The organism is Streptomyces sp. P9-A2, assembly GCF_036634175.1.
In the GTDB taxonomy this organism is placed as follows: Bacteria; Actinomycetota; Actinomycetes; order Streptomycetales; family Streptomycetaceae; genus Streptomyces; species Streptomyces pratens.
On sequence record NZ_JAZIFX010000001.1, the window covers coordinates 1320809 to 1551494 of the forward strand.

207 protein-coding genes, 1 tRNA gene and 3 pseudogenes (1 of these 211 only partly in view) are annotated in these 230686 nt (G+C 71.6%); 74 read left to right on the plus strand and 137 right to left on the minus strand.

Annotation, left to right across the window (positions count from 1 at the left end; all coding sequences use genetic code 11):
• Positions 1–89: 89 nt before the first annotated feature.
• Positions 90–2102, plus strand: coding sequence for a hypothetical protein (locus V4Y04_RS05940; protein ID WP_332426240.1), 2013 nt, complete (start codon positions 90–92; stop codon positions 2100–2102).
• A gap of 70 nt (positions 2103–2172) precedes the next feature.
• Here the strand turns inward: V4Y04_RS05940 and V4Y04_RS37680 are convergent.
• From V4Y04_RS37680 to V4Y04_RS05955, 4 genes and pseudogenes are all read right to left on the minus strand, one after another.
• Positions 2173–2310: pseudogene (locus V4Y04_RS37680) on the minus strand (barstar family protein); the annotation flags it as partial.
• Between the two features lie 92 nt (positions 2311–2402).
• A complete protein-coding gene (locus tag V4Y04_RS05945) occupies positions 2403–3917 on the minus strand; it encodes a hypothetical protein (protein WP_332426241.1) in 1515 nt (504 codons plus the stop codon).
• Positions 3918–3986: 69 nt separating this feature from the next.
• Complete coding sequence (locus tag V4Y04_RS05950; RefSeq protein ID WP_332426242.1) at positions 3987–4187, minus strand: DUF397 domain-containing protein; 201 nt, start codon at positions 4185–4187, stop codon at positions 3987–3989.
• The gene (locus V4Y04_RS05955) at positions 4184–5047 is read right to left on the minus strand and encodes a helix-turn-helix domain-containing protein (protein WP_332426243.1); all 864 of its coding nucleotides are present in this window, start codon (positions 5045–5047) and stop codon (positions 4184–4186) included. The genes V4Y04_RS05950 and V4Y04_RS05955 overlap by 4 nt, the downstream gene beginning before the upstream one ends.
• 181 nt (positions 5048–5228) lie before the next feature.
• Here V4Y04_RS05955 and V4Y04_RS05960 point away from each other — a divergent pair, with 181 nt between their 5' ends.
• A complete protein-coding gene (locus V4Y04_RS05960) occupies positions 5229–5522 on the plus strand; it encodes an ArsR/SmtB family transcription factor (protein ID WP_332426244.1) in 294 nt (97 codons plus the stop codon).
• Entirely contained in the window at positions 5519–5905 is a 387-nt protein-coding gene (locus V4Y04_RS05965) for a VOC family protein (protein ID WP_332426245.1), read from the plus strand. Before V4Y04_RS05960 ends, V4Y04_RS05965 begins: the two co-directional genes overlap by 4 nt.
• A gap of 54 nt (positions 5906–5959) precedes the next feature.
• Here V4Y04_RS05965 and V4Y04_RS05970 read toward each other — a convergent pair whose 3' ends face one another.
• Entirely contained in the window at positions 5960–6604 is a 645-nt protein-coding gene (locus V4Y04_RS05970; protein ID WP_332426246.1) for an alpha/beta hydrolase, read from the minus strand.
• A gap of 243 nt (positions 6605–6847) precedes the next feature.
• Here V4Y04_RS05970 and V4Y04_RS05975 point away from each other — a divergent pair, with 243 nt between their 5' ends.
• A complete protein-coding gene (locus V4Y04_RS05975; RefSeq protein ID WP_332426247.1) occupies positions 6848–7399 on the plus strand; it encodes a DoxX family protein in 552 nt (183 codons plus the stop codon).
• 88 nt (positions 7400–7487) lie between these two features.
• Here the strand turns inward: V4Y04_RS05975 and V4Y04_RS05980 are convergent, their stop codons facing one another.
• Entirely contained in the window at positions 7488–9989 is a 2502-nt protein-coding gene (locus V4Y04_RS05980) for an alpha-L-arabinofuranosidase C-terminal domain-containing protein (RefSeq protein ID WP_332426248.1), read from the minus strand.
• A 166-nt stretch (positions 9990–10155) separates the two neighbouring features.
• On the opposite strand from V4Y04_RS05980, the gene V4Y04_RS05985 reads away from it, so the two are divergent.
• Positions 10156–10596, plus strand: a complete 441-nt coding sequence (locus V4Y04_RS05985; protein WP_332426249.1) for a DUF6314 family protein — start codon at positions 10156–10158, stop codon at positions 10594–10596.
• Between the two features lie 28 nt (positions 10597–10624).
• On the opposite strand, the gene V4Y04_RS05990 is transcribed toward V4Y04_RS05985, so the two are convergent.
• Positions 10625–11218, minus strand: a complete 594-nt coding sequence (locus V4Y04_RS05990) for a histidine phosphatase family protein (RefSeq protein ID WP_332426250.1) — start codon at positions 11216–11218, stop codon at positions 10625–10627.
• Positions 11219–11343: 125 nt separating this feature from the next.
• A complete protein-coding gene (locus V4Y04_RS05995; RefSeq protein ID WP_332426251.1) occupies positions 11344–12822 on the minus strand; it encodes an aminotransferase-like domain-containing protein in 1479 nt (492 codons plus the stop codon).
• Here V4Y04_RS05995 and V4Y04_RS06000 point away from each other — a divergent pair.
• Complete coding sequence (locus V4Y04_RS06000; protein WP_332426252.1) at positions 12821–13858, plus strand: DMT family transporter; 1038 nt, start codon at positions 12821–12823, stop codon at positions 13856–13858. The two genes, V4Y04_RS05995 and V4Y04_RS06000, sit on opposite strands and share 2 nt — an antisense overlap.
• A 126-nt stretch (positions 13859–13984) precedes the next feature.
• Positions 13985–14173, plus strand: a complete 189-nt coding sequence (locus tag V4Y04_RS06005) for a DUF1918 domain-containing protein (RefSeq protein WP_332426253.1) — start codon at positions 13985–13987, stop codon at positions 14171–14173.
• A 60-nt stretch (positions 14174–14233) separates the two neighbouring features.
• Here the strand turns inward: V4Y04_RS06005 and V4Y04_RS06010 are convergent, their stop codons facing one another.
• Entirely contained in the window at positions 14234–15277 is a 1044-nt protein-coding gene (locus tag V4Y04_RS06010; protein ID WP_332426254.1) for an SDR family oxidoreductase, read from the minus strand.
• A 186-nt stretch (positions 15278–15463) separates the two neighbouring features.
• On the opposite strand from V4Y04_RS06010, the gene V4Y04_RS06015 reads away from it, so the two are divergent.
• Positions 15464–16342, plus strand: coding sequence for a helix-turn-helix transcriptional regulator (locus V4Y04_RS06015; protein WP_332426255.1), 879 nt, complete (start codon positions 15464–15466; stop codon positions 16340–16342).
• Between the two features lie 352 nt (positions 16343–16694).
• Positions 16695–16832: a hypothetical protein gene (locus tag V4Y04_RS06025; RefSeq protein WP_332433151.1), complete on the plus strand. Its 138-nt coding sequence runs from the start codon at positions 16695–16697 to the stop codon at positions 16830–16832.
• Positions 16833–16904: 72 nt separating this feature from the next.
• On the opposite strand, the gene V4Y04_RS06030 is transcribed toward V4Y04_RS06025, so the two are convergent.
• A complete protein-coding gene (locus V4Y04_RS06030) occupies positions 16905–18161 on the minus strand; it encodes a glycoside hydrolase family 10 protein (RefSeq protein ID WP_332426256.1) in 1257 nt (418 codons plus the stop codon).
• Positions 18162–18366: 205 nt separating this feature from the next.
• Here V4Y04_RS06030 and V4Y04_RS06035 point away from each other — a divergent pair, with 205 nt between their 5' ends.
• Positions 18367–19227 (plus strand): 3-hydroxybutyryl-CoA dehydrogenase, encoded by an 861-nt coding sequence (locus V4Y04_RS06035; protein WP_055604692.1) that lies wholly within the window; start codon positions 18367–18369, stop codon positions 19225–19227.
• A gap of 240 nt (positions 19228–19467) precedes the next feature.
• Positions 19468–19725: a hypothetical protein gene (locus tag V4Y04_RS06040; protein ID WP_332426257.1), complete on the plus strand. Its 258-nt coding sequence runs from the start codon at positions 19468–19470 to the stop codon at positions 19723–19725.
• Positions 19726–19768: 43 nt separating this feature from the next.
• Here V4Y04_RS06040 and V4Y04_RS06045 read toward each other — a convergent pair whose 3' ends face one another.
• From V4Y04_RS06045 to infC, 10 genes are all read right to left on the minus strand, one after another.
• Positions 19769–20332: an NUDIX hydrolase gene (locus V4Y04_RS06045; RefSeq protein WP_443079955.1), complete on the minus strand. Its 564-nt coding sequence runs from the start codon at positions 20330–20332 to the stop codon at positions 19769–19771.
• Between the two features lie 172 nt (positions 20333–20504).
• Complete coding sequence (locus V4Y04_RS06050; protein WP_332426259.1) at positions 20505–21845, minus strand: transcriptional regulator; 1341 nt, start codon at positions 21843–21845, stop codon at positions 20505–20507.
• A 272-nt stretch (positions 21846–22117) separates the two neighbouring features.
• Positions 22118–23179: a PP2C family protein-serine/threonine phosphatase gene (locus V4Y04_RS06055; RefSeq protein ID WP_332426260.1), complete on the minus strand. Its 1062-nt coding sequence runs from the start codon at positions 23177–23179 to the stop codon at positions 22118–22120.
• Between the two features lie 420 nt (positions 23180–23599).
• Positions 23600–26146 carry a phenylalanine--tRNA ligase subunit beta gene (pheT, locus tag V4Y04_RS06060; RefSeq protein ID WP_332426261.1) on the minus strand — a complete coding sequence of 849 codons (2547 nt, stop codon included), beginning with the start codon at positions 26144–26146 and terminating at the stop codon, positions 23600–23602.
• The gene (gene pheS / locus V4Y04_RS06065) at positions 26146–27267 is read right to left on the minus strand and encodes a phenylalanine--tRNA ligase subunit alpha (RefSeq protein WP_332426262.1); all 1122 of its coding nucleotides are present in this window, start codon (positions 27265–27267) and stop codon (positions 26146–26148) included. Before pheS ends, pheT begins: the two co-directional genes overlap by 1 nt.
• A 148-nt stretch (positions 27268–27415) precedes the next feature.
• Positions 27416–28561 (minus strand): sensor histidine kinase, encoded by a 1146-nt coding sequence (locus V4Y04_RS06070; protein WP_332426263.1) that lies wholly within the window; start codon positions 28559–28561, stop codon positions 27416–27418.
• A 126-nt stretch (positions 28562–28687) separates the two neighbouring features.
• Entirely contained in the window at positions 28688–29569 is an 882-nt protein-coding gene (locus tag V4Y04_RS06075) for a TrmH family RNA methyltransferase (RefSeq protein ID WP_332426264.1), read from the minus strand.
• Positions 29570–29700: 131 nt separating this feature from the next.
• The gene (rplT, locus tag V4Y04_RS06080; protein ID WP_004933571.1) at positions 29701–30084 is read right to left on the minus strand and encodes a 50S ribosomal protein L20; all 384 of its coding nucleotides are present in this window, start codon (positions 30082–30084) and stop codon (positions 29701–29703) included.
• A gap of 101 nt (positions 30085–30185) precedes the next feature.
• The gene (gene rpmI, locus V4Y04_RS06085; RefSeq protein WP_055574739.1) at positions 30186–30380 is read right to left on the minus strand and encodes a 50S ribosomal protein L35; all 195 of its coding nucleotides are present in this window, start codon (positions 30378–30380) and stop codon (positions 30186–30188) included.
• 119 nt (positions 30381–30499) lie between these two features.
• Positions 30500–31192 carry a translation initiation factor IF-3 gene (gene infC, locus V4Y04_RS06090; RefSeq protein ID WP_332432721.1) on the minus strand — a complete coding sequence of 231 codons (693 nt, stop codon included), beginning with the start codon at positions 31190–31192 and terminating at the stop codon, positions 30500–30502.
• Between the two features lie 405 nt (positions 31193–31597).
• Here infC and V4Y04_RS06095 point away from each other — a divergent pair, with 405 nt between their 5' ends.
• A complete protein-coding gene (locus V4Y04_RS06095; RefSeq protein WP_332426265.1) occupies positions 31598–31984 on the plus strand; it encodes a DUF1844 domain-containing protein in 387 nt (128 codons plus the stop codon).
• A 48-nt stretch (positions 31985–32032) separates the two neighbouring features.
• Here V4Y04_RS06095 and V4Y04_RS06100 read toward each other — a convergent pair whose 3' ends face one another.
• Positions 32033–32764 carry an SseB family protein gene (locus tag V4Y04_RS06100; RefSeq protein ID WP_332426266.1) on the minus strand — a complete coding sequence of 244 codons (732 nt, stop codon included), beginning with the start codon at positions 32762–32764 and terminating at the stop codon, positions 32033–32035.
• A gap of 94 nt (positions 32765–32858) precedes the next feature.
• Here V4Y04_RS06100 and V4Y04_RS06105 point away from each other — a divergent pair, with 94 nt between their 5' ends.
• Complete coding sequence (locus tag V4Y04_RS06105) at positions 32859–33623, plus strand: serine hydrolase (protein WP_443079956.1); 765 nt, start codon at positions 32859–32861, stop codon at positions 33621–33623.
• Between the two features lie 78 nt (positions 33624–33701).
• Here V4Y04_RS06105 and V4Y04_RS06110 read toward each other — a convergent pair.
• The 3 genes and pseudogenes from V4Y04_RS06110 to V4Y04_RS06120 all read right to left on the minus strand — a co-directional run bounded on the left by V4Y04_RS06110 (position 33702) and on the right by V4Y04_RS06120 (position 37074).
• A pseudogene (locus tag V4Y04_RS06110) lies at positions 33702–33931 on the minus strand (e9imm peptide).
• Positions 33932–33988: 57 nt separating this feature from the next.
• Entirely contained in the window at positions 33989–35164 is a 1176-nt protein-coding gene (mycP, locus tag V4Y04_RS06115) for a type VII secretion-associated serine protease mycosin (protein ID WP_332426267.1), read from the minus strand.
• Entirely contained in the window at positions 35161–37074 is a 1914-nt protein-coding gene (locus V4Y04_RS06120) for a hypothetical protein (protein WP_332426268.1), read from the minus strand. Before V4Y04_RS06120 ends, mycP begins: the two co-directional genes overlap by 4 nt.
• Positions 37075–37340: 266 nt before the next feature.
• Between V4Y04_RS06120 and V4Y04_RS06125 the strand changes: the two genes are divergently transcribed.
• Positions 37341–38543: an amino acid deaminase/aldolase gene (locus tag V4Y04_RS06125; RefSeq protein WP_332426269.1), complete on the plus strand. Its 1203-nt coding sequence runs from the start codon at positions 37341–37343 to the stop codon at positions 38541–38543.
• 17 nt (positions 38544–38560) lie between these two features.
• On the opposite strand, the gene V4Y04_RS06130 is transcribed toward V4Y04_RS06125, so the two are convergent.
• The 4 genes from V4Y04_RS06130 to V4Y04_RS06145 form a co-directional block, all read right to left on the minus strand.
• Positions 38561–39475 carry a DUF2510 domain-containing protein gene (locus V4Y04_RS06130; RefSeq protein ID WP_332432723.1) on the minus strand — a complete coding sequence of 305 codons (915 nt, stop codon included), beginning with the start codon at positions 39473–39475 and terminating at the stop codon, positions 38561–38563.
• Between the two features lie 202 nt (positions 39476–39677).
• Entirely contained in the window at positions 39678–40469 is a 792-nt protein-coding gene (locus V4Y04_RS06135; protein WP_332426270.1) for a 3-oxoacyl-ACP reductase, read from the minus strand.
• Positions 40466–41893 carry an aldehyde dehydrogenase family protein gene (locus V4Y04_RS06140; protein WP_332426271.1) on the minus strand — a complete coding sequence of 476 codons (1428 nt, stop codon included), beginning with the start codon at positions 41891–41893 and terminating at the stop codon, positions 40466–40468. The genes V4Y04_RS06135 and V4Y04_RS06140 overlap by 4 nt, the downstream gene beginning before the upstream one ends.
• A gap of 25 nt (positions 41894–41918) precedes the next feature.
• Positions 41919–43289 carry a glutamine synthetase family protein gene (locus V4Y04_RS06145; RefSeq protein WP_332426272.1) on the minus strand — a complete coding sequence of 457 codons (1371 nt, stop codon included), beginning with the start codon at positions 43287–43289 and terminating at the stop codon, positions 41919–41921.
• A gap of 164 nt (positions 43290–43453) precedes the next feature.
• Between V4Y04_RS06145 and V4Y04_RS06150 the strand changes: the two genes are divergently transcribed.
• Entirely contained in the window at positions 43454–44233 is a 780-nt protein-coding gene (locus tag V4Y04_RS06150) for a FadR/GntR family transcriptional regulator (protein ID WP_332426273.1), read from the plus strand.
• A 302-nt stretch (positions 44234–44535) separates the two neighbouring features.
• Positions 44536–45225, plus strand: coding sequence for a gamma-glutamyl-gamma-aminobutyrate hydrolase family protein (locus V4Y04_RS06155; protein WP_332426274.1), 690 nt, complete (start codon positions 44536–44538; stop codon positions 45223–45225).
• A 68-nt stretch (positions 45226–45293) separates the two neighbouring features.
• On the opposite strand, the gene V4Y04_RS06160 is transcribed toward V4Y04_RS06155, so the two are convergent.
• From V4Y04_RS06160 to V4Y04_RS06180, 5 genes are all read right to left on the minus strand, one after another.
• Entirely contained in the window at positions 45294–46229 is a 936-nt protein-coding gene (locus tag V4Y04_RS06160; RefSeq protein ID WP_332426275.1) for a LysR family transcriptional regulator, read from the minus strand.
• A gap of 9 nt (positions 46230–46238) precedes the next feature.
• On the minus strand, positions 46239–46976 hold the full coding sequence (locus V4Y04_RS06165) for a helical backbone metal receptor (protein ID WP_332432724.1): 738 nt from the start codon (positions 46974–46976) through the stop codon (positions 46239–46241).
• Positions 46977–46981: 5 nt separating this feature from the next.
• Entirely contained in the window at positions 46982–47551 is a 570-nt protein-coding gene (locus tag V4Y04_RS06170) for a helix-turn-helix domain-containing protein (RefSeq protein ID WP_332426276.1), read from the minus strand.
• A 538-nt stretch (positions 47552–48089) separates the two neighbouring features.
• Positions 48090–50714 carry an ABC transporter permease/substrate binding protein gene (locus tag V4Y04_RS06175; protein WP_332426277.1) on the minus strand — a complete coding sequence of 875 codons (2625 nt, stop codon included), beginning with the start codon at positions 50712–50714 and terminating at the stop codon, positions 48090–48092.
• The gene (locus V4Y04_RS06180; protein WP_332426278.1) at positions 50707–51795 is read right to left on the minus strand and encodes a quaternary amine ABC transporter ATP-binding protein; all 1089 of its coding nucleotides are present in this window, start codon (positions 51793–51795) and stop codon (positions 50707–50709) included. The genes V4Y04_RS06175 and V4Y04_RS06180 overlap by 8 nt, the downstream gene beginning before the upstream one ends.
• Before the next feature lie 234 nt (positions 51796–52029).
• On the opposite strand from V4Y04_RS06180, the gene V4Y04_RS06185 reads away from it, so the two are divergent.
• The 4 genes from V4Y04_RS06185 to V4Y04_RS06200 all read left to right on the plus strand — a co-directional run bounded on the left by V4Y04_RS06185 (position 52030) and on the right by V4Y04_RS06200 (position 55463).
• Complete coding sequence (locus V4Y04_RS06185; protein ID WP_332432725.1) at positions 52030–52959, plus strand: 5'-3' exonuclease; 930 nt, start codon at positions 52030–52032, stop codon at positions 52957–52959.
• A gap of 82 nt (positions 52960–53041) precedes the next feature.
• Positions 53042–53896 (plus strand): siderophore-interacting protein, encoded by an 855-nt coding sequence (locus V4Y04_RS06190; protein ID WP_332426279.1) that lies wholly within the window; start codon positions 53042–53044, stop codon positions 53894–53896.
• A 209-nt stretch (positions 53897–54105) separates the two neighbouring features.
• Positions 54106–54393 carry a hypothetical protein gene (locus V4Y04_RS06195; RefSeq protein WP_332426280.1) on the plus strand — a complete coding sequence of 96 codons (288 nt, stop codon included), beginning with the start codon at positions 54106–54108 and terminating at the stop codon, positions 54391–54393.
• Positions 54394–54404: 11 nt separating this feature from the next.
• Positions 54405–55463, plus strand: a complete 1059-nt coding sequence (locus V4Y04_RS06200; RefSeq protein ID WP_332426281.1) for an RluA family pseudouridine synthase — start codon at positions 54405–54407, stop codon at positions 55461–55463.
• Here the strand turns inward: V4Y04_RS06200 and V4Y04_RS06205 are convergent.
• The 17 genes from V4Y04_RS06205 to V4Y04_RS06285 form a co-directional block, all read right to left on the minus strand.
• The gene (locus V4Y04_RS06205) at positions 55457–57007 is read right to left on the minus strand and encodes a cytochrome P450 (protein WP_332426282.1); all 1551 of its coding nucleotides are present in this window, start codon (positions 57005–57007) and stop codon (positions 55457–55459) included. The genes V4Y04_RS06200 and V4Y04_RS06205 overlap by 7 nt on opposite strands.
• 55 nt (positions 57008–57062) lie before the next feature.
• Positions 57063–57683 carry a GTP-binding protein gene (locus V4Y04_RS06210; protein WP_332426283.1) on the minus strand — a complete coding sequence of 207 codons (621 nt, stop codon included), beginning with the start codon at positions 57681–57683 and terminating at the stop codon, positions 57063–57065.
• Positions 57664–58071: a DUF742 domain-containing protein gene (locus V4Y04_RS06215; RefSeq protein WP_332426284.1), complete on the minus strand. Its 408-nt coding sequence runs from the start codon at positions 58069–58071 to the stop codon at positions 57664–57666. The genes V4Y04_RS06210 and V4Y04_RS06215 overlap by 20 nt, the downstream gene beginning before the upstream one ends.
• The gene (locus V4Y04_RS06220; protein WP_042168469.1) at positions 58068–58475 is read right to left on the minus strand and encodes a roadblock/LC7 domain-containing protein; all 408 of its coding nucleotides are present in this window, start codon (positions 58473–58475) and stop codon (positions 58068–58070) included. The genes V4Y04_RS06215 and V4Y04_RS06220 overlap by 4 nt, the downstream gene beginning before the upstream one ends.
• Positions 58472–60106: a sensor histidine kinase gene (locus V4Y04_RS06225; RefSeq protein ID WP_332426285.1), complete on the minus strand. Its 1635-nt coding sequence runs from the start codon at positions 60104–60106 to the stop codon at positions 58472–58474. The genes V4Y04_RS06220 and V4Y04_RS06225 overlap by 4 nt, the downstream gene beginning before the upstream one ends.
• A gap of 449 nt (positions 60107–60555) precedes the next feature.
• Complete coding sequence (locus V4Y04_RS06230) at positions 60556–63411, minus strand: DEAD/DEAH box helicase (RefSeq protein WP_332426286.1); 2856 nt, start codon at positions 63409–63411, stop codon at positions 60556–60558.
• An 82-nt stretch (positions 63412–63493) separates the two neighbouring features.
• Complete coding sequence (locus V4Y04_RS06235; RefSeq protein WP_332426287.1) at positions 63494–64384, minus strand: diacylglycerol kinase; 891 nt, start codon at positions 64382–64384, stop codon at positions 63494–63496.
• A gap of 30 nt (positions 64385–64414) precedes the next feature.
• Entirely contained in the window at positions 64415–65365 is a 951-nt protein-coding gene (tatC, locus tag V4Y04_RS06240; RefSeq protein WP_332426288.1) for a twin-arginine translocase subunit TatC, read from the minus strand.
• A 50-nt stretch (positions 65366–65415) separates the two neighbouring features.
• Entirely contained in the window at positions 65416–65703 is a 288-nt protein-coding gene (gene tatA, locus V4Y04_RS06245; RefSeq protein ID WP_332426289.1) for a Sec-independent protein translocase subunit TatA, read from the minus strand.
• A gap of 250 nt (positions 65704–65953) precedes the next feature.
• Positions 65954–66148 (minus strand): hypothetical protein, encoded by a 195-nt coding sequence (locus tag V4Y04_RS06250; protein ID WP_055695726.1) that lies wholly within the window; start codon positions 66146–66148, stop codon positions 65954–65956.
• Between the two features lie 172 nt (positions 66149–66320).
• A complete protein-coding gene (locus tag V4Y04_RS06255) occupies positions 66321–66614 on the minus strand; it encodes a hypothetical protein (protein WP_332426290.1) in 294 nt (97 codons plus the stop codon).
• A gap of 61 nt (positions 66615–66675) precedes the next feature.
• Entirely contained in the window at positions 66676–67647 is a 972-nt protein-coding gene (locus V4Y04_RS06260; RefSeq protein ID WP_443079957.1) for a helix-turn-helix transcriptional regulator, read from the minus strand.
• 41 nt (positions 67648–67688) lie between these two features.
• Entirely contained in the window at positions 67689–68642 is a 954-nt protein-coding gene (locus V4Y04_RS06265; RefSeq protein WP_332426292.1) for a helix-turn-helix transcriptional regulator, read from the minus strand.
• Between the two features lie 170 nt (positions 68643–68812).
• Complete coding sequence (locus tag V4Y04_RS06270) at positions 68813–69184, minus strand: FKBP-type peptidyl-prolyl cis-trans isomerase (RefSeq protein ID WP_332426293.1); 372 nt, start codon at positions 69182–69184, stop codon at positions 68813–68815.
• 60 nt (positions 69185–69244) lie between these two features.
• Positions 69245–70246, minus strand: a complete 1002-nt coding sequence (locus V4Y04_RS06275) for an FKBP-type peptidyl-prolyl cis-trans isomerase (protein WP_332426294.1) — start codon at positions 70244–70246, stop codon at positions 69245–69247.
• A gap of 135 nt (positions 70247–70381) precedes the next feature.
• On the minus strand, positions 70382–71743 hold the full coding sequence (gene pafA, locus V4Y04_RS06280; RefSeq protein ID WP_332426295.1) for a Pup--protein ligase: 1362 nt from the start codon (positions 71741–71743) through the stop codon (positions 70382–70384).
• Positions 71744–71752: 9 nt separating this feature from the next.
• On the minus strand, positions 71753–73012 hold the full coding sequence (locus tag V4Y04_RS06285) for an MFS transporter (RefSeq protein ID WP_332426296.1): 1260 nt from the start codon (positions 73010–73012) through the stop codon (positions 71753–71755).
• A 130-nt stretch (positions 73013–73142) separates the two neighbouring features.
• On the opposite strand from V4Y04_RS06285, the gene V4Y04_RS06290 reads away from it, so the two are divergent.
• Positions 73143–74159 carry a LacI family DNA-binding transcriptional regulator gene (locus tag V4Y04_RS06290; protein ID WP_332426297.1) on the plus strand — a complete coding sequence of 339 codons (1017 nt, stop codon included), beginning with the start codon at positions 73143–73145 and terminating at the stop codon, positions 74157–74159.
• A gap of 91 nt (positions 74160–74250) precedes the next feature.
• On the opposite strand, the gene prcA is transcribed toward V4Y04_RS06290, so the two are convergent.
• The 6 genes from prcA to arc all read right to left on the minus strand — a co-directional run bounded on the left by prcA (position 74251) and on the right by arc (position 80442).
• Positions 74251–75054 carry a proteasome subunit alpha gene (gene prcA, locus V4Y04_RS06295; RefSeq protein WP_332426298.1) on the minus strand — a complete coding sequence of 268 codons (804 nt, stop codon included), beginning with the start codon at positions 75052–75054 and terminating at the stop codon, positions 74251–74253.
• A gap of 75 nt (positions 75055–75129) precedes the next feature.
• On the minus strand, positions 75130–75975 hold the full coding sequence (prcB, locus tag V4Y04_RS06300; RefSeq protein WP_332426299.1) for a proteasome subunit beta: 846 nt from the start codon (positions 75973–75975) through the stop codon (positions 75130–75132).
• Complete coding sequence (locus tag V4Y04_RS06305) at positions 75927–76502, minus strand: endonuclease VII domain-containing protein (RefSeq protein ID WP_332432726.1); 576 nt, start codon at positions 76500–76502, stop codon at positions 75927–75929. Before V4Y04_RS06305 ends, prcB begins: the two co-directional genes overlap by 49 nt.
• A gap of 55 nt (positions 76503–76557) precedes the next feature.
• A complete protein-coding gene (locus tag V4Y04_RS06310; protein WP_055571807.1) occupies positions 76558–76773 on the minus strand; it encodes a ubiquitin-like protein Pup in 216 nt (71 codons plus the stop codon).
• Between the two features lie 155 nt (positions 76774–76928).
• Entirely contained in the window at positions 76929–78440 is a 1512-nt protein-coding gene (gene dop, locus V4Y04_RS06315; RefSeq protein WP_443079958.1) for a depupylase/deamidase Dop, read from the minus strand.
• A gap of 235 nt (positions 78441–78675) precedes the next feature.
• Entirely contained in the window at positions 78676–80442 is a 1767-nt protein-coding gene (gene arc, locus V4Y04_RS06320; RefSeq protein WP_332426300.1) for a proteasome ATPase, read from the minus strand.
• A 261-nt stretch (positions 80443–80703) separates the two neighbouring features.
• Between arc and V4Y04_RS06325 the strand changes: the two genes are divergently transcribed.
• Positions 80704–81009: a ferredoxin gene (locus V4Y04_RS06325; RefSeq protein WP_332426301.1), complete on the plus strand. Its 306-nt coding sequence runs from the start codon at positions 80704–80706 to the stop codon at positions 81007–81009.
• Positions 81010–81132: 123 nt separating this feature from the next.
• Here the strand turns inward: V4Y04_RS06325 and V4Y04_RS06330 are convergent, their stop codons facing one another.
• The 4 genes from V4Y04_RS06330 to V4Y04_RS06345 form a co-directional block, all read right to left on the minus strand.
• Positions 81133–81711, minus strand: coding sequence for a hypothetical protein (locus tag V4Y04_RS06330; RefSeq protein ID WP_332426302.1), 579 nt, complete (start codon positions 81709–81711; stop codon positions 81133–81135).
• A gap of 215 nt (positions 81712–81926) precedes the next feature.
• The gene (locus V4Y04_RS06335; protein WP_055597854.1) at positions 81927–82829 is read right to left on the minus strand and encodes a tRNA (adenine-N1)-methyltransferase; all 903 of its coding nucleotides are present in this window, start codon (positions 82827–82829) and stop codon (positions 81927–81929) included.
• A gap of 103 nt (positions 82830–82932) precedes the next feature.
• Positions 82933–84669, minus strand: coding sequence for a site-2 protease family protein (locus tag V4Y04_RS06340; protein ID WP_332426303.1), 1737 nt, complete (start codon positions 84667–84669; stop codon positions 82933–82935).
• 100 nt (positions 84670–84769) lie between these two features.
• Positions 84770–86398 carry a transposase gene (locus tag V4Y04_RS06345; protein WP_332426304.1) on the minus strand — a complete coding sequence of 543 codons (1629 nt, stop codon included), beginning with the start codon at positions 86396–86398 and terminating at the stop codon, positions 84770–84772.
• 303 nt (positions 86399–86701) lie between these two features.
• Here V4Y04_RS06345 and V4Y04_RS06350 point away from each other — a divergent pair, with 303 nt between their 5' ends.
• Both V4Y04_RS06350 and V4Y04_RS06355 read left to right on the plus strand, forming a co-directional pair.
• Positions 86702–87655: a RecB family exonuclease gene (locus V4Y04_RS06350; RefSeq protein WP_332426305.1), complete on the plus strand. Its 954-nt coding sequence runs from the start codon at positions 86702–86704 to the stop codon at positions 87653–87655.
• A 69-nt stretch (positions 87656–87724) separates the two neighbouring features.
• Entirely contained in the window at positions 87725–88396 is a 672-nt protein-coding gene (locus V4Y04_RS06355) for a response regulator transcription factor (protein WP_332426306.1), read from the plus strand.
• A gap of 114 nt (positions 88397–88510) precedes the next feature.
• On the opposite strand, the gene V4Y04_RS06360 is transcribed toward V4Y04_RS06355, so the two are convergent.
• From V4Y04_RS06360 to metH, 3 genes are all read right to left on the minus strand, one after another.
• Positions 88511–90115 (minus strand): ABC transporter substrate-binding protein, encoded by a 1605-nt coding sequence (locus V4Y04_RS06360; RefSeq protein ID WP_332426307.1) that lies wholly within the window; start codon positions 90113–90115, stop codon positions 88511–88513.
• Between the two features lie 442 nt (positions 90116–90557).
• Positions 90558–91298 (minus strand): HAD family hydrolase, encoded by a 741-nt coding sequence (locus V4Y04_RS06365; RefSeq protein WP_332426308.1) that lies wholly within the window; start codon positions 91296–91298, stop codon positions 90558–90560.
• Between the two features lie 126 nt (positions 91299–91424).
• A complete protein-coding gene (gene metH, locus V4Y04_RS06370; protein ID WP_332426309.1) occupies positions 91425–94946 on the minus strand; it encodes a methionine synthase in 3522 nt (1173 codons plus the stop codon).
• A gap of 316 nt (positions 94947–95262) precedes the next feature.
• Between metH and V4Y04_RS06375 the strand changes: the two genes are divergently transcribed.
• The 6 genes and pseudogenes from V4Y04_RS06375 (at position 95263) to V4Y04_RS06400 (ending at position 102405) form a co-directional block, all read left to right on the plus strand.
• Positions 95263–96027 (plus strand): IclR family transcriptional regulator, encoded by a 765-nt coding sequence (locus V4Y04_RS06375; RefSeq protein ID WP_332426310.1) that lies wholly within the window; start codon positions 95263–95265, stop codon positions 96025–96027.
• A 782-nt stretch (positions 96028–96809) separates the two neighbouring features.
• Entirely contained in the window at positions 96810–97604 is a 795-nt protein-coding gene (locus V4Y04_RS06380; protein WP_332426311.1) for an MIP/aquaporin family protein, read from the plus strand.
• Between the two features lie 110 nt (positions 97605–97714).
• The gene (gene glpK / locus V4Y04_RS06385) at positions 97715–99250 is read left to right on the plus strand and encodes a glycerol kinase GlpK (protein WP_332432728.1); all 1536 of its coding nucleotides are present in this window, start codon (positions 97715–97717) and stop codon (positions 99248–99250) included.
• Between the two features lie 18 nt (positions 99251–99268).
• Positions 99269–100885, plus strand: coding sequence for a glycerol-3-phosphate dehydrogenase/oxidase (locus tag V4Y04_RS06390; protein ID WP_332426312.1), 1617 nt, complete (start codon positions 99269–99271; stop codon positions 100883–100885).
• 156 nt (positions 100886–101041) lie between these two features.
• Positions 101042–101194, plus strand: a pseudogene (locus V4Y04_RS06395) (GntR family transcriptional regulator); the annotation flags it as partial.
• A 215-nt stretch (positions 101195–101409) separates the two neighbouring features.
• Complete coding sequence (locus V4Y04_RS06400; protein ID WP_332426313.1) at positions 101410–102405, plus strand: PAC2 family protein; 996 nt, start codon at positions 101410–101412, stop codon at positions 102403–102405.
• 287 nt (positions 102406–102692) lie between these two features.
• On the opposite strand, the gene mshC is transcribed toward V4Y04_RS06400, so the two are convergent.
• The 4 genes from mshC to V4Y04_RS06420 all read right to left on the minus strand — a co-directional run bounded on the left by mshC (position 102693) and on the right by V4Y04_RS06420 (position 106300).
• Positions 102693–103922 carry a cysteine--1-D-myo-inosityl 2-amino-2-deoxy-alpha-D-glucopyranoside ligase gene (gene mshC, locus V4Y04_RS06405; protein ID WP_332426314.1) on the minus strand — a complete coding sequence of 410 codons (1230 nt, stop codon included), beginning with the start codon at positions 103920–103922 and terminating at the stop codon, positions 102693–102695.
• A gap of 225 nt (positions 103923–104147) precedes the next feature.
• On the minus strand, positions 104148–104948 hold the full coding sequence (locus V4Y04_RS06410) for an SCO1664 family protein (RefSeq protein ID WP_332426315.1): 801 nt from the start codon (positions 104946–104948) through the stop codon (positions 104148–104150).
• Positions 104945–105535: a DUF3090 domain-containing protein gene (locus V4Y04_RS06415; RefSeq protein ID WP_332426316.1), complete on the minus strand. Its 591-nt coding sequence runs from the start codon at positions 105533–105535 to the stop codon at positions 104945–104947. The genes V4Y04_RS06410 and V4Y04_RS06415 overlap by 4 nt, the downstream gene beginning before the upstream one ends.
• 78 nt (positions 105536–105613) lie before the next feature.
• Positions 105614–106300, minus strand: coding sequence for a histidine phosphatase family protein (locus V4Y04_RS06420; RefSeq protein WP_332426317.1), 687 nt, complete (start codon positions 106298–106300; stop codon positions 105614–105616).
• A 110-nt stretch (positions 106301–106410) separates the two neighbouring features.
• Here V4Y04_RS06420 and corA point away from each other — a divergent pair, with 110 nt between their 5' ends.
• On the plus strand, positions 106411–107406 hold the full coding sequence (corA, locus tag V4Y04_RS06425; protein ID WP_332426318.1) for a magnesium/cobalt transporter CorA: 996 nt from the start codon (positions 106411–106413) through the stop codon (positions 107404–107406).
• A gap of 91 nt (positions 107407–107497) precedes the next feature.
• Here corA and V4Y04_RS06430 read toward each other — a convergent pair whose 3' ends face one another.
• Both V4Y04_RS06430 and V4Y04_RS06435 read right to left on the minus strand, forming a co-directional pair.
• Positions 107498–108286: a ferritin-like domain-containing protein gene (locus V4Y04_RS06430; RefSeq protein ID WP_332426319.1), complete on the minus strand. Its 789-nt coding sequence runs from the start codon at positions 108284–108286 to the stop codon at positions 107498–107500.
• A gap of 254 nt (positions 108287–108540) precedes the next feature.
• Positions 108541–109596: an LLM class F420-dependent oxidoreductase gene (locus V4Y04_RS06435; RefSeq protein ID WP_332426320.1), complete on the minus strand. Its 1056-nt coding sequence runs from the start codon at positions 109594–109596 to the stop codon at positions 108541–108543.
• 220 nt (positions 109597–109816) lie between these two features.
• Here V4Y04_RS06435 and V4Y04_RS06440 point away from each other — a divergent pair, with 220 nt between their 5' ends.
• Positions 109817–110803, plus strand: coding sequence for an aldo/keto reductase (locus tag V4Y04_RS06440; RefSeq protein ID WP_332426321.1), 987 nt, complete (start codon positions 109817–109819; stop codon positions 110801–110803).
• The gene (locus tag V4Y04_RS06445) at positions 110800–113103 is read left to right on the plus strand and encodes an ATP-binding domain-containing protein (protein ID WP_332426322.1); all 2304 of its coding nucleotides are present in this window, start codon (positions 110800–110802) and stop codon (positions 113101–113103) included. Before V4Y04_RS06440 ends, V4Y04_RS06445 begins: the two co-directional genes overlap by 4 nt.
• Before the next feature lie 115 nt (positions 113104–113218).
• Here V4Y04_RS06445 and V4Y04_RS06450 read toward each other — a convergent pair whose 3' ends face one another.
• Positions 113219–113926: a hypothetical protein gene (locus tag V4Y04_RS06450; RefSeq protein ID WP_332426323.1), complete on the minus strand. Its 708-nt coding sequence runs from the start codon at positions 113924–113926 to the stop codon at positions 113219–113221.
• 47 nt (positions 113927–113973) lie between these two features.
• Between V4Y04_RS06450 and V4Y04_RS06455 the strand changes: the two genes are divergently transcribed.
• Complete coding sequence (locus V4Y04_RS06455) at positions 113974–114162, plus strand: DUF5703 family protein (RefSeq protein ID WP_332426324.1); 189 nt, start codon at positions 113974–113976, stop codon at positions 114160–114162.
• Between the two features lie 102 nt (positions 114163–114264).
• Here the strand turns inward: V4Y04_RS06455 and V4Y04_RS06460 are convergent, their stop codons facing one another.
• From V4Y04_RS06460 to V4Y04_RS06470, 3 genes are all read right to left on the minus strand, one after another.
• Complete coding sequence (locus V4Y04_RS06460; RefSeq protein ID WP_332426325.1) at positions 114265–114969, minus strand: chaplin; 705 nt, start codon at positions 114967–114969, stop codon at positions 114265–114267.
• A 205-nt stretch (positions 114970–115174) separates the two neighbouring features.
• Positions 115175–115408, minus strand: coding sequence for a chaplin ChpH (chpH, locus tag V4Y04_RS06465; protein ID WP_332426326.1), 234 nt, complete (start codon positions 115406–115408; stop codon positions 115175–115177).
• A gap of 144 nt (positions 115409–115552) precedes the next feature.
• Positions 115553–116881, minus strand: a complete 1329-nt coding sequence (locus tag V4Y04_RS06470) for a M20/M25/M40 family metallo-hydrolase (RefSeq protein WP_332426327.1) — start codon at positions 116879–116881, stop codon at positions 115553–115555.
• Between the two features lie 284 nt (positions 116882–117165).
• On the opposite strand from V4Y04_RS06470, the gene V4Y04_RS06475 reads away from it, so the two are divergent.
• Positions 117166–117253: transfer RNA gene (locus tag V4Y04_RS06475), tRNA-Leu, on the plus strand.
• 79 nt (positions 117254–117332) lie between these two features.
• Here the strand turns inward: V4Y04_RS06475 and V4Y04_RS06480 are convergent.
• The 5 genes from V4Y04_RS06480 to V4Y04_RS06500 all read right to left on the minus strand — a co-directional run bounded on the left by V4Y04_RS06480 (position 117333) and on the right by V4Y04_RS06500 (position 121102).
• The gene (locus tag V4Y04_RS06480) at positions 117333–117953 is read right to left on the minus strand and encodes an HNH endonuclease (RefSeq protein WP_332426328.1); all 621 of its coding nucleotides are present in this window, start codon (positions 117951–117953) and stop codon (positions 117333–117335) included.
• A 122-nt stretch (positions 117954–118075) separates the two neighbouring features.
• On the minus strand, positions 118076–119452 hold the full coding sequence (locus V4Y04_RS06485) for an AAA family ATPase (RefSeq protein WP_332426329.1): 1377 nt from the start codon (positions 119450–119452) through the stop codon (positions 118076–118078).
• A 94-nt stretch (positions 119453–119546) separates the two neighbouring features.
• Positions 119547–119867 carry a 3'-5' exonuclease gene (locus V4Y04_RS06490; protein WP_332426330.1) on the minus strand — a complete coding sequence of 107 codons (321 nt, stop codon included), beginning with the start codon at positions 119865–119867 and terminating at the stop codon, positions 119547–119549.
• 207 nt (positions 119868–120074) lie between these two features.
• Entirely contained in the window at positions 120075–120293 is a 219-nt protein-coding gene (locus V4Y04_RS06495; protein ID WP_332426331.1) for a DUF397 domain-containing protein, read from the minus strand.
• Positions 120290–121102 (minus strand): helix-turn-helix domain-containing protein, encoded by an 813-nt coding sequence (locus V4Y04_RS06500; protein WP_332426332.1) that lies wholly within the window; start codon positions 121100–121102, stop codon positions 120290–120292. Before V4Y04_RS06500 ends, V4Y04_RS06495 begins: the two co-directional genes overlap by 4 nt.
• Before the next feature lie 248 nt (positions 121103–121350).
• On the opposite strand from V4Y04_RS06500, the gene V4Y04_RS06505 reads away from it, so the two are divergent.
• The gene (locus V4Y04_RS06505) at positions 121351–121866 is read left to right on the plus strand and encodes an ATP-binding protein (protein ID WP_443079961.1); all 516 of its coding nucleotides are present in this window, start codon (positions 121351–121353) and stop codon (positions 121864–121866) included.
• Here V4Y04_RS06505 and V4Y04_RS06510 read toward each other — a convergent pair.
• The 6 genes from V4Y04_RS06510 to V4Y04_RS06535 form a co-directional block, all read right to left on the minus strand.
• The gene (locus tag V4Y04_RS06510; protein ID WP_332426333.1) at positions 121826–124324 is read right to left on the minus strand and encodes an Hsp70 family protein; all 2499 of its coding nucleotides are present in this window, start codon (positions 124322–124324) and stop codon (positions 121826–121828) included. The two genes, V4Y04_RS06505 and V4Y04_RS06510, sit on opposite strands and share 41 nt — an antisense overlap.
• Before the next feature lie 55 nt (positions 124325–124379).
• Positions 124380–124985 carry a nucleotide exchange factor GrpE gene (gene grpE / locus V4Y04_RS06515; RefSeq protein WP_332426334.1) on the minus strand — a complete coding sequence of 202 codons (606 nt, stop codon included), beginning with the start codon at positions 124983–124985 and terminating at the stop codon, positions 124380–124382.
• A gap of 48 nt (positions 124986–125033) precedes the next feature.
• Positions 125034–125342 carry a hypothetical protein gene (locus V4Y04_RS06520; protein ID WP_332426335.1) on the minus strand — a complete coding sequence of 103 codons (309 nt, stop codon included), beginning with the start codon at positions 125340–125342 and terminating at the stop codon, positions 125034–125036.
• A 24-nt stretch (positions 125343–125366) separates the two neighbouring features.
• Positions 125367–127898: a tetratricopeptide repeat protein gene (locus V4Y04_RS06525; protein ID WP_332426336.1), complete on the minus strand. Its 2532-nt coding sequence runs from the start codon at positions 127896–127898 to the stop codon at positions 125367–125369.
• A 96-nt stretch (positions 127899–127994) separates the two neighbouring features.
• Positions 127995–130658: a hypothetical protein gene (locus V4Y04_RS06530; protein ID WP_332426337.1), complete on the minus strand. Its 2664-nt coding sequence runs from the start codon at positions 130656–130658 to the stop codon at positions 127995–127997.
• The gene (locus V4Y04_RS06535; RefSeq protein WP_332426338.1) at positions 130655–132067 is read right to left on the minus strand and encodes a hypothetical protein; all 1413 of its coding nucleotides are present in this window, start codon (positions 132065–132067) and stop codon (positions 130655–130657) included. The genes V4Y04_RS06530 and V4Y04_RS06535 overlap by 4 nt, the downstream gene beginning before the upstream one ends.
• Positions 132068–132430: 363 nt before the next feature.
• Here V4Y04_RS06535 and V4Y04_RS06540 point away from each other — a divergent pair, with 363 nt between their 5' ends.
• Positions 132431–132805, plus strand: a complete 375-nt coding sequence (locus V4Y04_RS06540) for a YchJ family protein (protein WP_332426339.1) — start codon at positions 132431–132433, stop codon at positions 132803–132805.
• A gap of 235 nt (positions 132806–133040) precedes the next feature.
• Here V4Y04_RS06540 and V4Y04_RS06545 read toward each other — a convergent pair whose 3' ends face one another.
• Positions 133041–133742 (minus strand): FadR/GntR family transcriptional regulator, encoded by a 702-nt coding sequence (locus V4Y04_RS06545; RefSeq protein ID WP_332426340.1) that lies wholly within the window; start codon positions 133740–133742, stop codon positions 133041–133043.
• Between the two features lie 137 nt (positions 133743–133879).
• On the opposite strand from V4Y04_RS06545, the gene V4Y04_RS06550 reads away from it, so the two are divergent.
• Complete coding sequence (locus tag V4Y04_RS06550; RefSeq protein ID WP_332426341.1) at positions 133880–134398, plus strand: gluconokinase; 519 nt, start codon at positions 133880–133882, stop codon at positions 134396–134398.
• A gap of 149 nt (positions 134399–134547) precedes the next feature.
• Positions 134548–135945, plus strand: a complete 1398-nt coding sequence (locus tag V4Y04_RS06555) for a GntT/GntP/DsdX family permease (RefSeq protein ID WP_332426342.1) — start codon at positions 134548–134550, stop codon at positions 135943–135945.
• A 171-nt stretch (positions 135946–136116) separates the two neighbouring features.
• On the opposite strand, the gene V4Y04_RS06560 is transcribed toward V4Y04_RS06555, so the two are convergent.
• Positions 136117–137667, minus strand: coding sequence for an APC family permease (locus V4Y04_RS06560; protein ID WP_332426343.1), 1551 nt, complete (start codon positions 137665–137667; stop codon positions 136117–136119).
• An 85-nt stretch (positions 137668–137752) separates the two neighbouring features.
• Positions 137753–138703, minus strand: coding sequence for a hypothetical protein (locus V4Y04_RS06565; RefSeq protein ID WP_332426344.1), 951 nt, complete (start codon positions 138701–138703; stop codon positions 137753–137755).
• A gap of 304 nt (positions 138704–139007) precedes the next feature.
• Here V4Y04_RS06565 and V4Y04_RS06570 point away from each other — a divergent pair, with 304 nt between their 5' ends.
• The 3 genes from V4Y04_RS06570 (at position 139008) to V4Y04_RS06580 (ending at position 140355) form a co-directional block, all read left to right on the plus strand.
• Positions 139008–139538, plus strand: a complete 531-nt coding sequence (locus V4Y04_RS06570; RefSeq protein ID WP_332426345.1) for an NUDIX hydrolase — start codon at positions 139008–139010, stop codon at positions 139536–139538.
• A 92-nt stretch (positions 139539–139630) separates the two neighbouring features.
• Positions 139631–140023: a YidH family protein gene (locus V4Y04_RS06575; protein ID WP_332426346.1), complete on the plus strand. Its 393-nt coding sequence runs from the start codon at positions 139631–139633 to the stop codon at positions 140021–140023.
• Positions 140020–140355, plus strand: coding sequence for a DUF202 domain-containing protein (locus tag V4Y04_RS06580; RefSeq protein WP_332432730.1), 336 nt, complete (start codon positions 140020–140022; stop codon positions 140353–140355). Before V4Y04_RS06575 ends, V4Y04_RS06580 begins: the two co-directional genes overlap by 4 nt.
• A gap of 80 nt (positions 140356–140435) precedes the next feature.
• On the opposite strand, the gene V4Y04_RS06585 is transcribed toward V4Y04_RS06580, so the two are convergent.
• Positions 140436–141380 carry an NADP-dependent oxidoreductase gene (locus V4Y04_RS06585; RefSeq protein ID WP_332426347.1) on the minus strand — a complete coding sequence of 315 codons (945 nt, stop codon included), beginning with the start codon at positions 141378–141380 and terminating at the stop codon, positions 140436–140438.
• A 223-nt stretch (positions 141381–141603) separates the two neighbouring features.
• On the opposite strand from V4Y04_RS06585, the gene V4Y04_RS06590 reads away from it, so the two are divergent.
• Positions 141604–142662, plus strand: a complete 1059-nt coding sequence (locus tag V4Y04_RS06590; protein ID WP_332426348.1) for a phosphotransferase family protein — start codon at positions 141604–141606, stop codon at positions 142660–142662.
• A gap of 3 nt (positions 142663–142665) precedes the next feature.
• Positions 142666–143880 carry an acyl-CoA dehydrogenase family protein gene (locus V4Y04_RS06595; RefSeq protein WP_332426349.1) on the plus strand — a complete coding sequence of 405 codons (1215 nt, stop codon included), beginning with the start codon at positions 142666–142668 and terminating at the stop codon, positions 143878–143880.
• Between the two features lie 49 nt (positions 143881–143929).
• Here the strand turns inward: V4Y04_RS06595 and V4Y04_RS06600 are convergent, their stop codons facing one another.
• A complete protein-coding gene (locus tag V4Y04_RS06600) occupies positions 143930–144523 on the minus strand; it encodes a TetR/AcrR family transcriptional regulator (RefSeq protein WP_332426350.1) in 594 nt (197 codons plus the stop codon).
• Positions 144524–144699: 176 nt separating this feature from the next.
• Positions 144700–145473, minus strand: a complete 774-nt coding sequence (locus V4Y04_RS06605; RefSeq protein WP_332426351.1) for an SDR family oxidoreductase — start codon at positions 145471–145473, stop codon at positions 144700–144702.
• A gap of 233 nt (positions 145474–145706) precedes the next feature.
• Between V4Y04_RS06605 and V4Y04_RS06610 the strand changes: the two genes are divergently transcribed.
• Both V4Y04_RS06610 and V4Y04_RS06615 read left to right on the plus strand, forming a co-directional pair.
• A complete protein-coding gene (locus tag V4Y04_RS06610; RefSeq protein ID WP_332426352.1) occupies positions 145707–147005 on the plus strand; it encodes an exo-beta-N-acetylmuramidase NamZ family protein in 1299 nt (432 codons plus the stop codon).
• Positions 147006–147614: 609 nt separating this feature from the next.
• Positions 147615–148217 (plus strand): hypothetical protein, encoded by a 603-nt coding sequence (locus V4Y04_RS06615; protein ID WP_332426353.1) that lies wholly within the window; start codon positions 147615–147617, stop codon positions 148215–148217.
• A 39-nt stretch (positions 148218–148256) separates the two neighbouring features.
• Here V4Y04_RS06615 and soxR read toward each other — a convergent pair whose 3' ends face one another.
• On the minus strand, positions 148257–148757 hold the full coding sequence (soxR, locus tag V4Y04_RS06620) for a redox-sensitive transcriptional activator SoxR (protein WP_332426354.1): 501 nt from the start codon (positions 148755–148757) through the stop codon (positions 148257–148259).
• Positions 148758–148888: 131 nt separating this feature from the next.
• Between soxR and V4Y04_RS06625 the strand changes: the two genes are divergently transcribed.
• On the plus strand, positions 148889–149350 hold the full coding sequence (locus V4Y04_RS06625) for a MaoC family dehydratase (RefSeq protein WP_332426355.1): 462 nt from the start codon (positions 148889–148891) through the stop codon (positions 149348–149350).
• An 18-nt stretch (positions 149351–149368) separates the two neighbouring features.
• Here V4Y04_RS06625 and V4Y04_RS06630 read toward each other — a convergent pair whose 3' ends face one another.
• The 3 genes from V4Y04_RS06630 to V4Y04_RS06640 all read right to left on the minus strand — a co-directional run bounded on the left by V4Y04_RS06630 (position 149369) and on the right by V4Y04_RS06640 (position 152087).
• Positions 149369–150019 carry a TetR/AcrR family transcriptional regulator gene (locus V4Y04_RS06630; RefSeq protein ID WP_332426356.1) on the minus strand — a complete coding sequence of 217 codons (651 nt, stop codon included), beginning with the start codon at positions 150017–150019 and terminating at the stop codon, positions 149369–149371.
• A gap of 470 nt (positions 150020–150489) precedes the next feature.
• A complete protein-coding gene (locus tag V4Y04_RS06635; RefSeq protein ID WP_332426357.1) occupies positions 150490–150777 on the minus strand; it encodes a YiaA/YiaB family inner membrane protein in 288 nt (95 codons plus the stop codon).
• A gap of 155 nt (positions 150778–150932) precedes the next feature.
• Positions 150933–152087: an acyl-CoA dehydrogenase family protein gene (locus V4Y04_RS06640; RefSeq protein WP_332426358.1), complete on the minus strand. Its 1155-nt coding sequence runs from the start codon at positions 152085–152087 to the stop codon at positions 150933–150935.
• Between the two features lie 69 nt (positions 152088–152156).
• Between V4Y04_RS06640 and V4Y04_RS06645 the strand changes: the two genes are divergently transcribed.
• Both V4Y04_RS06645 and V4Y04_RS06650 read left to right on the plus strand, forming a co-directional pair.
• The gene (locus V4Y04_RS06645) at positions 152157–152798 is read left to right on the plus strand and encodes a TetR/AcrR family transcriptional regulator (RefSeq protein ID WP_332426359.1); all 642 of its coding nucleotides are present in this window, start codon (positions 152157–152159) and stop codon (positions 152796–152798) included.
• A gap of 147 nt (positions 152799–152945) precedes the next feature.
• Positions 152946–153653, plus strand: coding sequence for an ArsR/SmtB family transcription factor (locus V4Y04_RS06650; protein ID WP_332426360.1), 708 nt, complete (start codon positions 152946–152948; stop codon positions 153651–153653).
• A 163-nt stretch (positions 153654–153816) separates the two neighbouring features.
• Here V4Y04_RS06650 and V4Y04_RS06655 read toward each other — a convergent pair whose 3' ends face one another.
• The 5 genes from V4Y04_RS06655 to V4Y04_RS06675 all read right to left on the minus strand — a co-directional run bounded on the left by V4Y04_RS06655 (position 153817) and on the right by V4Y04_RS06675 (position 160408).
• Positions 153817–154902: a Zn-dependent alcohol dehydrogenase gene (locus V4Y04_RS06655; RefSeq protein ID WP_332426361.1), complete on the minus strand. Its 1086-nt coding sequence runs from the start codon at positions 154900–154902 to the stop codon at positions 153817–153819.
• A gap of 121 nt (positions 154903–155023) precedes the next feature.
• Positions 155024–156412 (minus strand): aldehyde dehydrogenase family protein, encoded by a 1389-nt coding sequence (locus tag V4Y04_RS06660; RefSeq protein ID WP_332426362.1) that lies wholly within the window; start codon positions 156410–156412, stop codon positions 155024–155026.
• 145 nt (positions 156413–156557) lie between these two features.
• The gene (locus tag V4Y04_RS06665; RefSeq protein ID WP_332426363.1) at positions 156558–158852 is read right to left on the minus strand and encodes a molybdopterin oxidoreductase family protein; all 2295 of its coding nucleotides are present in this window, start codon (positions 158850–158852) and stop codon (positions 156558–156560) included.
• 333 nt (positions 158853–159185) lie between these two features.
• Entirely contained in the window at positions 159186–159812 is a 627-nt protein-coding gene (locus tag V4Y04_RS06670; protein ID WP_332426364.1) for a TetR/AcrR family transcriptional regulator, read from the minus strand.
• Positions 159809–160408 carry a hypothetical protein gene (locus V4Y04_RS06675; protein ID WP_332426365.1) on the minus strand — a complete coding sequence of 200 codons (600 nt, stop codon included), beginning with the start codon at positions 160406–160408 and terminating at the stop codon, positions 159809–159811. The genes V4Y04_RS06670 and V4Y04_RS06675 overlap by 4 nt, the downstream gene beginning before the upstream one ends.
• Positions 160409–160699: 291 nt before the next feature.
• Between V4Y04_RS06675 and hmgA the strand changes: the two genes are divergently transcribed.
• From hmgA to V4Y04_RS06690, 3 genes are all read left to right on the plus strand, one after another.
• Positions 160700–162058, plus strand: coding sequence for a homogentisate 1,2-dioxygenase (gene hmgA, locus V4Y04_RS06680; protein ID WP_332426366.1), 1359 nt, complete (start codon positions 160700–160702; stop codon positions 162056–162058).
• A 118-nt stretch (positions 162059–162176) separates the two neighbouring features.
• Positions 162177–162926 carry a GntR family transcriptional regulator gene (locus V4Y04_RS06685; protein WP_332426367.1) on the plus strand — a complete coding sequence of 250 codons (750 nt, stop codon included), beginning with the start codon at positions 162177–162179 and terminating at the stop codon, positions 162924–162926.
• 25 nt (positions 162927–162951) lie between these two features.
• Complete coding sequence (locus V4Y04_RS06690) at positions 162952–164202, plus strand: type ISP restriction/modification enzyme (RefSeq protein WP_332426368.1); 1251 nt, start codon at positions 162952–162954, stop codon at positions 164200–164202.
• 927 nt (positions 164203–165129) lie between these two features.
• Here V4Y04_RS06690 and V4Y04_RS06695 read toward each other — a convergent pair.
• The 3 genes from V4Y04_RS06695 to V4Y04_RS06705 form a co-directional block, all read right to left on the minus strand.
• On the minus strand, positions 165130–165402 hold the full coding sequence (locus V4Y04_RS06695; protein ID WP_332426369.1) for a hypothetical protein: 273 nt from the start codon (positions 165400–165402) through the stop codon (positions 165130–165132).
• A gap of 126 nt (positions 165403–165528) precedes the next feature.
• On the minus strand, positions 165529–166380 hold the full coding sequence (locus tag V4Y04_RS06700) for an anti-sigma factor (RefSeq protein WP_332426370.1): 852 nt from the start codon (positions 166378–166380) through the stop codon (positions 165529–165531).
• Positions 166377–166922 carry a sigma-70 family RNA polymerase sigma factor gene (locus V4Y04_RS06705; RefSeq protein ID WP_332426371.1) on the minus strand — a complete coding sequence of 182 codons (546 nt, stop codon included), beginning with the start codon at positions 166920–166922 and terminating at the stop codon, positions 166377–166379. The genes V4Y04_RS06700 and V4Y04_RS06705 overlap by 4 nt, the downstream gene beginning before the upstream one ends.
• A gap of 240 nt (positions 166923–167162) precedes the next feature.
• On the opposite strand from V4Y04_RS06705, the gene V4Y04_RS06710 reads away from it, so the two are divergent.
• From V4Y04_RS06710 to V4Y04_RS06725, 4 genes are all read left to right on the plus strand, one after another.
• Positions 167163–168695 (plus strand): DUF4331 domain-containing protein, encoded by a 1533-nt coding sequence (locus V4Y04_RS06710; RefSeq protein ID WP_332426372.1) that lies wholly within the window; start codon positions 167163–167165, stop codon positions 168693–168695.
• Positions 168696–168892: 197 nt separating this feature from the next.
• Positions 168893–170710: a tetratricopeptide repeat protein gene (locus tag V4Y04_RS06715; protein ID WP_332426373.1), complete on the plus strand. Its 1818-nt coding sequence runs from the start codon at positions 168893–168895 to the stop codon at positions 170708–170710.
• Positions 170707–172338 carry an urease accessory protein UreH domain-containing protein gene (locus tag V4Y04_RS06720; RefSeq protein WP_332426374.1) on the plus strand — a complete coding sequence of 544 codons (1632 nt, stop codon included), beginning with the start codon at positions 170707–170709 and terminating at the stop codon, positions 172336–172338. Before V4Y04_RS06715 ends, V4Y04_RS06720 begins: the two co-directional genes overlap by 4 nt.
• A gap of 51 nt (positions 172339–172389) precedes the next feature.
• A complete protein-coding gene (locus tag V4Y04_RS06725) occupies positions 172390–174090 on the plus strand; it encodes a serine/threonine-protein kinase (protein WP_332426375.1) in 1701 nt (566 codons plus the stop codon).
• A gap of 47 nt (positions 174091–174137) precedes the next feature.
• Here the strand turns inward: V4Y04_RS06725 and V4Y04_RS06730 are convergent, their stop codons facing one another.
• Positions 174138–174944, minus strand: coding sequence for an SGNH/GDSL hydrolase family protein (locus V4Y04_RS06730; RefSeq protein ID WP_332426376.1), 807 nt, complete (start codon positions 174942–174944; stop codon positions 174138–174140).
• An 835-nt stretch (positions 174945–175779) separates the two neighbouring features.
• Here V4Y04_RS06730 and V4Y04_RS06735 point away from each other — a divergent pair.
• The 4 genes from V4Y04_RS06735 (at position 175780) to V4Y04_RS06750 (ending at position 179820) form a co-directional block, all read left to right on the plus strand.
• Positions 175780–176601 carry a glycosyltransferase family 2 protein gene (locus tag V4Y04_RS06735; RefSeq protein ID WP_332426377.1) on the plus strand — a complete coding sequence of 274 codons (822 nt, stop codon included), beginning with the start codon at positions 175780–175782 and terminating at the stop codon, positions 176599–176601.
• Positions 176602–176810: 209 nt separating this feature from the next.
• Positions 176811–177827 carry a glycosyltransferase family 2 protein gene (locus V4Y04_RS06740; RefSeq protein ID WP_332432731.1) on the plus strand — a complete coding sequence of 339 codons (1017 nt, stop codon included), beginning with the start codon at positions 176811–176813 and terminating at the stop codon, positions 177825–177827.
• Entirely contained in the window at positions 177820–178620 is an 801-nt protein-coding gene (locus V4Y04_RS06745) for a polysaccharide deacetylase family protein (RefSeq protein WP_332426378.1), read from the plus strand. Before V4Y04_RS06740 ends, V4Y04_RS06745 begins: the two co-directional genes overlap by 8 nt.
• A gap of 102 nt (positions 178621–178722) precedes the next feature.
• Positions 178723–179820: a DUF5925 domain-containing protein gene (locus V4Y04_RS06750; RefSeq protein ID WP_332426379.1), complete on the plus strand. Its 1098-nt coding sequence runs from the start codon at positions 178723–178725 to the stop codon at positions 179818–179820.
• Between the two features lie 80 nt (positions 179821–179900).
• Here the strand turns inward: V4Y04_RS06750 and V4Y04_RS06755 are convergent, their stop codons facing one another.
• Positions 179901–180269 (minus strand): GntR family transcriptional regulator, encoded by a 369-nt coding sequence (locus tag V4Y04_RS06755; RefSeq protein ID WP_332426380.1) that lies wholly within the window; start codon positions 180267–180269, stop codon positions 179901–179903.
• Positions 180270–180340: 71 nt separating this feature from the next.
• Here V4Y04_RS06755 and V4Y04_RS06760 point away from each other — a divergent pair, with 71 nt between their 5' ends.
• Positions 180341–181270 (plus strand): GNAT family N-acetyltransferase, encoded by a 930-nt coding sequence (locus V4Y04_RS06760; RefSeq protein ID WP_332426381.1) that lies wholly within the window; start codon positions 180341–180343, stop codon positions 181268–181270.
• Positions 181251–181751 carry a DUF402 domain-containing protein gene (locus V4Y04_RS06765; protein WP_332426382.1) on the plus strand — a complete coding sequence of 167 codons (501 nt, stop codon included), beginning with the start codon at positions 181251–181253 and terminating at the stop codon, positions 181749–181751. Before V4Y04_RS06760 ends, V4Y04_RS06765 begins: the two co-directional genes overlap by 20 nt.
• Before the next feature lie 9 nt (positions 181752–181760).
• Here V4Y04_RS06765 and V4Y04_RS06770 read toward each other — a convergent pair whose 3' ends face one another.
• Complete coding sequence (locus V4Y04_RS06770) at positions 181761–182378, minus strand: class I SAM-dependent methyltransferase (RefSeq protein WP_332426383.1); 618 nt, start codon at positions 182376–182378, stop codon at positions 181761–181763.
• 100 nt (positions 182379–182478) lie between these two features.
• On the minus strand, positions 182479–184110 hold the full coding sequence (locus V4Y04_RS06775; RefSeq protein ID WP_332426384.1) for a transposase: 1632 nt from the start codon (positions 184108–184110) through the stop codon (positions 182479–182481).
• A 264-nt stretch (positions 184111–184374) separates the two neighbouring features.
• Between V4Y04_RS06775 and V4Y04_RS06780 the strand changes: the two genes are divergently transcribed.
• Both V4Y04_RS06780 and V4Y04_RS06785 read left to right on the plus strand, forming a co-directional pair.
• On the plus strand, positions 184375–184509 hold the full coding sequence (locus tag V4Y04_RS06780) for a hypothetical protein (protein ID WP_332426385.1): 135 nt from the start codon (positions 184375–184377) through the stop codon (positions 184507–184509).
• A 221-nt stretch (positions 184510–184730) separates the two neighbouring features.
• Positions 184731–185810, plus strand: coding sequence for a lytic polysaccharide monooxygenase auxiliary activity family 9 protein (locus V4Y04_RS06785; protein ID WP_332426386.1), 1080 nt, complete (start codon positions 184731–184733; stop codon positions 185808–185810).
• A 125-nt stretch (positions 185811–185935) separates the two neighbouring features.
• Here V4Y04_RS06785 and V4Y04_RS06790 read toward each other — a convergent pair whose 3' ends face one another.
• Together V4Y04_RS06790 and V4Y04_RS06795 are read right to left on the minus strand one after the other, a co-directional pair.
• Entirely contained in the window at positions 185936–186796 is an 861-nt protein-coding gene (locus V4Y04_RS06790; protein ID WP_332426387.1) for an esterase/lipase family protein, read from the minus strand.
• A gap of 174 nt (positions 186797–186970) precedes the next feature.
• Positions 186971–187417: a MarR family winged helix-turn-helix transcriptional regulator gene (locus V4Y04_RS06795; RefSeq protein ID WP_332426388.1), complete on the minus strand. Its 447-nt coding sequence runs from the start codon at positions 187415–187417 to the stop codon at positions 186971–186973.
• A gap of 110 nt (positions 187418–187527) precedes the next feature.
• On the opposite strand from V4Y04_RS06795, the gene V4Y04_RS06800 reads away from it, so the two are divergent.
• Positions 187528–187902, plus strand: a complete 375-nt coding sequence (locus tag V4Y04_RS06800; RefSeq protein ID WP_332426389.1) for a cupin domain-containing protein — start codon at positions 187528–187530, stop codon at positions 187900–187902.
• 139 nt (positions 187903–188041) lie between these two features.
• Here V4Y04_RS06800 and V4Y04_RS06805 read toward each other — a convergent pair whose 3' ends face one another.
• The 3 genes from V4Y04_RS06805 to V4Y04_RS06815 form a co-directional block, all read right to left on the minus strand.
• The gene (locus V4Y04_RS06805) at positions 188042–189124 is read right to left on the minus strand and encodes a S1 family peptidase (protein ID WP_443079962.1); all 1083 of its coding nucleotides are present in this window, start codon (positions 189122–189124) and stop codon (positions 188042–188044) included.
• Between the two features lie 597 nt (positions 189125–189721).
• Entirely contained in the window at positions 189722–190627 is a 906-nt protein-coding gene (locus V4Y04_RS06810; RefSeq protein WP_332426390.1) for a S1 family peptidase, read from the minus strand.
• Between the two features lie 434 nt (positions 190628–191061).
• Positions 191062–192249 (minus strand): DUF5685 family protein, encoded by a 1188-nt coding sequence (locus V4Y04_RS06815; protein ID WP_332426391.1) that lies wholly within the window; start codon positions 192247–192249, stop codon positions 191062–191064.
• A gap of 290 nt (positions 192250–192539) precedes the next feature.
• Here V4Y04_RS06815 and V4Y04_RS06820 point away from each other — a divergent pair, with 290 nt between their 5' ends.
• Complete coding sequence (locus V4Y04_RS06820) at positions 192540–192977, plus strand: cell division protein SepF (RefSeq protein WP_332426392.1); 438 nt, start codon at positions 192540–192542, stop codon at positions 192975–192977.
• 109 nt (positions 192978–193086) lie between these two features.
• Here V4Y04_RS06820 and V4Y04_RS06825 read toward each other — a convergent pair whose 3' ends face one another.
• The gene (locus tag V4Y04_RS06825) at positions 193087–194277 is read right to left on the minus strand and encodes an acyl-CoA dehydrogenase family protein (protein WP_332426393.1); all 1191 of its coding nucleotides are present in this window, start codon (positions 194275–194277) and stop codon (positions 193087–193089) included.
• A 457-nt stretch (positions 194278–194734) separates the two neighbouring features.
• A complete protein-coding gene (locus tag V4Y04_RS06830) occupies positions 194735–196390 on the minus strand; it encodes an MFS transporter (protein ID WP_332426394.1) in 1656 nt (551 codons plus the stop codon).
• Between the two features lie 269 nt (positions 196391–196659).
• Here V4Y04_RS06830 and V4Y04_RS06835 point away from each other — a divergent pair, with 269 nt between their 5' ends.
• Together V4Y04_RS06835 and V4Y04_RS06840 are read left to right on the plus strand one after the other, a co-directional pair.
• Positions 196660–197955: a glycosyltransferase family 39 protein gene (locus V4Y04_RS06835; RefSeq protein ID WP_332426395.1), complete on the plus strand. Its 1296-nt coding sequence runs from the start codon at positions 196660–196662 to the stop codon at positions 197953–197955.
• 265 nt (positions 197956–198220) lie between these two features.
• Entirely contained in the window at positions 198221–199237 is a 1017-nt protein-coding gene (locus tag V4Y04_RS06840; protein WP_332426396.1) for a phosphatase PAP2 family protein, read from the plus strand.
• 84 nt (positions 199238–199321) lie between these two features.
• On the opposite strand, the gene V4Y04_RS06845 is transcribed toward V4Y04_RS06840, so the two are convergent.
• From V4Y04_RS06845 to V4Y04_RS37685, 3 genes are all read right to left on the minus strand, one after another.
• Positions 199322–199537, minus strand: a complete 216-nt coding sequence (locus tag V4Y04_RS06845; RefSeq protein ID WP_332426397.1) for an I78 family peptidase inhibitor — start codon at positions 199535–199537, stop codon at positions 199322–199324.
• Between the two features lie 396 nt (positions 199538–199933).
• The gene (locus V4Y04_RS06850; protein ID WP_443079963.1) at positions 199934–200920 is read right to left on the minus strand and encodes a helix-turn-helix transcriptional regulator; all 987 of its coding nucleotides are present in this window, start codon (positions 200918–200920) and stop codon (positions 199934–199936) included.
• A 12-nt stretch (positions 200921–200932) separates the two neighbouring features.
• Positions 200933–201268 carry a LysM peptidoglycan-binding domain-containing protein gene (locus V4Y04_RS37685; RefSeq protein ID WP_443079964.1) on the minus strand — a complete coding sequence of 112 codons (336 nt, stop codon included), beginning with the start codon at positions 201266–201268 and terminating at the stop codon, positions 200933–200935.
• Positions 201269–201654: 386 nt separating this feature from the next.
• On the opposite strand from V4Y04_RS37685, the gene V4Y04_RS06860 reads away from it, so the two are divergent.
• Together V4Y04_RS06860 and V4Y04_RS06865 are read left to right on the plus strand one after the other, a co-directional pair.
• Positions 201655–202494, plus strand: a complete 840-nt coding sequence (locus V4Y04_RS06860; protein WP_332426398.1) for a hypothetical protein — start codon at positions 201655–201657, stop codon at positions 202492–202494.
• A 147-nt stretch (positions 202495–202641) separates the two neighbouring features.
• Positions 202642–203061 carry a hypothetical protein gene (locus tag V4Y04_RS06865; RefSeq protein WP_332426399.1) on the plus strand — a complete coding sequence of 140 codons (420 nt, stop codon included), beginning with the start codon at positions 202642–202644 and terminating at the stop codon, positions 203059–203061.
• A gap of 88 nt (positions 203062–203149) precedes the next feature.
• Here the strand turns inward: V4Y04_RS06865 and der are convergent, their stop codons facing one another.
• The 5 genes from der to aroH form a co-directional block, all read right to left on the minus strand.
• Positions 203150–204628 (minus strand): ribosome biogenesis GTPase Der, encoded by a 1479-nt coding sequence (gene der / locus V4Y04_RS06870; RefSeq protein WP_332426400.1) that lies wholly within the window; start codon positions 204626–204628, stop codon positions 203150–203152.
• 75 nt (positions 204629–204703) lie between these two features.
• Positions 204704–205351 (minus strand): lysophospholipid acyltransferase family protein, encoded by a 648-nt coding sequence (locus tag V4Y04_RS06875; RefSeq protein WP_332426401.1) that lies wholly within the window; start codon positions 205349–205351, stop codon positions 204704–204706.
• Positions 205348–206028 (minus strand): (d)CMP kinase, encoded by a 681-nt coding sequence (cmk, locus tag V4Y04_RS06880; RefSeq protein ID WP_332426402.1) that lies wholly within the window; start codon positions 206026–206028, stop codon positions 205348–205350. The genes V4Y04_RS06875 and cmk overlap by 4 nt, the downstream gene beginning before the upstream one ends.
• A 226-nt stretch (positions 206029–206254) precedes the next feature.
• A complete protein-coding gene (locus V4Y04_RS06885) occupies positions 206255–207340 on the minus strand; it encodes a prephenate dehydrogenase (RefSeq protein ID WP_332426403.1) in 1086 nt (361 codons plus the stop codon).
• A complete protein-coding gene (aroH, locus tag V4Y04_RS06890) occupies positions 207337–207699 on the minus strand; it encodes a chorismate mutase (RefSeq protein WP_332426404.1) in 363 nt (120 codons plus the stop codon). The genes V4Y04_RS06885 and aroH overlap by 4 nt, the downstream gene beginning before the upstream one ends.
• Positions 207700–207913: 214 nt before the next feature.
• Between aroH and V4Y04_RS06895 the strand changes: the two genes are divergently transcribed.
• Both V4Y04_RS06895 and V4Y04_RS06900 read left to right on the plus strand, forming a co-directional pair.
• Entirely contained in the window at positions 207914–208405 is a 492-nt protein-coding gene (locus tag V4Y04_RS06895; RefSeq protein ID WP_332426405.1) for a Rieske (2Fe-2S) protein, read from the plus strand.
• Between the two features lie 22 nt (positions 208406–208427).
• Positions 208428–209120 carry a nucleotidyltransferase domain-containing protein gene (locus tag V4Y04_RS06900; RefSeq protein ID WP_332426406.1) on the plus strand — a complete coding sequence of 231 codons (693 nt, stop codon included), beginning with the start codon at positions 208428–208430 and terminating at the stop codon, positions 209118–209120.
• A gap of 32 nt (positions 209121–209152) precedes the next feature.
• On the opposite strand, the gene V4Y04_RS06905 is transcribed toward V4Y04_RS06900, so the two are convergent.
• The 11 genes from V4Y04_RS06905 to V4Y04_RS06955 form a co-directional block, all read right to left on the minus strand.
• Positions 209153–210172 carry an ADP-ribosylglycohydrolase family protein gene (locus V4Y04_RS06905; protein ID WP_332426407.1) on the minus strand — a complete coding sequence of 340 codons (1020 nt, stop codon included), beginning with the start codon at positions 210170–210172 and terminating at the stop codon, positions 209153–209155.
• Positions 210169–210888, minus strand: coding sequence for an NUDIX hydrolase (locus V4Y04_RS06910; protein ID WP_332426408.1), 720 nt, complete (start codon positions 210886–210888; stop codon positions 210169–210171). Before V4Y04_RS06910 ends, V4Y04_RS06905 begins: the two co-directional genes overlap by 4 nt.
• A gap of 63 nt (positions 210889–210951) precedes the next feature.
• The gene (locus tag V4Y04_RS06915) at positions 210952–212034 is read right to left on the minus strand and encodes a pseudouridine synthase (RefSeq protein WP_332426409.1); all 1083 of its coding nucleotides are present in this window, start codon (positions 212032–212034) and stop codon (positions 210952–210954) included.
• 21 nt (positions 212035–212055) lie between these two features.
• On the minus strand, positions 212056–212709 hold the full coding sequence (gene scpB, locus V4Y04_RS06920) for an SMC-Scp complex subunit ScpB (protein ID WP_332426410.1): 654 nt from the start codon (positions 212707–212709) through the stop codon (positions 212056–212058).
• Positions 212706–213947: a segregation and condensation protein A gene (locus V4Y04_RS06925; RefSeq protein ID WP_332426411.1), complete on the minus strand. Its 1242-nt coding sequence runs from the start codon at positions 213945–213947 to the stop codon at positions 212706–212708. The genes scpB and V4Y04_RS06925 overlap by 4 nt, the downstream gene beginning before the upstream one ends.
• An 18-nt stretch (positions 213948–213965) precedes the next feature.
• Positions 213966–214532 (minus strand): hypothetical protein, encoded by a 567-nt coding sequence (locus tag V4Y04_RS06930; protein WP_332426412.1) that lies wholly within the window; start codon positions 214530–214532, stop codon positions 213966–213968.
• The gene (locus V4Y04_RS06935) at positions 214517–215644 is read right to left on the minus strand and encodes a ParA family protein (RefSeq protein ID WP_332426413.1); all 1128 of its coding nucleotides are present in this window, start codon (positions 215642–215644) and stop codon (positions 214517–214519) included. The genes V4Y04_RS06930 and V4Y04_RS06935 overlap by 16 nt, the downstream gene beginning before the upstream one ends.
• A 535-nt stretch (positions 215645–216179) precedes the next feature.
• Entirely contained in the window at positions 216180–217304 is a 1125-nt protein-coding gene (gene ald, locus V4Y04_RS06940; protein WP_332426414.1) for an alanine dehydrogenase, read from the minus strand.
• Between the two features lie 158 nt (positions 217305–217462).
• Complete coding sequence (locus V4Y04_RS06945) at positions 217463–219520, minus strand: tetratricopeptide repeat protein (protein WP_332426415.1); 2058 nt, start codon at positions 219518–219520, stop codon at positions 217463–217465.
• A gap of 422 nt (positions 219521–219942) precedes the next feature.
• Positions 219943–220578, minus strand: coding sequence for an NUDIX hydrolase (locus V4Y04_RS06950; protein ID WP_332426416.1), 636 nt, complete (start codon positions 220576–220578; stop codon positions 219943–219945).
• Between the two features lie 109 nt (positions 220579–220687).
• Positions 220688–222334, minus strand: a complete 1647-nt coding sequence (locus tag V4Y04_RS06955; protein ID WP_332432733.1) for a CTP synthase — start codon at positions 222332–222334, stop codon at positions 220688–220690.
• Between the two features lie 528 nt (positions 222335–222862).
• Between V4Y04_RS06955 and V4Y04_RS06960 the strand changes: the two genes are divergently transcribed.
• The gene (locus tag V4Y04_RS06960; RefSeq protein ID WP_332432734.1) at positions 222863–224665 is read left to right on the plus strand and encodes a glycoside hydrolase family 15 protein; all 1803 of its coding nucleotides are present in this window, start codon (positions 222863–222865) and stop codon (positions 224663–224665) included.
• Between the two features lie 120 nt (positions 224666–224785).
• Here V4Y04_RS06960 and V4Y04_RS06965 read toward each other — a convergent pair whose 3' ends face one another.
• The 5 genes from V4Y04_RS06965 to V4Y04_RS37690 all read right to left on the minus strand — a co-directional run bounded on the left by V4Y04_RS06965 (position 224786) and on the right by V4Y04_RS37690 (position 230621).
• The gene (locus V4Y04_RS06965) at positions 224786–225922 is read right to left on the minus strand and encodes a glycosyltransferase family 4 protein (protein WP_332426417.1); all 1137 of its coding nucleotides are present in this window, start codon (positions 225920–225922) and stop codon (positions 224786–224788) included.
• Between the two features lie 274 nt (positions 225923–226196).
• A complete protein-coding gene (recN, locus tag V4Y04_RS06970; protein WP_332432735.1) occupies positions 226197–227915 on the minus strand; it encodes a DNA repair protein RecN in 1719 nt (572 codons plus the stop codon).
• Positions 227916–228449: 534 nt separating this feature from the next.
• On the minus strand, positions 228450–229355 hold the full coding sequence (locus tag V4Y04_RS06975) for an NAD kinase (protein WP_332426418.1): 906 nt from the start codon (positions 229353–229355) through the stop codon (positions 228450–228452).
• A complete protein-coding gene (locus V4Y04_RS06980; protein ID WP_332426419.1) occupies positions 229352–230167 on the minus strand; it encodes a TlyA family RNA methyltransferase in 816 nt (271 codons plus the stop codon). Before V4Y04_RS06980 ends, V4Y04_RS06975 begins: the two co-directional genes overlap by 4 nt.
• 7 nt (positions 230168–230174) lie before the next feature.
• Positions 230175–230621 (minus strand): hypothetical protein, encoded by a 447-nt coding sequence (locus tag V4Y04_RS37690; RefSeq protein ID WP_443079967.1) that lies wholly within the window; start codon positions 230619–230621, stop codon positions 230175–230177.
• 42 nt (positions 230622–230663) lie between these two features.
• On the opposite strand from V4Y04_RS37690, the gene V4Y04_RS06990 reads away from it, so the two are divergent.
• Positions 230664–230686 carry the beginning of a sterol-binding protein gene (locus tag V4Y04_RS06990; protein ID WP_332426420.1) on the plus strand. It continues 325 nt past the right edge of the window, so the window shows 23 of its 348 coding nt (coding positions 1–23); the start codon lies at positions 230664–230666; its stop codon lies off the right edge, out of view.

The following is a 230686-nucleotide window of genomic DNA, read 5'->3' on the forward strand; positions in this document are numbered from 1 at the left end:
GACCGCGACGCTCAGCCGGGCCGACTCGGGCGTTGAACGACCGACTGAGCCACTCGGTCACAGCTGTGTCCGACGCTAGGGTCCCGCACATGTGGGAACAGCTGGAAGCGGTCGACTGGGCGGAGCTGAAGCACAACTACGGGTCCGCCGAGGACGTGCCCGGCCTACTGCACCGGTGCGCGGGACCGGATCCGACGAACGCCGAGGAAGCAGCGGGAGAGCTGCTCAACCTGCTCTTCCATCAGGGCGGCTGGATCTGCTCCGCCGCCTCGGCCGCGCTGCCCTTCCTGCTTCACCTGGCTGCCGACCCGCATGTGCCGAGCCGTCGCACGGTGCTGGAACTGGTGGCCATGCTGGCGGCGGAGGGCGGACAGGTCACCGAAAGGTTCATGGATCCCGACTGGACACCGGCGTGGGAGCAGGTGCTGCCCGAAGTGCTTGCCCTGCTGGCCGACCCCGAGCCGGAGATCCGGCGCGCCGCGGCCGACGCGGCCGGTGCCTGTACCAGCCCCGGTGCGCTTCTGCTGCCCGAACTCCTGCGGTGCTGGCGGGCGGAGAGGGACCCGGTGACCCGGCTCGACCTGGTCCTCGCACTCGGTCAGGCACTCCGGCGGGAGCCGGCCGGTGACCGGTCCGACGAGGTCGTCTCCCTCCTCCGCTCGCTGCTCGGCTCTCCGGAGTCTCAGCTTCGTCTGGCAGCGGTGCACGCGCTCGCGGCGGGCGACCCGGGCCTCGCGGCGAGGCGGCTGGACCTCGTGCTGGACGCTGTTCGCGATCCGAGCGTGGAGTTGTGGCAACGCACCAGCTCGATGGAGAGCGGGGCGCAGGGTGTCCAGGGCTGGACGGCGGCGCTGTTCACAGGCACCTCCACCGCCTCTGTCGCCTTCACGCAAGGCCTGCTGGCCGACCATCCCGACAAAGGGCAGCGGATCGGTGGTCTGGCTCAGGCGGGCGGGCTGCTGTCGCAATGGCACTCGCCGGCCGATGCGCTGATGCCGGCCCTCGTGGCCCGGCTGGACGATCCGGTCACCGAGGTGCGCTACCGGGCGGCCGAACTGCTGGCCTGCCTCGGCCCGTCGGCCGCTGCCCATGCCGACGCGGTCGCCGGGCTCCTCGGCGACACCGCGGCCCGGACGACACGCGGGGCGGAGACGGTCGCCGAGGCGGCGCTGTGGGCGCTGGCCCGGATGAATGATCCGCGCTGCCTACCGGGCTTGGCCGACATCACGGCCGGCTCCCGATCCGGTTTCGCATCGACCTCCGCCTTCTTCGGCAGCGCCCGCGACGCCTTCCACATCCCCGTCCTCCCCGCCCTCGACGAGGTACTCGTTCGCCTGCCGGACCACGCCGGTCTGCTGCTGCCGTCGATCTGCGACCGACTCGGCACCGCCACCGACATCCACGTGCTCCAGCGTCTCTGCGACGTACTCGCCGCCTGGGGGCCTGTCGCGCAGCCGGCAGTGCCGCATCTGCTCGACCTGCTGGGCGACGACAAGAACTGGACCGCGGCGGCGACGGCCCTTGCCGGGATCGGGTCGGCGGGCGGCGCGGGACGTCAACTGCTGCTGGCCCGATCGACCGCCGCAGGCTCAGGTTCTGACGCGGAGCTTGCCGCCTGGGCGTACTGGCAGGTCGGAGGGGAGCCAGGACCGGCCCTGAAGGTGCTGGGGACCGCCACCGCCGAAGGCGGCTTCCCCCACCCGGCCCTGCGCAAGCTGGCCGCCCTCGGCCCCCACGCCGCCGGCGTGGCGGACCTGCTACGCACCCTGACCGGGGCTGCCGACACCTGGACCAGGATCGAGGCCGCGCACGCCCTGTGGGCCGCGACCGGCGACACGGGAAGCACCGTCCCGGTGCTTCTGGAGGCCGTGCAGGATCTGGCCGAGGACACCTACCTGCCGGTCATGCTCCCCGCGGTGCGCCATCTGGCCCGGATCGGCAAGGCGGCCCGGCCCGCGGCTCATCTCCTGCGCGACCTGCCGAACCGTGACCGCCGCCTTCACTACTTCGGCGGCTGGCGCGCCTTCACCGAGGACGAGTCCGTACGCACCGCCGTCGACGAGCTGCTCATCACGGCCGGCGCCGGCTCCACCCATCGGTGATGTGATCAGGCGCGTGGCCGGCCGCGCCACCCGAAGCACTCAGCCGCACGGGGAAGCCGGCCATGCGCCACGCCAGGGTGACGTGCATGCCGCCCTCGGCCAGGACCTCCAGGACCTCGGCGAACAGGTCGAAGGGCCGGCCGCACGGTGCCAGGTTCCGGGACAGGCGCTCGCGTGCGGTCGCGGCGTCCCGCCAGAGCAGGGTTGCGATGGGCCTCGAGGTGACTCAAGGCCGTGCGTTCCAGTGGGCGTGGAGGCTCGAGCCGACGGGGACGAGCGAGGGGCTTGCAGGCCGGACGGTTACAGGCGGAGGACGAGACCCGACAACACGGCAAGCGGCAGCGACGGGTTGGCCGCCGCCGCTTCCACCACCTGCCGGTCGGCGTCGGTGAGCAGGTCCACGACGACCGGCGGCGGGAGGGCCGGATGGCCGGCGGCTATGGGTCTCGCCTGCCTGTCCGCCAGGCAGGCGAGCAACGCTCGGGCTGGTGCGTTCCGGTGCCGGGCAATCTCGCGGAATGCCTTCTGCGCCGGTGGTTCGTGCCGGGTCAGGTACTCCAGCAGCGCCGGACTCGCGTCCGGGTTGGCCGCCACCTTGGCCAGGACCCGAACCCCGTGGCGGTCGACCATGGCCCACAACTGAGCTTCGGTGAGGCCCGGGTGCGGAGCGACGGATTTGGTTACTTTCGCGTCGGGGTCGTCGGCCAGCGCGTCGCGGATCTCCGGTGGCAGGTCACGTCGTTGACCCACGAGCATGCGCACGGCCGGGTTCGGTGACTGGGCCAGCTGCCGAACCTCACCAGGCGACGCGACAGCGATCCTTGGCAGCAGAGTGGCGCCGATCCTGGTGTCGTCGGCCAGGTGGACGAGTACGTCGAGCGGCACCTTCGGGTTGCCCGCGAGCCTGCGCCGCACGTCGTGGCCGCGGTCGTCGGCCAGGGTGCGCATCAGGGCGGCGTCGATCGCGGGGTTCCCGGCGAGGTCGGCCCGGACACCGGGAACAGGGTCTGCGGCCAGCCGTCGGTACACCTCCGCGGGCAGACCGGGGCGCGCGGCAAGCGTCCAGCGCAGCAGCGTCGAAGGATGGTCCACGAAGCCGACCACCGCTTCGGTGGGTGTCCCCGGATTTCGCAACGCGGCCTCCTGGATCTCATGCATCGTGGACTCGTGGGACCCGTCACAGGAAGCGCCCGGCGGCAGCACGCAGTCGGGCTGCGGGCACTGCGGCTCGTGCACGAAGGGCGGCGCTGCACGGTCACAGACCAGACATCGACGCGCCGGAGGTAGCCCCTCACCGATGAGTGCTGCGAGTACGTCCGGGGGCGTCGCCTCGTTGGCAGCCACCGCACGGCGGACCTCGGCGTGCGGATGGCCGGCGAGCCTGGTGGCCATGTCGGGCGTGATCCACAACGCCAACTCTGCGACCACGCGTACATCCGGGTCCGCGGCGAGCGTCTCCGTCACATCCGCCGGGAGGCCGGGGCAGGCGGCCAGTTTCTCCCGGTGCTCCAGGACCGGATCGACTGCGAAGCTGCGCGCCCATTCCGGGGTACCGGCTCGCTCGTCGAGCAGGGCGAGGGCGACGTGCGGCTGTGTCACCGGATCGACGTCGGCGGCGGCCAACAGGCCCGCATACGCAAGCTGCACACCGCTCGCCGGAACCCGTGCGGCCAACGCGACCGCCTGCGCATGGCTCAAGTCCTCCCGAGCGACGAGACCCACGGCGATGTCGTCGTCCGCGATCGCGATCAGTCGGTCGACCAGCTCGGCCGGCAGGACCGGATTGGCGGCGAGCCCGCACAGAACATGATCCACGAAGATCATCCTGCATCTGTTCCTGACACCGTGCCAGGGGCAGAGATCAACAGACCGCAGAAGCAAGCCCTATCGGGCCGCGAAACCGACGAACGCCGACCAGGCCGCGCGGTGGACCGAGACACCGGGGCGGCGTATGTCCTTGGAGTCGCGTACATGCATTCCGTGCGGGCAGGACGCCACCTCGACGCACTCACCGCCTTCCTCACTGCTGTAGCTGCTCTTGACCCACAGAAGCCCGGACGTGTGCTCCCGTACCCTGGCTTTCATAGCTCCCCCAGCAGTTCCTCGATGTGGCTGAGCGACGCCCAGGGCGTGAGCGCCTGTGCCCGCAGAATGCCGTACTTGACCTCAAGACCCTTCACGAGCCGCCGCTCAGTGTGCACATGGCTGACATTCTGAACCTCGACGTAAGCGATCCTGCGCCCTTCGGCCGTCTCGATCAAGATGAAGGGACCGGCCATTCCAGCATTCTCCTCGCTACCCAGAGGCATGACCTGGATCTCGACCGTCGGCTTCCGCCCTGCCAGCAGAATCCGTTCCAACTGGCCACGCAACACGCCCCGGCCGCCGATCGGCCTTCGCAGCACGGACTCGTCGATGACGAAGCTCATCATCGGCTGAGGGCTCCGGCCATAGACCTCTTGACGCGCCAGGCGTGCCACGACTCGTCGGGCAAGGGCATCCTCGTCGAGCGGCGGACGCATCATGCCGAACACCGCCTGCGCGTACTCCTCCGTCTGCAGCAGCCCCGGAACCGCCTGATTCGCGTACACGTGTAGTTCGACCGCTTCCGCCTCCAGCCGTGCCGCGTCCCGGAAGAACGCCGGATACTGCGCTCGCGCGACCTCTTCCTTCATCTCCTGGAGGACGCCGCCCGCGTCCAGGAGTTCGTCCGCCCGGTCGATGAACTTCGGCGGCGGGATCCTGCGGCCCTGTTCGTACGCGGCGATCGTCGAGGGCGAGTAACCCGTCGTCGAAGCGAAATCGGGCCGTTCCAGGCCCGCCCGGATCCGGAACCGCTTCAGCTGCCGCCCGAAGACACGCAGGATGCCGGAGTCCGCCCCCGCATCCTGCTCGCCTTCTTCCGCACCGGGCTCTTCGGCAGCCCCTCCCATCAGTTCGCTCATGTGCATCACCGCCTCTCCCGTCAACGCGGCTCCGCGCCGAAGCGACACGCTCCGCCCCGCCCACACGCACCGACAGGCGACGTACAGCGGCCAGGTGTGTGCACGCCGTTCGCCCCGCCGCACGAGCGCTCTTCCTCACCTCACTTGATGGGCAAGTCGATACTTGCCTATCGTGTCGGTCATGGCGGAGGACGTCTTCAAGGCGTTGGCCGACCCGACCCGTCGGCGCATCCTCGATGAGCTGGCGGAACGTGACGGCCAGACGCTGTTCGAGATATGCACGCGACTGGTGACCAAGCACGGCCTGGGGCTGTCCCGCCAGGCCATCAGCCAGCACCTGGCCGTACTGGAATCCGCAGGACTGGTCCATGCGCGGCGCCAGGGCCGGTACAAGTTCCACGATCTGAACACCGAGCCCCTCGAGCACATCGCGGCCCGGTGGCTCAAGCCCGACAGACCGGAGAGCACACCATGAGGATCCATCTGACCAGCGCCTTCGTCGACAACCAGGAAAAGGCCCTGCGCTTCTACACCGAGGTGCTGGGCTTCGTGAAGAAGCACGACCTCCCGCTGGGCGAGGACCGGTGGCTGACCGTCGTCTCGGCGGAGAATCCCGACGGGACCGAGCTGCTGCTCGAGCCCTCCCGTCACCCCGTCGTGGCGGCGTACAAGTCGGGGCTGGCCGAGGACGGCATCCCGGCCCTCTCCTTCGCCGTGGACGACGTACGAGCGGAGTTCGACCGGCTGCGCGGGCTCGGGGTGCGGTTCACCCAGGAGCCGCTGGAGATGGGCCCGGTCACCACTGCGGTCCTGGACGACACCTGCGGCAACCTGATCCAGATCGTGCACAGCGGGTAAGGACCCGGCGGGGGCCGGCGGTGCGCCCTCCCCTCACCGCCCCGGATCCACCCCTCAGGCCGCGCCCTCCCACGCGCTCCGCAGGAAGGCCGAGGCGTCCGCCAGTTCCGGGAGGCTGATGCCGTGGCCCTGGCCGGGGTAGCAGCGTTCCTCGAGGCGGGCGCCGGAGTTCTCGTGGAGCCAGGTGCCCGTCCTGGTGACCAGGTCGGCGGGGATGACCCGGTCGGCGACGTCCCGGCCCCAGAAGACCGGCACCCCGGCCAGACGGCCCTGCGCCTCGGGAAGACCCGCGTCCCACGGCAGGGTGCCGGACAGGAGGACGGCGGCGGCGAACCGCTCCGGGCGGGCGAGCAGCAGGCCGCCCGCCATGGCCATGCCGCCGGAGAAGCCCAGGAGCGAGACCGACGTGTGTCCGGCGGCCTCGGTGTCGAGCCAGCCGAAGAGCCAGTCGGCCGTGGCCCCGATGGAGCCGGGCAGCGGGCGCCCGACGCCCCGGTTGGCGAACCACGCGTATCCGCCGCCCTCGGCCAGCGGGGCGCGCACGAAGGCCACCGTGGCGTCCTGCGGCAGATGCGGCGCGAGCTGCGCGAACGACGCCTCGTCCGCTCCCCGTCCATGCAGGGCGACGACCAGCGGCGTGCCGGGCCTGCGGTCGGGTTCGACGGACCAGGTGACCGTGGGGGCGGCGGTGTACGGCATGGCTACGGCACTCCTCGGGCGGTGCGGGACAGACAGAAGCAGGTGAAGGGGCGGACAAAGGTGCGGGCGGACGCGCACTTCGGCTCGGGGCCGGGCACGGCCGAGCGTACTCCTACTGCTTGAAAGTTGAAGCAAAGGCGATTGTGGTTTAGCTTGAAGGTTCAAGTTTGCCGGATCGGGCCGTCGCTCAGTGACGCGCGGCACCCCCACCGTCTTCGCCGTCCCCTTTCGAGGAGTCCCCCCATGGCCAGTACCACCACCCTGTCCCGCCCCGCGACCGCCTCCGGGCAGGACGCCCCCGCCGTCCCCGCCCGCGCCTATGACATCGGGCTGCTGGTGCTGCGTCTCGTGCTCGGTCTGACGATGGCCGCGCACGGCGCGCAGAAGCTGTTCGGCTGGTTCGGCGGGGGCGGGGTCGAGGGCACCGGGATGTTCTTCGCGTCCCTCGGTTACCCCTCGCCCGAGGCGTTCGCCGTCGTGGCCGGGCTCACCGAGACCCTCGGCGGACTCGGCCTCGCGTTCGGTCTGCTCACCCCGCTCGCCGCCGCGGCCGTCGCCGGCACGATGGTCAACGCGATCGCCGTGAAGTGGGGCGGCGGTTTCTTCGCCCCGGAGGGCGTGGAGTACGAGCTCGTCCTCACCCTGGCCGCGGTCGCCCTCGCCCTGACCGGCCCCGGCCGGATCGCCGTGGACCGGCTGCTGCCCCGACTGCGCTCGCACCGCCTCGAGTACGGCATCGCCGCGGTCGTGCTCGGCGCCGTGGTGGCCGGCGTCACCCTGCTGCTGCGTCACTGAGGCACTGAGGTGCGGCAGGCGGTTTCCCGGCCGGTGCCGGGTGCGGGCCGTCGTCCTGGGACGGCCCGCACCCGGCACTGCCGGTTCGCTACCGCCGCTTGATCCTCAGGAACGTCACCGAGTTCTCCGGGAACGTGTACGTGAATCCGCCGGACACCCCCCGGAGCGTGGACGTCACCGGGGTCACCGGTGTGTCCGTCTCGGTGTTCACCGCGTCCGCGTCGGCGGCCAGGGTGGTGACCCGGGCGGTGGAGGCGGTCCTCACGCCGCCGAGGTCGATCGCCGTACGGGCCTCGGCCGGCTGGGCGTTGACGACCTTGACGATCAGGTCACCGGTGCGGTCGTCCTCGGTGACGACCTGGCGGAACGGCTCGGCCGGCTTGTCGTCGGTGAAGCTGCCCCACTCCTGTCCGTCGAGGGAGAGGGTGACCTGGCGGCCTCGCACCTTGACGCCGATGTCGTAGGCGCGGCCCGTCTCGATCGATCCGGCCTTGGAGAGCAGCGTCGACTTGCCGCCGTCCACGGCCTGTTCGACCGCGGATCGGGTGTTGTTCCAGCCGCCCAGGTTCCACCAGTAGTAGTTTCCGGTGTCCTTGACCCCGAAGGCGACGAGGAAGCCTTCCTTGCCGGACTTCTTGGTCGCCCTCACCTGCAGATCGTAGTCCTGCCAGGCCGGGTCGCCCGCCGTGACCAGGGTGTTCTCGGCGGCCTCGTCGGTCTGGACGTACTGTCCGTCCTGGACGCTCCAGCTGCCGCCGCCGCTGTGCGTCCACTGCGAGGCGTCGCCGGAGAAGTCGTCGCCGAGCAGGGGCGCGCCGTCGGCGGCGGTCACCCGTACGTCGTCGTACGCGGCGCTGGTGGCCCAGGTCGACAGGCCGACCGCGCCACTGATGGGGCCGCTGACGTCCGGTGTGCCGCTCGCCTCCGACGGCACCACCCGGTCACCGGTGTTGGTCATGAACAGCTTCTGGACCTCGTAGTTGGCCGAGCCCCAGGAGGCGTGGTTGTTGAACCAGATCATGTCGGGCGACCACTGGACGTAGTCCTCGTTGGCCAGCAGCGGTGCGTACGAGGCGAGTTCGACGATGTCCGCGTTGCGTTCCAGGCCGGTCATGAACGCGGCTTCGGCCAGGCCGTTCTTCCAGGCGTTGCCCTGCGAGGCGTACTCGCCGAGGAAGACCTTGGGGCCGCCGCGGTCGTAGGAGTCGTAGCGGTCGTTGTTCTGCAGGAACCACTGCGGGCTGTTGTAGTAGTGCTCGTCGACCATGTCGACGTCGCCGTCGCGGTTGAGCTGCCAGAGGGTGTCGAAGGTCGTACCGGTGTCGTCCGGGCCGGAGTTGGAGACGACGGTGATGTCCGGGTGCTCGGCCTCGATCGCCGCGCGGAACCGCTCGAAGCGGGTGAAGAACTCCCTGGGCAGGTTCTCCTCGTTGCCGACCCCGAGGTGGGTCAGGCCGAAGGGCTTGCGGTGGCCCATCTCCGCGCGCACCTTGCCCCAGGTCGAGTTCGCCGGGCCGTTGGCGAACTCGATCAGGTCGAGGGTGTCCTGGATGTGCCGCTTCAGCAGTTTCTCGTCGTCGGTGGCCTTGTTCTGGCCGCATCCGGTGACCAGGGCGGGCACGACGGGCAGCGGCATCGCGCCGACGTCCTCGGCGAAGCGGAAGTACTCGTAGTAGCCGAGTCCGTAACTCTGGTTGTAGCCCCAGAAGTTGGCGTTGGTGGCGCGCTCCTCGACCGGCCCGACGGTGTCCTTCCACTGGTAGGCGCGTTTGCGCTGCCAGCCGGAGTCCTCGCTGTAGTCCTCCATGGAGCCGGTGTTGACCAGGCAGCCGCCGGGGAAGCGGACGAAGCCGGGCTTCAGGGCGGCGATCTTCTCGGCGAGGTCCTTGCGCAGGCCGTTCGGCTGCCCCTTGTAGGTGTCGCGCGGAAACAGGGACACCATGTCGAGGGCCGCGGCACCGGAGGAGGCGACGGCGAGGCGGCCGCGGTTGCTGGTGCGGGTGGCGGTGAAGGTGGCCTCGTACCGGGCCCAGTCGCCCCTGACCGCCACCCGGCGGGTGTTCGCGAGGGTGCCGGCGGCGTCCTTGAGCGTGGCGGTGAGGGTGCTGCCGCTCTCCGCGCGGGCCCAGACCGAGAAGTCGTACCGCTTGCCCTGCTCCACCCGGATGCCGGTGTTGTAGCCCGCGTTGGTGATGGAGGAACCCGCTGCCAGGGCGAGGTAGTTGCGGTTGCGTTCGCCGAGCCGGCCGGAGTCGTCGCGCACCTCGGCCGTGCCGCCGGTGGTCCAGGAGGTCAGGGGCGTGTAGGAGCCGTTGTCGGCGGTGGAGTACTCGAAGGACCGGTTCTGCACGAGTTCGGCGTACAGCCCGCCGTCGGCGGCCCGGTTGATGTCCTCGAAGAAGACGCCGTACGTCGTGTCGCCGATCGCGGCTCCCTCGGCGCGCGGGTCGACGGTGATCGTGTAGTCGGTGACGTCCTCGGCGTGGGCGGGGGCCGGCAGCAGGGCGGCGGCGGTCAGTAACGCGGTGGCGGTGAGGCCCGTTCTGAGGCGGGTACGGCTGCGTGGACGGGTGCGGGCGGTGCGTGACATGGATACTCCGCGGCTCTCGTGGGAGTGGGGGAGCTTCGCCTGACGTGACGCTCTCGATTGCGTTCGATATATCGATCATCGGTCAACACTTCGAACGGCAAGATAGGGAGGAGACGGGAGCACGTCAATGGTGCGTGCGCGCCGGAGACGACGGGAGCGGGGCGGGATGGACGAGTTCTGGCCGGTACCGGACGCACTGGCCTACCTGAGGGGGAGCTGGCGGGTGACCCGGTCCGTGCGGGACCTCGCCAGTGGCGACCTGGGGCGGTTCGAGGGCACCACGCTTTTCGGCCCGCTGGAGAGCGGCGGGCTGCTGCACCGGGAATCCGGCACCTTCACCTGGCGGGACGTCCCCCGGCCCGCCGAACGCACTCTGCGCTTCCTGCCCGGCCCCGGCGGCGCGGTGGACGTGCGGTTCGCGGACGGCCGGCCGTTCCACGGCCTGGATCTCTCGGCGGGCCGGTACGTCGCCGACCACCCCTGCTCCGCGGACCTCTACCGGGGCGAGTTCACCGTCCGCGACGAGGACCGCTGGCGGACTGTCTGGCGGGTGCGCGGCCCCGCCAAGGACCTGGAGCTCGACACCGGCTACGTCCGCGTGAAGTGACGGCCCTCTCCACCAGGGCGGCGAACGGCTATATCCGCGTCGTCCGGGTGGAGACCCCTTCGATGCGCAGGCTCCAGCGGCCGGCCCGTCCGGTGACGCTCACTCGTGACAGCGAGCGGACGTCGATGTTCCAGTAGGTCGCGGGCGGCGCCTTCAGCGCGTACACCAGTGCGGCCCGGATCACGGACGGTTCGGCGACCGCGACGATCCGGCAGTCGTCCTCCGTCGGCCGGGTGTCGAGCCAGTTGCCGACACGGGTGATGAAGTCGAGGAGCGACTCCCCGCCGTGCGGGGTCGCTCGCGGGTCGGCGAGCCAGACGTCCACGGCCTCCGGCTCCCTGGCCATCGCCTCCCCCAGGGTCAGCCCGCGCCAGCGGCCCATGCCGCAGTCGCGCAGCGCGAGCTGGACCAGCGGGGTGTAGCCGAGTCCGTCACCGGTGGCGCGGCTGCGCGGATTCGGTGAGCAGTAGCGCAGATCGGCGGCGGCGAGCGGCAGCAGCTCACGGGCCACCCGCTGCACATCGCTCCACCCGGCGTGATCCAGTGGCCGGTCGTCCTCGAAACGCTCGGTCAGCCGCGAGAGGCTCCCCGCCGCGGCAACGAACGTGACCCGAAGTGCCATGCCGCGATGGTCAGTCCCTGAAGTGTGCAAATCAAGGGGTACGGCCATGGTGTTACCCGGAGTCCATCAGGTCGTCGGACAGGAGCCGGGACCTGCCGGACAAACCTGCCGGAAGCGCCGCCCCTTCATCCCGTCCGCCCCAGCGCCTCACCCCAGGCGGTACGCAGTCGCCGTACCCCCTCCGTGATCTCGCCGGTGCCCGCGACGGCCGCGAAGCTCAGCCGCAGGTGGGCGGCCGGGGGCTCGGCGCTGAAGTACGGACGGCCCGGGGTGACGGCGACGCCGGCGCGCAGGGCCGCCGCGGTCAGGGCGGACTCTCCCCCGGGGCCGAAGGCCCGGGAGGTGCCCCCGGTGCCGTCGGGCAGGCGCAGCCACAGGTGGTAACCGCCGGCCGGGATGTGCGGCAGGGCGATCTCGGGCAGCCGGAGCCGGAGCGCGGCGGTCATCGTGTCGCGGCGGGCTCTCAGTTCGGCGGAGACCGCCCGCAGGTGGCGCGGCCAGGCGGGCGAGCCGACGAGTTCCAGGGCGGCTTCCTGGAGGGGCCGGGGGACGAAGAAGGTGTCGACGATCTGGATGGCGCGCAGCCGCTCCAGCACCGGGCCGTGTGCGACGAGGGCGCTCACCCTGAAGCTCGGCGAGGTCGCCTTGGTGAGCGAGCAGACGTGGACGACGACGCCGTCGGGGTCGTCGGCGGCCAGCGGGCGGGGCAGAGGGCCCGCGTCCTCGTGGACCAGGCGCCGGACGAAGTCGTCCTCGACGACGAACGCGCCCGCCTCGCGCGCGATGCGCAGCACCTCGCCGCGCCGTTCGGGGGCGAGGACGGCGCCGGTGGGGTTCTGGAACAGGGGCTGGCAGACGAGGACCCGGGCGCCGGTGGCCCGGAAGGCGTCGGCGAGCAGCTCCGGCCGTACTCCGTCCGCGTCCACCGGCACGGGCACCGGGCGCAGCCCGGCGGCGCGGGCGACGGCCAGCATGCCGGGGTAGGTGGGCGACTCCACGAGGACGGGGGCGCCGGGCGGGGCGAGCGCGCGCAGGGCGGTGGTCAGCGCGGACTGGCCGCCCGCGGTGATCAGCACCCCCGCCGCGGTGACCGCGCCCCCGACGCTGCGTGCGAACCACTCGCGCAGCTCCACCAGTCCTTCCACGGGCGGCCTCCCCCAGGCTCCCGGCCGGCGCCCGGCCCGGGACAGGGCGGCCGCCATCGCGCGCTCCGGCTGCAGCGAGGGGTGCAGATAGCCGCCGTTGAACTCGATTACGCCGGGTGCCGGGGCGGCGAGCGAGGCCAGGACGCCGGAGGCGTCGACCGAACGCGGGACGAGGCCGGCGGTGCTGCCGGCGCTGAGCGCGACCTCCTGCCAGGAGGTGTCACCGGCCGCGGGGGTCGGGGGCGCGGACCGGGCGGCACGGAACGCGCCGGCACCGGGCCGGGTCACCACCAGCCCCTCGGCGGCCAGCTGGGCCAGCGCCCGCGAGACGGTCACAGGGCTCACCCGGAACCGCTCCACGAGCGCCCGGCTCGACGGGAGCTTTCCACCCGGCGAGTAGCGGTCCAGCTCTCGCCGCAGTCGATCCGCCAGTTCGGTGACGCTGCTACGCTCGTACATGAGAGCAGAGAGTAGCGCTACTGTGGCGGACCCGATAGCGGTTCCCGCTCACCGGGACCGCGTCGGCTTCGGCACCCCGCAGGCCGCCCTCGGCGTCATCGCCTTCTCGCTCACCTTCCCGGCCACCGCCTGGGGGCTGGAGGGATTCGGTCCCTGGTCCCTGGTGGCCGTGCGCTGCGTGCTGGCGGGGCTGATCGCGGGCGGCTGCCTGCTCGCGGCGGGGGCGCGGGCGAGGGACCTGGAGGCGGGGGCAGGGGCGCTGAAGGCGGGAGCGGAAGCCTCGGAGGCGGGAGCGGCAGGTGTCCCGGTGCGCTCCCGGAAGGGCCCGGCGCGGTGGCGCGGTGTGCCGCTGCCCGCCCGCCGGCACTGGCCGGGGCTCGCTGTGGTTGCCGCCGGGGTCGTCCTCGGGTTCCCGCTGCTGACCACGCTGGCCCTGCAGACGTCGACCACCGCGCACGCGGCCGTCGTGGTCGGCCTGCTCCCGCTCACCACCGCACTGTTCTCCGCCCTGCGCGTCGGCTCCCGCCCTTCGCGCACCTTCTGGGCGGCGGCCCTCGCGGGCGCCGCCGCGGTGGCGGTCTTCACGGTGCGGCAGAGCGGCGGCTCACTGACCACGGCCGATCTCTACCTCTTCGCGGCGCTGGTGGTGTGCGCGGCCGGGTACACGGAGGGCGGCAGGTTGGCCCGGGTGATGCCGGGTTGGCAGGTGATCGGCTGGGCGCTGGTGCTGTGCCTGCCGCTCGCCGTGCCGGCCGCCGCCCTCGCGCTGGCCGTCGAGCCGGTACGGCTGACCGCGCACAGCGTGGCCGGAGTGCTGTGGGTGGCGGCGGGCTCCCAGTTCCTGGGGCTGGTCGTCTGGTACCGGGGCATGGCGGCGATCGGCATCCCCCGGGCCAGTCAGCTCCAGCTCGCCCAGCCGCTGCTCACCCTGGCGTGGTCGGTGCTTCTCCTGGGCGAGCATCCGAGCGCGGCGGCACCGCTGACGGCGGCGGCGGTCCTGGTGTGCATCGCCGTCACCCAGCGAGCACGCGGCTGAGGCACTCCGCCGCGGGCACCGGGCCCGAAGTGCCGGGCCACCCGGCGGACGCCCTGCCGGGCGGCCCGCCCCGCCGTAGACTCGGAACCACGGACCGCTGCTCCCGCACATGGTGAGGAGATCCCTATGCGCGCAACCGAGGGCGACCAGCTTGTCCAGCACGGCAGGGTGGTCGGTCAGCACGACAAGGTCGCCGAGATCGTCGAGGTGCTGGGCCAGAAGGGCGATCCGCCCTACCGTGTCCGCTTCGAGGACGGGCACGAGGCCGTGTGCTCGCCAGGCCCCGATTCCGAGATCCGGCACAGGAACCGCTAGACCGGAGAACGGCCCTTCGACTCCTGGGCTCCCCCCGGCTCGTCAGGCTCCCCCGGCTCGTCAGGCCGGGGGGGCCTCTATGCTCTTCGTCAAGTCCGTGCTGTCGGTTTTGAGGGTTTTCATCCTGGTCATGCGGCGAGAGTGACGGAACGCCCGGGCGAGGTGATGTGCGCGCTGCTGGACGAGGTCCGCCGAACCGGGGGCGGCCCTCCCTCGTAGGAGGCGGGGCCGCCCCCCGGTCAGGCCGCGGCGGGGGTAGTCCGTGGCCGGGGCGCTGTGCGCCGTGGCCCGGAGGTTGTCCTGGAGTGCCGCCACCTTGGCGGTGGCGTAGGCGTGGGCGTCCGAGCCGAGCAGCAGCCGCAGCGGGCCCTTGCCCTCCCGTACCCGGCCGATGATCGCGGCGGCGCCCCGCACGGGGTCGCCGGACTGGCTGCCCTGGAGCTTCAGGTGGTCGGCGGTCATCTCGCGGATGGCCGGGTAGGCGTCCGTCGTCTCGGCCGGCAGTGCCAGCGAGTCCCGGGTGAGGAAGTCCGTACGGAAGTAGCCGGGCTCGACGAGGGTGACCTCGACCCCGAACTCGGCCATCTCGGCCTTCAGGGCCTCGCTCAGTCCTTCCAGCGCGAACTTCCCCGCGCAGTACAGCGCCCAGCCCGGCATCGCCGTCAGGCCGAGGATCGACGACACGTTCACCACGTGGCCGCCGCGCTGCTCCCGCAGGATGGGCAGGGTGGCGCGCAGGACGTTCCACACGCCTGTGACCTGGACGTCCAGCATGGCGCGGACCTCCCGGTCGCCGGTTTCCTCGACCGCGGCGAGGAAGCCGTATCCCGCGTTGTTCACCACGGCGTCCAGGCCGCCGAACCGCTCGGTCGTCCCGCGCACGGCCCGCCGCACCTGTGCCTCGTCCCGCAGGTCCACGGCGAGGGGGAGGAGACGCGAGGTGTCGGTGTCGTCACCGAGTGCCGCGAGGAGCCGCTCCGGCGACCGGGTCGTCGCGGTGACCTGATCGCCGCTCGCCAGCAGTTGCCGGACCAGTTCGAGTCCCAGACCGCGGGAGGTGCCGGTCACGAACCAGGTCGCGGGTCGTCCGGTGGGAGAAGTCATGATGATCCTCGGGGTGTGATCGTGTCGGTCGGATCGGCCTCAGGTGGCCCCTGATCGGCCTGACTCCAGCGTGCGCCGCGGTACGGCCCCGTGGGGCGCCATGTCGCGCCCTGCGGGGACGGGGAACGGGGAACCCAGGACGCGCAGGGCCAGTCAGGAACGCCGGACATGGGCGAAACTGTGCGTGTGGCTGAGACCAACCGTGAACTGGCGGACTTCCTGAGACGAGCCCGCAGCCAGGTCGACCCCTCGCGGGCCGGCCTCCCCCCGGACGGGCGTGTCCGCCGGGTGCCGGGGCTGCGCCGCGAGGAGGTGGCGCTCCTGGCCGGGGTGTCGAGCGACTACTACACCCGCCTGGAGCAGGGCCGGCGCATCACACCGTCGTCCGCGGTGATCGAGGCGGTCGGCCGCGCCCTGGAACTCGACGACGCCGGAAGGGCCCACCTCCGGGACCTGATCGGAGCGGCCGGAACACCGGCCCGCCGGTCTCCCCGCGGCGTGCAGCGGGTCCGTCCCGGCCTCTACCAGCTCCTCGACGCCCTGGACGGCGAGCCCGTGCTCGTCCTGGGCCGCCGTACCGACATCCTGGCCGCCAACCGTATGGCGCGCGCCCTGTTCGCCGACTTCGACCGGCTGCCGCCGCGCGAACGGAACTACGCCCGCTGGATGTTCCTCGACGACACCGCCCGCTCCCTGTTCGTGGACTGGGAGGAACAGGCGCGCACGGTGGTGGAGAGTCTGCGCCTCGAAGTGGGCCGCGACCCCGACGACCGGGCCACCGTCTCCCTCGTCGCCGGACTGCGGGAGCACAGCCGCGAGTTCGACCGGTGGTGGGAGCAGCACCGCGTCCACCGGCGCACCCACGGCTCCAAACGCCTCCGGCATCCGGTGGCCGGCGAACTGACGGTCCGGTACGAGACCCTCACCCTCCCCGGCGATCCCGACACGACCCTGTACATCTACTCCGCGGAGCCCGGTTCGGACGCGAAACGCGGACTGGACCTCCTGGCGAGCTGGTCTCTGACCGACTCCGCCGGCACCCCGGCCCGGGGGGCGACGGACTGACGCGTCGCCCCGGCCCGAAAGGGGCGGTGGGGGCGCGGGCCTGCGCCCCCGGTGGGTCATCGCTCCCTGCTCCGGGCCCGCGAGCCGGTCACTTCGCCTGGGCGAGCCGGACCGCGTCGGGACCGGCCGGGAACCGGAGTTGCCCGGTCGTGTCGTGGACGGCCCGCCACACCGTCTCGGCCACGTCCCGCTCCTGTGTGAACTCGTCCTGCCCGGTGAAGCCCTCCCGCCCGGAGGCCCGTCGTGACCCGCCCCAGCACCCGGCCCCGGGTCCGTGCGAACGCCTCCGCCGCCACGCTCCGCACGGACGGCCGGGGGAACGGGCGGCAGCCTGACCCCCGTCGCTCCGGACGTGACCGACAGCGCCCGGTTCGTGGTGTCGTTCGTCCGGACCGGACTGGACCGCTTCGGCCGGGTCGACGTCCTCGTCAGCACCTCGGGTCCGAACACCGCCCCACATCTGTGGGCTCGCTCCCGCTCACTGTGCTGATCAAGGAGCTCGGCAAGCAGGGCACAGGAGCCATCGATCCCTCTACCGCTGCCGTACCGCTGCCGTCCGCCATCAGGGCGCCTTCGCCGGCCGCTGGTAGTGATCGGCGACCACGCGAGCCATCGCGCCGATCCGGTCCACGGCCACCTCCTTCGCGGCGAAGAAGACGTGCCCGCGCGCCTGCGGGTAGGACGTCGCGAGCGTGAGGTGTCGGGACAGCTCGGCCGGGTCCTGCCAGGCGGCGGGCTGCGCCGGGTCGCCCGCCTTGTAGAGCGCCTCCCCCACGTACAGCTGCGTCCCGGAGCCCTCCACGACCGCGGACCACCAGGGCAGCAGCTTCGCGTAGTCGGCGGCGGCGAAGCCGATACTCCAGTAGAGCTGCGGACAGATGTAGTCGATCCAGTTCTCCCTCACCCATCGGCGGGTGTCCGCGTGCAGGTCGTCGTACGTCTGCACGCCCGCCCGGGTGTCCGAGCCGAGGGGATCGGTCGCCGCGTTGCGCCAGACCCCGAAGGGGCTGATGCCGAAGCGGGTGCCGGGACGGATCTCCTGGATCCGGGCCGCCGTCTCGCGCACCAGGCGGTCGATGTTGTCCCGTCGCCAGGCCGCCCGGTCGGGGAAGGCACCGCCGTGGGTGTCGTAGGCGGTGTCGTCGTCGAAGGTCTGTTCCGCCACGGGGTACGGGTAGAAGTAGTCGTCGAAGTGGACCGCGTCCACGGGATAGCGGCGCACCGCGTCGAGCATCGCGTCCTGGACGAAGGCGCGGACCTCGGGCAGGCCGGGGTTGTAGTAGAGCTTCCCGCCGTACGGGACCACCCAGCCGGGGTTCTCCCGGACCGGGTGCGTGGCGGCGAGCCGGGTGGGGTCGGTGTGCGCGGCGACCCGGTACGGGTTGAACCAGGCGTGCAGTTCCAGGCCGCGGGCGTGGGCCTCGGTGACGGCGGTGCCGAGCGGGTCCCAGCCGGGGTCCACGCCCTGGGTGCCGGTGAGGCAGGCGGACCAGGGTTCGTACGGGGACGGCCACAGGGCGTCGGCCGTGGGCCGCACCTGGAAGATCACGGTGTTGAGCCGGTTGCGGACGGCCGCGTCGAGGTGGGCGATCAGCTCGGCCCGCTGCGCGGCGGCACTCAGCCCCGGGCGGGACGGCCAGTCCCGGTTGGCCACGGTCGCCAGCCACACGCCCCGCATCTCGCCGGTGGCCGCGCCCCGGCCTCCCGCCCCGCCCGACGGCCCGGGCGTCGGCCGTCCCGGGACGGCCGACGCGGTCGTCATCATCGTCACCGCCGACAGCGCCGCCGCCGCGAACGCCCTGCGCGACACTCGTCCCATTTCACACCTGTCACAAAAGCCGCGATCCGCCCGGCCGCGGACCGCTCCGGGACCCAGGATGCCCGACCCCCGCGATCGATCATCGATACTTCCGGGTAACGTGCACGGACGGAACAGGCGGCCGGAACCCGGTGGTCCTGCCAGGAGTCGTAGACAGCGCAGGCCAGAAGGACCCGAGCCGCGCCCAGGAAGCGAAAGGGACGATGTGACCGACATCGAACGCGTCGGAGTGGTGGGCTGCGGCCAGATGGGCGCGGGGATCGCCGAGGTGTGCGCCCGAGCAGGACTGGACGTGCGGGTCGCCGAGACCACCGGCGAGGCCCTGGAGATCGGCCGCACCCGGCTGTTCAACTCCCTGACCAAGGCGGCCGAGCGCGGCAAGATCACGGCGGAGGAGCTGGAGGCCACCCAGGCCCGGCTGAGCTTCACCACGGACCTGGGCGAGTTCGCCGACCGCGACCTGGTGATCGAGGCCGTCGTCGAGAACGAGCAGGTCAAGACGGAGATCTTCCAGGTGCTCGACCAGGTGGTGACGCGGCCGGACGCGATCCTGGCCTCCAACACCTCCTCGATCCCGCTGGTGAAGCTGGCGGTCGCCACCTCGCGGCCGGACCACGTCATCGGCATCCACTTCTTCAACCCGGCCCCCGTGCAGAAGCTGGTCGAGCTGATCCCGGCGCTGACCACCTCCGAGGGCACGATCAGCCGGGCGCAGCTCTTCGCCGAGAAGGTGCTGGGCAAGCACGCGATCCACGCCCAGGACCGTTCCGGGTTCGTGGTGAACGCGCTGCTGATCCCGTACCTGCTCTCCGCGATCCGGATGTTCGAGTCGGGCATCGCCAGCCGTGAGGACATCGACAACGGCATGGAGATGGGCTGCGCCCACCCGATGGGCCCGCTGAAGCTGTCCGACCTGATCGGCCTGGACACGGTGGCCTCGGTCGCGTACTCGATGTACGAGGAGTACAAGGAGCCGTTGTACGCCGCTCCCCCGCTGCTGCAGCGGATGGTCGACGCGGGGCGTCTGGGCCGCAAGAGCGGCTCGGGCTTCTACAGCTACGGCTGAGGCGGTCACCCGCGACGGGGGACCGACGGACCGTCGCGTTCACCGACCGTCGCGTTCCGGCCGCGCGCATGGGCCCGGCACCCCTGAACCGCGAAGGGTGCCGGGCCCGCGGCGTTCACACGCCGTGTGCGCTCCGGGCCCGCATATGCCTTCCGCACACTCTTACTCCGCGCCCACCAGGGGAGTTGACTCGAACTCCGCAGACACGGAGCAAGAAAAACAGCGGAGAGGAGCGGACTTGTGACCGCCGATCCCGAACAGCCCGCCGTCCAGGGTGAGGTCGCGGAGTTACGGCGCCGCCTCGATGTGGCATACGCCCGCGTCGAGGGCGGCCTGGCACTGCTCAGCCATCGCACCGAGGAGGCGGCCAGGGAACTGGACGAGCTGAACACCCGGATCGTCACCCTGGAACACGCACGCTGGCCGCTCCAGGCGGTCGCGGCCGTCACGGCCGTGGGCGCGCTCGCCGTGGCAGCCTGGCAGGCGTTCGGCCACTGACGCACACACCCGGGCCGGACGGCCGACGGCTGCGGCGGAGGGGTCAGGGCATGGCGTCCTGTCCCAGCCTGAGGTGGTGCAGCAGGAGTAACGCGGCCGCCATGTTCGCGGCCGGGACCTCGCCTCGGGCGACCAGGTCGGGCACCACCTTGAGCGGGACCCACTCCCGGCGGTCCGACTCGAAGTCGTCCACCGGGTGCCCGAGGTACTCGCCCTCGTCGGCCCAGTAGATGTGGTGCCGGGCGTCGGTGAGCCCGTTGGACGGCTCCACGCTCATGAGATGGCGCAGGGGTCCCGGCCGCCAGCCGGTCTCCTCCTCCAGCTCCCTGGCCGCCGCCCGGACGATGTCCTCACCGTCCTCGACGACTCCGGCGGCGAGTTCCCACCCCCAGCTGTCGGTGATGAAACGGTGGCGCCACAGGAGGAGTACCTCGTTGGCCTCGTTCACCACCGTGGCCACGGCGACGGGCCGTAGCCGGATGAGGAAGTGGTCGAGATGCCGGCCGTCCGGCAGCTCGACATCCGCGAGATTGACACTGAACCAGCGATTCGCATACACGGTGCGCTCGTTCTCGTTCACCCATTGCACGGTTATGCCACCTTTCATTCGACAGGTGGCAATATCGCAGCAGCAAGGGGTCCGGCAGCAGGCGCACAGAAGGCCGTCGGCGGCGCAACGGACGGCGTGGCACGGCGCACGGCACACAGCGTACGGCGCACGGCGCGGGCATCCGGAGGGGGGAACGCCCTTCCTCTCCACCTCCGCCGCGTCGCAGCGCCTACAACGGTACGCGCAGTGCCCCGTCGATGAGTTCGGCCGCCTCGGCGGAACCCTCACAGCCGTTGCGCACCAGATGCCCGCGCACGGCCCGGAGTCTGTCGCGCAGCCGCTGCGACTCCATTCCCCGGGCCTGCTCGGCCATCTGCACGGCGATGGCGACCGCGTTGTCGGCGTTGCCCTGCCGCAGTTCGACGGTGCTCAGCATGGCGAGGCGGTGCACCCGGCCCCGGTCGTGCGCGGGGTTGTCGACGGCGGCGGCCGCGTGCTCACCCGCCGCCGCCAGCTCACCGAGGCTGAGCAGGGCCTCCGCCACCTGTACGTTGACCAGGCCGGGCTGGACATAGCCGGTCTCCTCGGGTTCGTGGCCGCGCCGGATGCGCTCGGCGGCCTGTTCGGCACGCCGGATGCAGGACAGCGCGCCGGAGCCGTCGCCGAGGTGCGCGTACGCCTTGGCCTGCATCGCGTACAGGTCGGAGGCGAGCGCCGGGGTGATGTGCTTGCCGACGGTACGGAGCGCGGCCTCCGCGAAGGCGACGGCCTGCCGGTACTCCCGCGTGAACAGCGACTGGTTGACGAGGAGCGCGATCACATACGCGCCGAGTCCCCGGTCCCCACTGGCCTTTGCCAGCCGGAGCGCCTGGTGGAAGTAGCGCTGGGCGAGGCCGTGGGCGTCGGAGTCGTACGCGCAGATCCCCGCGACGGCCACCAGCCCTCCGGTGGCCCGGTGCAGTTGGCGGCCCACGGCGTCGGTGTAGCCGCCCCGGAGCAGGGGCGCGGCCTCGGCGTTGAGGAAGCCGACGATGCGGTCACGGGTCGCGACGCCGCCGGCCTTGCGGTACATCTGCTCGTAGTGGCTGCGGGCGACGCGCAGCATGTCCAGGTCCCCCGAGGTGACCCGGTGGCGGCCGCCGCGCGAGACGTCGACGTCCTCGGGCGGGTTCTCCCACTCCCAGACGGGCATCACGGCGGGGGTGCCGGTGACCGCGGGCGCGCCCAGTATGTGCGGGCGTCGCTGCTGGTCGGAGCGCCACAGCGCGGTGGCCCGCTCGACGAAGCCGGAGAGCGTGCCGGTGTGCGGGGCGGAGGGTTCGCCGGGGACGCCGAGGCCGATGTCGTCGAGGGTGACCGGGCGGTGCAGCCGGCCCGCCAGCACCTCGCAGATCAGGTCGGGCACCTGGCCCCGGGGCCGCTGCCCCTTCAACCAGCGTGCCACGGCGGTGTGTTCGTATCTGAGGGACAGACCGCGCGCCCGGCCGGCCTGGTTGACGTGCGCGGCCAGGCCCGCGTGCGAGATACCGGCCTCGTCCAGGACCGCGTCGAGGAGAGTGTTGGGCTGCATGAGGCCCCCCGGGGGATCGGTGCCGACAGAGTAGTGGCTGGGCGTTCACACGGGGTGCGAACGGAGTGCTCGCATCCGCAGGGTGTGCGCGCTGTTGCGGAGAGTTGCCGACGGGTTGACTGAGGTGCCTCGAAAGAGGCCGGCCGGGCCGCCGGCTCCCCCTCCTACAGTGCGGCGGCCCGCTTCCATGCCGTCCGCCCGGCTGCCTGCCCGACACTCCGTGGCGGGGCGGACGGCGCCGCCGGCCCCGGCGATCCCTCCGGGCGCCCGGGTCACGCCGGGTGCTGCAGCGGGTTCGCCGGGGAAAGGTCCGTCGTGCCGGACCGCGCGGTGCCCCCCGGCCCCGAAGGGGCTCGGGGGGACGGGCGCTCGTTCCTGAGGATCAGCAGGGCGACGTCGTCCTTGGGCGGGCCACCGGTGTGGTGGACCAGCGCCGTGAGGACCGTCCGCAGGACGGCCTGCGGTGTGGGCGGGGCCTCGCGGGCGGCCGAGGCCAGCACCTCGGGCAGCGGAAAGAAGCGGCCGGCGGCGTCCCGTGCGTCCTCGGCGCCGTCCGTGTGCAGGACGAGCGTGTCGCCGGGCAACAGCGGGGCGCAGGCGATGACGGGGAGTTCGGCGGGCAGCGGGAACGGGCCGAGCGGCGGGAGCGGGTCCGTGCGGGCGAGCGGTTCGGCCCGTGGACCGCTCAGCAGATGGGGCCAGGGATGCCCGCAGTTCAGGGCTCGCGTCTCCCCGCCGGGGAGGATCTCGAGCAGCAGGACGGTGACGAACTCCTCGGCGGTCCGGAAGGCGTGGCCGGTCCCCGCCGAGAGGCGCTCGGCACGTGCCCGCTCCCGCAGGTGCCGGTCCATCGCCCGCTCCAGCCGGCGCAGGACTCCTGCCAGGTCGGGCTCCTCGTGCACGGCCTCACGGAAGCCGGCGAGAACGGCACTGACGGTGGGTGCGGCTCCGAGCCCGTGTCCGCGGACGTCGCCGATGACCGCCCGTACGCCGTACTCGGTGGCGACCACCTCGTACAGATCGCCGCCGATCCGGGCGCCCCGGTCGGCGGACAGTTGGACGGCCGCGACGGCCAGCCCGTCGACGCGGGGAGGCGGCCGCATGCGCTGCGCGGTACGGGTGATCGTGCGACTGCGCCGCACCTCCCGCAGCAGGCTCCGCCCGACGTGCAGGGCCAGTCCGGTACCGAGAGCGCCGAGGACCGTGGGCGGCAGTCCGCAGGCGAGGGCTCGGCGCAGCAGCGGGCAGTGGTCGGGTCGCCAGGGGGCGCTCGGCCCCCGTGAGCTGGTCCTGGACCGCCCTGCGCGGGGCGCCCCACCCGTGAAGCGGATCATGCCGATGGCCCCCCATTTTGGCCCTGCCAGTACAGACCGGCCTCGAGAGACCGGTCCGATTCTGTCGACCGGATCACCCGATCCGGACGTATCGCCCGGAAATGTCACCCGAACGAGTGAGGTAACCGAAGGGAACGGATGTGCGTGGGGCGCATACGTCCCTGTGGGACGACCGAACCTTGTCCGGCTTCGCGAAGGCCTCCACCACCCACAGCCACAGACCGCGGGCCCTGCTCGCGGTACCCCTGGGGCCCCGCGGCCGCCCGGCGGATCTCCGGCGTGATCCGCCGGGCGGCCGTGGTCCCCGCAAGCGCGCGGGGACCGGGTGTCCGGCCACGGCACGAACGAGCCGTGCGCGGCGGACACCCGGTCCCCGAAGAACGCCGTGGGCCCCGAGGAGTCCTCCGGGCCCGGAGGGCGTCAGCCCCTCAGGGTCGCCCCGGTGCGCTCGCCCGCGAGGGCGACCGCCGATTCGCGGGCCGCGGACGCCTCGTCGACCGTCAGCGTGCGGTCGGGCGCGCGGAACCGCAGCGCGTACGCCAGGGACTTGCGGCCCTCGCCCAGCTGCTCGGCGTTCTCGTACACGTCGAACAGGCGGAGGGACTCCAGCAGTTCACCGGCGCCCTCGCGCAGGGCCGCCTCGACGTCCGCGGCCGGCACGGAGCCGTCGACGACCAGGGCGACGTCCTGCGTGGCGACCGGGAAGGTGGAGATGCCCGGCGCCTGCGGGGTGCCTTCGCCTGCCTGCTCCAGCGCGTCCAGGTCGAGCTCCATCGCGCAGGTGCGCGCGGGCAGACCCAGGTTCTTCACCACGCGCGGGTGCAGCTCACCCGCGTGGCCGACGACGCGCTCGGTGCCGTCGACGGTGACCGCCAGTTCGGCACAGCGGCCCGGGTGCCACGGGCCGTACTGGCCTTGGCGGACGACGAGTTCGGCGCCCGCCTCGGCGGCGACGCCGCGGGCGGCCTCGATCGCGTCGGCCCAGTCGGCCGGACGGCCCGCGCCCCACCAGCCGGCCTGTTCGCGGGCGCCGGCCAGAACGACGGCGACGTGCCGCGGCTGGTCCGGGAGCGCCGCGTCGAGCCCGGCGAGCTCCTCGTCGGTGGGCCGCCGGTCCACGGGCAGGCGGACGGCGGCCCGCTGCTCCTCGCGCGGCTTGAAGACCAGGCCGGTCTCGAACAGCGCGAGGTCGTGACTGCCTCGTCCGTCGTTGCGCCGCAGCGCGCCGAGCAGGCCCGGCAGCAGCGAGGTGCGCAGCGCGGGCTCCTCGTCGTTGAGCGGGTTGGTCAGCTTCACCACCCGGCGGGCCGGGTCGTCCGCGTCCAGGCCGAGCTGGTCGAAGATCTGCTCGCCGACGAACGGGTAGTTCGGCGCCTCGACGTATCCGGCGCCGGCCAGGGCCCGGCCGGTCCGGCGGTGCAGCCGCTGCCGGGAGGTCAGCCCGCGTCCGGCGGGCGGCCGGGGCAGGGTGACGGGCAGGTTCTCGTAGCCCTCGAGCCTGATGACCTCTTCGGCCAGGTCGTTCGGATCGGTGAGGTCGGGCCGCCAGGACGGCACGGTGACGATCAGCTCGTCCTGGCCGTAGACGTCGCAGCCGACCTGCTGGAGGCGGCGTACGACGGTCTCCCGGCCGTAGGCGACACCGGCGACCTTGTCCGGGTGGTCGGCCGGGATGGTGAGGGTGTGCGGCGCGGACGGGGCGGTGAACTCGGTGACCCCGGCCTCGGCCGTACCGCCGGCGAGCAGCACCAGCAGGTCGACGGTGCGCTGCGCGGCAGCGGCGGCTGCCTGCGGGTCGACGCCGCGCTCGAAGCGCCGGGACGCCTCGGAGGACAGCTTGTGCCGGCGGGCCGTACGGGCGATCGGCACCGGGTCGAAGTGCGCGGCCTCGATGACGACCTCGGAGGTCGCCCGGCCGAGGGTGGGGGTCCCCCCGGTCGAGTCTGTTCGAGACTGGGGGAGGTCGGCGATCTCGGTGTCGGCGCCGCCCATGACACCGGCGAGCCCGATCGGGCCGCGCTCGTCGGTGATCACCAGGTCCTCGGCGTCGAGGGTGCGCTGCACCCCGTCGAGGGTGGTGAGCTTCTCGCCCTGCTCGGCCCGGCGCACGCCGATGGTGCCCTGGACCAGGGAGCGGTCGTAGGCGTGCAGCGGCTGGCCGAGCTCCAGCATCACGTAGTTGGTGACGTCGACGGCCAGGGAGACCGGGCGCATGCCGGCCTTCTGCAGCCGGCGGGTGAGCCAGATCGGGGAGCGTGCGTCGGGGCTGAGTCCGGTCACCGTGCGGGCGGTGAAGCGGTCGCAGCCCAGAGGGTCGGAGACCTTGACCGGGTAGCCGAAGGCGTTCGGGCCGGGGACGTCGAGCAGGGCCGGGTCGCGCAGCGGCAGCCCGTAGGCGGTGGCGGTCTCGCGGGCCACGCCGCGCATCGACAGGCAGTAGCCGCGGTCCGGGGTGACGGCGATGTCGAGGACCTCGTCGACCAGTTCCAGCAGCTCGACGGCGTCCTTGCCGACCTCTGTCTCCGGCGGCAGCACGATGATTCCCCTGGTGCCGTCGTCGCCCATGCCCAGCTCGTCGCTGGAGCAGATCATGCCGTGCGAGACCTTGCCGTAGGTCTTGCGGGCGGCGATCGCGAAGCCACCGGGCAGGACCGCGCCGGGGAGCACCACGACGACCTTGTCGCCGGCCGCGAAGTTGCGGGCGCCGCAGACGATCTCCTGTGGCTCACCGGTGCCGTTGGCCTGCCCGACGTCGACGGTGCAGAAGCGGATCGGCTTCTTGAAGCCCTCCAGCTCCTCGATGGTCAGCACCCGGCCGACGACCAGGGGGCCCTTGAGGTCGGCACCGAGGTGCTCGACGCTCTCGACCTCGAGGCCGGCCGAAATCAGCTTGGCCTGCACGTCGCGGCCGGTCTCGGTGGCCGGCAGGTCGACGTACTCCCGCAGCCAGGAAAGCGGGACCCGCATCAGATCTCCATCCCGAACGGCCGGGTGAACCGGACGTCACCCTCGACCATGTCTCGCATGTCCTCGACGTTGTGGCGGAACATCAGCATCCGCTCGATGCCGAACCCGAAGGCGAAGCCGCTGTACTTCTCCGGGTCGACGCCGCAGGCGGTCAGCACCCGCGGGTTGACCATGCCGCAGCCGCCGAGCTCGATCCAGCCCTCGGACGAGCAGGTGCGGCAGGGGCGGTCGGGGTTGCCGACGGACTCGCCCTTGCAGACGTAGCAGAGCATGTCCATCTCGGCGCTCGGCTCGGTGAAGGGGAAGAAGTTCGGCCGCAGCCTGGTCTTCATGCCCTCGCCGAACAGCGACTGCACCATGTGGTCCAGGGTGCCCTTGAGGTCCGCCATGGTGAGGCCCTCGTCCACGGCGAGGAGTTCCACCTGGTGGAAGACGGGGGTGTGGGTCGCGTCCAGCTCGTCGGTGCGGTAGACACGGCCGGGGCAGATCACGTAGACCGGCAGCTCGCGGCCGAGCAGGGAGCGGATCTGCACGGGCGAGGTATGGGTGCGCAGCACGACGCCGGACTCGGTGCCGCCCTGGGGGCCCTGCACGAAGAAGGTGTCGGCCTCGCCGCGGGCCGGGTGGTCCGGGCCGATGTTGAGGGCGTCGAAGTTGAACCACTCGGCTTCGACCTGGGGGCCCTCGGCGACCTCGTAGCCCATGGCCACGAAGATGTCCTCGATGCGCTCGGACAGCGTGGTCAGCGGGTGCCGGGCGCCGGACGGTACGCGGTCGTGGGGCAGGGTGACGTCGACCGCCTCCTCCACCAGGACCCGGGTGTCCCGCTCGGCCTCCAGTTCGCTCTGGCGGCCGACGAGGGCCTTGTTCACCGCGCCGCGCGCCTGGCCCACGCGCTTGCCCGCGTCGGCCTTGGCGTGCGGGGGCAGGGCGCCGATCTCGCGGTTGGCAAGGGCCAGCGGCGAGGCGGGGCCGGTGTGGGCGATCTTGGCCTCGTGGAGGGCGTCGAGGGAGTCCGCGGCGGCGAAGGCGGCGAACGCCTCGTCCCGCATGCGCTCGATCTCTTCCGGTTTCAACGCCTCGACCTCGACAGGGTCGTACGACTTATTGGGTGCCGACATCTCTTCCCGTACTTCCGATTGGCTGGCTGATGGTCCCCGTCACCGGCTCGTGGCCGAAGCGTCTCCGTCTGTGGGACACAAAGGTGCCAGAGGCCGAGTCTAACGGGGTGAGGGACCGTGAATGCGCCCGTGGGGCCCCGGGCGCGCGCTAGCTGAGATACGCGGGGGCCGCCACGGGCAACGTAAATCGGAGTTGCGCACCACCGCCGGGGGCGCGGCCGACCGTGATGGTGCCGCCGTGGACCTCGACGATGCCCTTGACGATGTACAGCCCGAGGCCGGTGCCGCCGCGCTTGCTGCCCCGCCAGAAGCGGGTGAAGACGCGGTTCATGGACTCCTCCGGGATGCCGGGACCCTCGTCGCTCACGGTGACCGACGTGGCCGCGTGCTCGCCGTTCTCCCGGTCTCGGGGGGACGCCGAGGGCGTGATGTCGATGGTGACGGTTCCCTCGCCGTGGCGCACCGCATTTTCCAGCAGGTTGCTCAGCACCTGGTCGACCTTGTCGGGGTCGGCCCACAGATCGGGCAGGGGATGCTGGATCCGCAGCAGGAACCGGTCGGCGGGCTGTCCGGCGGCGACGTACGCCTGGATGTGCCGTCCGACGGCGGCTCCGATGTCGACGGGCTGGCGGCGCAGTTCGAGGCGCCCGGAGTCGATGCGGGAGATGTCGAGGAGTTCGGCGATGAGCCGGGTGACCCGGTCGGCGTCGGCGTCGACGGTCTCCAGCATCAGCCGCTTCTGCTCGTCGGTGAACCGCTCCCACTTGGCGAGCAGGGTGGCGGTGAAGCCCTTGACAGAGGTGAGCGGGGAGCGCAGTTCGTGGGCGACGATGGCGATCAGTTCGGCGTGGTTGCGTTCGGTGCGGCGCCGGGCCTCGGTGTCGCGCAGCGACACGACGACGCGGTGGACCGGTCCGGTGGGCCGGGTGCGGACGTAGCGCGCGGAGACGAGGACCTCCCGGCCGCCGGGCAGCAGCAGGTTGCGCTCGGGCTGGCCCACCCGGATGGCGAGGCCGCCGTAGGGGTCTGTGAGCTGCCACCAGCGCCGGCCTTCCAGGTCCTCCAACGGCAGCGCCTCGTCGAGCCGTCGGCCGAGGGCACGCTCGGCGGGGACCGCGGCGATGCGGGCCGCGGCGGCGTTGAAGCAGATCACCCTGCCGTGCTCGTCGGCGACGACGAGGCCGTCGGGCAGCTGGTCGGGGTCGATGCCGAGTTCGGCGGGGCCGGCGGACCGGGGCGCGGGCGGGCGCGCCGCCCGAGGTGCTCCCGGTGCGCTGCTCGTGCCGACGGTCATCCCCGTGTCCCACCTCTCCGTACTTCCTCGGGGTGCCCCGCGCTCGGGCGGGATGCCCCGGTCCGGCCGGAGCCGGGGAGCCTGGGGCACGGCCGAGAGCTGGGGAGGGTCCCCGGGCAGGTCACCTTACTGGCTCTCGGTGACGGAGCGGCACCCTCCGACGGCGCGCTGTGCCCGCGCCGACGCGTAGAGACATACGGCGGCGGCGGTGGCGAGGTTCAGACTTTCGGCCTTTCCGTGAATCGGAACACGCACGACGGCGTCGGTGAGCGCCCGGGTCTCCTCGGGAAGTCCCCATGCCTCGTTGCCGAAGATCCAGGCGGTGGGCCCGCCCATGGTGCCGTGGTCGAGTTCGTCGTCGAGGTCTCGGTCGCCGGCGCCGTCCGCGGCGAGGACCCGTACGCCGGTGTCCCGCAGCGCGGCCACGGCGTGCTCGACGGGGACACCCACGGCGACGGGCAGGTGGAACAGCGATCCGACGGAGGCGCGTACGGCCTTGGGGTTGTACAGGTCGACGGAGGCGTCGGTCAGGACGACGGCCTCGGCGCCGGCGGCGTCGGCGCACCGCAGGACGGTGCCGGCGTTGCCGGGGTCGCGTACGTGGGCGAGGACGGCGACGAGCCGGGGGCGGGCGGCGAGGATCTCCTCGAAGGGGGTGTCGAGGAAGCGGCACACGCCGACGAGGCCCTGCGGGGTGACGGTGGTGGAGATGTCGGCGACGACCTGCTCGTCGGCGAGGTGGACGCGGGCGCCGGCGTCCCGGGCGGCGCCGATGATGTCCGCGTACCGCTCGGCGGCCTCCGGGGTGGCGAACAGTTCGACGAGGGTGGCGGCGCCGGTGCCCCGGTGAGCGGCGGTGCCCCGGTGAACGGCGGCCTCCCGTACGGCCTGCGGTCCTTCGGCGAGGAACAGTCGCTCCTTGCCCCGGAAGTTCCGTTTGGCCAGCCGCCGCGCGGCGGACACGCGGGGCGAGCGGGAGGAGATCGACTCGGGGGTGGCGGGGGGCATTCGGTTCACTTTCGCTCTCGGCTTCCGCGGCGGCTCCCGCGCGGTGCCACGGAAGCTTCCGCACAGACTACGGACCCGCAGGCAGCGCCTGCGGGTCCGTTGGATCACGCCGGTTCGAGGCCGGCGCGGCGTCACGCGGCCTTGGGCGCGTTCACGTCCGCCGGCAGCGCCTTCTGGGCGACCTCGACGAGCGCGGCGAAGGCGGTGGCGTCGTTGACGGCCAGCTCGGCCAGGATCTTGCGGTCGACCTCGACGTTCGCGGCCTTCAGACCCTGGATGAAGCGGTTGTACGTGATGCCGTTCGCGCGGGCAGCGGCGTTGATGCGCTGGATCCACAGCTGACGGAAGTCACCCTTGCGCTTCTTGCGGTCGTTGTAGTTGTAGACCAGCGAGTGGGTGACCTGCTCCTTGGCCTTGCGGTACAGGCGCGAACGCTGACCGCGGTAGCCGGAGGCCTGCTCGAGGATCGCCCGGCGCTTCTTGTGGGCGTTGACTGCCCGCTTGACGCGTGCCACTTTTTTAACTCCTTGCAGCGGGGCCGCGGTTGATGGTCACGCGGCCCGAAATCGATTGGGTCCCGGTCCTGACGTACCTGTGGCGCCGGAGCGCCGGAACGTCACTTGCCGAGAAGCTTCTTGATCTTCTTGGCGTCGCCCGGGGCCATCTCGGCGTTGCCGGTGAGGCGACGCGTCACACGGGACGACTTGTGCTCGAGCAGGTGGCGCTTGCCGGCACGCTCACGGAGCACCTTGCCGGAGCCGGTGACCTTGAAGCGCTTGCTGGCACCGCTGTGCGTCTTGTTCTTCGGCATGGCGCCGTTATCTCCTCGTCGGTGGCGCTCCGGTGCCCGGTCACGAAAACCGGGCACGGTGGAGCGTCGTACTTGTTTCGGTTATGTCCTGAGGGCCGGCGGGCCCCGAGGTCATGCGGTCACACGTCGGCGGGAGCCTCGGCCTGGGCTTCGGCCGGTGCTTCGGCCGGTGCTTCGGCCGGTGCTTCGGCGTCCGCCGACTCCTCGGACTCCGCGGCGTTCTGCGAGCGGCCGGGGTGGGCCTTCGCGTCCGCCTTGCGGGCTTCCTGCGCCTGGCGGGCCTCGGCCATCGCCTCGGTCTTCTTCTTGTGCGGACCGAGAACCATGATCATGTTCCGGCCGTCCTGCTTCGGGTTCGACTCGATGAACCCGAGGTCCTGGACGTCCTCCGCGAGCCGCTGCAGCAGCCGGTAGCCCAGCTCGGGCCGGGACTGCTCGCGACCACGGAACATGATCGTGATCTTGACCTTGTCGCCCTGCTTGAGGAACCGGACGACGTGACCCTTTTTGGTGTCGTAGTCGTGCGGGTCGATCTTCGGCCGGAGCTTCATTTCCTTGATGACCGTGTGCGCCTGGTTCTTGCGCGCCTCACGGGCCTTCATGGCCGACTCGTACTTGAACTTCCCGTAGTCCATGAGCTTGCACACGGGCGGGCGGGCAGTCTCCGCGACCTCGACCAGGTCCAGGTCGTACTCCTGCGCAAGCTCCAGTGCCTTGGCCAGCGGGACAATGCCCACCTGCTCGCCACTGGGACCGACAAGTCGCACCTCGGGAACGCGAATCCGGTCGTTGATACGGGGTTCGGCGCTGATGGATCCTCCTCGATAGCACCACGCGACGGTCTGGCGGACAGCCGCATAACGTCTGTGTTCGTTAGACCTGACCGCGCCGAGGCAACAAAAATGCCCCGGACGATCACAGGCGGGGCTCCTCGAACTACCGGAACACCGCCGCGGTCACCGCGGGGCGCACTTTCGGGCGGGCCACCGCTGAGCGGCGCCGCCTGACCGGTGACCTGTCATCCGGGGGACGATCAGGTGGGAGTTCGAAAGCCTCCACTTGTGGGCCGGGCACGCATGCTGTGGGCAGGCGGGTCCGACCGGTCGTTGTACAAGGTTAGCAGCTCCGGCGGGGGTGCGCTAACCGCCTGCACCGCACGCCTGCCGGCTCCCCTCCTGCTGTCAGGGGGACACGCGCCGGGCCCTATCGTGTGGGGCATGAGTGAGACCTCCCCCTCGGAGACCCCCGAACCCGCCGACAGTCCCGACAGCCCCGACTTCGACGCCATGACCCGTGACATCGCCGAGGTCCCGGCCGTCGAGGTGATCGTGACGGTCGCCGTCAATCTGATGAGCGCCGCGGCCGTGAAGCTCGGTCTGACCGAGGAGGGCGACGCGCACAAGGACCTGGACGAGGCCCGCAAGCTGGTGCACGCGCTGGCCGGCCTGCTGGACGCGTCCGCGACCGAGATCAGCTCCTTCCACGCGGCGCCGCTGCGCGACGGGCTGAAGTCGCTCCAGCTGGCGTTCCGTGAGGCCTCGCTCGTCAAGGACGAGCCGGGGCAGGGCCCGGGCGAGAAGTACACGGGCGCGATCTACGGCTGAGCGTGCCGGAGCCCGGTGGCCCGGGCTCCGCATGCGAGTACGTACGGATCACCCGCGTACGTAGAAGGGCTCGCCCGGCGGCGTCGCCCCGGCCGGCAGTACTGCCAGGTCGAGGCCTCTTACCAGGCGGGCCCTCAGTGTTTCGTCGGCGGCCAGGCGCTGCGCCACGGCGCGGGCGGCCTCGGCGACGGGGGCCGCGGGGTCGAGGACCAGGGCGAGGGTGCCGTCGGCCTGCCCCGGTCCGAGGTGGGCGCGCAGGACGGCGGGCTCCGCGGTGACGACGGCTCGCAGGGCCTCGACGACCAGGGGGTCGGCCAGCGGGTCGGTGGTCGTACGCCCCTCGGCGAGCGCGAGCAGCAGCGGGCCGGTCAGTTCGAAGGGCACGGGCCCGGCCATGTCGAGGACGACCGTGTCCGCCTTCTCGTGCGCGGCGGCCTGCAGGGCCTGGTGCAGCGGTACGGCGACCGGGCGGGCCGCCGGGTCCCAGCGGGCGAGCGAGTCGGTGGAGGTGAAGGCGGGCAGCGCGGTGCGGTCACCGGCCTTCAAGGTGGGGACGGCCATGTCGCTGGTCTTCTCCCGGCGCAGCCCGTTTTCGTCCTCCTCGACTTCTCCGAGGACGGCCACGACGGGGACCAGCAGCCGGGTGCCTTTGAGCGCGTCGAGGACCGGCGCGACGGCGTTGCCGTCCTCGGCCCAGGCGGCGAGCGCCGCACTCAGCCGGGGGTCTGCGGAGCCGTCGTCGTCACGGTAACCGGGGTCGGGAATGTTCTTGTTCGCCACGGTCGTCGACCCTATCGGCCTTGGGGTGGCAGGCTCGCACGCGGGCGGGCGTGCGGGCGGGCGGCCGCGGAGCGGCAGGGAGGGGAAGGTGCCGGTGAGGTCCGACGGGTGGGACGCGCGGTGGGCGGCGGCGATGGCGGGGGTGGCCGTGCCGGACGGTGCCGAAGTGTCGGTGGGAGTTCTGGACCCGGTGTCGGGGGTGGGCGTCCGCCACGGCGACCGGGCGTTCGTCACGGCGAGCGTCGTGAAGGTCGGCATACTGGCGGCGTTGCTGCTGGAGGCGCAGGACGTGGGACGGGCGCTCACCGGTGAGGAGCGGTCGTACGCCGCGGCGATGATCGAGCGCAGCGACAACGACGCGGCGTCCGCGCTGTGGCGCTCGATCGGGCGGGCGGCCGGCCTCGACGCGGCACACGTCCGCTTGGGCCTGACCGGCACCGAGGGCGGCGACGGCCCCCGGTGGGGGCTGACCCGGACCACGGTCGCCGACCAGCTTCTGCTGCTCCGCCAGGTGTTCGGGGCCCCGGCGGACTCGAAGCTGACCGCGGCCTCGCGGGCGTACGTACGGGGGCTGATGGAGCGGGTGGTCCCGGAGCAGGCGTGGGGGGTTCCGGTGGTGGCGGACGTGTTGCCGCCGGGCGGCGCGGCGTGGGCGGTGAAGAACGGCTGGGTGCCGCGCGACGCGACCGGACTCTGGGTCGTGAACAGCATCGGCCGCGTCACGGCCGAGGGCCGGAACCTCCTGGTGGCCGCGCTGTCCGACGGCAACCCGACGATGACCCGGGGCGTGGCGCTGGTGGAGGCGGCGGCACGGGCGGCGGTGTCGGCGTTCACGGGAGACGGGCGTCGGAGTGTTTAGGTGCCCGCGCGCACGTCGGGGGCCCTCAACGGTGGCGCGCTCGGGCGGGCCTTTGTCCGGAGAGCACGCGAAAGGACGTCACAGGACGATCGGCCGGTACGCCAGAGCCTGATCGACTGCCTCATCGGCCGAAAGGTCGCGCTCCCGCGGCCGGAAAACCAGGTCGCAGACATGTCCGGACGGGATCCGAGCGCTCGGTCGAGCCTGCTCAGCCGGTCGGCCACCTCGTCCTCCGAGGCGTGGTCCGCCCGCATGATGCGCTGCACGAGCGCGACCGCCTCCGCCCGGGTCATCTCCACGGCACTCATCGGGTCCCTCCTGCCGAGTCATCCCCACACAGTGCGCGTGAGCGCCCGGACAGGTCCTCAGGCGTCCTCGTGGCCCGGGCGGCGGCCGCGCCACAGGACGGCCGTGGCGACCAGGAGGACGCCGCCCGCGCCGCCCGCGAGGGGGGCGGCCCAGTCGGCGGTTCCGGTGTCGGACTCGGGGCTGTCCGGGCCGGGGCCGAAGTACCGCTCGCCGTAGGCCGCCGACTTCAGGCCCTCGGGCTTCAGCCTGGCGGCGGCCTCTATGGCGGCGGCCGGGTCGACGAAGCCGAAGCCGCGGGAGTCGTCACGGCCGTCGGCGGGGGCGTTGCGGGCGGTGTCCTCCAGGAGACTCTTGAGCTGGGCCGGGGTCAGCCCGGGGTGGGCCGCCTTGATCAGGGCGACGGCGCCGGAGACGAACGCGGCGGCGGCGCTGGTGCCCCAGCCCTCGTAGTACTTGCGGTCGGGGTCGGCGATGATCACGTCGACACCCGGGGCACTGACCGTGGCGTACCAGCGGCGGGTGGAGAACGGGGCGCGGGTGCCGTAGCGGTCGACGGCGGTGACGGCGATGACACCCGGGTAGGCGGCCGGGTAGGAGACGCGGTCGCCCTTCTCGCCGCCGTTGCCCGCGGAGGCGACGACGGCCACACCCTTGCGGAGGGCGTACTGGATGGCCTCGTCCTCGCCGGACTCGGGGTGCGCGGAGGCGGAGTCGTCGCCGAGGGAGAGGTTGATGACGTCGGCGCCGTGGTCGGCGGCCCAGCGGATGCCCTCGGCGAGGGCGTTGCCGCGGGTGCTGCGGGCCTTGGCGCGGGAGGGATCGCCGTCCTCCAGGATCACGCGGACGGGGAGGATCTTCGCCTCGGGCGCGATGCCCAGGACGCCTTCGCCGTTCCCCACGCCGTGTCCGTGGCCCGCGATGATGCCGGCCATCGCGGTGCCGTGCCGAGCCCAGGCCCGGTCACCCTCCTCGGCACCAAAACGGACCAGGTCCTTGCCAGCGAGAACGTTCCCGGCGAGGTCGGGATGCTCGGCGTCGACCCCGGTGTCCAGGACGGCGACGGTGACGCCCGCGCCCTGGGTGGTGCGCCAGGCCTCCTGGGTGTGCAGGGCCTCCGGTCCCCACTGCCGGTCGCGGATGCCGTCCGCATGGGCGGTGGTGGCGGGGAGCAGGGCGAGGCCGGCGGCCAGCAGGACGCTCAGGGTCGCGGCTCGGGAGGTCGCGGGCCTCATGACGGCTGCTCCGTGGTCGTACCGACGTTCTTGCGCAGACCGCGTTCGACCCGGTCGGCGAGGCCGCGCGCCTCGTGGCCGAGGCCCGCCTGGGCGGGGGCGGTGGTGGCGCCGGACTCCATGCCGTCCTCGGCGGGCAGCGGGGTGCCGGCGTCGCGGCCGTCGGCCCAGCCGGACACGGCGTAGACGACGACGGGGGCGTCGGTGAGGACGGAGATCGCCCAGGTGGCACGCTGCCCGGCGCCGAAGCCGGCGGCCGCGGTGCCCTTCGCCGCGTACGGGCGGGGTATCAGGTCGGTACGGCGGTCCAGGCGCTCCTTGTCGAAGCGGCCGGCGAGGGAGACCATGCCGGCGGCGTCCGCCTTGGTGAACAGCAGGCCGACGGTGGTGACATGGCTCTGGGTGGCGTCGGTGTAGGTGGCGCGCAGCAGGCGTTCGCAGCCGAGGGGGGCGAACAGCTTGCGCAGCAGCGGGTCGAAGGCGTCCTCGCAGCCGCTGTCGGGGGCCACGGCTATCCGGGTCCAGACCCGGTCGGCGTCGCCGGGGCCGGCGCCTTCGCCCCGCACGGTGGGCGGGAACAGCTCGTCGACGGGGACGCTGTGCCACATGTTCGCGGCGGCGGCGAAGCCGGTGTCGGCCCCTTTCTCGCCGGAGTCCCCGGCGAGCCAACTCCCGGCGACGGCACCACCGATCAGCCCCACGCCGAGGACGAGACAGACCGCGGCGGCCACGACCTGGGAGCGGCCCCGCCGGCCGAGCGGGCGCGGCCGGGCGTTCTCGTCGTACCCCTCGGGCCGCGCGAACGTCACGACCGGCCGGCCGGAGCCGGAGGCACCGCCGGGTGCCGGGGGAGAGCTCCAGGAGAACGCGGGGTCGGGGGTGCCCGGACCGGAGGGCGCGGCGGTGGCCCACCCGGTGCCGTACGGCTCGTCGGCGCCCGGACGCGAGGCCGGAGCCCACGCCTCGTCCCGCGCGGGATCCGGCGCCGGTCCGGTCGGCCTGGGTGGCCCGGCCGGGGTCGGCGGCGTGGCGGCCGGGGCACCGGCGGCCGGGTGCCCGGGTCCGGACCACGGCCCCGGGGGCGCCGCGTGGCCCCGCTCCGGTCCGGCCGGCGTGGCGGGATACGGCGGCACGTCCGGCCGATCGGTCGGCCGGGGCGGCGCGGACGCCCGTAGGGAGACCGGACTCAGACGGGTCGTCATCTCCGACGGGGGCTCGGGGCGCGCGTCGGTGCTGCGGGCGTCGGTGCTACGGGCGTCGGTGCTACGGGCGTCCGCGCGGCCCGCGGTGGGGCGCTGCTCGGCGGACCGTCGCCGTCCGGTGCGGGTGGGGCCGTGCGTGGGCTGCGGTGGCACGGTGGCCGAGCCGGTCGGCGAGGTGCCCGGGGAAGGCGCCCCGTGGCCCACGGCCGGCGGGATGTCCGGGAAGCGGGCGGACGCCCTCGGCGGGGGCGGCGGCGTGCCGCCCGTGCCCACCGGCCGGCCCTGCCCGCCGGTACCGAAACTCGGAAAGCGGGGCCGGGGCGGCGAAGCCACCGAGGACGAGGTCGAGGAGGCGGAGGGAGACACCGGGGCGGAGGGAGCGGGCACGGGTGTGTCTGCTGCGCCGCCCTCCGCACGGCCCGTGTCGGCGGACGGCGCCGCGGCCGGCCGGCGCACGTCGAACGCGCCGGTTCCGCCGGAGGTACGTCCCCTGGGCTGCACCGGTGCGGTGCCGTTCGCCGCTCCCCCGGCGGGCGTCGCGGCGTGCGTCTCACGCGGTCCGGTGCCGGCGTCGGGCTGCCGTCGGTCCGGCTCACGCGTGTCCTCGTCCGCGTCGGCCGGCGGGTGGGACGGGCGCGGGGGCGTGGACGGTGACGGAGGAGTCGTGGGGCCCGGGGAGTGGGAGGCGCGCCGCGCTTCCGTGCTCATGCACCCCCCGTTTCCTCGTGCCCGGACCGTTTCCCCGCCGCGGGCCGATGTCTGCCGCCGGACCCGGTACGAAGTCGTCCCGGGCACAGATACCCGCACGGGAGGAGCGTCATCCCGGCACGGGCCTTTGTCCGGCGTGGGCCGCCGGGCGTGCGCGTCACTCTACGGCGTGACCCCGGCCGAACGGGAACCAGTACGCAGGCCCGCGGCATCTGCCCGGAACGTCCCCCTACCCGTTCGGAAGACCTGTCTGGCAGGCTGCGTTCATGACTGCGCGCGCCTCCGACCGGGCCCGTTACGAACAGGCCACCGCCCATCTCGACGCCCCGCTCGCGATCGTGGATCTGGACGCCTTCGACGCCAACGCGGACGATCTGCTCCGCCGGGCGGGGGGAAAGCCCGTCCGGGTGGCGAGCAAGTCCGTGCGCTGCCGCGCCCTGCTCGAACGGGTGCTCGCCAGGGACGGCTTCGCGGGCATCATGTCGTTCACCCTCGCCGAGTCCCTGTGGCTGGCCCGCTCCGGTTTCGACGACATCCTGCTCGCCTATCCCTCCGCCGACCGCTCCGGTTACGCCGAACTGGCCGCCGATCCCAAGCTCGCCGCCGCCGTCACCGTCATGGTCGACGACCCGGCGCAGCTGGACCTGATCGACGCCGCGCGCGCCGGCGGCGGTGAGGTGGTGCGCGTCTGTCTGGAGCTGGACACCTCGCTGAAGCTGCTCGGCGGCCGGGTGCGGGTCGGTGCCCGGCGGTCCCCGCTCCACTCCCCCGCGCAGGTCGCCGAGGTGGCCCGCGCGGTGGCCCGGCGCCCCGGGTTCGAAGTGGTGGGGATCATGGCGTACGAGGGGCATGTCGCGGGGGTCGGCGACGCGGTGGCGGGGCAGCCGCTGCGGTCCCGGGCCGTGCGGCTGATGCAGGCCGCCGCCCGGCGGGAGCTCGCCGTGCGGCGGGCGGCGGTGGTGCGGGCGGTGCGGGAGGTCGTGCCGGATCTGGAGTTCGTCAACGGCGGCGGTACGGGCAGCGTGCAGTACACCGCCGAGGAGGACGCGGTCACCGAGATCGCGGCGGGTTCGGGGCTGTACGTACCACGGTTGTTCGACAACTACACGTCGTTCACCGGGCGTCCGGCGGCGCTCTTCGCCCTGCCCGTCGTACGGCGGCCGGGCGTGGGCGCGGTCACGGTGCTCGGCGGCGGTTATCCGGCCTCCGGCGCGGCCGGCACCGACCGGCTGCCGGTGCCCTGTCTGCCCGAGGGACTGCGCTACGACCCCCAGGAGGGGGCCGGCGAGGTGCAGACGCCGCTGCTGGGTCCGCCGGCCGACGACCTGCTGATCGGCGACAAGGTGTGGTTCCGGCACGCCAAGGCGGGCGAGCTGTGCGAGCGGTTCGACGCACTGCGGCTGATCGAGGGCGCCACGGTGACGGCCACCGTACCGACGTACCGCGGCGAGGGCATGACGTTCCTTTAGGTCAGGTCAGGCGCGGGTCAGGGGGTGGGGCCGACGCCGGCGCCCACGCCGCCGCCCGGGTCCGCGTCGCCGGCCGCGCGGATGCCCCGGGTGATGCGGTCCATGTCGGCGAGGGGCGGTGCGCCGTCGCCCGCCTCGAAGACGTAGCGGACGACGATCGGCGCCCCGGTGCCGATGGTGGAGGGGAAGACCAGCGACTGCACGTACCCGCCGGGGCCCTTGCCGGTCGTCACCTGCCGGCGGACGAAGTACCCGGCGCGGCCCGCCACCGCGACCGGGCCTGACTTCACGACCTTGTGGGACTCGACGCCGCCGTGGGGCTTCCGGTCGAGGGCGTCCTCCTCGAAGGCGTCCTCGACCGCGTCGGAGACGTCCTCCTCGGCGAGCAGCTCGGGCGAGGTCTCATCGGTCGCGGTCACCGTGCGGGACATGACGAGGCCGTGGCGGCAGACGCTGCCCTCGCCCGGGCAGTCGTGGGTGCCGGGGGTGGTCATGACGACGTCGTCCTGGCTGATGTTCTCCGGCCGTACCCAGCCGTCGAGGAGCGGGAAGGTGATGCCGTTGAGCTGGTCCTCGACGAGGTCCGGATCATCGGCGGGAGGTCCGGACGCGGACTCCGAGGGGGGCCCGGACGGGGTGGGGCCGACGCCGTCCGGTACCTGTGCGGACGGTGCGGTGGTCGGGCCGGTCCTGATCTCCGGGTCGTCGTCGCCCAGCAGCACCGCGCCGGTGACGATCGCGGCGACGAGCACGGCCGCCGCCGTGACGAGGGCGATCACCCGGGTACGGCTGCCGGAGCCACCGGGGGACGGCGGCACCGGCCCTCCGGGGACCCCGGGGGTACGCCGGTGCTCGGTCCAGGCCGTACCGTCCCACCAGCGTTCCAGGTGCGGGGCGTGCGGGTCGGGGTACCAGCCGGGTGCGGGCGTCATGCTCATCCGGGCACTCTAGGGGTGTCTGACACATGCCCGCGGCGTCGCGACGCCCGGCACGCACGCTCGCCGTGTTGCCGAACCGCCCACGTGGCTCCGCCACGAGGACGCTCCGGCGCCTTGCGATCGCACGCACCAGACGCCGCTCCTGCTCCCACGCTCATGTGTCAGACACCCCCTAGGGCGACCACCCGTAGGGACTCTAGAGCGGTGTGACGTACGCCCCCGAGATGCCCCCGTCCACGAGGAAGTCGGTGGCGTTGACGAAGGAGGAGTCGTCGCTGGCCAGGAAGGCGACGGCGGCGGCGATCTCCTCGGCCTCGGCGAACCGGCCGAGCGGGATGTGCACGAGCCGGCGGGCGGCGCGCTCCGGGTCCTCGGCGAACAGTTCCCGCAGCAGCGGGGTGTTCACCGGACCGGGGCAGAGCGCGTTGACGCGGATGCCCTCGCGGGCGAACTGCACCCCGAGTTCGCGGGACATGGCGAGGACGCCGCCCTTGGAGGCGGTGTAGGAGATCTGGCTGGTGGCCGCGCCCATCCGGGCCACGAAGGACGCGGTGTTGATGATGGAGCCCTTGCCCTGACGGCGCATGTAGGGGATCGCGGCCTTGCAGCACAGGTAGACGGAGGTGAGGTTGACCTCCTGGACGCGCTTCCAGGCGTCGAGTCCGGTCTCCAGGATGGAGTCGTCCTCGGGCGGGGAGATGCCGGCGTTGTTGAAGGCGATGTCGACGCTGCCGTAGGTGTCGTACGCCGTCCCGAACAGCGCCTCGACCTGCTCGGGGTCGGTGACGTCGACGTGCACGAAGATGCCGCCGGTCTCCTCGGCGGCCGCCTTGCCGCGCGTCGCGTCCACGTCGCCGCAGACGACACGGGCGCCCTCGGAGGCGAGCCGGCGGGCGGTGGCCAGGCCGATGCCGCTGCCCGCTCCGGTGACGACGGCGCTGCGGCCGGCCAGGCGGCGGCAGATGGTGTCCTCGGTCGCTTCGCTCACTGTGCGGAGCCCTCCGTACCTTCGGTGCTTGCCGTGCTCGAGGGGATGTTGCTGATGAAGACGTTCTTGGTCTCGGTGAAGGCGGCCAGGGCGTCCGGGCCGAGTTCGCGGCCGAGGCCGGACTGCTTGAACCCTCCGAACGGGGTCCAGTAACGGACGCTGGAGTGGGAGTTGACGGACAGGTTCCCGGCGCGGACGGCGCCCGGGACCCGCAGGGCGCGGCCGACGTCCCGGGTCCAGACCGAGCCGGACAGGCCGTGGTCGGTGGCGTTGGCCAGGCGGATCGCGTCGGCCTCGTCCTCGAAGGGCAGGACGACGGCGACGGGCCCGAAGACCTCTTCGACGGCCACGCGCGCGTACGGGTCGACGCCGGTGAGGACGGTGGGCGGGAACCAGAAGCCGGGGCCGCCCTCGGGGGCCTTGCCCCGGATGCCGTCGGCGTCGTCGGGGACGTAGGAGCGGACGCGGTCCAGCTGGGTCCGGGAGATCAGCGGGCCCATGTCGGTCCGCTCGTCGGCCGGGTCACCGACCAGGACGGACTCGATCGCGGGGGCGAGGAGTCCGAGGAAGCGGTCGTACGCCGAGCGCTGGACGAGGATGCGGGTGCGGGCGCAGCAGTCCTGGCCGGCGTTGTCCAGGAAGGACATCGGGGTGGCGGCCGCGGCGGCCTCCAGGTCGGCGTCGGCGAAGACGATGTTGGGGCTCTTGCCGCCGAGTTCGAGGGTGACCGGCTTGAGGAGCGCCGCGCCCTTGGCCGCCACCCGCCGGCCCACGGCGGTGGATCCGGTGAACACGATCTTGGAGACGCCCGGGTGTTCGACTAGCGCGTCGCCCGCGACCGGGCCGTGTCCGGGGAGCACCTGGAACAGGTCCTCGGGAAGGCCCGCCTCCAGGGCGAGCCGGGCCAGGCGCAGCGCGGTGAGCGGGGTCGTCTCCGCGGGCTTGAGGAGGACCGCGTTGCCCGCCGCGAGGGCCGGTACCGCGCCCCAGGCCGCGATCGGCATCGGGAAGTTCCAGGGCGCGATGACACCGACGACGCCGAGCGGTTCGAGGAACGTCACGTCCAGGCCGCCGGCGACCGGGATCTGCCGGCCGGTGAGCCGCTCCACTCCTCCGGCGGCGTAGTCGAGCAGGTCCCGGACGTTTCCGGCCTCCCAGCGGGCGTTGCCGAGGGTGTGCCCGGCCTCCTGGACCTCGAGGCGGGCCAGCTCCTCCAGGTGCCCGTCGACGACGGTGGCGAAGCGGCGCAGCAGCCGGGCGCGGTCGCCGGGGGCGAGGGCGGCCCAGGTCGTCTGCGCCCGCGCGGCCGCCGAGACGGCGGCGTCGACGTCGGTCGCGGAGGCGGCGGGAACGGTGGCGACGACCTCTTCGGTGGCGGGGTTCAGTACGCGCAGTTCGTCGGGCAGGGACACTTCACCGGGCATTGCGTCGGGCAGCGGCAACGGGGCCTCACATGCGTTCGAAGGAGCGGCGCAGCTCCCAGTCGGTGACCGCGGCGTCGTAGGCGTCCACCTCGACACGCGCCATGTTGCGGTAGTGCGCGACGACCTCGTCGCCGAAGGCGGCCTTCGCCATGGTGCTGTTCTCCCACAGCTCGGCGGCTTCCCGCAGGGTGGTCGGGACGTGCTCGTAGCCGGCGGCGTAGGCGTTGCCGTGGCAGGGCTCGGGCAGTTCCAGCCCGTGCTCGACGCCGTACAGCCCGGCCGCGACCATGCCCGCCACGGCGAGATGCGGGTTGACGTCACCGCCGGGCAGCCGGTTCTCGAAGCGCAGGGAGCGGCCGTGGCCGACGACACGCAGGGCGCAGGTGCGGTTGTCGTACCCCCAGGCGACGGCGGTCGGCGCGAAGGAGCCCGGCTGGAACCGCTTGTAGGAGTTGATGTGCGGGGCGTAGAGCAGGGAGAACTCGCGGAGCGCGACGAGCTGTCCGGCGAGGAAGTGCCGCATGACGTCCGACATGGCGTCCCGGTCCTGGGGGGAACCCGGCATGGCGCTGGTGCCGTCGGGGGCGGCGAGGGAGAGGTGGATGTGGCAGGAGTTGCCCTCGCGTTCGTTGTATTTGGCCATGAAGGTGATCGACACGCCCTCCTGGGCGGCGATCTCCTTGGCACCGGTCTTGTAGACGGTGTGCTGGTCGCAGGTGATCAGGGCCTCGTCGTAGCGGAAGGCGATCTCGTGCTGGCCGGGGTTGCACTCGCCCTTGGCGGACTCGACGGTGAGGCCGGCGGCGGCCATCTCGTTGCGGATGCGGCGCAGCAGGGGTTCGATCCGGCCGGTGCCGAGCACCGAGTAGTCGACGTTGTACTGGTTGGCCGGGGTGAGCCCGCGGTAGCCGGCGTCCCAGGCCTGTTCGTAGGTGTCCCGGAAGACGATGAACTCCAGCTCGGTACCGACCTGGGCGGTGTACCCGAGTCCGGCCAGGCGCTCGAGCTGGCGGCGCAGTATCTGGCGGGGGGCGGCGACGACCGGGGAGCCGTCGGCCCAGGCCAGGTCCGCGACGGCCAGGGCGGTGCCCTCGTTCCACGGCACGCGGCGGAGTGTGTCGAGGTCGGGGAACATGGCGAAGTCGCCGTAGCCGTTCTCCCAGGAGGACATGGCGTAGCCGTCGACGGTGTTCATGTCGGCGTCGACGGCGAGCAGGTAGTTGCAGCCCTCGGTGCCGTGCCGGAGCACCTCGTCGAGGAAGAAGCGCGCGGCGAACCGCTTGCCCTGGAGCCGCCCCTGCATGTCGGGGAAAGCCAGGACGACCGTGTCGATCTCACCGCCCGCGACGAGGGCGTGCAGCTCCTCGACACCGAGCGGGGCTGTGGGGTCTGCCACGGAAGGGCCTCCTCGGGCTGCTTCTGGCACTTCTGGCACTTCTGGCACTTCTGGCCGCATGCGGCCGCCGGTGACCGCGTGCGGCTTCTGCGGGCTTCGGTCCGGCCGGCCGGGAGCCATAAGGTATTGCGGACGACCATTGCTTGGGAAGGGGACGCGGCCGTATGCCGGAGAAGTCGGGGAGGGCGGGGAGGACAGGTAGGGCGGGGAGGGCGGAGGGCTCGGTCGGCGCGGTCGGGGACGGTCTCGCACCGGTGCTGCGGCCGGTGCGCGCGGGCAACGGCTTCGAGGAGGCACTCGAGCAGATCCTTCAGGTGGTGCGGCTGGGCCTGGTCCCGGGCGGGGAACGGCTGCCGGCCGAGCGGGTGCTGGCGGAGCGGCTGGGGATCAGCCGGGTGACGCTGCGCGAGGTGCTGAAGGTGCTCCAGGACCAGGGCCTCGTGCAGTCCCGGCGCGGCCGGTACGGCGGCACCTTCGTACTGACCCGGCCGACGGACGCGGGCGGGTCCGAGCTGCGGCGGCGGATCGCCGAGGTCGACATCGAGGACGTGCTGCGGTTCCGGGAGGTACTGGAGGTGGGCGCGGCGGGCCTGTGCGCCGCGCACGGCCTGCCGGACACGCGGGCGGCCCGGCTCCGGGAGGCGCTGGCGGGCACGCGTGACGCCCCGCCGGCCGAGTACCGCCGCCTGGACACCCTGTTCCATCTCACGCTGGCGGAGCTGTCCGGTTCACCGACGCTGACCGCGCAGTACGCGGCCGTCCGGGCGGCGGTGAACGACCTGCTGGACTGCATTCCGCTGCTGGTGCGCAACCTGGAGCACTCGCAGCGGCAGCACACCGACCTGGTCGAGGCGGTACTGGAGGGGGACGCCGACGGAGCGCGGGAGATCGCACGCGAGCACTGCGCGGGGACGGCGGCACTGCTGCGCGGCTTCCTGGCGTGACATGCGGATGGCGGGGCAGCGATACCCGCGGTCCGGTGCCGGTCCGGCCCGGTTCATGGCGCTGCACCGGGCGGGTACGCGGCTCGGCGCGGGGATCTTGTACTCCCGCCGTCCGGGCCATGAAAGTGTGAGACGGCAAAGGCCTGGATCTGCTCCATTGCCCACGATCGCGAAGGCGCCGGAGGAGGAGTTCGCGGCGCCGGCGGCGGCCGAGGCGGAGTTGTCCCGGGACTGAACCGGAGAACGCGGCAGGAAACCGGACGGGCGGGGCTCGACCGCTGCCGGAGACGGAGGAGCACGGCATGACGGCCAGGCCGCTGATCGGCATCAGCACGTACGAGGAGTCCGGGGTGCGGTGGGGCGCGTGGCAGATGGACGCCGCGCTGCTGCCCCTCGGGTATCCGCGGCTGGTGCAGCGGGCCGGCGGGCTGGCGGCGATGCTCCCACCGGACGCACCCGAGCACGCCGCGGCGACGGTGGCCAGGCTCGACGGGCTGGTCGTCGCGGGCGGCCCGGACGTGGATCCGGTCCGCTACGGCGCCGGGCCCGACCCGCGCACCGGGCCGCCCGACCGCGCTCGGGACGCCTGGGAGCTCGCCCTGATCCGGGCGGCGCTGGACCGCCGGATTCCGCTGCTCGGGATCTGCCGGGGCATGCAACTGCTGAACGTCGCCCTGGGCGGCACCCTCGTCCAGCACCTCGACGGCCATCGGGGGGAGCCGGGGGTCGTCGGACTGCACCCGGTGATGCCTGTGCCGGGCACCCGGTACTCCGACGCCGTTCCGGAGGAGACCTCCGTACCGACCTTCCACCACCAGGCGGTGGACGACCTCGGCGAGGGCCTGGTCCCGTCGGCGTACGCGGCGGACGGGACCGTGGAAGCGGTCGAACTCCCGTCCCCCGCATGGGTGCTGGGCGTGCAGTGGCATCCGGAGCTGGGCGAGGACCTGCGGGTCGTACGCCACCTGATCCAGGCAGCCACCCCACCGTGACCCACGTGGGCGGCGACGGCACCCGGCCGCCCGCCGCCGGCCACCCGCGTGCCCGGCGCGCGAGGTGCTCAGCCGCGGGTCAGGGTCAGCAGGTCACGGGCCGGGCCCGTGGGCCGGTGGCCGGTCGGCCAGACCGCGCGCAGTTCGCGGGCCAGGGCGATGCCGTCCACGGGAACGCGGATGAGGCGGCGCATCGCCAGCTCCTCCCTGACGGCCAGTTCACTGAGGACGGCCGGGCCCGCGCCGCTGACCGCCGCGGCCTTCACCGCGGTCGTGGAGGACAGTTCGATCAGCGGGCGGGCCAGGCCGCCCAGCGCGGTGTCCAGGACCTGCCGGGTGCCGGAGCCCTTCTCGCGCAGGATCAGCGAAGTGGCCGCCAGTTCCTCGGCGGCGAGCGGCCGACGGCGGCGGGCCCAGGCGTGGGACGGCGCCGTCACCACGACCAGCCGGTCGTGGGCGATCACCACGGAGTCCAGGCCCGTGGGCACGGTCAGCCCTTCGACGAAACCCATGTCCGCCTCGTCCGCCAGCAGCCGCTGCGCGACCGTCGCGGAGTTCCCGGCCAGCAGGGACACCGCCGTGTCCGGCCGCTGCGCGCGCAGCGCGAGCAGCCAGCCCGGCAGCAGATACTCGGCGATCGTCATGCTCGCCGCCACCCGCAGCCGTGAGTCCCGGCGGTCCCGCAGTGCCTGCGCGCCGACGTCGAAGGCCTCCGCGGCCTCCACGATCCGCCGCGCCCAGTCGGTGACCAGGGCTCCGGCATCTGTCAGGCGCGATCCGCGCGGTGAGCGGTCCACCAGCGCCACGCCGAGCTGCCGCTCCATGGACCGGACCCGGCTGCTGGCCGCGGGCTGGGTGATGCCCAGCTCGCGCGCCGCGCCGCCCAGACTCCCGACACGCGCCACCGCCAGCAGCAGTTCCAGCCCTCCGAGGTCCGGCACCCGGTGGGCGAGGGTCCCCGCGGTCACCGGCCGATGTTCCGCGTGGTCGTCCCTCGTGCTCATCACGCCAGCTTATGTCGCCCGGTGCTGCCGGCGGCCCGCCGCTCGCAGTTCCCGGGGCAGCACCGCCGCCGCCTCGGACAGTGACGGCCCGTACCAGGTGAGGTGCCGGCCACCGACCAGGGCGCAGGGCAGTCCGGGGAAGGCGTCCGGACCGTCGTCGGCGGTGAAGCGGTACGGCTCGTCGGGCAGCACGACGAGGTCCGGGGCCGCCGCGCGCAACTCGTCCAGGAGGACGCGCGGATAGCGTTCCGGGTCGTGCGCGTAGAGGTGGTCGACGCCGAGGCGGGACAGCAGGTCGCCGGCGAAGGTGTCGCGGCCCAGCACCATCCAGGGCCGCCGCCAGACCGGCACGACCGCGGTCCGGCGGGCCGCGGGGGCCGGCACGGCGTCCCAGGCGGCCTCGGCCTCGTCCAGCCACCGGGGCCGGGCGGCCACACCGCACGCCGTGAGCACCCTGGCCAGCTCGTCGAAGGCCTGGCGCAGCGTCCGTACCTCCGTCACCAGTACCTCGAGGCCCGCCGCGCGCAGGGCGTCCAGGTCGGGGGCGCGGTTCTCCTCCTCGTTGGCGATCACCAGATCGGGGGCGAGGGCGGTGATCAGGGGGACCTTGGGGTTCTTCGTGCCGCCGATCCGCTCCACGTCCAGGCCGGCGGGATGCGTGCACCAGTGCGTGGCGCCGGCCAGGGCTCCGGGAGCGGACAGTGCCACGGCCTCGGTGAGCGACGGGACGAGGGAGACGATCCGCACGGAACTCACCGGCGCGGCTTGTCCCGGACGGCCTCGATGTGCTCGGCGACGGCGACGACCACCAGCCGGGTCTCCGCGACCGTGGCCCGCCACCGGTGCCGGACGCCTCCGGTGAGGTACAGGGTGTCGCCGCGGCCCAGGCGGTAGGCACGGCCCTCCGCCTCGATCTCCACGGCGCCGTCCGCCACGTACATCAGCTGATCGTTGCGGAACTGGAATTCTCGCCCGGCGTCGTGGTCGCCGGTGAACTCGGAGGCGTGCATCTGGTGATGGCCCCGCACCAGGGACCGGACGCGGGGGGCCGGCACCTGCTCGGCGCCCTCCGCGCGGACGACGTCGACACTGCACGCCGGGTCGGCGGCGGCGAGGAGTTCCACGGCGGTGGTGCGCAGGGCGTCGGCGACCTTCTCCAGGGAACTCCGGCTGGGGCGCGCGCGCTCGTTCTCGATCTGGCTCAGGAACGGGACCGACAGGCCGCTGCGCTGGGCCACGACGGCAAGCGTGAGATCCAGCGCACGACGCCGCCGCCGCACGGCCGCGCCCACGCGCAGCGGCTGTTCTTTGTGATCGCCCATCGCCCCGGCTCCCTCCTTCGCCCGTCGCTCCGTGCCTGTGCCCCGTTGTCCCGGCACGCTTCTCCTGTTGAGCTGTCTGCACCCTACGCATGTTCGGCAAACCGTTTCAGGCGCCTGTCACGTCGTCGTCCTGTGCGATCGTGCACGACCCCACAGTTCACGCCAGCCGATGCGTGAGCCGTCCGGTTCGATGTGCGCAGGGCACGGGGTGTTTCCGCCATTGTCACCCGAAGTGGGACGGGAGGTCACGACGAGGGCCCGGAGGTCCGGGGAGGGCGTAGCGCTGTGTGATTGGCTGGATTCTTATCGTGTTCCCGTCGGGCCGTGTTCCGGTCCCGGCCGTATGCCCGTCCCGGTCGTTTTCCCGTTGCCGCTGCGGGCCCGTTGCGGCCGTGGCCCCGTTCGGCTTCGGCTTGCCCCGCACATGCTCCGAGGGGCGGGCCCGGTCCCGCTGTCAGGTGCGGGGCCGGGCCCGCCCCTCGGGGCGAGCGGTGCGAGGTCACCACGGCGACCGGTGATCACCGTGGTGACCTCACCGTCACTGCGGGGTCATACGCCCCACCACGTCGGGGTGCTCTTCGAGCCAGGTGGCGACGGCCGCCTCCTCCTTGCCCTGGCCCCGGTCCTTGATCTCCTTCTCGAGCGTGCCGAGTTCGTCCTCGCTCATCGTGAATCCCTTGATCCACTTCGTGAGTTCGGGGTACTGCTCGGGGAACGCCTTGTTCGCGATGGTACGGATGGTGTTGCCCTCGCCGAAGAGCTTCTTGTCGTCCTTCAGCTTGGTCAGCTCGTACTCGCTGTACGACCAGTGCGGCGACCAGAGGGTGACCGCGACGGGCTCCTTCTTGGAGTAGGCGCGCTTGAGCTCGGCGAGCATCGCCGGCGTGGAGCCGTCGACGACCTTGTACTCCTTGTCCAGGCCGTAGCCCGGCAGAACCTTGTTCTTGAGCAGGTCCATCTGGCCGGTGCCCGCTTCGATGCCGATGATCCGCCCGTCGAACAGGTCGGCCTTGCCCTTGAGGTCCTCGAAGGACTCGACGCCCTCGACGTACGACGGGACGGCGACGTCCAGGGAGGTCGGCTCGTACCAGGTGCCGAGGTCGACCAGCTCGTCCTTGCTCTGGTCCCAGAAGTTCTTCTGGGCATGGGGCAGCCAGGCGTCGAAGTTGAGGTCGATGTCCCCGGTGGAGAGGCCGGTGTAGACCGGGCCGACCTCCATCTGCTTCAGGTCCATCCTGTAGCCGCGCCGCTCGAGGACGTTCTTCCACAGGTAGGTGATCGCGATGTCCTCCTCCCAGGGGAACCACGCGACGGTCAGCGGGCGCTTCGCCTCGGCCGGTGCGGCGGCGGCACCGGACTTCACCGGCGCCATCTTGTCGACGACGTCCGGGTTGTCCTCGAGCCAGGCACGGACGGCTTCCTGCTGCTTGCCCTTGCCGGCCTTGTTGATCTCGGCCTCCAGGCCGGTGAGTTGCTTCTCGGTCATCGAGAAGTCCTTCATCCACCGGCCGATGGTGGGGTTCTCGGCGGTGAAGCCCTTGCGTGCCAGGGTGTGCACGCCGTCGCCCTCGCCCCAGGTGCCCTTGGGGTCCTTCAGCTTCTTCAGGTCGTAGTCGCTGTACGCCCAGTGCGGCGACCAGAGCGTGACGACGACCGGTTCCTGCTTGCTGTAGGCGCGCTTGAGCTCGGCCAGCATCGCCGGCGTGGAGCTGTCGACGACCTTGTACTCCTCGTCCAGGCCGTACTCCTTGAGGACCTTGTCCTTGAGCAGGCCCATCATTCCGGCGCTGGACTCGATGCCGGTGATCTCCCCGCCGAAGGTGCCGGCCTCGCCCTTGAGGTCCTCGAGGGAGTCGAAGTCCTCCATGTAGGCGGGCACGGCGAGTTCGAGCGTCGTCTCCTCGTACCAGGTGCCGAGGTCCTCGAGCTTGTCGCCGTACTTCTTCCAGTACGCCTCGTGGGTGGTGGGCAGCCACGCGTCCGTCTGGAAGTCGATGTTGCCCTGCGCGAGCGCGGTGTAGAGCGGGCCCGCGTCGAACTGGGTGGCCTCGACCTCGAAGCCCCGCTGCTCGAGGACCTCCTTCCACAGGAAGGTGGAGGCGACGCCCTCGTCCCAGGGGATGTAACCGATGGAGATCTTCTTGCCGTTGCCGATGTTCTCGGCGTCGGCGGCGGTGTCCGTACCGCCGCTCTTGCCGTCGCCGCCGAAGATGCCCATGCCGCCGGCCACCAGGGCCAGGACGACGACACCGATCACGGCGACCTGCGGGCGCGGCCGGTAGGACCAGATCTTCAGGCCCTGCGCGGCGCGGGCCTTGGCGGCGGCGCGGCGGCCGAGCGGGGACACCTGGGTGCCCAGGGCGCTGGTCATGCGGTCGAGGTAGATCGCCAGGATGACGATGGCGAGGCCGGACTCGGCGCCGAGACCGACGTTGAGCTGGCCGATGGCCTCGATGACGGCGCCGCCGAGGCCGCCGGTGCCGACCATGCCGGCGATCGCGGCCATGGACAGGCCGAGCATGATCACCTGGTTGACGCCCGCCATCACGGTGGGCAGCGCCAGGGGCAGCTGGACGCGCAGCAGGGTGTTGCGGGGCGTGGTGCCGAACGCCTCGGCCGCCTCCACGAGGTCCTTGTCGACCTGGCGGATGCCCAGCTCGGTCATGCGCACACCGGGGGCGAGCGCGAAGATCAGGGTGGCGACGATGCCGGGGGCGGGGCCCGTCCCGAAGAAGAGGATCGCCGGGATGAGGTAGATCATCGCGGGCAGCGTCTGCATGAAGTCGAGGATCGGGCGCACGAAGGCGCTGACCCGGTCCGAACGTGCCGCCCAGATGCCCACGGGCACGGCTATGACGAGCGCGATGACGGTGGCGACGATGACCAGGGCCAGCGTCACCATCGAGTCGCCCCACAACTCGAGCGAGTCGAGGAAGGCGAAGCCCACGAAGGTGAGGACACCGGCGACGGTGCCGCGCAGCCAGAAGGCGATCACCGCGAAGATACCGGCGAGCAGCAGCGGCTCGGGCGCCTGGAGGACGGCGTTGACGCCGTCGTAGGCGCCGGTGAAGACGGTTCTGAAGAAGTCGAACAGCCAGGTCACGTTGGCGAGCAGCCAGTCGACGGCGCTGTTGACCCATTCGCCGAGCGGAATCCTAGGCACGGGCCAGCACCTTCCCGTCCTTGCCGCGCGGGGAGTCGCAGGTGCCGGGGGCACCGTCCTCGTCGCCGAGGAAGCCGACGAGCCGCTGCCGGGGTACCACGCCGATGACCGTGCCCTCGCCGTCGAGGACCGCCACGGGGTGTGCCGCGCGGGCACTCATCGCGCACAGGTCGGTGAACGGCGTCTGTGCCGTCGCGGTCTCGCAGGCGCAGTCGGCCTCGTCGCCGCGCACCTCCTGCTCCATCACGGCTCCGGCGGTCAGCACCCGGGAGCGGTCGACGTCCTGGGTGAAGGAGGCGACGTAGTCGTTGGCGGGGCGGATGAGGATGTCCTGCGCAGTGCCGATCTGCACGATGCGGCCGTCGCGCATCATCGCGATGCGGTCGCCCAGGCGCATGGCCTCGTTGAGGTCGTGCGTGATGAAGACGATCGTCTTCTTCAGCTTCTTCTGCAGTTCCACCAGCTGGTCCTGCATGTCGCGGCGGATCAGCGGGTCGAGCGCGCTGAAGGACTCGTCCATCAGCAGCAGGTCGGCGTCGGTCGCGAGCGCGCGGGCCAGGCCGACCCGCTGCTGCATGCCACCGGACAGTTCGTCGGGCCAGGACTTCTCCCAGCCGGCCAGGCCACACAGGGCGAGCGCCTCGTCGGCGCGGCGTTCGCGCTCGGCGCGGGGCACGCCCTGCACTTCCAGGCCGTATGCGGCGTTCTCACGGACGCTGCGGTGCGGGAAGAGCGCGAAGTGCTGGAAGACCATGCTGATCTTCCTGGAACGGACCTCGCGCAGCTCGCGGTCGGACAGCGCGGTGAGGTCCTGGCCGTCGAATCGCACCTGTCCGGCGGACGGCTCCGACAGGCCGTTCAGCATGCGCAGCAGGGTGGACTTGCCCGAGCCGGACAGGCCCATGACGACGAAGATCTCGCCGGGCTCCACGGTGAACGAGGCGTCGATGACGGCTGCCGTGGTGCCCTGGGCGCGCAACTCCTCCCGGTCGGCCTTGTTCTGGCGCAGTCTCTCGACCGCCTGGCCCGGTCGTCTGCCGAACACCTTGTACAGATGCTCGGCTTCAAGCCTCGTTGACACGCGTACCTCTTGACTCGGCGGCAATGGAAGGGAGCGGCACCCGTCGGGACGGTTCAGGCGTTCCTGACAGTTGAACCTGCAACCGGCGCCACTCCGGGGCCGCGCCTCCCCCGTTTCGCCGGTCGCAAACGCATACGTGTCCTGCCTCACAGCCGGCCCGTCCTCTGCGACGAATGCCGCTTCCCGCCCTCGCGGTCATGCGGCTGCGGAGCCCTGTCGGTGGCGTGCGGCATGATGCGGAGCGTGACCGGACGACTGATGCTTCTAGACACCGCCTCCCTCTATTTCCGCGCTTACTTCGGAGTCCCGGATTCCGTCAGGGCCCCGGACGGCTCGCCGGTGAACGCCGTGCGCGGGCTGCTCGACTTCATCGACCGCCTGGTCAGGGACCATCACCCGGACGATCTGGTGGCGTGCATGGACGCCGACTGGCGCCCGGCGTGGCGGGTGGAGCTGATCCCCTCCTACAAGGCGCACCGCGTGGCCGAGGAGCGCCCGTCGGGCCCCGACGAGGAGGTGGTGCCCGACACACTGTCCCCCCAGGTGCCGGTGATCGAGGCCGTCCTGGACGCCATCGGCATCGCGCGCGTGGGTGTCGACGGGTACGAGGCGGACGACGTGATCGGCACCTTCACCGCGCGGGCGCGCGGTCCGGTGGACATCGTCACCGGCGACCGCGACCTGTACCAGCTGGTGGACGACGCGCGTGGGGTGCGGGTGCTGTATCCGCTCAAGGGTGTCGGCACGCTCCAGATCACCGACGAGGCCGTGCTGCGCGAGAAGTACGGCGTGGACGGCGCGGGGTACGCGGACCTGGCGCTGCTGCGCGGCGACCCGAGCGACGGCCTGCCGGGCGTGCCGGGGGTGGGCGAGAAGACGGCCGCCAAGCTGCTGGCCGAGTTCGGCGACCTGGCCGGGATCCTGGCGGCGGTCGACGATCCGAAGGCCAGGCTCACCCCGGCCCAGCGCAAGCGCCTCACCGAGGCGCACCCGTATCTGGCGGTCGCCCCGAAGGTCGTCCGGGTCGCGGACGACGTCCCGCTCCCGGAGGTCGGCACGACACTGCCACGGACCCCGCGCGACCCGGACGCCGTACGGGAACTGACGGCCCGCTGGGGTCTCGGCGGCTCCCTGGAGCGGCTGCTGACGACCCTCGCGCGGTAGGGGCCGCCGCCGTGCGCACGGGTAATCGCCGGACAAAGATGTTAACTTAGGTAAACCTAACTAAGTGACAGGGAGGCCCCACATGGCACAGCGACCGGGACGCCAACCGCGCCCGCCCCGCTTCGGGCAGGTGCTCCGCACCGAGCGGCTGACCCCGCACATGCAGCGGGTGGTGCTGGGCGGCGAGGGCCTGGCCGGCTTCACGGCGGACACCTGCACCGACCACTACGTGAAGCTGCTGTTCCCCGCCGAGGGCGTCACCTACCCGGAGCCGTTCGACATGCAGCGGATCCGTGAGGAGTTCCCGCGCGACCAGTGGCCGGTGACCCGGACCTACACCGTGCGCCACTGGGACGCCGAGCAGCACGAGCTGACCCTGGACTTCGTGATCCACGGCGACCAGGGGCTGGCGGGTCCCTGGGCCCGGCGGGTCCTGCCGGGCGAGACCGTGTTCTTCATCGGCCCCGGCGGCGCCTACACCCCGGACCCGGCTGCCGACTGGCATCTGCTGGCGGGCGACGAGAGCGCGCTGCCCGCGATCGCCCGCTCGCTGGAGGCCATGCCGGACGGGGCCAGGGTCCACGCCTTCGTGGAGGTCGAGGGGCCCCAGGAGGAGCAGAAGATCGACTCCGAGGTGGCGGTGACCTGGCTGCACCGGGGGGACCGTCCGGTCGGCGAGGCGCTGGTGGAGGCCGTGCGGGGGCTGGAGTTCCCCGAGGGCCGGGTGCATGCCTTCGTCCATGGCGAGGCGCACTTCGTGAAGGAGCTGCGCCGTCTGCTGCGGGTCGAGCGGCAGGTCGCGCGCGAGGACCTCTCGATTTCCGGCTACTGGCGACGCGGTCACAACGAGGACGGCTGGCAGGCCTCGAAGCAGGAGTGGAACACGCGGGTCGAGGCGGAGCAGGAGCAGGCGGAGCCGTCGGCCGCGGCGGGCTGAGCCGCCACCGAGTCACCGCTGGGCCGCACCCGAGTCACCACGGACCCCTCTTCGAAGCACCGCTGATCCGCTGCCCCGGCCGAACCGGCATCCCGGGTTCCCGGCCGGCACACCCGGCGGCGCCGGTCGGGTGAACCCCGGACCCCGCGTCGCGGCGGGCGGCGTGGCGCGGTGCCTCGCCCCCGCCCGCTGCCCGAGGATCCGGGCGCGTGACAGACACCTTCGAAGAACTCGTGGCCAAGCAGCGCGCGGCGGACGAGGCGCATGTCCGCGTGCGTCATCTGCAGGAGACGTACGGGCCTCCCACGGACACCAAGTGGAGCAGCCTGCAGACCACCACCTGGGAGACGGCCTGGCGGGCCTGGCGCGACCTCGCCCGTGAGCTCCAGACGGCGGTGAACGACTTCGCGCGGGCCGAGGGGAGACCGCGCCACGTGGTCGAGGCCGAGGTCAGGCAGGCGGTACGGCACGAGCAGCAGGGCGGGGCGGACGCGTAGCCTTGGCCCTCGTGACCCGCAGACGCAGAACCGTGCCGCCCTCCCCGCTGCCACAGCGCGACGGCGTGGACCCGGTACGGGTGCGTCTGCCCGGCACGGGGCAGTGGGCCACCGTGCGGGACCATCTGGTGACCCGGCTCCCGGTCGGCTCCGGTGTCGTCGACGGCATGTTCGACGCGGGGCTGATCGTGGGCGCGGACGGGCGGCCCGTGCCGGCCGACGCCCCCTGTGTGCCGGGGCTGTTCGTATGGTTCCACCGGGAGCTGCCGGCCGAGGTACCGGTGCCCTTCCCGCTGGAGATCGTGTACCGGGACGAGCACATCGTCGTCGCCGACAAACCCCATTTCCTGGCCACCACACCGCGCGGCAGTCATGTCGCCCAGACCGCGCTGGCCCGGCTGCGCCACGAGCTGGGCATCCCGCTGCTGGGCGCCGCACACCGCCTCGACCGGCTCACCGCCGGGCTGATGCTGTTCACCGTGCGGCCCGAGGAACGTGGCGCCTACCAGGCGCTGTTCCGCGACCGGCTGATTCACAAGGAGTACGAGGCCGTCGCCCCCCACGATCCGGCCCTCGCCCTGCCCCGGACCCTGCGCAGCCGGATCGTCAAGGAGCGCGGGGTGCCGGCCGCCCGCGAGGTCGAGGGCGAGCCGAACGCGCTCAGCCGGGTCGAACTCCTGGAACACCGGGCCGACGGCCTCGCCCGGTACCGGCTGGTCCCCGGCACCGGGCAGACCCATCAGCTGCGGGTGCACATGAGCGCCCTGGGCGTGCCGATCCTCGGTGACCCCCTGTATCCGGAGGTGACCGGCCCCGTCCCGGCCGGTGACTTCCGGCGTCCGCTGCAACTTCTGGCGCGAGCACTGGAGTTCACCGACCCGGTGACGGGGGCGCGGCACCGGCTGCGCAGTGGCCGAACGCTCGCGGCATGGGCCTCGTACGGGGACTGGGCCGCAGAGCACCACGCCACCGAGGACTGCGCCGGGGGCGACCGCGCCGCCGGGGCACGAACCACCGTGGACCGGACCGCTGCTCATCGGACCTCGGTGCCCCGGACCTCCGGTCAGTAGCCGCGCCACCAGAGCAGGAAGCGCTGCCAGGCGCCCGGCGCGCGAACCGGTTCCGCGGGGCCGGCGACGGCCGGCGGCGCGGCGACCGGTTGCTCGTCCGGTGTCCCCGCCGTGGCCGCGGGCCGCGGGGCGGGGACGTCATGGTGCTCGAACGGATCGGGGTGGGCGGCGGGCGACGGAGCCGGCTCCCCCGGTGCGGTGCTGCCGATGTGCCAGTCGCGGCGCGGGGCCGCCGGCTGGTGGTCGTGGTTGGGCCGCTCGGTGATGTCCTGCGGCGCCCTCGGGGTGAACCGGACGGGCAGTTCGATGAGATGGCGTGAGGCGATCGACTCGGTGTGCCGCAGATCCTCGTCGTCGACGTCGAGTTCGAGGTCGGGCAGCCGCATCAGCAGCGCGTCGACACCGATCTCGGCGATGGCACGTCCGATGTCCTGACCGGGGCATTCGTGCGGGCCACCGCTGAAGGCGAGGTGGGAGCGGTTGCCCTGCATGTGGGCGGTCGGGTCCGGGCGTACCCGCGGGTCGACGTTGGCCGGGGCCGGAGCGAACAGCAGTCCGTCGCCCCGGCGGATGCGCTGGCCGCCCAGTTCCGTCTCCTGCTTGGCGAAGTAGGCGAAGATGGTACTGAACGGCGGTTCGTCCCAGAGCAGTTGCTCCACCGCCTCCGGCACGGTCATCTGTCCGCCGTTGAGCTGGGCCCGGAAGCGCGGGTCGACCAGCACCGTGCGCAGCACGTTGGCGAGGAGGTTGGCGGTCGACTCGTAGGCGGCGATGAGCACCACCCGCAGATGCTCCCTGACCTCGTCGTCGGTCAGTCCGGCCGGGTGGGTGATGAGATGGCTGGCGAAGTCCTCCTGCTGTTCCAGCCTGCGGCGCGCGGTGAGCCGGCCCAGCACGTCCATGACGTACGCGTTGCTGGCGATGGCGGTCTCGGTGCCCCTGATCATGTCGCGGGCCGACTCGACCATCCGGTCGTTGTACTCGTCGGGCATGCCGAGGATGTGGCACATCACGGCCATCGGCAGGTGCTCGGCGTACTGGCTGACGACCTCGGCCTCGCCCACCTCGCAGAACCGGTTGACGAGACGCTGGGTGCAGCGGTTGATGTGCCGGCGCAGACTGCGGAAGTCGATGGTCGACACGGCGAAGTCGATCACGCCGCGCAGCCGCTTGTGTTCGTCGCCCTCGGCGTGGGCGCACATCGGCTGCCAGGCGATGTGCGGCATCAGCGGGTGGTCGGGTTTGACCAGGCCGTCCCGGAGCGGGGACCAGATACGGCTGTCCTTGGTGTACTGCGCGGGGGTGCGCACCATGTGCAGGTTCTCGGCGTGGCCGAGGACCACCCACACCGGCACGTCGTCGTGGAGCAGCGCGGGCGCCACGGGGCCGTGCTCGGCACGGAGATCCTCGTACAGCTTCTTCAGGTCCGCCGATTCGTGCAGCCGGGGCAGTCCTCCGGGGCCCTGGCCGTACGCGGGGCAGCCGGGGGGCGGGGCGGGACGGGAGTCGTCCGTTCCGGTCGGGGAGTGGGATTCAGGCGTCACAGTGGTCGCTCCGGAAAACAGGGGGAGAGCAGGGGGGAGAGCAGGGGTCGGGGTGTCAGGCGCGCGAGCCCGTCATGGCGAGCGAGTGCAGGAACCGCATCAGCGTGATCAGTACGTCCCGGCTGGAGGCGCGGCGTCGCACATCGCAGTCCATGATCGGGACGTCCTGCGACAGGTCGAGCGCGGTCCGCAGATCCTCGACCGGGTAACGGGGCGCGTCGGGGAAGGTGTTGACGGCGACGACGAAGGGCACGCCGCGTTCCTCCAGCCGTCCCATGACGTCGAAGCTGACTTCCAGGCGGCGCGTGTCGACCAGCACCACCGCGCCGAGCGCCCCCTCGAACAGGCCGTTCCACAGGAACCAGAAGCGCTCCTGGCCCGGGGTGCCGAAGAGGTAGAGCACCAGCTGCTCGGTGATCTTGATGCGGCCGAAGTCCATGGCCACCGTGGTGGCGGTCTTGGACGCGGACCCGAAGTTGTCGTCGACTCCGACGCCGGCCTGGGTCATGGTCTCCTCGGTGGTCAGCGGCTTGATCTCGCTGACCGACCCGACCATGGTCGTTTTGCCGACCCCGAAGCCGCCCACGATCACGATCTTCGCCGCGGCCTCGGCCGTGTGCGGCAGCTGATCCTCGGTCCGTGGGCCCGGGATGGTCTCAGAGCCTTTGAAGTCCATGCATCACCGCTTCGAGAAGGGAACGGTCGGGCAGCGCCTTCCGGACGATCGGGGCGCGCGCCTGCACCAGTTCCGCCGTCAGCATCTCGGTGAGCAGCATGGTCACCACGCCGAACGGCAGGCTGAGGTAGGCCGAGAGTTCGGCCACGGACAGGGGGGCGGCACAGAGCCGGAGCAGTGCCGCCTGCTCGGGCGTGGCGGAGTGCGGGGGGTCCTCGACGCGCGCCACGATCAGTGTCACGAGGTCGAGGTCCGCGCGGTTCCCGTCCGCCCCGGCGACGACGTACAGCCTTTCCGGGTTGGGTCGTTCGTCCTCCTTCTTGTCCTGGGCCGGTTGCGGAGGAGGGTCCTCCTGCGGGGAGCGCCTCTGGCGTTGTGGAGGAGTCATACGGTCGTCCCGTTCCGGCGGGGCGGGCTGGTGAGATGGGCGCCGATACGGACGACGAGGTCGCGCATCATGGCCCCCATCCGCCCGGGTTCACAGGTCATGTCGGAGAGCACCGCGAGATAGGCGTTGGCGCCGGCGGCCATCAGGTAGAAGTAGCCGCCGTTGATCTCGATGATCACCATCTTCATCTCGCCGTCGCTGCGCGGGAGTTCCCCGGCGACGGCACCGGCGAGGCTCTGCACGCCGGCGCAGGCCGCGGCGACCCGGTCGGCGGCGTCCGGCTCGCCGCCGAAGCGGGCGATGCGCAGTCCGTCGGCCGAGAGCACCACGATCATCTCGACGCCGGGTACGCCGTCGGCGAGCTCCTTGAGCATCCAGTCGAAGTTGGCGCGTTGCTGGATCACTTGAGGTCCCCCTCGTCGTCGGCCTCGGTGCGGGCCGGTTCGTTGATCAGATGCAGGTACGCGGTCGGGTTCCGGGTGAAGTCGGTGGGATGGACGCCGGGTTCGAGGTCCTTCTTCAGTCCGTCCCAGAACGCGTCGACCCACAGCCCGGGTTCGCGCTCGTCCTTCGGCTCGGCCGGTTCGGGCTCGGGTGCCGGCCAGGGGGACCGGATGGTCTCGCCCCGCTCGGCGGCCTCCCGCTCGGCCCGTTCTTCGGCGGCCTGCTCGGCGTACCGCTGGGTCAGCGACGTCTTCACCCGGCTGCGGCGCTGCGGCAGCCCGGTGGAGGTCCATTCGGTGACCTCGGGGACGTCGTCCTCCATGGAGACGGTGGCGGGGATGCTCGGGCTGGTGGGGCGGCGCTTCTTGGGGACGCGCTTGGGACCCGGGAGCGCGTCGACCTGCATCGGCACCGCGGTCGCGCCGATGCCGTGGGCGAGACCGACGCCGGGTTCGGTGGTCATCATGTCGCTCGGCACGATGAGGACCGCGCGGACGCCGCCGTAGGCGGAGGCCCGCAGCGAGACCTGCATCTTGTACCCGGAGCAGAGCCGGCCGATGACGGCGAGGCCCAGCCGGGGGCTCGTGCCGAGGTCCTGGAGGTCGACGCCCGCCTTGGCCTTCTCCAGCTTGTCCTCGATCCGGGCCCGCGCCTTCTCGTCGAGGCTGACTCCGGCGTCCTCGATCTCGATGGCGACACCGGTCTGCACCTCGATGGCGGTGACGTGGACCTTGGTGTGGGGCGGCGAGTAGCGCGTGGCGTTGTCGAGCAGTTCGGCGACGGCGTGGATGACCGGCTCGACGGAGATGCCCTTGATGTTGACCTTGGCGATGGACTTCAGGTCGATGCGCCGGTATTCGAGGATGCGGGACATCGCGCCGCGCAGCACGCTGTAGAGGGCGACGGGCTCGGGCCACTGGCGTCCGGGCCGGCCGCCGCCGAGTACGGAGATGGAGTCGGCGAGGCGGCCGATCAGCGCGGTGCCGTGGTCGATGCGCAGCAGGTCGTCGAAGACCTCGGGGTTGCGGCCGTGGTCCTCCTCCATCTCCCGCAGTTCCTTGGCCTGCTGGTGGACGATCGCCTGGACGCGTCGGGCGATGCTGACGAAGGAGCGCTGGGAGGAGTCGCGCAGGGCTTCCTCGTCGTCGATGATCTTCAGCATCGTCTTGAGCAGCTTGATCTGGTACTCGGGCAGATCGCGCCAGGCCGGGTTGACCTCCTTGAGGTGGAGGAGCACTTCCCTGGGAGTGTTTCCGCGGTGCAGGAAGTCCAGGGCCTCGGGGACCACGGCGTCCGCGAAGTGCAGCGTCTCCGTGTCGTGGGCGGCGATCCGCGCTTCCAGATACGCGCGGTGACGGTCGTGTTCGGCTCGCTCGTCCCGCAGGACACGGCCGCGGCGCACCGCCTCGGCCGCGGCGGCGATCACCAGCAGGGTGGCGACGACACCACAGGCGCCGACGGCGATCCGGGCGGGCTCCGTCACCAGGGCAACGGCGGCTCCGGTTGCCGCGGCCATCATTATGGCCGGCATCAACAGCACGCGCGCGTAAGGAAGTTCACGGCGACCGGGCGGGGACTGGACACTCACCATGTAGGCCTCTGAAAACGAATCGACTGACGGTCGGGGGACACACGGGTGGGGACGTACCGGGAGATCATGTGAATCATCCGCGCAACAGGGAACAGATACACGAATTCATCCCAACTCGGTGCGCTGCGGGCGAGCTTAGTCCGACAGGATCAACGCCGTGTCATATTCGGCAAGTGCCGGAAATGACTCTTGGGGCAGGAGTATGCTCGATCACATTTATACGCCGAGAAACCATTCGAACACGTAACGTAATGGCGTACGGGTGCACGAAAATCACTCACCGTGCAGAGTGAGGAACACCGCCGACGACCGCGGAACCATCCAGCTCCAGGGACACCGAATCCCGGCGCGCACGGAGCGCGCCGGGCTTCACCGCGACCCGAACGGGGCGGACCTGTCGGACGGGGCGAACCCGCCGGCGGGATGGGTCGGGGCGGGGTACCGGGCGGTCAGCCCACGGAGGAGTAGGCCACCACTCCGCGCAGCAGTCCGTCCACCGCCTTGCGGGCGTTCTTCGCGACCGTGGAGCCCTCCACCGCCGGTGCCGCGGCCGCGATCTGGCCGAGCACGTCGATGACCTGCTTGCACCAGCGCACGAAGTCCCCCGCCGGCATCTCCACCTCGCGCAGCACCTCGTCGAGGCCCTTGCCGGACGCCCACATGTAGGCCGCCCAGGCGAAGCCCAGGTCGGGTTCGCGCTGGCCCACCCCCTCGGACTGGGTGATCCCGAAGTCCTCCTCCAGGGCGTCCAGCCGCCCCCAGATACGGACCATCTCACCGAGCGCGGCCTTCGCCCCACCGGAGGGCACCTTGGGCACCGCCGCGTCGTCGCTGACCCGGGCCTCGTACACCAGCGCCGAGACACAGGCGGCGAGTTCGGCCGGGCCCAGCTGCTCCCAGACGCCCTCGCGCAGGCATTCACTGGCCAGCAGGTCGAGTTCGCCGTACAGCCGGGCGAGCCGCTTGCCGTGTTCGGTGACCTCGTCGCCGCGCAGGTAGTCCAGCTCGGTCAGCAGGGCGACGATACGGTCGAAGGTGCGGGCGATGGTGTTCGTCCGGCCCTCGATGCGCCGCTCCAGCTGCTTGGTGTCCCGCCGCAGCCGGTGGTAGCGCTCGGCCCAGCGGGCGTGGTCCTCACGGTCGTCGCAGCCGTGGCACGGATGGGCACGGATCGCCTTGCGCAGCCGGTCGATCTCCCGGTCGTCGGCCGCCTGGGAGCGCCGCTTGTGATGCCGATCCGGCTCGATGTGCCCCGCCTTGGTACGCAGTGCGGAAGCCAGGTCGCGGCGGGACTGCGGCGAGCGCGCGTTGAACGACTTCGGGATCCGCATCCGCTCCAGCGCCTCGACGGGCGCCGGGAAGTCGATCGACGCCAGCCGCTTGACCTGCCGCTCCGCGGTCAGCACCAGAGGGCGCGGCCCGTCGTGGTACTCGACGCCGCGGTGCCCGCCCGCACGGCCCGCGGGCAGTCCCGGATCGAGGACCAGCGCCAGCCCGGCGTACTTGCCGGCGGGTACGTGGATGATGTCGCCGGGCTTGAGCTTCTCCAGGGCGACGGCCGCCTCCGCGCGCCGATGCGCCGCGCCCTGACGGGCCAGCTCCGTCTCCCGGTCCTTCAGGTCGCGGCGCAGCCGCGCGTACTCCTCGAAGTCGCCGAGGTGGCAGGTCATGGAGGCCTGGTAACCCTCGAGGCCTTCCTCGTTGCGCTGCACCTGCCGCGAGATGCCGACCACCGAACGGTCCGCCTGGAACTGGGCGAACGACGTCTCCAGCAGCTCGCGCGAGCGGTGCCGGCCGAACTGCTCGACCAGGTTGACCGCCATGTTGTACGACGGCCTGAAACTGGAGCGCAGCGGATAGGTGCGGGTGCCGGCCAGCCCCGCGAGGTGCTCGGGGTCCATGCCGCGCTGCCACAGCACGACCGCGTGACCCTCGACATCGATGCCGCGCCGGCCTGCCCGGCCGGTCAGCTGGGTGTACTCGCCGGGAGTGATGTCGGCGTGCTGCTCGCCGTTCCACTTGACGAGCTTCTCCAGCACCACCGAGCGGGCGGGCATGTTGATGCCCAGGGCGAGGGTCTCGGTCGCGAAGACCGCCTTGACCAGGCCGCGGACGAACAGCTCCTCGACGACCTCCTTGAACGACGGCAGCATGCCCGCGTGGTGGGCCGCGATGCCGCGCTCCAGGCCCTCCAGCCACTCGTAGTAGCCGAGGACGTGCAGGTCCTCGGTGGGGATGGAGGCGGTGCGCTCCTCGACGAGGGAGCGGACCCGCTCCCTCGCCTGGTCGTCGTTGAGCCGCAGCCCCGCGTACAGGCACTGCTGGACGGCGGCCTCGCAGGCGGCGCGGCTGAAGATGAAGGTGATGGCGGGCAGCAGGCCCTGGGCGTCGAGCCGCTCGATCACCTCGGGCCGGCCCGGTGTCCAGACCCGCGCGCGCTGTCTGCGCTCCCGCTCCCGGTCCGCCTCGCGCATGTTCCGGCCGCGGCGCTTCTCTCCCCACGAGGGGCGGGTCGCCTCCATCCGCGCCATCCGCGTGAGGTCGGGGTTGACGGCCTTCTTCCGGCCCTCGCCCTCCTCGAACAGATCGTGGATCCGGCGCCCGGCGAGGACGTGCTGGAACAGCGGCACGGGCCGGTGCTCGGAGACGATGACCTCGGTGTGGCCGCGGACGGTGTCCAGCCAGTCGCCGAACTCCTCCGCGTTCGACACCGTCGCCGAGAGGGACACCAGGGTCACCGACTCGGGGAGGTGGATGATCACTTCCTCCCAGACGGCACCCCGGAAGCGGTCGGAGAGGTAGTGCACCTCGTCCATGACCACGTAGCCGAGGCCGAGGAGTGTCTGCGAACCCGCGTACAGCATGTTCCGCAGCACCTCGGTGGTCATCACGACCACGGGGGCACCGGAGTTGACGCTGTTGTCACCGGTGAGCAGACCGACCTTGTCGGCGCCGTAACGGCGGCACAGGTCGGCGTACTTCTGGTTCGACAGCGCCTTGATGGGTGTCGTGTAGAAGCACTTCTTGCCCTGCTGCAGGGCCAGGTGGACGGCGAACTCGCCGACGATCGTCTTGCCCGAGCCGGTGGGCGCGGCCACCAGCACACCCTTCCCCGCTTCGAGCGCCTGGCAGGACTCGATCTGGAAGGGGTCGAGGCCGAAGTCGTACATCTCGCGGAAGGAGGCGAGTGCGGTGGCCTGCTCGACAGCGCGCCTGCGTGCTGCCGCGTACCGCTCGGCCGGTGAAAGATCCTCTGTCATCGTGCTTTCGAGCGTACCGGGCCGCACCGACAACAGGACGATCATTATCCGGATCCATACCCGCCGGCCCCTGGTCCGCCCAGCTCAGGGGCTGGTTCCGCCCGGCTCGGGGTCGGTTCCGCCCGGCTCAGGGGCCCACGACCCGTACCGCGCCGCGCACACAGCTCGCGGTCAGCGGCAGTGGTCCGAGCGGTTCCCCGTCCGCGTACCCGGTGACCTCCTCGGCGGCCAGCTCCACCCGCGACGCCCGCAGCACGCTCACCTCGGGCCGGTCGACGTGCGTTCCGCGGTACACGGTGGGGAAGACCCGCAGCAGTGTGGCCCGGCCGCAGTCGCCGACCACCGTGACGTCGAACAGCCCGTCGGTGAGGTCGGCACCCGGGCAGATCCGCATGCCGCCGCCGTACGACGCCCCGTTGCCGACGGCCACCAGCGTCGCCTCGACCTCGCGCACGTCGCCGTCGTCGAGGGTGATCCGGTACGGGACCGGCCGCAGGGCCGCGAGTTCGGCGACCATGGCGAGGTCGTACCTGAAGCGCCCGGCGGGCAGCCGCATCCGGTTGCCGCGGTCGTTGACCCGGGAGTCGAAGCCGGAGGCGAGGACGGTACCGAACCAGCGGTCGCCGACCCGCCCGAGGTCGATGTCGCGCACCCGCCCGTACTTGAGGGCGTCGGCGATCATCCGGCCGGCGGCGGCCGGTTGCCTCAGCGGCATGCCGAGCGAGCGGGCGAAGTCGTTGCCGCTGCCGGCGGCGATCAGGCCGAGCGGGGTGCCGGTGCCGACGACGGCCTGCAGAGCCAGGTTCGCCATGCCGTCGCCGCCGACGGCGACCAGGGCGCCGGTGCCCTCCTCCACGGCGTCGCGCGCACGGGTGAGCGCGTCCGCGGCGTCCTCACCGAGCACGGTCCGCACCGAGAAACCGGCAGCGCGCAACGCGGAAGCGGCCGGGAGCGCCGCCCGGGCGCCCCGGCCGCGTCCCGCGGTGGGGTTGACGAAGAGGGTGATCTCGCTGGTCACCCCGTGACCCTACGAGCTTCGGCCCGGTGTTCAGGTCACGTCGTCATAACCGTTGACCCGGTCCGTCCTCGCCTGCTCGGGCAGGGCCCGCCTGGCCGGCACGGGTTCGGCCTCGCCGATGTCCTCGGGGGTGAGGTCGAGGTCGGAGGCCTCGTCGTCGGCGGGGCCCAGGGCCTCCAGCCGGCGCCTGCGGCGGTCGTTGAGCAGGGAGACGCCGACGGCACCGAAGTACAGGATCCAGATCGGTCCGGCCAGGGCCATCATGGTCAGCGGGTCGGTGCTCGGCGTGGCCAGGGCCGCGAAGATCGTGATGCCCATGATCATGCCGCGCCACCAGCCGAGCATGCGCTTGCCGGTCAGCGCTCCGGTGAAGTTGAGCATGATCAGCAGCAGCGGCAGCTCGAAGGAGAGCCCGAAGACGATCACCATGCGCGTGACGAGGTCGAGCAGGTCGTCCAGCGGCAGCAGGTTGTCGACGTTGACCGGCGTGAAGTCGATGAGCACCTCCGCCGTCTTCGGCAGTACCCGGTAGGCGAAGTAGGCGCCGCCGAGGAAGAGCGGGAAGCCCGTGGCGACGAACGCGTAGGCGTACTTCCTCTCGTGCCGGTGCAGGCCGGGGGCGATGAACGACCACAGCTGGTACAGCCAGACCGGCGAGGCCAGCACGACACCGGCCATCAGCGAGACCTTCAGTGCCAGGGTGAACGGCGTGATCAGGCCGTTGATGGTGATCTGCGCGCAGGGGCCCTCGTCGCGGGGGGAGGCGGCGAGCTCCTCGAAGGAGTAGCCGCAGCCGACCGACTTGAGCACCGGGTCGGTGAAGAAGTTGATGATGTCGTTGTAGAAGAAGGCCGCGACGATCGTCACCAGGACGATGGCCAGCAGCGCTTTCGCGAGCCGGTTGCGGAGCTCACGAAGGTGCTCCGCGAGGGGCATCCGGCCCTCGGGATCCCTCTCCTGCTTGCGGGCAGACTTGGGCAACCCACATTCCCATCTCGTGCGGCGGGCCGGAGAGCGTCCCCGGCCCTGCGTCAGCGCTTGGTCGTGTCCGTCGGCTCCGTGACCGGGCGGGAACTGCTCACGTCGCCGGGGGCGGCCTGGATGGTGCGCTGCGCCGCGGACTCGTCGCCGGGGGCCGGCGGGTCGGCGGGGGCGGAGGACTTGTCCTTGTCCTCCTTCATCGCCTTGGCCTCGCTCTTGAGGATGCGGGCGGACTTGCCGAGCGACCGCGCCATGTCCGGAAGTTTCTTCGCGCCGAACAGCAGGATGATGACGACGAGGATGAGAATCATCTCGGGAGCTCCGAGCTTTCCGAACATTTCTTTACCTTCTCACCGAGGCTGCTGGGGTGGGGTGCCGCCCTGTCCGAGTGTTCGGACACCCGTCCGACGATCGCGTTGCCAGCGATCGTAACTCTCAGGGGTGAACGTAGGGCAATCCCCGTGCGTACTCCCGTCCGCGGTCCGGGCCTCGTTCTCCGAACCGCGGTCAGCAGCGTACCCGCCCGGGTCGGCAACTCGACAGGGCGTGCGGCCCGAAGACACGGCCCGAAGACCGTCCGGGATCCGGTCAGAGCGCTTCCGCGGAGCGGGCCGCGCCGGCCGCCGCCCGCTCCAGGTCCTCCGCGGCCCGGCTGATGCGCCGCGCCGAGTCCGTGACCTGCCTGCCGAGTCGCTCCGCCTCGACGAAGACCCGCACGGCGAACACCCCGAGCACCACAAGCCCCAGGAACCCCACAGCAACCGCGAACATCGCCCAGAACATAGGGGCGAGCCTAGACGGTCCCCGCCCGTGCGGAACGCCCGGCGCCCGAGAAGGGGGCCACAGCCGTCACGGGACCACCGCCGGGCGTCATCGGCCGTCATCAGCCGTCATCGGCCGGCACAGGACCACTACCGGCCGTCACGCGGGACCGCCACCGGCTGCCTAGGGGCCGTTACGCCGTCGAGTGCAGCCGCAGGGTGCTGACCCCGCCGCCGGTGAGGAGTTCGACGACCCGCTCCCCCGCCGGCTTGCGGACCGCCGCCTCGCACGCGGGGCAGGTGAACGAGTAGAAGGTGGTACGCCTGCTGGCGCCTATGACCAGCCGCAGCGCGCTCGCGCCCAGCTCGAAACGCCCCCGGCAGTCCGGACAGCCCGCCCGGAACACGACCGGCGCCACGCTTCTCATCCCGGAGAACGCGGACGCCACCGTGATGCCCCGTACCCCAGGGGTCGCCGACTCGCTCACAGTCCTCGCTCCTGCCTGTCGTCCTGCCCGCCCCGGACCGCGCACACCGTGTGCGGCCCGCTCATCCGGCCGTCCCGGCGCCGTCGTACGCCGCCAGCGCCTCGCGGGCCGCCCGCCGGGCACTGTCCGCGAGGTCGTCCGGCGCGACGATCCGGCCGTCCTGCCCGAGCCGCAGCGCCAGCCGCTTCAGCGACGCCGGGTCGGGTGTCCGCAAGGTGATACGCAGCCCGCCGTCGGGCAGCTCATCCGCGCTGTCGTGCGGGTAGTACTCGGCGACCCAGCGACCGCCCGGCCCGACCTCGACCACGACCTCCGGATCCTCCGCCGCCGGCTGCACCAGCCCCTCCGACAGATCCCGCAGCTCGACCTCGGGCGGCGCGGACGGCTCGTCGAGGATCCTGATCTCGGCGACCCGGTCGAGCCGGAACGTGCGGCGCGCCTCGGAGCGGCGGCACCAGGCCTCCACATAGGTGTGCCCGACGCTGACCAGGCGGATGGGGTCGATCTCGCGCTCGGTGAGCTCGTCACGGGCGGGCGAGTAGTAGCGGATCCACAGTCTGCGGCGCTCGGCGATGGCCCGGTCGACGTCCGCGAAGACACCGCCCTCGGACTCGAAGGTCACCGACAGCCGGGCACTGGCGCCCGCCGCCTCGCCGGCCGCGGTCTCCACCTTGGCGGTGGCCCGCAGCAGCGCCTGCCGGTCGCTCTCGCGCAGTCCGGGCAGGGTGGCCACGGCGCGCGCGGCGACGAGCAGGGCGGTGGCCTCGTCCGCGGCGAGCCGCAGCGGCTCGGCGGCCTCCGCCCCGAGCGCGGCCGGGTTGTGCCACCAGATGCGCTCCCCGTCGGTGTCGATGTCCAGCAGGTCGCCGCCGCGGAAACTGGTGCCGCACATGGGCAGCACGTCGAGGTCCGAGACCAGCTCGTCCTCGGTGATACCGAAGGCGCGCGCCACGTCCTCGATCCTGGCGCCCGGACGCTCCCTCAGATACGTGACCAGGGAGAGCATCCTGCGGGTCTGGTCGATGGCGTTCACTGGCCTGACCGGTTTGCCTGCCACGTTCCTGTCCGTCCCCCTCAGCCCTTGGCCACGGCGCGCAGCCGGTCCACCACGTCGGCCCGCAGCTCGGCTGGCTCCAGGACCACCACGTCCGCTCCGAACTCCACCAGCCAGGCGTCCAGGCCGTGCCCGTACGGAATCTCCAACTCTTCCCAGCCGTCGCCGAGTTCCCGCACCGAAGTGGCCTTCACCCGAAGGGGGTACCCCGCGTCGGTGCGCAGCCGGATCCGCGCGGTGCGGTCGGCGCTCTCCCCCGCCCAGCTCGCGACCGTCTCGCGGACCGTGACGACATCCGGCACCGGAGCGGTGTACCGGGTGCCGCGCGAGCGCACCTTGCCGGTGATCCTGGACAGCCTGAAGACCCGCTCGGCGCTCCGGTCGCGGTCCCAGCCCGCCAGGTACCAGTGACCGCGCCAGCACTCCAGCGCCCACGGCTCGACGTTGCGCGGTTCGGGCTGCGCGGCGGTGGCCTTGCGGTAGTCGAAGACGACGGGGCGGCGGTCGCGGCAGGCCAGCATCAGCGGTTCGAAGGCGGCCTCGTGCACGGGGATGCGCGGCTCGAGCGCGCTGTGGGCCTCGTAGGGATCGACGTCCTCGGGCAGTCCCGCCGCGCGCAGTTTCTGCAGGGCGCCGCTGGCCGCGCCGGCCAGTCTGGCCTGCTGCCACACCTTGGCCGCGAGGCCCAGTGCGGCTGCCTCCTCGGCGTCGAGGGTGATCGGAGGCAGGCGGTTGCTGTCGCGCCGGGCCAGGTATCCGATCTCACCGTCGAGGTTTTCCACGGTCTCGATGACGAGCCCCAGTTCGCGCAGATCGTCCTTGTCGCGCTCGAACATACGGTTGAAGGCGTCGTCCGAGGCCGCCTCGAGATAGGCCTCGACGGACTCGCGGAGCTCACGCTTGCTCAGTGGCCGCCGCGTGCCCAGCAGGCACAGCGCCAGGTTCATCAGCCGCTCGGCCTTGGCAATGGCCATCGACGCCCTTCGCCTCCTCATGCTGCTCAGTCCGATGACCGTACCGCCCCGTGGTGGCGCGGCAAAAGCCGAGGGCCCATGCCCGGACAGGCATGGACCCCAGGTGATCGACTCCGGTCGTGACCCGACCCGATGCCGCACGGGCGACCGGTCGGCGATCGGGCGAGTGATCAGACCTCGAGCAGGTCGACCACGAAGATCAGCGTCTCGCCGGGCTTGATCGCCGGAGTCGGGCTCTGGTTGCCGTAGGCCAGGTGCGCGGGGATGGTCAGCTGGCGACGGCCGCCGACCTTCATGCCCTGCACGCCCTGGTCCCAGCCCTTGATGACCCGGCCGCCGCCCAGCGGGAAGCGGAAGGGGGTCCCGCGGTTCCAGCTGGCGTCGAACTCCTCACCCGTGCTGAAGGCGACACCGACGTAGTGGACGGTGACGGTCTGACCCGCCTGCGCCACCTCTCCGTCGCCCTCCCAGACGTCCTTGATCTCGAGGTCCGCCGGGGGCTCGCCGCCCGGGAAGTCGATCTCGGGCTTGTCGATGCTCACGTCTAACGCTCCTGCTTGTTTACGGAAAGGCGAACGGACACAGTCTTACATCACACGCGGTCACAACTTCGCGAGGATGTCGACCGAGAAGACCAGCGTGGAGTCCTTCTTGATGTCGCTGCCCTCCGGCGGCGTGTCGCCGTATCCCAGCTCCGGCGGAATGACAATGAGGACCCGGCTGCCGACCTTCTTGCCGGTCAGCCCCTGCGCCCAGCCCTTGACGACCTGCTGCAGCGAGAACGAGGTCAGCTGCCCCCGCCCGTACGTCGAGTCGAACTCCTTGCCCCCGTCCCACAGCACGCCCTTGTACTGCACGAGCACGCTGTTGCCGGCGCCGACCTCCTCGCCGTCGCCCTCGAGGATGTAGCTCGACACGAGCTTCTTCGGGGCGTCCGCGTCGGGCATCTCGATGGAGGGCGCCTTGCCGTCCGTGTTCGTGCCGACCTTGGGCAGATCGACGTCGTCCTGGGCGACCTCGCGGCCCTCGGCAGAGCTCTTCGCGTTGAACGTGTCCTGCACGTCCACCACGAACACCAGGGTGTCGGTGCCCTTGATGCCCGCCTGCTCATTGCCCTGCGTGCCGTACCCCCAGGTGGGCGGGATCGCCATCTGGACCCGGCTGCCGGCCTTCTTCCCCGTCAGCCCGTACCGCCAGCCGTCGATGATGCTGCCCTGGGCCAGCTGGATCGCCAGCGGAGCCTTGCGGTCGTAGGAGTTGTCGAACACCTTCGCGGTGCTCCACACCTGGCCCAGGTAGTGGGCCACCACGAAGTCGTTCTCCGCGATGGCCTTGCCACCGCCCGCGATGACGGTCTTCACCGCGAGGTCCTTGGACGGGTCGCCGCTGCCCTTGGCCACGGTGGGCTTCTCACCGAACTTCACCCCCTCGGTGATCGCCGGCAGCGGGCCGTCGACGATCTTCGGCGGGGGCGCGGCCGACGCGTCCGGCGCGGACGGCGAGGCGCTCTCGCTGGCCTTGCTCGAATCGGACCCGCCGTCGCCGCACGCGGCGAGAGCGGCCAGTCCAGCGGGTACGGCAATGAGAAGTGAGCGTCGGCGCACGGTGGGGGCCTCGTAATCATCGATCTTGTCGGTGGCGTCCGCGCAACTCTACGGCGTGAGAAGGGCGCCGCACTGAGTAACGTACGGCGCCCGTGTGGCGTTCCTCGGTTCGGGAGAACCGAGGAACAACGCGTCTCACATACCGGCGATCAGTTTCTCCACCCGCTCGTCCACCGACCGGAACGGGTCCTTGCACAGCACCGTCCGCTGCGCCTGGTCGTTGAGCTTGAGGTGCACCCAGTCGACGGTGAAGTCCCGCCGCTGCTCCTGCGCCCGGCGGATGAAGTCACCGCGCAGCCGCGCCCGGGTGGTCTGCGGCGGAACGGACTTGCCCTCGAAGATCTTCATGTCGTTGCAGATCCGGGCGGCCTGCCCCCTCTTCTCCAGCAGGTAGTACAGACCACGACGACGGTGGATGTCGTGGTAGGCGAGGTCTATCTGCGCGACCCGCGGATGCGACATGGTCATGTTGTGCTTGGCCCGGTACCGCTCGATGAGCTTGTACTTCATCACCCAGTCGATCTCGGTGCCGATGCGGTCGAGGTCCTCGGCCTCGATCGCGTCCAGCGTGCGGCCCCACAGCTCGAGCACCTGCTCGACCGTGCCGGTGCGGATGCCACGGCGCTCGCAGAAGTCCACCGCCTTCTCGTAGTACTCGCGCTGCACCTCCAGGGCGGAGGCCTCACGTCCGCTCGCCAGGCGGACCTTGCGGCGGCCCGTGATGTCGTGGCTCACCTCACGGATCGCCCGGATCGGGTTCTCCAGCGTGAGGTCACGCATCACCGTGCCCGCCTCGATCATGCGCAGTACCAGATCGGTGGCACCGACCTTCAGCAGCATGGTCGTCTCGGACATGTTCGAGTCGCCGACGATGACATGGAGCCGGCGGTACCGCTCGGCGTCCGCGTGCGGTTCGTCCCTCGTGTTGATGATCGGCCGGGACCGGGTCGTCGCCGAGGAGACGCCCTCCCAGATGTGCTCGGCCCGCTGGCTGACGCAGTACACCGCGCCACGCGGCGTCTGCAGCACCTTCCCGGCGCCGCACAGCAGCTGGCGGGTCACCAGGAACGGGATGAGGATGTCCGCGAGTCGCGAGAACTCCCCGTGCCGGGCCACCAGAAAGTTCTCGTGACACCCGTACGAGTTGCCCGCCGAGTCGGTGTTGTTCTTGAACAGGTAGACGTCGCCCGCGATTCCCTCCTCGTGCAGGCGTCGTTCGGCGTCCACCAGGAGTCCTTCGAGAATGCGCTCCCCAGCCTTGTCGTGGGTGACCAGCTCGGTCAGGTTGTCGCATTCGGGTGTGGCGTATTCCGGATGCGAACCCACGTCGAGATAAAGGCGGGCGCCGTTGCGCAGAAAGACGTTACTGCTGCGGCCCCATGACACGACACGGCGGAAGAGGTACCGCGCCACCTCGTCAGGAGACAGACGGCGCTGTCCCCTGAACGTGCACGTGACGCCGTACTCGTTCTCCAGCCCGAAAATGCGGCGGTCCATGACTGAACATTACGCCCGATCCCCTGAACCCAAACGGGGTTCGAGGGCACGGTTCGGATCATTTTCCGAACCGGCCGCAACTACGGCCCCGCCCGCGGGAACCGCCAATACCCTTCCGGTGCACATCAAAACCAGAAAAGCCACGCCACCCGCGACAGCCGGCATCGCGAAACCCCCCTGCGCGCCGCTCGCCTCGACCACCGGCCCGGCCAGACCCGTCCCCACCGAAGCGCCCACGGTGAACGTCGTCACCAGCCACGAGAACGCCTCCGTGACCGTCCCGGCCGGTGCGTGCCGGTCCACCAGCACGAAGGCACACGCGATCGCCGGGGCCAGGAACACACCGGCGACCACCGCGAGCAGGGTCATCGCCACCGGCCCGGGCATCAGCGTCAGCGGCAGGTAACACACCGCCAGGAAGGCCACCAGCACCTGCAGTCGCCGCGCCGGCTCGCCCGCCCACTGCCGCGCCCCGTACGCCATGCCGCCGACGAGCGCGCCGAGCCCCAGGCCCGCCATCAGCCAGCCGTACACGTGAGCGCCGCCGTGTTCGTCCCCATAGGGCACCGAGGCCACCGTGATGGATCCCAGCGCGATACCGACGAACAGGAAGGCACCCAGCAGCGCCAGCAGCCCCGGCGAGCGCAGCGCCCCCAGCCAGTGCGCCTCGCGCGGCGCCGACCGCCACGCGCGCGAAGGCGCCGACACCACCACGGACAACGCGCCCAGCACCCCCAGCCCGTTCAGCACCAGCAGGGCTACCGCGGGCGACCAGAGCGACGCGCACACCGTGACGAGCAGCGGCCCTACGGTGAACATCACCTCCTGCGCCACCGCGTCCATCGCGTACGCCCGGTGCACCTGGTCCTCGCGGTGCAGCACCGAGGACCACAGGGCCCGCAGCCCGCCCTCCAACGGCGGCGTGAACAGCCCCGCGGCGGCCACCGCCGCGTACGCCGCGGCCCGCGGTTCGGTCCCCACGAACGCGAAGACCGCCATCGCCAGCGCCGACAGCACCGCGGCGGGCAACTGGACCCGCGGCTGGCCCCGCAGGTCCACGAGCCGCCCCAGCACCGGCTGCCCGACCGCGTTGGCCACGCCGTACACCGCCGCCAGGGCACCGGCCAGACTGTACGAACCGCCCTCCGCGCGGACGAACAGCACGATCGCGATGGCCGCGGTCCCGTTGGGCAGCCGGCCCACCAGCGTGCCCACCAGCAGCCGGGCGGCGTGCCGCACCCGGAGGATCTCCAGGTATCCCGTGGCCATGCAGCACCCTCCACTCGCCCGCCGATGCTCCTCGGAACCCCGACGTTGTACGTATAACCTCGTTCTTCATACGTACCATGTCCGCTGTTCACCAGTCCAGACGGAGTCCAGTCGAAGGAGCGGTCCCACGGTGGCCCGAGCCCAGACCCGCCCCACCAGCCGGGACGTCGCGCAGGCCGCCGGCGTCTCCCAGGCCGCCGTCTCCCTCGTCATGGGCGACAAATGGCGTGGCCGCGTCTCGGAAACCACGGCACAACGCGTACGCGAGGCGGCGCACACCCTCGGCTACCGCCCGAACCTGGCCGCCCGCAACCTGCGCCTCGGCCACACCCGCACAGTGCTCCTGGTCGTCCCCGCCCTCACCACCGAGTTCTTCGCCGGCGTCTACACCGGAGCCGCGCGCGTCGCCGCCCAGCACGGCTTCGGCGTCGTTCTCTACCCCTCCCCCGAAGGCATCGGCCCCGCCCGCAACCCCTTCGCCTCCGGGCAGGCCGCCCTCGACGGCGTCATCGCCTCCTCCATGGCCGCGGACGCCCTCACCGCGATCCGCGGCGACCAGCTCCCCCTGGTCATGCTCGACAGCGACCCCGGAAGCACCCTGGGCGCCGCGACGGTCAACCTCGACATCGCCGACGGGATCCGCCACATCGCCCGCCATCTCCTGGACCTGGGCCACCGCGACGTCCTCCACCTGGCGGCGGACGTCCCCTCCTGGACCTTCGAGGTACGCGCCCGCGAACTGGCGGCCCAGCTGGCCACGGTCCCCGGCACGACCCTGCGCACCGCCCGGTCACCCATCTCCATCCAGGGCGCCGTCACCGCCGCCCACGCCGCCCTGGCAACCCCCGGCCGCCCCACCGCCGTCGTCTGCGACGACGACCAGCTCGCCGCCGGCACCTACAAGGCGGCCCGCCGGCTCGGCCTGCGCATCCCCGACGACCTCTCCGTCACCGGCCTCGACGACCTGGCCCTGGCCACGGCCCTCGACCCGGAACTCACCACCGTCCGCCTCGACGCGGAACTCTTCGGTGAACGCGGCATGCAGGCCCTCCTCGCGGTCCTCGACCACCGCACCCCCGACGCCGTCGACATCCCCGTCCACCTGGTGATCCGGGAATCGACGGCCCCGCCCGCACCGCACCCATGAAAAGCCCGGCGGGGGCGCCCGCCCGCACCGCGGACGCACACCCCCACCGGGCCGCACGGGCCCACCCGGACAAGACGGATGCCGGCCGGTGCTACTCCTTGCCCCCCGGCGTGCCCTCGGACGGACCCCCGGACGCGCCTGAGGCCTCGTCCTCCGCCTCCACGTCGGCCTCCGCCTCGGACGCCGTCTCCGCACCGCCGACCTCCAGCAGCCGCGCCAGCTGCCGGCCGGTGATCCGCTTGAACTTCCGCTGCTGCGGCCGCGTACGGTCCAGCACAGCCACCTCCAGCCGCTCCGCGGGAATCTCCCGCTCACTGCCGTTGGTGTCCCGCGACAGCGACTGCACCGCCAGCGCCAGCGCCTCGGCCAGCGTCATGCCGTCCCGGTGCCGCTGGTCCAGATAACCGCCGATCTGCTCCGCGTTGCCCCCCACCGCCACCGAGCCGTGCTCGTCGACGATGGAACCGTCGTGCGGCAGCCGGTAGATCTGGTCGCCCTCCGGGGTCTCGCCGACCTCGGCCACCACCAGCTCCACCTCGTACGGCTTCTCCGCCGCACTCGAGAAGATCGTGCCCAGCGTCTGCGCGTACACGTTCGCCAGGCCCCGGGCCGTCACGTCGGCCCGGTCGTAGGTGTAACCCCGCAGATCGGCGTAGCGCACACCACCGATCCGCAGATTCTCGTACTCGTTGTACTTACCGGCGGCGGCGAAACCGATCCGGTCGTAGATCTCGCTGAACTTGTGCAGCGCACGGGACGGGTTCTCGCCGACGAACACGATGCCGTCGGCATACTGCAGCACGACCAGACTGCGGCCGCGCGCGATCCCTTTACGGGCGTATTCCGCCCGGTCGGCCATCGCCTGCTGGGGTGAGACATAGAACGGCGTCGACACGGATCAACCGTCCCTTTCTGTCGAGGTCACTGGATGGAGGCTGGATGAAGGACCGTCACCGACGAACCCCGTGCCCTACAGCAGCGCGGCACGCGGACCGTCCGGCTGCTCCAGCCGCCGCTCCAGCACCGCCCGGGCGATCCCGGCCGCCTCGTCCTCGGTGAGCCGGCGGAAGCCGTCCTCGGTGATCACCGTGACGATCGGGTAGATCCGGCGGGCGACATCGGGACCGCCGGTCGCCGAATCGTCGTCCGCGGCGTCGTACAGGGCCTGCACCACCAGGGTGGTCGCCTCGGACTCGCTCAGATCACCCCGGAAGAGCTTCTTCATGGCACTGCGCGCGAAGACCGACCCGGAGCCGGTGGCCGCGTACCCCTGCTCCTCCGAACGCCCGCCCGTGACGTCGTAGGAGAAGATCCGCCCCTTCTCCCGGTCCACGTCGTACCCCGCGAACAGCGGGACCACGGCCAGCCCCTGCATCGCCATCCCGAGGTTGGACCGGATCATGGTCGACAGCCGGTTCGCCTTGCCCTCCAGGGACAGCTGCGCGCCCTCGACCTTCTCGAAGTGCTCCAGCTCCAGCTGGAACAGCTTCACCATCTCCACGGCGAGCCCCGCCGTACCGGCGATGCCCACCGCCGAGTACTCGTCCGCGGGGAACACCTTCTCGATGTCCCGCTGGGCGATGACATTGCCCATGGTGGCCCGGCGGTCACCGGCGAGCACGACACCGCCGGGGAAGCTCACGGCGACGATCGTGGTCCCGTGCGGCGCCTCGATCACGCCCTGAACAGGCGGCAGTTGCCGCTTCCCCGGGAGCATCTCCGGCTGATGCTCCGACAGGAAGTCCATGAAGGACGACGACCCGGGAGTCAGGAAGGCAGCCGGTAGACGCCCGGTGCTACGAGTGTTGGCTTCCACGAGGTTCCTTCCAGGTAGGCGGCAGCCCGACGAACAGCGTCGGGATCGTCTCCCAACTTGCCGATGGCCGAATTACAGTTGAAGCACAGTACGCCACGGACCTTACCCGTCCTGTGGCAGTGATCCACATGAACGGCGGGGGCGCGCAAACAAATCACGCAGAGCCCCATCTGCGAGGCGACCATCTGGTCCCGCTCGGCTTCCGTGATGCCATACTGACGCTTCAGGTGGCCCGCGCGTCCCTTCAGCGCCTTGCAGGACTTGCACAGCGTCGCCAGGCCGTCCGACGCTGTGCGATTTCGCGTCCATTCACTGTGCGGTTTGACCTCACCGCACGTCCAGCAGTACTTGTGCCCCTCGGGCACCTCGACTCTCGGCCTGACCCTTCGTCCCTTGGCCAACTGCCGCTCTTGGTGGTATGCGGCCGCGCACTCCCGGCAATAGACCTGCAAGCCATCCCGGATTGCCCTGTTCCGCGCGAACGCTGCCCGCGGCTTGTGTTGTTTACACCGCGAGCAGCGCTTCAGGTCGCCTTCATTTTCCAACCCAGGCTCCCCCGCAACCCTCGATCTAAAGGGATTTCTACTGTCCACCCTTCTGCACGAAGGACCGAACGAAATCCTCTGCGTTAGCCTCGAGCACGTCATCGATTTCATCGAGGACGTCGTCCACGTCGTCGCTCAGCTGCTCCTGGCGCTCCTTGAGGTCTTCGGATGCCTGCGCCTCGGGCGCCTCCTCGACCTCCTCGGTGGAACGCGTCGCCTTCTGCTGTCCGCCGCCGGTGTCCTTGGTCGCCATAACCCTCACCCCGCTCGGTTCGACGTTCTTGATCAGACCCTACAAGCAGGATCCGACATGGGCCCCGTAGTTCCTACAACGTACGGCGGCCACCTCGATGATTCCCTTTCGCCGGACTTTCCACCCTGTCCGGCGGCCCGGTCGTGCGGGCCGGCTCAGTTGCCGGACAACACCCTGACCAGGTCTTCTGCCGTTCGGCAGCGGTCCAGGAGCTCCTTGACATGATTACGCGTTCCGCGAAGCGGTTCCAGGGTTGGGACGCGCTGGAGCGAGTCCCTGCCGGGCAGGTCGAAGATCACCGAGTCCCAGGAAGCCGCCGCTACGTCGTCCGCGTACTGCTCCAGGCAGCGTCCGCGGAAGTAGGCGCGGGTGTCCTCGGGCGGCTTCGTCCGGGCCCGTTCGACCTCTGTCTCGTCCAGCAGCCGCTTGATGCTGCCGCGGGCGACGAGGCGGTTGTAGAGCCCCTTGTCGGGCCGCACGTCGGCGTACTGGAGGTCGACGAGGTGCAGCCGGGCGGCGTCCCAGTCCAGATCGTCCCTGCGCCGGTAGCCCTCCATGAGCTGCCGCTTGGCGACCCAGTCCAGCTCGCCGGCCAGGCTCATGTGGTCGTTCTCCAGGCGGTTGAGGGTGTCCTCCCAGCGGGTCAGGACATCCTTGGTCTGGTCGTCGGCGTCGGCTCCGTACCGTTCCTCGACGTATTTGCGGGCGAGTTCGTAGTACTCCATCTGGAGTTGGACGGCGGTGAGTGTGCGGCCGCTGCGGAGCGTGACCAGCCGCTTCAGGGTGGGGTCGTGCGAGACCTGGTGCAGCGTCCGTACGGGCTGGTCGACGGCGAGGTCCACGGCGATGAAGCCGTCCTCGATCATCGACAGTACGAGCGCGGTCGTGCCGAGCTTCAGGTAGGTCGAGATCTCGGACAGGTTCGCGTCGCCGATGATCACATGGAGCCGGCGGTGCTTCTCGGCGTCGGCGTGGGGTTCGTCGCGGGTGTTGATGATGGGGCGCTTCAGCGTGGTCTCGAGACCGACCTCGACCTCGAAGTAGTCCGCGCGCTGGCTGAGCTGGAAGCCGTGTTCTCGGCCGTCCTGGCCGATGCCGACGCGTCCCGCGCCGGTGAAGACCTGGCGCGAGACGAAGAACGGGGTGAGGTGGCGGACGATGTCCGAGAAGGGCGTCTCCCGCTTCATCAGGTAGTTCTCGTGGGTGCCGTAGGAGGCTCCCTTGTTGTCGGTGTTGTTCTTGTACAGGTGGATGGGCTGGGCGCCCGGGAGCGCGGCGGCCCGTTCCGCGGCTTCGGCCATGATCCGTTCGCCGGCCTTGTCCCAGAGGACGGCGTCGCGGGGGTTGGTGACCTCGGGGGCGCTGTATTCGGGGTGTGCGTGGTCGACGTAGAGGCGTGCGCCGTTGGTGAGGATGACATTGGCGAGGCCGATGTCCTCGTCGGTGAGCTGGCTGGAGTCGGCGGCCTCGCGGGCGAGGTCGAAGCCTCGCGCGTCCCGCAGCGGGTTCTCCTCCTCGAAGTCCCAGCGGGCCCGGCGGGCCCGGTGCATCGCCGCCGCGTAGGCGTTCACGATCTGGGACGAGGTGAGCATGGCATTGGCGTTGGGGTGACCGGGGACGGAGATCCCGTACTCCGTCTCGATGCCCATTACTCGCCGTACGGTCATGCGGCCCTCCTTGCCTGGCGGCGCCCCCGGTCGGGGTCGCTGCTCAAGTACCGCCGGCGCTCCGGTGCGTGTGCGGTGCCCGTCCCCACACTGTGCGACTCGGCGGTATTGAAGAGCCTAGAACGCCTTTGCACTGGTGGGGAGATCATTTGCGTCATTGCTGTGTTCCGGTGGTGGCTGCGGAAAACAGTCGGCTGCGGGTACCCACCGAGGGAACCCGCAGCCGCCCTGTCTTTTACAGGTACTGACCGGTGTTCGCCACCGTGTCGATGGAGCGTCCGGTGTCCGAGCCCTGCTTTCCGGTGATGAGGGTGCGGATGTAAACGATCCGCTCGCCCTTCTTTCCGGAGATCCGGGCCCAGTCGTCGGGGTTGGTGGTGTTGGGCAGGTCCTCGTTCTCCTTGAACTCGTCCACGCAGGCCTGGAGCAGGTGGGAGACGCGGAGGCCCTTCTGGGTCTTTTCGAGGAAGTCCTTGATCGCCATCTTCTTGGCGCGGCCGACGATGTTCTCGATCATGGCGCCGGAGTTGAAGTCCTTGAAGTAGAGGACTTCCTTGTCTCCGTTGGCGTAGGTGACTTCCAGGAAGCGGTTTTCCTCGGTTTCGGCGTACATGTGTTCCACAGCGGACTGGATCATGCTCTGGACCGTTGTGCCCCGGTCGCCGCCGTGCTCGGCGAGGTCGTCGCTGTGCAGCGGGAGGCGTGGGGTGAGGTACTTGCCGAAGATGTCCTTGGCCGCCTCGGCGTCCGGACGTTCGATCTTGATCTTCACGTCGAGCCGGCCGGGCCTCAGAATGGCGGGGTCGATCATGTCCTCACGGTTGGAGGCACCGATCACGACCACGTTCTGCAGGCCCTCCACGCCGTCGATCTCCGCGAGGAGCTGCGGGACGATCGTGTTCTCCACGTCGGAGCTGACGCCGGAGCCACGGGTGCGGAAGAGGGATTCCATCTCGTCGAAGAAGACGATGACGGGGGTGCCCTCGCTGGCCTTCTCCCGGGCCCGCTGGAAGACCAGGCGGATCTGCCGCTCGGTCTCGCCGACGTACTTGTTGAGGAGCTCGGGGCCCTTGATGTTGAGGAAGAAGCTCTTACCGGAGGCCTGGCCGGTCACTTCGGCGACCTTTTTGGCCAGCGAGTTGGCGACGGCCTTGGCGATGAGCGTCTTGCCGCATCCGGGGGGCCCGTAGAGCAGGACACCCTTGGGCGGACGCAGTTCGTGCTCCTTGAACAGGTCCGGGTGGAGGTAGGGCAGCTCGACGGCGTCGCGGATGGCTTCGATCTGGTTGCCGAGGCCGCCGATCTGCTCGTAGCCGATGTCGGGGACTTCTTCGAGGACGAGTTCCTCGACCTCGCTCTTGGGGACGACCTCGTAGACGTACCCGGAGCGGGGTTCGAGCAGGAGCGCGTCGCCGGGGCGGATGGTGATGCCCAGCAGGGGCTCGGCGAGCCGGACCACGCGTTCCTCGTCGGTGTGCCCGAGGACGAGTGCCCGTTCGCCGTCCTCGAGGATCTCCTTGAGGGTGACGATGTCGCCGACGCGCTCGAACTTCATGGCCTCGACCACGTTGAGCGCTTCGTTGAGCATCACTTCCTGGCCACGCCGGAGCTCGTCGAGGTCGACGCCGGGACTCACGTTCACCCGGAGTTTTCTGCCACCGGTGAAGATGTCGGCGGTGCCGTCCTCGTTCGCCGTGAGGAAGACTCCGAAGCCGGCCGGGGGCTGTGCGAGCCGGTCGACCTCTTCCTTGAGGGCCACGATCTGGTCACGGGCCTCGCGGAGCGTGCCGGCGAGTCGTTCGTTCTGGGCGGACACGCCGGCCAGGTTGGTCTGCAGCTCGACGATCCGCTCTTCGAGAATCCTCGTGTGTCGCGGAGAGTCGGCGAGCTTGCGGCGCAGGACGGCGATCTCCTGCTCAAGGTAGGCAATCTGCCCGGCCGGGTCCTCGGACCCGCGTCCCGGGCGGATGCCGCGGTTCATGTCGTCGTCGTGGGCTGCCACGGTCCTCACCTCCTCCAAGGGGAGCTGGACGCTTCCAGACCCTACCTGGGCGGGTGTCGATTGAAACCCCTAGATCACAAAGACGGTCGAGGTGTGTCCGATCTTCACCCTTGCGCTCTCCCTCACGCCAGGGGAATACCCACCGTGGGTGGCGGGAATCCCGGCGAAGGTAGGGTCGATGTGTTCAACACCCGTCGGAGCTGGCCGGATTCCCGCTCGGTTCGACGCGTGGGACCGGGACACGGGGAGACGGCAGGAGAGATGAGCGTGCAGCAGGAGGCCGGAGTCGAGGGTGTGGCCCTGGAGGTCTGGATCGACCAGGACCTGTGTACCGGCGACGGCATCTGCGCGCAGTACGCGCCGGAGGTGTTCGAGCTGGATATCGACGGGCTGGCGTACGTGAAGGGCTCGGACGACGAGTTGTTGCAGGCCACGGGGGCGACGACGCGTGTGCCGTTGCCGATCCTCACCGACGTGGTCGACTCCGCGAGGGAGTGTCCGGGTGAGTGCATCCACGTGCGTCGCGTGGCGGACGGCGTGGAGGTGTACGGGCCGGACGCCGGGTGACCGGTTCGGCACCGCTCGTCGCCCCTGTCCGTTTTCCACACGCTCTCGGGTGCTCCGGAGCGCGCGCGTGGGCGTGTGCCGGGGTGTGTGCCCCGAGTTGCGCGGCGTGCGTCCGCGCCGGGTTCACACGCTCCGGGCGCCGGAGGGCTCGGACCGGATGAACACCCCGTTGTCCCAGTGCCACTTCACGCTCTCGCGCACGTCGGGGCAGCAACGGGGCACGTCGTTGGACGAGTAGCCGAGAATCACCGCGGTGACCTCGCCGTCGCGTACGGCGAAGTCGTCGACGTTGGTGCGGTCCTCGGGGTCGACGAGGGTGGCCACCACGCGGGGCGTGGTGGCTCCGGCGGCCTGGGTCAGCACGTACATGCCGTCGGGCGGGGTGCCCATGGAGGCGTCGCAGTGGACGGCCGCCACCGTCTCGGGCCGGCCGTCGCCGTCCAGGTCACCGGCCGCGTGCTTCTTGACCACCACGTTCACCGGACCGCATTCGAGCGGGAACTCGACGGCCGCCGGGTCGGGGGGTGCGATGTGCGCCGGGGCGCTCTTCGTCTCCGGGGCGGGGGGCTGGGCCGCTGTCGCGGCTCCGGGCTGCATCAGGGAGGAGAGCGCCACCACTCCTGCGACGGCCGTGGCGGTGGCGACCCAGTGGATCGGGCGGGTGTGCGTGTGCGCGAGCTCCGGGACGGCGGGTGACTGCACGAGGAGCGTCTCCTGTGAGAGCTGTGCCGGTGGGATGGCCAGCATCGTGCCACACGTCACAGTGCGGGGGAACGGCGGGGTGCGGGGTTGTGGTGCGGGGAGGCCCCCTCCCGGCCCCTCGCGTCGCGTCAACAGAAGAGCGCCGTGGCGCAGTTCCCGGTGCGGGTGGGGAACTGCGCCACGGCGCTCGTGCGTTGTCGTGGTGGCGGGTCGTGTCAGCGTGCGGTGCCCGCGTCGGCGTTGGGTCCCGAGTAGTCCTCGCCGTAGGCGCCCTTGGCCGGGCGGCGGCGTCGCATGGGGGGCTCCACGCCGTCGGCGAGCCGGCGGGCGGTGAGCAGGAAGCCGGTGTGGCCGATCATGCGGTGGTCCGGGCGGACGGCGAGACCTTCGATGTGCCAGTTGCGGATCATCGATTCCCAGGCGGTCGGCTCGTTGAAGGAACCGATCTCCCGGATGGACTCGACGGTCCGGGCGAGCTGGGTGGTGGTCGCGACGTAGCAGCAGAGGATGCCGCCGGGGACGAGCGCCTTGGAGACTGCCTCCAGGCATTCCCAGGGAGCGAGCATGTCGAGGATGACACGGTCGACCTCGGTGTCGGACAGGTTGTCCTGAAGGTCGCCGACGGTGAGCTGCCAGGCGGGGTGCGGGCCGCCGAAGTAGCGCTCCACGTTGGCCTGGGCGATCTCGGCGAAGTCCTCGCGGCGTTCGTAGCTGTGCAGCATGCCCTGATCGCCGATGGCACGCAGCAGGAAGCTGCTCAGGGAGCCGGAGCCGACACCGGCCTCCACCACGCGGGCGCCGGGGAAGATGTCGGCGAAGGCGAGGATCTGCCCCGCGTCCTTCGGGTAGACGACGGCTGCCCCGCGGGGCATGGACAGGACGTAGTCGGGGAGCAGGGGGCGCAGCGCGAGGTAGGCGACGTTCCCGGTGGTGCGGACAACGCTGCCCTCGGGTGCGCCGATCAGCTCGTCGTGGGGGAAGGAACCCTTGTGGGTGTGAAAGTTCTTCCCGGCCTCGAGCGTGAACGTGTAGTGGCGGCCCTTGGGGTCGGTCAGCTGTACCTGGTCCCCGACCTTGAAGGGCCCGCGGCGGCGGGCGGCACCGGTCGGTTCGGACATGTGACCAGCCTACCGGTCCCGGCACGGGCCACTGACCACTCGGGGCCCGCGGGCGGGCGACGGGCCCGCCGGCCGTCAGGCGTCAGGCGTCAGGCGTCAGGCGTCAGGCGGGGCGTGCCATGGCCTTGACGAAGGCGCGCTCGACGTCGGCCGCGGACAGGACGCCGTAGATCTCGCCGGTCGTCTCGACGACCAGGTACTCGGTGGCGGGCGCGGCACGCAGGGCTTCCAGGAGTTCCTCCCCCGCGAGCTCGGCGGAGACGCGCATGCCGTCGGTGAGGTCCTGGGCGAGCCCGCTGACCGCGACCCAGGGGCGGCGGTGTTCGGGTACGCCGACGATGGCTGCCTCGCGCACCAGGGACAGCGGGGTGCCGTCGGGGTCGACGACGACGAGTGCGCGGGCTCCGGCGGCGTTGGCGCGGCGCAGCGCCTCGGAGAGGGGGGTGTCGGTCTCGACGGGCACCGCGCGGCGTGTCAGGGCGCGGGCGCGCAGTTCCGGCAGGTGCTCGCGCAGGCGGGCCATGCGCAGGCTGTTTCCGGCGCCGGTCCAGATGATCGCCGCGAGGATGGCGGCGAGCAGGGCGTCGAGGACGGTGTCCATGCCGACGCCGTCCGCGGCGTCGGAGCCGAGAACTCCGGACTGGGTGAGCAGGGGGAGGCCGACCAGGACGGAGATGGCGAGGGCGCGGCCCACCCAGGCGGCGGCGACGGTGCCGCTCATCGGCTTGCCGGTGATTTTCCAGACGACCGCGCGGAGCATGCGTCCGCCGTCGAGGGGGAGGCCGGGCAGGAGGTTGAAAACGGCCACGATGAGGTTGGAGATCATCAGGCCGGCCAGCAGGACGCCGGGTACGGAGCCGGGGTCGACGGCGAGCAGTCCGAGGTAGAACAAGCCGGACAGGACGAGGGAGAGCAGGGGGCCCACGAAGGCGAGCACGAACTCCCGCCCGGGTGTCTCGGCCTCCTTCTCGATCTCGGAGACGCCGCCGAAGAACTGGAGCTGGATGCGGCGCACCGGGAGCTTGAAGCGAAGGGCGGCCAGTGTGTGGGCGAGTTCGTGGACCAGCACCGAGGCGTAGAAGGCGACGGCGAAGAACAGTGAGACCAGGTAGCTGGCGGCGCCGAGCTCGGGCAGTACGCGGTCGATCTGGCCGCCGAAGACCCAGGTGATGAGGATGGCGACGAGGAACCAGCTGGGCGCGACGTAGACGGGCACGCCGAAAGGGCGTCCCATCAACAGTCCGCCGCGCTGCTGTTCCGCCGGGCGCTGCGGCGCTGGTTCCTTGCCGGGTGCCGAGTGGGTGAGAGGGCGGTCGGGGTGGTGGTGGAGCTGGTGCGGTGGGTCCGGCTCGGGGGGCGGGGGCCGGTGGCCGGCGGGGGTCTCCTCGGGCGGGGGACCGGTCGCACGGGTACCGGACGGGGTGTCGGTTCCGGTGGGGTCGGTTCCGTGCGGGGTCCTCGGGTCACGGGCCCCGGTGGTCCCGTCCGGCTCCTGCGAGGTCGCCGGGGTGGAGGGCTGATCGGGCGTCCCGTTGCGGGGCGTGGGCCCGGCTTCCGTCGGGGCGCCGCCGGTCCTCGGCGGAGTGTCCTGGAAGGTCGGCGGGATGCGGTCGGCGGCGTGCTCGGCGGACCGGTCGTCCGAGGGGTTCGGGGTGTCCGAGGGGTTCGAGAGGTTCGGGGTGTCCGAGGGGCTTGGGGTGTCCGAGGGGTTCGGGGTGGTTTCGGCCGGGTCGAAGCGGCCCCCGTCCGTGGTGGGCTCGCCTGCCGGGCGCCCTGCGTGGCGCTCGGCCGGCTCGTCGTTGCCGGAGCACGGCTGCCCGCGTCCGCCGCTTGCGTCCACCGGTGTCCCCTCGTCGCTGCGTCTCCCGCGCCTGCCGGACGGGAGGGTCTCGAGTCGATGGTATGCGGCCGTTGCCACACCTTTCGCCTCGGCACCGTTCCTATTCGGTGAGCAGGAGTGAGTGCTGGACCCATTCCTGCTCGCTGCGGGCACCCCGAACGGTGTTGGGTGTCCTGGTCGCCCGCGTTCGTTCCGCGTCCGGCGGCACGGATCGTGTCCGTGGTCCGGGAAGGCGGGGGCGGGGTCCCTCACGCCCGGGGGCATCCGGTCCGGCCTGGACGGTCCGATGCCCGCATCCATCGCTCTGGTGGGTGCGGGGCGGTGCCGTCCGACGCCGGATGGGATACCCCTGGGCGCGTCGTCCGATCGCGATGCTCGCCGCATCGTGCCGGGTAGTGTGACGGGTGGTGCTGGTCAGTGGCTTCTGCCAGTGCTGGGCGCCCCACTTACTGGTGTAGGCGGGGTCGACGGCGATGACGGTGATGCCCGTCCGGTCGGCCATGGAGGTCAGGCGGGCGCGGAGCCGGCCGGTGGGCAGGCCGGAGAGCAGCTTTCGAAACCGCTTGCGTCCGCCGTGTTTCTCGCGGGTTGTCTCGGCGGTGAAGTCGAGGTCTTCGACGGCAATGGCCTTGACGCCGCAGGTGCGGGCCCAGTGCAGCAGTCGGGTCAGGGCGTGGCGGAGCTGGGCGTCGCGGTGGTCGGCGGGTCCGGTCAGGTCGTAGATGAAGCGGTGTGGGTGTCCGGTGGGGTTGCCGTGGACGTCGAGGCGCCAGGCGGCGAGGTGGTCGGCGTTCATGTCGACCCCGACCGTTCCCTGTGCCAGCGCCGCAGCCAGGGGGATCGTGCGGGTGACGGGCTTCTGCCAGGAGCCGGTCACATACCAGCGGCCACGGCTCACGTCGTAGTGGATGCGGTAGGCGATGGCCCGGTTCGCCGCGACGCGGTCGGCCCATTCCTGCCCGCGGTGCGCGAACCGGACCCGGCCGGTGAGGACGTACCGGCCGTGCGGGGCATTGGCCAGATGACTGAGCGGGGCGGGGAGTCTGATACTGACCTCACCGTCGGGGCTGATGCGGATGGTCTCGTTCCCGTGCCGCTTGCCGGATTCACCGTCGGCGGTCAAAAACCGGCGTGCCGCCTGCCACTCCCGACGCCACCGCTCTTCGGTCCTGTGCGCGTCGGTGAGGTGGTGGCGCTGGTGCAGCAGGCGTCGCCCGCCCCGCACCACGGAGACTTTTCCGGCTTCCCGCTCGGCGCGGACCTCCTCGAAGCGGTGCTCCAGGATGGCCAGGCGGCGGGACTTGTGGAACCACTCCCGCCGGCTGCGGTACCCACCTGGTGCGCGCTTGGACCCCTTCTGCCCGACGGGCAGTGACAGCCGGTGCCGCAGGGTCCGCACCCCCGTCTCCAGGGACTGGATGTGGGCGCGGGCGCTGCGGCGGGCCAGCGCCCACTGGTCGTGCGTGGCTTTGGTGATCGCACCCGCCCACCGGGCCGACGACCGAGGGGTCAGCTCACGCTTGCGCACCGCCCACGCTCCGGCGTCGTGGTCCAGGCCGTCACGGCAGCGCGCCCTCAGGTCTCGGGAGGCGAGGGTGCCCAGATGAGCGCCCACCTGCCGCAGCACCTCCACGTCCACGACGGTGAGCTGCGTGAGCCGGGTACGGATGGCCACACCCGACGGGCCCGGTGCGATGAACGGTGCCGCAAGCTTTCGCAGACCACCCACCCCGCACCCCCGATCAGCTGTGAAGACCCACCCGCCTCACCCAACGACGACCACCTGCCAGAGGTCACGCATTCGACAGGCAGACTTCCGTTCCCACCCCGGATACAGAGCCTTCCGACCCCACCCCCGTACTCACTCATTCACGCCAGAGCACACTCACACACAGACAAAGACCAGCAGTTCCCAACCCCTCTCCGTTCCCCTCCGTCACCGCGCCTGCCCTCCCTCTCCTTCCCCTTCTTTCCCTTCGGTCACCCCGCTGTGTGCGGTCACTGTCGGCGCCGGGTCGTAAGGTCTGGAGACATGGAGACGAGCACCGGGGCCGCGGGGCGGTCCGACAGCACGCCGGTCGTGGCGGCGGACGCGCCGGTCACTGACGGAGAGACGGCTGGGCGCGGGGAGACTGCCGGGGCGGCCGCGGCGCGGCCCGCCGCGCCGCCCGCCTCGCTGTCCCCCTCGCGGGCCAATGACTTCATGCAGTGTCCGCTGCTGTACCGGTTCCGGGTCATCGACCGGCTGCCGGAGAAGCCGAGCGAGGCGGCGACGCGGGGCACGCTGGTGCACGCGGTACTGGAGCGCCTGTTCGACGTCCCGGCCGCCGAGCGCACCGCGCCGCGGGCGAAGGCACTGGTACCGGGGCAGTGGGACCGGCTGCGGGAGTCCCGGCCGGAGGTCATGGAGCTGTTCACCGAGGATCCGGAGGGCGAGCGGCTGGCGCGCTGGCTGGCGGAGGCGGAGCAGCTGGTGGAGCGCTGGTTCGGCCTGGAGGATCCGAGCCGGCTGGAGCCCGCCGAGCGGGAGCTGTTCGTGGAGGCCGAGCTGGATTCCGGGCTGCGGCTGCGCGGGATCATCGACCGGGTGGATGTGGCGCCCACCGGCGAGGTACGGATCGTCGACTACAAGACGGGCAAGGCGCCGCGGCCGGAGTACGCGGAGGGCGCGCTGTTCCAGATGAAGTTCTACGCCCTGGTGGTGTGGCGGCTGAAGCGGGTGATTCCGCGCCGGCTGCAGCTCGTGTACCTGGGCAGCGGCGATGTCGTGACGTACGACCCCGTCCGCGCCGACCTGGAGCGCGTCGAGCGCAAGCTGCTGGCGTTGTGGGAGGCCATCCGAGAGGCCACGGAGACGGGTGACTGGCGGCCGCGCCCCACCAAGCTGTGCGGCTGGTGCGACCACCAGGCGCACTGCCCGGAGTTCGGCGGCACTCCCCCGCCCTATCCGCTGCCGGTAAGGACCGCCGGGTCCGACGCGGTGTGAGGTGCCCCGGACTCCGGCGGGACGGAGGGCGCAGGGCACAATGGGGGCGGACTAGCGAAGGAGACTTACGTGGCCATCCGCGTCCTACTGGTCGACGACCAGCCGCTGCTGCGCACCGGCTTCCGGATGATCCTGGAGGCCGAGCAGGACATCGCGGTCGTCGGCGAGGCCGGGGACGGCCTCCAGGCCCAGGACCAGGTGCGGGCGCTGCAGCCCGACGTGGTGCTGATGGACATCCGCATGCCGCGGATGGACGGCGTGGAAGCGACCCGGCAGATCACCGGCCCCGAGCGGGACGGCCCGGCGAAGGTCCTGGTGCTGACCACGTTCGATCTCGACGAGTACGTGGTGGAGGCGCTGCGCGCGGGCGCCAGCGGCTTCCTGCTGAAGGACGCCCCGGCCCATGAGCTGGTACAGGCGATCCGGGTGGTGGCCGCCGGTGAGGCGCTGCTCGCCCCGAGCGTCACGCGCCGGCTGCTGGACAAGTACGCCACGCATCTGCCGTCCGGTGACGAGCCGGTGCCGGACACACTGCACACGCTGACCGACCGGGAGGTCGAGGTGCTGAAGCTGGTGGCACGGGGGCTGTCCAACGCGGAGATCGCCGCGGACCTGTTCGTCAGCGAGACGACGGTGAAGACGCACGTCGGTCATGTCCTGACGAAGCTCGGGCTGCGCGACCGGGTGCAGGCCGCGGTGTACGCGTACGAGAGCGGCCTGGTGCGCCCGGGAGCGCAGTAGCGCCCGCCCGCTCACCCGGCGCCGCTCACGCGCCGCACGCGCATACGCCGAGGGCGCCTCCCGAAAGTCGGGAGGCGCCCTCGGCGTATGCGGGCCCGGTCCGGGCCCGCCGTGTCAGCCGCCCACGCCACGGCCCAGCTCCCACAGCTGGAGCGTGGAGGAGGAGTTGAGCAGGTATGCGGTACCGGTGACGCTGTCGTGCGCGGCGACGTACTGCTTGCCCTGCCACAGCGGCAGCACGGGCACCTCCTCGGCAACGATGTTCTGGATCGCGTTCAGGCTGTTGACGGCGGACAGCCGGTCGGCCTGACGGCGGGTCTCAGGGATCAGCTTCTTGCGGATCTCGGTGTTGGCGTACGGCGACTTGAGGAAGTTGTCCTCGCCCAGGAACGGGTCGAGGAAGTTGTCGGCGTCCGGGTAGTCGGGGAACCAGCCCATGCCGTAGACGTCGAACTTGCCCTTCTGGCCGGCCGTCTTGAAGGTGTTCCAGCCCTCGCCCTCGATGTCGGTGTCGAACAGACCGCTGTCGTTGAGCTGCTTGCTGAGCTGCTCGAACTCCGCCTTGGTCGCGGGACCGTAGTGGTCGGTCGTGTAGTGCAGCGTCATCTTCACCGGGGTGGTGATGCCGGCCTTCCCCAGCAGCTCACGGGCCTTGGAGACGTCGGGGTCGCCGTACAGGTTGAAGAACGCGTTGGAGTGACCGGTGACGGTCGCGGGGACCAGCGAGTACAGCGGCTCGGCCTGGGAGCCGTAGACCTTGGCGACCAGCTCGCTGCGGTTGATGACCCGGGCCATGGCCTGGCGGACGGCCTTGTTCTCCACGGAGGGGGCATCGGTGTTGAAGACCAGGTAGCGGATCTCCAGACCCGGTGACTCGACGAGGTCCACGGTGTCGTCGGAGTCGCTGCCGAGCTTCGTGATCTGCTCCGGCGACATGCCTCGGGTCATGATGTCGATCTCGTTGCTCTCGAGCGCCTCGCCCATGGCCTCGGCGCTCTCGTAGGAGAGCATCTCGATCTTGTCGTGGCCGACCTTCAGGGACCCCTTGTAGGAGGGGTTCTTGACGTAGGTGGCGCGCACCAGCTCGCCGTCCTCGACCTCGGGCTCGAACTTGTACGGCCCGGAGCCGTCGATGTCGAACCCGGCGCGCAGCTTGTCCTTGTCGTAGGAGCCCTCGGGGAGGATGCCCGCGACCGGGGTGGACAGCTTGTACGGGAAGGTGGCGTCCGCCGACTTGAGGTGGAAGATCACCTCGCGGTCGCCCTGCGTCTCGACGGTGTCGATGGTGGACAGCAGCGCGAAGACACCACTGTCGGCCTCGATCGCCAGGGCACGGTCGATGGAGTACTTCACATCGGCCGCGGTGATGGGGTCACCGTTCGAGAACTTCAGGCCTTCGCGCAGGGTGCAGCTGTACCGCTCGTTGCCGGAGTCGGTGAAACCGCAGCTCTCGGCCGCCTCGGGCACCGGCGCGCCGTCACCGCGCGGCTGGATCAGCAGTGTCTGCACGGTCTGGCGCAGGATGTTCCAGGTACCGACGTCATAGGCGAACGCCGGGTCGACCGGCGCGGGGTCGTCCTTCGAAACGGTGAACCGGTCCGTGGTGCCGATGACGATCGCGTCGCCGTCGCCGCTCCCGCCCTCGGTATCGCCACAGCCGGCGAGTACCGGCGCGAGCAGACCGATCGCGGCCGCCAGCACCAAAGTCTTGCGGTTCATGCTCGAGTTTCTCCAGAGCTGTCGACTCCGTGTATGCGGCATCCAGGGGTGTTGCTACCGATCACGGGGATGGGGCGAGGTTCTCGCGATGAGATTAGTCCGGACTCGCGGGAAGGGCCGCAGCCGCCGAAGTTGAGCCTCCATCACGCAGTGGAACCGGGTGTGAACGCACCGACAAACGCCGGTGCGGCAGGATTGGTGCAGTGATCCACCAATCGGGACACAAGGGAACGCGGGGGCCCGTCGAAAAGGGGCGGACATCACATGCCGACCCCTCCGTCGAGCCCTCTAGGAGTGGTGAACATCACAGGTGAAATCCGGCCCGAGGGGACGGAATTCAACGTTCGGTAGCGGTCCGAATTCCTTCGGACACCCGCTGGGACCGCCGGGTGCGGACTCCCGGAATTCCAGTCCCGTACGCCGACCTACGCTCGGTGAACACCTAGCGCATTTCCGTGATCAGGCCGTGCAGAAAAGTCAGGTCGACGGCTTCCAGCGAGGGGACGACGGTCCGCCGGGCGGCCGCCTCGATCGGGGCCACCGAGGGCACCGCCACGACGTGGCACCCCGCGGCCTCGGCGGAAGCGACACCGATCGCCGTGTCCTCGACGACGGCGCACCGCAGGGGGTCCACACCGAGTCCGGCGGCGGCGGCCAGATACGGGTCGGGGTGCGGCTTGGTGCGCGGGACCTCGTCACCGGCGACCGACAGCGCGAAGTGCTGAGGGCCCAGCGAGGTGAGCACCCGGTCGATGATGCGCCGGTGCGAGGCGGAGACCAGGGCCGTGGGGATGCCGTTCTCGGACAGCTCGGCCAGCAGGCGGGCGGCGCCGGGCATGAGCGGCAGGGTGTCGGCGATACGGTCCTCGAAACCGCCGTTGAGCAGCACCGTCAGTTCGGCGAGGGGGATGCCGGCCCCGGTCGCCTCGATGAGGAAGCCCGCGCTGCGGGTCATGGGGCCGCCGACCACGACGTGGCGCCAGGAGTCGTCGAGGATGTGGCCGAGGGAGGCGAACACCTCGACCTCGACGTCCCACCAGAAGCCCTCGGTGTCGACCAGGGTGCCGTCCATGTCCAGGAATACGGCCTGAAGGGTGGATCCTCCGGCCGGGCGGGACTCCCCCGCCCGGGCGGGCCGCGGACTCCGGTGAAGGGCGTCGAGCGCGGGAACCGTACTGGTCATCCACATACCTCCGTCAAGGGGACGATCAGGCCGGTTCCCACAAAGGGAACCGGCCTGCGGTGGACCGACCAGTGTACGTCGTGCCCGGGGCAACCGCTTCTGGTGACGGGCGGGCCCCTGGCGGGGTCAGCGGGCGTTGAAGTACTTGGCCTCCGGGTGGTGGATCACGATGGCGTCCGTGGACTGCTCGGGGTGCAGCTGGAACTCCTCGGACAGGTGGACGCCGATGCGCTCCGGCCGGAGCATCTCGGCGATCTTGGCGCGGTCCTCCAGGTCGGGACAGGCGCCGTAGCCGAGGGAGAAGCGGGCGCCCCGGTACTTCAGGGCGAACATGTCCTCCATCACGGCCGGATCCTCACCGGAGAAGCCGAGTTCGGAGCGCACGCGCGCGTGCCAGTACTCGGCGAGTGCCTCGGCCAGCTGCACGGACAGTCCGTGCAGTTCGAGGTAGTCGCGGTAGGCGTTGGCCTCGAACATCCGCGCGGTCTCCTCGCCGATGCGGGAGCCGACCGTGACGATCTGGAAGCCGACGACATCGGTCTCGCCGGACTCCTCCGGGCGGAAGAAGTCGGCCAGGCACAGGCGTCGTCCGCGGCGCTGGCGCGGGAAGGTGAAGCGGGTGCGTTCGTTGCCGGCCTCGTCCAGGACGATCAGGTCGTCGTCCTTGGAGACGCACGGGAAGTAGCCGTACACCACGGCCGCCTCGAGCAGGTTGTCCGTCTGGAGCCGGTCCAGCAGGCCGCGCAGCCTGGGCCGTCCCTCGGTCTCCGCGAGCTCCTCGTACGTCGGTCCGTCGCCGGCGCGGGCCTGCTTCAGGCCCCACTGCCCCTTGAACAGGGCGCCCTCGTCGAGCCAGGACGCGTACTCCTTGAGCTGGATGCCCTTGATCACCCGGGTGCCCCGGAACGGGGGCTCGGGGACCGGGTTGTCGACGGCGACGTCCGAGCGGACGTGACCGGCCTCGGGGCGCTCGTCGATCTCCACGGTGGCCGCGCGGACCCGGCGCTGCCTCAGTTCGGGCAGCTGCGCGCCGGGCACTCCGCGCTTGATGCCGATGAGGGCGTCCATCAGACGCAGGCCCTCGAAGGCGTCACGGGCGTAGCGGACCTCGCCCTGGTAGATCTCGTGCAGGTCCTGCTCGACGTAGGCGCGGGTCAGCGCGGCGCCGCCGAGGATCACCGGGTAGTCGGCGGCCATGCCGCGCTGGTTGAGCTCCTCCAGGTTCTCCTTCATGATCACCGTGGACTTGACCAGCAGTCCGGACATGCCGATGACGTCGGCCCGGTGCTCGTCCGCGGCCTCCAGGATGGCCGAGACGGGCTGCTTGATGCCGAGGTTGACCACGTTGTAGCCGTTGTTCGACAGGATGATGTCGACCAGGTTCTTGCCGATGTCGTGCACGTCGCCGCGGACGGTGGCGAGCACGATGGTGCCCTTGCCCACGTCCTCACCGTCCTCGACCTTCTCCATGTGCGGTTCGAGGTGGGCGACCGCGTTCTTCATCACCTCGGCGGACTGGAGGACGAACGGGAGCTGCATCTGACCGGAGCCGAACAGCTCGCCGACCACCTTCATGCCGTCCAGCAGGGTGTCGTTGACGATGTCGAGGGCCTTGCGGGTCTCGAGCGCCTGGTCGAGGTCGGTCTCCAGGCCGTTGCGCTCGCCGTCGATGATCCGCCGCTTGAGGCGCTCGTCCAGAGGCAGCGCGGCCAGCTCCTCGGCCTTGCCGGCCTTCAGGGACTTGGCGGTGGCGCCCTCGAAGAGCTGCATCAGTTTCTGCAGCGGGTCGTAGCCCTCGCGGCGCCGGTCGTGGATCAGATCGAGGGCGGTGGTGACCTCCTCCTCGCTGAAGCGGGCGATGGGCAGGATCTTCGACGCGTGCACGATCGCCGAGTCCAGGCCCGCCTTGACGCATTCGTCGAGGAAGACGGAGTTGAGCAGGATGCGGGCGGCCGGGTTGAGGCCGAAGGAGATGTTCGACAGTCCCAGGGTGGTCTGCACCTTGGGGTGGCGGCGCTTCAGCTCGCGGATGCCCTCGATGGTGGCGACGCCGTCCTTGCGGGACTCCTCCTGGCCGGTGCAGATGGTGAAGGTGAGGCAGTCGATGAGGATGTCCTCCTCGTGGATGCCCCAGTTGCCGGTCAGGTCGTCGATCAGGCGTTCGGCGATCTCGACCTTCTTCTCGGCGGTGCGGGCCTGGCCCACCTCGTCGATGGTCAGCGCGATCAGCGCCGCTCCGTGCTCCTGGGCCAGCTGCGCGACGCGCGCGAAGCGGGACTCGGGGCCGTCGCCGTCCTCGTAGTTCACCGAGTTGAGGACCGCCCGGCCGCCGAGCTTTTCCAGGCCGGCCCGCAGGACGGGGACCTCGGTGGAGTCGAGCACGATCGGCAGGGTGGAGGCGGTGGCGAACCGGCCGGCCAGTTCCTCCATGTCGGCGACGCCGTCGCGGCCGACGTAGTCGACGCACAGGTCGAGCATGTGCGCGCCCTCGCGGATCTGCTCGCGGGCCAGTTCCACGCAGTCGTCCCAGCGGCCCTCGAGCATGGCCTCGCGGAACTTCCTGGACCCGTTGGCGTTGGTGCGCTCACCGATCGCGAGGTAGGAGGTGTCCTGGCGGAAGGGCACGCTCTGGTAGAGGGAGGCGGCGCCCGGTTCCGGGCGCGGGTCGCGCTCGACGGGAGTGAGGCCACGGACACGCTCGACGACCTGGCGCAGGTGTTCGGGGGTGGTGCCGCAGCAGCCGCCGACCAGGGACAGTCCGTAGTCGCGGACGAACGTCTCCTGGGCGTCGGCCAGGCCCTCGGGGCCGAGCGGGAAGTGGGCGCCGTCCTTGGTGAGGACCGGCAGGCCCGCGTTGGGCATGCACAGCAGCGGGATGCGGGAGTGCCGCGCGAGATGACGCAGGTGCTCACTCATCTCGGCGGGTCCCGTGGAGCAGTTCAGGCCGATCATGTCGATGCCCAGCGGTTCCAGCGCGGTGAGCGCGGCGCCGATCTCGGAGCCGAGGAGCATGGTGCCGGTGGTCTCGAAGGCCATGGAGGCCAGCAGCGGCACGTCGACGCCGGTCGCCTCCATGGCACGGCGGGAGCCGAGGATGGAGGCCTTGGTCTGGAGAAGGTCCTGGGTGGTCTCGACGATCAGCGCGTCGGCGCCGCCCGCGAGCAGTCCCTCGGCGTTGGCCTGGAAGCCGTCACGGATCGTGCCGTAGCCGATGTGGCCGAGGGTCGGCAGCTTGGTGCCGGGGCCGATCGAGCCGAGCACCCAGCGAGTGCGGCCGTCGCGCGCGGCGTGCTCGTCGGCGACCTCGCGGGCGATGCGGGCGCCGGCCTCGGAGAGCTCGTGCACCCGGTCGGCGATGTCGTACTCGGAGGCGGCACTGTGGTTGGCGCCGAACGTGTTGGTCTCGACGCAGTCGACGCCGGCGTCGAAGTACTCCGAGTGGACCGAGCGGACGATGTCCGGGCGTGTCAGGTTCAGGATCTCGTTGCAGCCCTCGAGGTTCTCGAAGTCCTCGAGGGTGGGGTCCTGTGCCTGGAGCATGGTGCCCATCGCCCCGTCGGCGACCACCACGCGCGTGGCGAGGGCCTCTCGGAGCGCGGACACGCGGGTCCGGCTGTCGGGGGAAGGGGTCAGCGGCAACGAGGCCATGTAAAGGGCTCCCTCAAGTGCGACGGCTGTCGGCTTTGCGGCTGCCGGGAACAATCCCTGATGGAGTTTCCCGGGCAGGGGCACGTCGCCAGGGTATCGGGGACCGCGCCCCGGTGTTCGGGCCGTCCACAAGCCGGACCATGATGGCCGGGCCCCGGTGCCCCGCATACGGGTGACGCGGTGGACGACACCACTGTTCCCGGCCGATGACGGCGGATCGTTGGCGAGAGGTCGGCATCGAGCGGTAGTGTTCGGCATTGCCGAACAGGGGTAGCGCCGAGAGGCGGCGGTCGAAGGGGACGGAGGCAGCACGGCGATGGCACGGAACATCCAGTCGCTCGAACGGGCGGCAGCGATGCTGCGCCTGCTGGCGGGCGGCGAGCGACGGCTCGGCCTGTCGGACATCGCCTCGTCGCTGGGACTGGCCAAAGGGACGGCCCACGGCATCCTGCGCACCCTCCAGCAGGTGGGCTTCGTCGAGCAGGACGAAGCCTCCGGGCGCTACCAGCTGGGTGCGGAGCTGCTGCGCCTGGGCACCACCTATCTCGACGTGCACGAGCTGCGGGCGCGCGCCCTGGTGTGGACGGACGACCTGGCCCGTTCCAGCGGCGAGAGCGTCTACCTGGGGGTACTGCACCAGCAGGGCGTGCTGATCGTGCACCACGTGTTCCGGCCCGACGACAGCCGGCAGGTCCTGGAGGTAGGGGCCATGCAGCCGCTGCACTCCACGGCGCTGGGCAAGGTGCTGGCGGCCTACGACCCGGTGGCCCACAGCGAGGCCCTGGAGGCCGACCGCAAGACGTTCACCGACCGGACGGTGTGCGATCCGGACGCCTTCGAACGGATCCTCGACGTCACTCGCGCCCGCGGATACGCGGCGGACGTCGAGGAGACCTGGGAGGGCGTGGCCTCGATCGCGGCCCCCGTCCACGACCGGCGGCGCATGCCGGTCGGCGCGGTCGGCGTCACGGGCGCGGTGGAGCGGCTGCAACAGGACGGCGAACTGCGCCCCGAGCTGATCGCGGCGGTCCGGGACTGCGCCCGCTCGGTCTCACGGGACCTGGGCGCCCAACGGTTCTGAGCCCGGCGCGGGCACGCCGGTCGGACCCGGCAGACCGTGCGGACCGTGGACGGCCCCTGCACAAACCCCGGGCGGGCCCCGCGGGGAACCCCTGCGCGGACACCGTGCGGGCCGCGGACGCCCCCTGGCACGGACCCTGGGTGCCCGTCGGTTCCGAGCCCGGCGCGGGCACGCCGGTCGGACCCGGCAGACCGTGCGGACCGTGGACGGCCCCTGCACAAACCCCGGGCGGGCCCCGCGGGGAACCCCTGCGCGGACACCGTGCGGGCCGCGGACGCCCCCTGGCACGGACCCTGGGTGCCCGTCGGTTCCGAGCCCGGCGCGGGCACGCCGGTCGGACCCGGCAGACCGTGCGGACCGTGGACGGCCCCTGCACAAACCCCGGGCGGGCCCCCTGCACGGGCCCGCGGGCGGGGAACCCCTGCGCGGACACCGTGCGGCACCGGCACAACGGACACATCACGAGACCCGGACCGGGACGCCGTACGGCGTCCCGGTCGTCGTCGCACTCCGTGACGGACAGCACGGACATACACCCATGGATCAATTCCGAAGATCGACATCTCGGGGCACCCGATAACGATCGCACTTTCGGCAACCAAACTCTTGACGCACAGGTGAGAGCGAAGAAGACTCCCGTCCATCGGTCGGCATTGTCGAACACCTAACGGCAATACGCGTTAGGGTGTGACAAGGGCCGGCATCGCTCTCACCAGTGAGGGCGCCGACCTCCGACGGGACCCGGGGTCGGCTTCCCTGGACGAAGGACAAAGGAGTCGCGGGTGTCCAGCTCCGACATCTTCATCGGCGAGACCATCGGTACCGCCATACTCATCCTGCTCGGCGGCGGTGTGTGTGCCGCCGTGACCCTGAAGGCCTCCAAGGCCCGCAACGCCGGCTGGCTCGCCATCGCCTTCGGGTGGGGCTTCGCCGTCATGACGGCGGTGTACATCTCCGCTCCGCTCTCCGGAGCCCACCTCAACCCGGCCGTGACCGTGAGCCTCGCCATCAAGGACGGCGACTGGAGCAACGTCCCGTTCTACTTCGCCGGAGAGTTCCTCGGCGCGATGATCGGCGCCGCGCTGGTCTGGGTGGCCTACTACGGCCAGTTCCAGGCCCATCTCACCGACAAGGAGATCGTCGGCGACAAGGCCGTGCCGGCCGCCGGTGACAAGGCGGTCGAGGCCCGGGAGAAGGGCGCCAGCCCGGTGCTCGGCATCTTCTCCACCGGCCCGGAGATCCGCAACGCGGTGCAGAACCTCGCCACCGAGATCGTCGGCACCTTCGTCCTGATCATCGCCGTGCTCACCCAGGGCCTGAACGACGAGGGCAACGGCCTCGGCGTGCTGGGCGGTCTGATCACGGCCCTCGTGGTCGTCTCCATCGGTCTGTCCCTCGGCGGGCCGACCGGCTACGCGATCAACCCGGCCCGTGACCTCGGACCGCGTATCGTGCACGCCCTTCTGCCGCTGCCCAACAAGGGCGGCTCCGACTGGACCTACGCCTGGGTCCCGGTGGTCGGTCCGCTGATCGGCGGCGCCCTCGCGGCGGGCGTCCACAACCTCGCCTTCGCCTGAGGGTGCCCCCACTGCCGGGGAACCCCGAGTCTTGTAGAAGCGCCGTACGTACAGCCCCGCACCCAAGGAACCTCCAGGAGCACACAGTGACCGACGACCACTCCGCCGGCATCGCCTCCCACGGCCACGGTCCGTTCATCGCCGCCATCGACCAGGGCACGACCTCGTCGCGCTGCATCGTCTTCGACCGCGACGGCCGCATCGTCGCCGTCGACCAGAAGGAACACGAGCAGATCTTCCCCAAGCCGGGCTGGGTCGAACACGACGCCACCGAGATCTGGACCAACGTCCAGGAGGTCGTCGCCGGCGCCGTCGAGAAGGCCGGCATCACGCGGGACGACATCAAGGCCATCGGCATCACCAACCAGCGTGAGACCACCGTGCTGTGGGACCGGCACACCGGTGAGCCGGTCCACAACGCCATCGTCTGGCAGGACACCCGCACCGACGCCCTCTGCCGCGAGCTCGGCCGCAACGTGGGGCAGGACCGTTTCCGCCGCGAGACGGGTCTCCCCCTCGCCTCCTACTTCGCCGGTCCCAAGGCCCGCTGGCTGCTCGACAACGTCGAAGGGCTCAAGGAGCGTGCCGAGGCGGGCGACATCCTCTTCGGCACCATGGACACCTGGGTCATCTGGAACCTGACCGGCGGTGCGGACGGCGGCAAGCACGTCACCGACGTCACCAACGCGTCCCGCACCATGCTGATGAACCTGCACACCATGCAGTGGGACACGAAGATCGCCGAGTCCATCGGCGTCCCGACGGAGATGCTGCCCGAGATCCGCTCCTCCGCCGAGGTCTACGGCGAGATCAAGGGCGGCAGCCTGGGCGACCTGCTCGGCGGCATCCCGGTCGCCTCCGCGCTCGGTGACCAGCAGGCGGCCCTGTTCGGCCAGACCTGTTTCGCCGAGGGCGAGACCAAGTCGACGTACGGCACCGGCACCTTCATGGTGATGAACACCGGCGACAAGATCATCAACTCCTACAGCGGGCTGCTGACCACCGTCGGCTACCAGATCGGCGACCAGAAGCCGGTCTACGCCCTCGAGGGCTCCATCGCCGTCACCGGTGCGCTGGTGCAGTGGATGCGCGACCAGATGGGCCTGATCTCCACCGCCGCCGAGATCGAGACCCTCGCGCTCTCGGTCGAGGACAACGGCGGCGCCTACTTCGTACCGGCCTTCTCCGGCCTGTTCGCCCCGTACTGGCGCTCCGACGCCCGCGGTGTGATCACCGGCCTGACCCGGTACGTCACCAAGGCGCACATCGCCCGCGCCGTCCTGGAGGCCACCGCCTGGCAGACGCGGGAGATCGCCGACGCCATGACGAAGGACTCCGGCGTCGAGCTGACCGCCCTCAAGGTCGACGGCGGCATGACCTCCAACAACCTGCTGATGCAGACCCTCGCCGATTTCGTGGACGCGCCCGTGGTGCGCCCCATGGTCGCCGAGACCACCTGCCTCGGCGCCGCCTACGCCGCCGGCCTCGCCGTCGGCTTCTGGAACAACACCGACGACCTGCGCGCCAACTGGCGCCGGGCCGCCGAGTGGACCCCCCACATGGACGCGGAGATCCGCGACCGTGAGTACAAGAGCTGGCTCAAGGCCGTCGAGCGGACCATGGGCTGGCTCGAGGACGAAGACTGACGAGGAGCACGACCCGACATGACCACTCAGTCCACCCTGCAGTCCGTGCCTGCCCTGGGGACGCACCCGGCTTCCAGCTCGAACCCGAGCCGGGCCGAGACCCGGGAGCAGCTCTCCAAGGCGTCGTACGACCTTCTCGTGATCGGCGGTGGCATCCTGGGCATCTCCACCGCCTGGCACGCCGCGCAGTCCGGCCTCAGGGTGGCTCTGGTCGACGCCGGCGACTTCGCCGGCGCCACCTCCTCCGCCTCCTCCAAGCTGCTCCACGGCGGTCTGCGCTACCTGCAGACCGGCGCGGTGAAGCTGGTGGCCGAGAACCACTTCGAGCGCCGTGCGGTCTCCCGCCAGGTGGCACCCCACCTGGCGAACCCGCTCACGTTCTACCTCCCCGTGTACAAGGGCGGGCCGCACGGCGCGGCGAAGCTCGGAGCGGGTGTCTTCGCGTACTCGGCCCTGTCGGCCTTCGGTGACGGAGTGGGCCATCTGCTCTCCCCCGCCAAGGCCGCGCGGGACGTGCCGGAGCTGCGCACCGACAACCTCAAGGCCGTGGCCGTGTACGGCGACGACCAGATGAACGACGCGCGGATGGCGCTGATGACGGTCCGCGCGGCGGCCGGGTCGGGCGCGGTCGTCCTCAACCACGCCGAGGTGACCGGCCTGCGGTTCACCAGGGGCCGGGTGACCGGTGCCGAGCTGCGCGACCGGCTGTCGGGCGACGAGTTCGGCGTCGACGCCCGTCTGGTGCTGAACGCGACCGGGCCCTGGGTGGACCACCTGCGCCGGATGGAGGACCCGAAGGCGGCACCGTCCATCCGCCTGTCGAAGGGCGCTCACCTGGTGCTGAAGCGGACCGCCCCGTGGCGGGCCGCGCTGGCCACGCCGATCGACAAGTACCGCATCACCTTCGCCCTCCCCTGGGAGGACATGCTGCTGCTCGGCACGACCGACGAGGAGTTCGAGGGCGACCCGGCGGATGTCGCGGTCACCGAGAAGGACACCGCCCAGATACTCGACGAGGCCGCGTTCTCCATCCGCGACCAGCAGCTGGACCGTGATCTGATCACGTACTCCTTCGCCGGCCTGCGGGTGCTGCCGGGCGGCCCCGGGGACACCGCGAAGGCCAAGCGCGAGACGGTCGTCAGCGAGGGCCGCGGCGGGATGCTGTCCATCGCGGGCGGCAAGTGGACCACCTTCCGCCACATCGGCCGCACGGTGATGCGCAAGCTCCAGGAACTGCCCGGCCACCCGCTGGGCGACGACTTCGAGCCCGTGGCGGCGCTGCCGAGCAAGCTGCCGCTGCCGGGGGTCGCCAACCCGCGCGCGGTCGCCCACCGGCTCCTGGTGGACGGCCCCGCGCCCGGTCCGCGCATGGCGGCGGACACCGCCCGGCACCTGGCCACCCACTACGGTTCGCTGGCCTTCGACATCGCCCGGCTGGCCAACGACGACCCGGCGCTGGCCCGGCGCGTCCACCCGGACGCGCCGGAGATCTGGGCGCAGGTCGTCTGGGCCCGGGACCACGAGTGGGCCGAGACGGCGGACGACGTGCTGCGCCGCCGTACGACGCTGACGATCCGGGGACTGGCCACGGACGAGGTCCGGGCGGAGGTCCAGAACCTGCTCGACAGGAAGTGACCGCGCGGTCACCGGCCCTGCCCGCGCGGGAGCGGTCCTTCCCCCGGCACGGGGGCGGTGACGCGAAGGGGTGACTCCCCGTCGGCCTGCGGGGCCCGCCCCCGGGGCCACGCTCGACAGCCCGGAGGCATCGGACGTCCGTTCCCGGTGAATCCGCGGGCCGAGCGGGGGCCCGTCCAGGAGAACGCCGTCGCCCGGACCCTGCGCGAGCACCGGGCCACCATGGCGGCCCTGCGGGACCGGGCGGAGGCGGCGCGGTCGTGGGCCACCGTCCACACTGCGGGGATCGAGCAGTGGCCGCGCTCCACGTCGTGCGGGCCCGCACGTCCGCACTGTGAGCGGACGGCTCTCCCTGGCAGTCCTCCCTGGCGGTCCTCCCGGACGGCTCGGATCGATGCGGGGTGTTTCCCGGCGTCCGCCGGGGCAGTGTTGGGGCATTCCCCCTGTGAGGGGGCTGCGGGCGCTCCCCCTGGCACGCCGTAAGGTTGGGGCGTACGCGAGGGCACGTCGGAAGGAGGCGCTGGGTGATCGAGCTCGAGGGGGTTCCCGAGCTGATCGACCCGGTCATGGTGGCCGCGTTCGAGGGCTGGAACGATGCCGGCGACGCCGCCTCCACCGCGGTCGCGCATCTGGAGAGGGAATGGAAGGGCGAGGTGTTCGCGGCGCTGGACGCCGAGGACTACTACGACTTCCAGGTCAACCGGCCCACGGTGTTCATGGACGGCGGCGTGCGGAAGATCACGTGGCCGACGACTCGGTTGTCGGTGGTCCGGGTCGGTGGTGACAAGCCACGTGATCTGGTGCTGGTCCGCGGGATCGAACCGTCCATGCGCTGGCGCTCGTTCTGCAACGAGCTGCTGGGCTTCGCCCATGAACTCGGGGTGGAGCTGGTGGTCATCCTGGGCGCTCTGCTGGGTGACACTCCGCACACCCGTCCGGTTCCGATCAGCGGGACCACGTCCGATCCGGACCTGGCCCGTCGCATGAACCTGGAGGAGACCAAGTACGAGGGTCCCATGGGGATCGTCGGCATTCTCCAGGAGGCGTGCACGCACGCGGGCGTCCCGGCGGTGTCGCTGTGGGCGGCGGTCCCGCACTACGTGTCGCAGCCGCCCAACCCGAAGGCGACGCTGGCCCTCCTGAACCGGCTGGAGGACCTGATCGACACGCACATCCCGCTGGGCGAACTGTCCGAGGACGCGCGTGCCTGGCAGGTGGGCGTGGACCAACTGGCCTCGGAGGACAGCGAGGTCGCGGAGTACGTCCAGTCGCTGGAGGAGGCCCGGGACACGGCCGAGCTGCCGGAGGCGTCGGGCGAGGCGATCGCCCGCGAGTTCGAGCGCTATCTGCGGCGCCGTGACGGCTCGTCCGGCTCGTCCGGCTCTCCGCAGCCCGGCGGCCACGCCACGGCCGACGGCGGGGACGGCCCGTCGTTCCGGCGGGACACCCCGGGCAGCCGGCCCCGCCCGCCGAAGCCGCCGAAACCGGACATGGACGGCGAGGACTCCTCGGAGGACTGAGCCCGGGCGGACGTGAAGGACCGGACGCGAAGGACCGAACACGGTGGGCCGGGCGGGCGGGCCCGGACGAACGTGGTGGGGCGCCCCGTCGGTGGACGGGGCGCCCCACCACGTTCCCGGTCGCTTACGACCTCACCCGCGACAGCGAGCGGGCTCCCGACGCCCTGCGGCTTCGCCTCCGGCGTCGTCGTCGGTCGCGATGGCTCCGCCATCACTCCCTCCTCCGCCTCGGATGCGAAGCCGCATGACGCCGCTCGCCGGTCCACTCCCCACCGCGGGTGAGGTCGTTACAGCGCCACGCCGAGCAGGGCGTCCACGGCGCGGGAGACCACCCCGGGCGCGCCCATGTCCGTGCCCCCCTGCTGCTCCTGGGCCACGGCCCAGTGATCGACGGCGGTCAGCGCCGCCGGGGCGTCCAGATCGTTGGCCAGGGCTTCGCGGATCTCGTCCACCAGGGCCTCGGCGGACGGGCCGTCGGGGCGGGAGACGGCGGCCCGCCAGTGTCCGAGCCGCGTCACGGCGTCCCGGAGGACCTGGTCGGTCCATTCCCAGTCCGCACGGTAGTGGTGGGCGAGCAGCGCCAGCCGGATCGCCGCCGGGTCCACGCCGTCGCGCCGCAGCCGGGACACGAAGACCAGGTTGCCCTTGGACTTGGACATCTTCTCGCCGTGCAGGGCGACCATCCCGGCGTGGACGTACGCCTTGGCCATGGGGAACTCGCCGGTGAGCGCCTGGGCGTGCGAGGCGCCCATCTCGTGGTGCGGGAAGACCAGGTCGGAGCCGCCGCCCTGGACGTCGAAGCCCATGCCCAGGTGGTCGAGGGCGATGGCCACGCACTCGATGTGCCAGCCCGGACGGCCCCGGCCCAGCGACCCGCCGTCCCAGCTGGGTTCGCCCTCGCGGGCGGCCGACCAGAGCATCGGATCGAGGGGGTTCTTCTTGCCCGGCCGGTCCGGGTCGCCACCGCGTTCGGCGGACAGCAGCCGCATGGCGGCCGCGTCGAGGTGCGAGACCTGGCCGAAGTGCGGGTCGGCCTCGACCGAGAAGTAGGTGTCGCCCTCGAGTTCGTACGCGGCGCCGAGGTCACGCAGCCGTTCGACGAGCGGGACGATGCCGGGTATCGCCTCCACGGCGCCTATGTACTGCCGCGGCGGCAGCATCCGCAGGGCCGTCATGTCCTCGCGGAAGAGCTGGGTCTCCTGCTCGGCGAGCGCGGCCCAGTCGATGCCGTCCCGCTCGGCCCGCTCCAGCAGCGGGTCGTCGACGTCGGTGACGTTCTGGACGTAGTGGACCTGCCGCTTGGTGTCGAGCCACACGCGCTGCACGAGGTCGAACGCGTTGTATGTCGCCGCGTGGCCGATGTGGGTGGCGTCGTACGGGGTGATGCCGCAGACGTAGATACGGGCTACGGGGCCGGGGTCGAGTGTGATCGGGCCCCCGGTCGCGGTGTCGTGAATCCTCAGGTCGCGTCCCTGACCGGGCAGGGCGGGGACCTCGGAAGCGGGCCAGGCATGCATGCCCTGAGCGTAACCGGACCATGGTCCAGGATACGAACCGGAGCGGGCCGGACGGCCGGGAAGGCACTCTTGCGCATCGCCGCCGAACGTGCAGATGGCGCGCGGGCGGGAGGGTGTGCGGGCCCGCCCCCACCCGGCCGGGCGCGGGGCGGCGCGGGGCGGCGCGGGCCGGGGCCGGGCCGGATCCGGAGCACCGTTTCTGGGCCCCGCCACGTGACCCGGGTCTCAGACCGGCGGCCAGGGGATCGCCGGCCAGTCCCCGCCGGGCGCGGGATGGGTACCGGAGGCGAGGAGGGACGCCACACGCGCGCGCGTGGCGTCGATCTCGGCGGGGGTGATCAGCGGGGCCAGCGAGGCGGCCAGCGGGCCGTCCTCGGCGAGTGACTTCCCGAGGGCCTCGAGGACCTCGCACGCCTCCCCGGTCAGGGGCTCTCCCGCCCAGCCCCACAGCAGGGTGCGCAGCTTGTCCTCGACGTTGAAGGCGACGCCGTGGTCGATGCCGTAGAGCCGGCCGTCACGGGTGGGCAGGAGGTGCCCGCCCTTTCGGTCGGCGTTGTTGATCACCGCGTCGAACACGGCCAGCCGCCGCAGCCGCGCGTCGTCGGCGTGCACGAGCAGCGCGGTGCGTCCCTCGCCCACCTCGGCGAACCCGATGGCCTTCCAGCCGGGTCCGGGCTCCTCCCGGTCGACCAGGGCGAGGAGTTCCGTGTCCGGGGCGGTCTCGATCCACAGCTGGCACATGCCCTCGCCGTGCGGCCCGTCCCGCAGCACGGTGGGCGGCACCAGTCCCCAGCCGGTCGCCTCGGAGACCAGGTACGCCGCGACCTCGCGCCCGGCGAGCGTCCCGTCCGGGAAGTCCCACAGGGGCCGCTCCCCCGCGACGGGCTTGTAGACACAGGCGGCCTCGCGGCCCTCGCGGGCCACGGTGCAGTACAGCGCCGCGTTCGACGCCCCACCGATGCGTCCGCGTACGGTCAGCCCGCCCTGGGCGAGCAGCACCGCGGTGGTGGGGTCTGCGGTGGTCACGCTCCGCGTCGGTATCCGTTCTGGCGCGGACACACATGTCCTTCCGGGTCGAGGGGGAGGCTGCACAGCGGGCACGGCGGCCGGCCCGCGCTGACGACGTCGAGGGCGCGCTTGGCGAAGGCACGGGCCTGGACGCCGGTGAGCCGGACCCTGAGCATCGGGGGCCCGTTCTCCTCGTCCTGGAGCAGCCGCTCCTCCGCCTCGGCGAGGTCCTCCTCGGATTCGGCGTCCAGCTCGACGAGCGCCTGCGCCTCGACGATCATGCACTCCTCCTCGCCGTCCCAGGCGAGCGCCATGGTGCCGACGCGGAACTCCTCCTCCACGGGGGCGTCCAGCGGGGCGGTGTCGGCGATCTCCGTCGGTGCCACGGCGGGCACGGCCGCGCCGCCGCCGCTACGGCGTACGACCTCGTCGAGCAGTTCGTCCATGCGTTCGGCGAGTGCGGCGACCTGGGTCTTCTCCAGGGCCACGCTGGTCACCCGGGAGCCGGCTGAGGCCTGGAGGAAGAACGTACGGCGCCCTGGCAGTCCGACCGTACCGGCCACGAAACGTTCCGGTTGGTCGTAGAGGAACACCTGACGGGACACGTCCTGACTCCATCGAGAGTTGTGGGTACTTGTATCCACGGCGCTGCCGCGTCGGCTTCACCCTACTGCGGCCGACGATCACGGTGCGCCCGCGCCGCCCCCCACCGGGGCGTCGTCGGAGGGCGGCTCCTCGCTCGGTGCCAGGGCGGCGAAGTCGCCGGTGTCGCCGAGCCGCACGAGGTAGGGGCGCAGCCGTGTGTAGCGGATCGCGGTGACGGAACACGGATCGACGGAAATCCGCTGGAAGAGGTCCAGATGAAGTCCGAGTGCCTCGGCGACGAGGGACTTGATGATGTCCCCGTGCGAACACATGAGATAGACCGCGTCGGCGCCGTGATCACGCTCCACGCGCGCGTTCCACTCGCGCACCGCCTCGGCGGCGCGTGTCTGCATCGCGCGCATGGACTCCCCGCCGGGGAAGGCCGCGGCCGACGGATGGGCCTGGACCACCTCCATGAGGGGCTCGTCCTTCAGCTCGGCGAGCTTGCGGCCCGTCCAGTCGCCGTAGTCGCACTCCCCGATGCGGTCGTCGGTGCGGGCGGTGAGGCCGGGCCGGGCCTCCAGGAGCGGTCGGATCGTCTCCTGGCAGCGCTGGAGGGGGCTGGTGACGACCTCGGAGAGGGGCAGGGCGGCGAGCCGTCCGGGCAGGGCTGCGGCCTGCGCGGCCCCGCGTTCGTCGAGGGCGACGCCGGGCGTCCGGCCGGCGAGCAGTCCCTCGGTGTTGGCTGTGGATCGTCCGTGCCGGACCAGGAGCAACGTGGGCATGCGGCCCAGGGTAGGCGCACGCGCGGGTGCGTGGCCGGGCGCGTCGCACGATGCGCCGTCCGCTGCGCCGCCGGATGTGTTGTCCGGCCGGTGCGGGGAATGCGCGCTCCATGATCGTCGACTGTGCCGTTTACCGGGAGGGGCGCCGGACGGAGGGGCCCGGTGACTTCTCCGACGCGCTGGAGCAGGCACGTGCGTCGGGGGGGTTCGTCTGGATCGGGCTGCACGAGCCGACGGCGGACGAGTTCGGCCTGGTCTCCCAGGAGTTCGGGCTGCACCCGCTGGCGGTGGAGGACGCCCTCAAGGCGCATCAGCGGCCCAAGCTGGAGGTGTACGACGACTCGCTGTTCATGGTCCTCAAGCCGGTCGCCTACGAGCCGGACAGCGACGCCGTCTCCACCGGCGAGATCATGATCTTCCTGGGTGACGCGTTCGTGGTGACCGTCCGGCACGGCGAGGGCTCCCCGCTGAACGCCGTACAGAGCCGTCTGGAGCACGAACCGGAACTGCTGGGCAAGGGGCCGACATCGGTGGTGTACGCGATCGCCGACGCCGCCGTCGACCACTATCTCGACGTGGCGACCGAACTGCAGACCGACCTGGAGGAGCTGGAGGCGGAGGTATTCAGCCCGGACGGCGCCGGTACGCAGCACACGGCGTCCAGGATCTACACCTTCAAGCGGCAGATCCTGGAGTTCCGCCGGGCGACCGGGCCGCTGACGCAGCCGGTGGCACGGCTCACAGGGGCGGGCGCGTCCGGTGCGGCGGTGCCCTTCGTGTCCAAGAAGTCGCGGCCCTTCTTCCGTGACGTGCACGATCACCTCACGCGCGTGAACGAGTCCGTGGAGAACCTGGACCGGCTGGTCTCGGACATCCTCTCGGCGCATCTGGCCCAGGTGAGCGTCCGGCAGAACGACGACATGCGGAAGATCTCCGCATGGGCGGCCATGGCGGCGGTCCCCACGATGCTCGCGGGGATCTACGGCATGAACTTCGAGCACATGCCGGAGCTGCGGTGGGAGTGGTCCTATCCGGCGGTGATCCTGGTGATGGCCGTGCTGGAGGTTCTGCTGTACCGGCTGTTCAAACGGCGCGGCTGGATGTAGCGGGCGGCGGGCCGGAGGGGACCGGCGTCCGGCCCGGTGCGGGCGGCGGGCCCTCTCCGGCGGCGCGGCCTCCTCCGGCTCCGTCCGCGGCTCAGGCGAACCCGGGGGCCGTGCTCGCCGGGCCGCCCAGGGCGTTACGGCGGTCCGGCATCCTCAGCGAGACCATGCGGCGCCAGCCGCCCAGACGCTCGTAGACGTAGACCGCGTGGATGCCGGCCGCCAGGAGCGCCGCCCTGGCCCTGGACCAGCCGAGGATGCGGCCCATCCGGTCCATCACCGCGAGGCTGACGTCCCGGTAGACGCGGATCTCGGCGAGCGCGTTCGCGCGCAGGGTGCGCTGGATGACACGGCCGTGTCCGGCGTAGGCGAAGCGCAGGAGTTCCTCGTGGCAGTAGGCGAGGTGGTTGTCCTCGTCGGCGGAGATCATCCTGACCGCGCGGCCGAGTTCGGGGTGGTCGGAGAAGTGCTTGCGGAGCAGTTCCATCTGCTCGGAGGCGCGCTGTTCGGTGACCCGGCTGTGGGCGAGGTAGGTCACGATGTCCTCGACGGTGAGCGGCGCGTCGTGCCTGAGCCTGTCGTGCGCCAGGCCTACGCCGCCGCGCTCGAGGAGCATCGTGTAGTCGGTCTCGGGCGGGACGGGGACGGGCCGCACACCGCGCTTCTTCATCAGTGCGTCGAAGATGCGGCCGTGCTTGTCCTCGTCGGCGCCGTGCCTGGTGATCTTGGGAATGAGCGCGCGCTGGGACTCGGGGACCAGAGCGGCGATCCGGGCGTTCTCCCAGCCGCCCTGGGACTCTCCACCGGCCGCGATGGAACAGAACAGCGCGAAGGACTCGTCGTCGTCGAGGATCTCCTGGAACAGACTCTTGGTCGAAAGCATCATGGGCCCCCTCTCCGCGAGAATTCCGTACGTCCGCGGTGCCGCGGTGGTCCGAAGTGGTCCGCGAAGAAGAAGTCAAATGCGAGGAGGGGCGCAGGGCAACAGGGACGGCCCACAACTGCGCCGAACGGAGGACGGCCGAGGGGGCACCGGGGCGTAACCACGGGGGCCGCCGGGCGTTGTGGTGGGTGACGGCCGTGGCGGGGAAGACCCCCGAGCCCCCGCCACGGCCGTGGAATTCCTCGCGGGCGGCCCTATGCGAGCCCGGCGCGTTCCAGGGCCTCGGTACCGGCGCGCAGCGACGCGAGTCGCTCGTCGAGGGTGAAACCGGCCGGGGCGAGGGTGAGGGTGGTGACCCCGGCCGCCGCGTAGGCCTTCATCCGGTCCGCGATGCGGTCCACGGAGCCGAGGAGCGTCGTTGAGTCGATCAGGTCGTGCGGTACGGCCGCGGCAGCGCCCTGCTTGTCGCCGGACAGGTACTTGTCCTGAATCTCGGCGGCCTCCCGCTCGTAGCCCATGCGCCCGGCGAGCTGGTTGTAGAAGTTCTGCTTGCGGCTGCCCATGCCACCGACGTAGAGCGCGGTGTAGGGGCGGAAGGTGTCGGCGAGGGCGGTGACGTCCTTGTCGTCGCCGACGGCGAGGGGCAGTGTGGGGCAGATGTCGAAGCCGTCGAGGGTCTTGCCCGCCTTCTCCCGGCCCGCCCTCAGGTACCTGACGGCGGTGTCCTCCAGGTGGTCGGCGGAGGGGAAGATCAGCAGGGCGCCGTCGGCGATCTCGCCGGTCTGTTCGAGGTTCTTCGGGCCGATCGCGGCGATGTAGAGGGGAATGTGCTCGCGCTGCGGGTGCACGGTGAGCTTGATGGGCTTGCCGGGGCCGCCGGGGAGGGGAAGCGTCCAGTGCTCGCCGTCGTGGGTGAGGCGCTCGCGCGTCATGGCCTTGCGGATGATCTCGACGTACTCGCGGGTCCGGGCGAGCGGCTTGTCGAACTTGACGCCGTACCAGCCCTCGGAGACCTGCGGGCCGGAGACGCCGAGGCCGAGGCGGAACCGGCCGCCGGAGAGGGAGTCGAGGGTGGCGGCCGTCATCGCGGTCATCGCGGGCTGGCGGGCCGGGATCTGGAAGATGGCCGATCCCACGTCGATGCGTTCGGTATGGGCCGCGACCCAGGTGAGCACGGTGGCGGCGTCGGAGCCGTAGGCCTCGGCCGCCCAGCAGACCGCGTACCCGAGGCGGTCGGCCTCCTGCGCCACGGCGAGGTTGTCCGCGTCCATTCCGGCGCCCCAGTAGCCGAGGTTGATCCCGAGCTGCATGGCCGTCTCCCCTTACCGATCAGTAACGTCGTGTGTGCGGAGACCCTATACCGCGGGGAGCCGGGCGGGGCATGCGACGCCGCACCCTGTCTTCGGGCCGGGCGGGGCTCGGGCGGGGCAGGAGCGGGGGCCCGGCAGGGGCCCGGCGGCCCGGTGACCGGGCGAATCCGTTGTCCACAGGTACCCACACCACAAGGTCTGGCCAGTAATCTCGGCGTTCATGGAGCAGAGGCATCTCGGCCGTACCGGCCTGCGCGTGTCCCGGATCGGTCTCGGGACCCTGACCTGGGGTCGGGACACCGACGAGCATGACGCCGCGGACCTCTTGAAGACCTTCTGGGAGGCGGGCGGGAACCTCGTCGACACCGCCGACGTGTACGGCGACGGGGAGGCCGAGTATCTGCTCGGGCAGCTCATGGACGGGCTGGTGCCGCGCCGGGATCTCGTCATCTCGACCAAGGCCGGCAGCGTGCCGGACCCGGACCGCAGGGTCGACGGCTCGCGCGGTCATCTGCTCTCCGCGCTGGACGCCTCGCTCGCACGCCTGGGCACCGACCACGTCGACGTGTGGCATCTCCACTCCTACGATCCCGCCACCCCGCTGGAGGAGACGCTCCAGGCCCTCGACATCGCCGTCGCCAGCGGGCGGGCCCGCTATGCCGGCGTGGCCGACTTCTGCGGCTGGCAGCTGGCCAGGGCGGCGACCTGGCAGCTCGCCGCGCCCGGCTCGCGGGCCCGGCTCGCGAGCACCCAGATGGAGTACTCGCTGCTCCAGCGGGGCGTGGAGCGGGAGGTGCTGCCGGCCGCCGTCGACACCGGGATCGGGCTGCTCCCCTCGTCCCCGCTCGGGCGGGGCGTGCTGACCGGCAAGTACCGGGGCGGCGCCGTGCCGCCGGACTCGCGGGGCGCCTCCGAGCACCTGGCGCCGTTCGTGGAGCCGTACCTGGACGACACGGCGAGCAGGATCGTGGACGCGGTGACGACGGCGGCGGACGGGCTGGCCGTGACCGCGCTCCAGGTGGCTCTCGCGTGGGTGCGGGACCGGCCGGGCGTGGCCGCCCCCGTGGTCGGCGCGCGCAACGCACGGCAGCTCGCGGCGGCGTTGTCAGTGGAGGCCCTTAGTCTTCCTGACGAGATCTGCCGGGCGCTCGACGATGTGTCGGCGCCCGTGCACCGCTATCCCGATCACGACTGGAGCACGCTGTGAGCACGGAGCCGCCCGAGACCACGGAGGACGCCGAGCCGGGGACACCGGGCGAGGCGGCGGACACCTCGGAGACCGCGGCGGCCTCGGGTACCGCGGAGGTCTCCCCCGAGGCCGCCCCGGATGCCCCCGCGGAGGCGGAGGGCACGGAGACGGCGGGCACGGAGGCGGCGGGCACGGAGACGGAGAGCGTGCAGACGCCCGGGGCCGGGCAGGTGTCCGAGGCCGAGGCCGAGTTGCTGGCGCAGCGGGCCGAGCGGGAGCGGATCGAGCGGCGGAAGGCGCAGCGGCAGGAGCCTATCGAGGCCGGCGGCAAGCTGAGCGGCACGGCAGCCGATCTGCTCGCCGCCGTACGGGCTGTGGAGAGCGGCGAGAAGCCGGCGACCGCGGTGTTCGAGGAGGCCCCCCGGCCCGCGCCGCGGCGGCCCGCTCCCGAACCGGTGCGGCCGGCGCCGCCGGTGACCGTCGAGCCGGTCCCCGCCGACGGCGTGGTCGCGGCCGTGCGTGAGGTGCTCGTCCAGGGCGGCGCGCCCGAAGGGCTCGCCGCGCGGGCTGCCGGTGTGCTGGGCGAGGGGGCCGCACAGGCGTTGCGGGCCGATCCCTGGCAGCTGTTGCGGGTGGCGGGTGTGCGGCCCGAGCAGGCGGACGGTTTCGCACGGGCGCTGCTCGGCGGTGAGGCCGGGCCGGAGGACGGGCGGCGCGAGCGGGCGGTCACCGGATGGCTGATGGAGCAGGCCGCGGCGGCCGGGCACACCGCCCTGGAGATGTCCGCGCTGACCACCGTGCTGGCTCGGCAGGGGGTACCGGATCCCGAGGAGGCCGTGCGGACCGCGATCGCCGACGGTGACGTCCTGGTCTTCCAGGACCCGCTGCCGGAGACGGGCGCCCCGGCACCCCGGCGGGGCGGTGCCGCGGACGGCGCGGACGGCGCCGAGGAGGAGCGGCCCGTCCGAGTGCTCGTGGGACTCGAGCGGTATGCGATGGCCGAGGAGAGCCTCGCCGACGGGCTGGCCCGGCTCGTCAACTCCGCTCCCCAGCAGGACGGTCCGGGTGCGGAGTGGGAGCGGGCCGCCGCCTCGGCGAGCGGATCCGCGGGGGAGCTGATCCGCGCGGTCGCCGGTCACGGACTGGTGCTGCACACGGGCGGGGAGGCGTCCCTCGTCGAGCCGGCGGCTCTGCTCCGGGCGGCACACGGTCTCGGACTGCGTGCCTGGGCCGCCGCCCACACCCCGATCGGGCGGGCCCGGTTCGCGGCCCTGCTGGAGGCCGCCACGGCCGGGGGCGTGGAGACCGGAGGGACGGGCGCCGGCGTCACCGTGGCGGAGGGCGAGAGGGCCGAGGGCCCCGCGGTCGCCACCGTCGCCGGGCTGCTGTCCGGTGCCGAGGGACCGGGGCGGGACGCCGACGGGGCGCTGCTGCTGGACCTGCTCGTCGTGCTGGACGCTCCTCAGCTCGACGTCGAGACGGCCGCGCTGGTCACGGAGTCGCTACCGGACGGTTCCCGGCTGCTGCTGGCCGGGGACCCGGGCGTGCTGTGGTCCGTCGGCCCGGGGCGGGTGTTCGCCGATCTGCTGGCCGCGCGTGTGTGCCCGCAGATCGCCTCCCGACGGCCGGATCCCGGGCCGCTGGGCGAACTGGTCTCCGGTATCGGGGCCGGTGAGCTGAACCAGGTGGCGGCACCCGGCAAGGAGGTCGTCATCGTGCCGGTGCGGGACCCGGGTGAGGCCGTGCACCGGACGGTGCAGCTCGTGGTCGACTCGGTGCCGCGCGCGATCGGGGTACCGGCGGAGGAGACGCAGGTGATCACGCCGGGGCACGGGGGTGCGGTGGGCACGCGCGCGCTGAACGCGGCGTTGAAGGAGCGACTGAATCCGGGGCCGGGGCGCTTCGGCGGGTTCGACCCGGGTGACCGGATCGCCTACTCCCCCGCCCCGGGGCGTACGGTGCCGGGCCGGGTGGTGAAGGCCGATGCCGACGGGCTGCACCTGGCCTGCGCGGGCGAGGCCGTCGTCGTGCCGCAGGAACGGGTGGAGCAGGCGGTACGGCACGGCTGGGCGCTGACGGCGCACCAGGCGGCCGGGGGCCGGTGGCCGGCCGTGGTCGTGGTCCTGCCCGGCGATGCCGTGCAGGCGTTGAGCCGGCCCTGGGTGTACACGGCGTTCAGCAGGGCGGACCGCCATCTGTCCGTGGTGCACGGGGTGGAGCAGGCGCTGCCGCGTGCCGTGGCGGAGGTGGCGGCGAAGCCCCGGACGACCCGGCTGCCGGTACTGCTGGCGCCGCAGGTCCCCGCAGCGGCCGGCTGACTCCGGACATCACCCGCGGACGGTGACCGCGGTGGCGGTGGCACCCTCGGTGCCACCGCCTGTGCCGCTCTCGCCGCCACCGTCACCCATGCCGTCCGCGTGGCTCCGGGCCTGATCAGCGATCGGTGCCGAGGGCCGGGACCGGCCCGTCCTCGAGGCCGTCGTCGGTGTCGTCCGGATCGTCGAGGTCGTCCACCTCGTCGTCGGGGTCCTCGTCGAAGACGGCACTGACGTCGAAGCGGCACACCACCAGCGCCGGGTCCACCTGTTCGAACGGGGCCTCCAGCCATTCACCGGGTTCCGCCGGTTCGTCCGATGCCGTCACCCAGAGCGTGGAGTCGCCCTCCTCCAGGCCGAACTCCTTGTGCCGTGAGGCGACCTCGTCCGGCTCGTACTCGCCGAACAGGAGGCCGAGCGCGCCGTGGACGGTGCCCGAGGTCTCGGAGGTGTCGGAGGCGTCCGAGATGTCGTCGTCCGCCGCCTCGATCCGCTGCGCGTGCGCCAGCAGCCGCTGCGGCTCCGCGACGGCGTAGTCACGGCGGATCAGCACACTGAGCGCGCTGGGCTCCTCGGGGCCGGTGTAGGGCGGCAGCGCGTCCTCGGCCTCGGGGATTTCGAAGGGGGTCACCTCGTCGTAGCGGTCGTAGAGCAGTTCGTCGTACGACTCGGCGGCCACGGCCAGCTCGTTGAACGCTTCGTAGACGGCCGGGTCGTCCTCCCCCGACCGGCGTTCGACCGCGGCCAGGTGGCGGTCGAGCGCGGTCTTGACCGCCTCGGCGGCGGCGCGTACCTCGGCAGCGGTGGGCTGCGCAGCATCAGACATAGTGCAGACGCTATCCGTACCGGGGCCCAGCCCGCACAATAGATGCGATGCCGGAATACGAATTTGTCCACGTGTACGTACCGCGCGGGGTCTCCCGCAAGGAGGCGGCCCGTCTGCTGACGGACCACGCGGAGTACGGTCACTGGGAGTTGGACCGACTGAGCCTGCTGCGCGACGGGAGCCGCAAGGTGCGGCTGCGGCGGCGGATCATCCGACAGGTGCGCGCGACCTGGTGAGCCCGGCCACCCCGCCGACCGGTACCCCTTCACCCACGGAGCGGCCCCGGCACAGCCGGGGCCGCTCCGCACGACCGGTGTGGGCCGCTGTCGCGGCCGGTGTCACGCGGCGGCTCGTGCCTTGCGGTAGAGGACCACGCCGGCGAGCAGCGCGCCCGCGCCGACCGGCAGGGTGAGACCGATCGGCAGCTCACTGCCGGTCGCGGCGAGCTCCACGTCTCCCAGGGGCTGGGCGGCGGTGTGGGTGACCGGCTGATTACCGGGCGCGGAGACGCCGGGGGTGGCCTCGCCCGGGGCGGGCGGTGTGCCCGGCTCGCCCTCGTCCGGCTCGCCCTCGTCCGGCTCGCCGGGCAGGCCGGGCGCCTCCTGGCCGCCGGATCCGCCGTTCGCGCAGTCGTTGCCCAGAGCGGTGTTGCCGAGGCCGATGACGTTGACACTGTTGCCGCAGACGTTCACCGGGATGTGGACCGGCGCCTCGATGCGGTTGCCGGACGCCACGCCGGGCGAGTCGGCGGTGTGCCCGTCGGTCTGCGCGCCACCGTGACCGCTCGACGGTGAGCCGCCCTGGTTGGCGCAGGCGTTGCCCACGGACGGGTTGAGGACGCCGACGGCGTCGACCGTGTTTCCGCAGACGTTGACCGGCGCGTGCACCGGCGCCTGGAGCGAGTTCCCGGAGAGCACTCCGGGTGAACCCTTGGCCGTGCCCTGCGCGCCGGAGTCGGCGTGCGCGACCCCGCCCGCGGCGGCGGCGAGCACGCCGGACGCGGCTGCCACGGTCATCAGGCCCTTACGGGTGACCTGTCGCATGTACTGATTCCCTGCCTTCGACCAAGTACCGGGAGGATGTTCCACGGATTTCCGGGATTTCTCGGAGCCCCCGGAATCCGCGGAATCCCTTCCCGGTGTTCGGGACGTACTGGAAAACCGGTCGGCCCCGGAGCACATGGCGCGCACTCCGGGGCCGACAAGCTCAAACCCTGAAAGGGCGGGCCCTAATGGGCGAGGCACAACGTCACTGGTTGACGCAGGTGTTGCCGAACGCGGGGTTCAGCAGCCCGACCACGGAGACCGTGTTGCCGCAGGCGTTCACCGGGACGTGCACCGGAACCTGAACGACGTTGCCCGAAGCGACACCCGGGGAATTCACGGCAGCACCCTGGGCACCGGAATCGGCGGCGGCCATGCCCGCACCCGCGAGAACCAGTCCACCGGTGGCGGCAGCGACAGCGACGACCTTCTTGAGCATTATTCCTCCTCGTTGGCAATGCGATCCAAATCCGCGGATCACATCACGAGTAACGAGGAGGAAGTAATGGGGATACGAGCTTATCGTCGCATTCACCCTTCCCAGCTAATTCCGCACATCTGCACGATTACTGAAAGGGGTTGCTCAGGACGCGTCCAGGAACCGGTCGAGCACCCGCACACCGAACTTCAGGCCGTCCACCGGCACCCGCTCGTCGACTCCGTGGAACATGCCGGCGAAGTCCAGCTCCGGCGGCAGCTTCAGCGGGGCGAAGCCGAAGCAGCGGATACCCAGGTCGTCGAAGGACTTGGCGTCGGTGCCTCCGGAGAGCATGTACGGCACCGCCCGCGCGATCGGGTCCTCGGCGCCGAGCGCCAGCTGCATGGCGTCGACGAGCCGGCCGTCGAATCCGGTCTCCAGCGCCTTGTCCGCGTGCACGTCCTCGCGCTTCACGCGCGGGCCGAGGATCCGGTCGAGGTCGGCCAGGAACTCCTCCTCGTATCCGGGCAGGAAGCGGCCGTCGACATGGGCGGTGGCCTGGCCCGGGATGACGTTGACCTTGTAGCCGGCGCCGAGCATGGTGGGCGCCGCCGAGTTGCGCAGCGTGGTGCCGATCATGCGGGCGATGCCGCCGAGCTTGGCGAGGGTCTCGTCCATGTTCTCCGGGTCGAGCTCGGTGCCGAGGGCGTCGGAGAGCTCGTCCAGGAAGGCCCGTACGGTCTTGGTGACCCGTACCGGCCACGTGTGGCGGCCGAGCCGGGCGACCGCCTCGGAGAGTTCGGTGATCGCGTTGTCGTCGTTGGTCATCGAGCCGTGGCCGGCCGTGCCGTCGACGGTGAGCCGCATCCAGTGCATGCCCTTCTCGGCGGTCTCGACGAGGTAGAGGCGCAGCTTCTCGTTCACCGTGAAGGAGAACCCGCCGACCTCGCCGATCGCCTCGGTGACGCCCTCGAACAGCTCGGGATGCTCGCGGACCAGGTGCTTGGCGCCATAGGTGCCGCCGGCCTCCTCGTCGGCGAGGAAGGCGAGGACGACGTCGCGCGGGGGCTTGCGCCCACTGCGCATGCGGTCGCGGACGACCGCCAGGGTCATCGCGTCCATGTCCTTCATGTCGACGGCGCCGCGCCCCCACACGCATCCGTCGGCGATCTCACCGGAGAAGGGGTGGTGGGTCCAGTCGTCGGCGTTGGCCGGTACGACGTCGGTGTGGCCGTGGATCAGCAGGGCCGGCCGGGAGGGGTCCTCCCCCTCGATACGGGCCACGGTGGAGGCGCGGCCCTTGTGCGACTCGAAGATCTGCGGTTCGAGCCCCACCTCGGCGAGCTTCTCGGCGACGTACTCGGCCGCCTTGCGCTCGCCGGGACCCGAGTGGTCGCCGTAGTTGCTGGTGTCGATCCGGATCAGGTCGCGGCAGAGGTCCACGACCTCGTCCTCACCGGTGACGCCCTTGGCCGTGCCGTCCGTCGCGCTCACGTCGTTCCTCCCGCTGTCGCTGCACACTGTTCCCTGCACGCTGTCACTGTTCGTGGCTCTCCCCTCATCCTCTCCCCTGCGCGGCCCCGCCCCAAGACGGGACCCGGCCCGTCACACGGCGTTCACGCCGGGACGGAGCAACGACCCGGGGGGCGAGCCGGGCGGAAGCGCGGCCGGAACGGGCGCGGCCGGGCCACCCGCCCACCGGGGGTGATCGGCCACCCCGGAAAGCCTGGTAATGTTTACGTCGTCGCAGCGGGGGAAACCCGCGCGTCAGACACCTTGTCCGGGTGGCGGAATGGCAGACGCGCTAGCTTGAGGTGCTAGTGCCCTTTAACGGGCGTGGGGGTTCAAGTCCCCCCTCGGACACCAGTAGGCGAAGGGCCCTTGTCGAGCAAGGGCCCTTCGCCTTTTCCCGGCTCACTGAGGGTTCCTGCTCGGACAGAAATGGTCAGAGCCCAGGCAGGAGCGCTGCGCGAACATCGTGGTCGCGCAGCAGTGTGAGGGCTTCGGAGTCGTCCATGAAGATGTCGTCGGCGCCCGGCGCGAGCGCCTGGTGAAACATGGCGTGGACGACATCGGCGGTCGGTTGCTCCCAGATGGCGGCGGCGCAGTCCGCGGCATCCTCCAGATCGCCCTTGTCGACGGCGTTGCGCCAGTCCTTCAGGAGGAGCGGGGTGACCCGGTACGCACGTCGGCGTCCTCGGATGAGGATGCCGCGGTTGAGGCGGAAGACGTTGATCGTTTCCTTGCCCCGGTCCGTGAGGTCCAGGTACTCGCCGGTGGCCAGCGAGAGGTGCAGATGTGCCGCGGGGTCCTCACTGCTCGGGTCGATGAGCAGGGGCGTGCCGTCAACGGCGAGCGGGAAGACATCGCGCTTCAAGTGGCTGTTGCATAAGGAGCACGCCAGCAGATGGTTGCTCCAGTCGAAGGTCCGGAGCGGATTTTCACGGATGGGCTCGAAGTGATCGATGTCCGTGCCCTGGTTGTCCCCGCAGTACATGCAGCGTTCCAGCCCCGGCGCCATCTCCGCCAGGGCGGTGCGCAGGACCGGATGTACGTGTCTCCGCACGGTCGTGTGCTTCCATAACCACTTTGCCCGCTGCCTCGGGACGGGAGCCTGCCCGATGTCATCCGTGTGCCCGGACATCGCAGTCCGGGTCTGTTGCGGAAGAGACCCCCGAATGATGCGAATCATGATTCGCCCCGTGGGCGGCCCGAGTGGCGCCGGGCCGCAATTTCGTCGACACGGGTCGCCGGGGAGCTGGTCAGCTTGCGTTTCAGTGCCCGGTACTGGGCCTTCTCCTCCTCGCTGGCGTGGCCTCGCACGACGTCCAGTTCCAGGGCGATGAGCTCGTCCCGTTTCTGCTCGGCCTTCTCCGAATAGAGCGTGTCGAGCCCGAAAAGGTCGGACAGCACAGCGTCGTCCCCACTGCCGAAGATGATGCGGTCGTAGAGGTGTTGAGGCACGACTTCCACCGGGCTGTCCTCGTCCGGCCCGGGGAGCCGGATCAGTCCGCCCGGGTCGGCCGCCTGGCAGATGTAGGGGCTGTGCGTGGTGACGATGAACTGGATGTTCGGGAAGTGCGCCTTCAGCCAGCCGCCGATCCTCTTCTGCCAGGAGACGTGCAGGTGGGCGTCGATCTCGTCGATGATGACGACCCCGGTACTCGGCACGTTCGGGACACCGTCCGTCGTGTCGAGGACGAGTTCGCCGTAGGCGTCGTGGATCTGCTTGAGGATGTCCACGACCAGGGCGGCCACCGTCCGGTAGCCGTCGCTCATCTCACGCAGCGGGAACCGGTGGTCCCGGTTCATGACCCACAGGCCCTCGGAGTCGACGCTGTCGATGCGGTAGTCGTCGGGAAGCAGGTCGTCGCCGAGGATCGCCAAAGCGGCGGTCTTGAGATCCCGGGCGCCCTCACGGTCCTCGAAGGTGCGCAGATGCTGCTCGATGAGCCAGCTCACGCCTTCCGCCAGGGAGGCATCTTCGTGGAAGAGGCTGGTCAGTCGGGCGACCGCGCCCGAGGTGGACATCAGCCGCTGGATGTCGTTGGAGCCGCCGGCCAGTCGGCGGAAGGGGCCGTACCCGGCGCAGAACCACCCCACAGGATTGTCGGCCCACGGACCGCGCAACGCGACGGGTCGTTCCTTCTGGTAGCCGATGGCCATCAGCGACGGCTGGCCGGTCCTACTGGACCCCGGCTTGCCGGACAGCGATCCATCGCTCGACGCGGCCCACCGCAGGCCGGCCCAGACTGGCAGGGCCGACCGCCTCCCCCCGGTGAATTCGTCCTGCCCCGGCTCGTGGACCAGGCACACCTCCGCCTTCGCCACCCGCTCGTCCCGGGAGACCCAGGTCTCGAACCCGGGGACGAGGCTCCGGGCGACGGCCGGCCCGCTGATCGCCAGGGCGAGCGCGCGCAGCAGCGTCGTCTTCCCCGAGCCGTTGCGGCCGGCCAGGACCGTCCAGCCGGCGTACGAGCCGTCGGGCCTGGTCAAGTCCAGGTCGACCGTGCGCCCACCGTGGAACGACCTGATGTTCCGTAGGCGCAGATTCTTGAGGTACATGTCTCGTCCGCCCGCATCCCATTCTGAGGTGAGAGCCGTACAGCGGCCGGCTCCGCGGTGACTCTAACGCGCCACTCCGTCGAATCGCCGCAGGTCAGTGGCTTCCTTCCAGGAAGGGGCTGTGCTTTACCGCCCACGTGACGGCCAACTGTTCGCGGGCCCTGGTGGCTGCGACGAACAGCAGGGAGCGCTCACGCTGCATGTCACGCTCGTGCTGCAGACGGTCTTCGGACACCGGGGTGACGGCATGGGGCTGGGGCACGTGGTCGGCGCCGACGCCGATGATCGCCACCGCCCGGTATTCCAGTCCCTTGATCCGGTGCATCGTCATCACGTGTACTCCGGAACCGGGCGCCGGGGTCTGCCGCGGCTTCACCTTGACGGCCTTGATCCCCGCACTCTCCAACGCCTCCACCGCCGCCTCGACGAGCTTGTTGGTGCGGGCGGTGACGACGATCTCGTCCTCCTTCAGCCCCTCGCCCAGCCAGCCCTCGACCCGTGCGGCCAGGCCGGTGAGCTCGGCAGCCGTGGAGGGGTATTCGACGAACTCCGGTCCGGCTCCCCCGCCCTAATCGACTGCACAGCGCATTCGATGCACTTCGGGATTCGCGCGCAGATCGGATCAAGCCTTACTGCTGTGGCGCGCAGCGAAGCCAGTGAAGTCCGCCCACGTGGTGGGGGTCACCGTGAGCGCCGGGCCGGTGACGGCCTTCGAGTCACGAATGTGGACGGCCTGCCGCGAAGTGGCCACCTCTACGCACTGGCCACCCTCCGCACCGCTGTAACTGCTCTTGAACCACCGCAGATCCTGGGCCATGGTCGTGATCCCTCGGGCGTTCATAGCTCCCTCAGCAACTTCTCGATATAGGCCAGAGACTCACACGGAGTGAGGGCCTGCGCACGGATGATCCCATAGCGCGCGGCGAGTGCACGGACCTCTTCGCGATCAGTCACCAGTGTGCTACGTCCTTGCGCTTCTGTGTAGCCGATCTGCTCTCCTCCCTTAAGGGTGAACACCGTGAAGCCGCCGTCCACGCCAGCGTTGTCCTCCCGGTCGAGCGGCATCACCTGCACTTCAACATTGCGCTTCTCTCCGATCAGAAGGATCTGCTCCAACTGGCCTCTCACCACCGAGGCCCCTCCGAGCCGTCGCAGCATCACATGCTCTTCCATGACAAAACTGAACAAAGGAGCGGGCCACTTGTCGAGGATCTCCTGGCGAACCAGACGCGCCGCCATCCGCTCCTCGATCGTCTCTTCCTTCAGGAGCGGCCGACGCATGCGCAAAACCCCTCGCGTGTACTCCTCCGTCTGCAACAGGCCGTTGACCATGTGGGTGTCGTACATCTGCAACTCGACCGCCTCGGCCTCCAGCCGCGCCGCATCCCGGAAGAACGCCGGGTACCGCGCCCGCGCGACCTCCTCCTTCATCGCCCGCAGGACGCCTCCCGCATCCAGTACCTCATCCGCCCTGTCGATCAGCTCGGGCTTGGGGATACGGCGGCCGAGCTCGACCGACGTGATCTGGTCCTCCCCGTAACCGAGCCGGGAACCCAGCTCCCCTCGCGTCAGCCCGGCCCGCTCCCGCAGCAGCTTCATCTGCCGCCCGAAGCACCGCAGGAAGTTCGCCCCGTCGTCCTGTTCCACCATGCCCGCCGCCTCCGGCAACCCCTTAGCCCACAGTTCTGCCGCGCAGCCGTACACACTGAAGCCGTACACGCAGCGCGAGGCGTCACGCTACGCGCAGTGACGAGGCGCTTGTCCCCCGAACACCCGCAAGTTCCCTCGTACGAGCATCCGCCGCCGCGTGTACGCACTCGGAAACCACCTGTACAGACCGGGCACGTACAGGCGTTTCCGCTGGTCAGCGCCGTGCCGTCTTCGGCAGGCTCACGGCCATGGAAACCTCTGGCATCACCACCCCGCAGGCGGACCAACCCCTCGCCGTCCCGCACGAGTTCGCCATGCAGTTCACCTCCACCCCGCGCGGTGCCCGTCTCGCCCGGCGTCTCGTCTCGCACCGGCTCGACCAGTGGGGATACCCATACGACTCCCCCGTCAACGAGACCCTGACCCTGATCACGGCCGAACTCGCGGCCAACGCCGTGCGGCACGGGCACGTCCCCGGCCGGGACTTCCACCTCCGGCTGACCGCGGCCCCGGAGCTGCTCCGCGTCGAGGTGACGGACACCCGCACCGAGCGGGTGCCGCCCCCGTCCGTTCACGAGGCGTCCGGCGACGCGGAGTCGGGCCGGGGGCTGCTGCTGGTGACCCGACTGGCCACCCGATGGGGCGCCGACCCACGGCCCGTCGCACCCGGCAAGACCGTCTGGGCGGAGCTCTCTCCAGCAGCCCCCTGCACGACCGCCGGAGTCAGTGCGCCGGCTTCCCCGGACGTACGGTCTTGCGGGTAGGAGCACGGAACTCGGCCTGGTCCCGGCGCATGTCCCGGTAGAGGTCCGCAATGCGGGACTTGGCGGCGTCGGTACGGGCGAGGTCGCCCTGCTGGACCGCATCGGTCAGTCCTTCACCGGCCTGGCGAATGCGTTGCTTCAACGCCGGGTTCACGCCGTTCTGGGAAGCGAAGCCCAAGGCACTCATCACCTGGTACAGGTCCTCCCCGAGGCGGCTTCGCATGGCCAGTACCTCCTGGGCGATCTTGTGTCCCCGGTCGAAGTCTCCGGCCTTGCGCGTGGTCTGCAGCTCGTTGCGGTGGCGGCGCATCGCCTCCAGGTCCTCCGGCGGCATCAGCTCCGCCACATGATGCGGGTAGAGGAACGCGAGGGCGGATGCCCAGCGGACGGCCTTCTGCCGCTCCAGAAGCTCGTCCGCCTCTTCCAGGAGCGTGTCCAGGGACCGTCCGGGCGCCTCGCCTCGCACGGTCAGCTCCAGCGCGCTCGCGGTCTCCTTCAGCACGGCGGATTCGGCCCGGGTGAGTTCATGCTCCCACTCGGCGAGGAACATCTGGAACCGCTGGTGGACGTCCTTCGCCCGCCTGCGGAACTCCGGTGCCAGCAGATTGCGCCGGAAGACGGCGGGGGCGAAGTCCGCTCCGCCGAGCCGGGTCTCCAGGCGGATCGTGCGGTCCTTGTCGAGGTGCACGGCGAGGGTGAGGGGGTTGGTTCCCGTGATGCCCTCGGGCAGCGGGTACATCACGACGCCGCACAGATCGTTGCGCTCCGCGGGCTGGAGGTCGCCTTCGTACAGCGCGATCTCGAGCAGATCACCCGCGTTGCCGATGACGGGGGAGTCGTACCGGGCTGCCTGCTCCGTGGGGTAGCGTTCGCCGGCCGGGAGCAGAGGAGTCGACAGCCCGTCGGCGGTATGGACGCCGATGCGGTGAGGGATCACACCGGACGGGGCCGTGACGGGCAGTTCCTCGTCACAGTACGAACACACCGTGAGACCCGGCCGGTTCACCAGCGCGCACTCCGGGCACTTCAGACCGCCGCCGCCCTGCAGTTCGGCTTCGCACAGGCCGCACTCCAGAGCCCCCGGGGCGTTCTCCTCCCCGCACTCGTCGCAGACGGCCAGGGAGGGCGTGGGCCGTTCGGCCGCGAGCCCGGTGAGGTCGGACGCGCAGACGGGACACGCCCCCGTCCCCTCGGAGGCGGGTACGTGGCACGTCGGGCACTCCACCGTCAAAGCGCCCACGAGCGGGGCGGCGCACTCGGGACACGCGTCGGCGTCCAGCGGACACACCGCGCGGCATTCGGGGCACTCCAGCTCTTCGACGAGCGCCGACTGAACGGCCGCGCCCAGCGCCACGCACGTCATGGGGTCCACGTCCGTGCGCAGCTTCTCCCGGCCGAAGACGGCCGCCAGCCGCTCCCCCACCAGCGGGACGGCGCTCGAGCCGCCCACCAGGAGAACCTGGTCCATGTCCTCCGGGCGCAGTGAGGCCTCGGCCACGGTCCTCAGGGTCAGCCGGACGGTCTCCTCGATCCTGTCGGAGATCAGGTCTTCGAGTGCCCCGCGGTCCACGGTCTCCGAGAGGGTCTCGCCGGAAGTGCCGAGCGGCGAGAGGATCACCTCGGTCGAGGAAGCGGCCGACAGGGTGATCTTGGCGCGCTCGGCGGCCTTGCGGATCCTCGCGGCATCGCCCGGCAGCGGTTCGTGTCCGGGGTTGCGTGCGTCGAGGAGTTCCTGGAGGTGGCCGGCCAGGCTGCTGTCGAAGTCCGTACCGCCGAGCAGGTTGTCCCCGCCCACGCCGAGCTCGTCCAGCACGCCCGGCATCAGGGTGAGGATGGAGACGTCGAAGGTGCCGCCTCCCAGGTCGTAGACGAGGACGGTCGCGGTGTCCTCGTCCTTCGCGCGGCCGAGGCCGTGGGCGAGCGCCGCCGACGTGGGTTCCGACAGCACCCGGACGACGTGGAAGCCGGCCAGTCTGCCCGCTTCGCGGGTGGCGGCGATCTGCCGTTCGCCGAAGTAGGCCGGTGCCGTGATCACCGCGCGGCCGAACTCCGTTTCGAGACGGGCCTCGGCGTTCCGCTTGAGCCGCCGGAGGATGATCGCGGAGATCTGGACGGGGGTGTAGCGGTGCTCTCCCAGCCGGATCAGAACGCCGCCGTCCGGCCCTTCGGTGATCTCGGGGCCGTCGTTCCCCATGCGGCGGAGGGCCTGCTGCACCTTCTCGTCCTTGAACTGACGCCCCATGAGGCGCTTGACGGTGGTGATCACGCGTGTGGCGTCCCGCTCCACCCAGTTCAGCGCCTCCTGTCCGACGAGGAGGCCGTCGTCCGCGGTGAGGCCCACGGCCGAGGGGGTTCCACTGGCCTCCGGGGTGCTGGAGACGACTTCCGGTTCGCCGTCCTTGAGCCAGGCCACGACCGAGTTGGTGGTGCCGAGGTCGATTCCGAGGGTTCTGCGCACTTCCGGGTTCCTGTTCTGCGAGTGGACGATGCGGGGCGAGGGCACACGGGAGGAATCAGGAGCGGCGACGGCTGCGTCGCTTGTGCCGCGGCAGCCATCGGGGCTGCCTCCGTGGAGCGGCCGGGCCGGACCGCTTCGGCTCCCGTGCGGGTTCCTCGGGCGCCTCCGGGTCGGGTCCGTCGACGGCGACGACGACCTCGGCGGTCCGCAGCACCTGCTGCCCCCGATAGAAACCCGCCACCCGCTCCTCCAGCACCGTGTCGGCGGGCTGTCTGGACGTGGGACGCGTGTCCACGACCCGGGCGACCTCGGGCACCGCACGCCGGTGGGTGAGGTCCATCGGCCGGACATCGGCCTCCAGCAGCCGGAGACGCAGCAGCCTGTGTGCCGCGGAGACCTGTTCGCTCAGCCTCTCCATGGCCGCCACCGCGTGCCTCGGATCCTGGCGGACCGACCACCGCACGGACTCGGCGAGCGTGTCGTCGACCTCGAGGAGGCCAATGAGCAGGCGGTGGAGGGAGGACTCGGACTCGGCTTTCCGGTGCGCCAGTTCGTCCTCGTATCGGGCCCGCCGCCGCTCCAGGGCCTCACAGCGGGTGCGCAACTGCGCGATCAGGCGCTCCGTGTCGGAATCGGGCCGGGCGGAGGACGGTGCGGTCAACGCATGCTCCAGGGGGGTGGGAGGTGGGCTTCCGGAGGGCCTGGGCCTTCAGTCGGGCCGTACGCCTAGGCTCGCGGGGTCGGGGAGCAGGGGGGATACCTCCACCATGCGCAGACGTGCCTCGTCCGACAGGGCACTGTCCGCATCGGGCGGCAGTCGGCCGGGCAGCGACGTCAAGAGGTTCGCCTCATGGCGTCCGGCGGAGCGCCGGAGGGTGCTGTACGCCCGAGAGATGCGATCACGCCGGGCGCGATCGCGCTGGGCCGATTTCATGGCTCGGCGGTAGGCGGCATGAACGTCGGCGTCGGAGGCGCCGATCTCCAGCCCCAGCACGTCGTAGGGGGAATCAGTGAACATCTTCCCGGGCACCCCGTTTCCCTGTCACCACAGCTGGTCGTCTTCTTGAAGCCCGAAGAGGGGCAGTTGGCGGTCCGTGTCCCGCGTACGCCCGTCTCGACGGGGTGAACGCGCGTCAATGCGGGCACTCTTGGCCGGCCGCCGACGGGCGCGCCGGGCACGGGCCTCGGCCACCGCCGCATCGAGTCGGCTCCGGTCGCCGACATCGGACGGGCACCAACAGGCGAGGGCGATGGCCCCGTCGTAATCCCCGTCCGCGCACAGTAGTTCCGCAAGGTCGGCCAGGAGCCACGCCTGGATGTCGGAGATGTTCTGGAGAACCGCATAGCTACGGACGACGCCCAGGATGTCGAGTGTTTCCCGCAACTCCTCCTCATCCAGCTCGCGGGGTGGCAAAACCCTCTCGAAGAGGCCGTGCGCGATGTCGCACTCCGGGCCCTCTTCGCTGAAGCACCGGCAGTCGTCGTCCGAGGGATCCGAGAGAAGCCGGGCCTCCCGCATCAGGCTCAGGGCTTCTGCGCGGTCACCCTCCACAGCACTGTCAAGCGAGTGTTCGTAAAGAACGGGAACCAAGGCGCGGCGAGCGGGCCGGAAGTCTCCGTCGCGGTCGAGGACTGCGCGCAGTGCGGCGACGGCCCGCTTTCGCCCGGCTTCGGACTGACTCTCCAGAAGGCGTTCGGCATGGCTCGTCTCGGACGCGTTCAGCGCCGCGACGGCCGACTCGTTCGAGGGATCCAGCTCGTACGCGCGGGCGAAGCGAACGCGAGCCTCGTCGTGGGCGTTCCGCTGCCGGACCTGCTCGCCCAGGTCCACACATCCGGCGGCCAGGTTCCGTTTCAGCTTCTCGTGCTGCGGGGCCATGACCAGGACACGCTCAAGGAGGCCGACATACGCCTGCCAGTCGACCTTGACACAGTTCTTGGACAGGGCGAATCCCGCATGCACGCCCGCCCGCCCGATCTGCTCCTCGTGGCCGACGAGGGAGATGCCGACGGCCGCCGCGTCCTCGAAGTCCCGTACCGCGGCGGACCAGCGTTTGGCCTCCGCATGTGCGTACGCCCGGGCGAGGAGGGCGGCACCGAGGACACGCCACGGGCCTTGGAAGAGCCCGGTGTCTTCGTGAGCCTTGTGCCTCGCGATGCCTTCGGCTTCGAGGGCGACGATCACGTCGTCGAACCTGCCGGGCTCCAGCAGCATCAGGTAGCGCCCCTCGGGGGACAACAGGCCCTCGAGCCGATCGCCGGTCGCATCACCCTCGAGGCTTGCATCCGACACCGCGCTGTGGACACTCGCGACCAGGGTTTTCCACGAGCTGCCGACCGACGACAGAAGGTCGAGGAAACCCGGGCCGAAGGAGAAGTCGTACCCGGCCTCCAGGGGCGTCAAGACGTCTTCCATGGCTTCGGGAAGGCTCTGGGCAACGGCCAGTTCGACCTCCCAGGCCAATTCCAGGCTGTCCACCGGCGGCCGTTCCGCGGCTCTGTCGTCGTCCCGCAGTGTCTGACGGATGCGCTCGGTGAGGGCGTCCGAGGCGGCCTTCCGCTCGTCGGCCGTCAACGGGCTCCCGGAGTGCCGCTCGAGCTCTTCCCAGTAGGAGACGGAGTGCAGGACCATCGCCCAGCAGGCGACGGCCTGCCGCGCGGCCTCCTCCCGAGTCTGGTCGTCCGCCTCGGTGTCACCGTCGAAGACCCGTAGAGCCGCGAGTGCCAGGGCGTGCACCGCGGCGGTGTCGACCGGCCTCGTCAGCCACTCCTCGTACCGGGCCCGCCACGCCTCGACATGACGGCCCGTACGGCTCAGCCGACGTGCCGCCCAGGGGCGCAGCCACTCGTGTGCCTCGGGAAGCGGCGAGTCCGAGGCTCCGGGCTCCGGAACACAGGCCCGTTCCAGATCCGTGGGGTGGAGGGTCCTGGACGCGCGGTACAGCAGAAGGGCCGCACGCCGGTCGGGTGCGAAGGAATCAAGAACGTCGGCCTGCTCACCGAGGTCCGCGGCTTCTTCCGGAGCGAGGCAGGCCAGCAGCGCCTTCGCTGTGCCCCAGTTCGCCGTGTGGGCCCAGGACGCGAGGGTCTCTATGGCGGTCCCGACACGGTCGGCCAGGGTCGCTGACTGCGCCAGGTTGTGCAGCGCCACGTCGAGACACGGACCGCAGCGGGCCACACCGTCTTCGCGCTCCGCGCCGTGCTCAGGGCAGAACCAGCGGTCACACTGACCGCACAGGCTGTCGACAGCGCCCGTGCAGTCTTCGTGGAAGCACAGAAGGGTCTGCTGGCGTGCGTGATCCCCAGGAAGCGAGAAAGCCAGCGACCGCTCGTACCAGTCACAGCACTCGGCCCAGTTCTGTGCGCGGGCCGCGAGCGCTCCCCGTAGGGCGGCGTGACGGGCATCGACCACCGCGCGGCCGGCTGCCGCGGCACGTTCCAGCCGCCGCAGATGACTGATGGCAATCGCGAAACGGCCCTGAGTATAGGCAGCGACAGCCTGCTCGAACACAGCGGACGGGTCACCCACCGTTGCACCGTCGTCCTCGGCACCTCCCCACGCGGTGTGCGACACCACCGTCCCCCTCCGGTCTGCCCACGACACGGAAGCAGGCATCGACCGACGCCCCCTCCGGCCGATCTTCCGCATATGCCTGTGCAGCATAGAGTCTCAGGTGGTGTCCTCGAACAGTCGTCGCATCAACTCCGGGTACGGCAGATCCACTTCGGCCAAAGTTGTCCTCAAAGCTTCGGGCGGGCCCGTTCTGAGCGGGGTCGGAGCGCCGACGAGACCGGGGACGGTGGAAAAGTCACCGCCGCTGAACCGTGACTCCGGTGTGGCCGGGGAACGCACCTCGTACGTGCGCCACACGCGTGCAGGGGGATTCAGCAGGACCAGCCAGGGCTTCGCCCAGGCGGCGAACGCCCAGCGCCTCCTTCCACGGGCGCGGACGAGCACCCCGTCGGTGTGATGCCGACCGAGTCGGTCGGCTGCTCTGGCCACGACCGGGATCGGGTTTCCGAAGGAGCCCGTGATGTCCCAGATCCCGTCCTCGTACGTGACGGACCAGCCCGCCTTGGAGAGCTCCTCGATCACCTCGGCGTGCGGATCGTCCTCCTTGGCCAGGGCCACGAGCCGTTCCACTTCGCTCCAGGGCGCGACGCGGGCGAGCGCCTGCTCCGGCGGCAGCATCAGGTCCTCGGCCTCGGCAGGGTCGGCACGCGCGATCATGCTCTTGTGGTTCTGCCATGTGCGGGCGGCCAGCACGTCGTGCTCACCGCCGCCGGTGAAGGTGGCGTCCTGGCTGAGCAGGGTCATCAGGACGGCCGCCACCGCGTCCACGCGTTGTCCGGTCTCGGGCGGGGCCTGCTGTTCCGCCGTCTCGTCGTCCGGTCCGCCTCGAGGACCGAGATCCCTGAGGAGACCGCTCAAGCCGTCACGCCAGCTGTGATCGTCGTCGTCCCAGACGCCTGCGGCCAGGAGTTGGACGTACAGACCGGCCACCATCAGCCGCACCGCAAGGGGTTGCGGTTTGTCAGGGTCGGCGAGCGTGGCAGCCCAGCGCCGCACCCAGTGGCGGCAGCGGGCACGCTGCTCAGGGGGGACGTTCGGAACGAGGGGTGAACCGTCGGCAACGAGGTCTTCTTCCTCCCCTGTGTCGTCGTACGCCTCGTCGTCCTCCGCCGACACGGTGGCGGTGACCGCCGACACGGTCCATCGAGAGGCCGGTGGTTGGGGCAGGCCGATCTGTGCGGTGCCGAATGCCAGGCCGGTCAGTGGAGCTCCGATCATCCGACTGCATTCGGCGACGTAGGCGTCCCAGCGGTCGATGCCGCTCGTGTCCACCGGGTTCGTCGCCGTTTCCGACGTCGCCGCGCTCGCGCGGGAAGCGGACGCACCGGCGGTGAGCTCGCGCAGCCGCAGCAGATCCGTCTCGAAACGGCGGGCCGCGGCTTCGTCCGCGAACAGCACCTCTGCCGTGTAGTCGTACCGCAGCCGGGGCCCGCTGTCGGCGGTTCGGCCGCCTGCGCAGTGCACGGGGCTGTACACGAAGACGACGGGTGATTCTGCGCTGCTGCCGTCCGGTCGCAGGCAGGTCGCGCGGACGGCCGCGCCGGGCACCTCGGTGATCGGGAAGGAGCGGGTCGAATCCCCGGCGGGGAGGGAACCGATGTCCGTCCAGGAGCCCGGTGATCCGTCCGGGGACGTACTGATCACCACGGGTGCCGGCTCGCCACGGGCCAGCGAGACGTGGAGACCCGCGCTGTCCGTCTTGGCGCCCAGCAGGACCAGCACGGGGCCGGCGCCGGTGGTGAAGGGACGGAGGGTACGGCCCGTCAGGGCCGTGAGCGCGGTGGTGCGCCCTTCTTCGGGAAGCAGGGGCGTGGTGTCGGCGGAGAGCACGGCGAGTTCGCAGTTGCCCCCGTCCTTGGTGCTCCTGCACAAGGCGGCGCGGGTGAGGTTGGGGCTGCCGGTGAGTGCGTGCCTGCGCCCGCCGACGCTCCATTCGACGAACTTGCCGTGCCGCATCCGCGTCTCGTCGAGGAGCCGGATCCGGGTGGGGTATTCATCGAGCGCCGTCTTGAGCGTTTCGGCGTCGTAGCTCGACCAGCGGGGCTGGAGGCCGAGAGTGACCTGTCCGGGGATCAGGCGGTCGACGAGGGCTCGGAGGGCGTGTGCCTCCGGGTCGATGAACGGGGCGTATGCCTGGATCTCGTCGACAGGGCCCGCCGGCAGTTGGTCGATCAGGTTCCGGTGGAGGTTGTGCAGCAGCCGCGGACCGGTTTCCGAACCGGCGGGGGCGTTGACGTGCCTTTCGGTCAGGAGGGCCGCGAGTTCTCCGAGGTGGCCCGCGGTCCAGGGGGCCAGGTCCACGGCGGCGGGCAGGTCCTCCAGCCATTCCGCGAGATCGGCCAGCAACGCGTGGGAAGCTTCGTCCTCGGTCTCCACGACGGTCCACAGCTCGTCGTTGGCACCCCAGCCGGACAGCGTCGGGTTCCCCGAGCCGACGGCCAGTCGACAGGCGTGTTCCCCGATCAGCAGGACGACTTTGGGGTGGAACGCGCCCCGGCAGCCGGCAAGTCCGTGCAGGTAACTGCGGCCTGCCCAGCGCACGTCGACCGGGTCGTACAGCCCTTGGGCCGCGTCGCCGATCACCGCGATCCGGGCGCCCAGGCCACGTGCGACGGAAATCGCGACCTTTTCCAGGAACGGGAGATCGACGGTGAAACCCAGGAACAGCGCTTCGCGCAGTGCTTGCCCGTCGCTGCGCTCGGCCCATTCACGCAGCAGCGTGACGGGGGACGCGAACCTGGTGTGCTGTACCGCGCTCACCGCTCCGTCTCCAGGATCTTCCGGCCGGACGCCGTGACGACGTGGCAGCCGTCCTGGACGGCGAAGAGTCCGAGCTGTCTGCCGAAGGAACCCAGTTGGGGGATACGGGTACCGATCTCGGAATCTCCCTCGTCTCCGGTCTTGAAATACCGTTCGTTGCGCAGATGCAGACGCGAGAAGATCTTCAGTCCGCCTGTCGCCGGGTCGGTGCGCAGCTTGCCGAGCGCCACTCTGCGGGACTGCGCCAGCATGTCGTCCACCAGCCGGGCGGCCAGGTCGTGGACCGGCCGGTCGGAGAAGTCACGGATGAGGCCGTCGACCCAGGTCGGGTCAAGAAATTCCGCCGACCGCCTCTGCCGGCCGAGGAAGACGGCACGTACGTCGTCGGGCAGTTGGCCCTCCCGGGAACGCAGGGCTCCGGCCAGCAGAAGCAGCACGTTGGTCATGGGGGCGTCACCGCCGTCCACAAGCAGTTGCCGTTCGGCCGGCAGCAGTCGTCCGTCCGGGCTCTTGAGCTGCGGCAGCTGCCCCAGTGTCTGCCGCACGGTCCCGGCCGGGGCCTGTTGTGCCAGCCAGTCGCGAAGCTCCTGCGGCGACGTGTCGGCCTCTCCGTCCCTGGATCCGACGCAGGACACGAGGGCGGCCCACAACCGGCGCCAGGCGCCAACGGAGTAGTGGCGCAGGAGCAGCCCGCGCCAGCCCATCGCCTCCGGGATGGTGGTCAGGACGGGATCCGTGCTCATGTCCTCACCGAACACAACGGCTGAGCGCAGAGTCTCCTGGTAGCCCTCGCCCTTCTGGCCATGAAGGGCGATCGCCCGGCCGAGGATCCGGAAGGTTGCCCTTCGGGTGCGATCGAACGCCTCCCAGTCCTGAGGCCGATGGACTCCCCCGGCATCAGTGGCGGTCAGCACGTGCGTCAGCCAGTCCTGTTCGACCGGAGACGGGACCCCGAGCGCGACCTGGCCGGCATGCTCCAGATCCGCAGCGGGTACAACGTCCTGCTCGGCGAGGGCGAGCAGCGGGTCGAACAGTTCCCGGAAAGTCGCGGGAAGGGCACGCCGGCCGGGCCGGAGCGCTCCTTCCCGGACCTCCACAGTTCCGAGCACCGTGGCCGGTCCTCCGTACTGGTCCCAGAAACCCCATCGACGGGGCGAGTACGACTGGCTCAGGTGTTCCTCGCCGGCCGCACGTGCCAATTCCAGCTCCTGTGTGCGGAATCGCCGCACCCGGTCGACTCCATGGGCGAACCATGCCTCGTCGGCAGCCTCCGTATCGTGCTGGAGTGCGGCCATCAACACCTCGCAGCGGCGGACGAGTCGGCGGCAGGCGGAGAGGTCCAAGGCCTTCTGCTCGGCGTGCGCGGCGATCGCCGCGTACAACGAGTGGTAACGGATATAGCGGGTCACTGTGGAAACCCCTGGTACCAACCGGTCGACCGCCCGCATCACCGGGCCCTCCACAGCCAACGGGTAGCGCCCGGACCGCACCCCCAGTCCTTCCCGTGCCCATGCCGGTCCCTGAACGTCCGTGGTCACCGCGTGCCTCCCCGCTCACCCGGCGTCCGAGTACCTCACCGGCCACCGCTCTGTGATCCAACGCTCAGCGTAGGGGCCGGGTTTTGGGCATGTGGCCGGTTTCTCCGGACTCTCGGCCGGTCATGGTGCGGGCCGCACGGCAGCGTGCCGCGGATCTCCGGCCCATGCTTGCCGCCGTGTCAGGCGCACCCTCGCGCGCTCCGAGCCTCAGCCCGGGCCAGGCAGAATGGCGGCATGACCACGCTTTCCTGCCCCTGCGGGCTCCCCGAGACCTACGAGGCGTGCTGCGGCCGCTTCCACACGGGGGCGGCCGCCGCGCCGACCGCCGAGCGGCTGATGCGGTCGCGGTACTGCGCCTTCGTGCGGCTGGACGCCGGTTACCTGCTGCGCACGTGGCATCCGCGGACGCGGCCGGAGCGGGTCGACCTCGATCCCGGGATGCGGTGGACCGGGCTGGAGATCCTGGAGACGGCCGGCGGGTCCGCCTTCCACTCCACCGGGACGGTGACCTTCCGGGCGTCCTACCGGGGCGGCTCGCTGCACGAGCGCAGCCGCTTCGAGCGGGTGGACGGGGCGTGGGTGTACGTCGACGGGGAGTTCCTGAGCTGAACCCGTCGGCGGGCTCCCACCCGCCGGCCCCGCCCATCTCGACGGGCTCCCGCCCGCCGGGCACGTCCGTCCTTCTCGCTTCGGGCCGCCGCCGACAGAGCGGAACACTGTTCCGCGTCGCGACCAGGACAACGCTCCGCTCGCCGACGCGGCCGGAGCCGGACGCTTCCGGCCGTCCCGGTTGCCCCGGTCTCCGTCGGCCGGACGAGGCGACGCCCCGACGCGGCCCGCCCGGTCACGGCGCCAGGATGTCCAGTTCCTGGAGGGCGCCCACGGTGATCTCGCGGGTCAGCTCCTCGGCGCGGGCGGCGTCGCGCTCGCGGACCGCTTCGGCGACCTGGACGTGCAGGGTGACCGCGGCCGGGTCGGGGTCGTCGAACATCACGTCGTGGTGGGTGCGTCCGGCCAGGACCTCGGCGACGACGTCACCGAGGCGGGCGAACATGTCGTTGCCGGAGGCGGTGAGGATCACCCGGTGGAAGGCCATGTCGTGGAAGAGGTACCCCTCCAGCCGGTGGCCGCGCGAGTTGGCGACCATGCCGAGGGCGCACTCGGTGAGTTCGGCGCACTGCTCGGCGGTGGCGTTGCGGGCGGCGAGCCCCGCCGCGACCGGTTCGACGGCCGAGCGCAGCACCGTGAGCGAACGCAGTTGCCGGGGGCGGTCCGCACCGGCCAGTCGCCAGCGGATGACCTGGGGGTCGTACACGTTCCAGTCGCGGGCCGGGCGGACCGTGACGCCCACGCGGCGCCGGGACTCCACGAGGTACATGGACTCCAGGACGCGTACCACTTCGCGCATCACGGAGCGCGACACCTCGAAACGCTGGGCGAGTTCGTCGGTGCGCAGGACGCTGCCGGGCGGGTATTCGCCCGCTGTGATCTCGGGGCCGAGGGTGTCCAGTACGCGGCCGTGCAGTCCCCGGCCCGTGATGCTCATGCACTCAGAGTACGGGGCGGATCACCGAAACCAAAGGTCGGACTTATTCGTCACAGACTCTTGAATTTGTCGTACTTTTAAGTTTCAGTTGCCTCGACATCAGGTTGTCGACGACGACAGCAGACAGTGAGGCAGCGATGAACACCCCCCATGTCGTAGTGGTCATGGGCGTCGCGGGCACCGGCAAGACCACCATCGGTCCCCTGCTCGCGGCCCGGTACGGCGTCCCGTACGCCGAGGGCGACGACTTCCACCCGCCGGCCAACATCGCCAAGATGTCGGCCGGCACCCCGCTCGACGACGACGACCGCCACCCCTGGCTGGACGCCATCGGCGCGTGGGCGCACGAACGGGCCGGACTCGGCGGAGTGGTCAGCTCCTCGGCGCTGAAGCGGTCGTACCGCGACCGGCTTCGGGCGGCCGCGCCCGGCGTGGTCTTCGTGCATCTCACCGGTGACCGCGCGCTCATCGAGGACCGGATGTCGCACCGCGAGGGGCACTTCATGCCCACGGCCCTGCTCGACTCCCAGTTCGCCACGCTCCAGCCGCTGGAGACGGACGAGGCCGGGGTCGCCGTGGAGGTCTCGGGCAGCCCCGAGGAGATCACCGAGCAGGCGGTCACCGCCCTCGCGAACCTCTCCGGGGCGACCTCGTAGCTGCCGGCCGAAGTCGCCTTCGCCGGTCGGCCCCTTCCGTCCGAGCCGGCTCCGCCTGCCGCTGCCGGACCCCATGAACCCCGGGACGCCCCCATCGTCCCGGTCCTCTCCCTGATTTTCTTCCTCCCCGTACTCACAAGGAATCCACCGTGACCAGTCTCAGTGTCGAGATGCTGGCAGCGGACGTACCCGAGTCCATCACCTCGGCCGGCCACGCACAGCTGGGCATCGCAGTCCTGGCGGGTATCGCCGTCATCGTTCTGCTCATCACCAAATTCAAGCTGCACGCCTTCCTGGCGCTGACCATCGGTTCGCTGGCGCTCGGCGCGTTCGCCGGGGCGCCGCTGGACAAGGTCATCGCCAGTTTCAGCGCGGGCCTCGGTTCCACCGTCGCCGGTGTCGGCGTGCTCATCGCCCTCGGAGCGATCCTCGGCAAGATGCTCGCCGACTCGGGCGGCGCCGACCAGATCGTCGACACGATCCTCGCCAGGGCCAAGGGCCGCACCATGCCGTGGGCGATGGTGCTGATCGCCTCGGTGATCGGTCTGCCGCTGTTCTTCGAGGTCGGCGTCGTCCTGCTGATCCCGGTCGTGCTGATAGTCGCCAAGCGCGGCAACTACTCGCTGATGCGGATCGGCATCCCGGCGCTCGCCGGTCTGTCCGTGATGCACGGCCTGGTGCCTCCGCACCCCGGCCCGCTGGTCGCGATCGACGCGCTCGACGCCAACCTCGGCGTGACGCTCGCGCTGGGTGTGCTCATCGCCATCCCGACGGTGATCATCGCCGGTCCGGTGTTCTCCAAGTACGCGGCCCGCTGGGTGGACGTCCCCGCCCCGGACCGGATGATCCCGCAGCGCCCCTCCGAGGACCTGGAGAAGCGTCCCGGGTTCGGTCCGACGCTGGCGACCATTCTGCTGCCGGTCGTGCTGATGCTGGCCAGGGCCCTGGTCGAGATCGTCGTCGACGACCCGGAGAGCGGCGTTCAGCGCGTGTTCAACGTCATCGGCTCCCCGATGATCGCCCTGCTCGCGTCCGTGCTCGTCGGCATCTTCACGCTGGTCCTGCCCGCCGGGTTCAGCAAGGAGCGGATCTCGGGGCTGGTCGAGAAGGGCCTCGGCCCGATCGCGGGCATCCTGCTCATCGTCGGCGCCGGCGGCGGCTTCAAGCAGACGCTGATCGACTCCGGTGTGGGTCAGATGATCCTCGACATCTCCGCGGACTGGGCGATCCCGGCCCTGCTGCTCGGCTGGCTGATCGCGGTGGCGATCCGGCTGGCGACCGGTTCGGCGACCGTGGCGACCATCTCGGCGGCCGGACTGGTGGCACCGCTCGCGGCCGACATGTCGACCACGCACGCCGCCCTGCTGGTGCTCGCCATCGGCGCCGGCTCGGTCTTCTTCAGCCATGTCAACGACGCCGGTTTCTGGCTGGTGAAGGAGTACTTCGGGCTCACCGTCGGCCAGACGATCAAGACCTGGTCGGTCATGGAGACGATCATCTCGGTGGTCGCGGGAGCGCTGGTGCTGCTGCTCTCGTTGGTCATTTAGCTGTACGCGGATCCAGCTGTACGCGGCTCCAGCCGCACACTGATCATTCGGCCGCTCGGGCGGCCGGCCGATCGAACGGCCGCGACCGCGGCACCGCTCCTGGGGCGGTGCCGCGGTCGCGGCCGTTGTCCGTGGTCCTCAGGACCGCCGGCCACACACCGGCGGCACGGGCTACGGCTTGCGCCCGGCTTCCTTGTCCAGTTGGAACGCCTCGTTGCCGAGCCCGATCCGGGCGTGCGTCCCGGGGGCACGGGAACGCAGCACCAGGCCCTGGACCAGGCCGGCGACGAGGGCCAGCCCGATGATGCCGGGCAGCAGCAGGCTCAGGACGGAGTCGGGTCCGGTGCCGACGAGTACGTCGAAGTCCTTGACGGTGTAGCCGGCGATCACCGCCAGGGCGATGCCCGCCAGCGACGAGGTGACCAGCCGCCAGGCCTGGGCGCCCGCGGCACCGCGGCGGACGAAGAAGACGACGACGGACAGCGAGGCGATCGCCATCAGGACGATCACGCCGAGCGCGCCGACGTTGCCGCCCCAGGTGAACAGGTGCAGGACGGGCGCGGTCGGGTCGCCGGTCGGCTTGTCGTCGGTGAGCGCGAAGGCGAGGACGAGCACCGCGGCGATGCCCGTCTGGAGCAGCGACCCGGTGCCGGGGGCGCCGCTGGTGCCGGTGGTGCGGCCGAAGGCGGAGGGCAGCAGGCCCTCGCGGCCCATGGCGAACGCGTACCGGGCGACGACGTTGTGGAAGCTGAGCATCGCGGCGAACATGCCGGTGACGAAGAGCATGTGCAGGACGTCCGTGAAGGTGCCGCCGAGCCGGGACTCGGTGAGGAAGAACAGCAGTCCCGCGCTCTGCTCCTGCGAGGTGGCGACGATGCCCGCGGGACCGGTGGCGACGGTGAGGGCCCAGCTGCTGATCGCGAAGAACACGGCGACGCCCGTGACGGCCAGGAACATCACGCGCGGCACCAGGACGTGCGGCCTGCTGGTCTCCTCGGCGTACACCGGGGCCTGTTCGAAGCCGAGGAAGGCGGCGATGCAGAAGCACAGGGCGGTGCCGACGCCGGCACCGGTGAGGGTGTCCGGGTTGAAGGCGTGCAGCGACAGCCCTTCCTTGCCCGGGTCGGCGATGGCGGCGATGTCGAAGACGACGACCAGGAGCACCTCGATGACCAGCAGGACGCCCAGCACGCGCGCGTTGACGTCGATCTTCAGCCAGCCCAGCGCGCCGACGGCGGCCAGCGCCACCAGCGACGGTATCCACCAGGCGACCTCGAGGTCGGCGTAGGTGGCGAAGAGCCCGGAGACCTCGAAGCCGAAGATGCCGTAGATGCCGACCTGGAGGGCGTTGTAGGCGACCAGCGCGACCATCGCGGCGCCCGCGCCGACGGTGCCGCCGAGGCCGCGGGAGATGTACGCGTAGAAGGCGCCGGCGTTGTGGACGTGCCGGCTCATCTCGGCGTATCCGAGGCTGAACAGCACCAGCACGATGCCGAGGACGACGAAGAGCAGCGGCTGGCCCACGATGCCCATCACCGCGAATGTAGTGGGCATGACACCCGCGACCACCATGAGGGGAGCGGTCGCGGCGAGCACGGAGAGCAGCAGACCGCCCGTGCCGAGACGGTCGGCCCGCAGGGCGCGCTCCTGCCCCTTGAAGGTGCTGATGCCGTCCGCTGCGGAGCTGCTCGTGCGCGAACTGCGCGAACTGTCCGTCGTCATCGGGAGAACCGTCCTTGGGTCGGGAGTGGGTGCTGCGTGGCGGGTGGAGCGGGCTGGGTTCCGGGGGATCAAGGGGGCACGGGGGTCATCCGGTGCCGAGGGCGGTGGTCCGCGCGGTGCGGAAAGCGGTGAGCGGGTCCCGGTCGGGGTACGACCAGGGGACCGGGGTGACCTTGTCGCCGATCCGGTGGAACAGGGCGGCGGCCTCGGCGCTCCGGCCCTCGCAGACCTTGGCGTGGGCGAGGAAGTTCAGGTCGATCAGGCGGCGCGGATGCTCTTCGTGCTCCCACTCCAGCCACCAGTCGAAGGCGGCCTTCATCACCTGCCGGGCGCGGCGGCCCACCCAGTGTCCGGAGGCGACCGGGTCGGCGCGCTCCTGACCCGCGGCGGCGAGGGCGCGGTAGCGCTCGGCGTGCGCGATGACCGGCAGGATCGCCAGGGGCGAGTCCGCCGGCGCCTGCTCCGCGGACCAGTTGGCGAAGTCGTAAACCTCGTGCAGCGGGTCCGGGCCCGCCTCCACACGGCGTTCGGCGAGCCAGGCGACCACCAGGTGGTGGGCGTGGTGGTGGTCCGCGTACCGGGAGCGGATCTGCTCGAAGACGCGGACCGCGTCGCCGCCGGCCCCCTGGGCGCACTCCAGCAGGAGCAGGCCGAGCCAGGGGGTGGGGTCGGCGGGCAGCACGGCGGCGGCCCGGTGGCAGGCCTCTCGCGCGCGGTCGGTCCTGTCCTTGCCGCGCAGGGCGCGTCGCACCTGGGCCAGGGCGAGCAGGACGGCTCCGTCCCCGGAGTCGGGTTCGGCCAGCAGCCAGTCGCGGGCCCAGGTGGCGCAGGAGGACTCCCGGGCGAGCACCGTGATCCGGTGGCCGCGGCGGTCCCAGTCGTCCCCCGTGCGCACCAGCAGCGAGCGGCTTTTCTGCCACCGGCCCTGCGCCAGCGCGGTTCGCGCGGCAACGAGTTCTTCATCGTCGAGGGCCTCGTCGAAGGCCTGTGCCGCCCGTCTGCGGACACGGCCGAGGGGAGGCGGGGGTGGGGGCACCGCGGACTTCCTCACGCGCTCTTCCGGTGGCTCGGCCCATGGCGGGTGGTCGGCCCGTACGGCAGTGGTCGGCTGCCGTCAGCCATGGGCTGATCACAGGTAGCAAACCGTCAGCCAACAGTTGACGTCAAGAGCGCTCGAGGCATTACACGCGTCAACTGACGTCACAGACACATCACTTGAAAGCAGCAACCATACGGACGGGGCCGGAGGAGGCTCCCAGGCCGGGCCCACGAGGTGGATCGGTGACGTGTCATCAGGCCCTCGTGCACAGGGCCGGGCGCGGGCCTGCTTCGATGGGTCCATGACCGCTGCCGATGAACCCGCGCCCGCCGCGGACGAGATCCTCGACATCGTGGACGAGAACGACCGGGTGACCGGCCGGGCCCCGCGCGGCGAGGCCTATGCGCGAAAGTTGCGGCACCGTTGCGCTTTCATCCTGGTCAGGGATGCCGAGGGCCGGATCTTCGTGCACCGGCGCACTCCGACGAAACTGGTGTATCCCTCCCTGTACGACATGTTCGTCGGCGGGGTCGTGGGCACCGGCGAGAGCTACGCCGAGGCGGCCCTGCGCGAGGCCGAGGAGGAACTGGGCGTGTCCGGGCTGGCGCAGCCCACGCACCTCTTCACGTTCCTCTACGACGCCGACGACGGGCGGAGCTGGTGGTCGGCGGTCCACGAGGTCCGCTGCGACCTGCCCGTGCGGCCCCAGGCCGAGGAGGTGGCCTGGCACACCTTCCTGAGCGAGCCTGAACTGGAGCGCCGCCTGGGCGAATGGGCATGGACCCCGGACGGTCTGGAAGCGTACGAACGCCTCAAGGCCAGGCGCGGGTGACCGCACCACCGGGACCCGCACCGGCCGGTACAGCGGGCCGGCCCGCTGTACCGGCCGGACCCATGTCCTGGCGTCCCGGGTAGGGTCGCGGAGTGATCGACTTCGTACGGAACGTCCGGTTGTGGTTCGCGCCCCAGGACGTGCGGCAGGAGGGGGACACGCCCGACTACCGGTTCTCGCTGGCGAACGAACGTACGTTCCTGGCCTGGCTGCGCACCGCGCTCGCGCTGATCGGCGGCGGCTTCGCCGTGGACCAGTTCCTGCCGGACCTGCGCTGGGGCTGGCGGGTCGGGCTCGCGCTGGCGCTGCTCGCCGCGGGGGTGCTGTGCGCGCTGCGCGCGGTCAACCACTGGGTGCGCTGCGAGCGGGCCATGCGGCGCGGCGAGGACCTTCCGGTGTCCCGGTTCCCGGTGGTGCTGAGTCTGGCCGTCGCCGTCGTCGCCGTGGTGATGGTCGTCGTGGTGCTCGCCGGGTGGAACGGGTGACCGGCCCGGCCGCGGTACGGGCGGACCGGGACCCGGGGCTGCAGCCCGAGCGGACCCGGCTCGCGTGGCGCCGTACGACCCTGGCGTGCACGGTCGCGTCCGTGCTGGCGGTACGGACCGCGCTGTACGGCGGGGTCTCGGCCCTCGGGGTCGTCCTGTGCGCGCTGTGCTGCGCCTGCTGGCTGGGGCTCCTCCTGGTCGCCCACCGCCGGATCCGCACCCTCGCGGCCACCGGCGCCCCGGCCGCCGCCGCCCCGCTCCACCTCACCGCCGCGGTGCTGTGCACCACGGCCCTGGCCGTGTGCGGGGCGGCCCTCGTCCTCCAGGGCTGACGGACGGGGACGACGGACGGCCGTCCTACCGGCCGTCCCTCCCTCCCGCTTCCCCGTCCGTCGTCCGCCCCGTCCGTCGTCTACCCCTCCGCCGTCTCCCCGTCCACCGTCACCACGATCTTCCCCCTGGTCCGGCCCTCCTGGTTGAGGCGGTGGGCGTCCGCCGCGCGTTCCAGCGGGAACGTCTCGGAGACGTGCACGCTCACCACGCCCTGTTCCGCCAGTTCGGACAGGTGCCCGAGATCCTGCGGGTCGGGGCGGACGAACCAGTAGCCGCCGCCGTGCTCCACGACGGCGGGGTCGGCGATCGACGCGAGCCGGCCCCCGGAGGCCAGGGCGGTGACGGAGGCCTTCAGGGCGTCACCGCCGACCGAGTCGAACGCGGCGTCCACGCCGGCCGGGGCCAGCTCCCGCAGCCGCTCGGCGAGGCCGTCGCCGTAGGCCACCGGCTCCCCGCCCAGGCTTCGGACGAAGTCGTGGTTGCGCTCGCTCGCCGTACCGAGGACGCGGGCGCCGAGGTGCACGGCGAGCTGGACGGCGATGGAGCCGACACCGCCGGCCGCGGCGTGCACCAGGACGGTCTCGTCCCGCTTCACCCGCAGGACCTTGTGCAGCACCTGGTAGGCGGTGAGTCCCGCGAGGGGCAGTCCCGCGGCCTCCTCGAAGGACAGGTTGCGCGGCTTGCGCGCGAGGGCCCGTACCGGGGCGGCCACGTACTCGGCGAAGGTGCCGCGGGAGAGGAAGTCCTCGCGCACATAGCCGATGACCTCGTCGCCGGCGGCGAACTCGGGGACGGCGGCGCCCGGTCGTACCACCACGCCCGAGACGTCCCACCCCGGAACCACGGGGAACACCGGGGCCAGGACCTGGTCGAGGTAGCCTTCGCGGCACTTCCAGTCGACCGGGTTGACGGCCGCCGCCCGTACCTTCACGAGCACCGAGTCGGGGCCGACCCGGGGCTCCGGCATCTCCGTGAGTTCGAGTACCTCGGGGCCGCCGTAGCGTGCATAGCTGATCGCCTTCATGGGACCGACCCTTCGTTGTCGTCTCCCGCCGCGCAAGTGGATCGCCGGGACTGCCACCGTTCACGTGACGGCCGGCGGGCGGCGGGCCGGTGGCCGCCGGGTTCCCCTCGCGGCCCCGGCCACGTCGTGGCCCCGATCACGTTTCATCCTCACCCTGGACGACATACCGACTGGTCGGCATCATGTGGGGGTACTGTCACGTCACCGGCCCGTAGGAGCGAGTATGAGCCCCGACCACCCGCCCGGACTGGATCTCGACCGGCTGGGCGCGCTGCTCGGCCGGGAGCGGCCCGGTCTGGTGAACGGCCCGCTCTCCGGCCGGCTGATCGAGGGCGGCAGGTCGAACCTCACCTACGCGGTCTCCGACGGCACCGCGCACTGGGTGGTACGGCGTCCGCCGCTCGGGCACGTCCTGGCCACCGCGCACGACATGAGGCGCGAGCACCGTGTGATCAGCGCGCTGCACCCCACTCCCGTCCCGGTGCCCCGCACGGTGCTGCTGTGCGAGGACGAGGAGGTGCTCGGGGCGCCCTTCTACGTCATGGAGTTCGTCGAGGGCACCCCGTACCGGACGGCGGACCAACTGGCGCCGCTCGGCCCGGAGCGCACCCGGCGGGCGGTGCTCGCCCTGGTGGACACACTGGTCGACCTGCACGCGGTGGACCCCGCTGAGGTGGGCCTGGCCGACTTCGGCCGCCCCGAGGGCTTCCTGGACCGGCAGCTGCGGCGCTGGGGCAAGCAGCTGGACGCCTCCCGCAACCGGGAGCTGGCCGGGATCGACGAACTGCACGCCGCGCTCGGCCGGGAGCTGCCCCGTTCCCCCGCGCCGTCCGTGGTGCACGGCGACTACCGCCTGGACAACGTCCTGATCGCGAGCGCCGAGGGGGGCGCCGACGGGCGCGCCGACTCGATCCGGGCGGTCCTCGACTGGGAGATGTCCACACTCGGTGATCCGCTGACCGACCTCGGCCTGCTGGTGATGTACGGCATGCCGCTGGGCATGCCCGACTCCCCGGTCTCCACGACCGCCGAGGCCCCCGGGCATCCGTCGCCCGCCGAGCTGATCGAGCGGTACGCCGCCCGTTCGGGCCGTGACGTCTCCGGGGTCGCCTGGTACACGGCGTTCGCCTGGTTCAAGCTCGCGGTGATCCTCGAGGGCATCCACTACCGCTACACGCTGGGGCAGACCGTCGGCCCCGGCTTCGACCGTATCGGCGATCTCGTGCCCGTCTTCATCGAACACGGGCTGACCACGCTTCGCGAAGGCCTCCGGAAGGGCTGAACCATGGACTTCACGTTCGACGCGCGCACCGAGGAACTGCGGGCCGCGCTCCTCGCCTTCATGGACGAGCACGTCCACCCCGCCGAGCGGGTCGCCGACGAGCAGCGCGCCGCGCAGGCCTCGCCGTGGGCGAGCCCTCCGGTCGTGGAGGAGCTCAAGGCCGAGGCACGCAGGCGGGGCCTGTGGAACCTGTTCCTGCCCGGCTCCGCGCACGGTGCCGGGCTCACCAACCTCCAGTACGCGCCGCTCGCCGAGATCATGGGCCGCTCCCCGCAGCTGGCGCCCACGGCGACTAACTGCGCGGCGCCCGACACCGGCAACATGGAGGTGCTGGCGCAGTTCGGCGACGAGCGGCAGCAGAAGCAGTGGCTGGAGCCGCTGCTGGCGGGTGAGATCCGCTCGGCGTTCGCGATGACCGAGCCGGACGTGGCCTCGTCCGACGCCACCAACATCACCACGCGGATCGAGCGGGACGGCGACGACTACGTCGTCACGGGCCGCAAGTGGTACATCTCCGGGGCGATGCATCCGGACTGCCGGATCTTCATCGTGATGGGCAAGACCGACCCGGACGGGGCGGACGCCCGGCGTCAGCAGTCCATGGTCCTGGTACCGCGCGACACCCCGGGCGTCACGATCACGCGCGCCATGCGGGTGTTCGGCTACGAGGACCACTCCCACGGCGGCCATGCCGAGGTGGTCTTCGACCGGGCGCGCGTGCCGGTGGCGAACCTGATCGGCGAGGAGAGCGGCGGCTTCGCCATCGCGCAGGCCCGGCTCGGTCCCGGCCGGATCCACCACTGCATGCGGCTGATCGGCATGGCCGAGCGGGCGATCGAGCTGATGTGCCGGCGGGCCGTGTCCCGTGACGCCTTCGGCAAGTCGCTGGCCCAGCAGGGTGTCGTACAGAACTGGATCGCGGACGCGCGGGTCGCGGTCGAGCAGCTGCGGCTGCTGGTGCTGAAGACGGCCTGGATGATGGACACGGTCGGCAACCGGGGCGCCCACACCGAGATCCAGGCCATCAAGATCGCGACCCCGCGCACGGTCGTCGGCATCCTCGACCGGGCCATCCAGCTGTACGGCGCGGGCGGGGTCAGCCAGGACCATCCGCTGGCCGAGCTGTACGCGGCCGCCCGGACCCTGATGATCGCCGATGGACCGGACGAGGTGCACCAGCGGTCGCTGGCGCGGCGGGAGATCAAGAAGTACCGCTAGGCCCTCGGTGCCCGGGCCCCGGTTCCGCGGGGCCCGCGGCCCCGGCGTCTCAGGGACGCAGGGCGCGCAGCAGCAGGTCGGCGAGGTGGTCGGCGACCTGCTGCGGGGTGAGGGAGCCGTCGGGGCGGTACCAGGTCGACAGGTGGTGGACGGAGCCGAAGTGGTAGTCCACCACCAGGTCGGCCGGGGTCGCCGTGGAGAACACGCCCGCCGCCTGGCCTTCCTCGACCAGCGCGCGGAAGCGCTCGTGGTAGCGGCGGCGCTCGGCCCGTACCTGCTTGTTCTTCTCCGGACTCAGATGGTGCATGGAGCGGAAGAAGATCGACGCGTCGTCGAGGTTCTCGATCGTCGTGACGACGACGTCGGCCGCGGCGCCCCGCAGGCGCTCCTCGATCGGCTCGTCGGCGTTCGCGTAGGCGTCCAGACGCTCCTGCTGGACGCGCAGCACGCGTGCGTAGATCTCGTGCAGCAGGTCGTCCTTGGAGCCGAAGTAGTGGTAGAGCGCGCCCTTGGTGACTCCGGCCGCCTCGACGATCTCCTGCACCGAAGTGCGGTCGTAGCCCTGCTCGGCGAAGAGCCGGGTGGCGGCGGCCAGGAGCCGCTGCGGCACCGGGAGCCCGTCGCCGTCCGTCGTCCTGGCCACTTCCGCCACCTGCCTTCCGTGTCACTGCCGGTCGTCGTCGGACCCCGCCGGCACCGCCGGCCGTCATCGGCCGGGGCGCTCGGTACGTTTCCCCGACGGGGATCTTCCCACCCCGCGGCCCCGGCGTGTCGGGCAGGACCGCATCGCGGTACGCGGGACCTTCCCGCGTACCGGTTTCACCGGGTGGACTCCCAGTGCCGCTGGATGCGGTTCATGCCGCCGAGCCAGCGCTCCGGATCGGCGGCGCGGGCCTGGTAGTACTCGGCGACCTCGGGGTGCGGCAGGATCAGGAAGCGGTCCTCGTCGATGCCGCGGAACAGCGCGTCGGCCACGTCGTCCGGCTCGATCGCGGTCGGCCCGAGGACCAGTTCGCCCGCACTGCCGCTGGCGGTGAGCATGTCGGTGCGTACGCCCTGAGGACAGATCGCGTGGACCTTCACCCCTCGGTGGCGGTACGTCAGCGACAGCCACTCGGCGAAGGCGTAGGCACCGTGCTTGGTGACGCTGTAGGGGGCCGTGCCGATCATGGTGAGCAGTCCGGCGGCGGAGACGGTGGAGACGAAGCGGCCGCTGCCGCGCTCCAGCCAGTGAGGGAGCAGCGCGTGCGCCGCGCGGACGTGGGCCATGACGTTGACGTCCCAGGAGAGGGCCCAGCCCTGCTCGTCGAGCGGTTCGCCGGGTTCCCCGCCGTCGCGGCCGACGCCGGCGTTGGCGCAGTAGACGTCGACCGTGCCGCCGAGCGCGTCGCGGGCGTCGGTGACGACGGACGAGGCGTCGCCCGGGACCGCGATGCCGCCGATCTCGTCGGCGACGGCCTTGGCCCGGTCGGCGTCCAGGTCGTTGACGGCGACCAGCGCCCCCTGGCCTGCGAAGCGGCGGGCGAGTGCCGCCCCGATGCCGCCCCCGGCCCCCGTGACGACCACCTTCGCACCCTGTACGGCTTCCACCATCGGCTCCTTCGGCGCGGCTGCCCGGTTGTTTCCCGGCCATGTGACGGTATGACCACATGGCCGCCTCGGCCGCACGACCACGTGGCCGTGCGACGCGTCGCGCCAGACTAACCGGTCGGTATGCCGGGTGGAAGGGAAGCGCCGAACGGCGGCGGTCCGGCTCGTTCCCCGAGCGGTTCACGCGCGTTAACGTGCGTGAGCATGACACCGGCAGCGATCACGGAGGTCACGGTATGAGACTGTCCAGACGGAGCCTGCTCGCCACCACCACAGCCACCCTCGCGGCCGTCGGCGCGACCCCGGCGGCCGCCCGGAGCCGTAGTCACACGGGCCCTGCGGAAGGGCCCACGGAATCCGGGCGGGCGGCCCCGGCGACCGGGGGCCGGCGCCTGCGCACCGGCTTCGAGCAGCTCGCCGCGGACGGTTACGCGCCGCTCGGCGGGGAGCGGGTCGGCGTGGTCACCAACCCCACGGGCATCACCCGGGACGTGCGGCACATCGTCGACGTCATGCACGCCGACGACCGCGTGGACCTGACCGCCGTGTTCGGCCCCGAGCACGGTTTCCGGGGCACCGCGCAGGCGGGCGGCTCGGAGGGCCGCCACGACGACCCGGCGACCGGACTGCCCGTCTACGACACGTACCTGAAGAGCGGCCGGCCGCTCGCCGACGTCTTCACCGCGTCGGGCGTCGACACGGTCGTCTTCGACATCCAGGACGCGGGCGCCCGCTTCTACACGTACATCTGGACGCTCTACGACTGCATGGAGGCGGCGCGGCTCGCGGGCAAGCGGTTCGTGGTCCTCGACCGGCCGAACCCGGTGACCGGGCGGGCCGCCCTGGGGCCCGTGCTGCACCCGGAGTTCGCGACGTTCGTCGGGCGGCAGCCGATCGCGCAGGCGCACGGGATGACGGTGGCGGAACTGGCGCGGCTGTTCAACGCCGAGTTCCTGACCGCGCCGGTGCGGCTGGAGACGGTACGGATGTCGGGCTGGCGGCGGTCCGACTTCTACGACGCCTCGGGGCTACCCTGGGTGCCGCCCAGCCCGAACATGCCGACGCCCGAGACGGCCCTGGTGTACGCGGGGACGTGCCTGTTCGAGGGCACCAACCTGTCCGAGGGGCGCGGGACGACCCGGCCGTTCGAGCTCCTGGGCGCGGAGGGGATCGACGGGCGCTGGGCGGCCGAGGCGAACGGCCTGGGTCTGGCGGGCGTGCGGCTGCGCGAGGCGTACTTCGCCCCCACCTTCTCCAAGTTCCAGGGGAGGACGGTCGGGGGTGTGCAGCTCCATGTGCACGACCGGAAGGCGTTCGATCCGGTGCGTACGGGGGTGGGGCTGCTGGTGAGCGCGAAACGGACGTGGAGCGGGTTCGCCTGGCGCCCGGACCACTGGATCGACAAGCTCACCGGCTCCGAACGGGTGCGCACGATGATCGACGCGGGTGCGGACACGGACGAGGTGGTGGCCGGCTGGCGGGAGGAACTGGCGACGTTCCGGCGGACGCGGCGGGAGTACCTGCTGTACCGCTGAGCGCGCGTCCCGGGCACCGGCGCCCCGGACAGCGGCCGACCGCCGCCGCCCGGGGCGCTCGGCATGTGCCGGCCCTCCACCGCTGTCACCTGCGCGGACACCGCTCCGGCGGCGTTCTCCGGGACGGCGGGGTGATCAGGGGCACGATCGGTGCGCATAACACCGCGGCCTTCAGGAACCCGTGAAGGCCGCGGGGAGTTCTCTGTCTGTCGAGGGTGACGCGCGCGGTCCGCCGCGGCACGGGCGTCCCCCGACGGGCCGGAGTACCGGGAGATTCCTTAGTACCGGGAGATTCCTTCCCGCCGGGCATGCGCACGGGCCCGCCAGGGCAGCCGCCGGGAACCGGGGCGGCGAGCGGAACGGCGAGGGAGGCGACCATGGACATGACCGCGGAGACGATCGTGGAGCGGACCACGGGACCGCCGTGGGGAATCACAACTGAAACACGGGTCACTGAAGTTGACTCAGATCTCCGCGCGACCGGCCGAGGGAGGCCGTCGGAAAAAGGATGGAGCCGATTCGCTTGTCGATACGTCTATTCGACGACGTCCGTTCGACGACGCCGAAGTGACCGGATTACAGGTGCAGGTGTGACGGAGGTGCAGGACGATGGCCGGTTTCCGAAGTCTGGCGAGACAGGTCCGAGATCCGCGGTGCGACCTGGCACTGCGGCGCTATTCGCTGCGCAAGTGCCTTGAGCGGTTCGCTCCGTACGGGCACAGGGCGACCTGGAACCATCTGTGCGCGCGTGCGGGATTCGACCCCGAGGACCGCTCCGTCGACCCGGCGCGGCTCGTGGCCGCACTGGACGAGCTGGAGGAGGCCCGCGCGGTCTGGCTGGGCTACGAGGTGGAGTTCGCCGAGCGCCGCAGGAAGGAGAAGCACGGCGGCCTGCGCAGGCCGGGCAGTGTGGACGACTGGCACCGGCTCACCTGGGGCGGTTTCGGCGTGGCCTGGTGCGACGACCCGGGGGTGCATCCGCGGGAAGCGCTGGCCGAGGTGCTGCGGCGGCTGATCGCCGCGCTGGAGCGCAAGCCGGGTGCGGCCTGCCCCGTGTGCCGGGGGGAACGGCTCAGGTGGCGGTACGGCCTGGACCACGAGCCGTCGGCGGGACCGGTCTGCGCGGACTGCGGAATCCTGGTGCCGCGCCCCGTCCTGACGACCGAGGCGCTGGCGGACGCCAGGCGGTCGAAGGTGCTGGTGTCGGCCTGAGGAGTGTGGGGGTGCGCCGGGGATGCCGCGCCCCCACTGTCACGCGGTACCGGTGCCGGTCTGCGGGGTGCCCGGCCCGGGGGCGCCTTTCTCGGTCAGCAGCCGGGAGCCCGTCAGACGGTCGCCGAAGTTGTCGTCCGGGTTGGACAGGGCGCAGGTGTCCAGCGAGAGGCAGCCGCAGCCGATGCAGTCGGTGAGGTGGTCGCGCAGCCGGTTGAGCTGCTTGATGCGCTCGTCCAGCTCCGTACGCCACACCTCGGAGAGGTGGGCCCAGTCGTCCCGGGTGGGGGTGCGCTCCTGGGGCAGTTCGGCGAGCGCCCCGCGGATCGTGGCGAGCGGGATGCCGACCCGCTGGGCGGCCCGGATGAAGGCGACCCGGCGCAGGGTGTCACGGGTGTAGCGGCGCTGGTTGCCCGAGGTGCGCCGACTGCTGATCAGGCCTTTGGACTCGTAGAAGTGCAGGGCCGAGACGGCGGCGCCGCTGCGCGCGGCGAGCCGGCCGACCGTGAGTTCGTGGACCTTCTCCGGAATCTGGGGCACGCCCCGAAGGCTACCCACTCCGACGCGGTCGCCGGTCCGTTGACAAGGGCCGTACCGCCGACCATGCTAAGCAGTCGCTTAGGCATGCGCGCGAGTGGCGCGTGCGATCACGTGACGCGGGAGGCCGGGACATGGCAGAGCCGAGAATCTTCACGTCCGTCGACGATCTGAAGGCGGCGGTGGGTGAGCAGCTGGGATACACGGACTGGCTGGAGGTCGACCAGAAGCGGATCGACCTGTTCGCCGAGGCCACCGGGGACCACCAGTGGATTCACGTCGATCCGGAGCGGGCCGCGGCGGGGCCGTTCGGCACGACCATCGCGCACGGCTATCTGACGCTGTCGCTGCTGCCCCTGTTCGGCCCGCAGCTGCTCTCCGTCGAGGGCGTGCGGATGGGCGTCAACTACGGTACGAACAAGGTGCGTTTCCCCGCGCCCGTCCCGGTGGGATCGCGGGTGCGCGCCACCGCGAAGGTCACCGCCGTCGACGAGGTGGAGGGCGGTGTCCAGGTGACCACGGCGTTCACCGTGGAGCGCGAGGGCGGCGACAAGCCGGTGTGCGTGGCCGAGTCGGTGGCCCGGTACTACCTCTGAAGCCCGGCGGGCCGTGCGCTACTCCGCCCGGGTCGTCTCCGCGCGCTCGGCGCCGACCATGCGCAGGACGAGGTCGGCGTAGAGGGCGCCGACCTCCTCGGGGGTGCGGGAGCCGTTGATGTTGAACCAGCGTGCCACGTCGATGCAGAGGGAGAGCACGGCGAGGGTGGTTCCCCGCACGTCGGGGACGTCGAACTCGCCCGAGCGCACACCCTCCTCGATGATCCCGTGCACCTCGGCGTCGACCTGCCGGCGCAGGGCGATGATCTCGGCGCGGGCATCGGGGCCGAGCGAGTCGAGTTCGTACTGCACGACCCGTGCGGTGGTGCGTCCGCCCGCGTGCCAGCGGACGAAGGAACTCACGGCCTCGGCGAGGCGCCGGGTCGGGCTGCCCTCGGCGCGGGCCGCGGTACGCAGGATGTCCAGGGCCTTCTCGTGGCCGATCCTGCTGATGCGGTGGAGCAGCTCTTCCTTGGTCTTGTAGTGGATGTAGAGCGCGGCCGGGCTCATGCCGGCGCGGCCCGCGATGTCGCGGGTCGTCGTGGCGTGGTAGCCCCGCTCCGCGAACGCCTCGACGGCGGCGAGCAGCAGCCGTCGGGCCGCGTCGGGCGTGACCTCACCCCACGGCTGCGCCTCGGCGCCGGCCGTCTCCTCCGCCGTACCACTCATCGCTCACCCCATTCACTGACAGGGGTAACACCATACCGGCAAGGGTGAGCGATCGCTTAGGGCCGGTCCGGCGGATCAAGTCGGAGGCAATCGGCGGTATCCGTCCAGCCGGGGTGAGTGGGGTCATGGGGGTCCCCCCTGCTCATGGGGGGGTCCCCCTGTTCGAGCGGAGCCGAGAGCTCGGGGGAGAAGCCGAGAACTCGGGGGAGTCGGTAACCGACGACAACGCGGCTGGGGGTCCCCCTGCTCGAAGAGCTTGAGGGAGGGCGTGCCGGACCCCACGTCTCCGGCATGATCCGCCGGACCGGCCCCAGTGCCGATGTCGGCGACTTTGCAGCCTTCCAGAACTCGCCAGTGAGGACATCGCCGCAGGTCAAAGGCTCACACGCGCCGTTAAGCCAGTGGTATCGGCCCTGGGGTGTCTCCGCCCACTCGTCCGAGCGGAGACCGGCCGCCGCGCCACGGAGCGCTCACAGTTTCTCGAACGGGTCGTGTTCCGCGAGGAGCTTCTCCAGCCGCGCCTGGTCCACCCGGCTCACGATCTGCCCGGCCTCCTGACGGTCACGGATGACTTTGGCCAGGGTGAAGGCGGAGGTGACGAGGTACAGGACGGCGATCGCCATGAAGCCGCGCACCCAGGCGTTGGCGTCGAGCCGGATGATGCCGAAGGCGGTCGCGCCCAGGGCGACGGCGAACGATGCGACGGCCTGACCGTAGAAGGCCGCCGTGTTCTGCTGCTTGAGGGGTGTGTCGCTCATGGGAACAGGGTCGGCGGCCGCGGTACTCCGCACATCCGTCGGGATACTCAGACGCGCCACGGACCGGCTACTCAGACCGGCCGGTCCGCCTCCTGTCATCCGGCCCGTCCCACCCGGTTCGTCCTGTCCGTGCGGTCCCGCCCGGCGGCTCCGTCTCAGAACGCCGAAACCCCGGTCAGCGCACGGCCGATGACCAGCTTCTGGATCTGGCTCGTGCCCTCGTAGAGCGTCATGACACGGGCGTCGCGCAGCAGCTTGCCCGCCGGGTACTCGTCGATGTAGCCGTAACCGCCGTAGACCTGGAGGGCGTTGTTGGCGGCGCGGACGGCCGCCTCCGAGGCGAAGAGCTTGGCCTTGGAGGACTCGACGGCGAACGGCCGGCCGCGGTCGATCAGATCGGCGACCCGCCAGGTCAGCAGCCGGGCGGCGTCGACGTCCACGGCGATGTCGCTGATCAGTTCCTGGACGAGCTGGTGATGGGCGATGGTCTTCCCGAACTGCTCGCGCTCCCCCGCGTACCGCACGGCCGCGTCGAGCGCGGCCTGGGCTATGCCGACACAGCCCGCGGCGACCGACATGCGCCCCTTGGCGAGGGCGGACATGGCGACGGAGAAGCCCTTGCCCTCGGGGGCCAGCATCGCCGACGCGGGCACGCGCACGTCCTCCAGCACCAGCTCGGCGGTGGCCTGGCCGCGCAGGCCGAGCTTTCCGTGCAGGGTGCGGCGGGTCAGGCCGGGGGTGTCGGCGGGCACGAGGAAGGCGGACACGCCCTTGTGGCCGGGGGCGTCGGTGGACCGGGCGAACAGCAGGACGACATCGGCCCAGGTGCCGTTGGTGATGAACGTCTTGGTGCCGTTGATGACGTAGTCTCCCCCGCCGTCGCGCACCGCGCGGGTGGAGAGGTTGCCGGCGTCGGAACCGGTGCCCGGCTCGGTGAGGCCGAAGCAGCCGATGTACGTGCCGGAGGTGAGCCCGGGGAGCCAGGTCCGCTTCTGCTCCTCGCTGCCCCACGCGGCGACGGTCTTGGCGACCAGTCCCAGGGACACGGAGACGATCCCGCGCACGGAGGAGTCGCCGCGGCCCAGTTCCTCGGTGACCAGGCAGTACGCGAGATGGTCGCCGCCGCAGCCGCCGTACCGTTCGTCGATCGTCAGCCCGAGGAAGCCGAGGTCGCCGAGTTTCTTCACGATGCCCCGGTCGACCTCTTCCGCACGGTCCCAGGCCGTGGCGTGGGGCACGACCTCACGCTCGACGAAGTCCCGGGCGAGCCGGCGGACGGCGCTCTGCTCCTCGCTGAGCTCCAGGTTCATGAAAGTCACCCAACCCCGGGATTTTAATTACCACTGCTAGTTTTCTGGTCCAGCCCTACTATGTGCGCCATGGCCCGACCGCGCAAGCCCTTGCTCAGCACCGACCGGATCGTCGAAACGGCCCGGGAGCTCGTGGACGCGGAGGGCCTGGCGGCCCTCTCCACACGTCGGCTCGCCGCGCGGCTGGGGGTCAGCGGGCCCTCGCTCTACAACCACTTCCGCACCAAGGACGAGATCCTGGAGGCGGTGGCCGACTCGGTGAGCGCGCTGGTCGACCTCTCGATGTTCGAGGACGGCCGGGACTGGCGGACCGCGCTGCACGACTGGGCCGTCTCCTACCGGGCGGCGCTGCGCGCCCACCCCAACATCGTGCCGGTCCTGGCGTGCGGCCCCGGCCGCCGCCCCGCCGCCCTGCGGCTCGCCGACGCGGTCTACGGCGCGATGGTCGAGGCGGGCTGGCCGCCCGCGCAGGCCACCTCGATCGGCGCGCTGATGCGGTACTTCATCATGGGTTCGGCGCTCGGCTCCTTCGCCGGAGGTTTCGTGGACGACGCCGGCGCCTACGACCCCGCCGACTACCCCCACCTCGGCCAGGCCCATCTGCTCGCCGAGAAGCAGGAGAAGATCGACGAGCGAGCCTTCGAGACGGGTCTGACGGCGCTGCTGGACGGCTTGGCCGGGCAGTACGAGCAGGCTCGGGGCGCCGAATAGGGCCTCTCCCGGGTGTCACGGGCACGGACACCGCGGGACGGCACGGGCACGGACAGGGGCAGAGCAGGGGCAGAGCAGAGCAGGGCAGGGCAGGGGAACAGCACGGTTCGGCCGTCGCCGAAGTGTCCGTACCGCATGCTGGGGCGCATGACCACGAAGGACCCCCGGGCCACCGGGCTCGCACGGCTCGCCGGGCTGCTCGCCGACGAGACCCGGGCCGCGTGTCTGCTGGCACTGCTGGACGGCCGGGCGTGGACGGCGGGCGAGCTGGCGCGGCACGCGGGTGTCGCCCCCTCCACGCTGAGCGGGCACCTGGGCAAGCTCGTCGCCGGCGGGCTGCTCGCCGAGGAACGGCAGGGCCGGCACCGGTACGTACGGCTCGCCGACACGCGGGCCGCCCAGCTGGTGGAGGAACTGACCGCACAGGTCGCCCCGGCCGCGCACCCGCGTCCGCGCACCCTGCGGCAGGCGGGTGCGGAATCGGCGGCGGCCCGCGGACGGACCTGCTACGACCATCTCGCCGGCCGGCTCGGGATCGCGGTCACGGACGCGTTCACGGCCCGCGGGCTGCTGCTCCAGGACACCGGGTTCGCGCTCACCGAGGCGGGCCTGGACTGGTTCGACGCCCTCGGCATCGGCCTCGACCGGAGCGGGCGCCGCCCGCCGGCCCGCGCCTGCCTGGACTGGACGGAACGCCGCCCCCACCTCGCCGGAGCCGCCGGGGCGGCCCTGTGCCGGCACGCCCTGGACGTGCGGTGGTGCGTCCGCATCGGCTCCGAGCGCGCTGTGAAGGTGACGGAGGAGGGCGCGCGGGCGCTGTCGGAGCTGCTGGGGATCGAGGAGTCGACCCTGTGACGGAGGCCGGCGGCCACCGGCCCGCCCACCGGTCCGCTCGCCGGGCCCGGAGTGCCGTGCCGTAGCCCTTGCGGGCGCCTTCGCATGTGCGCGGCAACGCGACGAGGTGCGGTGCCGGGACCCGCGAGCCAGACCCGCCGGCCCGATCCCCGAAGGACAGGCTCTAGAAGACCACCAGGGCCCGTCCGCCCTTGCCCGCCAGCATGTTGTCGAAGGCGGCCGGAATGCCGTCCAGGCCGACCCGTTCCGTCACCAGGGCGCCCAGGTCGAACCGGCCGGCCCTGATGTGTCCGGCGAGGACGGGGAGGTCGCGGGCGGGGTCGGAGTTGCCGTAGACGCAGCCGGACAGGGTTCTGCCCCAGTGGAAGATCTCCAGGGCGTTGAAGGTGACCTGCTGGTCCTTGCCGCCGATGCCGACGACCGCGGTGCGTCCGCCGCGCCGGGTGGATTCCCAGGCGGTGCGGATGGTGATCGCTCGGCCCACGCACTCGACGGCCACGTCCACGCCCTGCTTCCCGGTGAGGGCCCGGATCTCGCGGGCGGTGGTGTCCGAGGCCACGACGTACTCGGTCGCCCCGGCGGAGCGGGCCAGTTCCTCCTTCTCCGGGGAGACGTCGACCGCGACGATCGTCGCCGCGCCCGCGATCCGGGCCGCCTGAAGGGCGGCGAGGCCCACTCCCCCGACGCCGAACACGGCGACCGACTCACCGGGCCTGACCTGCGCGCAGTGGTGGACGGCGCCGTAGCCGGTGAGCACGGCGCAGCCGAGCAGGGCGGCGTCGGTGAGCGGCACGCCGTCGGGGGCGGGCAGGACGCAGGACGCGGGCACCACCGTCTCCTCGGCGAAGGCGGCGACGTTCAGCCCGGGGTGGAGCGCGGTGCCGTCGTCGGCACGGTGGGCGTGCACCGCGGCGGCGCCGCTCAGGGCGTCGGCGCACAGCCACACCTCGCCGCGCGCACAGGCGGGGCAGGCACCGCAGGAGGGCGCCCAGTTGAGGACGACGCCGTCGCCGGGCGCGACGTGGGTGACGCCCTCGCCGACGGAGACGACCGTGCCGGCCCCCTCATGACCCAGCACCGCCGGGACCGGGAGGCGCATGGTGCCGTTGGTCAGGGACAGGTCGGAGTGGCAGACCCCGGCTGCGGCGAGCCGGACCCGGACCTTCCCGGGGCCGGGCTCGGGCAGATCGATCTCCGTGATCTCCAACGGGGCGTCGACGGCGGACAGTACGGCGGCGCGGACAACCATGGCGATGGAACTCCCCTGGATCTGGAGGGACTTGGTCAGTACTCGAGGAACGGGGCCCGCTTCGGTTCCGAGCCGGGTCGGAACCGAAGCGGAACCGGCTCGGAATCAGGTCGGAACCGGCTCAGAACTGGAGGGACTTGGTCTGGAGGTACTCGGTCAGGCCGTGCACGCCGAGTTCGCGGCCCACGCCCGACTGCTTGTAACCGCCGAAGGGCGCGAGGGGGTTGAAGCGGCCGCCGTTGATGTCGACCTGGCCGGTCTCCATGCGGCGGGCGAACGCCGTCGCCTGCGCCTCGTCGGCGGCCCAGACCGCGCCGGCGAGTCCGTAGACGGTGCCGTTGGCGATGCGCAGGGCGTCCTCCTCGTCCTCGTAGCGCAGGACGGACAGGACGGGGCCGAAGATCTCCTCCTGGGCGATGGTCATGTCCGGGGTGACGTCGGCGAAGACGGTGGGGCTGACGAAGCAGCCCTGCTCGCGCGGCGCGTCGGGGCCGCCGGCGACCAGGCGCGCTCCCTCGGCGACGCCCTTCTCGATGTAACCGCGCACCCGTTCCTGCTGCTTGGCGTTGACGAGGGGGCCGATACGGTCGCCGTACTTGGCCGCGGCGGCCGCGGCGAGCTCGACGGCCTCGTCGTACTGGTCGCGGTGGACCAGCATGCGGGTCCAGGCGCTGCACGTCTGACCGGAGTTGGACATCACGTTGGCGACCCCGACGTTGACCGCCCGTGCCAGGTCGGCGCCGGGGAGGATCACGTTGGCGGACTTGCCGCCGAGTTCGAGGGCGATCTTCTTGACGGCGGCCGCGGCGACGGCGCCGATCCGGCGGCCGACGGCGGTGGAGCCGGTGAAGGAGACCAGGTCGACGCCCGGGTGTTCGGCGAGGGCCTGGCCGGCCACCGGGCCGAGGCCGGTGACCAGGTTGAACACGCCCGCCGGGACACCGGCCTCGTGCACCGCCTCCGCGAAGAGCCGGGCGACCAGCGGGGTGTCCTCGGCGGGCTTGACCACGATCGTGCAGCCGGCGGCGAGGGCCGGGGCGGTCTTGGCGACGATCTGGTGCAGGGGGTAGTTCCAGGGGGTGATCGCGCCGACCACACCGACCGGCTCGTGGAGGACGGTCGAGTTACCCGTCCGCTCCTCGAAGGGGTACGTCGCCGCCAGCTCGGCGTACGAGCCCGCCACCGCGATCGGCACGGCCGCGTGCACGGCCTGCGAGAGCTTCAGGGGTGCTCCGAGTTCGGCGGTCACCGTCCGCGCGATCTCGTCCTGCCGGGCCACCAGCACGTCCCGGAGGGCGGCGAGACGGGCCGCGCGCTCGGCGGGCGCGGTCGCGGCCCAGCCGGGGAGGGCGGCGCGGGCCGCCCGCACGGCGGCGTCCACGTCCTCGACGGTGCCGGCGGGGACGGTGGCGATCACCTGCCCGTCGGCCGGGTCCACGACCTCGATCACGTCCGGGCCGGCAGCGGGGCGCCAGGCCCCGTCGATGTACATGCCGTCGTATGCCTTCATCGCACTTCCTCCGGGGCGGGGCGTCGTCGTCCACCTCATAAACTAGCGGCGCTAATTTAATGACGCCAGGGGGCCACGGCCACCGACCGGCAGCGGCCGATGCGGGTACGAGTGTGTACAAGTGTGTACGGGCGGGGTCGCCGCGTCACTCGTCCGGGTCGGGCAGCTGCGCCGGGACGTCGTGCCCTGCCCCGGACGCGCCCCCGGGTGCGATCCCCGGTGCGATCTCGACGGGCACCCCGTTGAGCACGGCGTTGCCCGACAGCGGGTCGAGGAGACTGCCGTCGAGCAGTTGGTTGACGTTGACGCCGGGGTCGGCCGCCGCGTGCCGCAGCCGGGTGCCGGGCCGGTCGTGGCCCCAACCGTGCGGCAGGCTCACCACGCCCCGGCGCAGCCCGTCGGTCACTTCGGCGGGCGCGGTCACCTCTCCCCCGGCGCCCCGGACGCGTACCGGCTGTCCGTCCCGGACGCCGAGGCGTTCGGCGTCGTCGGGGTGGATCTGCAGCGTGCACCGGTTGCTGCCGCCGGTGAGGGCGGGCACGTTGTGCATCCAGCTGTTGTTGGAGCGCAGATGGCGGCGGCCGACCAGGACGAAGCCGTCGGGGCGTTCGTCGAGGGCGGCGCGCAGCCGGGGGAGGTCGGCGGCGATCGGTTCCGGCAGGAGCTCCACCCGCCCGCTGCGGGTCTTCAAGGGCTGCGGGAGGCGGGGGCTCAGGGGTCCGAGGTCGATGCCGTGCGGGTGGGCGAGCAGCCGGTCGAGGGTGAGGCCGTCCGGGTCGGCGCCGAAGCCGTCGCCATAGGGGCCGAGGCGGAGCATCATGTCCAGCCGCCGCTCGGGGCCGTCGTGGCCGGTGAGCAGCCCCGCGAGTTCCTCCGGGTCGCGGCCGTGCACCGGGGAGTGCGGGTCCTTCACCGCCCTGCCGAGGGTCTGGTCGACGACCAGCCGGTCGACGGCCGCCGGGTCGGCGCCGTGCCGGCCGGTGGCGGCGAGGACGAGCCGGGCCAGGATCTCGGTCTCCGGCATGCGACCGGGTTCCGGCGGGAGGGCGGGGCGGGTGTAGCGGACCTGGTTGCGTACGGCGAGGGTGTTGAAGGCGAAGTCGTGGTGCGGGCTCTGCGCGGGCGGGGGCGGCGGCAGGACGACGTGGGCGTGGCGCGAGGTCTCGTTGAGGTACGGGTCGACGCTGACCATGAAGTCGAGACAGCCGAGGGCCTTGTCCAGGCGGTCGCCGTCGGGTGCGGACAGGACCGGGTTGGCGGCGACGGCGATGAGGGCGCGCAGCGGTTCGCCTTCCTCGGTGGCGGTGTCGATCTCCTCGGCGAGGGCGGAGAGCGGCAGTTCGCCCTTGGCCTCGGGGTGCCGGCTCACCCGGGAGTGCCAGCGTCCGAGGGCGAAGCCGCGGCCGGGTCCGGCGGGGCGCGGGGTCCTGTCGGTGGCGGCACGGGGGAAGAGTGCGCCGCCGGGCCGGTCGAGGTTGCCGGTGAGGATGTTGAGGACGTCGACGAGCCAGCTGGCCAGGGTGCCGTGCGGGACGGTGCAGCTGCCGATGCGGCCGTAGACGGCGGCGGTGGGGGCGGCGGCGAGTTCGCGGGCGAGGGTGCGGATGGTGTCCGCGTCGACGTCGCAGGCAGGGGCGACGGCCTCGGGGGTGAAGTCCTGGACGGCGTCGGCGAGTTCGGCGACACCTTGCACATGGGGAGCACAGTCCCCCAGGTCGATGAGGTGCTCCTCGACGAGCACGGATGCCATCGCCGCGAGCAGCAGGGCGTCGGTGCCGGGCCGGATGGCGATGTGCCGGTCGGCGAGGCGGGCGGTGCGGGTGCGGCGCGGATCGACGACGGTGAGGGTGCCGCCACGGGCCCTGAGCGCCCTGAGGCGGCCGGGGAAGTCGGGTGCCGTGCACAGACTCCCGTTGGATTCCAGGGGGTTGGCGCCGATCAGCAGCAGGTGGTCGGTGCGGTCGAGGTCGGGCACGGGGATCGCGTTGGCGTCGCCGAAGAGAAGTCCGCTGGACACGTGCTTGGGCATCTGGTCGACGGTGGAGGCGGTGAAGAGGCTGCGGGTGCCGAGCCCGGCGATCAGGACGGGCGGGTAGAGGGCGCCGGCCACGGTGTGCACGTTGGGGTTCCCGAGGACGACTCCGACGGCGTTCGGACCGTGGCGTTCGACGACGGGCCGGATACCGGCTGCGACCGCGTCGAACGCCTCCTCCCAACTGGCCTCGCGCAACACGCCGTCGACCCGGACGAGCGGGCCGCGCAGCCGGTCGGGGTCGGCGTCGACGGCGGGGAAGGAGGCGCCCTTGGGGCAGATGAACCCCTTGCTGAAGACGTCGTCGCGGTCACCCCGGGCGCCGGTGACCCTGCCTTCGTCGAGGGTGAGGGTCAGGCCGCAGGTGGCCTCGCACAGGGGGCAGATACGAAGGGCGGTGCGGGACATGGGACCTCCCGGGTACGGCGGCGGTGACGCACGGACAGGCGGGCGGAGGGGCAGGCGCGGAGACAGCCGGACGGACCGGCCGACGGACCGGCCGACGGACCGGCCGACGGACCGGCCGACGGACCGGCCGACGGACCGGCCGACGGACCGGCCGACGGACCGGCCGACGGACCGGCCGACGGACCGGCCGACGGACCGAGCATACCGACCGGTACGCATGTACGGGAGCCCCGTACCGGTTCGTTCTCGGCCGAACGGCAGGGGCCCGTCGCGGGCCGACGGCCGGTTCGCCGCCCGGCCCCGCGGCGAGAGGCGGGCAGACCGGCTTCCGGATCAGTCCAGTACGCGTGCCAGATAGGCCCGCAGCATCTCCCTCAGTTCGGCGATGATCTCCTCGTCGCCCTCGGGCGCCATCCGGAAGGCGAGGTGGACGAGGGCGTCTGCGGTCTCGACGGCGATGAGGAAGCCACGGCGCAGTTCCTCGTCCGGTTCGCGGTCCAGGTGGCCGGACAGCAGGTCGGTGAGGTGGTCGGCGACGCGGTGGTTGGGTTCGGTCCGGCGGGTGCCGACGGGAATCTGGTTGCCGAAGTCGACCAGGGAGAAGCCGGGCGCGGTGCGCTTCATGTCCAGGTACTCGTCGAGCACGACGTCCATGGCCTGCCGCCAGCCCGGGTCGCCGGTGACCGCCTTCAGGTGGTCGGTTACCTGCCGCGTGAAGCGCTCCAGGTTGCGCTGGGCCAGCGCGTCGGCCATCTCACGCTTGTTGCCGAAGAAGCGGTAGACGGAGCCGATGGGCACACCGGCGCGCTGCGCGACGGCGCGGGTACTCAGGGCGTCGTAGCCGACCTCGTCGAGGAGCGCGGCGCAGGCGTCCAGGATTCCGGCCAGCCGTTCGGTGCTGCGGCGCTGCACCGGCGCGCGGCGCAGCGAGGTCGCGTGGGACACGGGCACGGGCTTCATTCTGCCCTTCGGTCCCGGTCGGGTGAATCCCGGCCCCCGGCGGGGCCGGGGCCCGCCGCTCCTCGCTCCGTCACGGTCGGGGCCGCGGTGGGGCTCGGCTCCGAGACCGTGATGTCGGCCGTGCTCTCCACCGGCTTTCCGCCCACGGCCCACACCGAGTCGTCGTCCGCGTAGAGGCGGACGGTGACCTGGTGCGTGCCGCGCGGGACGGTGTGCGCGGAGAGGTGGTGGCCGGGTGCGCGCAGCAGGGCGACGAGGCGGTCGTTCACGTAGAGGTGCGCGAGGCCGCGGCCGGGCACCGCCCGGCCGGCGGTGCCGTCCGGCGAGAAGCGGAAGTTGCGTATGCGCAGTCGTACGTCCCAGCCGCCGCCGGTGTCGGGCGTGACCTCTACGCCGACCTCGGGGGCACCCTCCTCGTCCACCTCGCGGTAGGGCCGGCCCTCGTCGTCCCGCTCCTCCAGGAGTTCGCCCACCGGCGACGGCGAGCCGGCACCCTGCTCCTCTTCCTGGCCGGCGCGCGAGCCGCAGCCCGCGGATCCGGCCAGCAGTACGCCGCACACCGCGAGCGCGGTGATCAGCCTCCCCGTCCACACCATGCGGGGGAGCTTAGAACAGGCGTCCGGTCGCACGGATCCCCCTGAAGTCGGGTTCCGCATCCTCCGCCGAGAGGAGGGCTGGGGCACTACGGGAGGAGGGCGACAGTCGGGCCGGCGCGAGACCGGAGGGGCACGAGACCGGAGGGGCACGAGACCGGAGGGGCGCGGGCGGCATCCGGGAAGGGAGGGGACCACCGTATTTCAGGAGACGATGTCGCGCGGTCCTCTTGCGCCGGGGAAATCGCAATCCTACGGTGATCCATAGGAATCGCACGCAAGGGAGCAGCGAAGATGAGCGATGGGGGCACCGCCCGCGCGAGCGCATTCGAGCGTGGGGGAGCGCGCGAGGCCGCCGAGGGACTCGGTCACCTCTCCGGTTTCGGCAACGAGCACAGCTCCGAGGCGGTCCCGGGCGCCCTGCCCGAGGGACGCAACACTCCGCAGCGCGCACCGCTCGGGCTGTACGCGGAACAGCTGAGCGGTACGGCGTTCACCGAGCCGCGGGCCCACAACCGCCGGTCGTGGCTGTACCGGATCCGTCCGTCGGCCGCGCACCCGGCGTTCACCCGTACGGGCAACGGGGCGATCCGCAGCGCGCCCTTCAACCAGACGGTGCCCGACCCCAACCGCCTGCGGTGGAGCCCGCTGCCCGCACCGGCCGAGGGCACGGACTTCCTGGCCGGTCTGTGGACGCTGGGCGGCAACGGCGACGTCACCCAGCGCGCCGGCATGGCGGTGCATCTCTATTACGCGAACGCGTCGATGGACCGGGTGTTCAGCGATGCCGACGGTGAACTGCTGATCGTCCCGGAGCAGGGCGGGCTGGTGCTGCGGACCGAGTTCGGGCTGCTGCATGTGGAGCCAGGACACATCGCGCTGATTCCCCGTGGGGTGCGCTTCCGGGTGGAGCTTCTGGACGATGTGGCCCGCGGCTATGTGTGCGAGAACTACGGTGCCGCCTTCCGGCTTCCCGAGCTCGGCCCCATCGGCGCCAACGGCCTGGCGAACGCACGGGACTTCCGGGCGCCCGTCGCCGCGTACGAGGACGTCGAGGGGCCGGTGGAGGTGGTGAACAAGTTCTGCGGCAACCTCTGGTCGGCCACCTACGGCCACTCCCCGCTGGATGTCGTCGCCTGGCACGGCAACCATGTGCCGTACGCCTACGATCTGCGCCGCTTCAATGTGATGGGCACCATCTCGTACGACCATCCGGACCCGTCGGTCTTCACCGTGCTGACGGCGCCGAGCGATACGCCGGGGCTGGCGGGGGTGGACTTCGTGGTGTTCGCGCCGCGCTGGCTGGTGGGCGAGGACACCTTCCGGCCGCCGTACTTCCACCGGAACGTGATGAGCGAGTACATGGGCCTGATCGAAGGCGCGTACGACGCGAAGGCGGAGGGGTTCGTGCCGGGCGGCGGCTCGCTGCACAACATGATGTCGGCGCACGGGCCGGACCGGGAGACGTTCGACAGGGCGAGCGCCGCCGAGCTGCGCCCGCAGAAGATCGACGACGGTCTCGCGTTCATGTTCGAGACGCGCTGGCCGATGTCCCTGACACCGCAGGCGGCACGCGCGGAACATCTGCAGCGGCGCTACGACGACGTGTGGCAGGGCCTCGAACGTCATTTCCGCACGGTGCGGTCCGGGTGACCCGGGTCGTCAAGGACGGTCCGGGCGGCCCGGTTCGGCTCCGGGGTGTCACAGCCGGTGACGGTGCACCCCCACGTCTCACATTGCACTGGACGTTCCCGACCGGTACGGATAGCCCGTGACCTCCTTCGCGCCGGATTCGATCGTCCTGAACCGCAAGTTGCCGCTCTGGTACCAGGTGTCGCAGTCGCTGCGTGCCTCGATCCTCGGTCGCTCGGCCCGGGACCCACTGCGCCTGCCCACCGAGGAACAGCTGGCCGGGCACTACGGAGTGAGTGTGCTGACCATGCGGCAGGCGCTGAAGGAGCTGGAGGACGAAGGGCTGATCACCCGGCACCGCCGGCGCGGCACGTTCATCGAGCCCCACGCCCTCCGGGGCGCCCCGGTGCGGCTGCTGGGGTCGGTGGACGCGATCGTGGCCCAGCAGTCCGGCATGACGACCGAACTGTTGGAGCACGGCACCGCGCCGGTGCCGGCCGAACTCGCCGAGTACTTCCCCGGGCTGACGGAGGCGGCGGCCTACCACCGGCTGCGCAGTGACGAGAAGACCGGCGAGCCGACCAACCACGCCCGCAACTACGTCCGTCCGGAACTCGCCGCCCGGATCGACCTGGAGGAGCTGCGGCGTCGGCCGATGACCAAGGTGCTACGGGATGTCGTCGGGGTGGAGATCAGCCGCATCACGGACACCGTCCAGGCGCGGCTCGCGGATCCGGAGACGGCCCGGCTGCTCCGGGTTCCGCTGCTCAGCCCGATCCTGCACTACACCGGCATCACCTACGACACCGACGGCGTCCCTCTGGACGTGGCCGTGATCAACTACCGGGGCGACCGCTTCTCCTTCACCGTGACCCTGGACGCCACCTGACCCCGCCCGCCCGTCGGGTCGTACGATGCCCAGCGTGACGCACGACGACGCTCCGCTGCTGGCGGACCTCATGCCGTGGTCCGTCGCACCGCCACGGCTCGGCCGGGCATGGCCGGCGGCACCCGATCCGGCGGCCCTGAAAGCCCGTTGGGACGCTCTGATGAAGGCCGCGGGACCGGACAGGGAGACCCTGCTGCGGCCGACCCGCTCACGGACCGGGCACACGGCGGTCGGGCGGCTTCCGGGCCGGTCGGGCGGCACGGAGCGACTGACGCGCGCCTCGGGCCCGTGCCCGGAGCCGGTCCGCGTGCTGCGCTCCCCCTTCGACGAGCAGTGGTTGATTCCCGACCAGCGGCTGATCGACGCGGCCCGTCCCGAGCTGTGGCGGGTGGCGGACGAGCGGCAGATCTTCCTCGTCGAGACCGGGACCGCGACGGGACGCGGGGCACGCACACGAGGGGAAAGCACCAGGGGCGGCGCTGCCGGTACCGGCGCCGCCGGTGCCACCGCCGGTCCTCGGCTCCTCGCCACCTCCCTGCTGCCGATGCTCCGTTCCGGCCGGGTCCGCCCGTTGTACCGCCGGCCCGGGGGCGCGGAGCCGAACCTGGCGCCGGGCCTGTCCGAGCACCTGACCGCACACCTCGGCCGGGAGGTACCGGCCGTCGACGTGCTCGCCTGGATGACGGCCGTGGTGCGGCCCGGCCCCGGAGGGCTCGCGGTGCCGCTCACCGGGGACCTCGGCGTGTGGGACGCGGGGGTGGAGGTGGGGCGCCGGATGCTGTGGCTGATGCGGCGCGACGGGGAGCGCCCCCGGCTCCCGGGCGGACGGCGCCCCTACGTCCGCGCCCCGCTCCCGTCCCGCCCGCCGACCGTCCGGTACGACCGCGACGAGGAGGCCCTGCTCTTCGACGAGGGCCGCATCTCGCCGGTGCCGCCGGCGGCCTGGGACTACGAGGTGGCCGGGGTCCCGGTGCTGGAGCAGTGGTGCGCGGCCCGTACGGAGGAGGCCGAGCCGGGGACGCTGGAGGCGATCCGTCCGGTCCGCTGGCCGCAGAGCTGGACGTCGGAGCTGTTGGAGCTGATCACGGTCCTCACCCTGCTCGCCGAACTGCGCCCTCGGCAGGCCGCGTTGGCAGACCGTGCGACGGCCGATCCGATCACGCCGACGGAGTTGCGCCGGGCGGGCGTGCTCCCCGTGCCACGCTCGGCGCACGGGCCCGCCTCGGTCCTGGACGCGCACGAGGAAGGACCGGAGGGCCAGCTCACGCTGATCTGACACGACACACCGCGGATCCGGGCCGCCCCTCCCCGGCCGGGAGACGCGGCCCCGCTCCCGATGGCGTCCCGCCAAGTGGTGCAACCGGTCAATGGACCGGAACTCGCAGGTCGCGGCAGATACCGGCGCCGGCGGGGGACATTCCCGCGGCCCACCCGGGCGCTTGGCGGGCCGCGCCCGCCGGAGAGATCGTCGCGAGCCGAGGACCGGAAGGTGACGCACATGATCGCTTGCACACCACCCGGCGGGACACGACCGCTCCCTGCCGGTCCCCACCGGCTCCGGCCCGCCGGCCCTCGCCAGTGACCGCCGTCGAAGCCGTCGAGTATTCGTTCGAGGGCCGGTCCGAACACCGCATCCGTGGCGGTCGGCCCCACACCCTCCTGCTCTGCGACCAGGGCCGTCGGGTCGGCTGCGCACGGTCGCGGAGCGGAATCCGGTCGGCGCGGTGGCGGAGCGCTACGGGACCTCCTCGGCAACGCTCCTGTGCCAAAAGGGGCGGCCCGACCCATGGCACACCCGGTCGCGGATCGCCGGCCCGGTGCGCGGTACCGGTCGCGGTGCTCGTTCCGCTCGCCGTACGGCGGTACACACTGTACGGCGGTACACGCGGGAGGTCGTGGGACTCACGCCGCACGGGAGGTTGCAGCCGTGGGGCTCACGGGCACGGGCCGGGGCGGCAGGAGCGAGTGCCGGGGAGCGACAGAGCCCGGGGCGGGACGGCAGAAGCCCGCACGCCCCCGGATCACTGCCGGGTGGATCGGGGCGCCGGAAGGAACGGGACCAGGAACGAGGTACCGGAAGGGGTGCCGGAGGAGGACGACGTGCCTGTGCCGGAGCGCACCGGTGGGCGGCGCCGCGCGCCGTGGGGTGACGGGCGGCGCGTGCGCGGTGTCACGCCGGGACGGGGGCCGCCCGAACGCGGGACTAGTGGCTGCCGAAGAGGGAGCGGCGCAGCCGGCGCAGCGGGGCGAAGAGCGAGACACGGCTCGTCCGTGCCCGTGAACCCTTGGCTCCCCGGTCGTGCCTGTCACGCGCTGTCAGTTCGCGCATCAGTGATGTCGCCTCGGCCGCCTCCCGCTGCGGGACGGGGGGTCCCGCCAGTACCGAGAGGTGGCGGTCCAGACGCGTACTGGTCGCGCTGCTTCCGCAGGTGATCGCAGGGACCCTGGCCCTGCTGCGCACCGTTATCTGATCCATGTCACTCCCCACCCGTACGAGTCCGCCCGGCCCGGGCAGGTTAACCCTATCGCCCCGCCCGGGCACTCGCGTATCTCGGTCGCAGGATTCACCTTCCCCATAAGGAGGTTGACGAACACTCGATGGTCACTCTCCGAATCCAACAGCTTTCAGGGCGAGTTGGACGACCGGCTGAGTTGTGGGCTGCGGCGATCCTCCACCCGGTTCGACGGTTACGGCGAGTGACGTCGCGGAGATGTCGAGGTCGGAGGCGACGAGGGGCGCGTCGCTCTCGAAGAGCCCGAGGGAGCGCGGTTGCGCGCCGGGGCGCATGAGCCAGAGCTGACGCACACGTCCGTTCGGCGGGTTGCCGTATCCGCCGAGGGTGACGACGGCGCTCCGCTCCGATGCGGAAGCGATCACTCCGATCGTGCCGCCCCGGGCGTCGCGGCCGCTGCTCGCGAGGGCGTCCGGAGCGGCGAGAACGTGGGCGATCTCACGTCCCCGGTCCCGTTCGGCGGTCAGTTGGTCCTGGGTCCGGTTCGCCTGGACGGCGAACAACGCGGCGACGACGAGGGCAGCGGCGGCGGTGGCCGTCGCGAAGGGCACGAACAGCGGCATCCGGCGCCGTCCGCCGGCCCGCGGTACGGGCCCGGCCCCCCATACGTGGGGCGGGAGTTGCGGTGCCCGCGCGCCCTTCTGCTCCTGGGGCCCGGGAGCGGGAACGGAGGCGGGGGCGGGGTCCTGCGGGGTGGCCCGTACGGCGGCCATGACCCGGTCGCGCAGGGCGGGGGGCGCGGGGGCGGCCGTGGACCAGGCGAGGCGGACGGCGTCCTCGGCGAGGACGCGTACCTCGGCGGCACAGCGACGGCAGGTCGTCAGATGCCGCTCGAAACGGATGCGTTCGGCGGGTTCGAGTGCGTCGAGCGCGTAGGGGGCGGCCAGCGAATGGAGGTCTCCGCGACCCCCGCGGCCCAAGAACCGGTCCAGGAAGCTCATGCGGCACCTCCCAGGCAGTGGCGCAGTCGGGTCAGGCCGTCGCGCATGCGGGTCTTGACCGTACCGAGCGGCAGGGAGAGCCGTTCGGCCACCTCTCGGTAGGTGTAGCCGTCGTAGTAGGCGAGGGTGACCGACTGCCGCTGCAGTGCGGTGAGCCGGTCCAGGCAGCGGCGCACCCACTCGCGTTCGAGGCCGGCCTCGACCTCCTCGGCGACCTGGTCGAACGCGGGCCCGCTGCCGCGCCGGGCGGCTTCGCGCTGCTCGCGCTCGCCTGCCGCGCGGGCACTGCGCACCCGGTCGACGGCCCGGCGGTGGGCGAGGGTGAGCACCCAGGACAGTGCGCTGCCCCGCTCGGGGTCGAACCGGGCGGCGGAGCGCCAGAGCTCGAGCAGCACCTCCTGGACGACCTCCTCCGACTGCGCGGGGTCGCGCACCACTCTTCGCACCAGTCCGTACACCGGCCCGGACACCAGTCCGTACAGCGCCTCGAATGCCTTCTGGTCGCCCCCTGCCACCCGCACCAGAAGCTCGTCCGCCTCCAACGCGCACCCCCCTCTCCCGGCCCCTTCGGGCCACCCGGTCACCCGAGGCATGCACAGCGAGCGCGCCTCCGGATGGGATTACGGATCAACGGACCGAAAACGCGGGTCGAACAGCGAGAAATGCTACGGGCGTTCATCCGCGGCGGACCTGTCGAAACATTTTCGCCTCCCGACCAATCCGGTCCGGGCACGGCTCCGAATCCCTGTGCGTCAGACAAGTTGGCACTGAGGACGGACGGCATGACACCTAACTCCAGGACCGGCGCGGGACGCAGGAACCTCGCGACCCTTATCTGTGGCGCGCTGGCCGCCGGTGGGCTGGCCGCCGCCGGCACGGCAGCGCTGGAACCGGGGGCGGCCGCCGCCTCCAGTCACCGGGAGGCCCCGCTGATCTCGGGCACTCCGCAGTACGACAACACCGACCTGTACGCGTTCGTCAGCCCCGACAAACCGGACACGACGACGATCATCGCGAACTGGATCCCGTTCGAGGAGCCGGCCGGCGGACCGAACTTCTTCACGTTCGCCGAGGACGCGCAGTACGACATCCACATCGACACCAACGGTGACGCGCAGGGTGAGCTGCTGTTCCGCTACACCTTCAGGACACACACGAAGAACGAGAAGACGTTCCTCTACAACACGGGCCCGGTCACCAGCCTGGACGACCCGGACCTCAACATCACGCAGACCTATGACATCGAGCTGCTGAAGCTGAAGGACCAGCATCTGGTGTCCCGTACGAAGATCGCGGACGACGTCCCGGTGGCGCCGTCGAACGTCGGCAAGGCGTCCATGCCGGACTACGACACGCTCCGCAAGCAGGCCGTGCGCGAACTGGCGGGCGGCACCACGACGTTCGCCGGGCAGGCCGACGACCCGTTCTTCCTGGACCTGCGCGTCTTCGACCTGCTGTACGGCGGGAACCTCTCCGAGGTCGGCAACGACACGCTCAAGGGGTACAACGTCAACTCGCTGGCCCTCCAGGTGCCGACGGACATGATCGTCGAGTCGGCGGACCAGCCGGTCGTCGGCATCTGGTCCACGACCCAGCGCAAGAACGCCAAGGGGCAGTTCACCCAGGTGTCGCGGCTGGGCAATCCGCTGGTGAACGAGGTCGTCAACCCGCTGAAGGACAAGGACACGTTCAACGCGTCCGCGCCGTGGGACGACGCGCAGTTCCTGAAGAACGTCACGAACCCGGAACTGCCGAAGCTCATCGAGGCGATCTACAAGATCGAGGCGCCCGCCGAACCGCGGAACGACCTCGTCGACGTCTTCCTCAAGGGCGTCGAAGGGCTCAACCAGCCGCCGCACGTGACGCCGTCGGAGATGCTGCGCCTCAACACGTCGATCGAGCCGGCGGCCGAACCGAAGCGGCTCGGTGTGCTGGACGGCGACAACGCCGGCTTCCCCAACGGGCGCCGGCTGACGGACGACGTGATCGACGCGGCGCTCCAGGTCGTCGAGGGCGAACTGGTCGGCGCGGCGAACGACCTCGGTGACGCGGTCGACGCCAACGACAAGGAGTTCGGCGCCTCGTTCCCGTATCTGGCCAACCCGACGGAGGGGTCGCGCGGTCCGCTCGCCAAGGGTGTGGACAGCGGCAACGACGTACGCAACCAGCTCGGTGACGCGCTGCGGCCGGCCGGGGCCGAGGGCTCCGGCGACACCACCCTGATCGCCGCCTCCGCGGGGGCGGGAGCCTTCGGGATCCTGCTGATCGGCGGGGCCCTGATGTGGTGGCGCAGGATGCGCGGCCGGGCGTACTGAGCCCTCCGCGTCCACCGGAGCGGGGCGGGACCCGGGCTCAGGGCTCCGGCCTTCCCTCCCCCACCGGCAGGCGGGTCTCCGGCCCGCCCCGGCAAGCAGGCGCGGCCCGTCCCCTCCATCCCCACGGCACGGGCCGCGCCGCCGACCCCCGCACCCAGCAGGCAAGCGGGCAAGTGAGCAAGCAACCGAGGAGAGGCATGCCTCCGCGTACGAACGACCACGCCCCGGAGAGCGGCCGGGACACCGGGCCGGCGGAGCCCACAGGGCTGTCCGGGCCCTCCGCATCCGCGGTGACCGCCGCACCGCCGGACCCCACGGACACGCGGCCGGACGCCGACGACCGGGCCGACGCCCGCACCGACACCGGGTCCGAGGCCGTCACCCACACTCAGCCGGGGGCCGAGGCCGAGGCCGAGGCCAGGACCGAGGCCGGGACCGGGACCAGGACCGGGGCCAGGACCGAGGCCGGGGCCAGGACCGAGGCCGAGACCGGAACCGAGGCCGAGACCGAGGCCAGGACCGAGGCCAGGACCGAGGCCGGAACCGAGGCCGGAACCGAGGCCACCGTCCGCCCTGGGTCCGGGACCGAGACCGCCGGGTCCGGCCCGGGAGCCTCCCCGCCCGGCGTGCGCGTGGCCTCTCTGCGCCGGTTCTCCGCCGCCGCGCGCCGCTCGCGCGGGGCGCATCTCACGGTGTGCGCCGTGTTGCTGGCGGTCGCGATGACCGCCGGGGCGGTCGCCGTCGGCGGCCGGGACGGAGCACAGCCCGGAGCGCGGGCCGGCACCGATGCCGCTCCCGCGGCCGGGGCGCGCTCGGCCGGTGTACTCGCCGGGGGTGACCTGGACGCGGGGATCCGTGCCCTGCAGTCCCATCTCCGCGCCCAGCCACGGGACGTCAGTGCCTGGGCGAACCTGGGGCTCGCCTACGTCGAGCAGGCGCGGACCAAGGGGGACCCGTCACGCTACCCGCAGGCCGATCGGGCGTTCGACCGCTCCCTCGCACTCGAATCCGGCAATGAACAGGCCCTGGCAGGCCGTGCCGCTCTCGCCGCGGCCCGGCACGACTTCTCCGGCGCCCTGAAGTACGCCGACCGGGCCCTGGAACAGAACCCCTACAGCGAGCGCGCCCTGTCCTCCCGTATCGACGCCCTCGTGGAGCTCGGCCGGTACGACGAGGCCGCCGAGGCCGCCGACACGGCGGACAGCAGGCGGCCGGGGGTGCCCGTCTTCACGCGGTACGCGTACGTGCGGGAACTGCGCGGCGACGTGCGGACCGCGCGCGAGGTGCTGGAGCGGGCCCTGGAGGGCGCGTCCGCGCCCGCCGATGTGGCGTACGTGGCGACCGCGCTCGGCCAACTGGCCTGGAACCAGGGCGACCACGAGACCGCGCTCACCCACTTCGCCCGTGCCCTCGCCGCCGACGAGAACCACCTTCCCGCGTTGGAGGGCCGGGCCCGCGCACAGGCCGCGAACGGTGACCGCGCGGGAGCGATCGGGACGCTGGAACAGGTCGTCGCCCGCTCCCCGCTGCCCGGCCCGCTGGTCGCCCTCGGCGAGCTGTACGAGGCCCGGGGCGCCGACGGCGACCGTACGAAGGCGGCCGACCAGTACGCCCTCGTCGACGCCCAGGCCGCCCTCGCCCGCGCCGGCGGGGTCAACGCCGACCTCGACACCGCGCTCGCCGCCGCAGACCACGGCGACCCCGAAACGGCCCTGCGCGCGGCCCGCGCCGAATGGGACCGCCGGCACAGTGTGCACACCGCGGACGCCCTCGCCTGGGCGTTGCACCGGAGCGGGCGCTCCGAGGAGGCACTCCCCCACGCCCGCCGGGCGACGGCCACCGGCTACCGCAACGCCGCCTTCCTCCACCACCGCGGCATGATCGAGCTCGCCACCGGCCACGACGGCGACGCCCGCCGGTCCCTCACCGCGGCCCTGGAACTGAACCCCGGCTTCTCCCCCCTCGGCGCCCGCGCGGCCCGCGCCGCCCTCCAGGACCTGGAGGCGGCACGGTGAACCTCCGCCACTCCCCGGCCTACGGCGCCGGCAGCCGTCTCGCCACCGGTGCCGCCGTCCTCGCCGCCGTCTGCGCGCTCACGCTGGTCCCGGCGACGGCGGCGAGCGCGCATCCGCTCGGCAACTTCACCGTCAACCGGTACGACGGCCTGGTCGCCGCGCCGGGCGAACTCCGCGTCCACCATGTCGAGGACCTCGCCGAGATCCCGGCCACCCAGGCGAAGCCGGACGTCGAGGCACTGGGCACGGCCGAGTGGGCGCGTCGGCGATGCGCCGGAGCCGCCCGCGACAGCGAGGTCCGGGTGGACGGGCGTACGGTCCCGGTCACCGTGCGGAGCAGCCGCGCGCGGGTGCGCCCCGGTCAGGCCGGGCTCGACACGCTGCGCGTGGAGTGCGGGCTGGCCGCTCCGCTGCCCGAGGACGGCACGGTGGACGTCTCCTTCCGCGGGGCCGGGGCGTCCTCGGGTCCCGGCTGGCGGGAGGTCACCGCCCGCGGTGACCGGATGACGCTGGCCGCGTCGGATGTGCCCGAGACGTCGATGTCGCGTGAACTGACGCACTATCCGGAGGAGTTGCTGTCCTCACCGGCCGACACGGCGACCGCGTCCCTCCGGGTGCGCGCGGGCGGGCCGGCGCTGGCGGGGAAGGACACCGAAGCGCCCGCCGCCTCCGTGCTGCCCCGCGGTGCGGACCGGTGGACCCGTGCCCTCGACGACCTCGTCGCCCGGCACGACCTCACGGCGGGGTTCGCGGCGCTCGCGCTGCTGATCGCGGTGGTTCTCGGCGCGATGCACGCGCTCGCGCCGGGTCACGGCAAAACGCTCATGGCCGCGACGGCGGCGGCCCGGGGCGGCAGGGCCCGACTGCGGGACGTCCTGCCGATGGCCGCCTCGGTGACGGTCACCCACACCCTCGGCGTGGTGGCGCTCGGCCTGCTGGTCACGGCCGGTTCGGCCGCCACGCCCTCGGTCGTGGCCTGGCTCGGCATCGCGAGCGGCGCCCTTGTCACCCTGGCGGGCGCGAGTCTCCTGCGCCGGGCCCTGCGCAACCGGAACGCCGCGCAGGGCCACCCGCATCACCACGGGCACGAACACGGGCATGACCACGACCACGGCCACACGCACGGCCATGACCACGAACATGACCACGGCCACGGGCACGACCACGGGCACCCCCAGGCGGGCGGGGCACACCCCCATCCCACCGAGCGCACCCGCACCGTCGAGCGCACCCGCACCGTCGAGCACACCCACGGGGGTCGTACCCACACCCACGCCGTCGCCCCCACGCTGCGCGGCACCATTCTGCTCGGTCTCGCCGGCGGGCTGGTGCCCAGTCCGTCCGCCGTGGTCGTGCTGGTGGGCGCCGCGGCGCTCGGGCAGGCCTGGTTCGGGTTGCTGCTCGTCGTCGCGTACGGCGTCGGACTGGCTCTCACCCTCACCGCCGCCGGGTACGCCGTGGTGAAGGCGGGCAGCGGCGTGAACCGGCTCCTGGCCCGGCGCCCGCACTGGACCGCACGCCCGGTGGTCGCGCTGGTGCGCCGGAGCGCGCCCCTGGGATCGGCGTTCGTCGTCGTGGCCCTGGGAGCCGGATTGGTGTTCAGGGGGGCGGCATCCGCGCTGGGCTGAGCTACTTTCATGAGGAACCGGAGAATTCGCCCGGATGCGATGGGGGGCGCCATGTCCGAGGAACCGGGCAGTGAGCGGGTGATCGCGGGCCGGTACCGGCTGCTGTCACCGCTGGGCGAGGGCGGCATGGGGACCGTGTGGCGGGCCCGTGACGAGGTGCTGCGCCGCGAGGTCGCCGTCAAGGAGGTCCGCGCCCCGGCCGGGCTGCCGGCGCCCGACGTGGAGCGGATGTACGCCCGGCTGGAGCGGGAGGCGTGGGCGGCCGCCCGGATCGCCGACCGCAATGTGGTGACGGTGTACGACGTGGCGACCGAGGACGGACGCCCATGGATCGTCATGGAGCTGGTCCGCGGCCTGTCCCTGGCCGAGGTGCTGGACGCCGAGGGCCCGCTGGACCCCCAGCGTGCCGCGCACGTCGGCGCGGAGGTCCTCGCCGCGCTGCGCGCCGCGCACGGTGCCGGGGTGCTGCACCGCGATGTGAAGCCCGCCAACGTGCTGATCGCGAACGACGGGCGGATCGTGCTCACCGACTTCGGGATCGCCACGGTCGAGGGCAGCTCCGCGCTGACCATGACCGGTGAGGTGATCGGATCACCCGAGTTCCTCGCCCCGGAACGGGCGCTGGGCCGCACCCCCGGTCCCGAGTCCGACCTCTGGTCGCTCGGCGTGCTGCTGTACGCGGCGGTCGAGGGCGGCTCGCCCTTCCGTCAGGACACCCCGCTGAGCACGCTGCGCGCGATCGTCGACGAGGAGCTGCCGCCCCCGCGCCGGGCGGGTCCGCTGGCCCCGGTCATCGAGGGCCTGTTGCGCAAGGACCCGGCCGAGCGGCTGTCCGCGGTGCGGGCACAGCAGGACCTGCGGCTCGTCGGCGCTGGGGGTACCCCCTCCTGGGGAGGCACACCGGGCGACGGTACAGCGCGCGCCGGTACGACGGGACCGGCCCCGTACGCCCCCACCGTGCCCACCCACGCGTACCCGCACGCGGCACCCGCTCCTCGGCCCGCCCCTGCGGCCCCGACGCAGCCCCCGCCCTCGTCACCGTCCCCGTCCACCGGGGGCACTACGGCCGCCCGTCCCGGGCGCAGCCGTCGGACCGCCGTCGTCCTGGTCACGGGCGTGGCCGTACTGGCCCTGGCGCTGGCCGGTCTGACGTACGCGCTGCTGAACCGTGGGGGCGGTACGGGCGGCACGGACGGCCGTACGGGCGGGGCGAGTTCGTCCGCGCGAACCGGTGACGGCGGCAACGGGACCGGGAACGACGGCACGACCGGGCGGACCGGCGGCCCTGCTCCGGCGACCTCCGGGCACGACGGCGAGGACGGCGAGAAGGAGGGCGGCGAGGAGAGTCCCTCACCGCCGCAGTCGGTGCGGGTGACGGTGAAGGGCACGCACACGGAGTACTCCGGCGCCTGCCCTCCGCCGAAGGAGCAGTCGCCCTCGTTCACGGCGACGTTCACGGTGGGGCGGCTGCCCGCGGAGGTGTCCTACCGCTGGGTGGGCGAGGACGACTCGGTGGCCGACCCGGGATGGCGGACGCTGCCGTTCCCGCAGGGCGGCGGGCGCACGAAGCAGGACACGGTGATCGTGACGACGTACCTGGAGTCCGGGACGTTCGAGAACAGCATCGGGGTGGAGGTGCGGGGGCCCGTGCACACGATGTCGGACCCGGTGCCGTTCTCGGTGACGTGTGAGACGGAGACCCCGCCGGACGGGGCCTACCGCTCTCCCACCGGTTCGGCGGCCGCTCCCTGAGGGGCCTGTGGGGAGCCGACCACGCGGAAGGCGGCTCCCCCGGCGGATCAGGCCGCGTTGTTGAACGCCGGAAGGTAACCGCCGGACTGGCCGGCCGCCTTCGGGTGGTAGGACTCGCCGATGTTGGTCCAGTTCACGCTGTGCAGCCAGGAGCTGCTGGAGCAGATCTCGTGGCCGGTGAACGGGGTGCGCACGTCGGCGAAGGTGAAGCCGTGGGCGTTGACGCGCTGGGCGGTGACGCTGTTGAGGAGGTCGGACGCGTCGTTGATCGCCGCCCGCTTGGCTTCGGAGAGACCGATGCAGGTGGCGCCGAGCTTGTAGAAGCGGGGGTAGCCGAGGACGACGACCTCGGCGTTCGGGGCCCGGTCGCGGATGGCCGAGTAGACGTTGTTGAGCTTGCCGGGCAGCGTCGAGGTGACGTACGACCGCGCGGTGTTGATCCGGGAGATGCAGGTGCTCTCGGACTGGAGCACACAGGTCGTCATGACGTCGGCGAAGCCCGCGTCGTTGCCGCCGACGCTGAGCGAGACGAGACCGGTGCCGGCGCTGAGCGGACCGAGCTGCGACGCCAGAACTTCATCCGTTCGGGCGCCCGAGCAGGCGGTGAAGTCGAAGGACGAGGGTGAGTTGGCGGCTTCCCAGAGGTAGGGGTAGGCCTTCGTGCTGCGCTTGCAGTCGCCGCTGGAGCTGATGTAGCTGCCCGCTCCGACGCCGGAGGAGTAGGAGTCGCCGAGCGCCACATAGCCGTCGGCGGCGGCCTGTTGGGACGCGTGCGCCGCGGTCGCCCCGGTGAGGGCGGTGCCGACGGCGAGGAGGATGGAACCGAGAAGGACGGAAAGCCGGGAACGTCTCATGGAACCTCCTTTAGCAGGATCTCTGCCACAACCTTCATAGCGACTACGCGCGTTGACTGGAAGTGTCCATGCCAAAAACATTGACCACTCTTCAGGAACCCCACAACTTGTTCACCTTGCAACCACCAGAACCCCACCACACCCCCACCACCGGACCATCACCGCCGGCCACCGGAACACCTGTTCAATCCCGGACTAATTCAGGCCTTGAGGCCGTTCGGCCCTTGACGCCCACAACGGGCTGCGTCAGATTGAAGCCCGGCATCCGACGCTTTGGGGGGCAAAGTCGGCCATGCAGACCATCCGCGCCCGCACGCCTCTTCGCGTGAGCCGCCACCGCACGGTCGACGCCGCGCGGCCGGAGCCGCTCGGCCGGAACCAACAGACCGCCTCCGGGGTGTGGTCGCATCCGTGCGCCACGGCGGCATGCTGGTGGACCGGAGGCAACCAGAGATGCACGTAACAGCCAAACCGACAAAAACGTGAGGCCTGCTTTCAGGTCTTGCCATACGGGCTCAATCGTCAATACCGTCATACATCGCAATACATCTCACCCGCATCGGTCCGTCAGTACGCGGCTCAGGGGAGGGCTCAGGACCGCGACGTACCGGCGCGGGGCGCGGTAGGGGGGTGCCGTGCTCGGTGACCGCAATGGGGACCGGGCCGGGCCGCGCGGTCGGCCGGCATGTATCGCGGTCGGCCAGTTTTGCCAGCTCACCCGGCGTGCACGGGGCTCTTTTCGCGTCGTGCACGGGTGAGAACCCCCCTTTCGAACCGGACGAACAGCCGGGCTGCCCAGGGGCGGGCGGCCCACCGGACGAGAGGGACCAGACTCATGAGTTCCGTTCTGCAGCCGGCGACCGCGGACCAGAATCCGCCGGCCACCGGAAAGTACCGGCCCGTCTCCTCGCACCTGGCCATCGCACCGCCGGTGAGCGTGGTGATACCGGCCATGAACGAGGCGGAGAACCTGCCGTACGTCTTCAAGACGCTTCCCGACTGGATCCACGAAGTGGTCCTGGTCGACGGCAACTCCACCGACAACACCGTCGAAGTCGCCCGGGAGTTGTGGCCGGACGTCAAGGTCGTCGAACAGCGCGGCAAGGGCAAGGGGGACGCCCTGAACACCGGGTTCCAGGCCTGCACCGGCGACATCATCGTGATGGTCGACGCGGACGGCTCGGCGGACGGCAACGAGATCGTGTCGTACGTCTCCGCCCTCGTCTCGGGCGCGGACTTCGCCAAGGGGTCCCGCTTCGCCAACGGCGGCGGCACCGACGACATGACCTTCATCCGCAAGCTCGGCAACCGGGTCCTGTGCGGTGTCGTCAACCGCAAGTTCGGCGCCCGCTACACCGATCTCTGCTACGGCTACAACGCGTTCTGGCGGCACTGCCTGGACAAGATCGACCTCGACTGCACCGGCTTCGAGGTCGAGACCCTGATGAACATCCGGGTCGTCAAGGCCGGGCTGAGAGTGCAGGAGATACCGAGCCACGAGTACCTGCGCATCCACGGCGCGAGCAATCTGCGGGCCGTGCGGGACGGGTTCCGCGTCCTCGGGGTGATCCTCGGGGAGCGTTCCAACCGGCGTGCGCTGCGCCGCCGCCCACACCACTCCCCGCTGCTCGACACGGTCCGGGGGAAGGCGTCTTGAACGAGCCCGGCATCACGGGTGCTCCGGACGGGCCGGGCGTCTCCGGCCCGCCCGGAGTACCCGGCACGTCCGGCGGGCCCGGCACGTCCGGCACACCCGGCACGTCCGGCACACCCGGCACATCCGGCACATCCGGCCTGCCCAGCACGTCCGGCACACCCGGCGCGTCCGGCACGTCCGGCGCGTCCGGCGCGTCCGGCATCTCGGTCGTGATCTGTGCCTACACCGAGGACCGCTGGAAGGACGTCCTCGCGGCGGTCGCCTCGGTGCGGGCACAGTCCCGGCCGGCCCTGGAGACCCTGCTGGTCGTGGACCACAACGAGGTGCTGCTGGACCGGCTGTCCAAGGAGTACCGGGACACCGGCGATGTGCGGGTGCTCGCCAACGCGGGCCCCCGGGGCCTGTCCGCGGGCCGCAACACCGGCATCGCCGCCTCCCGCGGCGGGATCGTCGCGTTCCTCGACGACGACGCCGTGGCCGAACGCGACTGGCTCGGACACTTCGCCGAGGCGTACGCCGATCCGCGCGTCATGGCGGTCGGCGGGCGCACCGAACCCCTCTGGGCGTCGGGCCGGCGTCCCGGCTGGTTCCCCGAGGAGTTCGACTGGGTCGTGGGCTGCACCTACCGGGGCCTGCCCCCCGGACGCGTACGGGTGCGCAACGTCCTCGGCGGCAACGCCTCCTTCCGGCGCACCGCCTTCGACGCGGCGGGCGGCTTCGCCACCGGGATCGGACGGGACGGGAACAAGCGTCCGCTGGGCGGGGAGGAGACGGAGCTGTGCATCCGCCTCAGCCACGCCCGGCCCGACGCGGTCCTGCTGATCGACGACCGCGCGGTGATCCACCACCGGGTGCCGAAGGCACGCGAGCACTTCCGCTACTTCCGCACCCGCACCTACGCCGAGGGCCTGTCCAAGGCACTGGTGGCGCGCAGCGTCGGCGCCGGGAAAGGGCTGGAGTCGGAACGCCGGTACACCACGCGGGTCCTGCCGGCCGGGGTGGTGCGAGGGCTGCGGGACGCTCTGCTGGCCCGGCCGGGCGGCGCGGGTCGCGCGGGTGCGATCGTCGCCGGAGTGCTCACGGCGGCGGGCGGATACGTGGTGGGCAGCGTGCGGGCCCGGCGGGGCGGGGTCACGTTCCGCGTGATCGACGTGTCGGACGCGGGGGGCGGGGGGCACCGTCCGGGAGACCTCCCGGCCAGGGAGCGAGGGGGTGTTCGTGACTGACGAACGGGTGCCGATCCTCATGTACCACTCGGTGGCCGCCGACCCCAATGACGCCACCCGCGCGCTGTCCGTGACCCCACGGGCGTTCGCCGAGCAGATGGCGGTGATCGCCGCGCGGGGCCTCACTCCCGTCGACACGGCCGGGCTGGCCGCCTGCTGGCGCACCGGGCGGCCGCTGCCCGCACGGCCGGTCCTCATCACGTTCGACGACGGTTACGAGGGCGTGCACCGCCACGCCCTGCCGGTCCTCGCCGAGCACGGCTTCCCCGCCACGCTGTTCGTCTCCACGGGCTGGCTCCGGGGGCCCCACGACACCGGCGGCGGCCCGGACACCATGCTCGACTGGGACCAGGTCCGCGAACTGGCCGCCACGGGCGTGGAGATCGGCGGCCACAGCCACAGCCACCCGCAGCTCGACCAGCTCGACGCCCGGCGGCTGCGCTCCGAGCTGATCCTGTGCAAGGAGATCGTCTCGGACCAACTGGGCCACGCTCCCACGTCGTTCGCCTATCCCTACGGCTATTCCAGCCGCCGGGTGCGGGAGGCGGTACGGGAGACGGGGTACGCGCAGGCCCTCGCCGTCGGCAACGGACTCGCCCGTCGCACGCAGGGGCCCTACGCACTGCGGCGCGTGACCGTGCGCCGGACGACGGACACCGCCGAGTTCGAGCGGCTGGTGGACGGCCGCGGCCTCACCCGCGTCTTCGCCCGGGACCGGGCCCTGACCAAGGGGTACGCGGTGGTCCGCCGGGCTCGGCACGCACGGCGGCCGGCGGTGCGCTTCCGGGAGTGACACAGGCACACGGCGGCACAGGCACACGGCGTACGTCACGCGCCCCGCGCGCCTCGGGGAAACCGGGTGCGCGGGGGCGCCCGTGTACCCGATCATGGCGGTATGCCTGCGAACCCGCACGACGCACTGCCGATCCGGCTCAACGTCGATGACGGCGACTCCCCGTCCGATGTCGTCGACGCGCTGTTCCTCGGCCGCTTCGCGACGGGCGAGCAGCCGTTCTCGCACGCGGCGAACATCGACCGCGTGCGCTCCGGCGCGACCCTGTTGCCGACGGGTGCCGAGGTGCTGCGGGCCGCCCGGGACGGCGACCGCAGTGCCACCCTGGCCCAGGGCGACGGCTGGACGTTGCTGATCTCCCGTTGGAGCCGGGGCGCCGACGTCACCGTCACCGCGACCACCGCCGAACTCGCGGCGAAGATCCTCGACGAGGCCACAGGCGGCGCGGCCGACGAACCGGAACCGCAGCCGGAGAACGTCACCATGGGCTTCTGGTACGTGTCCCCGCGCCGCGGCCCGCACCGCACCACCCGGCAGATCTCCGCGGGCTCCTGGGACGAGATCCGGCCCAACTACACCGCGCCGGTGGCGGACACCATGGACCGCCTGATGAAGACCACGCCGGAGGACATCGCGGGCCGGCTGCTCCTGCTGCACGGTCCGCCGGGCACCGGGAAGACGTCCGCGCTGCGCACGCTGGCCCGCTCCTGGCGGGACTGGTGCCAGGTGGACTGCGTCCTGGACCCGGAGCGGCTCTTCTCCGACGTCGGCTATCTGATGGACATCGCGATCGGCGAGGAGGACGAGACGACGGGCAAGGGGCGCTGGCGGCTGCTGTTGCTGGAGGACTGCGACGAGCTGATCCGCGGCGAGGCCAAGCACACCGCGGGACAGGCCCTGTCCCGGCTGCTGAACCTCACCGACGGCCTGCTCGGCCAGGGCCGCAACGTCCTGGTGGGCGTCACGACCAACGAGGACCTGGAGCGCCTCCACCCGGCCGTCGTCCGCCCGGGACGCTGTCTCGCCCGGATCGAGGTCGGGTCGCTGACCCGGGCCGAGGCGGTGGACTGGCTGGGCCACGAGGACGGCGTCGGCCGCGAGGGCAACACCCTGGCAGAGCTGTACGCCCTGCGCAGGGGCACCTCCCCGACGGCCCTGCCGCAACCGCGCGGAAACGCGGAGGCGGGGCTGTACTTGTAGGCACGGGGCACAGGGCACAGGGACCGAGCCGGCCACCACTCACTCCCCCCGCTCCCCCGCGCCTGCGCAGCCGCCCGCGGCTACGCCTCGTACGCCGCCCGCAGCGCGTCCCGTGCGGCGGCCAGGGCCGCTTCCTCGTCCAGTCCGAGCCGTCGCGCCCGCTCCGCGTACGCCTGAGCCGCCGCCGCGGCCTCGCGCTCCGCCGCCGAGCCCGCGGCGGCGACGAACGTGCCGTTGCGGCCGCGGGTCTCGATCACGCCGTCCGCCTCCAGCGCGCGGTAGGCCTTGGCCACCGTGTTCGCGGCGAGGCCGAGCTCCTGGGCCAGGCCCCGTACCGTCGGCAGCCGGTGGCCCACCGGCAGCACCCCCGACCGGGCCTGCTCGGAGATCTGGGCCCGCACCTGCTCGTACGGCGGCGCGCTGTCGTCGACATGGATCTTCAAGGTCACGGCCCGATTGTCCCGCACCCGGCAAAAAATGAGAGGCAGCCGCGGCGCGTCCCCACGTAGCGTGCGCCCTCATGGCCATCACTGTGCGCGACCTGCGCCCCGACGCCCGAGCCGACGCCGAGGAGTTCTCCCACGTCCGCAGACTCACCGTCCCCTTCATGCTGTCCACCCCCGAGTCCGTGCTGCACCACCTGCGGCACTCCCACCCAGACGCCCACTTCGGGCAGCTCGTCGCCGAGGAGGACGGGGAGATCATCGGCGCCGTCCAGCTCAGCCTCGCCCACAACAGCCCGGAGCCCGGCCAGGGCTCCGCCAGCGTCTACGTACGTGCGGACAGGACCCGGCGCGGCGCCGGGTCGCTGCTGCTGCGCGCCGTCGAGGAGCGTCTGACCGCCCTCGGCGCCCACAAGGTCTACACCTGGGTCATGGACACGCCGGACGACCGCGCGTTCGCCGAGCGGCGCGGCTACCGTGCCGGCCGTTCGGCGTACTTCCTGCGACTGGACCTGGCGAACGGCACCCTGCCGCCGCTCCAGGATCCGCCGCCCGGCGTCGAACTGCGCACCGGCGCCGACTTCGCCGACGACCCGCGCCCGCTGTTCGTACTGGACTCGGAGACGTCGTCGGACGAACCGAGCGACATCAGCACCGAGTTCGCCGACTACGAGGCATGGCTCGAGGAGACCTGGCGGCACCCGCTGCTCGACCCCGCCCTGACCACGGTCGCGGTGGTCGACGGCAGCCCCGCAGCCTTCACCGCGGCCTACACCGACGGCGCCCACCGCTACAGCACCGCCATGACCGGTACCGCCCGTGCCCACCGCGGCCGTGGCCTGGCCAAACTCGCCAAGAACACCTCCCTGCACCGCGCCCGCGCCGCCGGATACACGCAGGCGTTCACGGGCAACGACACCGGCAACGGGCCGATGATCGCGATCAACGACTGGTTCGGCTACGAGGTCTGTGCCACGGAGGTGCGGTATGTCCGTGAACTCGGCTGAACGTCCGGCATTCCTGGACGTCGTCCTCGTCAAGGCGGGGCGCACGAAGATCAGTTACCCGGCCGAACTGCTCGCCGACGACGGCGTCCGCATCACCGTGCGCGCCCCCTGGGCGGGTGACGGCGTACGGGACTTCGGCTTCGTGCGCTTCGAACCCGGTGACGTCTTCACGGAGTACTACTGGCGCGACCGGTGGTACGCGGTGAAGGAGGTGCGCACCGTCACGGGCGCCCTCAAGGGCCACTACTGCGACGTCACCCGTCCGGCCGAGCTCTCGGCCGGACGGCTGGTGGTCGAGGATCTCGACCTGGACCTGTGGGTCTCGGCGGACGGCACGGACGTACGGCGGCTGGACGAGGACGAGTTCGCGGCGAGCGGCCTGGCCGCGACGGACCCCGGGGCCGCGGCCGCCGCGGTGGCCGCCCTCGACGAGCTGGACGCTCTGGCCCGCGGGGACGGGCTCAGCACGCTGCTCACGTGAGGGCCCGGATCAGTCCGGCACCGCGACCACGGTGTAACGCTCGTCGTCCACCTCCCGGCCCCACAGCGCCGCGTCGTCCGACAACCGCTCCACGCTCACCCGCCCGCCGAACGGCGACAGGAGGTCGGTGAGCCGGTCCGCGGGTATCCCGACCGGGCTCACCGTCCCCCAGACCCCCTCGACCAGGACGAGCCGCCCGCCGGGTCGCAGCAGCCCCCGCCAGTGCCGCAGCGCCCGGCCGGGAGCGGGCAGCGTCCACAGCACATGCCTGACCAGCACGACGTCGTGGCACCGCTCCCCCGTCGGCGGTGCCGCGGCGTCCCCGACGAGGAACACCGCGTCGCGTCCGGCGAGTTTCTCCCGGGCGAGCCGCACCATGGCCGGTGACCGGTCGACCCCGGTGACCCGGTGCCCCTGCTCCGCGGAGAGCAGCGACAGGCTGCCGGTGCCACAGCCGAGGTCGAGGACATCGCTCGCCCGCTCGGGAAGCCAGGAACGCAGCCGCCCCGCCCAGGCCTCGCGCACCCGTGGGTCGCGCAGGCCGTGATCGGGTTCCTCGTCGAAGCCGGCCGCCCGCGCGTCCCAGTCGACACCCGCCGCGCCGGTCATGTCACTGTCCTCGGTCATGCGGCCAAGAATGACACCCGCCACTGACACTCGATGAGTGACCGCGGCCACAGACAGTCCGGGACCGATGCGGAACTCTCCCCTGAAAGGTCCACCGTTCCTAGTCAGTGAGCAGGAGTGAGTCCTGGACCCATTCCCGCTCACTGCGGACACCCCGAACGGTGTTGGGTGTCCTGGTCGCCCGCGTTCGCTCCGCGTCCGGCGACACGGATCGTGTCCGTGCTCCGGGAAGGCGGCGGCGGGGTTCCTCACGCCCGGGGACATCCGGTCCGGCCTGGACGATCCGATGCCCGTGCGCATCACTCCGGTGTGCACGGGGCGGTGTCGTCCGACGCCGGATGGGATACCCCTGGGCGCGTCGCCCGATCGCGATGCTCGCTGCATCGTGCCGGGTGGTCTTACGGTTCTTGCTGGTCAGGGGCTTCTGCCAGTGCTGGGCGCCCCACCGGGAGGTGTAGGCGGGGTCCACGGCGACGACCGCAATCCCCGTCTGGTCGGCCATGGAGACGAGCCGGGCGCGGAGTCGGCCGGTGGGCAGGCCGGAGACCAGCCGCCGAAACCGCCTCTTGCGGCCGTGTTTCTCGCGGGTCTTCTCCGCGGTGAAGTCCAGGTCCTCCACCGCGATCGCCCGCACCCCGCAGGTGCGGGCCCAGTGCAGCAGGCGGGTCAGGGCGTGGCGGAGCTGGGCGTCGCGGTGGTCGGCGGTGCCGGTCAGGTCGTAGGAGAAGCGGCGCGGGGTGCCGGTCGGGTTGCCGTGGATATCCAGGCGCCAGGCGGCCAGGTGGTCGGCGTTGGTGTCGACCCCGATCACCCCGTCGGCCAGCGCCGCCGCCAGGGGGACTGTCTGCGACACGGGTTTCTGCCAGGAGGCGGTCACATACCAGCGCGCGCGGGCCGGGTCGTGGTGGATGCGGTAGGCGACGGCCCGGTTGGCCGCCACCCGGTCGGCCCACTCCGGCCCCCGGTGCGCGAACCAGATCCGGCCGGTGAGGACGTACCGGCCGTGCGGAGCGTTCGCCAACTGCTTGAGTGGGGCGGGGAGTCTGATGCTGACCTGACCGTCCGGGCTGATGCGGATCGTTTCGTTCCCGTATTGCTTGCCGCTCTCCCCGTCCGCCCGCAGGAACCAGCGTGCCGCCTCCCAGCGTGCACGCCACTGCGCCTGGGTGAGCCGTGCGGCGGGCAGCTGGTGCCGCATCCGGGCCAGGCGCTTGCCGCCCCGCACCACGTGTACGGTTCCGGCCTCCCAGGCGGCGCGTTCCCGCGCCAGCCGGTCCTCCAGCACGCGCAGCCGGCGGGCCTTGGCATGCCACTCGCGCCGACTGCGGTAACCACCCGGCGCCTTCTTCGACCCCTTTGCGCCCACGGGTAGTGACAGCCGGTGCCGCAGGGTGTGGACGCCCGCCTGAAGGGACTGGAGGTGGGTGAGCGCGCAGCGCCGGGCCAGCGCCCACTGCTCATGCGTCGCCTTCGTGATCGCGCCCGCCCACCGGGCCGACGACAACGGCGTCAGCTCCCGCTTACGCGTAACCCACGTCTTCGCGTCGTGCTCGAGGCCGTCGTGGCAGCGCGCCTTCAGGTCACGACAGGCCAGCGTGCCCAGATGCGCGCCCACCCGCCGCAGCACCTCCTCATCGGCGGCGGTGAGCTGCCCCGGCCGGGTGCGGATGGCCACCCCCGACGGGCCGGGCACCACAGACGGCGCCGCGAGCTTCCGCAGTCCTCCGTCCACCCCTGCACCCCCGCCCCTCGGCCCAGCCCAGTCCAGCCCGGAAAAATTGCTCACCCCGCCCAACGAGCACCACACGCAAAGGTCACACATTCGGCGAACGAACCCTCATTCCCCCCTCCCGGCAGGACAGCACCCACTCCCGGCCGTGACCGTGCCCGTCTGCGCTCACTCATCCACACCAGAACACACTCGTGCTCAGCCAAACCCCAACAGCTCCCAACCCCCGCGAGACCGCGGCACCCGTGGACCCCGAAGGAGGCAGCCATGCGCCGTGTCACCGTGCAGAAGCGCCTGAAGAGAACGACCGTGCCCCGGGGCCGCGACGAACCCGAGGACCGCCCCGCCCCGCGTCCGGAAATCCGCGAGAACATCGCCCGGACCTGGTGGCCCACTCCCTGACCAGGTCCGTCCGCCCCCCTCCCGCCCACCACGCGACTCCTCGGCCGGCCGCTCACGGGCTCCTACCTGATCCCAGCCTGAGCACTCCCTTAACGGGGCCATAAGGATCTCCGCGAGCGGCCTTCGGCAGGCGATTTCCCGGTTTCCCGGGGCTAGTTTCTGAGCCATCCCCCCACGGGATTCCCCCCAAGCCCAGTGATCGTTCGAGGAGTTGCTGCCCCATGCCCGCACGCCGCAAGGCCGCTGTCGCCGCCGTCGGTATCGTCCCGCTCGCCCTGACCGGGCTGTCCGCCTCGCCGGCGGCCGCGCACGGCTCGATGGGTGACCCGGTCAGCAGGGTCGCGCAGTGCTTCGCCGAGGGGCCGGAGAGTCCGAAGTCGGCGGCGTGCCGGGCGGCGGTCGCGGCCAGCGGCACCCAGGCACTCTACGACTGGAACGGCGTACGCATCGGCGACGCGGGTGGACGCCACGAGGAGCTGATCCCCGACGGCAAGCTGTGCAGCGCGAACAACGAGGCGTTCAAGGGGCTCGACCTGGCCCGCGCCGACTGGCCCGCGACATCGGTGAGCAGCGGCTCGTACACCTTCAAGTACCGGGTGACGGCTCCGCACAAGGGCTCCTTCAAGGTGTACATCACCAAGCCCGGCTACGACCCGGCCCAGCCGCTGGGCTGGGGCGATCTGGATCTGGCGAACCCGGTGGCGACGGCCACCGACCCGGCCGCCGCCGCCGGCTTCTACACGTTCACCGGCACCCTGCCCGAGCGCTCGGGCAAGCAGCTGCTGTACGCGGTGTGGCAGCGCTCGGACAGCCCGGAGGCGTTCTACTCCTGCTCCGACGTCGCCTTCGGAGGAGAAGGAGGAGGCGCGAGTGAGGGCGCCGACGACGGCGGAAGCGAGTCCGGCGCCGGTGACACGCCCAAGGACGAGGCCGCCCCGGCACCGGTCGCCTCCGCGCCCTCCGAGAAGCAGATCGACGAGGGTACCGACAAGTCGACCATCGAGAACCACGGCCACGGGGACGAAGACCCGCACACCACCGCGCAGCCGACCCCGGCCGGCGACGACACCTCCGGTGACACGCCGGGCGACGACGGCGCCGGCGACAGCGCCGACGGCACCCCCGACGTCGCCGCCAACCAGCCCAAGGCGGCCGGCACTTCGGGGAACCTCGCGGAGACCGGCGGCGACGGGAACACCCCGTACCTGATGGTCGGCGGGGCCGCCGCCCTGGCGCTCGGTTCGGCGGCGCTGTTCGCCTCCACCCGGCGGCGTGCGGCGAACGGGCGGCACGGCCGCTGACCCCGCGTCGACCGCTGACCCCGTGTCGACCGTGAACCGGGGCCTGTCCGGCGGCTCAGGCCGGACAGGCCCCGGCATGCGCACGGGCACGTACACGTGTCAGCGGCCCGCTTCGGCTACACGTGTCAGCTGAACACCGAGGCGCAGGTGGTGGGGCGGGCACGGGACGGGTCGAGGGCGTTGGCGACCTCGTGGAAGGCGATCCGGTCGATCAGCGCGATCGCCAGGTGCTCGGACAGGTCGACCGGGCACAGGTCCTGGAGCAGGACGTTGCGCACGTTGGGCCCGCTCAGGTACTGGCTGCGGTAGGGGGTGACCACTTCGTCGTACCGGGTGGCGATGACGGTGTAGCGGACGCCGGGCACGGTGTCGCCGCCCGCGTTGAGCCTGGTGAGGAAGTCCGAGCCGGCGACCTGCTGGGCGAGGGCGGGGGTCGCCTCGTTCAGCAGGTGCCCGACGCCCGGGAAGTACGGCAGCAGGTTGGTGAGGCCGGCGAGGGTGGTGCCGTGGTTGCTGGGCGCGATTCCGACGAGGGCGTTCACCTCGGCGGCGCCGCCGAGGAACTTGAGGTAGTGGCGGGGCATCATCCCGCCCTGCGAGTGCCCGACGAGGTCGGCCTTCGCCGCGCCGGTCGCGGCGAGCACCTTGTCGACGAAGGCGTCGAGCTGCTGCGCGGACTTGTCGATGGGGCCGAGGCCGTGGAAGAAGGGGACACCGTCGAGCTGGCCGTAGTCGAGGGAGAAGACGCAGTAGCCGCGGTGGGTCAGGTAGGGCGCGAGGCCCAGCCAGTTGTCGACGGAGTTCCCGAAGGTGCCGTGGACCAGGACGACGGGGCGGGGATGGGTGGCGGACGGCTTGCAGGAGTAGTCGTTCCAGCCCGAACTGCGCGCCCCCGCGGCGTGGGCGGTGGTGGCGGGGAGCAGGGCGACCGCGGCGGTCAACAGCAGCGCGGTCAGCGGTCCGAGCACTCGTCTCCAGGGCAGCATCGAGTGATCTCCTTACGGCTCAAGGGAGTTGCGGCGAAAGAACGCCCTGTGATCCGGATCACGAGGATGCTGTTCACTCGTCAAGTTACGGGCGAGTAGTACAATTATTAAGTTACGGGTCAGTAAAAACTTTCGGCGACAGCCGAAGACGGTGGCACCAGGAGTGATAAAGGGTCACCAGGCGGGACGTACCGGCCCGTTGGGCGCGACGCGCAGCAGACGGTCGCGCAGCGCGCGGAGCTCGCTCTCGCCGAGCACGTCGGCCCATGCACGCACGGCCGCCGCCGCCGCCGCCTCCGCGGCCCGCGTACAGGCCCACCCCGACCCGGTCAGCACGACCAGCCGGGCCCGCGCGTCGGCGGGGTGCGGCCGGCGCTCGGCGTACCCCTTGCGGACCAGCTCGTCGACGAGCTGACTGGCGGCCTGCTTGGTCATCCCGAGATGCGCGGCGAGATCGGTGACCGTCGCGCCGTCCGGGGCCAGCCGGGCGAAGGCGAAACCGTGCGCAGGGCGCAGCCCTTCGAAGCCGCGGGCGACGACACCCTCGTGGATGCGCTGCGTGAGCTCACCGGCGGCGGCGAGCAGGGCGGCGGACAGGGCCATGGCCTCGGAGTTCTGCACGGGGGCATTGAAACACCCTTGACGTATCGGTCAAGCGCCTTGACCATAAGAGCCGACAGAGTAGTCAAGTTACTTGACCAACACCTCTCACCCCTCGGCAGGAGACCGTCATGCCCGTCGTCCGCTCGTCCGAAGCCGTGACCCACCGGATCCACGGCGCCCGTTTCGTCTCGTGCGCCAGCCCCCGCACCGGCAGCAAGGAGCTGTGCGCCTGGCGGGGCGAGATCCCGGCGGGGACGAAGGCCCCCGCGCACACCGTCAACCGGGAGGAGATCCTCCACCTGCTCACCGGTGAGCTGCTGATCACCCTCGACGGCCGCACCGAGCACGTCACCGCGGGCGACACCGTGATCATCAACCCGGGGACCACCCTCGCCGTCGAGAACCCCACCGACCGGACCGCGACGTCCTGGGTCACCACCTCCGTCGGCTTGGAGGCCGAACTGGCCGACGGCACCCGGATCACACCGCCGTGGGCCAACTGACCCGCGGGGCGTCACGCCGCACGGCCGGCCTCGCGGCCCGGCGGGCCGTACATGCGGACGTCCCGCCCCTCGCACGGAGGGACGGGACGCCCAATGGGCCCTGCGGGTCCTGCTGTCCTGCTGTGCTGCGAGGGGCGGGTCAGCCGATCTGGGTGCCGGTCGCCGAGAGGGCCTCCGTCACCGGCTGGAAGAAGGTCGTGCCGCCGGAGGTGCAGTCGCCGCTGCCGCCGGAGGTGAGACCGACCGCGCTGCCGCCCGAGAAGAGCGAGCCGCCGCTGTCACCGGGTTCGGCGCAGACGTCGGTCTGGATCAGACCGTTGACGATGTCGCCGTTGCCGTAGTTCACGGTGGCGTCCAGGCCCGTGACCGCGCCGGAGTGCACCTGGGTCGTGGAGCCGCTGCGGGTGACCTCCATGCCGACGGTGGCCTCGGCGGCACCGGAGATCGCCTGCGTGGAGCCGTCGTAGAGGTTCACCTCGCTCGGGTGGTCCACGTCGGCGGTGTACTTGACCAGGCCGTAGTCGTCACCCGGGAAGCTGGACGCCTCGTTCTCACCGATCACGGTGCCCGAGGAGTCCGACCAGGTGGTGATGGACTCGGTGCAGTGCCCCGCGGTGAGGAAGTACGGCTCGCCGCCCTTGGTCACGTTGAAACCGAGCGAGCAGCGCCCGCCGGCCCCGGTGATGGCGTCGCCGCCCGCGGCGTACGGGATGAACTCGCTCTTGGTGCGCTGGAGTTCGGCCTTGCTCCCGAGCCCGTCGACGACCTTCGTCAGCTTGGCCCACTCGGCGTCGGAGACCGTGCGGTCCGCGGTGACGACGACCTTGTTGGTGGTCGGGTCGGTCACCCAGGAGGTACCCGGGATCGTCGCGTCCTGCTTGAGGGCGGTGCGTGCGCTCTTCAGTTCGGCGAGGGAGTTCGCGACGACTATCGCCTTGGCGCCGGCCTCCTCGACGGTTCCGGCGGCGGCCTCGTCGAGCACGTTCACCACGAGGCTCTTGCTCTTCGCGTCGTAGTACGTTCCCGCCGCGTCGGCGCCGAGATCCTCGACGAGCGTCGAGGCGAGGTTTCCGGCCGCCGTGATGGAGAGGGTCCGGGGCGCGGAGGCCTCCGGTGACTCACTGGCGTTCGCAGTCTGGAAGGTGACTCCGGCGGCGACCAGTGCGGCGATGCCCGCACCCGTCACGGCCACACACCGCCTGGGTATGCGTCGGTGCTTCAACTCGCGCCCTCCTGTGTGGGGGGACGGCCCGGGAGGTTGTGGGGACCTCGCGAACCGGAAGGCATACGGCCGCAGGGGTGGCGCACAGAAAAAGTCCAGCCCCGGGCCGTTGAACGCCGTCCACTATTCCGAGATCCACGGGGAGCACACAAGGCCGACTTCAGGACGCGCGTACGACAACGAGCGTGCGCCCTCTATGTCCTGACAGGTCATGGACACGCGGGGCAGTTCACACTGCAAATACTACGAGCGAGTAACCGGAGCCCCGATTCGGGAGATCTCCCCTTGGCTTGAAATCACCCTTGCCCGGTCCGGATTCGAGCGGGGCGCGGCGGGCGGAGGTTGCTCCTGCGCCGATTCCCGCGCCCGCTCCTGGGCCTCCCGCGACCAGACCTGCCCGGCAACACCCCCATACGGTCTGATACCTCACAGTGCGCCCTGGTACGGCCCTCGCGGGCAGCTCCGTATCCGCGCAAGGGCGAGCCCCCGCACGCTGGTTGCGTGCGGGGGCTCGTCGTCGTGCGTCGGCCGCGGTGAGGCCCTGTGCCGCGGGACCGGTGGTACCGGCCGGCCCCGGCGGGCTGACGGGCGCTCGGCCTAGTAGACGCTGACTCCGTAGGCGCTCAGGGCCTCCGTCACCGGCTGGAAGAAGGTCGTGCCGCCGGAGGAGCAGTTGCCGCTGCCGCCGGAGGTGAGACCGTACGCGGTGCCGTTGCTGCCGTAGAGCGAGCCGCCGGAGTCGCCGGGCTCGGCGCAGACAGTGGTCTGGATGAGACCGGAGACGACGTCGCCGCCGCCGTAGTTCACGGTCGCGTTGAGCGCGGTGACCCGGCCGCTGTGCGTACCCGTGGTGGAGCCGTCACGGATGACGGTGGTGCCCACGCTCGGGGTGGCCGCGCTGGTGATGTCCACGCCGTTCGCGGTGCCGGGGCGGCTGACGGACCCGGTGTAGCGCACGATGCCGTAGTCGTTGCCCGGGAAGCTGGAGCCGGCGGTCGTGCCGATGGCCGTGGTACGGCCGGAGTTGGAGTACCAGGTGCCCGCGCCGTCGGTGCAGTGCCCGGCCGTCAGGAAGTACTCGACGCCGCTGCTGCTGCGGACGTTGAAGCCGAGGGAGCAGCGCCAGCTACTCGCGTAGATGGCGTCGCCGCCCTGGATGAGCTTGGTGAACGTGCCGGGTGTGCGCTTGATCTGCAGCGCGTCGGCGTCGGCGCCGGCCTCCTGCTTGATCTTCGCGATCTCGGCCTCGGACACCGTGCTGTCGACGGTGACGACGACCCGGTTGGTCTTGCTGTCGACGGCCCAGGCGGTGCCCGGGACGTCCGCTTCCAGCACCGAACCGCTGACGCCCTTGAGTTCGGCGGAGCTGAAGGTGGTGGGAGCTTCGGATGCGTTCGCGCTGGGGATCGCGATCGCGGCGGCGGCCACGAGGCCGGTGGAGACGGCGATCAGCCGGGTGCGTCTCGATATGCCGCTGCTGGGGGTGGTGCGCTTGATCCTCACTTCTCGTTCCTCCATGAAGGACGTAGGGGGCCCCGGTGGGGTTCGGGCCCGTGAGGCGCAGTCAGGGGATCGGTCGCCCGGATTCCGAACATGCCGTGCCCCTGACAAGCGCTGGGGGTGAGTATTCGGCTGCCGGACCGGTCGACGCAAGAGTGCCTTTCGGTCGTCCCCCTGTGAACCACCCGCACGGCCCGACCCTCGAGACCCCTGTGCCACCAGCCGGTTCCCCCGTGCCGCAACCGTCCGCCGTCACCCCGGAGATGTCCGGAAGTAAACCCTCCGAATGTTCTTGCGAACGTTCTTCCGAACTCACCGCCAAAGGACTCGACAACCGCCGGACACCCCGCCGGGCATCCACCCGACCGAGCGGCGTGCGCCTCAGGGCCGTCCCGCGGCTCGGGCCCGCCCCACGGATATCTCCCCGCGCCCCGGGCTCAGCAGTCGCACCCGCAGTCGCAGCCCTCACCACAACAGCTGCCGCCCTCACCACAACAGCTGCAGCACTCGCAGCAATCGCAGCATCCGCTGCAGTCGCAGTTGGAGCAGGCCTGCTTACGCTCCCCGGTCCAGGGGTCCTCGTGGGTGCCGCAGCACAACTGGCACGTGCAGAACAGCCCCGCCCATACCGCGCACCCGGCGATCAGCCCACGCCGGCGCGGCGGCCCGGGCGGCACCGGACCGCCGGGACCGCCCGGTGCGCCCGGCGGTGCGTAGGGGTGGGAACCGTGGGCACAAGAAACGGTGCCGAAGGCACGATCTACGGAGTTGGGCAGTTCATGAACGAGCAACCGATGAGCGAGACCGCCATCGGTGCTGTGCTCTCCCGGGGAACCCCCGGACCCCCAGGCCACCTCGCGCAGCGCGAGACGGATGCCACGCACGGCGTCGTCGGCGAGCCGGCGGGCCTCGGTGAGCGGAGTGCCGGTGGCGGTGAGGGGGTTCCACGCGCCCGACGCGGCGTCGGCCTCCCGGTCCTCCACGGCGTCCAGGAGATGGGCGAGCCGGCCGAAGAGCCGACCCGCCTCGGCGAGCGGCCCGGCGTTGTTCATTCGTCCGGCGAGTACCGCCGTGTGCGCGAAGGCCGCCGCGGTGGCGGTCTCGGTCGGTTCGGTGACGGTGAGGATCGGGGTGCCGGGGCCGGCGAGGGTCTCGATGCCGGTCTGCCGGTCGACGGCGTCGACCAGCACGGCCGTGTCGAACCCCACCTCCGCACCGGTCCGCGCCCCGGCCCGGTCCCAGCTCACCGCGACGCGGCGGGCGGCGAGCGCCACCGGACGGCGGGCCAGCAGCCCGTCCCGGTCGGCGACATGGTCGCGCACCTTGGCGGAGGCCAGGACCAGCGATACGGCCGCCGCGAGCCGCGCGCCCTCACCGTGCGCGACGGAGGCGGTCCGCATGCCGCGCAGCGGACACGGCCCCGCCGTGCGCCGTCCGACGGCGGCGCCTTCGGCCTGAGCCTCCGTCAGGACGGAGACGAGCAGCCCGTCGTAGTTGGTGACGACGCGTGCGAGCTGCCCGTGATCCCCGCGAAGCGCCAGACACAGCCCGCACAGATGCGCCGTCCACTGAGCCGTGAGCCGTTCACCGAGCCGGTGCCGGCAGGGCCTGACCATTCCGAACATGACGTCCCCCCGTGGGCGATCCGAAGTGGAGCGGCGGCATCGTACTCACTGCCGCGTTCACCCGTACGCGCCGCCACTCACCCATACGCCGAGAAGAATCATATTTCACTCACAGTCAGCATCCGCTTACATGAGGAGCCTTGGGGGGCTTGGGCTCTCGACGGATGCGCCCTGCACCAGTACCGTCACAAACCCCCCGCACGGCGTCCCATCACTTGGCGCGCCATCCGCATCATGGACGACCATAGGGATGCGGAAAGCAAGAAGGACCGCTGTGAGAGGAGGCGTCCATGGGATCGGTACGCAAGGCAAGTGCCTGGCTCGGCCTCGTCGACGACAACGAAGACGAGCGTTACTACGACGACGACTACTCCGACGGGGCCGCGCCCGGGGACGCCTGGGTCACCGATCCGCGGGTCAGGGTGGCCGCGGACGTCGCCGTGGAGAAGGGCCGCCGCATCGGCACGGTGACCCCGGACAGCTTCCGGGACGCCCGCGCCATCGGCGAACTGTTCCGGGACGGGGTCCCCGTCATCATGAACCTCACCGCCATGGAGGCCGGGGACGCCAAGCGCGTCGTCGACTTCGCCGCCGGGCTGATCTTCGGGCTGCGCGGTTCCATCGAGCGTGTGTCCAGCCGTGTGTTCCTGCTGAGCCCGGCCGACACCGAGGTCGTCAGCGGGGAACCGGCGGCGCACCGGTCGGACGGCTTCTTCAACCAGAGCTGAGGCAGGGCCGCTCACCGGCCCTGCCGCTTCCCTCCGTCCCCACTCCCACTCCCACTCCCACTCCCTCACCTGCTTACCGGCCCACGCCCACACCCACACCCACACCGGTCTACCGGAACGCGTCGATCCCGGTCAGTGCCTTGCCCAGCACGAGCTGGTGCATCTCCACGGTGCCCTCGTAGGTGAGCACCGATTCGAGGTTCGTCGCGTGCCGCATGACGGGGTACTCGAGCGAGATCCCGTTGGCACCGAGGATCGTGCGGGCCGTACGGCAGATGTCGATGGCCTCGCGGACGTTGTTCAACTTGCCGAAGCTGACCTGCTCGGGCCGCAGGCGGCCGGCGTCCATGCGCCGCCCGAGATGATGGGCGAGCAGAAGCCCCTTGTGCAGTTCGACCGCCATATCGGCGAGTTTGGCCTGCGTCAGCTGGAACCCGCCGATGGGCCGCCCGAACTGCTCCCGCGACATCGCGTAGTCGACGGCGGCCTCGAAGCAGGCGCGCGCCGCGCCCATCGCGCCCCAGACGATCCCGTACCGGGCGTGCGTCAGGCAGCTGAGCGGTCCGCGCAGTCCGGTCACCTCGGGCAGTACGGCGTCGTCGGGCAGCCGTACGTCGTCGAGGACCAGCTCGCTGGTGACGGAGGCGCGCAGCGACCACTTGTGCTTGATCTCGGGCGCCGCGAACCCGGTGCTGTCGGTGGGCACCACGAATCCGCGGATCCCGTCGTCGGTCTGCGCCCACACCACGGCGACGCCGGCGACGGACCCGTTGGTGATCCACATCTTGCGGCCGTTCAGCACCCAGTCCCCGCCGTCGCGCTCGGCGTGGGTCCGCATGGCGGCGGGGTCGGAGCCGTGGTCGGGTTCGGTGAGCCCGAAGCAGCCGATGACCTCGCCGGCGGCCATCCCCGGCAGCCACCGCTGCTTCTGTTCCTCGCTGCCGAACCGGTGGATCGCGTACATGGCGAGCGAGCCCTGTACGGAGACCAGGGACCGGATGCCGGAGTCGGCGGCCTCCAGTTCCAGGCAGGCGAGCCCGTACTGCACGGCAGAGGTCCCCGCGCAGCCGTAGCCGCTGAGCGGCATGCCGAGCACGCCGATCCCACCGAGTTCCCGGGCCAGCTCGCGGACGCCGGGCAGCTCGCCCTTCTCGTACCAGTCGGCGACGTACGGCAGCACCCTGTCCCCCGCCCAGGCACGCACGGTGTCCCGGACGGCCAGGTCCTCCGGCTCCAGCAGGTCGTCGAGACCGAGCAGGTCGGCCGGGTCGAAGGGCGGCGACTTCGCGGACGCGGACATGGACACCCTCCGGGGCGATCGGGCCGGTGCGGATCCGGGCGGACGCGGCCGGTACCGGTCCCGTCGGCAGGACTCGGCCGGTGCGGACACGACCACTACGGATACGACCGGTACGGATTCGGCTCGCACTACTCAACCAGCGCTGCCAGGGCGTGTGTCGAAAGTCCCGCCTGCCCGCGGCGTCCGGCACGCACTCCCCCAAGCTCTTCGAGCAGGGGGGACCCCCAGCCGCGTTGCCGGGAGCGCCCACGTACGCCCGGTACGCGGGCGACCCTCCGCCGTGCGATCGCACGCTCCCCCAAGCTCTCGGCTCCGCTCGAGCAGGGGGACCCCCATGACACCGCGGGGCTCACCCTCCGGGCAGCCGGCGCTCCTTTCGAAACACGCCCTGGTCACGTTCGGGCCGACGTTACGACGCGGCGTCGCGCACGTCCACCCGGCTGCCCCGCGGCACGCCTCACACCGAGACGCGGGACTCCGCGGCCTCCCTCGGCGGGGGGACATCGGCCACTTCGGCCCGGGCCCGGGCGGGCCCGTCCGTGGGCGCCTCGGCGGGTGTTTCCCCGGCGGCCGCCGGCTCGCACTGCATCGTCCGCGGCAACCGCAGCGCCATCACGGCCCCGAGCAGCAGCAGGACCGCGCTGGCCAGCAGGGTCACATGCAACCCGTGCACGAAGGCCTGGCGGGCCGCGTCCCTCAGGGCGGCTTCGGCGGGCCCGCCCAGCTGGGCGGCGACCTCGTAGGCCTCGCCCAGCGAGTGCCGCGCCGCGGAGGACTCCGAGGCGGACACCCCGGGAACCTCTCCGAGGCCGGGCGCGTAGGCCGCGTTCATCACACTGCCGAGGAGCGCTATCCCGATTCCCGCACCCAGCTGGTACGAGGTCTCGCCTATGGCCGCGGCCCCGCCCGCCTGCTGCGGGGGCGCCTCGCTCAGCATCGACTCGTACGCCCCGAAGAGGGTGGTCTCCAGACCGAAGCCGAGCAGGACGAACCCGCCCAGCAGCAGGGCCCGGTTGTCCTGCTCGCCCATCGGGGTCAGCAGCAGGACCGCCGCGGCCGTCAGGCAGAAGCCGGAGAAGACCATGCGGCGCGGTCCGAACCGGCGCAGCAGCCGCGCGCCCGCCAGCCCCGCCGCCATCGCGGCGAACGTCAGCGGCACCAGCCTCAGTCCGGTCTCCAGCGGGGAGAGTCCGAGGACGAGCTGGAGGTACTGCGCGGCGATCAGTTCCAGTCCGACCAGGGCGAGCATCGCCAGCACGATGCAGCCCACCGACGTGCTGAACACCGGCCGGGCGAACATGCGCAGGTCGACCAGCGGGTGCGCGCGTCGCCGCTGCCGGCTGACGAAGAGGACCAGCAGGGCGGCGCCCACGGCCAGCGACAGTACGGTCCACGGGCCCCCGGCGGATCCACCACCGAGCCGCTTCACACCGAGGACCACCGCGAACAGTCCGGCGGCGGCCATCAGCGCGCCCGTCACGTCCCAGGGACCGATGCCGTCGCCCTTCGACTCGGGCAGCAGGATCCGTCCCACCGGGAGACTGACCAGCATCAGCGGAATGTTGATGAGGAAGACCGAGCCCCACCAGAAATACTCGAGCAGGAAGCCGCCGAGCAGCGGTCCGGCGGCCGCGCCCACCGCGGCCACCGCGCTCCAGATACCGATGGCGAACGCCCGCTCGCGCCGGTCGGGGAAGACCTGCCGCAGGATCGACAGCGTCGCGGGCATGATCATCGCGCCGCCGACTCCGAGCAGCGCCCGCGCCGCGATCAGCACGGGCGCGCTGTCCGCGAGGGCCGCCAGCCCCGAGGCGACGCCGAACAGGGCGTAGCCGAGCAGGAGTACCCGTCTGCGGCCGACCCGGTCTCCCAGCGTGCCGAAGAGAATCAGCAGCGAGGCGCAGACCAGCGGGTAGGCGTCGACGATCCAGAGCAGTTCCATCGCGCCGGGCCTGAGATCCTGCGTGACGGCGGGGACCGCCACATGCAGCACGGTGGCGTCGACGGCCACGAGCAGCAGGCTGACGCAGAGAACGACGAGTACCACCCAGCGGTTGGCACCGGCCCCGGCCGCCCGACGGCGCAGCGCGGCAGCCGTGGTCGTCCCGGACATGTACAGACCTCCCAGATACTCCCTCGCCCTCGGCGGGCTCACGGGGTGGGGGACTCCCCCGTGACTCGGCCGGAGAGGAGCGGTACGGACTCCGGCCCGCGCAACGAACGGCGAGTGACAGGCAGCGTACGCGAGGACGTGCCGTTATTGAGTGGTGGGCCTCTCACATCTGCGGCCGACAGGTGTGGCGTACACCACTCCCACGGCCCGCTCCGGGTTCACGCACCCGCGGGACGGACCGGCCACGCACCCGGTCGATAATCGGGCCCGTGACCGATCTCGAAACGCGTGCCGCCCCGGCCCGCCCCGGCCCGCTGCGCAGGGCCGCGCCGGCGCTCCTCGGGTACGCGGCCGTGCGTGCCCTGGGCCTCCTCGTCCTGGCCCTGTGGAGCGAGGCGCGCGGCAAAAGCGCGTACACCCTGCTCACGGCCCGCTGGGACGCTCTCTGGTACACGAGGGTCGCGGAGCTGGGGTACGGCTACGAGGTGCGCCTGGCGAACGGGGACGTGCACTCGAACCTGGCCTTCTTCCCCCTGCTCCCCTGGCTGGAGCGGCTGGTGGCGGCGGTGTCGCCGCTGTCGTACGCGGACGGGGGCTTCGTGGTCGCCGTGCTGGCCTCGCTCGCCGCGGCGTGGGGGATCTTCGCGGTGGCGGACCATGTGTACGGGCCGCGGGCCGGGGTCTGCGCGGTGCTGCTCTGGGCGGTGCTGCCGGTCGGGGTCGTCCAGTCGATGGCGTACAGCGAGTCCCTGTTCACGGCGCTCGCCGCCTGGTCGCTGTACGCGGTGCTGACCGGGCGCTGGGTGACGGCCGGGATCCTGGCGTCGCTGGCCGGTCTGACCCGCCCGGTCGGGCTGGCGGTGGTCGCGGCGGTCTGGGCGGCGGGCGTCGTCTCCTTCCTGCACGACCGTCGTGGCGCCGGGGAGGAGCACCGCTCGTTCGGGGGGAGCCGTGGCGCGGCGGCGGTGGACGGCGCGCGCCCGGGGGGACGCGCCGCCCCCGGCGGGAACACCCCGCGCACGCCTTCCGCCGGGGGCGCGCCCTTCCCGGCGGGCGCCCCCGGCGTGGGCGTCCGCCGGGCGGCCGGCCTGTTCACCGCTCCGCTCGGCACCGCCGGTTACGTTCTGTGGGTCGGGCACCGGACCGGGAAGGGCCCGTTCGGGTATCTCGACGTACAGGCGGGCTGGCGGAACGGGTTCGACGGCGGTTTTGCCTTCGCCCGGTTCACGGCGGAGAAGTTCACGTCGTTCCCGTCCGCCACGGCGGGACTCGGGCTGATCGTCGGGGTCGGCCTGCTGGTGTGGCTGTACGTGCTCTGCGCACGGCAGCGCCAGCCGCTCCCGCTCCTGGTGTACGCCGGTGCGGTCGCCGTCCTCGCCCTCTGCGCGTCGAGCTACTTCGGTTCGAAACCGCGCCTGCTGATGCCTGCCTTCCCCTTGCTGCTGCCCCTCGCCCTGCCCCTGTCACGGCTGCGTACGCCCAGGTCGACGCTGGTGGTGGGGTCCGTCGCGGTGGTCTCGGCGGTGTACGGCGCCTTCTGGCTGAACGGCTCCGGACCGCCCTGAAAGGTCCCGCGGCCCTGCCCACCCCTCCCCGTGCCGACGGACGGTGAGCACCGGGGAAAATCTGCGCCGACCTTCGGTGAACGCATTCCAAAAGCGCGATAAAACAACCCTCTCGAATGATCAAAAGAATTGAAGACGGCGAGGACCGGAGATTGCCGATTCACGGAAAACAAAGACCACCTTGAGAGCAATCCCACATCACATCGTCATTACAAAGCCGCTGATTCGCCAGGGTCGGCCGCTCACTCCCTGTAACGTCGATTGGGTGCGTACCGAACGGAAGACCACCCGTCTGGACCGGGTGTTCGCGAGGCTGGATCGTGAGCCGGAACGACCGGCCCACCTCGACGTGCCTCGAATGAGCCGGCACCGGACGGTGCTCTTCGGCTCCACCCTGGCCTTCTACCTGGCGATCGTGTGGGCCGTCGTCACCGCGTCCTGGCTGGTCCGGCTGGACTGGCAGGTGATGTTCTTCCGCCCGTACGAGCAGTGGGCGGAGCTGCACGCCTTCGTCGACTACTACGTGGTGCTCGGCCAGCGCGGCCCGACCGCGGTGATGGTGGCGTCCTGGCTGGGCTGGCGCTCCTGGCGGCAGCACACCCTGCGTCCGCTGCTCGCGCTCGCGGTCTCCCTGCTGCTGCTCAACATCACCGTCGGTGCCGCGAAGTACGGCATGGGACGCCTCGGACCGCATTACGCGACCGAGATCGGCTCCAGCGAGATGTGGCTAGGCGGCAGCATATTTCCCAGCGGTCACACCGCGAACGCCGTGGTGACCTGGGGAATCCTGGCCTATCTGGCCTCCACTCCGAGAACTCGGCGCTGGCTGTCCGCCGTGTCCGCCGTGACCTCGCTCGGTGTCGGGCTGTCCACCGTCTACCTCGGCACCCACTGGCTGAGCGACGTCCTGCTCGGCTGGGTGGCGGGCCTGCTGATCCTGCTGGCCCTGCCCTGGTTCGAGCCGCTGATCGCCCGCGCCGAGGACCGGATCCTCGGCCGGCGGGACCACTGGCGGGACCGCCGGTACGCCCCGCGGGGCCGGACGGCGCCCGCGGCCCCCGTCGCGACGCCGGTCATGCTCAAGCCGCTCACCGGCCGTGAGGCCGGCGCGGCTCCCGAACCGGTCTCCGCGTCCCGCCCGGCCGGCCGCCCGCCCGCCTATCTGGCGTCGGGGCCGCACTCGACGCGCGCGGAGCGCACACCGCTCACTCCGGCCGGCAGCCGCCGCCCGCCGCACGGCGAACGTCATCCGCGCGGCAACACCCCGGCAGCCCGCTCCTGACGGCCCCGCCCGGTCCCTCGGCGACAGCCCGGTACGCGCTCCCCGGCCCCGGTTCCCTCGTGGAACCGGGGCCGTCGCCGCGTCTCAGCCCTTCCAGGACCGCGCCACCGTGCCGTCCCTCACCTCGAAGTTCAGCCGCCCCACGCGGTACTCCATGGTGATGACCGTTCCCGGCGGCAGCGACCGGACCGTCGTCCAGCCGCGCTCGCGCGCGAGGCGCTCGGCCCGGTCCACGGGCAGGCCCACATAGGCGTCCGGGCTGTCGTCGGGCTCCGCGGAAGGTGTCGGAATGGGTGCCATACGGTCACGCTATGCCCTGCCCCGCGGACAGGGAAGGCCGGACCGGGAACACCTGCCCGGGATCCCCCGGCGGTCACATTTCTGTCACAGGATCACGACAGACGTTTACGCCTACGCCCATCACACGAATGGGTGATTCGAAGCCTCTCCGAACACAGTCGAACGTAATTCCCGGACATCGCGCCGGGGCACGGATAAACCCGGCGGAGCGTTTCTGAAGAAACATCCGGCCCGTTCGGGTCATTCCATTCCGTCGCCGTGACGACAGGTGCGCACCCCGAAGGGCGGGACCGTACGGAAACTCACGGTTCCTTCACAGCGTCCACCCCCGCCCCACCGGCCGGTACGGGCGGTCCCGCGCGGTTCCGCGCTGCACGGTCGCCACGCGGTCCGGCGTCAGCTCGCCGCGCCGGATCCCTCCGCCCGGGCCAGAGCGCGGGAGAGCCGGTCGCGGGCCGTGGTGATCGCGTCGGTCAGCCCGGCCGGCTCCAGCACCTGGAACTCGAAGCCCAGCAGCATCACGTGGACCACCAGGGCGTTGAAGCTCGCCGCCCCGGTGGTCAGGACACAGGTGTCCGGTGCTTCCGCCCGGAGTGTGCCGACGGAGGGCGAGATCCGTTCCGCGGCCTCCTCGACGGGCACCAGCAGCCGTATCGCGGCCTGCGAGGCGTACACCCGCGTGGAGACGCCCCGGGACACATAGGCGGCCAGATCCTCGGCCGGGGGCTCGCGCGGGACGAAGCGCGGGCCGTGCGGGGGCTTGGGAGTGACGCGGCCCACCCGGAAGGTACGCCAGTCCTCGCGGCCCAGGTCCCAGGCCACCAGGTACCAGCGGCGCTCCGAGCACACCAGACGGTGCGGTTCCACGGTGCGGCGACTCGTCGCGCCGTCGTGGCCGCGGTACTCGAAACGCAGACGCTCGGTGTCACGGCAGAGCTGGGCGAGTTCGGTGAGCACGGCCGGGTCGACGGCGTCGGCGTCCGGTCCGCGCAGCATCGGCACGGTGACGGCGTTCAGGGCGCCCACCCGGCGGCGCAGCCGGTCCGGCAGCACCTGTTCCAGCTTGGCCAGGGCCCGCACCGAGGTCTCCCCGATGTCTTCGATGCCCTGCCCGGCCGCCGTACGCAGCCCGACCACGACGGCGACGGCCTCGTCGTCGTCCAGCAGCAGCGGCGGCAGCTCGGCGCCCGCGCCCAGCTGGTAGCCGCCGCCGGTTCCGGGGCTGGCGTTGACGGGGTAGCCGAGCACGCGCAGCCGGTCCACGTCGCGGCGCAGGGTCCGGGAGCTGACCCCGAGCCGCCCGGCCAGATCGGCCCCGGACCACTCGCGGTGAGCCTGGAGCAGGGACAACAGACGCAGCAATCGTGCCGAGGTCTCCACCATGGGCCGAGTCTGTCAGCCTTCGCGGACAGTCACTGTCCGGACGGGGCCCCTCCTCACCTCACCACCCGGTGCGTCCGGGATGGACCAGAGCACGAGACGCCGACCGGGCAGGATCACGTCGGGATCGCCGCCGATGACGGCCTCGTCGGCGGCGTACAGCTGTTGCCAGGTGGTGCCGTGCCGGGCCGCGACGGCGCTCGGCGTGTCGCCCTCACGGACGGTGTGGTCACCGCCGGACGAGCTGCGGTCCGCGCCGCCCGCCCGCCGTCGGGTCGTGCGAGGGATCCGGTGGTGCGGCGGATCCGGCTGGTGCGGTCGGCGGACGTTCCCGGGCGGTGCTCGCTGCACACGGCGGAGGAATCCAGGCAGCCGACCGGGCCGGCATCAAGCAACTCACCGTCTTCGCAGACCAGTTCAGCGTTACCTTCGGTAGCGTCAATTTCAGGACACCCGCTTCATTCACTGATTTCATGATTTATCAACCAGCAGACCCTCTGGCCTGTGAGCTACTTCACCCGTTCAACTGCTTTGACGCGAGGAGCAGTTGACGATGAGTGTCCGGTTCCGCGCGGGAAGTGACCGTGTGCGCAGGATGGTTCGATCCCGTTCCCTTCCGGGCGTGACTCCCGCCGCAGATCGCCCGTTGTCATCTGTATGAGCCGGGGGCACGCCCCGGACCACGGGCCGGGACCCACCCGGCCTCGCCACGCACCGCATCCCGAGGGAGCCCACCCGTGCCGCGCATGCTCGACGTCAGCAACGAGGTACGCGCCGAGATCGGCGACGAAGAAGCCGACCGCCTGCTCGCCGGAGATTCCGCCCCGGGCGGTTACGACTGCACCTCCTGCCGCACACCGGGCGATCCGGAGCAGGAGCGGACCAGCACTGTCCTGTTCATCGGGGACGAGACCGCCGTCCTCGCCTTCGCCCACTCCACCTGCCTGCCCTCGCAGGTCGTCCAAGTCACCGAGGAGCAGCTCCTGGGCGCCGCGCGGTCCATCAACGGCGACGCCACAGCCCCGGCGGCGCCCGCGCAGGCCGCACAGACGGCCCCGGTGCCGGCTGCTCCCCATCAGGCCGCGGCGCCGTACGTCGTGCCCGAGCAGGCCGTACTCGGCGTGACCAGCGGACTGGTCCTGATCGCCGGGGAGCTGCACCCGGCCCTGGTGGTCGAGCCGACCGCGCCGGTGGCGCGGCCCGGTTCCCTCGGGTCCGGCGACGACTTCCTGCCGCTGCTCATCGAGCAGGGCTTCATGCCAGTGACCGAGCTGTCCACCGCACCGTCCGTGCTGCACGGCTGGTCGGTTCTGCTGGCCGTGGGGCAGCTGCACGCGGTGCTCCAGCCGAACCCGAACGGCGGTCAGCCGGTGGCCTGGTGGCAGGCGCACCAGCCGCTCCAGGTCACCGAGGGCTGGCGGGCGGCAGCCAACAAGCACCAGCAGGTGCTGCTGTTCGCGGCTCCGGTCGGTTCGATCGGCCGTCAGCCGCGCGAGGACCTGCTGCGCGACGCGCTGGACAGGGCCGCGGCGAACGGAAGGCTGGTCACGGCGGCACTGCCGCTCGCCGGTCTCTGACCGTCGGTCGACGGACAGCCGACGGCCGACGGACAGCCGACGGCCGATGAACCCGGCTGACACCCGGCTGCCGGCCGACAGGCCGGTGACCGGCGAAAACCCGTACCCCGGCCACATCCCTTACCGGTCGGGGTCGTTGGGAGATACGTGCACGCATACGACGCTCCCCGCCGCCGGCCCTTCCCGTTGGTCCCCGCCCCCGTGCGGCCGGCTCAGGACTCCGAGGGCGGCCCTTCGGCCACGCCGATCTACGACGCGCTCTACGCCGAGTACGTGAAGTCCTTCCGCTCACTGCCGGGTGACCGCAGCGGCGAGGAGAAGCTGGGCTTCGCCGCCTTCGGAGGCGCCCCGCACGGTACGGGCTCGCCCGTCGGCCACGGATCGGGGGCGTTCGGCGGTTCCGTCGGCGGCGGATCATACGGTGCCTACAGCGCGGGGGCGAGCAGCGCCCGGCAGAGCGCGGGGCAGCAGCCGCAGTGGCAGCGCGTCCCGGCGGTCGGCCGGCACGCCATCGAGAGGCCCCACGCGCCGGCGGCCCTGCCCCCGGCCCCGCGCCGGGAGACCTGACCGGGCACGCCGGGCCCGGCGACGACGCAGGGTGGAGGGGGCGGTCCCGGCCGGGACCGCCCCCTCCACCCTGCGTGCCGTCGTTACGTCACTTCTTCTTGCCGCGCTTCTCACGCACCCGTACCGAGATGTGGATGGGCGTGCCCTCGAAGCTGAACTCCTCGCGCAGCCGGCGTTCGATGAACCGCCGGTAGCCCGCCTCGATGAACCCGGAGGCGAAGAGCACGAACCGCGGCGGCTTGGTGCCCGCCTGCGTGCCGAACAGGATGCGCGGCTGCTTGCCGCCCCGCACGGGGTGCGGGTGGGCGGCGACCAGCTCGCCGAGGAAGGCGTTCAGCCTGCCGGTCGGAACGCGGGTCTCCCAGCCCGCCAGGGCCGTCTCGATCGCCGGGACCAGCTTCTCCATGTGGCGTCCGGTGCGGGCCGACACGTTCACCCGCGGCGCCCAGACGACCTGGCCGAGCTCGGTCTCGATCTCCCGCTCCAGGTAGTAGCGGCGCTCCTCGTCGAGGGTGTCCCACTTGTTGAACGCGAGGACGATCGCGCGCCCCGCCTCCACGGCCATGGTGACGATGCGCTGGTCCTGCACCGAGATGGAGTCGGCGGCGTCGAGGAGGACGACGGCGACCTCGGCCTTCTCGACGGCGGCCGCGGTGCGCAGCGAGGCGTAGTAGTCGGCGCCCTGCTGGAGGTGGACGCGCTTGCGGATGCCCGCGGTGTCGACGAACTTCCAGGTCTTTCCGCCCAGCTCGATCAGTTCGTCGACCGGGTCGCGGGTGGTGCCGGCGATCTCGTTGACGACGACGCGCTCCTCGCCGGCGACCTTGTTCAGCAGCGAGGACTTGCCGACGTTCGGACGGCCGATCAGGGCGATCCGGCGCGGACCGCCGACCGCCGTGCCGAAGGTCTGCGCGGGGGCCTCCGGCAGCGCCTCCAGGACCTGGTCCAGCATGTCGCCGGTGCCGCGGCCGTGCAGGGCGGAGACCGGGTGCGGCTCGCCCAGGCCCAGGGACCACAGGTAGGAGGCGTCGGCCTCACCGCTCTGGCCGTCCACCTTGTTGGCGCACAGGACGACCGGCTTGCCTGCCTTGCGCAGCAGCCGGACGACGGCCTCGTCGGTGTCGGTCGCGCCCACCTTGGCGTCCACCACGAACACCACGGCGTCGGCCGCCTCGATCGCGTACTCGGCCTGCGCCGCCACGGAGGCGTCGATGCCGAGGACGTCCTGCTCCCAGCCGCCGGTGTCGACGACCTTGAAGCGGCGGCCCGCCCACTCGGCCTCGTAGGTGACGCGGTCCCGGGTGACGCCCGGCTTGTCCTCGACGACCGCCTCGCGGCGGCCGATGATGCGGTTCACCAGGGTCGACTTGCCGACATTGGGGCGGCCGACGACGGCGAGCACGGGCAGCGGGCCGTGCCCGGCCGCCTCGATGGCGCCCTCGACGTCCTCGAGGTCGAAGCCCTCCTCCGCGGCGAGCTCCATGAACTCCGCGAACTCGGCGTCGCCGAGCGCCCCGTGCTCGTGCTCGTGCTCGGCCGAGCCGTCGGGCTGGATGTGGTCGTTCATGAAGTACGTACCTCGTTGTTCATCGTGGTGGTCGGTGGAACACCCGATTCCGGGTGTTCCACTACTCAGTGTCCGCTAGCGCCCGGTGAGGCGCCTGGCGTTTTCCAGGTGCGCGGTGAGCTGCTTCTGGATGCGCTCGGTCGCCTCGTCCAGCGCCTTGCGGGTACGCCGTCCGCTGCCGTCACCCGCCTCGAACGGGTCGCCGAAGACGACGTCGACGCGGGAGCGCAGCGGGGGCAGCGCCTTTATCAACCGTCCGCTCTGCCCGGAACTTCCCAGGACGGCGACGGGCACGATCGGCGCGCCGCCGCGCAGGGCGAAGTAGGCGAGCCCCGCGCGCAGCGAGGCGAAGTCGCCCTCGCCGCGGGTGCCCTCGGGGAAGATACCGAGGACGCCGCCCTGTTGCAGGATGCCCAGCGCCCGGGAGATGGCTGTGCGGTCGGTGGTGTTCCGGTCCACCTTCACCTGGCCGATCCCGGTCAGGAACGGGTCGAGCGGCCCGATGAACGCCTCCCGCTTGATCAGGAAGTGCGTGGGCCGGGGGGCCACGCCCATGACCATCGGACCGTCGATGTTGTGGGAGTGGTTCACGGCGAGAAGCACCGGGCCGGAGGCGGGCACCCGCCAGGCACCCAGCACGCGCGGCTTCCAGAAGCCGTACATCAGTCCGACGCCGATGCGCCGCCCGATCTCGGCGCCCCGCGCCGACGGAAGCCCGGTCACCGGCCGACTCGTTTCTCCTCGACGAGGGTGACGACACACTCGATGACCTGCTGCAGGGTCAGGTCGGTGGTGTCCACCTCGACCGCGTCGTCCGCCTTGGCCAGTGGGGAGGTCTTGCGGCTGGAGTCGGCCGCGTCCCGCTTGACCAGGGCCTCGCGCGTGGCGTTCAGGTCGGCGCCCTTGAGCTCGCCGCTGCGGCGGGCGGCCCGCGCCTCCGGAGAGGCGGTGAGGAAGATCTTCAGGTCGGCGTCGGGCAGCACGGTGGTCCCTATGTCGCGGCCCTCGACGACGATGCCGGTGACGGCGGAGGCGGCGATGGAGCGCTGCAGCTCGGTGATCCGGGTGCGCACCTCGGGGACCGCGCTGACCGCGCTGACCTTGGAGGTGACGTCCTGCTCGCGGATCGGGCCGGCCACATCGATGCCGTCGACCGTGATGTCGGGCTTCTCCGGGTCGGTGCCGGAGAGGATCTCGGGCTTGCCGGCCGCGGCGGCGATCGCGGAGGGGTCGGCGGTGTCGATGCCGTTGGTGACCATCCACCAGGTGATCGCCCGGTACTGGGCGCCGGTGTCCAGGTAGCTCAGGCCGAGCTGTGCCGCCACGGCCTTCGACGTGCTCGACTTGCCCGTGCCGGACGGGCCGTCGATGGCGACAATCACTGGCGTGGAGCTTTCCACAGTGGGGACCTTCCTGGACCTGGCTGGCGGGGAGCGGGGCGCGAAACCGCCCTGCACAAGGTTACTGGGTGTCCGTCCCCCGATCGGCCGTACCCGGGGACGGGGCCGCGACCGCTCCCGGGATCGGCGCCGGCACCGCTTCCGGCGCCCGTGTCCGACCGTCCGCGGGCCCTCGTCCGCCCACCCGGACGACCTCCACCGCCCGCCGCTCGCCGTCCGGCAGGTGCTACTGCCGGATGGACCAGCCCCGCTCCCGCAGCGCCGCGGTGAGCACCGGAGCCGCCTTGGGCTCCACCATGAGCTGTATCAGACCGGCCTGCTGCCCGGTCGCGTGCTCGATACGGACGTCCTCGATGTTGACGCCCGCACGGCCGGCGTCCGCGAAGATGCGCGCCAGCTGGCCCGGCTGGTCGTCGATGAGCACCGCCACGACCTCGTACGCGCGCGGGGCGGAGCCGTGCTTGCCCGGGACCCGGACCTGGCCGGCGTTGCCGCGGCGCAGCACGTCCTCGATGCCGGTGCTGCCCTCGCGCCGCTTGTTCTCGTCGGAGGACTGCAGCGCGCGCAGGGACCGTACGGTCTCCTCCAGGTCGGCGCCGATGTCGGTGAGCAGGTCGGCGACCGGACCGGGGTTCGCGGAGAGGATGTCGATCCACATCCGGGGGTCGGAGGCGGCGATCCTGGTCACATCCCGGATGCCCTGCCCGCACAGCCGTACGGCGGCCTCCTCGGCGTGCTCCAGGCGCGCGGCGACCAGGCCGGCCACCAGGTGCGGCATGTGGGAGACCAGGGCCACGGCACGGTCGTGGGCGTCGGCGTCCATGACGACCGGGACGGCCCTGCAGTGCGAGACCAGCTCGAGGGCGAGATTGAGCACCTCGGTGTCGGTGTCCCGGGTGGGCGTGAGCACCCAGGGACGGCCCTCGAAGAGGTCCGCCCCGGCGGCCAGCGGGCCGGACTTCTCACGACCGGACATGGGGTGCGTACCGATGTACGCCGAGAGGTCGAGCCCACGCTGCTCCAGCTCGCGGCGCGGCCCGCCCTTGACGCTGGCGACGTCGATGTAGCCGCGTGCCACCCCGCGCTCCAGGGCGTCGGCGAGCACCCCGGCCACGTGGGCGGGCGGGGCGGCGACGATCGCCAGGTCCACCGGCCCCTCGGGGGGGCCCTCGCTGCCGGCGCCGAGCGCGGCGGCCGTACGGGCCTGCTCCGGATCGTGATCGACGAGGTGGACGGTGACGCCCCGCTGGGAAAGGGCGAGGGCGGCGGACGTGCCGATCAGTCCGGTGCCGATGACGAGTGCGGTTCTCACTGGGCGATGTCCTTGCGCAGGGCCGCCGCGGCGCCGAGGTAGACATGGGCGATGCCGGCGCGCGGCCGGTCGGACTCGATGTGCGCGAGGATGCGGACGACGCGGGGCAGGGCGCCCTCGATGTCCAGTTCCTGAGCGCAGATCAGGGGGACGTCGACGATGCCGAGCTTGCGGGCGGCGGCGGCCGGGAAGTCGCTGTGGAGGTCGGGCGTGGCCGTGAACCAGATACTGATCAGGTCGTCCGTGGCCAGATCGTTGCGTTCCAGTACCGCGGTGAGCAGCGCGCCGACCTGTTCCTCCATGTGGCCGGCCTCGTCCCGCTCGAGCTGGACGGCGCCCCGGACCGCTCGTACCGCCACGGCGTTGCTCCTTGCTGATGTGCCGAATGTGCTGATGGATCGAATGTGCCGATGTGCCGGATGCACTGACGTGCGTATCGGTCGTTCGGTCGTCCAGCCTAGTCAGAACGGGATCCGGCGGTGTCCTGTGCCCGCCCGCCGAGACGGTCGGTGCAAAATGTCCTGATCTCCCGAAAATTCACCCACCCTCCATGATTCCCTCCGGAGTGACGACATGACTGGCACGACCCCCCGCACGACCCCGCGCACCACACGGCGCACGGCCCTTCTCGCGGCAGGCGCGACAGCGCTGGCCGCCGGCTGCGGCGTGAACGGGAGCGGAGGCGGTGACGACTCCTCGCCCGCCACCGCCCCGGCCACCGCCCCAGGTACCACCCCGGGCACCGCCTCGGACATCGCGGCGCCGGACGGCTCGGCAGGACGGGAACTGGCCGCGACCGACGACATCCCGGTGGGCGGGGGTGTGATCTTCAAGGACGAGAAGGTGGTGGTGACCCAGCCCGAACAGGGTGACTTCAAGGCCTTCTCGGCGATCTGCACCCACCAGAGCTGTCTGGTGGCGGACGTCTCGGACGGCACCATCGACTGCGCCTGCCACGGCAGCCGGTTCCGGATCACCGACGGCTCGGTGGAACGGGGGCCGGCCACCAGCGCGCTGCCCGCGGAACGGATCACGGTGGAGGGAAAATCGATTCGCCTGGCGTGAGCCGGCCCGTACGCTCCCGGGCATGCACTCCGCCGAGCTCCTGGTCCGCGACCACACGGTCTACGCCTGCGTCATGGGCTCGCGTGCCTTCGGCCTGGCCACGGAGGGCAGCGACACCGACCGCCGTGGCGTCTTCCTGGCCCCCACTCCCCTGTTCTGGCGCTTCGAGAAGCCGCCGACCCATGTCGAGGGTCCGGCCGAGGAACAGTTCAGCTGGGAGCTGGAACGCTTCTGCGAGCTGGCCCTGCGCGCCAACCCCAACATCCTGGAGTGCCTGCACTCGCCGCTCGTGGAGTACGCCGACGACACCGGCCGCGAACTGCTCGCCCTGCGCGGGGCGTTCCTCTCCCGCCGGGTCCACGAGACGTTCACCAGGTACGCGTACGGCCAGCGCCGCAGACTCGAGGCCGACGTCCGCGCGCACGGGGCGCCCCGCTGGAAGCACGCGATGCATCTGCTCCGCCTGCTGGCCTCCGCCCGCGACGTGCTGCGCGCGGGCGTCCTCACCATCGACGTGGGCGAGCAGCGCGAGCAGCTGCTCGCGGTGAAGCGGGGCGAGGTGCCCTGGCCCGAGGTCGAAGCCCGGATGGCCCGGCTGGATCAGGAGGCCGGCGAGGCGCTGCGCCGTACGCCGCTCCCGGCGCAGCCGGACCGGCGCCGGATCGAGGACTTCCTGGTCCGCGTCCGCCGTGCCTCCGCCCTGCGGGCGGGGTAGGGCGGGCGGCCCCTCGCCATGGGCGCTCCCCCTCAGAGGTCCCAGAGCGCTCCCAGGGCCAGCAGTTCGTCCCGGTACTCGATGCGGTCGGCCCAGGCGTCCGGCCAGGCGTCCGCGCCGAGGTGGGCGCCCGCGAAGGCACCCGCGAGGCAGGCGATGGAGTCGGAGTCGCCGGAGGTGCAGGCGGCGCGGCGCAGGGCCGTGAGCGGTTCGTCGACGAAGAGCAGGAAGCACAGCAGTCCGGTCGCGAGGGCCTCCTCCGCGATCCAGCCCTCCCCGGTCGCCAGGCACGGATCGGTCTCCGGCGAGACGGTGTGGACGGCGCGCCGGAGGCGTTCCAGGATCTCCAGGCACTCGTCCCAGCCGCGCGCGATGAAGTGCTCGGCACTGGGGTCCCCCGCGCGGGTCCACAGGTCGCCGAGCCACACCTCGTGGTAGCGGGTGCGGTTCTCGTAGGCGTAGGAGCGCAACAGGCCGATCAGTCCGGTCGGTTCGGCGCCCTCGGCGAGCAGGCGTACGGCGTGGGCGGTGAGGTCGGAGGCGGCGAGCGCGGTCGGGTGCCCGTGGGTGAGGGCCGACTGCAACTGGGCGGCACCCGCGCGCTGTTCCTCGCTCAGCCCGGGGGCGAGCCCGATGGGAGCGACGCGCATGTTGGCGCCGCAGCCCTTGGAGCCGACCTGACTGGCGTCCTGCCAGGGGCGGTCCTCCTCGGACAGCAGGTGGCAGGCCTTCAGGCAGGTGTTGCCGGGCGCCCGGTTGTTCTCGGGCGAGCGGTACCAGTCCACGAACTCCTCGCGCACCGGCCGTTCCAGCCGCTTCGGGGCGAGCCGTCCCCGGTCCATCGCCGTGCGCAGTCCGCGCCCCAGTGCCAGCGTCATCTGGGTGTCGTCGGTGACGATCGCCGGTTTCGGCAGGTCCATCCCCCGCCACGGTCCGAACTTGGTGAGGATCGAGGGGACGTCGTTGAACTCGGTGGGGAAACCGAGCGCGTCCCCGAGGGCGAGTCCGGTGAGCGCGCCCGTGGCGGCGCGCTTGGTGACGACGGTGTTCATGCGGAACGTCCTTCCGGGGCCGGCCGGAGCAGCGGCGGATGGAGGGCGGTGGCGGTGCCCGCCCGGTAGAGGGCAGCGGGTTTGCCCCGGCCGCCGGTGAGGCGTGCGGCACCCGGGACCGGTTCGACGAAGCCCGCGGAGGCGAGCACCTTGCGCCGGAAGTTGGGCCGGTCGAGCGTGGTGCCCCATACGGTCTCGTAGACCTGCCGCAACTCGCCGAGAGTGAACTCGGGCGGACAGAAGGCGGTGGCGAGGCAGCTGTACTCGAGCTTGGCCCCGACGCGTTCCCGGGCGTCGGCCAGGATCCGGTCGTGGTCGAAGGCGAGCGCCCGCGCGGAGCCGTACGGGACCCAGCGTGCCTGCGCCGCGTCGCCGCCCCCGTGCGCTTCGGGAGCGTCGGGCAGCAGCGCGGTGAACGCGACGGAGACGACCCGCATCCGGGGATCGCGGCCGGGTTCGCTGTAGGTCCGCAACTGCTCCAGGTGCAGTCCGGACACGTCCGTCAGTCCCGTCTCCTCGGCGAGTTCACGCCGGGCGGCGGTCTCCGCCGACTCGTCCGGCTGCACGAACCCGCCCGGCAGCGCCCAGTGGCCCGCGTAAGGCTCCTCCCCTCGCTCGACGAGCAGGCCGTGCAGTACGCCCGCGCGGAGCGTGAACACGGCGAGGTCGACGGTGACGGCGAAGGGCTCGTAGGCGTACTTGTCGTAGCCGCCCATGACCCGCACCCCCTTTTATAGTCAGGTCGACTATAAAAGGGGGTGCGGGTCCTTCACAAGGCCTTAGAGCTCGACTTCCTGCATCAACATGCCGACCTCGGTGTTCGACAGCCGGCGCAGCCAGCCCGACTTCTGGTCGCCCAGGGTGATCGGCCCGAAGCCGGTGCGCACCAGCTTGTCGACCGGGAAGCCCGCCTCGGCGAGCATGCGGCGCACGATGTGCTTGCGGCCCTCGTGCAGGGTCACCTCGACGAGGTAGTTCTTGCCGGTCTGCTCGACGACGCGGAAGTGGTCCGCGCGCGCGTAACCGTCCTCCAGCTGGATGCCGTCCTTCAGCCGCTTGCCCAGGTCGCGCGGGATCGGCCCGACGATGTGGGCGAGGTAGGTCTTCTTCACCCCGTACCGCGGGTGGGTCAGCCGGTGCGCCAGCTCACCGTGGTTGGTGAGCAGGACGACGCCCTCGGTCTCGGTGTCGAGCCGGCCCACGTGGAACAGCCGGGTCTCGCGGTTGGTGACGTAGTCGCCGAGGCACTGACGCCCCTCGGGGTCCTCCATGGTGGAGACGACACCGGCGGGCTTGTTCAGCGAGAAGAACTGGTAGGACTGGGTGGCGACGGTCAGCCCGTCCACCTTGACCTCGTCCTTCGCCGGGTCGACCCGGCGGCCCTGCTCCAGCACGATCTCGCCGTTGATCTCGACCCGCGCCTGCTCGATCAGTTCCTCGCAGGCGCGCCGGGAACCGTACCCCGCGCGGGCGAGGACCTTCTGCAGCCGCTCGCCCTCCTGCTCGGCGCCCGGGAAGGTCTTCGGGGGCCTGACGTCCTTCTTCTCCGCGTACCGGTCGCGGTTGCGCTCCTCGATCCGCGTCTCGTACTCGCGCGAGCGGCCCGGAAGCGTACGGCCCCCGCCGCTCTTCCGCCCGGGCCGGGAGCCCTGGGAGGAGCCGCCGGACCGCTTGGCGCCGGCGCCGGCGCCGGTGCGGCCGGACTTCGGGCCCTCCTTGGTGGCTTCGGGCCCCACGTCGTAGCGGCGCTCCTCCGGGCGGGGCCGGCTGGGGCGGCCCTGCCCCTGCTGCTGGTCCCTGTTGCCGCCGGAACCGCGGGGGTTACCGCGTCCGCCGCTCTTGCCGCTGCCGCTGCTTCGCATCACATTTCCGTTGTCGTCGTTTTAGGCGTATCGGTCGGATGGACCGTCGTCCGGGTCCGGGGCGTCCGGATCGAACGACGGTACGGCTTCCTGGGTCTCGGCCTCGATCGCCTCCGCCTCCGGGAGGAAGGGCGCGAGCTCCGGGAGCTCGTCCAGACCACGCAGGCCCATCCGCTCCAGGAAGTAGTTCGTCGTCGTGTACAGGATCGCACCTGTTTCGGGTTCCGTGCCCGCCTCCTCGACCAGACCGCGCTGCAGCAGGGTGCGCATGACCCCGTCGCAGTTCACTCCGCGCACGGCGGAGACCCTGCCGCGGCCGACCGGCTGGCGGTAGGCGACCACGGCGAGGGTCTCCAGGGCGGCCTGGGTGAGCCGGGCCTGTCGGCCGTCCAGAACGAAGCCCTCGACGGCCGCGGCGTACTCGGGCCGGCTGTAGAAACGCCAGCCGCCGGCGACGTGCCGCAGCTCGAAGCCGCGTCCCTGGACGGTGTACTCGTCGGCCAGCGCACGGAGCGCGTCCGCGACCTGCCGCCCGGGCCGCTCCAGGATCTTCGCCAGTTGCTCCTCGGTCGCGGGCTCGTCCACGACCATGAGAACCGCCTCCAGCGCGGGCCTGAGATCGAGGTCCGCGACGGTGCGCGGCTCCATGGGAAGACCGGCTGTGTCCTCGCTCACGTCCTGCTCACCCCTTGTCCTCCATCGGGCGGCTCTCCCGGTACTTCGGGCGGTCGGTCGAACTCGTCGGTGACCGTGGGGGCCTCGCCCCCGTCACCGCCGGTCCAGCGCACGGTCAGCTCGCCGAGCGCGGTCTCCTGGTCGAGGGCGACGGCCTTCTCCCGGTACAGCTCCAGGAGTGCGAGGAACCGGGCGACGACGGTCAGGGTGTCGTCCGTGTCCTCGGTCAGGGCCCGGAAACTCGCCTCGCCGAGCTCCCGCAGCCGCGCGACCACGATCCCGGCCTGCTCCTGCACGCTGACCAGCGGCGCGTGGATGTGGTCGACGTACACCTGCGGCTTGGACCTGGGCTGCATCGCCTTGACGGCGAGCCGGGCGAACCCCTGCGCGCCGATGCTGATGACGACCTCGGGGAGCAACTCGGCGTGGTGCGGTTCGAGCCCCACCGTACGGGGGTGGCGCCGGGCCTCCTCGTCCAGCCGCAGGCTGAAGATCTCCGCGATCCGCTTGTACGCGCGGTACTGGAGCAGGCGGGCGAACAGCAGGTCCCGGGCCTCCAGCAGGGCGAGGTCGGCCTCGTCCTCGACCTCGGCGGCGGGCAGCAGGCGGGCCGCCTTGAGATCGAGCAGCGTGGCCGCGACGACCAGGAACTCGGTGGTCTCGTCCAGGTCCCAGTCGGGTCCCAGCGCCCGGATGTACGCCATGAACTCGTCGGTCACCTTGGACAGCGCGACCTCGGTGACGTCCAGCTTGTGCTTGGAGATCAGCTGAAGCAGCAGGTCGAACGGTCCTTCGAAGTTCGACAACCGGACCTTGAACCGGCCGTCGTCCTCCTCGGCCGTCTCTGCCGTCTCGGCCACTTCGGATCCCGCGGGCGCCTCGGTCTCCGCTGTCTCCTCGGCCGTCCCGGCCGCGCCGGCCCCCGGGTTCCCCTGAGCACGCTCCAGGTCGTACGCCATGGCACCGGAGTCCACCGCGGGTACCGTCCCGGGCCCAGCCGGCCTGCCGTCCGTCCCGGGGCCCGCGGGTACCGTCCCGGGCGCCGGACCGGTGTCCGGGCCCGGTACGTCGTCCCGGCCGGCCGGTGCGGGAGGCGCGGCCGTGGGCTCCGCCTCCGCCTCGGCGTCCGCGTCCACGGGCTGCGGGGCCGACGGCGCGCCTCCCGGTCCCCGCCCCAGCGCGCGACGGCGTCCGGGCCGCGGGCCGCGGCCCGCGGCGGGGGTGTCGTTCGAGGTCATGACCTCCGCAGGCTACCGCTACCGTCCGCGCAGACGTCGTACGAGGATGCTGGCGTCTCCGCGGGATTCCAGGTCGGCCAGGACCACGGCGACCGCCTCTCGGACGATCCTGCCCCGGTCGACGGCCAGTCCGTGCTCGCCCCGGAGGACCAGACGGGCGTGCTCGAGGTCCATGAGCTCCTCGGCGGACACGTACACCGTGATCTTCTCGTCGTGCCGCTCGCGGCCGCTGGGCCGGCGTGCCGCCGCCCTTCCGCGCTTGTGCGGGGCCGCTTCCGCGGCCGGCCCCTCCGGTGCCCCCTGCCTTCGCGCGGAGCGCTCCGGCGCGCCACGGCTGCGGGACTCGCCCGCTTCGGCCGGTTCCGCGTCCGTGGCGACGTGCTCGGCGCCCTCGCCGTCACCGCCCTGCGCGGGCACCGACTGCGGAGCGTCCTCCTGGGCCGCGGCCGCGTCGCTCTCCCCCGCGGGAGCGGGGATCCGGCCCTCGCCATTGGCCTGGCGCCTGGGCGTGGACGCCTGGAGCGCCATCCCCCCTGTCGTACGGAAGAGTTCGTCGGCCCCGGGCAGACTCACTCGGCGGGACACCGGGCGAGCACCTCCCTGGCAAGCTGGCGATAGGCGGCGGCACCGACGGAGTTGGACGCGTACGTGGTGATCGGCTCACCGGCGACGGTGGTCTCCGGGAAGCGGACCGTACGGCCGATGACCGTGTGGTAGACGTGATCGTCGAAGGCCTCGACGACACGCGCGAGCACCTCACGGCTGTGCACCGTGCGCGAGTCGTACATCGTGGCGAGGATCCCGTCGAGTTCCAGCTCGGGGTTGAGCCGCTCCTGGACCTTCTCGATGGTCTCGGTCAGCAGGGCCACACCGCGCAGTGCGAAGAACTCGCACTCCAGCGGCACGATCACCTTGTGCGCGGCCGTCAGCGCGTTGACCGTGAGCAGGCCGAGCGAGGGCTGGCAGTCGATCACGATGTAGTCGTAGTCGTCCAGGAGCGGCTTCAGCGCGCGCTGCAGTGTCGACTCGCGGGCGACCTCGGAGACCAGTTGGACCTCGGCCGCCGACAGGTCGATGTTGCTGGGCAGCAGGTCCATGTTGGGGACCGCCGTCTTCAGCAGCACCTCGTCGGCCGCCATGCCCCGCTCCATGAGCAGGTTGTAGACGGTGAGGTCGAGTTCCATCGGGTTGACACCGAGTCCGACCGACAGCGCGCCCTGCGGGTCGAAGTCGACGAGCAGCACCCTGCGTCCGTACTCCGCGAGCGCGGCACCCAGGTTGATGGTCGACGTCGTCTTGCCGACGCCACCCTTCTGGTTGCACATCGCGATGATCTTCGCGGGGCCGTGGTCGGTCAGCGGGCCCGGGATCGGGAAGTACGGCAGCGGGCGTCCGGTCGGGCCGACGCGCTCACGGCGCTGACGGGCCGCGTCGGGCGCGAGGGTGGCCGCGTACTCGGGATCCGGCTCGTACTCGGCGTCGGGATCGTAGAAGTGCCCCTCGGGCAGTTCGTCGTAGTCGGCGAAATGGTTGTGGGGCGCGCCACTTCCGTCGCCGGCCAGGGCGTTCACGTGATGGCCATCCATGCTCTGGTGTGCAGTGGGAGTCGCCTGCTGGTTCCGTTGGGGTGCGAAGGCGCGCACGGCGACGGAGCCGACAGGAGCGAGCCCCGCGCGACCTCGCCCCCGTGCAGTCATTCCTGGGTGACCACCCCCGGGAGTAAATGTCGACTCATTCACAAGTCGTCTTACCTCCTTGGTGACCAGGAAACTTCTAGACAGGTCAGCGTGGCATCATGCCGACGGTTGGCGACTCTATGGCGTGTCGGCGGTCCGCAGCAACACAATCCGCCGGACCCGGCCCGATGTGTCGACAATGAAACATCCCTCTGTCAAGGGCGTACGGCCGTCGCACGGCAGGTTTCACCGGTGTGCGAATCGGTGGAAGGGGTACGTTCGAGGCGAGTTGCCCCTGATTCGTGAAGTGACCATACACACATCTCGCCGCGTCTGATGGGCAAGGTGGGTCCGGATGCATGACGTTGACGAAAGAAGTTGACGTATCGCCTTTGCCGGGAGGTGACTTGGTCGACTTAACGCCCGGAGGCGGCCTCCGGGCCTCGGATCCGGGGCGGTGACCCTTCGGGAGAGCCCGGGACGTGACCCTTCGGGAGAGGGCCCGGGACGGCGTCCGGACGGCGCCTCCCCGGACCGGTCGGGCTGCTCGGCCGGCTCAGCCGAGCAGCGTGGCGAGTTCGACGTGTTCCAGGCCGTGGGCCGCGGCGACCTCCTGGTGGACGACCTCGCCGTCATGCGCGTTGAGGCCCTTGGCGAGCGCGGGGTCGCGGCGCAGTGCCTCCACCCAGCCGCGGTTCGCGAGTTCGACGATGTAGGGCAGCGTGGCGTTGGTGAGCGCGTAGGTGGAGGTGTTGGGCACGGCGCCGGGCATGTTGGCGACGCAGTAGAAGACCGATCCGTGGACCGTGAAGGTCGGCTCGGCGTGCGTGGTCGGACGGGAGTCCTCGAAGCAGCCGCCCTGGTCGATCGCGATGTCGACCAGGACACTCCCGCTCTTCATCCGCGAGACGAGGTCGTTGGTGACCAGCTTCGGCGCCTTGGCACCGGGGATCAGCACGGCACCGATCACGAGATCGGCCTCGACGCAGGCCTTCTCCAGCTCGAAGGCGTTGGAGACGACGGTCTGGATCTTCGTTCCGAAGACCCGGTCGGCCTCACGGAGCTTGTTGACGTCCTTGTCGAGCAGGGTCACGTGGAAGCCCATGCCGACGGCGATCTGCGCGGCGTTCCAGCCGGAGACACCTCCGCCGACGACGACGGCCCGGCCGGCCGGCACCCCGGGGACCCCGCCGGGCAGCACGCCTCGGCCGCCGCCGGCCCGCATCAGGTGGTAGGCGCCGACCTGGGCGGACAGCCGGCCCGCGACCTCGGACATGGGGGCGAGCAGCGGCAGGGCGCGGCCGGGCAGCTCGACGGTCTCGTAGGCGATCGCGGTGGTACCGGAGGCCAGGAGGGCGTCCGTGCACTCCCGGGAGGCGGCCAGGTGCAGGTAGGTGAAGAGGGTCTGGTCCTTGCGCAGCCGGTGGTACTCCTCCGCGACGGGCTCCTTGACCTTCAGCAGCAGGTCGGCGGCGGCCCACACCTCGTCCGCGGTGTCGAGTATCTGCCCGCCCGCGGCGATGTACTCGCCGTCCGGGATCGAGGAGCCCGTGCCGGCACCGTGCTCGATGACGACCTGATGGCCGTGGCGCACCAGCTCGTGCACGCCGGCGGGGGTGATGGCCACCCGGAACTCGTTGTTCTTGACCTCGTGGGGGATGCCGACCTTCACGTCGATCACGGTCCTTGGCTCGGGGATGCGTTCGGGGGCATTTCGGGGGTGTGAGGCAGTTCCGCGCATACCCGGTCATACGCGTGCACACCGGAAGAGGCCGCGGAAGATGGTGCGACAGAGGCCATCCCTATGAAGGTATCTCCGCCGTGCAGCCTTGCAAAGTGTTAATTTTCCACAAAGGGGCTGCTTGTTTCGTAGGTACTGCCTTCTTGTTTCGGGTCGATTCCAGGCTCCTGGGCCTCTTCTCCCAGCATCAGCTCCGCCGAGCTCCGGTGCAGCGCGGCCGACGTGGGGTCGCCCAGGTGCTCGAAGGTGTCGGCGAGCCGCAGGTGCAGCGCGGCCTGCAGCCGGGCGTCCTCGGCCCGCCGGGCCCACTCCACCGCCTCCCGGCAGGTGCGCAGTGAATCCTCGGGACGGCCCGCGTACTCCTGGACCCGGGCCAGTTCGCTCAATGCGCGCGCCTGGGCGGCCAGATCGCCGTTCTTCCGGTGTCCGGCGACCGCCGCCCGCCAGTTGCGCAGCGCCTCGCCGTAACGGCCGGCGTAGGTGTGGGCGGCGGCGATCCGGCCGTACAGGCGGGCGGCGTCCGCGCGCTCGCCCTGGGCGAGCCGCTCGGCCAGGGCCCGGCCGAACCAGTCGGCGGCCCGGTCGAAGTCGCCGAGCTCCAGATGGGCGCCTCCCACGGATTCCGTCGCACGCCCGGTCGCGTACGGATCGTTCGCCGCACGTCCGGCGTCCAGCGCGGCCCGGTAGCGCGCCAGCGCGTCGGCCGTGCGGCCGGTACGGGCGTCGAGGTCGCCGAGGTTCAGCAGGGCCGCGGCCTGCTCGCGGGGAAGGTTCCGGCGCTCGGCCACATCGAGGACCAGGTGGTGGATGCCGTAGAGGTCGCCTGCGGCGGCCCGGGTCCCGAAGTGGGCCACCATGGCGCGCACCAGCTGGGACATCAGGCGGCGGGCCAGGGTGTCCAGCGTCCCGTCGGCGACCGCGAGGCGGGCCGAGGCCAGCAGGGCGGGCCTGCGGACGCGCAGCCAGTCGGCGGCGTCGCGAGGGCTCGGGAAGCGCAGGGAGCGCGGCATCCCCAGGAGTTTCTCGCGCGCCTGAGGGCTGTCGGTCTCGGTGATGGCCCTGCACGACTGGAGCAGCCGCACGGTCCGTTCCAGCATGCGGGCGCGGGCCAGCTGGAGCTCCCCGGGCCGTTCGTGGGCCTCGGCGAGGCCTTTCAGCAGGGGGTGCAGGCAGCCGGGTACCTCGTACTGCGGCAGCGAGGTCCCCACGGGGTGCAGCAGACCCACGGAGACGAAGTCCTCCAGGATGGTGCGCGCGCTGCCCACCGAGCATCCTGCGAGCGCGGAGGCGGTGTGCGGGTCGGCCAGGCCGGCCGGGGCGAGGCTCAGCAGGCGCAGTATCCGGGCGGCGGGCGCGGGCAGCTCGTCGTGCACCAGCCGCAGGGCACGGCCGGTCACGGTGCCCTCGTCGGCTCCGGCGCGCAGTTGCCTGGCGAGGTCGGCGACGGCGGTCTTGGGCCGGGCGGCGAGCCAGCCGCCGGCCAGGACCAGGGCGGCGGGCTGCCCCTGGCACTGTTCGGCCAGGCCCTCCGCGGCCCGCGGGTCGACGGTGATGCGGACCGAGCCGGCGATCCGGGACAGCAGCTCCACGGCGGACTTGGTGTCGAGGCCGCCGAGGGTGCAGGGGCGGACGTCGGAGATGCCGGTCAGCGGGCCCTGGGAGATGGCGACCACCAGGCAGTCCGGGTTGTCCGGCAGCAGGGCGTCGACCTGCTCGGCGTCGGTCGCGTCGTCCAGCAGGAGCAGCGTCCGGCGACCGGCCAGGGCGGTTCGCAGCGCCTCGACGAGATCGTCCTCGTCGGCGCCGGCCGGGGTGGGCACCTCGAGCGCGTCGAGCAGTTCCCGCACGGAGCGCTCGACGGGTACGCGCGTGCCGTCGGTCTCGCTCAGCCGGGCGCGCAGCACCCCGTCGGGGTAGCGGTCGGCGACCTGGCGGACGAGTTCCTCACCGAGCGTCGTCCGGCCGGAGCCGGGCCGGCCCGCGATGAGCAGCACCCGGGCGCGGGGGGCCTTGCGGCCGGAGAGGGTGTCGAGTCCGGCGCGCTCGATGTCGGCCCGGAGCTCCTTCAACTCCCTGGTGCGGCCCAGGAATCGGGTCTCCGCGGCAACGTCGCGGGAGAGCCGCGCTCCGTCCGTGTCCACCGCCTGGTCCGTCACGGGCCACACTCCCGTCCCACCGCACGCGCAAGCCCGCCGGAACTCCGGACCGGGCGTTTTCCAGAGCCTAGTTCACGCTCTGCTACGTTCCGTGTGGAGCACGGCGGGCACATCCCCCGATCGGATCAGCCGATGGTCACATCACTAGGGCGTGTTTCGAGCGTGGGGGAGCATCCAACTGCAAGGCGGAGGAGCGCGTCGATGCGATGGGGGTCCCCCTGCTCGAAGAGCTCGGGGGAGGGCGTGCCCACCCCCGCGTCTACGGGATGATCCGCCGGACAGGCCCTGGAAGCGTCCTGAAGATCTTGAAATCACGCCCGTCCTGCGCCGGTTCATGCCGATTGACATTTACCGGCGATCCGGCGTGAACCGGGCGGTCCGAGCAGGATCTTCAGCAGTCTTCCAGGGGACACCGGGGTGGTTCAGGCCTCGAACGGGCGGGCAGGCCACGGCGCCCCGGCCGGACGCAGCGCGTCGAAACCGTCCCCGTCCCGCGCGGCGACGAGCGAAAGCACGCCCACCACCAGGCAGTTGTTGTGCAGCTCGCCGGCCAGCACGCCGCGGACCAGGTCCGTGACGGGCACCCGGGCCAGTTCCATGTCCGCCTCTTCGTCCTCGACCTCGAAGCGGTCGCCGTCGGCCTCGGAAAGACTCCGGGCCAGGAAGATCCGTACGGCCTCGTCGCAGCCGCCGGGGGTGGTGTAGACGTCGGTCAGCACCCGCCAGTCCTCGGCCTTGACGTGCGCCTCCTCGTACAGCTCCCGCTGGGCGGCGTGCAACGGGTTCTCGCCGGGAACGTCCAGCAGGCCGGCCGGAATCTCCCACAGCTTGTGGCGCACGGGGTGGCGGTACTGGCGCAGGACCAGGACGCGGTCGGCGTCGTCGAGGGCGAGGACGGCCACGGAGCCGGGGTGGACCTGGTAGTCACGGTGGACCACGGTCCCCTCGGGCATGACCACGTCGTCGGTGCGCACGGAGGTCTTGTTGCCGACGAAGGGCGTCCTGGTGGCCCGGACCTCCCACTCCTCCGGGGTGTCCTGGACGGTCGTTCCGGTCATTGAAGTCCTTCCCAGACATGCAGGCCGTACAGGTGTACTGGCGCACAGCGGCGGCCGGGGCGCTCGCCGATCGAGGGTTTCGCGCCCCGGCAACCGTACAACCGGTGTGCTACTTCGAGATCTTCCGCTCGACCGCGGCCTTGACGAGGCCCGCGAACAGCGGGTGCGGACGCGTCGGACGCGAGCGCAGCTCCGGGTGCGCCTGGGTCGCGACCAGGTACGGGTGGACCTCGCGCGGGTACTCGACGTACTCGACGAGCTTGCCGTCCGGGGAGGTGCCGGAGAAGACGATGCCGGCCTTCTTCTCCAGCTCCGCGCGGTAGGCGTTGTTCACCTCGTAGCGGTGCCGGTGGCGCTCCTCGACGTACTCCTTGCCGTCGTACACCTCGCGCACGATCGAGCCCTCGGCCAGCTTGGCCGGGTACATGCCGAGCCGCATCGTGCCGCCCATGTCGCCGTCACCGGCGACGATGTCGAGCTGCTCGGCCATGGTGGAGATGACCGGGTGGGAGGTCGCCGGGTCGAACTCGGTGGAGTTGGCGTCGGAGATGTCCGCGAGGTTGCGGGCCGCGTCGATCACGATGCACTGCAGGCCCAGACAGAGACCGAGCAGCGGAATCCGGTTCTCCCGCGCGAAGCGGATCGCACCGACCTTGCCGAGCACCCCGCGGTCCCCGAAGCCGCCGGGGATGCAGATGGCGTCGACGTCACCGAGCTGCGCCCGGGCGTCGGCCGGGGTCTTGCAGTCGTCGGAGGTGACCCACTTGATCTTCACCCGGGCCTTGTTGGCGAAGCCGCCCGCGCGCAGCGCCTCGGTGACCGAGAGGTAGGCGTCGGGCAGGTCGATGTACTTGCCGACCAGGGCGAGGGTGATCTCGTGGTCGGGGTTGTGGACGCGGTCGAGCAGGTCGTCCCAGGTCGTCCAGTCCACGTCCCGGAAGGGCAGGTCCAGCTTGCGCACGACGTAGGCGTCCAGGCCCTCGGTGTGGATGACCTTGGGAATGTCGTAGATCGAACGAGCGTCGGGGCAGGCGACCACGGCGGCCTCGTCGACGTCGCACATCAGCGAGATCTTCCGCTTGATCGCGGTCGGCACCTCGCGGTCGCAGCGCAGCACGATCGCGTCCGGCTGGATACCGATGTTGCGCAGCGCCGCGACCGAGTGCTGGGTGGGCTTCGTCTTCAGCTCACCCGAGGGACCGATGTACGGCAGGAGCGAGATGTGGACCACGAACACGTTGTCGCGGCCGACCTCGTGCCGCACCTGGCGGACGGTCTCCAGGAACGGCAGCGACTCGATGTCGCCGACCGTGCCGCCGACCTCGGTGATCACGACGTCGACCTCGTCCGTCGCCATGCGGCGGATGCGGTGCTTGATCTCGTTGGTGATGTGCGGGATGACCTGCACGGTGTCGCCGAGGTACTCGCCGCGCCGCTCCTTGGCGATCACGGTCGAGTAGACCTGGCCCGTGGTGACGTTGGCGGAACCGTCCAGGTCACGGTCGAGGAAGCGCTCGTAGTGCCCGATGTCCAGGTCGGTCTCGGCGCCGTCGTTGGTGACGAAGACCTCACCGTGCTGGAAGGGGTTCATCGTGCCCGGGTCGACGTTGAGGTACGGGTCGAGCTTCTGCATGACGACGCGCAGACCGCGGGCCTTGAGCAACATGCCGAGGCTGGAGGCGGTCAGCCCCTTGCCGAGCGAGGAGGCGACACCCCCGGTGACGAAGATGTGCTTGGTCGTCGTGGATTTGGGCATGGCCAAGAGGGGGCTCCCGTGGTCGCGGTCTGAGAGTGCGGGGCGATCGGCCGTCGGAGGATTCCGACGGCGCCGTCGCTGCGGTTCGGGGGTGCCCTTTTTTGATTTCCCCTCCGGGGAAGGGGCCCACCGGTCCACGGGCTACCAGCGTATCAGCGCCGCGGGACGATGCCGTCCGGGCACGCTCCGCACATGCGCGGGCACCCGTCCGTGATCCGCCACACGTCCCACACCCCTTGCTCACCCGTTCGGCGGATGCGCTTTCCCCGGAGCGGCACACAGACCGTCTGCCTGCGTCGTATCCTGCTCGGACACCCGCTGGCGAGCCCGGCCGGCCGAACGACACCACCCCGCCCGTCTCACCGGAACAACACAAGCTCGTCAGTTCGTTGAGTAACAATGGGCGTTTCGCATTCACGACTGAGCGACTGCTTTGCTTCGTCGCTCAACAACGCATTTCAAGAACCCCTTGACCGCACCAGCGACAACCCCTCGCGGGGTGACGTGGCCGTTCGACTGGAGTTGCACGTGGCCGGGCGCATCGAAGATTACGCACTCATCGGAGACATGCAGACCGCTGCCCTGGTCTGCCGGGACGGCACGGTGGACTGGCTGTGCCTGCCCCGCTTCGACTCGCACGCCATCTTCGCCGGCCTGTTGGGCACCGAAGAACACGGCTTCTGGCGGATCGGCCCGGCGCATGCTCCCGATGCCCAGCCGCCGGCCGCGACCCGGCGCGGCTACCGCGGCGACTCGCTGATCCTGGAGTCCGAGTGGGACACCGGCCGCGGCACGGTCCGGGTGACCGATTTCATGCCCCCGCGCGACGGCGCTCCGCAGGTCATCCGCATCGTGGAGGGCGTCTCGGGCCGCGTGCCGATGCGCTCGGCGCTCCGGATGCGTTTCTCCTACGGCCGGGTGGTGCCGTGGGTGCACAAGCACGAGGGACGCACGGTCGCCGTCGCCGGCCCGGACTCCGTCTGGTTCGACACGCCCGCCGAGACGTACGGGCAGTCGCTGACGACGTACTCGGACTTCACGGTGGCGCCGGGCGACCGGATCACGTTCACGCTGTCGTGGCAGCCCTCGCACAAGGAGCCGCCGCCGCTGCCGGAGCCGGAGCAGTCGCTGGAGGCGACGGAGGAATTCTGGCGGGAGTGGGTGGAACACTGTACGTACCACGGCCCCTACCGTGAGGCCGTGATCCGCTCCCTGATCACGCTGAAGGCCCTCACCTACGCCCCGACCGGCGGCATCGTCGCCGCGCCCACCACCTCCCTGCCGGAGGACATCGGCGGCGTCCGCAACTGGGACTACCGCTACACCTGGCTGCGGGACGCGGCGATCACCCTGTCCTCGCTGCTGCGCACCGGCTACCGCGAGGAGGCCCGTGCCTGGCGCGAGTGGCTGCTGCGCGCGGTGGCCGGGGACCCGGAGAACCTGCAGATCATGTACGGCATCGCCGGTGAGCGCGAGCTCGGCGAGGCGGAGCTGGACTGGCTGCCCGGCTACGAGAACTCGGCCCCGGTCCGGGTGGGCAACGGAGCGGCGCACCAGCTGCAGCTGGATGTGTACGGCGAGGTCACCGAGGCCCTGCACCTGGCCCACATGACCGGCCTGGCCCGCAACGACTACGCGTCCCTGCTCCAGCTGAAGCTGATCCAGTACCTGGAGAAGCACTGGCAGGAGCCGGACGAGGGCATCTGGGAGGTCCGCGGCCCGCGCCGCCACTTCGTGCACTCCAAGGTGATGGCGTGGGTCGCCGTCGACCGCACCATCAAGCTCATCGAGTCCGGCGACGCGGACGGTCCCCTGGAGCGCTGGCAGCAGCTGCGCGACGACATCCACCGGGACGTGTGTGAGAAGGGCTACGACAAGGAACGCAACACGTTCACGCAGTCGTACGGCTCGAAGGAGCTGGACGCCGCGCTGCTGCTGATCCCGCAGATGGGCTTCCTGCCGCCGGACGACAAGCGGGTGATCGGCACCATCGAGGCGATCCAGCGCGAGCTGTCCACCCCGGACGGCTTCATCCTGCGCTACCCGACGGAGGGCTCCGACGAGGGTGTCGACGGGCTGCCGGGCGACGAGGGCGCGTTCCTCGCCGTCTCGTTCTGGATGGCCGACGACCTGGCGATGATCGGCCGTGTGGACGAGGCCCGCAAGCTGTTCGAGAAGCTGCTGTCCCTGCGCAACGACCTCGGCCTGCTCGCCGAGGAGTGGGACTCGGTCAGGCAGCGCCAGGTCGGCAACTTCCCGCAGGCCTTCAGCCACGTCCCCCTCATCGACACGGCCCTGCGCCTGACGGCGTCGGGGGCGTACGGGGGCTGAGCGGTCACGCTGTGGTCCGCCGGGCGGGTCCGGTCCGTCCGGCGGAGGTGGCCGGAAGCGGTGGGAGAGCCGCGGCCGGACCGGTCCCGCGCAGAAGGCGGCGCGTTCGGTCCGGCGGTCTCAGCTCAGGGGCCGGGGCCGCGTCAACTCGTCGTAGACGCTGAGGACCTGGGCCACCGCTTCGTCCTCCGTCGGCCATCCGGCCGCCTGTCGGGCTCCCCTGGTCCTGAGTTCGTCCCGGCGCCCGGGGTCGCCGAGCAGCCGTACGACGGCGTCGGCGAGGGCCCGCGCGTTGCGGTACGGGACGAGTTCGGCGGCGTCGCCGACCAGTTCGGGGATGCCGCCGGTGCCGGCCGCGACGAGCGGCACGCGCGCGTGGAGGGCCTGCTGGGCGAGGACGGAGCGCCCCTCCCACCGGCTCGGCAGTAGCGCGAGGTCGGCGGCCTCCAGCAGGTCGGTGATGTCGTCGCGCCGTCCGACGAGCCGGACCGGCAGGTCCTCGTCCGTGATCCGGCGCTGGAGTTCACCGCGCAGCGGCCCCTCCCCCGCGACGGCGACCAGCGGCTGGGGATCGAGGCGGCGCCATCCGTGCGTGGCGTCGAGCAGGGTGTGGTGGCCGCGATGCCGTTCGAGGGCACCGACGGCGATCAGTAACGGGCGGCCGATGGCGCCGAGTTCGGCCAGGGTTTTGGGCCGCGACCCGTCCGGGTCCTCCGTCTTCGGGGCCGAGCGCAGCCCGGGGAGGACGGCGGCCGCCAGCCTCGCGTCCCGCGCTCCGGTCCGGCGTGCCCGGTCGACCAGGGCGGAGGTGGTCCCGAGCACCACGGTGGCCGCCTTGACGACCCGCCGTTCCATCAGCCGCAGGACGTGCGCGCGGGCGCCTTCGGCGTGCGCCCGGTCGTGCCAGGTGACGATCAGCGGAGTGCGCCGCCCGCCGAGGGCGAGCACGGTCCGGAAAGAGGCGTGCAGGCCGTGCGCGTGCACCAGGTCGGCGTCCGCGCACGCCGCCCGCAGCGCGGCCACCGAGCCGGGGTCGCTGCTGCGCGGCACGTGCACATGGTCGGCGCCGACGCCCGTGAAGTCGTAGGCGTGCTCCGCCTCGATGGGGGCGCACACCGTGACCCGCACGCCCCGCGCGACGAGCCCCGCAGCCAGGGAGCGCACGTGGGCGCTGGTCGCGGCGGTGCCGCCGCCCAGCACCTGCACGGTGCGCAGCGGCGTCTGGCCGTGCGGTGAGTGGCTGCTCACGGGGGTCACGTGGCCGAGCTCCTGGTTCGGGTCGGGTGGTCCCGAGGAACGTACAGAAGGACCGTGCGGAGAGGATGGACCACACGGTCTCCTACGCGTGCTCGGTCAAGCATGCCAGGAAGCAAGGGAATTCCGGCAACGACCGGAGCCGCCGCCCGCAGCGGAGTGGACGGAAACGCCACCCGTACGAGTGACGAAGTACCTCCTGTCGGCCGACACCTCGGTGGACGGCCGGCCGACCTCCGGCTCCGTCAGCCGTCCACGCGGGGCTGTCAGCCGTCCCTCAGCCGTCCGCCCGTGCCGTCGCCAGGAGTTCCTCCGCGTGGGCGCGGGCCGTCTCGGAGTCCTCCTGGCCGGCCAGCATCCGCGACAGTTCCCGGATCCGGTCCTCCCCCTCGAGCACCTTCACCCCGGACCGGGTGACCGTGCCGTCGTTCGTCTTCGACACCAGCAACTGACGGTCAGCGAAGGCGGCCACCTGCGGCAGATGGGTGACGACCACGACCTGGGCGCTCTTCGCCAGCTTGGCGAGCCGCCTCCCGATCTCGACGGCCGCCTTGCCGCCGACACCGGCGTCGACCTCGTCGAACAGATAGGTCGGCACCGGGTCCGTTCCGGCGAACACGACCTCCACGGCCAGCATCACGCGCGACAGTTCACCGCCGGACGCGCCCTTGGCGATGGGCCGGGGCGGTGCTCCGGGGTGCGGGGCGAGCAGCAGTTCGACCTCGTCGACGCCCGACGGCCCGTGGGCGACCGTGCGCCCGCCGACCTCCACGCCGTCCGGGTCCTCCGTCTGCCGGATGTCGAACGACACGCGCGCATGCGGCATGGCGAGGGAGGCGAGCTCCGCGGTGACGGCGGCCGCGAAGCGTTCCGCGGCCTCGGTGCGGGCCTGGGAGAGGGTGTGCGCCAGCCCGCCCAGTTCGGCACGCAGGCGGTCGCGTTCGGCGGTGAGTTCCTCGATCCGCTCGTCGTCGCCGTCCAGGTCGGTGAGGCGCTCGGCGCTCTCCTCGGCCCAGGCCAGCACGGCGGAGATGTCCTGGCCGTACTTGCGGGTGAGCCCGGTGAGCGCGGACCGGCGTTCCTCGACCGCCGCCAGCCGCAGTGGATCGGCGTCCAGATCGTCGGCGTACCCGGCGAGGTCCCCGGCGACGTCACGCAGCAGGATGCCGACCTCGCCGATCCGGTCGGTGAGCGCGGCCAGCTCCGGATCGTGCGCCCGGACGGCCTCCAGGGCCCGCTGGGCGCCCGCGACGAGCGTTCCCGCGTCGACGCTCTCGAGGTCCTCCGGGTTTCCGGCGAGAGCGGCGTGCGCGAGGGACGCGGCGGACGCCAGGGCCTCGGCGTGCCCGAGCCGGTCGGCCTCCTCCGCCAGTTCCACGTCCTCACCGGCGCGGGGTTCCACACCGGCGATCTCGTCGAGCCCGAAGCGCAGCATGTCGGCCTCCTGGGCCCGTTCACGCGCGCGGGTGGTGAGCTCCTCGAGTTCCGTGGCGACGGCCCGCAGCCGCTTGTACGCCCCCGTGTACTCGGCGAGCGGCCCGGCGACCGCGTCGCCCGCGTACCGGTCGAGCGCCTGCCGCTGCCGGGACTGTTTGAGGAGCCCCTGCTGGTCGGTCTGCCCGTGCACCGCCACCAGGTCGTCGGCGATCTCGGCGAGGAGCCCCACGGGCACGCTCCGCCCGCCCAGGTGGGCCCGGGAACGCCCCTCGGCGGAAACGGTACGGCTGATCAGCAGCGCCCCGTCGTCGAGCTCGGCCCCGGCCTCTCCCGCGCGCGTGGCGGCCGCGGCGCCCTCGGGCACGGCGATCCGCCCCTCGACGACCGCGCTTCTGGCACCGATCCGCACCAGGGCCGCGTCCGCCCTTCCCCCCAGCAGCAGCCCGAGACTGGTGACCACCATGGTCTTGCCCGCGCCCGTCTCACCGGTGACTGCGGTGAAGCCGGGTGAAAGCTCGACCACGGCGTCGTCGATGACTCCGAGCGACCGTATCCGCATCTCCTCCAACACGTCCCAGACCTTACGAGGTTTTCCTCGCGCCGTGCGACGCCGCCCCCCGCCCGGACGAAAACACCGCAGGTCGTCACCCGTGAGCGGGACCCCGTTCACCGGCGGGTCCCAGTGCCCCGGTACGGGCGCGGGCGGAGGCCGGGCGGAGGCCGGGCGGAGAGGAATCCGCGTGCGGGGGCCTGTCCGGCGGATCATTCCGGAGACGTGGGGTCCCGGAACGCCCTCCCCCAAGCTCTTCGAGCAGGGGGGACCCCCAGCCGCGTTGTCGTCGGTTACCGACTCCCCCACGCTCGGCTGCGCTCGAGCGGGAGGAACCCCCATACGCGGGAGGTGCCCCCATCGCCCTCGCTCGACCCGGCCGGACAGACGCCGCCGGTCACCTCCGACACGATCCGCCGGACCGACCCTGGAAAGCCGCTGAAGATCTCACTCAGGCCGCCCGGTTCATGCCGATTGCCAGTAAATGCCAATCGGTATGAACCGGCGCAGGACGGGCGTGATTTCAAGGTCTTCAGGACGCTTCTAGCGCGGTGCTCCCCGCCACCCCGCGACCGGCAGTGCGAACTTCGCCACCAGCCGGTCCGTGAACGAGGCGTGATGCAGCCGGGCCAGCCGGACCGGGACGGCGCCGCGCCGGACCTCCACCCGCGCGCCGGCCGGTAGTTCCACGGTCCGGCGCCCGTCGCACCACAGCACGCCGGGCGGGACGTGCGGCAGCATCTCCACCGCGAGCACCGAGTCCGGCGAGGTCACCAGCGGCTTGGCGAACAGGGCGTGCGCGCTGATCGGCACCATCAGCAGCGCCTCGACCTCGGGCCACACCACGGGCCCGCCGGCGGAGAACGCGTACGCGGTCGATCCGGTCGGGGTGGCGCACACGATGCCGTCGCAGCCGAACCCGGTCACCGGACGCCCGTCGATCTCCAGCACGACCTCCAGCATCCGCTCGGCGGACACCTTCTGCACGGCCGCCTCGTTCAGCGCCCAGTCCGTGTGCACGATGGTGCCGTTCTGGTGCACGACGACGTCGACGGTCATCCGTTCCTCGACCTCGTACGCCTTGCTCACCACCCGGTCGACGACCTTGTCGAGGTCGTCCCGCTCGGCCTCGGCGAGGAAGCCGACGCTGCCGAGATTCACGCCGAGCATCGGCACGCCCGAGGCGCGGGCGAACTCGGCGCCGCGCAGCAGGGTGCCGTCGCCGCCCAGCACGATCAGCAGTTCGCAGCCGTCGAGGCACTCGGGGGTGGCCTCACTGACGGTCTCCACCTCGTCCGGCAGCGGCAGGTCCCGTGCCTCGGTCTCCAGCACCCGCACCCCGATTCCGGAGTGCAGCAGCCCTTTGACCACGAGTTCCGCACTGCGGATGGCCGCCGGACGGCCGGTGTGGGCGAGCAGGAAAACAGTACGAACTCGGTTCGTTGTCAACGGGGCCCCTCCGCCACTGCACGGTCGACGTCGGCCGGGTTCAGCTCCAAAGCTCCCGCCCTCAGCCACAGAAAGTATTCGACATTCCCCGAGGGTCCGGGCAGCGGACTCGCGGTCACGCCCTTCGCCCCCAGTCCCAGCGCCCAGGCCTTGGCGGCCACTCCCCGCACGGCCTCGGCGCGCAACTGCGGGCTGCGTACGACGCCGCCGCTGCCCAGCCGCTCCTTGCCCACCTCGAACTGCGGCTTGACCATCATCACCAGATCGGCGTCCGGCCGCACGCACCGTGTCAGGGCGGGCAGGACCAGCCCGAGCGGGATGAAGGACAGATCCCCCACGACAAGATCCACAGGCTCCCCATCGATTGCTTCAAGCGTCAACTCGCGTACGTTCGTACGGTCCTTGACGGTGACGCGTTCATCGTTGCGGAGAGACCAGGCGAGTTGTCCGTATCCGACGTCCACGGCGATCACGTGCGCGGCCCCCGCGCGGAGCAGGACGTCGGTGAAACCCCCGGTCGAGGCGCCGGCGTCCAGCGCCCGCCGCCCCTGGACGACCAGCCCCTGCGGCACGAACGCCTCGAACGCGCCGGCGAGCTTGTGGCCACCGCGCGACACGTAGTCCGGGTCGCCGGCGTTCTCCGCGACGAGGATCGCGGCGGCGGTCTCCACCTGGGTGGCGGGCTTGGTCGCGACGGTCTTGCCGACGCTGACCCGCCCCGCGGCGATCAGCTGCCCGGCGTGCTCACGCGACCGGGCGAGCTTCCGGCGGACCAGCTCCGCGTCCAGACGGCGGCGTGCGACTCCTGCCACGTTCGGTTCAGCTCCCCTGTCGGTGGGTCGGATCGGACTCGTGGCCCGAAGCGCCTCCGTGAGCGGCGGTGATCGGGCGACGGGTGGGACCCGGAGGTCCCGGGTGGGCGTCGAGCGCGGTGAGCGCGTCGCGCAGCCCCCGGTGCACATCTTCGTACACCTCGACATGGCCGTCCGTGGCGAGGTGGTCGGCGTCGGCCAGCCGCTCCACCCGCGCGTCCACCTCGGCGTTGCCGGTGGGGGTGCGGGGCACGTTCAGGGGCGCGGGGGCGGCGGGCGCGTACTCGGGCACGGTCCGGGGTGTGGTGTCCTCGGCCGGTGGTGCGGCGTCCTCCGGTTGCGGCTCGGAGCTCCCGGGCCGCGAGGATCCGGGGTACGCGGCCGGTGGCCCGGTGCGCTCCGCCTGCGGGAGCGGCTGCTGCGCGCTCCCCGGCTGGGGTACTGCGTCGTTCATGCCCCGACGCTATCGCGAACCGCTGGGGTACCGTCATCCGCGATGGCCACGATCGAGGAATGCCG

Coding starts and splice junctions, on each gene's coding strand:
- V4Y04_RS06560 (WP_332426343.1), bottom strand. CDS start 137,667: ATGACGACGGACAGTTCGCGCAGTTCGCGCACGAGCAGCTCCGCAGCG.
- V4Y04_RS05955 (WP_332426243.1), bottom strand. CDS start 5,047: ATGAGCGAACTGATGGGAGGGGCTGCCGAAGAGCCCGGTGCGGAAGAA.
- V4Y04_RS06800 (WP_332426389.1), top strand. CDS start 187,528: ATGCCCGTCGTCCGCTCGTCCGAAGCCGTGACCCACCGGATCCACGGC.
- V4Y04_RS06950 (WP_332426416.1), bottom strand. CDS start 220,578: ATGACCGGAACGACCGTCCAGGACACCCCGGAGGAGTGGGAGGTCCGG.
- V4Y04_RS06070 (WP_332426263.1), bottom strand. CDS start 28,561: ATGACCGTCGGCACGAGCAGCGCACCGGGAGCACCTCGGGCGGCGCGC.
- V4Y04_RS06670 (WP_332426364.1), bottom strand. CDS start 159,812: ATGAAGCCCGTGCCCGTGTCCCACGCGACCTCGCTGCGCCGCGCGCCG.
- pheT (WP_332426261.1), bottom strand. CDS start 26,146: ATGCGGGTCCCGCTTTCCTGGCTGCGGGAGTACGTCGACCTGCCGGCC.
- V4Y04_RS05995 (WP_332426251.1), bottom strand. CDS start 12,822: ATGTACGAGCGTAGCAGCGTCACCGAACTGGCGGATCGACTGCGGCGA.
- V4Y04_RS05990 (WP_332426250.1), bottom strand. CDS start 11,218: ATGGCACTTCGGGTCACGTTCGTTGCCGCGGCGGGGAGCCTCTCGCGG.
- V4Y04_RS06650 (WP_332426360.1), top strand. CDS start 152,946: ATGACCACGAAGGACCCCCGGGCCACCGGGCTCGCACGGCTCGCCGGG.
- V4Y04_RS06440 (WP_332426321.1), top strand. CDS start 109,817: ATGGAGCAGAGGCATCTCGGCCGTACCGGCCTGCGCGTGTCCCGGATC.
- V4Y04_RS05975 (WP_332426247.1), top strand. CDS start 6,848: ATGGCCAGTACCACCACCCTGTCCCGCCCCGCGACCGCCTCCGGGCAG.
- V4Y04_RS06010 (WP_332426254.1), bottom strand. CDS start 15,277: ATGACTTCTCCCACCGGACGACCCGCGACCTGGTTCGTGACCGGCACC.
- V4Y04_RS06850 (WP_443079963.1), bottom strand. CDS start 200,920: ATGGTGGAGACCTCGGCACGATTGCTGCGTCTGTTGTCCCTGCTCCAG.
- V4Y04_RS06055 (WP_332426260.1), bottom strand. CDS start 23,179: ATGATCCGCTTCACGGGTGGGGCGCCCCGCGCAGGGCGGTCCAGGACC.
- V4Y04_RS06725 (WP_332426375.1), top strand. CDS start 172,390: ATGTCCGAGGAACCGGGCAGTGAGCGGGTGATCGCGGGCCGGTACCGG.
- V4Y04_RS06910 (WP_332426408.1), bottom strand. CDS start 210,888: ATGGGCGGCTACGACAAGTACGCCTACGAGCCCTTCGCCGTCACCGTC.
- V4Y04_RS06655 (WP_332426361.1), bottom strand. CDS start 154,902: ATGGTTGTCCGCGCCGCCGTACTGTCCGCCGTCGACGCCCCGTTGGAG.
- V4Y04_RS06450 (WP_332426323.1), bottom strand. CDS start 113,926: ATGTCTGATGCTGCGCAGCCCACCGCTGCCGAGGTACGCGCCGCCGCC.
- V4Y04_RS06190 (WP_332426279.1), top strand. CDS start 53,042: ATGGCACAGCGACCGGGACGCCAACCGCGCCCGCCCCGCTTCGGGCAG.
- V4Y04_RS06360 (WP_332426307.1), bottom strand. CDS start 90,115: ATGAACCGCAAGACTTTGGTGCTGGCGGCCGCGATCGGTCTGCTCGCG.
- V4Y04_RS06140 (WP_332426271.1), bottom strand. CDS start 41,893: ATGCCCGGTGAAGTGTCCCTGCCCGACGAACTGCGCGTACTGAACCCC.
- V4Y04_RS06430 (WP_332426319.1), bottom strand. CDS start 108,286: ATGCTTTCGACCAAGAGTCTGTTCCAGGAGATCCTCGACGACGACGAG.
- V4Y04_RS06120 (WP_332426268.1), bottom strand. CDS start 37,074: ATGAGCACGGAAGCGCGGCGCGCCTCCCACTCCCCGGGCCCCACGACT.
- V4Y04_RS06900 (WP_332426406.1), top strand. CDS start 208,428: ATGCACTCCGCCGAGCTCCTGGTCCGCGACCACACGGTCTACGCCTGC.
- V4Y04_RS06815 (WP_332426391.1), bottom strand. CDS start 192,249: ATGTTCGGAATGGTCAGGCCCTGCCGGCACCGGCTCGGTGAACGGCTC.
- tatA (WP_332426289.1), bottom strand. CDS start 65,703: ATGTTCGGAAAGCTCGGAGCTCCCGAGATGATTCTCATCCTCGTCGTC.
- V4Y04_RS06005 (WP_332426253.1), top strand. CDS start 13,985: ATGCGCGCAACCGAGGGCGACCAGCTTGTCCAGCACGGCAGGGTGGTC.
- V4Y04_RS06455 (WP_332426324.1), top strand. CDS start 113,974: ATGCCGGAATACGAATTTGTCCACGTGTACGTACCGCGCGGGGTCTCC.
- V4Y04_RS06695 (WP_332426369.1), bottom strand. CDS start 165,402: ATGGATCAGATAACGGTGCGCAGCAGGGCCAGGGTCCCTGCGATCACC.
- V4Y04_RS06615 (WP_332426353.1), top strand. CDS start 147,615: ATGGCCGGTTTCCGAAGTCTGGCGAGACAGGTCCGAGATCCGCGGTGC.
- V4Y04_RS05940 (WP_332426240.1), top strand. CDS start 90: ATGTGGGAACAGCTGGAAGCGGTCGACTGGGCGGAGCTGAAGCACAAC.
- V4Y04_RS06185 (WP_332432725.1), top strand. CDS start 52,030: ATGCGGAGCGTGACCGGACGACTGATGCTTCTAGACACCGCCTCCCTC.
- pheS (WP_332426262.1), bottom strand. CDS start 27,267: ATGTCGGCACCCAATAAGTCGTACGACCCTGTCGAGGTCGAGGCGTTG.
- chpH (WP_332426326.1), bottom strand. CDS start 115,408: ATGCTCAAGAAGGTCGTCGCTGTCGCTGCCGCCACCGGTGGACTGGTT.
- V4Y04_RS06500 (WP_332426332.1), bottom strand. CDS start 121,102: ATGGTGGAACAGGACGACGGGGCGAACTTCCTGCGGTGCTTCGGGCGG.
- V4Y04_RS06610 (WP_332426352.1), top strand. CDS start 145,707: ATGAGACTGTCCAGACGGAGCCTGCTCGCCACCACCACAGCCACCCTC.
- V4Y04_RS06075 (WP_332426264.1), bottom strand. CDS start 29,569: ATGCCCCCCGCCACCCCCGAGTCGATCTCCTCCCGCTCGCCCCGCGTG.
- V4Y04_RS06000 (WP_332426252.1), top strand. CDS start 12,821: ATGAGAGCAGAGAGTAGCGCTACTGTGGCGGACCCGATAGCGGTTCCC.
- V4Y04_RS06935 (WP_332426413.1), bottom strand. CDS start 215,644: ATGACTGCACGGGGGCGAGGTCGCGCGGGGCTCGCTCCTGTCGGCTCC.
- V4Y04_RS06645 (WP_332426359.1), top strand. CDS start 152,157: ATGGCCCGACCGCGCAAGCCCTTGCTCAGCACCGACCGGATCGTCGAA.
- V4Y04_RS06210 (WP_332426283.1), bottom strand. CDS start 57,683: ATGGACTTCAAAGGCTCTGAGACCATCCCGGGCCCACGGACCGAGGAT.
- V4Y04_RS06230 (WP_332426286.1), bottom strand. CDS start 63,411: ATGATCGTCCTGTTGTCGGTGCGGCCCGGTACGCTCGAAAGCACGATG.
- V4Y04_RS06780 (WP_332426385.1), top strand. CDS start 184,375: ATGCGCCGTGTCACCGTGCAGAAGCGCCTGAAGAGAACGACCGTGCCC.
- V4Y04_RS06225 (WP_332426285.1), bottom strand. CDS start 60,106: ATGGTGAGTGTCCAGTCCCCGCCCGGTCGCCGTGAACTTCCTTACGCG.
- V4Y04_RS06820 (WP_332426392.1), top strand. CDS start 192,540: ATGGGATCGGTACGCAAGGCAAGTGCCTGGCTCGGCCTCGTCGACGAC.
- V4Y04_RS06760 (WP_332426381.1), top strand. CDS start 180,341: ATGGCCATCACTGTGCGCGACCTGCGCCCCGACGCCCGAGCCGACGCC.
- V4Y04_RS06690 (WP_332426368.1), top strand. CDS start 162,952: ATGCCCAGCGTGACGCACGACGACGCTCCGCTGCTGGCGGACCTCATG.
- mshC (WP_332426314.1), bottom strand. CDS start 103,922: ATGCATGCCTGGCCCGCTTCCGAGGTCCCCGCCCTGCCCGGTCAGGGA.
- V4Y04_RS06325 (WP_332426301.1), top strand. CDS start 80,704: ATGAGCGTGCAGCAGGAGGCCGGAGTCGAGGGTGTGGCCCTGGAGGTC.
- pafA (WP_332426295.1), bottom strand. CDS start 71,743: ATGGACCGCCGCATTTTCGGGCTGGAGAACGAGTACGGCGTCACGTGC.
- V4Y04_RS06540 (WP_332426339.1), top strand. CDS start 132,431: ATGACCACGCTTTCCTGCCCCTGCGGGCTCCCCGAGACCTACGAGGCG.
- V4Y04_RS06030 (WP_332426256.1), bottom strand. CDS start 18,161: ATGGGACGAGTGTCGCGCAGGGCGTTCGCGGCGGCGGCGCTGTCGGCG.
- V4Y04_RS06130 (WP_332432723.1), bottom strand. CDS start 39,475: ATGACGCCCGCACCCGGCTGGTACCCCGACCCGCACGCCCCGCACCTG.
- V4Y04_RS06285 (WP_332426296.1), bottom strand. CDS start 73,012: ATGGCCACGGGATACCTGGAGATCCTCCGGGTGCGGCACGCCGCCCGG.
- V4Y04_RS05965 (WP_332426245.1), top strand. CDS start 5,519: ATGAGGATCCATCTGACCAGCGCCTTCGTCGACAACCAGGAAAAGGCC.
- der (WP_332426400.1), bottom strand. CDS start 204,628: ATGAACGACCACATCCAGCCCGACGGCTCGGCCGAGCACGAGCACGAG.
- V4Y04_RS06375 (WP_332426310.1), top strand. CDS start 95,263: ATGGCACGGAACATCCAGTCGCTCGAACGGGCGGCAGCGATGCTGCGC.
- V4Y04_RS06125 (WP_332426269.1), top strand. CDS start 37,341: ATGACTGCGCGCGCCTCCGACCGGGCCCGTTACGAACAGGCCACCGCC.
- V4Y04_RS06660 (WP_332426362.1), bottom strand. CDS start 156,412: ATGAAGGCATACGACGGCATGTACATCGACGGGGCCTGGCGCCCCGCT.
- V4Y04_RS06765 (WP_332426382.1), top strand. CDS start 181,251: ATGTCCGTGAACTCGGCTGAACGTCCGGCATTCCTGGACGTCGTCCTC.
- V4Y04_RS06215 (WP_332426284.1), bottom strand. CDS start 58,071: ATGACTCCTCCACAACGCCAGAGGCGCTCCCCGCAGGAGGACCCTCCT.
- V4Y04_RS06635 (WP_332426357.1), bottom strand. CDS start 150,777: ATGAGCGACACACCCCTCAAGCAGCAGAACACGGCGGCCTTCTACGGT.
- V4Y04_RS06350 (WP_332426305.1), top strand. CDS start 86,702: ATGGAGACGAGCACCGGGGCCGCGGGGCGGTCCGACAGCACGCCGGTC.
- V4Y04_RS06735 (WP_332426377.1), top strand. CDS start 175,780: ATGAGTTCCGTTCTGCAGCCGGCGACCGCGGACCAGAATCCGCCGGCC.
- V4Y04_RS06250 (WP_055695726.1), bottom strand. CDS start 66,148: ATGTTCTGGGCGATGTTCGCGGTTGCTGTGGGGTTCCTGGGGCTTGTG.
- V4Y04_RS06170 (WP_332426276.1), bottom strand. CDS start 47,551: ATGGGCGATCACAAAGAACAGCCGCTGCGCGTGGGCGCGGCCGTGCGG.
- V4Y04_RS37690 (WP_443079967.1), bottom strand. CDS start 230,621: ATGAACGACGCAGTACCCCAGCCGGGGAGCGCGCAGCAGCCGCTCCCG.
- V4Y04_RS06485 (WP_332426329.1), bottom strand. CDS start 119,452: ATGTACCTCAAGAATCTGCGCCTACGGAACATCAGGTCGTTCCACGGT.
- V4Y04_RS06710 (WP_332426372.1), top strand. CDS start 167,163: ATGACACCTAACTCCAGGACCGGCGCGGGACGCAGGAACCTCGCGACC.
- corA (WP_332426318.1), top strand. CDS start 106,411: ATGATCGTCGACTGTGCCGTTTACCGGGAGGGGCGCCGGACGGAGGGG.
- V4Y04_RS06265 (WP_332426292.1), bottom strand. CDS start 68,642: ATGGCCATTGCCAAGGCCGAGCGGCTGATGAACCTGGCGCTGTGCCTG.
- V4Y04_RS06715 (WP_332426373.1), top strand. CDS start 168,893: ATGCCTCCGCGTACGAACGACCACGCCCCGGAGAGCGGCCGGGACACC.
- V4Y04_RS06770 (WP_332426383.1), bottom strand. CDS start 182,378: ATGACCGAGGACAGTGACATGACCGGCGCGGCGGGTGTCGACTGGGAC.
- V4Y04_RS06045 (WP_443079955.1), bottom strand. CDS start 20,332: ATGAAAGGTGGCATAACCGTGCAATGGGTGAACGAGAACGAGCGCACC.
- V4Y04_RS06310 (WP_055571807.1), bottom strand. CDS start 76,773: ATGGCGACCAAGGACACCGGCGGCGGACAGCAGAAGGCGACGCGTTCC.
- V4Y04_RS06915 (WP_332426409.1), bottom strand. CDS start 212,034: ATGCGAAGCAGCGGCAGCGGCAAGAGCGGCGGACGCGGTAACCCCCGC.
- V4Y04_RS06640 (WP_332426358.1), bottom strand. CDS start 152,087: ATGAACCTGGAGCTCAGCGAGGAGCAGAGCGCCGTCCGCCGGCTCGCC.
- V4Y04_RS06550 (WP_332426341.1), top strand. CDS start 133,880: ATGAACACCCCCCATGTCGTAGTGGTCATGGGCGTCGCGGGCACCGGC.
- V4Y04_RS05960 (WP_332426244.1), top strand. CDS start 5,229: ATGGCGGAGGACGTCTTCAAGGCGTTGGCCGACCCGACCCGTCGGCGC.
- V4Y04_RS06675 (WP_332426365.1), bottom strand. CDS start 160,408: ATGGTGTGGACGGGGAGGCTGATCACCGCGCTCGCGGTGTGCGGCGTA.
- V4Y04_RS06420 (WP_332426317.1), bottom strand. CDS start 106,300: ATGCCCACGTTGCTCCTGGTCCGGCACGGACGATCCACAGCCAACACC.
- V4Y04_RS06435 (WP_332426320.1), bottom strand. CDS start 109,596: ATGCAGCTCGGGATCAACCTCGGCTACTGGGGCGCCGGAATGGACGCG.
- mycP (WP_332426267.1), bottom strand. CDS start 35,164: ATGAGGCCCGCGACCTCCCGAGCCGCGACCCTGAGCGTCCTGCTGGCC.
- V4Y04_RS05985 (WP_332426249.1), top strand. CDS start 10,156: ATGGACGAGTTCTGGCCGGTACCGGACGCACTGGCCTACCTGAGGGGG.
- V4Y04_RS06390 (WP_332426312.1), top strand. CDS start 99,269: ATGACCACTCAGTCCACCCTGCAGTCCGTGCCTGCCCTGGGGACGCAC.
- V4Y04_RS06520 (WP_332426335.1), bottom strand. CDS start 125,342: ATGTTCACTGATTCCCCCTACGACGTGCTGGGGCTGGAGATCGGCGCC.
- V4Y04_RS06785 (WP_332426386.1), top strand. CDS start 184,731: ATGCCCGCACGCCGCAAGGCCGCTGTCGCCGCCGTCGGTATCGTCCCG.
- V4Y04_RS06545 (WP_332426340.1), bottom strand. CDS start 133,742: ATGAGCATCACGGGCCGGGGACTGCACGGCCGCGTACTGGACACCCTC.
- V4Y04_RS06050 (WP_332426259.1), bottom strand. CDS start 21,845: ATGCAGCCCAACACTCTCCTCGACGCGGTCCTGGACGAGGCCGGTATC.
- V4Y04_RS06155 (WP_332426274.1), top strand. CDS start 44,536: ATGACGGCCAGGCCGCTGATCGGCATCAGCACGTACGAGGAGTCCGGG.
- V4Y04_RS06495 (WP_332426331.1), bottom strand. CDS start 120,293: ATGAACGCCCGAGGGATCACGACCATGGCCCAGGATCTGCGGTGGTTC.
- V4Y04_RS06845 (WP_332426397.1), bottom strand. CDS start 199,537: ATGGCACCCATTCCGACACCTTCCGCGGAGCCCGACGACAGCCCGGAC.
- V4Y04_RS06605 (WP_332426351.1), bottom strand. CDS start 145,473: ATGGTGGAAGCCGTACAGGGTGCGAAGGTGGTCGTCACGGGGGCCGGG.
- V4Y04_RS06925 (WP_332426411.1), bottom strand. CDS start 213,947: ATGACCTCGAACGACACCCCCGCCGCGGGCCGCGGCCCGCGGCCCGGA.
- V4Y04_RS06460 (WP_332426325.1), bottom strand. CDS start 114,969: ATGCGACAGGTCACCCGTAAGGGCCTGATGACCGTGGCAGCCGCGTCC.
- V4Y04_RS06150 (WP_332426273.1), top strand. CDS start 43,454: ATGCCGGAGAAGTCGGGGAGGGCGGGGAGGACAGGTAGGGCGGGGAGG.
- V4Y04_RS06630 (WP_332426356.1), bottom strand. CDS start 150,019: ATGAGTGGTACGGCGGAGGAGACGGCCGGCGCCGAGGCGCAGCCGTGG.
- recN (WP_332432735.1), bottom strand. CDS start 227,915: ATGCGGATACGGTCGCTCGGAGTCATCGACGACGCCGTGGTCGAGCTT.
- V4Y04_RS06160 (WP_332426275.1), bottom strand. CDS start 46,229: ATGAGCACGAGGGACGACCACGCGGAACATCGGCCGGTGACCGCGGGG.
- V4Y04_RS05950 (WP_332426242.1), bottom strand. CDS start 4,187: ATGAAAGCCAGGGTACGGGAGCACACGTCCGGGCTTCTGTGGGTCAAG.
- V4Y04_RS06790 (WP_332426387.1), bottom strand. CDS start 186,796: ATGCTGCCCTGGAGACGAGTGCTCGGACCGCTGACCGCGCTGCTGTTG.
- V4Y04_RS06095 (WP_332426265.1), top strand. CDS start 31,598: ATGAGTGAGACCTCCCCCTCGGAGACCCCCGAACCCGCCGACAGTCCC.
- V4Y04_RS06585 (WP_332426347.1), bottom strand. CDS start 141,380: ATGAAGGCGATCAGCTATGCACGCTACGGCGGCCCCGAGGTACTCGAA.
- V4Y04_RS06665 (WP_332426363.1), bottom strand. CDS start 158,852: ATGTCCCGCACCGCCCTTCGTATCTGCCCCCTGTGCGAGGCCACCTGC.
- V4Y04_RS06590 (WP_332426348.1), top strand. CDS start 141,604: ATGAGCCCCGACCACCCGCCCGGACTGGATCTCGACCGGCTGGGCGCG.
- V4Y04_RS06830 (WP_332426394.1), bottom strand. CDS start 196,390: ATGTCCGGGACGACCACGGCTGCCGCGCTGCGCCGTCGGGCGGCCGGG.
- V4Y04_RS05970 (WP_332426246.1), bottom strand. CDS start 6,604: ATGCCGTACACCGCCGCCCCCACGGTCACCTGGTCCGTCGAACCCGAC.
- V4Y04_RS06905 (WP_332426407.1), bottom strand. CDS start 210,172: ATGAACACCGTCGTCACCAAGCGCGCCGCCACGGGCGCGCTCACCGGA.
- V4Y04_RS06895 (WP_332426405.1), top strand. CDS start 207,914: ATGACTGGCACGACCCCCCGCACGACCCCGCGCACCACACGGCGCACG.
- metH (WP_332426309.1), bottom strand. CDS start 94,946: ATGGCCTCGTTGCCGCTGACCCCTTCCCCCGACAGCCGGACCCGCGTG.
- V4Y04_RS06700 (WP_332426370.1), bottom strand. CDS start 166,380: ATGAGCTTCCTGGACCGGTTCTTGGGCCGCGGGGGTCGCGGAGACCTC.
- V4Y04_RS06505 (WP_443079961.1), top strand. CDS start 121,351: ATGGAAACCTCTGGCATCACCACCCCGCAGGCGGACCAACCCCTCGCC.
- V4Y04_RS06365 (WP_332426308.1), bottom strand. CDS start 91,298: ATGACCAGTACGGTTCCCGCGCTCGACGCCCTTCACCGGAGTCCGCGG.
- rpmI (WP_055574739.1), bottom strand. CDS start 30,380: ATGCCGAAGAACAAGACGCACAGCGGTGCCAGCAAGCGCTTCAAGGTC.
- V4Y04_RS06750 (WP_332426379.1), top strand. CDS start 178,723: ATGCCTGCGAACCCGCACGACGCACTGCCGATCCGGCTCAACGTCGAT.
- V4Y04_RS06825 (WP_332426393.1), bottom strand. CDS start 194,277: ATGTCCGCGTCCGCGAAGTCGCCGCCCTTCGACCCGGCCGACCTGCTC.
- V4Y04_RS06730 (WP_332426376.1), bottom strand. CDS start 174,944: ATGAGACGTTCCCGGCTTTCCGTCCTTCTCGGTTCCATCCTCCTCGCC.
- dop (WP_443079958.1), bottom strand. CDS start 78,440: ATGACCGTACGGCGAGTAATGGGCATCGAGACGGAGTACGGGATCTCC.
- V4Y04_RS06335 (WP_055597854.1), bottom strand. CDS start 82,829: ATGTCCGAACCGACCGGTGCCGCCCGCCGCCGCGGGCCCTTCAAGGTC.
- V4Y04_RS05980 (WP_332426248.1), bottom strand. CDS start 9,989: ATGTCACGCACCGCCCGCACCCGTCCACGCAGCCGTACCCGCCTCAGA.
- V4Y04_RS06570 (WP_332426345.1), top strand. CDS start 139,008: ATGACCGCTGCCGATGAACCCGCGCCCGCCGCGGACGAGATCCTCGAC.
- hmgA (WP_332426366.1), top strand. CDS start 160,700: ATGAGCGATGGGGGCACCGCCCGCGCGAGCGCATTCGAGCGTGGGGGA.
- V4Y04_RS06625 (WP_332426355.1), top strand. CDS start 148,889: ATGGCAGAGCCGAGAATCTTCACGTCCGTCGACGATCTGAAGGCGGCG.
- V4Y04_RS06955 (WP_332432733.1), bottom strand. CDS start 222,334: ATGCCCAAATCCACGACGACCAAGCACATCTTCGTCACCGGGGGTGTC.
- V4Y04_RS06595 (WP_332426349.1), top strand. CDS start 142,666: ATGGACTTCACGTTCGACGCGCGCACCGAGGAACTGCGGGCCGCGCTC.